Origin of the sequence: Zhengella sedimenti (assembly GCF_046506625.1) — a bacterium.
GTDB lineage: Bacteria > Pseudomonadota > Alphaproteobacteria > Rhizobiales > Rhizobiaceae > Zhengella > Zhengella sedimenti.
This window is the reverse complement of record NZ_JBKFFP010000007.1, coordinates 1-205,662: the sequence shown is the minus strand read 5'-3', so window position 1 is coordinate 205,662 and position 205,662 is coordinate 1. Positions and strand designations below refer to the sequence as shown.

Annotated in this window: 180 protein-coding genes, 1 tRNA gene, 2 other RNA genes and 1 pseudogene; 129 read left to right on the top strand and 55 right to left on the bottom strand. The window is 62.9% G+C overall.

Going from position 1 to position 205,662, the window contains the following annotated elements; all coding sequences use genetic code 11:
- The 6 genes from ACLB6G_RS18125 to ACLB6G_RS18100 form a co-directional block, all read left to right on the top strand.
- The coding region (locus ACLB6G_RS18125) for a VCBS domain-containing protein (protein WP_410357616.1) at nt 1–3,297 on the top strand (3,297 nt) is incomplete at its 5' end.
- Between the two features lie 151 nt (nt 3,298–3,448).
- Nucleotides 3,449–4,552: a helix-turn-helix transcriptional regulator gene (locus ACLB6G_RS18120; protein ID WP_410357615.1), complete on the top strand. Its 1,104-nt coding sequence runs from the start codon at nt 3,449–3,451 to the stop codon at nt 4,550–4,552.
- A gap of 405 nt (nt 4,553–4,957) precedes the next feature.
- Nucleotides 4,958–5,200 (top strand): 30S ribosomal protein S21, encoded by a 243-nt coding sequence (gene rpsU, locus ACLB6G_RS18115; protein ID WP_410357614.1) that lies wholly within the window; start codon nt 4,958–4,960, stop codon nt 5,198–5,200.
- Nucleotides 5,201–5,450: 250 nt separating this feature from the next.
- Nucleotides 5,451–5,660, top strand: a complete 210-nt coding sequence (locus tag ACLB6G_RS18110; protein ID WP_410357613.1) for a cold-shock protein — start codon at nt 5,451–5,453, stop codon at nt 5,658–5,660.
- 314 nt (nt 5,661–5,974) lie between these two features.
- Nucleotides 5,975–6,436 carry a (2Fe-2S)-binding protein gene (locus tag ACLB6G_RS18105; protein WP_410357612.1) on the top strand — a complete coding sequence of 154 codons (462 nt, stop codon included), beginning with the start codon at nt 5,975–5,977 and terminating at the stop codon, nt 6,434–6,436.
- Nucleotides 6,437–6,439: 3 nt separating this feature from the next.
- The gene (locus ACLB6G_RS18100) at nt 6,440–8,587 is read left to right on the top strand and encodes a xanthine dehydrogenase family protein molybdopterin-binding subunit (RefSeq protein ID WP_410357611.1); all 2,148 of its coding nucleotides are present in this window, start codon (nt 6,440–6,442) and stop codon (nt 8,585–8,587) included.
- Between the two features lie 60 nt (nt 8,588–8,647).
- Here the strand turns inward: ACLB6G_RS18100 and ACLB6G_RS18095 are convergent, their stop codons facing one another.
- Nucleotides 8,648–9,415, bottom strand: a complete 768-nt coding sequence (locus ACLB6G_RS18095) for a DeoR/GlpR family DNA-binding transcription regulator (RefSeq protein ID WP_410357610.1) — start codon at nt 9,413–9,415, stop codon at nt 8,648–8,650.
- A gap of 264 nt (nt 9,416–9,679) precedes the next feature.
- Between ACLB6G_RS18095 and glpD the strand changes: the two genes are divergently transcribed.
- The 8 genes from glpD to glpK all read left to right on the top strand — a co-directional run bounded on the left by glpD (nt 9,680) and on the right by glpK (nt 18,938).
- A complete protein-coding gene (gene glpD / locus ACLB6G_RS18090; protein WP_410357609.1) occupies nt 9,680–11,317 on the top strand; it encodes a glycerol-3-phosphate dehydrogenase in 1,638 nt (545 codons plus the stop codon).
- A 21-nt stretch (nt 11,318–11,338) separates the two neighbouring features.
- Entirely contained in the window at nt 11,339–12,427 is a 1,089-nt protein-coding gene (locus tag ACLB6G_RS18085) for an ABC transporter ATP-binding protein (RefSeq protein ID WP_410357608.1), read from the top strand.
- A 12-nt stretch (nt 12,428–12,439) separates the two neighbouring features.
- Nucleotides 12,440–13,516, top strand: coding sequence for an ABC transporter ATP-binding protein (locus ACLB6G_RS18080; RefSeq protein ID WP_410357606.1), 1,077 nt, complete (start codon nt 12,440–12,442; stop codon nt 13,514–13,516).
- Nucleotides 13,516–14,391 carry a carbohydrate ABC transporter permease gene (locus ACLB6G_RS18075; RefSeq protein WP_410357605.1) on the top strand — a complete coding sequence of 292 codons (876 nt, stop codon included), beginning with the start codon at nt 13,516–13,518 and terminating at the stop codon, nt 14,389–14,391. Before ACLB6G_RS18080 ends, ACLB6G_RS18075 begins: the two co-directional genes overlap by 1 nt.
- 11 nt (nt 14,392–14,402) lie before the next feature.
- Nucleotides 14,403–15,239 carry a carbohydrate ABC transporter permease gene (locus tag ACLB6G_RS18070; protein ID WP_410357631.1) on the top strand — a complete coding sequence of 279 codons (837 nt, stop codon included), beginning with the start codon at nt 14,403–14,405 and terminating at the stop codon, nt 15,237–15,239.
- Nucleotides 15,240–15,260: 21 nt separating this feature from the next.
- On the top strand, nt 15,261–15,533 hold the full coding sequence (locus ACLB6G_RS18065; RefSeq protein ID WP_410357604.1) for a DUF2160 domain-containing protein: 273 nt from the start codon (nt 15,261–15,263) through the stop codon (nt 15,531–15,533).
- A gap of 83 nt (nt 15,534–15,616) precedes the next feature.
- Nucleotides 15,617–17,341, top strand: a complete 1,725-nt coding sequence (locus tag ACLB6G_RS18060; protein WP_410357603.1) for an ABC transporter substrate-binding protein — start codon at nt 15,617–15,619, stop codon at nt 17,339–17,341.
- Between the two features lie 109 nt (nt 17,342–17,450).
- Complete coding sequence (glpK, locus tag ACLB6G_RS18055) at nt 17,451–18,938, top strand: glycerol kinase GlpK (RefSeq protein WP_410357602.1); 1,488 nt, start codon at nt 17,451–17,453, stop codon at nt 18,936–18,938.
- A 7-nt stretch (nt 18,939–18,945) separates the two neighbouring features.
- On the opposite strand, the gene ACLB6G_RS18050 is transcribed toward glpK, so the two are convergent.
- Entirely contained in the window at nt 18,946–19,881 is a 936-nt protein-coding gene (locus ACLB6G_RS18050; RefSeq protein WP_410357601.1) for a hydrogen peroxide-inducible genes activator, read from the bottom strand.
- 109 nt (nt 19,882–19,990) lie between these two features.
- On the opposite strand from ACLB6G_RS18050, the gene ACLB6G_RS18045 reads away from it, so the two are divergent.
- Nucleotides 19,991–20,173, top strand: a complete 183-nt coding sequence (locus ACLB6G_RS18045) for a YdcH family protein (RefSeq protein WP_410357600.1) — start codon at nt 19,991–19,993, stop codon at nt 20,171–20,173.
- 183 nt (nt 20,174–20,356) lie between these two features.
- Here the strand turns inward: ACLB6G_RS18045 and bglA are convergent, their stop codons facing one another.
- The 4 genes from bglA to uxuA all read right to left on the bottom strand — a co-directional run bounded on the left by bglA (nt 20,357) and on the right by uxuA (nt 25,996).
- The gene (gene bglA / locus ACLB6G_RS18040) at nt 20,357–22,039 is read right to left on the bottom strand and encodes a beta-galactosidase BglA (protein ID WP_410357630.1); all 1,683 of its coding nucleotides are present in this window, start codon (nt 22,037–22,039) and stop codon (nt 20,357–20,359) included.
- A gap of 177 nt (nt 22,040–22,216) precedes the next feature.
- Nucleotides 22,217–23,278 carry an Ldh family oxidoreductase gene (locus tag ACLB6G_RS18035; protein WP_410357599.1) on the bottom strand — a complete coding sequence of 354 codons (1,062 nt, stop codon included), beginning with the start codon at nt 23,276–23,278 and terminating at the stop codon, nt 22,217–22,219.
- 28 nt (nt 23,279–23,306) lie between these two features.
- Nucleotides 23,307–24,782 carry a mannitol dehydrogenase family protein gene (locus ACLB6G_RS18030; RefSeq protein WP_410357598.1) on the bottom strand — a complete coding sequence of 492 codons (1,476 nt, stop codon included), beginning with the start codon at nt 24,780–24,782 and terminating at the stop codon, nt 23,307–23,309.
- Complete coding sequence (gene uxuA / locus ACLB6G_RS18025) at nt 24,779–25,996, bottom strand: mannonate dehydratase (RefSeq protein ID WP_410357597.1); 1,218 nt, start codon at nt 25,994–25,996, stop codon at nt 24,779–24,781. The genes ACLB6G_RS18030 and uxuA overlap by 4 nt, the downstream gene beginning before the upstream one ends.
- Nucleotides 25,997–26,124: 128 nt before the next feature.
- On the opposite strand from uxuA, the gene ACLB6G_RS18020 reads away from it, so the two are divergent.
- From ACLB6G_RS18020 to ACLB6G_RS17985, 8 genes are all read left to right on the top strand, one after another.
- Nucleotides 26,125–26,829, top strand: coding sequence for a GntR family transcriptional regulator (locus ACLB6G_RS18020; RefSeq protein WP_410357629.1), 705 nt, complete (start codon nt 26,125–26,127; stop codon nt 26,827–26,829).
- Nucleotides 26,830–26,873: 44 nt separating this feature from the next.
- The gene (locus ACLB6G_RS18015; RefSeq protein WP_410357596.1) at nt 26,874–27,845 is read left to right on the top strand and encodes a TRAP transporter substrate-binding protein; all 972 of its coding nucleotides are present in this window, start codon (nt 26,874–26,876) and stop codon (nt 27,843–27,845) included.
- 74 nt (nt 27,846–27,919) lie between these two features.
- A complete protein-coding gene (locus ACLB6G_RS18010; protein WP_410357595.1) occupies nt 27,920–28,420 on the top strand; it encodes a TRAP transporter small permease in 501 nt (166 codons plus the stop codon).
- Nucleotides 28,417–29,694, top strand: a complete 1,278-nt coding sequence (locus ACLB6G_RS18005; protein WP_410357594.1) for a TRAP transporter large permease — start codon at nt 28,417–28,419, stop codon at nt 29,692–29,694. Before ACLB6G_RS18010 ends, ACLB6G_RS18005 begins: the two co-directional genes overlap by 4 nt.
- A 10-nt stretch (nt 29,695–29,704) precedes the next feature.
- Nucleotides 29,705–30,745 (top strand): L-idonate 5-dehydrogenase, encoded by a 1,041-nt coding sequence (locus ACLB6G_RS18000; protein ID WP_410357628.1) that lies wholly within the window; start codon nt 29,705–29,707, stop codon nt 30,743–30,745.
- Between the two features lie 123 nt (nt 30,746–30,868).
- Nucleotides 30,869–31,546: a sirohydrochlorin chelatase gene (locus ACLB6G_RS17995; RefSeq protein ID WP_410357593.1), complete on the top strand. Its 678-nt coding sequence runs from the start codon at nt 30,869–30,871 to the stop codon at nt 31,544–31,546.
- 144 nt (nt 31,547–31,690) lie between these two features.
- Nucleotides 31,691–32,887, top strand: coding sequence for an efflux RND transporter periplasmic adaptor subunit (locus tag ACLB6G_RS17990; protein WP_410357592.1), 1,197 nt, complete (start codon nt 31,691–31,693; stop codon nt 32,885–32,887).
- The gene (locus tag ACLB6G_RS17985; protein ID WP_410357591.1) at nt 32,877–35,999 is read left to right on the top strand and encodes an efflux RND transporter permease subunit; all 3,123 of its coding nucleotides are present in this window, start codon (nt 32,877–32,879) and stop codon (nt 35,997–35,999) included. The genes ACLB6G_RS17990 and ACLB6G_RS17985 overlap by 11 nt, the downstream gene beginning before the upstream one ends.
- Before the next feature lie 18 nt (nt 36,000–36,017).
- On the opposite strand, the gene ACLB6G_RS17980 is transcribed toward ACLB6G_RS17985, so the two are convergent.
- On the bottom strand, nt 36,018–36,488 hold the full coding sequence (locus ACLB6G_RS17980; protein ID WP_410357590.1) for a MarR family winged helix-turn-helix transcriptional regulator: 471 nt from the start codon (nt 36,486–36,488) through the stop codon (nt 36,018–36,020).
- Between the two features lie 293 nt (nt 36,489–36,781).
- On the opposite strand from ACLB6G_RS17980, the gene boxC reads away from it, so the two are divergent.
- The 7 genes from boxC (at nt 36,782) to pbpC (ending at nt 50,394) form a co-directional block, all read left to right on the top strand.
- Nucleotides 36,782–38,446, top strand: coding sequence for a 2,3-epoxybenzoyl-CoA dihydrolase (gene boxC / locus ACLB6G_RS17975; protein WP_410357589.1), 1,665 nt, complete (start codon nt 36,782–36,784; stop codon nt 38,444–38,446).
- 104 nt (nt 38,447–38,550) lie between these two features.
- On the top strand, nt 38,551–39,990 hold the full coding sequence (gene boxB / locus ACLB6G_RS17970; RefSeq protein WP_410357627.1) for a benzoyl-CoA 2,3-epoxidase subunit BoxB: 1,440 nt from the start codon (nt 38,551–38,553) through the stop codon (nt 39,988–39,990).
- Nucleotides 39,991–40,124: 134 nt separating this feature from the next.
- Nucleotides 40,125–41,327, top strand: coding sequence for a benzoyl-CoA 2,3-epoxidase subunit BoxA (gene boxA / locus ACLB6G_RS17965; protein ID WP_410357588.1), 1,203 nt, complete (start codon nt 40,125–40,127; stop codon nt 41,325–41,327).
- Nucleotides 41,311–41,751: an acyl-CoA thioesterase gene (locus ACLB6G_RS17960; RefSeq protein WP_410357587.1), complete on the top strand. Its 441-nt coding sequence runs from the start codon at nt 41,311–41,313 to the stop codon at nt 41,749–41,751. Before boxA ends, ACLB6G_RS17960 begins: the two co-directional genes overlap by 17 nt.
- Before the next feature lie 103 nt (nt 41,752–41,854).
- Nucleotides 41,855–42,757: a helix-turn-helix transcriptional regulator gene (locus ACLB6G_RS17955; RefSeq protein ID WP_410357586.1), complete on the top strand. Its 903-nt coding sequence runs from the start codon at nt 41,855–41,857 to the stop codon at nt 42,755–42,757.
- 99 nt (nt 42,758–42,856) lie between these two features.
- A complete protein-coding gene (locus ACLB6G_RS17950) occupies nt 42,857–48,319 on the top strand; it encodes an alpha-2-macroglobulin family protein (protein WP_410357585.1) in 5,463 nt (1,820 codons plus the stop codon).
- Nucleotides 48,319–50,394 (top strand): penicillin-binding protein 1C, encoded by a 2,076-nt coding sequence (pbpC, locus tag ACLB6G_RS17945; protein WP_410357584.1) that lies wholly within the window; start codon nt 48,319–48,321, stop codon nt 50,392–50,394. The genes ACLB6G_RS17950 and pbpC overlap by 1 nt, the downstream gene beginning before the upstream one ends.
- An 11-nt stretch (nt 50,395–50,405) precedes the next feature.
- Here the strand turns inward: pbpC and ACLB6G_RS17940 are convergent, their stop codons facing one another.
- Both ACLB6G_RS17940 and irrA read right to left on the bottom strand, forming a co-directional pair.
- Entirely contained in the window at nt 50,406–50,984 is a 579-nt protein-coding gene (locus tag ACLB6G_RS17940; RefSeq protein WP_410357583.1) for a DUF3228 family protein, read from the bottom strand.
- 115 nt (nt 50,985–51,099) lie between these two features.
- Nucleotides 51,100–51,510, bottom strand: a complete 411-nt coding sequence (irrA, locus tag ACLB6G_RS17935; protein WP_410357626.1) for an iron response transcriptional regulator IrrA — start codon at nt 51,508–51,510, stop codon at nt 51,100–51,102.
- Nucleotides 51,511–51,696: 186 nt separating this feature from the next.
- Between irrA and ACLB6G_RS17930 the strand changes: the two genes are divergently transcribed.
- The 6 genes from ACLB6G_RS17930 (at nt 51,697) to ACLB6G_RS17905 (ending at nt 57,882) form a co-directional block, all read left to right on the top strand.
- A complete protein-coding gene (locus ACLB6G_RS17930; protein WP_410357582.1) occupies nt 51,697–51,900 on the top strand; it encodes a hypothetical protein in 204 nt (67 codons plus the stop codon).
- A gap of 99 nt (nt 51,901–51,999) precedes the next feature.
- The gene (locus tag ACLB6G_RS17925) at nt 52,000–53,541 is read left to right on the top strand and encodes a benzoate-CoA ligase family protein (protein ID WP_410357581.1); all 1,542 of its coding nucleotides are present in this window, start codon (nt 52,000–52,002) and stop codon (nt 53,539–53,541) included.
- A gap of 2 nt (nt 53,542–53,543) precedes the next feature.
- Nucleotides 53,544–53,999, top strand: coding sequence for a DUF309 domain-containing protein (locus ACLB6G_RS17920; protein ID WP_410357580.1), 456 nt, complete (start codon nt 53,544–53,546; stop codon nt 53,997–53,999).
- Nucleotides 54,000–54,229: 230 nt separating this feature from the next.
- Complete coding sequence (locus ACLB6G_RS17915) at nt 54,230–55,552, top strand: NAD(P)-dependent oxidoreductase (protein WP_410357579.1); 1,323 nt, start codon at nt 54,230–54,232, stop codon at nt 55,550–55,552.
- Nucleotides 55,553–55,569: 17 nt separating this feature from the next.
- Nucleotides 55,570–56,883 (top strand): NAD-dependent dihydropyrimidine dehydrogenase subunit PreA, encoded by a 1,314-nt coding sequence (preA, locus tag ACLB6G_RS17910; protein WP_410357578.1) that lies wholly within the window; start codon nt 55,570–55,572, stop codon nt 56,881–56,883.
- Between the two features lie 90 nt (nt 56,884–56,973).
- Nucleotides 56,974–57,882, top strand: a complete 909-nt coding sequence (locus tag ACLB6G_RS17905) for a DMT family transporter (protein WP_410357577.1) — start codon at nt 56,974–56,976, stop codon at nt 57,880–57,882.
- Nucleotides 57,883–57,898: 16 nt separating this feature from the next.
- Here ACLB6G_RS17905 and ACLB6G_RS17900 read toward each other — a convergent pair whose 3' ends face one another.
- Nucleotides 57,899–58,210 (bottom strand): EthD family reductase, encoded by a 312-nt coding sequence (locus ACLB6G_RS17900; RefSeq protein ID WP_410357576.1) that lies wholly within the window; start codon nt 58,208–58,210, stop codon nt 57,899–57,901.
- Between the two features lie 105 nt (nt 58,211–58,315).
- On the bottom strand, nt 58,316–58,945 hold the full coding sequence (locus ACLB6G_RS17895; protein ID WP_410357575.1) for a TetR family transcriptional regulator C-terminal domain-containing protein: 630 nt from the start codon (nt 58,943–58,945) through the stop codon (nt 58,316–58,318).
- Between the two features lie 193 nt (nt 58,946–59,138).
- Here ACLB6G_RS17895 and ACLB6G_RS17890 point away from each other — a divergent pair, with 193 nt between their 5' ends.
- The 8 genes from ACLB6G_RS17890 to ACLB6G_RS17855 all read left to right on the top strand — a co-directional run bounded on the left by ACLB6G_RS17890 (nt 59,139) and on the right by ACLB6G_RS17855 (nt 67,662).
- Nucleotides 59,139–60,467 (top strand): omega-aminotransferase AptA, encoded by a 1,329-nt coding sequence (locus tag ACLB6G_RS17890; protein WP_410357574.1) that lies wholly within the window; start codon nt 59,139–59,141, stop codon nt 60,465–60,467.
- Between the two features lie 69 nt (nt 60,468–60,536).
- Nucleotides 60,537–61,787: a Zn-dependent hydrolase gene (locus tag ACLB6G_RS17885; RefSeq protein WP_410357573.1), complete on the top strand. Its 1,251-nt coding sequence runs from the start codon at nt 60,537–60,539 to the stop codon at nt 61,785–61,787.
- Nucleotides 61,788–61,794: 7 nt separating this feature from the next.
- A complete protein-coding gene (locus ACLB6G_RS17880; RefSeq protein ID WP_410357572.1) occupies nt 61,795–62,553 on the top strand; it encodes a class II aldolase/adducin family protein in 759 nt (252 codons plus the stop codon).
- A gap of 35 nt (nt 62,554–62,588) precedes the next feature.
- Nucleotides 62,589–64,040: a dihydropyrimidinase gene (gene hydA / locus ACLB6G_RS17875; RefSeq protein ID WP_410357571.1), complete on the top strand. Its 1,452-nt coding sequence runs from the start codon at nt 62,589–62,591 to the stop codon at nt 64,038–64,040.
- 1 nt (nt 64,041) lies between these two features.
- Nucleotides 64,042–64,839: an ABC transporter ATP-binding protein gene (locus ACLB6G_RS17870; protein WP_410357570.1), complete on the top strand. Its 798-nt coding sequence runs from the start codon at nt 64,042–64,044 to the stop codon at nt 64,837–64,839.
- A gap of 63 nt (nt 64,840–64,902) precedes the next feature.
- On the top strand, nt 64,903–65,781 hold the full coding sequence (locus ACLB6G_RS17865) for an ABC transporter permease (RefSeq protein ID WP_410357625.1): 879 nt from the start codon (nt 64,903–64,905) through the stop codon (nt 65,779–65,781).
- A gap of 5 nt (nt 65,782–65,786) precedes the next feature.
- Entirely contained in the window at nt 65,787–66,650 is an 864-nt protein-coding gene (locus ACLB6G_RS17860; protein WP_410357569.1) for an ABC transporter permease, read from the top strand.
- 19 nt (nt 66,651–66,669) lie between these two features.
- Nucleotides 66,670–67,662, top strand: coding sequence for an ABC transporter substrate-binding protein (locus ACLB6G_RS17855; RefSeq protein ID WP_410357568.1), 993 nt, complete (start codon nt 66,670–66,672; stop codon nt 67,660–67,662).
- A gap of 81 nt (nt 67,663–67,743) precedes the next feature.
- On the opposite strand, the gene pobA is transcribed toward ACLB6G_RS17855, so the two are convergent.
- On the bottom strand, nt 67,744–68,925 hold the full coding sequence (gene pobA, locus ACLB6G_RS17850; RefSeq protein ID WP_410357567.1) for a 4-hydroxybenzoate 3-monooxygenase: 1,182 nt from the start codon (nt 68,923–68,925) through the stop codon (nt 67,744–67,746).
- A 91-nt stretch (nt 68,926–69,016) separates the two neighbouring features.
- Between pobA and ACLB6G_RS17845 the strand changes: the two genes are divergently transcribed.
- Both ACLB6G_RS17845 and ACLB6G_RS17840 read left to right on the top strand, forming a co-directional pair.
- Nucleotides 69,017–69,904, top strand: a complete 888-nt coding sequence (locus tag ACLB6G_RS17845; protein WP_410357566.1) for a helix-turn-helix domain-containing protein — start codon at nt 69,017–69,019, stop codon at nt 69,902–69,904.
- Between the two features lie 106 nt (nt 69,905–70,010).
- A complete protein-coding gene (locus ACLB6G_RS17840) occupies nt 70,011–71,192 on the top strand; it encodes a multidrug effflux MFS transporter (RefSeq protein WP_410357565.1) in 1,182 nt (393 codons plus the stop codon).
- Between the two features lie 15 nt (nt 71,193–71,207).
- Here the strand turns inward: ACLB6G_RS17840 and paaZ are convergent, their stop codons facing one another.
- Nucleotides 71,208–73,238, bottom strand: coding sequence for a phenylacetic acid degradation bifunctional protein PaaZ (gene paaZ / locus ACLB6G_RS17835; protein ID WP_410357564.1), 2,031 nt, complete (start codon nt 73,236–73,238; stop codon nt 71,208–71,210).
- Nucleotides 73,239–73,530: 292 nt separating this feature from the next.
- Here paaZ and paaI point away from each other — a divergent pair, with 292 nt between their 5' ends.
- The 4 genes from paaI to ACLB6G_RS17815 are packed head-to-tail and all read left to right on the top strand — an operon-like array spanning nt 73,531 to nt 76,836.
- Entirely contained in the window at nt 73,531–73,962 is a 432-nt protein-coding gene (gene paaI, locus ACLB6G_RS17830; RefSeq protein WP_410357563.1) for a hydroxyphenylacetyl-CoA thioesterase PaaI, read from the top strand.
- A 28-nt stretch (nt 73,963–73,990) separates the two neighbouring features.
- Nucleotides 73,991–75,304: a phenylacetate--CoA ligase PaaK gene (paaK, locus tag ACLB6G_RS17825; protein WP_410357562.1), complete on the top strand. Its 1,314-nt coding sequence runs from the start codon at nt 73,991–73,993 to the stop codon at nt 75,302–75,304.
- Between the two features lie 3 nt (nt 75,305–75,307).
- On the top strand, nt 75,308–75,904 hold the full coding sequence (locus tag ACLB6G_RS17820; protein ID WP_410357561.1) for a TetR/AcrR family transcriptional regulator: 597 nt from the start codon (nt 75,308–75,310) through the stop codon (nt 75,902–75,904).
- 38 nt (nt 75,905–75,942) lie between these two features.
- Nucleotides 75,943–76,836: a PaaX family transcriptional regulator gene (locus ACLB6G_RS17815; RefSeq protein WP_410357560.1), complete on the top strand. Its 894-nt coding sequence runs from the start codon at nt 75,943–75,945 to the stop codon at nt 76,834–76,836.
- A gap of 74 nt (nt 76,837–76,910) precedes the next feature.
- Here the strand turns inward: ACLB6G_RS17815 and ACLB6G_RS17810 are convergent, their stop codons facing one another.
- Nucleotides 76,911–77,327: a PaaI family thioesterase gene (locus ACLB6G_RS17810; RefSeq protein WP_410357559.1), complete on the bottom strand. Its 417-nt coding sequence runs from the start codon at nt 77,325–77,327 to the stop codon at nt 76,911–76,913.
- 108 nt (nt 77,328–77,435) lie between these two features.
- On the opposite strand from ACLB6G_RS17810, the gene paaA reads away from it, so the two are divergent.
- The 6 genes from paaA (at nt 77,436) to ACLB6G_RS17780 (ending at nt 82,233) form a co-directional block, all read left to right on the top strand.
- The gene (paaA, locus tag ACLB6G_RS17805; protein WP_410357558.1) at nt 77,436–78,443 is read left to right on the top strand and encodes a 1,2-phenylacetyl-CoA epoxidase subunit PaaA; all 1,008 of its coding nucleotides are present in this window, start codon (nt 77,436–77,438) and stop codon (nt 78,441–78,443) included.
- A gap of 17 nt (nt 78,444–78,460) precedes the next feature.
- Complete coding sequence (gene paaB / locus ACLB6G_RS17800) at nt 78,461–78,748, top strand: 1,2-phenylacetyl-CoA epoxidase subunit PaaB (RefSeq protein ID WP_410357557.1); 288 nt, start codon at nt 78,461–78,463, stop codon at nt 78,746–78,748.
- A gap of 43 nt (nt 78,749–78,791) precedes the next feature.
- The gene (paaC, locus tag ACLB6G_RS17795) at nt 78,792–79,553 is read left to right on the top strand and encodes a 1,2-phenylacetyl-CoA epoxidase subunit PaaC (protein WP_410357556.1); all 762 of its coding nucleotides are present in this window, start codon (nt 78,792–78,794) and stop codon (nt 79,551–79,553) included.
- Complete coding sequence (gene paaD, locus ACLB6G_RS17790; protein ID WP_410357555.1) at nt 79,547–80,047, top strand: 1,2-phenylacetyl-CoA epoxidase subunit PaaD; 501 nt, start codon at nt 79,547–79,549, stop codon at nt 80,045–80,047. Before paaC ends, paaD begins: the two co-directional genes overlap by 7 nt.
- Before the next feature lie 10 nt (nt 80,048–80,057).
- Nucleotides 80,058–81,134, top strand: coding sequence for a 1,2-phenylacetyl-CoA epoxidase subunit PaaE (gene paaE, locus ACLB6G_RS17785; protein ID WP_410357554.1), 1,077 nt, complete (start codon nt 80,058–80,060; stop codon nt 81,132–81,134).
- A 103-nt stretch (nt 81,135–81,237) separates the two neighbouring features.
- Nucleotides 81,238–82,233, top strand: a complete 996-nt coding sequence (locus tag ACLB6G_RS17780; RefSeq protein ID WP_410357553.1) for an AEC family transporter — start codon at nt 81,238–81,240, stop codon at nt 82,231–82,233.
- On the opposite strand, the gene ACLB6G_RS17775 is transcribed toward ACLB6G_RS17780, so the two are convergent.
- From ACLB6G_RS17775 to ACLB6G_RS17760, 4 genes are all read right to left on the bottom strand, one after another.
- Nucleotides 82,234–83,886, bottom strand: a complete 1,653-nt coding sequence (locus ACLB6G_RS17775; RefSeq protein ID WP_410357552.1) for a thiamine pyrophosphate-binding protein — start codon at nt 83,884–83,886, stop codon at nt 82,234–82,236.
- On the bottom strand, nt 83,883–85,058 hold the full coding sequence (locus ACLB6G_RS17770; RefSeq protein ID WP_410357551.1) for a CaiB/BaiF CoA transferase family protein: 1,176 nt from the start codon (nt 85,056–85,058) through the stop codon (nt 83,883–83,885). The genes ACLB6G_RS17775 and ACLB6G_RS17770 overlap by 4 nt, the downstream gene beginning before the upstream one ends.
- A complete protein-coding gene (locus ACLB6G_RS17765) occupies nt 85,051–85,869 on the bottom strand; it encodes a TerC family protein (protein WP_410357550.1) in 819 nt (272 codons plus the stop codon). The genes ACLB6G_RS17770 and ACLB6G_RS17765 overlap by 8 nt, the downstream gene beginning before the upstream one ends.
- Before the next feature lie 80 nt (nt 85,870–85,949).
- Nucleotides 85,950–86,894: an alpha/beta fold hydrolase gene (locus tag ACLB6G_RS17760; RefSeq protein WP_410357549.1), complete on the bottom strand. Its 945-nt coding sequence runs from the start codon at nt 86,892–86,894 to the stop codon at nt 85,950–85,952.
- 154 nt (nt 86,895–87,048) lie between these two features.
- On the opposite strand from ACLB6G_RS17760, the gene ettA reads away from it, so the two are divergent.
- On the top strand, nt 87,049–88,698 hold the full coding sequence (gene ettA / locus ACLB6G_RS17755; protein ID WP_410357548.1) for an energy-dependent translational throttle protein EttA: 1,650 nt from the start codon (nt 87,049–87,051) through the stop codon (nt 88,696–88,698).
- Between the two features lie 45 nt (nt 88,699–88,743).
- Here the strand turns inward: ettA and ACLB6G_RS17750 are convergent, their stop codons facing one another.
- On the bottom strand, nt 88,744–89,730 hold the full coding sequence (locus ACLB6G_RS17750; RefSeq protein ID WP_410357547.1) for an MBL fold metallo-hydrolase: 987 nt from the start codon (nt 89,728–89,730) through the stop codon (nt 88,744–88,746).
- A 151-nt stretch (nt 89,731–89,881) separates the two neighbouring features.
- Here ACLB6G_RS17750 and ACLB6G_RS17745 point away from each other — a divergent pair, with 151 nt between their 5' ends.
- The 5 genes from ACLB6G_RS17745 to ACLB6G_RS17725 all read left to right on the top strand — a co-directional run bounded on the left by ACLB6G_RS17745 (nt 89,882) and on the right by ACLB6G_RS17725 (nt 93,419).
- A complete protein-coding gene (locus ACLB6G_RS17745) occupies nt 89,882–90,295 on the top strand; it encodes a hypothetical protein (protein ID WP_410357546.1) in 414 nt (137 codons plus the stop codon).
- A gap of 150 nt (nt 90,296–90,445) precedes the next feature.
- Entirely contained in the window at nt 90,446–91,567 is a 1,122-nt protein-coding gene (locus ACLB6G_RS17740; protein ID WP_410357545.1) for a beta-ketoacyl-ACP synthase III, read from the top strand.
- A 42-nt stretch (nt 91,568–91,609) separates the two neighbouring features.
- On the top strand, nt 91,610–92,194 hold the full coding sequence (locus ACLB6G_RS17735; protein WP_410357544.1) for an MOSC domain-containing protein: 585 nt from the start codon (nt 91,610–91,612) through the stop codon (nt 92,192–92,194).
- 108 nt (nt 92,195–92,302) lie between these two features.
- Nucleotides 92,303–92,707, top strand: a complete 405-nt coding sequence (locus ACLB6G_RS17730) for a CidA/LrgA family protein (RefSeq protein ID WP_410357543.1) — start codon at nt 92,303–92,305, stop codon at nt 92,705–92,707.
- Nucleotides 92,700–93,419: an LrgB family protein gene (locus ACLB6G_RS17725; RefSeq protein ID WP_410357542.1), complete on the top strand. Its 720-nt coding sequence runs from the start codon at nt 92,700–92,702 to the stop codon at nt 93,417–93,419. The genes ACLB6G_RS17730 and ACLB6G_RS17725 overlap by 8 nt, the downstream gene beginning before the upstream one ends.
- Nucleotides 93,420–93,707: 288 nt before the next feature.
- Here the strand turns inward: ACLB6G_RS17725 and ACLB6G_RS17720 are convergent.
- The 3 genes and pseudogenes from ACLB6G_RS17720 to ACLB6G_RS17710 form a co-directional block, all read right to left on the bottom strand.
- Nucleotides 93,708–94,697, bottom strand: a pseudogene (locus tag ACLB6G_RS17720) (cation:proton antiporter domain-containing protein); the annotation flags it as partial.
- Nucleotides 94,698–94,894: 197 nt separating this feature from the next.
- The gene (locus ACLB6G_RS17715; RefSeq protein ID WP_410357541.1) at nt 94,895–95,140 is read right to left on the bottom strand and encodes a hypothetical protein; all 246 of its coding nucleotides are present in this window, start codon (nt 95,138–95,140) and stop codon (nt 94,895–94,897) included.
- A gap of 120 nt (nt 95,141–95,260) precedes the next feature.
- Nucleotides 95,261–96,481 carry an alanine racemase gene (locus ACLB6G_RS17710; protein WP_410357540.1) on the bottom strand — a complete coding sequence of 407 codons (1,221 nt, stop codon included), beginning with the start codon at nt 96,479–96,481 and terminating at the stop codon, nt 95,261–95,263.
- 138 nt (nt 96,482–96,619) lie between these two features.
- Between ACLB6G_RS17710 and ACLB6G_RS17705 the strand changes: the two genes are divergently transcribed.
- Together ACLB6G_RS17705 and ACLB6G_RS17700 are read left to right on the top strand one after the other, a co-directional pair.
- Entirely contained in the window at nt 96,620–97,540 is a 921-nt protein-coding gene (locus ACLB6G_RS17705; protein ID WP_410357539.1) for a DMT family transporter, read from the top strand.
- Nucleotides 97,541–97,578: 38 nt separating this feature from the next.
- Nucleotides 97,579–98,826, top strand: coding sequence for an amidase (locus tag ACLB6G_RS17700; protein ID WP_410357538.1), 1,248 nt, complete (start codon nt 97,579–97,581; stop codon nt 98,824–98,826).
- A 409-nt stretch (nt 98,827–99,235) separates the two neighbouring features.
- On the opposite strand, the gene metF is transcribed toward ACLB6G_RS17700, so the two are convergent.
- Together metF and ACLB6G_RS17690 are read right to left on the bottom strand one after the other, a co-directional pair.
- Nucleotides 99,236–100,153 (bottom strand): methylenetetrahydrofolate reductase [NAD(P)H], encoded by a 918-nt coding sequence (gene metF / locus ACLB6G_RS17695; protein WP_410357537.1) that lies wholly within the window; start codon nt 100,151–100,153, stop codon nt 99,236–99,238.
- 1 nt (nt 100,154) lies between these two features.
- Nucleotides 100,155–101,171, bottom strand: coding sequence for an ArsR/SmtB family transcription factor (locus ACLB6G_RS17690; RefSeq protein ID WP_410357536.1), 1,017 nt, complete (start codon nt 101,169–101,171; stop codon nt 100,155–100,157).
- 128 nt (nt 101,172–101,299) lie between these two features.
- On the opposite strand from ACLB6G_RS17690, the gene tsaA reads away from it, so the two are divergent.
- The 3 genes from tsaA to ACLB6G_RS17675 all read left to right on the top strand — a co-directional run bounded on the left by tsaA (nt 101,300) and on the right by ACLB6G_RS17675 (nt 103,991).
- Nucleotides 101,300–101,809, top strand: coding sequence for a tRNA (N6-threonylcarbamoyladenosine(37)-N6)-methyltransferase TrmO (gene tsaA / locus ACLB6G_RS17685; protein ID WP_410357535.1), 510 nt, complete (start codon nt 101,300–101,302; stop codon nt 101,807–101,809).
- Entirely contained in the window at nt 101,809–102,141 is a 333-nt protein-coding gene (locus ACLB6G_RS17680) for a DUF2293 domain-containing protein (protein ID WP_410357534.1), read from the top strand. The genes tsaA and ACLB6G_RS17680 overlap by 1 nt, the downstream gene beginning before the upstream one ends.
- Nucleotides 102,142–102,236: 95 nt before the next feature.
- Nucleotides 102,237–103,991 (top strand): sugar phosphorylase, encoded by a 1,755-nt coding sequence (locus ACLB6G_RS17675; RefSeq protein WP_410357533.1) that lies wholly within the window; start codon nt 102,237–102,239, stop codon nt 103,989–103,991.
- A gap of 7 nt (nt 103,992–103,998) precedes the next feature.
- Here the strand turns inward: ACLB6G_RS17675 and ACLB6G_RS17670 are convergent, their stop codons facing one another.
- The 3 genes from ACLB6G_RS17670 to ACLB6G_RS17660 form a co-directional block, all read right to left on the bottom strand.
- Nucleotides 103,999–105,216, bottom strand: a complete 1,218-nt coding sequence (locus ACLB6G_RS17670) for a glycosyltransferase family protein (protein WP_410357532.1) — start codon at nt 105,214–105,216, stop codon at nt 103,999–104,001.
- A complete protein-coding gene (locus ACLB6G_RS17665) occupies nt 105,213–105,995 on the bottom strand; it encodes an HAD-IIB family hydrolase (RefSeq protein WP_410357531.1) in 783 nt (260 codons plus the stop codon). The genes ACLB6G_RS17670 and ACLB6G_RS17665 overlap by 4 nt, the downstream gene beginning before the upstream one ends.
- A 73-nt stretch (nt 105,996–106,068) precedes the next feature.
- A complete protein-coding gene (locus ACLB6G_RS17660) occupies nt 106,069–106,854 on the bottom strand; it encodes a glycoside hydrolase family 25 protein (protein ID WP_410357530.1) in 786 nt (261 codons plus the stop codon).
- Between the two features lie 135 nt (nt 106,855–106,989).
- Here ACLB6G_RS17660 and ACLB6G_RS17655 point away from each other — a divergent pair, with 135 nt between their 5' ends.
- Complete coding sequence (locus tag ACLB6G_RS17655; protein WP_410357529.1) at nt 106,990–108,399, top strand: serine hydrolase domain-containing protein; 1,410 nt, start codon at nt 106,990–106,992, stop codon at nt 108,397–108,399.
- Nucleotides 108,400–108,408: 9 nt separating this feature from the next.
- Here ACLB6G_RS17655 and ACLB6G_RS17650 read toward each other — a convergent pair whose 3' ends face one another.
- The 3 genes from ACLB6G_RS17650 to ACLB6G_RS17640 all read right to left on the bottom strand — a co-directional run bounded on the left by ACLB6G_RS17650 (nt 108,409) and on the right by ACLB6G_RS17640 (nt 113,626).
- Nucleotides 108,409–109,611 carry a pyrophosphate--fructose-6-phosphate 1-phosphotransferase gene (locus ACLB6G_RS17650; RefSeq protein ID WP_410357528.1) on the bottom strand — a complete coding sequence of 401 codons (1,203 nt, stop codon included), beginning with the start codon at nt 109,609–109,611 and terminating at the stop codon, nt 108,409–108,411.
- 96 nt (nt 109,612–109,707) lie between these two features.
- Nucleotides 109,708–109,860, bottom strand: a complete 153-nt coding sequence (locus tag ACLB6G_RS17645) for a VIT1/CCC1 transporter family protein (RefSeq protein ID WP_410357527.1) — start codon at nt 109,858–109,860, stop codon at nt 109,708–109,710.
- Nucleotides 109,861–109,954: 94 nt separating this feature from the next.
- Nucleotides 109,955–113,626 carry a hydantoinase B/oxoprolinase family protein gene (locus tag ACLB6G_RS17640; RefSeq protein ID WP_410357526.1) on the bottom strand — a complete coding sequence of 1,224 codons (3,672 nt, stop codon included), beginning with the start codon at nt 113,624–113,626 and terminating at the stop codon, nt 109,955–109,957.
- 121 nt (nt 113,627–113,747) lie between these two features.
- Between ACLB6G_RS17640 and ACLB6G_RS17635 the strand changes: the two genes are divergently transcribed.
- From ACLB6G_RS17635 to rnpB, 5 genes are all read left to right on the top strand, one after another.
- Nucleotides 113,748–114,287 carry a winged helix DNA-binding protein gene (locus ACLB6G_RS17635; protein ID WP_410357525.1) on the top strand — a complete coding sequence of 180 codons (540 nt, stop codon included), beginning with the start codon at nt 113,748–113,750 and terminating at the stop codon, nt 114,285–114,287.
- 92 nt (nt 114,288–114,379) lie between these two features.
- Nucleotides 114,380–115,090, top strand: a complete 711-nt coding sequence (locus ACLB6G_RS17630; protein ID WP_410357524.1) for a TerB family tellurite resistance protein — start codon at nt 114,380–114,382, stop codon at nt 115,088–115,090.
- The gene (locus tag ACLB6G_RS17625; RefSeq protein ID WP_410357523.1) at nt 115,087–115,851 is read left to right on the top strand and encodes a peptidoglycan recognition protein family protein; all 765 of its coding nucleotides are present in this window, start codon (nt 115,087–115,089) and stop codon (nt 115,849–115,851) included. Before ACLB6G_RS17630 ends, ACLB6G_RS17625 begins: the two co-directional genes overlap by 4 nt.
- A 200-nt stretch (nt 115,852–116,051) precedes the next feature.
- A complete protein-coding gene (locus ACLB6G_RS17620) occupies nt 116,052–116,627 on the top strand; it encodes a lytic transglycosylase domain-containing protein (protein ID WP_410357522.1) in 576 nt (191 codons plus the stop codon).
- 95 nt (nt 116,628–116,722) lie between these two features.
- An RNA gene (rnpB, locus tag ACLB6G_RS17615) (RNase P RNA component class A) lies at nt 116,723–117,165 on the top strand.
- 12 nt (nt 117,166–117,177) lie between these two features.
- Here the strand turns inward: rnpB and ACLB6G_RS17610 are convergent.
- A complete protein-coding gene (locus ACLB6G_RS17610; RefSeq protein ID WP_410357521.1) occupies nt 117,178–118,290 on the bottom strand; it encodes a cystathionine gamma-lyase in 1,113 nt (370 codons plus the stop codon).
- A 414-nt stretch (nt 118,291–118,704) separates the two neighbouring features.
- Between ACLB6G_RS17610 and mraZ the strand changes: the two genes are divergently transcribed.
- The 24 genes from mraZ (at nt 118,705) to ACLB6G_RS17490 (ending at nt 147,492) form a co-directional block, all read left to right on the top strand.
- Nucleotides 118,705–119,184, top strand: a complete 480-nt coding sequence (mraZ, locus tag ACLB6G_RS17605; RefSeq protein WP_410357520.1) for a division/cell wall cluster transcriptional repressor MraZ — start codon at nt 118,705–118,707, stop codon at nt 119,182–119,184.
- The gene (gene rsmH / locus ACLB6G_RS17600; RefSeq protein ID WP_410357519.1) at nt 119,184–120,206 is read left to right on the top strand and encodes a 16S rRNA (cytosine(1402)-N(4))-methyltransferase RsmH; all 1,023 of its coding nucleotides are present in this window, start codon (nt 119,184–119,186) and stop codon (nt 120,204–120,206) included. Before mraZ ends, rsmH begins: the two co-directional genes overlap by 1 nt.
- A 2-nt stretch (nt 120,207–120,208) precedes the next feature.
- Nucleotides 120,209–120,583, top strand: coding sequence for a cell division protein FtsL (gene ftsL / locus ACLB6G_RS17595; RefSeq protein WP_410357518.1), 375 nt, complete (start codon nt 120,209–120,211; stop codon nt 120,581–120,583).
- On the top strand, nt 120,580–122,295 hold the full coding sequence (locus ACLB6G_RS17590; RefSeq protein WP_410357517.1) for a peptidoglycan D,D-transpeptidase FtsI family protein: 1,716 nt from the start codon (nt 120,580–120,582) through the stop codon (nt 122,293–122,295). Before ftsL ends, ACLB6G_RS17590 begins: the two co-directional genes overlap by 4 nt.
- A 49-nt stretch (nt 122,296–122,344) precedes the next feature.
- The gene (locus ACLB6G_RS17585) at nt 122,345–123,799 is read left to right on the top strand and encodes a UDP-N-acetylmuramoyl-L-alanyl-D-glutamate--2,6-diaminopimelate ligase (RefSeq protein WP_410357516.1); all 1,455 of its coding nucleotides are present in this window, start codon (nt 122,345–122,347) and stop codon (nt 123,797–123,799) included.
- A complete protein-coding gene (locus ACLB6G_RS17580) occupies nt 123,796–125,247 on the top strand; it encodes a UDP-N-acetylmuramoylalanyl-D-glutamyl-2,6-diaminopimelate--D-alanyl-D-alanine ligase (protein ID WP_410357515.1) in 1,452 nt (483 codons plus the stop codon). The genes ACLB6G_RS17585 and ACLB6G_RS17580 overlap by 4 nt, the downstream gene beginning before the upstream one ends.
- 3 nt (nt 125,248–125,250) lie before the next feature.
- Nucleotides 125,251–126,333, top strand: a complete 1,083-nt coding sequence (gene mraY / locus ACLB6G_RS17575; RefSeq protein WP_410357514.1) for a phospho-N-acetylmuramoyl-pentapeptide-transferase — start codon at nt 125,251–125,253, stop codon at nt 126,331–126,333.
- A 4-nt stretch (nt 126,334–126,337) separates the two neighbouring features.
- Nucleotides 126,338–127,738, top strand: coding sequence for a UDP-N-acetylmuramoyl-L-alanine--D-glutamate ligase (gene murD / locus ACLB6G_RS17570; RefSeq protein ID WP_410357513.1), 1,401 nt, complete (start codon nt 126,338–126,340; stop codon nt 127,736–127,738).
- Nucleotides 127,731–128,888, top strand: coding sequence for a putative lipid II flippase FtsW (ftsW, locus tag ACLB6G_RS17565; protein WP_410357512.1), 1,158 nt, complete (start codon nt 127,731–127,733; stop codon nt 128,886–128,888). Before murD ends, ftsW begins: the two co-directional genes overlap by 8 nt.
- A 4-nt stretch (nt 128,889–128,892) precedes the next feature.
- Nucleotides 128,893–129,993 carry an undecaprenyldiphospho-muramoylpentapeptide beta-N-acetylglucosaminyltransferase gene (murG, locus tag ACLB6G_RS17560; protein WP_410357511.1) on the top strand — a complete coding sequence of 367 codons (1,101 nt, stop codon included), beginning with the start codon at nt 128,893–128,895 and terminating at the stop codon, nt 129,991–129,993.
- A 25-nt stretch (nt 129,994–130,018) separates the two neighbouring features.
- Nucleotides 130,019–131,425, top strand: coding sequence for a UDP-N-acetylmuramate--L-alanine ligase (murC, locus tag ACLB6G_RS17555; protein WP_410357510.1), 1,407 nt, complete (start codon nt 130,019–130,021; stop codon nt 131,423–131,425).
- Nucleotides 131,422–132,396: a UDP-N-acetylmuramate dehydrogenase gene (murB, locus tag ACLB6G_RS17550; RefSeq protein WP_410357509.1), complete on the top strand. Its 975-nt coding sequence runs from the start codon at nt 131,422–131,424 to the stop codon at nt 132,394–132,396. The genes murC and murB overlap by 4 nt, the downstream gene beginning before the upstream one ends.
- 7 nt (nt 132,397–132,403) lie before the next feature.
- Complete coding sequence (locus tag ACLB6G_RS17545) at nt 132,404–134,353, top strand: acyltransferase family protein (RefSeq protein WP_410357508.1); 1,950 nt, start codon at nt 132,404–132,406, stop codon at nt 134,351–134,353.
- 276 nt (nt 134,354–134,629) lie between these two features.
- Entirely contained in the window at nt 134,630–135,556 is a 927-nt protein-coding gene (locus ACLB6G_RS17540; protein ID WP_410357507.1) for a D-alanine--D-alanine ligase, read from the top strand.
- Nucleotides 135,544–136,470, top strand: a complete 927-nt coding sequence (locus tag ACLB6G_RS17535; protein ID WP_410357506.1) for a cell division protein FtsQ/DivIB — start codon at nt 135,544–135,546, stop codon at nt 136,468–136,470. Before ACLB6G_RS17540 ends, ACLB6G_RS17535 begins: the two co-directional genes overlap by 13 nt.
- Entirely contained in the window at nt 136,467–137,786 is a 1,320-nt protein-coding gene (gene ftsA, locus ACLB6G_RS17530) for a cell division protein FtsA (protein ID WP_410357505.1), read from the top strand. The genes ACLB6G_RS17535 and ftsA overlap by 4 nt, the downstream gene beginning before the upstream one ends.
- Before the next feature lie 85 nt (nt 137,787–137,871).
- Nucleotides 137,872–139,593 (top strand): cell division protein FtsZ, encoded by a 1,722-nt coding sequence (gene ftsZ / locus ACLB6G_RS17525; RefSeq protein WP_410357504.1) that lies wholly within the window; start codon nt 137,872–137,874, stop codon nt 139,591–139,593.
- Between the two features lie 253 nt (nt 139,594–139,846).
- Entirely contained in the window at nt 139,847–140,821 is a 975-nt protein-coding gene (lpxC, locus tag ACLB6G_RS17520; protein WP_410357503.1) for a UDP-3-O-acyl-N-acetylglucosamine deacetylase, read from the top strand.
- 160 nt (nt 140,822–140,981) lie between these two features.
- Entirely contained in the window at nt 140,982–141,854 is an 873-nt protein-coding gene (locus ACLB6G_RS17515; RefSeq protein WP_410357502.1) for an outer membrane protein assembly factor BamD, read from the top strand.
- Between the two features lie 11 nt (nt 141,855–141,865).
- Nucleotides 141,866–143,542 (top strand): DNA repair protein RecN, encoded by a 1,677-nt coding sequence (gene recN, locus ACLB6G_RS17510; protein WP_410357624.1) that lies wholly within the window; start codon nt 141,866–141,868, stop codon nt 143,540–143,542.
- A 55-nt stretch (nt 143,543–143,597) separates the two neighbouring features.
- Nucleotides 143,598–145,712 (top strand): NAD-dependent DNA ligase LigA, encoded by a 2,115-nt coding sequence (gene ligA / locus ACLB6G_RS17505; protein ID WP_410357501.1) that lies wholly within the window; start codon nt 143,598–143,600, stop codon nt 145,710–145,712.
- Nucleotides 145,709–146,380 (top strand): TIGR02453 family protein, encoded by a 672-nt coding sequence (locus ACLB6G_RS17500; protein WP_410357500.1) that lies wholly within the window; start codon nt 145,709–145,711, stop codon nt 146,378–146,380. The genes ligA and ACLB6G_RS17500 overlap by 4 nt, the downstream gene beginning before the upstream one ends.
- An 84-nt stretch (nt 146,381–146,464) precedes the next feature.
- Complete coding sequence (locus ACLB6G_RS17495; RefSeq protein ID WP_410357499.1) at nt 146,465–147,199, top strand: AzlC family ABC transporter permease; 735 nt, start codon at nt 146,465–146,467, stop codon at nt 147,197–147,199.
- Nucleotides 147,196–147,492 carry an AzlD family protein gene (locus ACLB6G_RS17490; protein ID WP_410357498.1) on the top strand — a complete coding sequence of 99 codons (297 nt, stop codon included), beginning with the start codon at nt 147,196–147,198 and terminating at the stop codon, nt 147,490–147,492. Before ACLB6G_RS17495 ends, ACLB6G_RS17490 begins: the two co-directional genes overlap by 4 nt.
- Here ACLB6G_RS17490 and ACLB6G_RS17485 read toward each other — a convergent pair.
- Nucleotides 147,473–149,338: an aminopeptidase P family protein gene (locus tag ACLB6G_RS17485; protein WP_410357497.1), complete on the bottom strand. Its 1,866-nt coding sequence runs from the start codon at nt 149,336–149,338 to the stop codon at nt 147,473–147,475. The two genes, ACLB6G_RS17490 and ACLB6G_RS17485, sit on opposite strands and share 20 nt — an antisense overlap.
- Before the next feature lie 250 nt (nt 149,339–149,588).
- Here ACLB6G_RS17485 and ACLB6G_RS17480 point away from each other — a divergent pair, with 250 nt between their 5' ends.
- Nucleotides 149,589–149,771 carry a hypothetical protein gene (locus ACLB6G_RS17480; RefSeq protein WP_410357496.1) on the top strand — a complete coding sequence of 61 codons (183 nt, stop codon included), beginning with the start codon at nt 149,589–149,591 and terminating at the stop codon, nt 149,769–149,771.
- A gap of 117 nt (nt 149,772–149,888) precedes the next feature.
- Here the strand turns inward: ACLB6G_RS17480 and ACLB6G_RS17475 are convergent, their stop codons facing one another.
- The 4 genes from ACLB6G_RS17475 to ACLB6G_RS17460 form a co-directional block, all read right to left on the bottom strand.
- The gene (locus tag ACLB6G_RS17475) at nt 149,889–150,764 is read right to left on the bottom strand and encodes a 50S ribosomal protein L11 methyltransferase (RefSeq protein WP_410357495.1); all 876 of its coding nucleotides are present in this window, start codon (nt 150,762–150,764) and stop codon (nt 149,889–149,891) included.
- A complete protein-coding gene (locus tag ACLB6G_RS17470) occupies nt 150,761–152,614 on the bottom strand; it encodes a cation:proton antiporter (RefSeq protein ID WP_410357494.1) in 1,854 nt (617 codons plus the stop codon). The genes ACLB6G_RS17475 and ACLB6G_RS17470 overlap by 4 nt, the downstream gene beginning before the upstream one ends.
- A 103-nt stretch (nt 152,615–152,717) precedes the next feature.
- Nucleotides 152,718–153,299 (bottom strand): SCO family protein, encoded by a 582-nt coding sequence (locus tag ACLB6G_RS17465; RefSeq protein WP_410357623.1) that lies wholly within the window; start codon nt 153,297–153,299, stop codon nt 152,718–152,720.
- Nucleotides 153,300–153,327: 28 nt separating this feature from the next.
- Nucleotides 153,328–153,489, bottom strand: a complete 162-nt coding sequence (locus ACLB6G_RS17460; protein ID WP_410357493.1) for a hypothetical protein — start codon at nt 153,487–153,489, stop codon at nt 153,328–153,330.
- A 150-nt stretch (nt 153,490–153,639) separates the two neighbouring features.
- On the opposite strand from ACLB6G_RS17460, the gene ACLB6G_RS17455 reads away from it, so the two are divergent.
- The 3 genes from ACLB6G_RS17455 to ACLB6G_RS17445 all read left to right on the top strand — a co-directional run bounded on the left by ACLB6G_RS17455 (nt 153,640) and on the right by ACLB6G_RS17445 (nt 155,785).
- A complete protein-coding gene (locus ACLB6G_RS17455; protein ID WP_410357622.1) occupies nt 153,640–154,128 on the top strand; it encodes a CreA family protein in 489 nt (162 codons plus the stop codon).
- Between the two features lie 35 nt (nt 154,129–154,163).
- The gene (locus tag ACLB6G_RS17450; protein WP_410357492.1) at nt 154,164–154,820 is read left to right on the top strand and encodes a DapH/DapD/GlmU-related protein; all 657 of its coding nucleotides are present in this window, start codon (nt 154,164–154,166) and stop codon (nt 154,818–154,820) included.
- A 155-nt stretch (nt 154,821–154,975) separates the two neighbouring features.
- Nucleotides 154,976–155,785, top strand: coding sequence for a DUF2189 domain-containing protein (locus ACLB6G_RS17445; protein ID WP_410357491.1), 810 nt, complete (start codon nt 154,976–154,978; stop codon nt 155,783–155,785).
- 58 nt (nt 155,786–155,843) lie between these two features.
- On the opposite strand, the gene ACLB6G_RS17440 is transcribed toward ACLB6G_RS17445, so the two are convergent.
- The 4 genes from ACLB6G_RS17440 to ACLB6G_RS17425 all read right to left on the bottom strand — a co-directional run bounded on the left by ACLB6G_RS17440 (nt 155,844) and on the right by ACLB6G_RS17425 (nt 159,760).
- Nucleotides 155,844–156,554: an alpha/beta fold hydrolase gene (locus ACLB6G_RS17440; RefSeq protein WP_410357490.1), complete on the bottom strand. Its 711-nt coding sequence runs from the start codon at nt 156,552–156,554 to the stop codon at nt 155,844–155,846.
- Entirely contained in the window at nt 156,551–157,756 is a 1,206-nt protein-coding gene (locus ACLB6G_RS17435) for a BaiN/RdsA family NAD(P)/FAD-dependent oxidoreductase (RefSeq protein ID WP_410357489.1), read from the bottom strand. The genes ACLB6G_RS17440 and ACLB6G_RS17435 overlap by 4 nt, the downstream gene beginning before the upstream one ends.
- Before the next feature lie 6 nt (nt 157,757–157,762).
- The gene (locus tag ACLB6G_RS17430; protein ID WP_410357488.1) at nt 157,763–157,978 is read right to left on the bottom strand and encodes a PhnA domain-containing protein; all 216 of its coding nucleotides are present in this window, start codon (nt 157,976–157,978) and stop codon (nt 157,763–157,765) included.
- Nucleotides 157,979–158,164: 186 nt separating this feature from the next.
- A complete protein-coding gene (locus ACLB6G_RS17425; protein WP_410357487.1) occupies nt 158,165–159,760 on the bottom strand; it encodes an isocitrate lyase in 1,596 nt (531 codons plus the stop codon).
- Here ACLB6G_RS17425 and ACLB6G_RS17420 point away from each other — a divergent pair.
- Entirely contained in the window at nt 159,754–160,803 is a 1,050-nt protein-coding gene (locus ACLB6G_RS17420; protein ID WP_410357486.1) for a glutamine amidotransferase, read from the top strand. The genes ACLB6G_RS17425 and ACLB6G_RS17420 overlap by 7 nt on opposite strands.
- Nucleotides 160,804–160,868: 65 nt before the next feature.
- On the opposite strand, the gene ACLB6G_RS17415 is transcribed toward ACLB6G_RS17420, so the two are convergent.
- From ACLB6G_RS17415 to ACLB6G_RS17395, 5 genes are all read right to left on the bottom strand, one after another.
- On the bottom strand, nt 160,869–161,489 hold the full coding sequence (locus ACLB6G_RS17415) for an alpha/beta hydrolase (RefSeq protein ID WP_410357485.1): 621 nt from the start codon (nt 161,487–161,489) through the stop codon (nt 160,869–160,871).
- Between the two features lie 48 nt (nt 161,490–161,537).
- Entirely contained in the window at nt 161,538–164,081 is a 2,544-nt protein-coding gene (locus tag ACLB6G_RS17410; protein WP_410357484.1) for an ATP-dependent helicase, read from the bottom strand.
- 70 nt (nt 164,082–164,151) lie between these two features.
- Nucleotides 164,152–165,222: a serine/threonine protein kinase gene (locus tag ACLB6G_RS17405; RefSeq protein ID WP_410357483.1), complete on the bottom strand. Its 1,071-nt coding sequence runs from the start codon at nt 165,220–165,222 to the stop codon at nt 164,152–164,154.
- A gap of 60 nt (nt 165,223–165,282) precedes the next feature.
- Nucleotides 165,283–166,821: a chloride channel protein gene (locus ACLB6G_RS17400; RefSeq protein WP_410357482.1), complete on the bottom strand. Its 1,539-nt coding sequence runs from the start codon at nt 166,819–166,821 to the stop codon at nt 165,283–165,285.
- A 111-nt stretch (nt 166,822–166,932) separates the two neighbouring features.
- Nucleotides 166,933–167,427, bottom strand: coding sequence for a thioesterase family protein (locus ACLB6G_RS17395; protein ID WP_410357481.1), 495 nt, complete (start codon nt 167,425–167,427; stop codon nt 166,933–166,935).
- A gap of 149 nt (nt 167,428–167,576) precedes the next feature.
- Here ACLB6G_RS17395 and ACLB6G_RS17390 point away from each other — a divergent pair, with 149 nt between their 5' ends.
- Nucleotides 167,577–168,989, top strand: coding sequence for an FAD-binding oxidoreductase (locus ACLB6G_RS17390; RefSeq protein WP_410357480.1), 1,413 nt, complete (start codon nt 167,577–167,579; stop codon nt 168,987–168,989).
- Nucleotides 168,990–169,035: 46 nt separating this feature from the next.
- Nucleotides 169,036–172,791: an AsmA family protein gene (locus tag ACLB6G_RS17385; protein ID WP_410357621.1), complete on the top strand. Its 3,756-nt coding sequence runs from the start codon at nt 169,036–169,038 to the stop codon at nt 172,789–172,791.
- A gap of 12 nt (nt 172,792–172,803) precedes the next feature.
- Here the strand turns inward: ACLB6G_RS17385 and ACLB6G_RS17380 are convergent, their stop codons facing one another.
- The 4 genes from ACLB6G_RS17380 to ssrA all read right to left on the bottom strand — a co-directional run bounded on the left by ACLB6G_RS17380 (nt 172,804) and on the right by ssrA (nt 174,301).
- On the bottom strand, nt 172,804–173,031 hold the full coding sequence (locus tag ACLB6G_RS17380) for a ribbon-helix-helix domain-containing protein (protein ID WP_410357479.1): 228 nt from the start codon (nt 173,029–173,031) through the stop codon (nt 172,804–172,806).
- Nucleotides 173,028–173,219 (bottom strand): DUF4169 family protein, encoded by a 192-nt coding sequence (locus ACLB6G_RS17375; RefSeq protein WP_410357478.1) that lies wholly within the window; start codon nt 173,217–173,219, stop codon nt 173,028–173,030. The genes ACLB6G_RS17380 and ACLB6G_RS17375 overlap by 4 nt, the downstream gene beginning before the upstream one ends.
- Before the next feature lie 44 nt (nt 173,220–173,263).
- Entirely contained in the window at nt 173,264–173,827 is a 564-nt protein-coding gene (locus ACLB6G_RS17370) for an SspB family protein (RefSeq protein WP_410357477.1), read from the bottom strand.
- A 117-nt stretch (nt 173,828–173,944) separates the two neighbouring features.
- Nucleotides 173,945–174,301, bottom strand: a transfer-messenger RNA (tmRNA) gene (gene ssrA / locus ACLB6G_RS17365).
- A gap of 208 nt (nt 174,302–174,509) precedes the next feature.
- Here ssrA and ACLB6G_RS17360 point away from each other — a divergent pair.
- The 7 genes from ACLB6G_RS17360 to ACLB6G_RS17330 all read left to right on the top strand — a co-directional run bounded on the left by ACLB6G_RS17360 (nt 174,510) and on the right by ACLB6G_RS17330 (nt 180,470).
- Nucleotides 174,510–174,818 carry a DUF2853 family protein gene (locus tag ACLB6G_RS17360; RefSeq protein ID WP_410357476.1) on the top strand — a complete coding sequence of 103 codons (309 nt, stop codon included), beginning with the start codon at nt 174,510–174,512 and terminating at the stop codon, nt 174,816–174,818.
- Nucleotides 174,819–174,994: 176 nt separating this feature from the next.
- Nucleotides 174,995–175,789: a thymidylate synthase gene (locus ACLB6G_RS17355; RefSeq protein ID WP_410357475.1), complete on the top strand. Its 795-nt coding sequence runs from the start codon at nt 174,995–174,997 to the stop codon at nt 175,787–175,789.
- Between the two features lie 103 nt (nt 175,790–175,892).
- On the top strand, nt 175,893–176,441 hold the full coding sequence (locus tag ACLB6G_RS17350; protein ID WP_410357474.1) for a dihydrofolate reductase: 549 nt from the start codon (nt 175,893–175,895) through the stop codon (nt 176,439–176,441).
- A gap of 162 nt (nt 176,442–176,603) precedes the next feature.
- Nucleotides 176,604–177,698: an FtsH protease activity modulator HflK gene (gene hflK, locus ACLB6G_RS17345; protein ID WP_410357473.1), complete on the top strand. Its 1,095-nt coding sequence runs from the start codon at nt 176,604–176,606 to the stop codon at nt 177,696–177,698.
- The gene (hflC, locus tag ACLB6G_RS17340; RefSeq protein ID WP_410357472.1) at nt 177,695–178,654 is read left to right on the top strand and encodes a protease modulator HflC; all 960 of its coding nucleotides are present in this window, start codon (nt 177,695–177,697) and stop codon (nt 178,652–178,654) included. The genes hflK and hflC overlap by 4 nt, the downstream gene beginning before the upstream one ends.
- A 13-nt stretch (nt 178,655–178,667) precedes the next feature.
- Nucleotides 178,668–178,853, top strand: a complete 186-nt coding sequence (locus tag ACLB6G_RS17335; protein ID WP_410357471.1) for a DUF2065 domain-containing protein — start codon at nt 178,668–178,670, stop codon at nt 178,851–178,853.
- A gap of 117 nt (nt 178,854–178,970) precedes the next feature.
- Nucleotides 178,971–180,470, top strand: coding sequence for a Do family serine endopeptidase (locus ACLB6G_RS17330; protein WP_410357470.1), 1,500 nt, complete (start codon nt 178,971–178,973; stop codon nt 180,468–180,470).
- A gap of 59 nt (nt 180,471–180,529) precedes the next feature.
- Here the strand turns inward: ACLB6G_RS17330 and serB are convergent, their stop codons facing one another.
- Nucleotides 180,530–181,417, bottom strand: coding sequence for a phosphoserine phosphatase SerB (gene serB / locus ACLB6G_RS17325; protein WP_410357469.1), 888 nt, complete (start codon nt 181,415–181,417; stop codon nt 180,530–180,532).
- On the opposite strand from serB, the gene miaA reads away from it, so the two are divergent.
- Together miaA and ACLB6G_RS17315 are read left to right on the top strand one after the other, a co-directional pair.
- Entirely contained in the window at nt 181,416–182,321 is a 906-nt protein-coding gene (gene miaA / locus ACLB6G_RS17320; RefSeq protein WP_410357620.1) for a tRNA (adenosine(37)-N6)-dimethylallyltransferase MiaA, read from the top strand. The genes serB and miaA overlap by 2 nt on opposite strands.
- A 159-nt stretch (nt 182,322–182,480) precedes the next feature.
- Nucleotides 182,481–183,236, top strand: coding sequence for a GGDEF domain-containing protein (locus tag ACLB6G_RS17315; RefSeq protein ID WP_410357619.1), 756 nt, complete (start codon nt 182,481–182,483; stop codon nt 183,234–183,236).
- A gap of 119 nt (nt 183,237–183,355) precedes the next feature.
- Here ACLB6G_RS17315 and ACLB6G_RS17310 read toward each other — a convergent pair whose 3' ends face one another.
- Nucleotides 183,356–185,431, bottom strand: a complete 2,076-nt coding sequence (locus ACLB6G_RS17310; RefSeq protein WP_410357468.1) for an ATP-binding protein — start codon at nt 185,429–185,431, stop codon at nt 183,356–183,358.
- A 351-nt stretch (nt 185,432–185,782) separates the two neighbouring features.
- Between ACLB6G_RS17310 and ACLB6G_RS17305 the strand changes: the two genes are divergently transcribed.
- The 4 genes from ACLB6G_RS17305 to ilvN are packed head-to-tail and all read left to right on the top strand — an operon-like array spanning nt 185,783 to nt 189,612.
- Nucleotides 185,783–187,534, top strand: coding sequence for an acetolactate synthase 3 large subunit (locus ACLB6G_RS17305; RefSeq protein WP_410357618.1), 1,752 nt, complete (start codon nt 185,783–185,785; stop codon nt 187,532–187,534).
- Nucleotides 187,531–188,124, top strand: a complete 594-nt coding sequence (locus ACLB6G_RS17300) for a hypothetical protein (protein ID WP_410357467.1) — start codon at nt 187,531–187,533, stop codon at nt 188,122–188,124. Before ACLB6G_RS17305 ends, ACLB6G_RS17300 begins: the two co-directional genes overlap by 4 nt.
- A complete protein-coding gene (locus ACLB6G_RS17295; protein ID WP_410357466.1) occupies nt 188,121–189,026 on the top strand; it encodes a DMT family transporter in 906 nt (301 codons plus the stop codon). Before ACLB6G_RS17300 ends, ACLB6G_RS17295 begins: the two co-directional genes overlap by 4 nt.
- 13 nt (nt 189,027–189,039) lie before the next feature.
- Nucleotides 189,040–189,612: an acetolactate synthase small subunit gene (ilvN, locus tag ACLB6G_RS17290; protein ID WP_410357465.1), complete on the top strand. Its 573-nt coding sequence runs from the start codon at nt 189,040–189,042 to the stop codon at nt 189,610–189,612.
- Between the two features lie 36 nt (nt 189,613–189,648).
- On the opposite strand, the gene ACLB6G_RS17285 is transcribed toward ilvN, so the two are convergent.
- Nucleotides 189,649–190,776 (bottom strand): ATP-dependent DNA helicase, encoded by a 1,128-nt coding sequence (locus ACLB6G_RS17285; protein WP_410357464.1) that lies wholly within the window; start codon nt 190,774–190,776, stop codon nt 189,649–189,651.
- Nucleotides 190,777–190,920: 144 nt separating this feature from the next.
- On the opposite strand from ACLB6G_RS17285, the gene ACLB6G_RS17280 reads away from it, so the two are divergent.
- The gene (locus tag ACLB6G_RS17280; RefSeq protein WP_410357463.1) at nt 190,921–191,361 is read left to right on the top strand and encodes a group III truncated hemoglobin; all 441 of its coding nucleotides are present in this window, start codon (nt 190,921–190,923) and stop codon (nt 191,359–191,361) included.
- Between the two features lie 108 nt (nt 191,362–191,469).
- On the opposite strand, the gene ACLB6G_RS17275 is transcribed toward ACLB6G_RS17280, so the two are convergent.
- Both ACLB6G_RS17275 and ACLB6G_RS17270 read right to left on the bottom strand, forming a co-directional pair.
- The gene (locus ACLB6G_RS17275) at nt 191,470–192,855 is read right to left on the bottom strand and encodes a DMP19 family protein (RefSeq protein ID WP_410357462.1); all 1,386 of its coding nucleotides are present in this window, start codon (nt 192,853–192,855) and stop codon (nt 191,470–191,472) included.
- Nucleotides 192,856–192,993: 138 nt separating this feature from the next.
- Nucleotides 192,994–193,392 (bottom strand): hypothetical protein, encoded by a 399-nt coding sequence (locus tag ACLB6G_RS17270; protein ID WP_410357461.1) that lies wholly within the window; start codon nt 193,390–193,392, stop codon nt 192,994–192,996.
- A gap of 104 nt (nt 193,393–193,496) precedes the next feature.
- Here ACLB6G_RS17270 and ACLB6G_RS17265 point away from each other — a divergent pair, with 104 nt between their 5' ends.
- From ACLB6G_RS17265 to ACLB6G_RS17250, 4 genes are all read left to right on the top strand, one after another.
- Nucleotides 193,497–194,243 (top strand): pyridoxine 5'-phosphate synthase, encoded by a 747-nt coding sequence (locus ACLB6G_RS17265; protein ID WP_410357460.1) that lies wholly within the window; start codon nt 193,497–193,499, stop codon nt 194,241–194,243.
- A 120-nt stretch (nt 194,244–194,363) separates the two neighbouring features.
- The gene (locus tag ACLB6G_RS17260; RefSeq protein ID WP_410357459.1) at nt 194,364–194,582 is read left to right on the top strand and encodes a Flp family type IVb pilin; all 219 of its coding nucleotides are present in this window, start codon (nt 194,364–194,366) and stop codon (nt 194,580–194,582) included.
- Nucleotides 194,583–194,775: 193 nt separating this feature from the next.
- Nucleotides 194,776–195,795: a ketol-acid reductoisomerase gene (gene ilvC, locus ACLB6G_RS17255; RefSeq protein WP_410357458.1), complete on the top strand. Its 1,020-nt coding sequence runs from the start codon at nt 194,776–194,778 to the stop codon at nt 195,793–195,795.
- 172 nt (nt 195,796–195,967) lie between these two features.
- A complete protein-coding gene (locus tag ACLB6G_RS17250; protein WP_410357457.1) occupies nt 195,968–197,215 on the top strand; it encodes an aminotransferase-like domain-containing protein in 1,248 nt (415 codons plus the stop codon).
- Nucleotides 197,216–197,323: 108 nt separating this feature from the next.
- On the opposite strand, the gene ACLB6G_RS17245 is transcribed toward ACLB6G_RS17250, so the two are convergent.
- Nucleotides 197,324–197,869, bottom strand: coding sequence for a LuxR C-terminal-related transcriptional regulator (locus ACLB6G_RS17245; protein ID WP_410357617.1), 546 nt, complete (start codon nt 197,867–197,869; stop codon nt 197,324–197,326).
- A gap of 39 nt (nt 197,870–197,908) precedes the next feature.
- On the opposite strand from ACLB6G_RS17245, the gene ACLB6G_RS17240 reads away from it, so the two are divergent.
- The 7 genes from ACLB6G_RS17240 (at nt 197,909) to ACLB6G_RS17210 (ending at nt 205,631) form a co-directional block, all read left to right on the top strand.
- Nucleotides 197,909–199,972, top strand: coding sequence for a sensor histidine kinase (locus ACLB6G_RS17240; protein WP_410357456.1), 2,064 nt, complete (start codon nt 197,909–197,911; stop codon nt 199,970–199,972).
- 231 nt (nt 199,973–200,203) lie between these two features.
- Nucleotides 200,204–200,488 carry a hypothetical protein gene (locus ACLB6G_RS17235; RefSeq protein ID WP_410357455.1) on the top strand — a complete coding sequence of 95 codons (285 nt, stop codon included), beginning with the start codon at nt 200,204–200,206 and terminating at the stop codon, nt 200,486–200,488.
- Between the two features lie 268 nt (nt 200,489–200,756).
- On the top strand, nt 200,757–202,550 hold the full coding sequence (locus ACLB6G_RS17230; RefSeq protein ID WP_410357454.1) for an alpha/beta fold hydrolase: 1,794 nt from the start codon (nt 200,757–200,759) through the stop codon (nt 202,548–202,550).
- Nucleotides 202,551–202,641: 91 nt separating this feature from the next.
- The gene (locus ACLB6G_RS17225) at nt 202,642–203,751 is read left to right on the top strand and encodes an endonuclease/exonuclease/phosphatase family protein (RefSeq protein WP_410357453.1); all 1,110 of its coding nucleotides are present in this window, start codon (nt 202,642–202,644) and stop codon (nt 203,749–203,751) included.
- Nucleotides 203,637–204,485: a hypothetical protein gene (locus ACLB6G_RS17220; protein ID WP_410357452.1), complete on the top strand. Its 849-nt coding sequence runs from the start codon at nt 203,637–203,639 to the stop codon at nt 204,483–204,485. The genes ACLB6G_RS17225 and ACLB6G_RS17220 overlap by 115 nt, the downstream gene beginning before the upstream one ends.
- Nucleotides 204,486–204,556: 71 nt before the next feature.
- The gene (locus ACLB6G_RS17215) at nt 204,557–205,471 is read left to right on the top strand and encodes a PhzF family phenazine biosynthesis protein (RefSeq protein WP_410357451.1); all 915 of its coding nucleotides are present in this window, start codon (nt 204,557–204,559) and stop codon (nt 205,469–205,471) included.
- Nucleotides 205,472–205,555: 84 nt separating this feature from the next.
- A tRNA-Lys gene (locus ACLB6G_RS17210) sits at nt 205,556–205,631 on the top strand.
- Nucleotides 205,632–205,662 lie beyond the last annotated feature (31 nt).

Here is a 205,662-nt window from a genome sequence, read left to right as displayed (position 1 = left end):
GATGACGGCAGCGGTCCGGTGAGCGAGACGGTGACGGTGACGATCACCGGGACGAACGACGCGCCGGTTGTCGCCGCACCCCTCACCAGCTCGGCTTCGGAGGGTTCGGCCACCTTCAACCTCGACCTCCTGACCGGGGCTTCGGATGTTGAAAGCCAGTCGCTGTCAATCGACAACGCGTCTTTCCAGGTCGACGGGGTGCCCGTCGGTTCCATTCCGGACGGCATGACGCTTTCCGGCAGCACGCTGACCGTGGTTCCGACCAGTTCTGCCTTCGACTATCTCAATGTCGGCGAAACCCTCGAGGTGACGGTCACCTATGATGTGGTCGACACCCAGGGCGGCATTACGCCGCAGACGGCGACGGTCACCATCATCGGCACCAATGATACGCCTGCGATCACGCCCGGGACGGTCAATGTGGCCGAGGATGCGAGCATCTCCGGCAATCTGGTGGGGACTTTCGTCGACCTGGTCGACGACACGTCCGGCGCGACTTTCACGCTCATCGGTTCGGCGCCCGATGGCTTCACCTTGGACGCCAACGGAAACTACGAGATGGACGCCTCGGTCGCGGCCTACCAGGATCTTGCGGCCGGAGAGACGCGGACAGTCACCGTTCTCTACACCGTTACCGATGAGTTCGGAGCAAGCAGCAGCAGTCTGCTCAACGTCACGGTGACGGGTGTCAACGATGCTGCGGTTGTGACCGGCGACTCGACCGGCACGGTGACGGAGGATGCCGGTACGCCGGCAACCGGTGACCTCGACCATACCGATGTCGACGGCGACGATGCCGACGATGCCTGGAACACCACGGTGGTGACCCAGGGCACCTACGGCACGCTGACGATGAATGCCGATGGTACGTGGAGCTATGTGCTTGACGACACCAACCCGGCAGTCGACGAACTGGACGGCCCCAGCGGAAGTGCGCTCGAAATCAACTACGGCGCGCCGCTCCAAGACACGATCGTGGTGGCGACGACCGACGGCACCGAGCACACGATCACCATCGACATCACGGGCGCCAACGACGCGGCGGTGGTGACCGGCGACTCGACGGGCGCGGTGACGGAGGATGCCGTCACGCCGGCGATCGGCAACCTCGATCACACCGATGTCGACGCCGGCGATGCCGATGATCTCTGGAACACCACGGTGGTCACCCAGGGCAGCTTCGGCACGCTGACGATCGGCACGGATGGCCAGTGGAGCTATGCGCTCGACGATGCCAATCCGGTGGTCGACGAACTGGATGCGGGCGATCTGCTTCAGGACACGATCGTGGTGGCTACCGGCGACGGTACCGAGCAGACGATCACCATCGACATCACCGGCACGAACGATGCGGCGGTTGTGACCGGCGACTCGACCGGCGCGGTGACGGAGGATGCCGGCACGCCGGCAACTGGTGACCTCGATCACACCGATGTCGACGGGGACGATGCCGATGATGCCTGGAACACCACGGTGGTGACCCAGGGCAGCTACGGCACGCTGACGATGAACGCCGACGGTACGTGGAGCTATGTGCTCGACGACAGCAATCCGGCGGTCGATGAACTGGACGGCCCGAACGGCAATCCGTCCGAAATCATCAGCGCGCCGCTCCAGGACACGATCGTGGTGGCGACGACCGATGGAACCCAGCACACGATCACCATCGACATCTTCGGTGCCAACGACGCGGCGGTCGTGACCGGTGACTCGACGGGCGCGGTGACGGAGGATGCCGGCACACCGGCGACGGGCAACCTCGATCATACCGATGTCGATGCCGGCGATGCCGATGATCTCTGGAACACCACGGTGGTCACCCAGGGCAGCTTCGGCACGCTGACGATCGGTGCGGATGGCCAGTGGAGCTATGTGCTCGACGATGCCAATCCGGTGGTCGACGAACTCGGCAACGGTGACGTGTTGCAGGACACGATCGTGGTGGCTACCGGCGACGGTACCGAGCACACGATCACCATCGACATCACGGGCGCCAACGATGCGCCGGTGATCGACGAGCCTGCATCGGATCTCATTGTCTCTGGCAATGAGGACAACCCGATCACCGGGTCGATCGTCGCCGTCGACGCTGAACTCGACACCCTGTCCTACACGCTGCTGACAGGTGGCGAGCCGGACAACGGCACGGTCACCTTCGACGGATCAGGCGGCTACACCTACACGCCGGACGCCGACTTCAACGGCAGCGACAGCTTTACGGTGGAGGTGTCGGACGGCAATGGCGGCACCGACACGGTGACGGTCAACGTGACCGTGAACGAGGTCGTTGATGTCATCACCGGCACAAACAACCCCGAAACGCTGACCGGTACGTCCGGATCCGACCGGATCGTGGGCCTGGGTGGCGCCGATACGCTGATCGGCCTGACCGGAGACGATGTGCTGATTGGCGGAACGGGAGCCGACATCCTCAATGGCGGCGCCGGTATCGACACCGTCGGCTTCGGCGGGTCGGCAACAGCCGTGCGTGTCGACATTCGCGCCACGGGTGGCGGTCTGGGCGGCGACGCCCATGGCGATACCTACCTGTCCATCGAGAACATCTTCGGAAGCCTGCACAACGATACGCTGATCGGCAATTCCGGGGACAACGGCATCTCGGGGAACGGTGGGAACGACCTCCTGTTCGGCCTGGATGGCAATGACTACCTGAACGGCATGGACGGCAATGACACGCTGATCGGCGGCACCGGGGCAGACCGCCTCAACGGTGGCAACGGAGAGGACACGGCGAGCTACTTCCAGGCCACCTCCGGCGTCACCGTGAACCTGGCAACCGGGGGAACCGGTGGTGAGGCGGCTGGCGACACGTTTGTCAGCGTCGAGCGGATCATCGGCTCCAACCATGCCGACAACCTGACCGGCGATGGTGCGCAGAACACCATTTCCGGCGGGGCCGGCGATGACCGCATCGACGGGGCCGGCGGCCGCGACACGCTTGCGGGCAACGCAGGTGCCGACACGTTCGTCTTCTCCTCGGCTGCCGAATCCGCTGCGGGTTTCGCAAACCGCGACACTGTTTCGGACTTCGTTGACGGGCAGGATCTGCTGGACTTCAGCGCCATCGACGCGAATACCGGAACCGGTACCGACGATGCGTTCAACTTCATCGGAAGATCGGGCTTCAGCGGCACTGCAGGAGAGCTTCGCTACTTCACCAACACCACGTTCAATCTCACCCTGGTCCAAGGTGACATCAACGGTGATGGTGTGGCCGATGTCGAAGTGGTGTTGACAGGCATCCATACGCTCTCGTCAGACGACTTCCTGCTCTGACAAAGCATGACGGACAATACGGCCGCCCGGCGAAAGCCGGGCGGCCGTTTCGTTTGCCGGAAGCGTGTATCGGCGCTGAAGGATGGCGAAGTTGCGGAATCAATTGACAAAATTCTTTGGCAAGACAATATTTAAAATTGTGTGATTTCAATTGAAGGCTTCGATTATTGATCCACTGGCAGCAATGAATACACATCCCGCACTGTCCAACTGGCTGGAACTGGAAAACCTTCCTCACTCGCCACCGGCCTGGACTGCCGTCCTTGAAGGACTTTGCTGCCGTGTAGGTGCGATCGGGTCAGCATTGCTGAGCGAAGATGTCGGAAGACGGATCCGGAACAGCCTGGTTAGCGAGCGGTTTCTTCCGGTGGCCGAGGCCTATTTCGCCGAAAAATGGCACCAGTCCGACATACGGGATCGTGCCTGGCGGGTCCTGAAACAGACGGGCGTTGCGGTCGACGACGACTTTTCGACACCGGAAGAGCGTGACTCCAACCCCTATTACGCTTTCGTCCGCAGGCATGGCCTGGAACATTTCATGGCTCTACGGCTGGCCACCCGCTCGGGAGACTGGGCGGTCTGCCTCTACTTCCGGAGCGCCGAGGATCTCGAGGCCTGCCGAAACGGACAAGCAGAGGCGCTGCGCCAGAGCCTGCAACGTGCGGTGGAAGACGCCCAGGCGGTGGCGGACACATCGGTTCTGGGCATGTGCGATGCCGCCCGGCAATTGGGCCTGGATTATGCGGTGGTGGACGGATCGGGCTCCGTAGCCGGCGAGATCAGTGGCGAAGAGACGATCCTTGCGCGCCTGCCGGAGCATATGCGTTGCCAGGATCCGGACGCCAGTTGCGAGAAAGGCGCAGCCATGCTGTCCTGGTCCGATCTCGAGCAAGGTCTTTCGAACCCTGTCATTCTGCGGGAAAACGACGGTACATCGATTCACCTGGGCTTCATGCCCGCGCCCGAGCCTGCGCGGCACGTCTTCGAGCCGCCCCGGCTTCTTGCCATGTGGCGGCGCTACTGCCCACGCGAACTCGATCCCGGGGATGAAGCCTTCATCACGCGGTACGGACTGACGCCGGCGGAAGCAAGGATCGCCCATGCGATTGCCGACGGCCGCCTCATCCACGAGATTGCCCGGATGTCGGGCCATTCGGAGGGGACGGTGCGCCAGCAACTCAAGTCGATCTATCGCAAGACCGAATCGTCGTCGCAGCATCAACTGGCCGCCCTGGTCTGGCGGTCGCGCTGCTAGGTCACCGGGATTGCGGATGCGTGACGACGCATGCTGGCGGAAATGGCCGCCCGTGAGGCTTCGCGCGCATTTCGGCCACGGTCGGGCAACAAATCACGGGTTGCGCCTTGTTCCGGGCTGCCAGGACAGGTAAGGTCCGCCATCGTCTTTTTGGCCGCTTCGGCGTGAACAGCGCTCCGAACCTGTCGGATGCGCCTGTCGGCTTCCAGATTTTCGATTTGTAGCCGCGGACGCCGGGCGAATGTCCGGTTCGTCCGGCCGTCGGTCCTTTCGCGCGGTCTCCGGTCCCTGGAACGGGCAGGTAACCGGTGCGTTACGATTGACGGGGAAGCCGGAAAAGACGCACGTCCATTGGCATCCGGGAAACGGATGTCCGTTCAAGGGTTAGCAAACACGGGAGAAAAGATGCAGGTCATCGTCAGAGACAACAATGTCGACCAGGCACTGCGCGTGCTGAAGAAGAAGATGCAGCGCGAGGGCGTTTTCCGCGAAATGAAGGCGCGCCGTTCCTATGAGAAGCCGTCCGAGAAGCGCGCGCGCGAAAAGGGCGAGGCGGTGCGCCGCAGCCGCAAGGCCGCCCGCAAGCTGGCGCAACGCGAGGGCCTGATTCCCGGACCCAAGCGCAAGGCACGGCCAGGCGGCCGCTGACGCATCAATGCCGGTGCGCATGAGGGGCAGGGCTGGCCGGATGCCGGAACACGGTGTCATTATTCCTGCCCGCGCGCCTTGTTTCGGACATGATTATCCGGTATCCGGTTTCTGTCGATCTGCTTGTTGAACTTTGTTTTCCGGCGCCTTGGCGTCCGCTGCGATTTTCCTCTTTCAAATCGATCTACCCGGTTGACGTGCACGGTGCGCGCCAACCCCAACTCTGTGACGTCTTGAAAAGGAAAATGTCATGACCGTCGGAACCGTCAAGTTCTTCAACACCACCAAGGGTTTTGGCTTCATCACGCCGGAAGATGGCAAGCAGGATGTGTTCGTTCACATTTCCGCCGTCGAGCGTTCCGGCCTGACCACGCTGGCCGAAGGCCAGAAGGTCGGCTTTGAGGTCGTCCGCGACGCCCGTTCGGGCAAGAACGCGGCTGCGAACCTGCAGGCGCTCTGATTTCCTGCCGCTGGCGGGCGCGCGCAAGTCGCCGCGACGCCGGGGCGGATTACAAGTTCCAGGAAAGGCCGGGCCTCGTGCCCGGCCTTTTTGCGTTCGCAAAGAACAAGAGTGCGCGTGCCTTTGCCGTTTCCACGCTTGCGTGGTGAAGCGGACCGGACCGTATCCCTTGCGATGATGCTCCTTTCTGGTGCGGCGGTTGGCCGCAGGCGCCGAAAAGGGTAGTCTGGCGAAACAGCCGCGAAAGCCCGGTCGGATTGGCGGTGTCAATCCCTGGACCGGCGGACAGATGGCTGATCCCAGGGAGGATGATCATGACAATCGACCTGAACATCAATGGCAAGACAATGAGCCTGGACGCACCGGAGGACATGCCGCTGCTCTGGGCCATTCGCGACATGGCCCGGCTGACGGGCACGAAATTCGGCTGTGGCGTGGCATCCTGCGGTGCCTGTACCGTCCACGTGGATGGCCAGCCGGTCCGTTCCTGCCAGACCTTTGTGGGCGACGTGGCCGGAAAGCGGATCACGACGATCGAGGGTCTGTCCGGTCCGGTCGCAGAAGCGGTGCAGTCGGCCTGGCGCGACCTCGATGTCGTCCAGTGCGGCTATTGCCAGTCCGGCCAGATCATGCAGGCGGTGGGCCTTCTGAGCGACAATGCCAAGCCCACGGATGCCGATATCGATGCCAGCATGAGCGGCAATGTCTGCCGCTGCGCCACCTATGTGCGGATTCGCGCCGCCATCCACGAAGCCGCCAACCGGATGGAGGGCTGAGCCATGACGATCAATGCCAATCGCCGCAATTTCCTCAAGGGGGCGGCCGCGCTTTCGGCCGCGCTCGTGGTCGGTCTGGACACGCGCGGCCTTTGGGCCGCCGCTGCCGATGGTGCGCTGATGCCCAATCCGTTCGTGCGCATCGCACCTGACGGAACCGTGACGGTCATCCTCAAGCATTTCGAGATGGGGCAGGGCACGACGACCGGGCTTGCCACGCTGGTGGCCGAAGAACTCGATGCCGACTGGTCGAAGGTCGTCACCGAATTCGCACCGGCGGATGCCAGCCGCTATGCCAACAGCGCCTTCGGCATCCAGGGAACGGGCGGGTCGACGGCCATCGCCAATTCCTTCATCCAGTACCGTGAAGCAGGGGCGGCGGCCAAGTCCCTGCTTGTCCAGGCTGCGGCAAAGGAATGGAACGTGCCGGCTGGTGAGATCGCCGTGACCGACGGCATATTGAGCCACGGGACGCGGACCGCCGGGTTCGGCGAGATGGCGGGCAAGGTTCCTGCCGACGCAACACCGGATACCACGCTCAAGACGCCGGACCAGTTCAGGCTGATCGGCAAGGACCGTCTGCCGCGCAAGGACACGCCGGCCAAGACCAATGGCACGGCCACTTTCGCCATCGACGTGTTGCCGGAAGGAACGATCCATGCAGTCGTGCTCCATGCGCCGAAGTTCGGTGCCACCGTGAAATCGGTCGACGACTCGCAGGCGCGCAAGGTCGCCGGCGTCGTCGATGTACGCCAGGTGCCGACGGGCGTCGCCGTCTATGCCGAACACACCTGGGCGGCGATCAAGGGCCGCGAGGCGCTGAGCGTCGAATGGGATTTCTCGAACGCCGAAACCCGCTCGTCCGATGCGATGGAAGCCGAATATGCCAGCGCGCTGGACGAGGACGGACTGATTGCCCGCAATGACGGGGATGCGGCCGGTGCGCTGGCCTCCGCGGAGAAAACCATCGAGGCGGAGTTCCACTTCCCCTTCCTCGCCCATGCGCCGATGGAGCCGCAAAACTGCGTGGTGCAGATCGCGGACGGCAAGGCGACCTTGTGGGACGGCAACCAGTTCCAGACAGTGACGCAGGGCGCCGTGGGCGCGATTTCCGGCGTCGGGCCTGAGAATACCGCCATCCATACGCTCTATGCGGGCGGCTCGTTCGGACGGCGGGCCAATTTCAATGCCGACTACCAGGCCGAGGCAACCATGGTCGCGGCGGCGCTTGGCAACGGCAAGCCGGTGAAGCTGGTCTGGACACGGGAAGACGACATTCGCGGCGGCTACTACCGTCCGATGACGAAGCACCGCATCCGCGCGGGCGTCGGCAAGGACGGCAAGGTCGTGGCCTGGCATTCCAGCCTGGCCAACAAGTCGATCTTCACGGGCACGCCCATGGAGAAGGCGGTGGTGCACAATGGCGTCGACCATTTCTCGGTCGAGGGCGCATCGGACACGGCCTATGCCATCCCCAACATGCGGGTGGACGTGCGCAACATGGAAACGCCGGTGCCGGTCCTGTGGTGGCGCTCGGTGGGGCACAGCCATTCCGGCTATGCCATGGAGGTGGCCATCGACATGCTCGCCGAGGCCGCCGGGCGCGATCCGGTGGAACTGCGCGAGGAGCTTCTCGCCAATGCACCGCGCCATCTCGGCGTCCTGCGGCTTGCCGCCGACAAGGCGCGGTGGGGCAGCGACCTGCCGGAAAACTGGGGCCGGGGCGTTGCCGTGCACAAGTCCTTCAATTCCTACGTGGCGGAAGTCGCGGAAGTGTCGGTCACGGATGGCAAGGTGAAACTGGAGCGGATCGTGGCCGCCGTCGACGTTGGCGTGGCGGTCAATCCCGACGTGATCCGCGCCCAGGTGGAAGGCGCCATCGGCTATGGCCTCGGCCATGTCATGCGCAACAAGATCACCTTCACCGACGGGGAAGTCGACCAGTCCAACTTTCCGGACTACGAGCCGCTCCGGATCGGCGACATGCCGAAGATCGAAGTGCATATCGTGCCTTCGACCGAGGCGCCGACGGGCATCGGCGAGCCCGGCCTGCCGCCGGCGGGACCTGCCATTGCCAATGCGATCTTCGCGGCGACCGGCAAGCGTGTCATGCGGCTGCCGATGATCGATGACGGCATCGAGTTCGCCTGACGGAGGGAACCGGCAACCGGACGGGACGGGGGTCTCCCCTCCCGCCCGGGCGGCAGCCGGTCAGGCTGGCGGCGCGATGACGACTTCCGTCGTCCAGTCCTCGCACTGGCGGGTCAATGCAGGCGTGAGCGCGCGGTCTGTGAAAAAGGCGTCGATGGCCGACAGCGATGCGATGCGCGCCGGTGCGGTTCGCTGGAACTTGGAATGGTCGGCGACGAGATAGGCCTTGCGGGCCTGGCGCAGGATCGATTTCGAGACATTGACCTCCTGGATGTCGAAATCCAGCATGTCGCCGTCCTGGTCGATGGCCGAGCAGCCGACCACCGCCAGATCGAACTTGAACTGCATGATCGTCTGCGTGGCCAGATCGCCGACAAGACCGCCATCGGAGCGGCGCAGCGTGCCGCCGGTGACGATGACCTGGCAATCTGGATTGGTCGCCAGGATATTGGCCACGTTGATGTTGTTGGTGACCACCAGCAGGTTGCGGTGATGGACGAGCTGGCGGGCCACGGCCTCCGTGCTGGTACCGATGTTGATGAAGACGGAAATGTCCTCGGGAATGCGCGCCGCGCAGGCCTTGGCGATCCGTGTCTTCTCCGCCTCGTTCAGTCCGCGCCGGTCCTCGTAGCCTATATTGGTCGTACCCGACGGCAGCATGGCGCCACCGTGAACGCGTTCCAGCCTTCCGGCCTCGGCCAGTTCGCTCAGGTCGCGGCGAATCGTCTGCTGGGTGACATGGAAATGCCCCGCCAGACCTTCCACTGTCACACGGCCGTCGCGGCGCGCGATCTCCAGGATCTCGGTGTGACGGAAATTCTGGGACATGCCGGTTCCTTCCTCATCCGCCGGAGTGTGGCCGACTCCGGTTCGGCTACCGGAGATTTTCGTTATTGCGCGTTATTTGTCAAATTGGCGTCCAACCGCGTCATCCGGACGGTCATATCGGCCGATAAAATCGTTTCGCATGTGCGAAACGGATGCGCTTGGATGGCAGTATCGCGCTGATAATCCATGAAATTCAGCCTTTTGGCCCGAAACGAACATTTTTGAAAGCATAATGTTTTCATTTCTGTTGGGTTGTGTTAGTTAATGGCCATTGGCGGAAACCTGTGGGAGGAGCCGTTGCCAAGCGGGCCGGAACAACAATCGGCGTTCGATCTGTTCGTGATCGGCGGCGGCATCAATGGCTGCGGCATCGCGCGCGACGCGGCAGGCCGCGGGCTTTCGGTCGGCCTGGCGGAGATGAACGACCTGGCCTGGGCGACATCATCGGCGTCGACGAAACTGTTTCACGGCGGTTTGCGCTATCTGGAGTATTTCGAGGTGCGCCTGGTGCGCGAGGCGCTGATCGAGCGCGAGGTGCTGCTTGGCGCCATGCCGCACATCTCTTGGCCGATGCGCTTTGTGCTGCCTTACCATTCGGGCATGCGGTTCGATTCCGAGACGCCGGCTTCGCGCCTTCTCAACACGGTCATGCCGTGGATGAAGGGGCGGCGGCCGGCCTGGATGATCCGCCTGGGCCTGTTTCTCTACGATCACCTTGGCGGACGCAAGATCCTGCCGGGTACCACGACGCTCGACCTCGACGGCACGCCGGAGGGCGCGCCATTGAAGGACGCGTTCCACAAGGCCTTTGAATATTCGGATTGCTGGGTGGAGGATTCGCGCCTTGTCGTGCTCAACGCGCGCGATGCGCAGGCGCGGGGCGCGCAGATCATGGTCCGCACGAAGGTCATTTCGGCCGACCGCGCGGACGGCGGCTGGACCGTCACGCTCGAGAACGCCGAAACCGGCAAGCGCCGGCAGGTGCGCGCGCGCATGCTGGTCAATGCCGGCGGGCCATGGGTCGGCGACATCATCGCCACGAAAGCCAGGCTGAACACGTCGGAAGGCGTCCGGCTGGTGCGTGGCAGCCACATCGTCACCCGGCGCCTCTACGATCACGACAAGTGCTACTTCTTCCAGGGCCGTGACGGGCGCATCATCTTCGCCATTCCCTACGAGGACGATTTCACGCTGATCGGGACGACCGACAAGGAGCATGACGATCCGTCGGTGAAGCCGGAATGCACGCCCGAGGAGCGCGACTACCTGTGTGCCTTCGCGTCGGAATATTTCCGGACGCCGGTCACCAAGGACGACATCGTCTGGACCTATTCCGGCGTGCGCCCGCTCTATGACGATGGTGCCACCTCGGCCACGGCCGCGACGCGCGACTACACGCTCAAGGTCGATGACGAGGCCGGTGCGCCCATCCTCAACATCTTTGGCGGCAAGATCACCACATACCGACGGCTGGCCGAAAGCGCGATGGAGCATATCGCGCCCCATTTCCCCGGTTTGCCGGGTCCCTGGACGGCCGGCGCGGCGCTGCCCGGCGGCGACTTTCCCGTCGATGGCGTGGCGGCGCTGCAGGCCAGGCTTTGCCAGGCCTACCCCTTCCTCGACGAGCGCCAGGCGGCCCGGCTTGTACGTGCCTACGGGACGGAAGCCTTTGCCGTGCTTGGCGATGCCAAGAGCGCCAACGATCTCGGTGAGGACTTCGGCGCGGGGCTGAGCGAGCGCGAAGCCGAATGGCTGATGGACCGGGAGTTCGCGCGGACGGCGGAGGATGTCGTCTGGCGGCGCAGCAAGCTCGGCCTGCGCATGACACAGGCACAGATCAGCGCCCTGGAAGGCTGGATGGACGGCAGGCGCGCCGCCGAAGCGTCCGCGGCAGCGGAATAGGCGCTGGAGGAGAAGGCTCGAATGACACTGGTACTCGACAGGGTCTCGAAAGTGGTGAGCGGGCGGACGCACATCCATCCCACGACCCTCGAATTGCGGAACGGCACGATGAACGTGCTGCTTGGGCCGACGCTGTCGGGCAAGACCTCGCTGATGCGGCTGATGGCGGGGCTCGACCGGCCATCGACGGGCCGCATCCTGTGGAACGGCGATGACGTGACCGGCATGCGCGTCCAGGACCGCGCCGTCGCCATGGTCTACCAGCAGTTCATCAACTATCCCTCGATGAGCGTCTACGACAACATCGCCAGCCCGCTGCGGCTGATGGGCAAGGGAGCGGCCGAGATCGACGCGGCGGTTAAGAAGACCGCCGAGATGATGAAGCTGACGCCAATGCTGGGCCGCAAGCCGCTGGAACTTTCCGGCGGCCAGCAGCAGCGCTGCGCGCTTGCCCGGGCGCTGGTCAAGAATGCCGGTCTCGTGCTGCTCGACGAACCGCTGGCCAACCTGGACTACAAACTGCGCGAGGAATTGCGCGTCGAGATTCCGAAGATCTTCGAGGAGGCCGGGTCGATCTTCGTCTATGCCACGACGGAACCGGAAGAGGCTCTTCTGCTTGGTGGCAACACGGCGACGCTCTGGGAAGGCCGGGTGACGCAGTTCGGGCGCACGCCGGAGGTCTACCGCAAACCGGTGGATGCGACCACGGCGCGTGTCTTCTCCGACCCGCCGATGAATTTCCTGCCCGTTTCCAAGACCGGCAACCGGCTTCTGTTCGGCGACGGGCAGTCGGTGGCGGCTGCCGGCAAGCTGGCGGAGGTTGCCGACGGACGCTACCTGGCTGGCTTCCGTCCCAATCACCTGGAGGTGGAGCACCACACGCCGGACGCCATGAAGTTCACGGCAACGCTGGCGATCACCGAGATCACCGGGTCGGAGACCTTCATCCATCTCGACCATCATGGGGAGAAATGGGTTGGCCTGATCCACGGTGTCCATGACCTGACGATCGGCGAGCCGCTCGCGGTCTGGCTCGATCCGGCCCATGTCTACATCTTCGCCGAGGACGGCCAGCTCGTCGTTCCCGCAGCCTATGCGATTGCCGCGTGAGGGGAGGGCGCCATGGCACAGATCACGCTTGAAAACCTGGCCCATTCCTATCTTGCCAACCCGCAAGGCGAGGACGACTGGGCGCTGAAGGAACTCAACCATGTGTGGACCGACGGCGAGGCCTATGCGCTGCTCGGCTCGTCGGGCTGCGGCAAGACCACGCTGCTCAACATCATTTCCGGCCTGCTCACGCCAAGCCAGGGGCGCATCCTGTTCAACGGGCAGGATGTGACCCATGCGCCGACCGCCGAACGCAACATCGCGCAGGTGTTCCAGTTCCCCGTCGTCTACGACACGATGACGGTGCGCCAGAACCTCGCCTTTCCGCTCAAGAACCGCGGCAAGGACGCCGCCACCATCGCCGCGCGGGTGCAGGAAATCGCCCAGATGATCGGCATGGAGGCGGAACTGGACCGCAAGGCCCGCGGCCTGACGGCCGATGCCAAGCAGAAGATCAGCCTGGGGCGCGGCATGGTGCGCGAGGACGTCAACGCGCTCCTGTTCGACGAGCCGCTGACCGTCATCGACCCGCACATGAAGTGGGAGTTGCGCACGCAGCTGAAAAGCCTGCACCGGCAGTTCGGCCATACCATGATCTACGTCACGCACGACCAGACGGAGGCCCTGACCTTCGCCGACAAGGTCGTGGTCATGTATGACGGGCGCGTGGTGCAGATCGGCACGCCGGAAGACCTGTTCGAGACGCCGGAGCACACCTTTGTCGGCTTCTTCATCGGTTCGCCCGGCATGAACATCATCCCGGCGCGGGTGGAAGGGCGCACGGCGCATGTCAACGGCGCGGCCGTGCCGCTCGGCCGTGGCTATCGCCCGCTGTCGGGCAATGTGGCGATCGGCGTGAGGCCGGAACATGCGCGCCTTTCGGCGAGCGAGGGCCTGCCGGTGCGCATCCGCCGGGTGGAGGATGTCGGCCGCCACAAGATCGTGCGGGCGGAATTCTTCGGCAGCGACATCAACATCATCGCGCGCGAGGACGAAGCCATCGGCACGGACATGACGCGCGTCGTCTTCCAGCCGGACAAGGTGAATGTCTATGCCGACGACTGGCGCGTGAAGGGGGAAGCCGCCTGATGGAAAAGACCGTCAACCAGAAAGCCTGGTTCCTCGTCCTGCCCGTGCTGGTGCTGGTCGCCTTTTCCGCCGTCATTCCCCTGATGACCGTGGTCAACTATTCCGTCCAGGACACGTTCGGCAACAACCAGTTCTTCTGGGCGGGGCTGGAATGGTTCGACGAGATGCTGCATTCGGAACGGATGTGGGATGCGCTCGGCCGCCAGCTCATGTTCTCCGGCATCATCCTGGCGATCGAGGTGCCGCTCGGCATCTTCGTGGCGCTCAACATGCCCAAGCGCGGGTTCTGGGCCTCCGTCTGCCTCGTGCTGATGGCACTGCCGCTGCTCATCCCGTGGAATGTGGTCGGCACGATCTGGCAGATCTTCGGCCGCGTTGACATCGGCCTGCTCGGCCATACGCTGGCGCAACTCGGCATTCCCTACAACTATACACAGGACGTGTTCGCCGCCTGGATCACGGTCGTGGTCATGGATGTCTGGCACTGGACGTCGCTGGTGGCGCTGCTCGCCTATGCGGGGTTGCAGTCGATCCCCGACGCCTACTACCAGGCGGCCAAGATCGACCAGGCGAGCCGCTGGAGCGTGTTCCGCTACATCGAACTGCCGAAAATGCAGGGCGTGCTGATGATCGCGATCCTGCTGCGCTTCATGGACAGCTTCATGATCTATACCGAACCCTTCGTGGTCACCGGCGGCGGGCCCGGCAATGCCACCACCTTCCTGTCGATCGACCTCGTCAAGATGGCGCTCGGCCAGTTCGACCTCGGTCCGGCGGCGGCCTTCTCGATCATGTACTTCCTGGTGATCCTGCTGATCTGCTGGGTGTTCTACACGGTCATGACCAATCTGGACAAAAGGGAGAGCGTGCAATGAGCGACGCGACGATGACCGCCAGGCCGGCGCGCGCGCGGGCATTGCCCCGGGTCAACGGCTCGGCGCTGGTGATGACCCTCTACATCCTCTTCCTCATGCTGCCGATCTACTGGCTGCTCAACATGAGCCTGAAGACCAACCAGGAAATCCTGTCGACCTTCTCGCTCTGGCCGCAGGACTTCACGCTCGCCAACTACATGACGATCCTGACGGATTCGTCGTGGTACATGGGCTATGTCAATTCGCTCATCTACGTGGTCATCAACACGGTGATCTCGATCACGGTGGCGCTGCCGGCGGCCTATGCCTTCTCGCGCTATTCCTTCATGGGCGACAAGCACCTGTTCTTCTGGCTGCTGACCAACCGCATGGCGCCGCCGGCGGTGTTCGCGCTGCCGTTCTTCCAGCTCTATTCGTCGGTCGGCCTGTTCGACACGCACATCGCGGTGGCGCTGGCGCACTGCCTGTTCAACGTGCCGCTGGCGGTGTGGATCCTGGAAGGCTTCATGCGCGGCGTGCCCAAGGAAATCGACGAGACGGCCTATATCGACGGCTATTCGTTCGGCCGCTTCTTCACGCGCATCTTCATGCCGCTCATCGCGTCGGGGATCGGTGTCGCCGCCTTCTTCTGCTTCATGTTCTCATGGGTTGAACTGCTGCTCAGCCGCACGCTGACATCGGTCAACGCCAAGCCCATCGCCGCGACCATGACGCGCACGGTCTCGGCCTCGGGCATGGACTGGGGCGTGCTGGCGGCGGCCGGCATCCTGACCATCGTGCCCGGCGCGCTCGTCATCTGGTTCGTCCGCAACTACATCGCCAAGGGCTTTGCCCTGGGGCGCGTCTGAACAGTCAAGGGAGGAAAAACCATGGACTGGATGGCCTGGACCGTTCCGACCGCAATCTTCTTCGCCGTCATCGCGGCGCTGCTCGTCACCTTCTCGATCCTTGCGATCCGCTATCCGGAAACGCCGCGCATGGGCGTTCTGCGCATTGAGACGACGCGCGGCGACCGCCTCTTCATCACCCTTCTGGGCTCGGCCTTCATCAACCTGGCCTGGCTCGGACTCCTCAGCCAGCCCCAATGGGGCGCGCTGATTGTCTGCCTGGTCTACGCCGCCGCGGTCTTCCGCTGGGTGTGACCGGCATGCCTGACGCCATCCGGCGCGTTGCGTTCGCCGGTCGGCACCACCTGCCCAATGCTTCTAAACCCCGGGAGGAAAACATGAAGCTGATGAACCTGAAAACGACAACGGCGCTCGTCCTGCTTGCAGGCCTGATGAGCGGCCCGGCCTTTGCCGGGATGGACGAGGCCAGGACCTTCCTCGACAGCGAGATCGGCGACATGTCGACGCTTTCGCGCGCCGAACAGGAAGCCGAGATGCAGTGGTTCGTGGACGCGGCCCAGCCCTTCCAGGGCATGGAGATCAAGGTCGTTTCCGAGACCATCACCACGCATGAATACGAATCCAAGGTTCTGGCCCCGGCCTTCACCGCGATCACCGGCATCAAGGTCACGCATGACCTGATCGGCGAAGGCGACGTGGTGGAAAAGCTGCAGACGCAGATGCAGTCGGGCGAGAACATCTATGACGCCTATATCAACGATTCCGACCTGATCGGCACGCATTGGCGCTACCAGCAGGCGCGCAACCTGACCGACTGGATGGCCGGCGAAGGCCAGGACGTGACCAACCCGAACCTGGATATCGCCGATTTCATCGGCACGAGCTTCACCACGGGTCCGGACGGCAAGCTCTACCAGTTGCCCGACCAGCAGTTCGCCAATCTCTACTGGTTCCGCTACGACTGGTTCAACGACGAGAAGACCAAGGCCGACTTCAAGGAAAAATACGGCTATGATCTCGGCGTTCCGGTGAACTGGTCCGCCTATGAGGATATTGCCGAGTTCTTTACCGGCCGCGACATGTCCTATGCCGGCGGCCCGTCCAAGGTCTATGGCAACATGGACTACGGCAAGAAGGACCCGTCGCTGGGCTGGCGCTATACCGATGCCTGGATGTCGATGGCCGGCATGGGCGACAAGGGCGAGCCGAACGGCCTGCCGGTCGACGAATGGGGCATTCGCGTCAACGAGAACTCGCAGCCGGTCGGTTCCTGCGTGGCACGCGGCGGTGCGACCAACTCGCCGGCCGCCGTCTATGCCGTGACCAAGGCCATCGAGTGGCTCAACAAGTATTCGCCGCCGGCCGCGGCTGGCATGACCTTCTCGGAAGCCGGCCCGGTGCCTGCCCAGGGCGAGATCGCCCAGCAGATGTTCTGGTATACCGCCTTCACCGCCGACATGGTCAAGGACGGCCTGCCGGTCATGAACGAGGACGGCACGCCGAAGTGGCGCATGGCGCCCAGCCCGCATGGTGTCTACTGGTCTGAAGGCACCAAGATCGGCTACCAGGACGCCGGTTCGTGGACGCTGATGAAGTCGACGCCCGTGGATCGTGCCAAGGCGGCCTGGCTCTATGCCCAGTTCGTCACCTCCAAGACGGTGGACGTGAAGAAGAGCCATGTCGGCCTGACCTTCATCCGCGAATCCACCATCCAGCATGACTCGTTCACCGAACGGGCGCCGAAGCTCGGCGGCCTTGTCGAGTTCTACCGTTCGCCGGCCCGCGTGCAGTGGTCGCCGACGGGCACCAACGTGCCGGATTATCCGAAGCTGGCGCAGCTCTGGTGGCAGAACATCGGCGATGCCATGTCCGGTGCCAAGACGCCGCAGGAAGCGCTCGATGCGCTTTGCGAGGCGCAGGAGCGCGTGCTGGAGCGCCTGGAACGCGCCGGCGTGCAGGGCGACCTTGGCCCGAAGATGAACGAGCCGAAGGATCCGCAGGAATGGCTCAATGCGGAAGGCGCGCCCAAGGCAAAGCTGGAAAACGAGGACGAGCAGCCGCAGACCGTCTCCTATGACGAGCTGATCAAGTCCTGGCAGTAATGGCCTGACGGCCGGCGGCCGGGCGCCCGTGCGCCCGGCCGCTCTTCTTGCCGGGTTCGGAAATGTCCGGCAGGATCGCGGTTCAATTCACGATCGGGGGCCTTGTTGCATGACCCATATCCTTGCCATCGACCAGGGCACGACATCCAGCCGGGCGATCCTTTTTGATGCGGGAATGCGTCCCGTCGCGGTCGCGCAGGAAGAGTTCCGCCAGATCTTTCCGCGTTCGGGCTGGGTCGAGCACGATCCCGGCGACATCTGGACGACGACGGCGGCAACCTGCCGCGGCGCCATCGAGCGCGCCGGCATCCGCGCCGAGGATATCGCCGCCATCGGCATCACCAACCAGCGCGAGACGACGCTCGTCTGGGACCGCCATACCGGCGAGCCTGTCCACAATGCCATTGTCTGGCAGGACCGCCGGACGGCGCAGACCTGCCAGGACATGAAGGCGGACGGCCACGAGGCCACGATCACGTCGCTCACGGGCCTGCTGCTCGATCCCTATTTCTCGGCCACGAAAATCAAATGGCTGCTCGACAACGTGGAGGGCGCAAGGGCGCGCGCCGAAGCCGGGGACCTGCTCTTCGGCACGGTCGACACATGGCTGATCTGGAAGCTGACGGGCGGCAGGGTCCATGCCACGGACGCCACCAATGCCGCGCGAACCATGCTCTACGACATTTCCAGGGGGGCGTGGAGCGAAGACCTGTGCAGGCTGTTCGGCGTGCCGGCGGCCATGCTTCCTGAGGTGCGCGACTGCGCGGCCGATTTCGGCATGACGCGGGCCGACCTGTTCGGCCGCGAGATTCCGATCCTGGGCGTGGCCGGCGACCAGCAGGCAGCGACCATCGGGCAGGCGTGCTTTGCGCCGGGCATGATGAAGTCCACCTATGGCACGGGCTGCTTTGCGCTGCTGAACACCGGCGATGCGCCGGTGCGCTCCAACAACCGGCTTCTGACCACGGTCGCCTACCAGCTCGACGGCAAGCCGACCTATGCGCTGGAAGGCTCCATCTTCATCGCCGGCGCGGTGGTGCAATGGCTGCGCGACGGGTTGAAGATCATCCGCCATGCCGCCGAGACCCATCCGCTGGCCGAAAAGGCGGACGAGACGCAGACCGTCGTGCTGGTGCCGGCGTTCACCGGGCTCGGTGCGCCCTACTGGAACGCGGACTGCCGCGGAGCGGTGTTCGGCATCACCCGCAATACCGGGCCGGAGGAATTTGCACGCGCGGCACTTGAAAGCGTCGGTTTCCAGACCCGCGACCTGCTGGAGGCGATGCGCGCAGACTGGGTTTCGGCGTCAGGCGAGGCGGTGCTGCGGGTTGACGGCGGCATGAGCGCGTCGGACTGGGCGATGCAGTTCCTGGCCGACATCCTCGGCGCGCCGGTGGACCGGCCGGACGTGCTGGAAACGACGGCGCTGGGGGCGGCCTGGCTGGCCGGGCAAAGGGCAGGCGTCTATCCGGCGCGCGAGGAATTCGCCGCTACCTGGGCGCTGGAACGGCGTTTCGCGCCGGTGATGGAAGAGGCCGCGCGCGAACGGAAATATGCTGCCTGGAAACGGGCCGTGGCCGCCGCACAAACCTTCTGAGCGCCCGTCAGGCGCCGTCTTTTCGCGGTTGGCCAGCCGTGTTCGCGGACACGACCTCCATGCAGATCGAGGCAAGCGCGCGGAAGTGGCCATCGCGCACGCTGCCGCGGCGCCAGAACAGGCCGATCGTGCGAACCGGGCGCCTTCCGGCCAGCGGCCGCAGAACCACGGCATCCTCACGGCCGAATTCGGAGGCCGCGTAGTGTGCCGGGAACAGGGTCAGACCCATGCCGATGGAGACCATCTGGCGCAGGGCGTCGAGGCTCGTTCCCTCGTAATCCTCGCGCAGCGCGGCGCCAGCCTCCAGCGCGAGCGCCCTCACATTCTCGTTGAGGCGGTGGCCGCGCCCGAGCGTCATCATCCGTTCGCCGGACAGTTCGGATGCGGGGATCGCGGACATTGAAGCGAGCCGGTGATCCGCCGGCAGGCCGAGAAAGAGTTCCTCTTCCATGAGCCGGACGAAGGTCAGCCGGTCGCCCTGATGGGGGTCCGGGCCGATGGCGCAATCGGTCTCGCCCTCCGCGATGGCCTCCTCAAGCAGGGCAGGCTGTTCCTCGCGGATGAAGATTTCCAGCGACGGATACCGGCCATGCAGCACGGGCAGGAGGCGCGGCAGGAAATAGGGGCCGAAGGTCGGCGCCGCGCCAAGCCGCAGCCGGCCGCCGAGATTCGCTTCCCCGCCTGACGCCGCCGCCGCCATGGTGTCCAAGGCGGCCAGGATGTCGCGCGCCAGGGCGACCGTTCTTTCGCCGGCCGGGGTGAGCGTCACAGGCGCCACATCGCGCTCGAACAGGCTCGTTCCAAGCCGCTCCTCGATCTGGCGCAACTGTACCGAAAGGGTTGGCTGCGAGACGGCGCAGCGCTTCGCCGCCCGCCCGAAATGGCGCAGGTCGGCGAGCGCGACGAGATATTCCAACTGTCTTGCGGAGGGCCGGAATCGCATGGCCTGTTCCAATAGTTTCAAGCTATCTAAACCATATAGACAATGAATTGGAACTATCAAGACAGGATTCCCACCTCTCCAGTGTCGGCAAATGACTGGAGGACCAGACATGTGGAATCATCTCAATGCCCTGTGGTCGCGTCACTCGATCCTGGAAGCCAAGATCCAGCAGGAACAGACCCGGCCGATGCCGGACAACCTGCGCATCCAGGCCCTGAAGAAGCTACGCCTGCGCATCCGCGAACGGATCGAGGGCATAGAGACCCGGCTCAAGCGCAACGTGCCGGTATGAACGGGCGGAAGGAGTAAATGTCATGGCCCTGCTCGAACTGATTGTCGTCACGCTTGGCGCCGGTTTTGTCGCGGTACTGCTCTACGGTGCCTACAGGTTCAATTTTGACGATCCGGGCGGGGATCGTTGACGGACAATCGGCCGGGCGGCCATACCGCCCGGCCTGCTGATTGGACTGCCGGTTCAGGCGTCAACCGTGCCGATCCAGCCGTCGAAGGCCGGCAGGTGCAGTGTTCCGGCCGCGAGGGTTCCACCGAACCCGTGACCATCCAGCGCCTTGGCGGTCATGCCGTCCGGCAGGGCGGCCCGGGCCTCGTCTGTGGAGAAGTTGAAGGCGCAGAGAATGCGCTCGCCATCAAGGTCGCGGCGGAAGGCGAGAATGTCCGGCCCGAGGTCGACGACGTCGAACCCGCCCTTGACGAGTGCGGGGTGGGCGCGCCTGAACGAAAGGAAGGCCCGGTAGAATTCCAGCAGGGAGCCCTCAATGCCGGCCTGTTCGGAAACGGCCAGGGGCAGATGCGTCATCGCAACCGGCAGCCACGGGCGGGTGGCCGATGAAAACGCACCATTAGCGGTGTGTCCATCCCAGACCATGGGCGTGCGGCAGCCGTCGCGGCCCTTGTATTCCGGCCAGAAACGGATGCCGTAGGGGTCCTGCAGGTCCTCGAAGGAAAGTTCGGCTTCGGGCAGGCCCAGTTCCTCACCCTGGTAGAGGCAGACCGAACCGCGCAGCGTAAGCAGCACGCCGGCCAGGAGTTTCTGGAACTTCAGCCGCGTGGGCGTGTCGAGTCCCGCGGTCCAACGAGATGCATGGCGCTCGACATCGTGGTTGGAAAACGCCCAGCAGGGCCAGCCGTCGGGCGCGGCGCGGAAAAAGCGATCGACCACGGAGCTGAATCGTCCCGGTGCCGGCATGGTTCCGGACAGGAACTCGAAGGAATAACACATGTGGATGCGGTCATCCCCGGCCGTATAGTCGGCCATGATCTGCAGGCTGCGCTGGGCATCGCCCACCTCGCCGACAGCCGCGGCGGCCGGATATTCGTCGAGCAGGGCGCGGAACCGCTTCAGGAAGGCCAGGTTCTCGGGCTGGTTCTTGTCGTAGACGTGGTCCTGGTAGTTGTAGGGATTGACCGCGGGGGCCGTTGAGGCGTCCCGCTCTTCCGGGGCAAGGGCGGGATTGTCTTCCAGCCCCTCTGAATGGAAGTAGAAGTTGATGGTGTCGAGGCGGAAGCCGTCGACGCCCAGATCGAGCCAGAACCGGGTGACGTCCAGAAGCGCGTCCTGAACGTCCGGATTGTGGAAATTGAGATCCGGCTGGCTGTCGAGGAAGTTGTGCATGTAATACTGGCAGCGGCTCGTGTCCCACTGCCAGGCGCTGCCTCCAAAGATGGAAAGCCAGTTGTTTGGCGGGGAGCCGTCGGGTTTCGCGTCGGCCCAGACATACCAGTCGGAACGGGCATTGTTCCGGCTGGACCGGCTCTCGGCGAACCAGGGATGACGGTCGGAGGTGTGCGAGAGCACCATGTCGATCATGACCTTGAGGCCCAAAGCATGGGCATCGGCCACCAGCGCCCGGAAATCCTCGATGGTGCCGAACATCGGATCAACGGCGGTGTAGTCCGACACGTCATAGCCGAAGTCCTTCATCGGGGAGGCGAAGAAGGGCGATATCCAGATCGCGTCGGCGCCGAGTTCGGCGATGTGGCCAAGGCGCTGGCGGATGCCGGTCAGGTCGCCGATCCCGTCGCCATTGCTGTCCTGGAAGGAGCGGGGATAGATCTGGTAGATCACCGCCCCGCGCCACCAGTCGCGGTCAGGCGACCCGGCCTGGATGTTCGGGCGCTCGATCTCGACGGGGTTCATCGCGTCTGCAAAGCCTGACGATCTGGACATTGGTTCTCACTTCACCGGCCTTCGGGCCGGGCCTCCGCGGGTCCGTAGCATTTCCGGGCGCATGGGCAAGGGTGCCTGACATCCGGGGCGCATCATTAATCCTAGTGCGACATGGGCGTCTGGTCGAAGCGGAAATCCGGCGATCCGTCAACCGGCAAGCGGAACGGGCAGGGGCACGCCGAGTCCGCCGGCGCTGGCACTGATCCGTGTCCACACCTCGTCGGTGACGCGCACGCCGCTGGCCTTGGCTTCCCGCAGGCTTTCCGCCGCCCGGTCGCCGGGAATGCGGACACCGGAAGAGCCATGCGCCGGACGGCTGGCGCGGCAGGCCGCGTTGAGCGTTTCCACCTGCGTGACGAAGGCGTCGGCTCCGGCAAAGGCTTGCGGGTCCATGACCTGCAGGAACACATTGGCGCCCCACCCCGTGGGATGGTCCGCGCGGCCGTGTCCGGCCAGCGCCTGGGTCAGCATTTCCACCATCAACGCCATGGCGAACCCCTTGTGTCCATGGTCCACGCCGCCCACCGGCAGGATGGTGCCCTTCGGCGTCCGGTTCACGACATTCGGGTCCGTCGTGGGCCGGCCCTCGCCATCCAGCATCCAGGGGTGGTCGAAGGGCTTGCCGGTATTGATGTGCTCGCGCACCTTCGAAACCGTCGTGATCGAGGCGCAGGTGTCGATCAGCACGGGATGATCGCCGCCGGGATAGCCGATGGCCCAGGGGTTCGGGGTCAGCACCGGGTCCGCGCCTCCATAGGGAGCGACCCAATGGCCGGAAGGATCGGAGGTCATGACCATGCAGACGAGGCCGTCCTGCGCCGCGATGCGGGTGAGCGTGGACAGGCAGCCGATATGATGGCTCCGGCGGATGGCAATGGACGCCATCCCGTGTGTGCGGGCACGCGGCATGGCGCTTTCCAGCGCCTGCATCATCAGCCAGTGGCCGGGCAGGTAATGGCCGTCCCAGACCTGGGTCGCGCCAGTATCCCGGACGATTTCGTGATCCCCGTCGGCACGCATGGCTCCGCTTTCCAGTTCGGGCAGGTAATAGGGCACCATGGAAATGCCATGGGTGGTGACGCCGAGTTCATCGGTGCGCACCAGCAATTCAGCCACCACTGCGGCCTTGTCATTTGCCATGCCGCCCTTCTGCAAGAGGGCGAGGGCGAGGTCATAAAGGTCGTTCCGGTCAAATCGGCGGTCGGTCACGGTTCATTCTCCCGGAGGCTTGTGCGTTTCAGTCGCGCATTTCGTTTTCGATGGCTGCCGCCATACCCTTTTCCAGCATCACGGCGAGCGCGGCGGACACGGCAGACACCCAGGCCGCATCTTCGGAAAGCGCGCGCGGGAACAGGCCGGGCAGGGCGTGCAGCGCGGCGCTGATCTCTCCGGCCGTGGACGTGGCGGCAAGCGCGGCCGCAATCTCGGCCTCGCGCGGATCGCGCAAGGCGTAGGCCTCGCCGCCTTCCGTGCGACCCAGGCAATAGCGCATCCAGGCAGCCACGGCGAAGGCGAAGGGGCGAAAATCGCCACCGGCCCGCAGCGTTTCCATGGCCGGCGCGACTATACGCTGCGGCAGCTTTTCCGTGCCATCCATGGCGATCTGGTAGGTCTGGTGGGCGATGGCCGGATTGGCAAAGCGGGCGAGCAGGGCGGCGCGATAGCGGTCGAGGTCGATGCCGGCGAGCGGCGGCAGGGTGGCAGCGGCAGCGCGCATGTGGCGGCCGACCAATGCTGCCAGCGCCGGATCGCCCATGACATCGCGCACGTGGACATGACCGGCCAGGAAACCGGTATAGGCGAGCATGGAATGGGCGCCGTTCAGCATGCGCAGTTTCATGTGCTCGTAGGGCTTCACATCATCGACGAAGAGCGCCCCGCCGGCTTCCCAGTCCGGTCTTCCTGAAGGAAAGCGGTCCTCGATCACCCATTGGGTGAAGGCTTCCGTCTCGATTGCGCCGTGATCGTCGCAGCCTGTCTGCCGGGCGGCTTCGGCACGGGTCTCTTCCGTGGAGGCCGGCGTGATGCGGTCGACCATGGTGGAGGGGAAGGCGACGTTTCCGGCAATCCAGTCGGCGAGTTCCGGATCAAGGCGCCGGGCAAAACCGGTAACGCCGGCGGCCAGGAGTGCGCCGTTGTCGGGCAGGTTGTCGCAACACAACACGGTGAAAGGTGCGATACCCGCCGCCCGGCGCAGGCGCAGGCTTTCCACGATCAGGCCGAGCACCCCTTGCGGGGCGCCCGGATTGGCCAGATCGGCCGCGACGGCGGGGTGGGCCGGGTCGGCATCCGTGGCCGCGCGGCCAATGCCATAGGCCTTTTCCGTCACCGTCAGCGAGACGATGCGCGTGCTTGCATCGGCCATGGCGGCAAGCGGCGCGGCCCGGTCGCGCGTAGCGGCAATGACGCGGTCGATGCTGGCGATGACGCGGGCCGTGGTGCCCTCAGCGCCGCGTTCGACCAGCGTGTAGAGGCCGTTCTGCGGGTTGAGCGCATCGGCCACCTCCGTGCCGCGCAGGCTGATGCCCGTGATGCGCCAGTCGCCGCCGGAACGGGCCAGGGCAGCGTCCGTGTAGACCGCCTGGTGGGCGCGATGAAAGGCGCCGGCGCCGATGTGGACGATGCCGCAGCCGTGGGCGGCAGGATCGTAGCCGGGCAGGGCGGCCGGACCTGTGACACCGGCAAGGCTGGCAAGGCGTTTGCGTCCGGTCATGCCGCCGTGCCTGTACCGGGGTGGGAAAGCGCGGCGATGATGCCGCGCAATTCGGCCAGGCCCTTGAGCCGCCCGATGGCCGGATAGCCGGGCTGGGCCTTGCGCTTCAGGTCATCGAGAATGTCCTGGCCGTGATCGGGGCGCATGGGGATCGACCAGTCGGCGCGTCCTGCTGCCTTCCGGCGCGCTTCCTCGGCCAGTGCGGCGGCCAGCACGGCGACCATGTCGGTATCGCCGCCCAGATGTTCGGCCTCGAAGAAGGAGCCGCGCAGGGCGTCCGTGTCGCGCTTCACATTGCGCAGGTGCAGGAAGTGCACCCGGTCGCCCAGGCGCTTCATCATGCCGGGGAGGTCGTTGTCGGGCCGCGCGCCGAGCGAGCCGGTGCACAGCGTGATGCCATTGGCGGGCGTGTCCACGGCGTCCATCATCGCCTTGTAGTCGGCCTCGGTGGACATCACGCGCGGCAGGCCGAGCAGGTTGAAGGGCGGATCGTCCGGGTGGCAGCACAGGCGCAGGCCAAGATCCTCGGCCACCGGCGCGACTTCCGAAAGGAAATCGATGAAATGGGCGCGCAGGCGCTCCGGCGAGATCGCGTCATATTCGGCGATATGGCGGCGCACGTCGTCCAGCGTAAAATGTTCCGCCGCGCCCGGCAGGCCGAAGACCACATTGCGGGCGAGCGCCTGCCGGGCGTCATCGTCCATGGCGGCGAAGCGGCGTGCGGCCTCCTCCGCCACCTCTTCCGGGAAATCCGCGGCCGCGTTCTTTCGCTCAAGGATGTGAATGTCGAAGGCGGCGAAGTCGGCATAGTCGAAGCGCATGCAGGTGGCGCCGTTCGGCAGGCGCCAGTTCAGGTCCGTGCGCGTCCAGTCCAGCACCGGCATGAAATTGTAGCAGACCGTTTCAACGCCGGCGGCGGCGAGATGGTGCAGGCTGGTCTTGTAATTGGCGATGTGGTCGCACCAGTCGCCCCGCTGCTTCTTGATGTCCTCGGAGACAGGCAGGCTCTCTGCCACGTCCCATGTGAGGCCGGACGGCGCGCCATCGGTCATGCGTGCGATTTCGTGCTGGCGGCGTTCGATCTCTTCAGGCGTCCAGACCTCGCCAGTGGGAACATGATGAAGTGCCGTGACCACACCCTGCACCCCGGCCTGGAGCATGTCGTCCACCGACACGAGATCCCTGGGTCCGAACCAACGCCACGTCTGCTTCATCCTGTCCTCCTCGCCGCCGCCTGCCTGCGATGCGCTGCATTCCCGTTCGCGACTCCTTAGCAGTCCTGCGCACTGTTGACTAGTATGGAAGTATGGTATAGCGCTCTGACCAGGAGGAAATGATCGCAATGACCATCCAGCAATCGCCGCAACGCCTTCTGGACACGGGAACCGCCGTCGGTCCCCAGGTCTACCGGCTTGTGCGCGAGCGGATCATCCGGGGCGACCTGGAGCCGGGCACGCGCATCTCCGAGTCCGAAATCGCGGGCGGCTATGACGTCAGCCGCCAGCCCGTTCGCGAGGCCTTCATCAAGCTGGCCGAAGAGGGATTGCTGGAAATCCGCCCGCAGCGCGGAACCTTCGTGCGCAAGATCGCCATTCCATCCGTCATGGATGCCCGCTTCGTGCGCGAGGCCATCGAGGCCGACATCGTGCGGCTGCTGGCGCAATCGTCCGTGCCGGGACTTGAGGAGGAGTTGCGCGGGCTACTCGCCGCGCAGGCCAAGGCTGCGGCCGCCGGCGAATGGCTGCGCTTCGTCGAGCTTGACGAGCGGTTTCACCGGGTGCTGGCCAGCGGAGCGGGCAAGACCTACGCCTGGAACGTGGTGGAAAGCGTCAAGGCGCAAATGGACCGCGTGCGGCATCTCTCCGCGCAGCGCTTTCCCATGGACAAGCTCATCGAGCAGCACACTGCCATCGTTGACGGCATCGCGGGGCACAACCCGGACGCCGCGGAACGGGCCATGCGCGCGCATTTGCGCGAAATCCTGAACGATCTGCCGGCGATTGCCGGCAGCCGGCCCGAATTCTTCGAGGACGCGGACCAGACCTGATCCGCGCCACCCATTGAAACTCCCTGTCAGCAAAGGAGGAGACCATGCTGAAAGCCCTTGGAAAAACCGTAATCGCGACCATCACCGCCGGCCTGCTAGCCGGTTCGGCGCTTGCCGCGGACATGACGCTCAAGCTCGGCCATCTGGCCAATGAGCAGAACCCCTGGCACCTGGCCTCCGTGAAGTTCGGCGAGGAACTCGCGCGCCTCACCGACGGCCGCATCGAGGTGGAGGTCTTCCCCAATGAATCGCTGGGCAAGGAAATCGACCTGATCAACGGCATGCAGCTTGGCACCGTGGACATGACGATCACCGGGGAGAGCCTGCAGAACTGGGCGCCGATGGCCGCGCTGCTGGCCGTGCCCTATGCCTACAAGTCCATCGAGCACATGGACGAGGTGGCCTCCGGCGAGATCGGCGACAAGATCGAGCAGCAGATCATCGAGAAGGTGCAGATCCGTCCGATCGCCTATTTCGCGCGCGGTCCGCGCAACCTGACCTCCAACCGCCCGATCACCTCGCCCGACGAACTGAACGGCCTGAAGATGCGCGTGCCCAACGTGCCGCTGTTCGTGGACGTGTGGAGCGCGCTGGGCGCCAATCCCGGCCCGATGGCCTTCTCGGAAGTGTTCACGTCGCTGCAGAACGGCACGATCGAGGCCCAGGAAAACCCGCTCGCGCTGATCCGCTCTGCCAATTTCAACGAAGTGCAGTCGCATGTGAACATGACCGAGCACGTGCGTTCGTGGATCTACCTGACAATTGCCGAGAGCACCTGGAACAAGCTTTCGGCTGACGACCAGGCGGCGGTGATGGAAGCGGCGAAGACTGCCCAGGCCTATGAGCGCGAACTCTTCAATGCATCGCTCGCCGATGACCGTGCCTATCTGGAAGGCAAGGGCATGACCTTCGTCGAGGTCGACGGTCCGGCCTTCCAGGCGAAAGCCAAGGACGCCGTGCTGAAGAACGTCAACGAAGAGATCAAGCCGATCGTGGAAGGCCTGTTCTCCAACTGATATCCTCAAATGAAGGTGGCGCCGGGCCTTTGCGTCCGGCGCCGCCTTCTGCCACTGGCTCAGCGGGGCCCTACATGCAGCGCATCGTCTCCCTACTCGTCCGGTTCAGCCGCCTTGCGACCGGCATCGCCTTCGCGGTGCTGATGATCGCGGTGCTGATCCAGATCGCCGGCCGCTTCATCGGCAGTTCGCCGGTCTGGACGGAAGAATTGACGCGCTTCGCCCTGCTTTATCTCGCCGCCTTCGGCGTCGGGCTGTCGTTCCGCAACGGAGACCTGGTCAATGTCGACCTGGTCTGCGACTCGCTTCCCGGCGCTTGGCCCAAGCGCCTGCGCTTCGTTTCCGCCGTCGCCACGGCGGCGCTGGCCTTGGCGCTGATCGCGCCGGCCTGGAAATACACCTCCATCGGCGTCATGCAGACCTCGCCGGCACTGGGATGGCGCATGGACTTCCTGCACGTGACCATGCTGGTGCTGCTGGCTTCGCTCGCGGTCTTCGCGCTGGCGCGGGCCGTTGAAATGCTTCTGGGCCGTTCCGACGGCCGTCCTCCCCAGACAAGCGGTGAACACGCATGAGCCTTGCCATCCTCATCGGCGTCTTCATCGCCGGGCTCGTCATCGGCATTCCGGTGGCGGTGACGCTGGGGCTTGCATCCGCCGCTTACCTGCTGACAGCGGGCATTCCGCTCGTCGTCATGCCGCAGAAGATGTATGCCGGCATGGACGTGTTCGTGCTGCTTTGCATTCCCGGCTTCATCCTGGCCGGCAACCTGATGAATTCCGGCGGCATCACCGAACGCATCATCCGGTTTGCCAATGCGCTCGTTGGCTGGGCACGCGGCGGACTGGGCCTGACCAACGTGGCCGGCTCCATGCTCTTCGGCGGCATTTCCGGCACGGCCGTGGCCGATGCGGCATCGATCGGCGGCATGATGATTCCCGGCATGAAGAAGGCGGGCTACCCTGCCGATTTCTCGGCCGCCGTCACCGCGGCGTCATCCACGGTCGGGCCCATCATCCCGCCCTCGGTGCCGATGATCATCGTCGGTGCACTGTCGGGCATTTCGGTGGGCAAGATGTTCCTGGCGGGGGCGGTTCCGGGCGTGCTGATGGGCCTTGCCATGATGCTGACGACCTACATCATCGCCGTGCGCAAGGGTTTCCCGCGCCAGCCCTGGCAAGGTGCGGGCGAGTTGGGGCGCTCCTTCCTGGGGGCGTTCTGGGCGATCTTCATGACGGTGCTGATCATCGGCGGGCTGATGAGCGGGCTTGCCACGCCGACCGAAACGGCGGTCGTCGCCAGCCTCTATGCCTTCATCGTCGGCTGCTTCGTCTACCGCGAACTGCCGCTGAAAGCGGTGCCGAAGATCGTCATCGACAGCGCGGTCTCCTCGGCCGCCATCCTGGCGCTGGTCGGTTTTGCCAACGTGTTCGGCTGGATTCTCGTGGCCGAGCGCATTCCGCAGGCCATCGCCTCGGCCGTCCTCGACATTACCGACAACAAGTTCGTCGTCATACTGCTCATCAACATCCTCTTGCTGTTTGTCGGCATGTTCATGGAGACGATCGCGGCACTGATCATCCTGTTCGTGCCACTGCTGACGCTGGCGCAGGGCGTGGGCATCGACCCGTTGCATTTCGCCACGTTCGCCGTTCTCAACCTGATGATCGGGCTGACCACGCCGCCGGTGGGGGTCTGCCTGTTCATCTGCGCCAATATCGCCCGCCTGCCGCTGACGCCGGTGGTCCGGGCCATTGCGCCCTTCCTCCTTACGAATATCCTGGTGCTGTTGCTGGTCTCCTACGTACCGGCGATTTCCACCTGGCTTCCCTCTGTCCTGATGGATTAGGATCATGTCCATGCAAACACGCGTCTGCCGCCTTCACGACAAGCACGACATCCGCATCGAGACCGACACGGTCGGCGATCCCGGACCGGGGCAGGTGCTCGTCGCCATCGGCGCCGGCGGCATTTGCGGGTCCGACCTGCATTATTTCCACGATGGCGGGTTCGGTCCGATCCGTGTCAAGGAACCAATCATCCTCGGCCACGAGGTGGCGGGAACGGTGAAGGCGGTGGGCGAGGGCGTGACGAACGTGAAGCCCGGCGACCGGGTGGCGCTCAATCCCAGCCGGCCCTGCGGGCATTGCAAATATTGCGATGCCGGGCAGTTCAACCATTGCCTGAACATGCGCTTCTACGGGTCGGCCATGCGCTTTCCCCACGAGCAGGGCGGTTTCCGCGATCTCATCATCGCCGAAGCGGTTCAATGCGAGACGGTCGGCGAAGGCACGTCCATCGCCGAGGCCGCCTGTTCGGAGCCGTTGGCCGTATGCGTGCATGCCGCCAACCAGGCCGTCGACCTGCAAGGCGCCCGCGTTCTGGTGACGGGCGCCGGCCCCATCGGCGCCTTGTGCGCGGCGGTGGCGCGCGAACGCGGCGCCGCGGAGGTGGTCGTCACCGACCTGCAGGACGCGACGCTGGCGGTGGCCGCGCGCATGGGTGCGACGCAGACGGTCAATGTCGGGCGCGACGGCGCGGCCATGGAGAGCTTTACCGCCGACAAGGGCCATTTCGACGTGGCCTTCGAATGTTCGGCGGCGCCGGCGGCGCTGCGCACCGCCATCACCACGGTGCGGCCCAGGGGCACCATCGTGCAGGTCGGCGTGACCGGCGACATCGCCATTCCGCTGAACCTGGTCGTGTCCAAGGAAATCGCCCTGAAGGGCACGCATCGCTTCCACCCGGAATTTGCCGAGGCGGTGCGGCTCATCGACAGCGGCGCCATCGATGTCAAGCCGATCATCACCGGCAGCTTCCCGCTGGAGCATGCGCTGGAGGCGTTCGAGGCCGCCGGCGACCGTTCGCGGTCGGTGAAGGTGCATCTCACCTTCGCCTGAGCGGCAGGGCCGAACGGCCCGGCACGCCTTGCGGCGGACAACGCGACCTGATCCATTGGGCTCATGACCGCACCATGTCCTTTTTGCGGGCAGGCAGCACCTGCCGCCGGTGAACCGCTCCTCGTGCTTGCCGCCCACGGCGAACGCGGCGGAGCGGGTGACAATGCCCGGCTGCGCTCGATCTGCCGGCAGGCCGCCGCACTGCTCGGCGGCGAGGCAACCGTGCGCTGTGGCGTGCTGTCGGGCGAGCCGGCGCTCGAAAGCGCTGTGGCTGGCGCAGACGCTTGTCCCGTCCGGGTCTACCCGGTCTTCATGAGCGAGGGCTTTTTCGTCCGTGAAAAACTGCCTTCGCGCCTTGCCTCGGCCGGCGTGACGGCCCGCATCCTTCCGGCACTTGGCGCCGATCCGGCTTTCGCACGGGCCTGCGCGGCACGTTTGCGCGGGCTGGAAGGCGGCGCGCCGGAAATTGTCCTTGTCGCTGCCCATGGTTCGACGAAGGACGACCGCTCGCGGCGCGCCACGGAGGCCTTTGCCAGACACCTGGCAACGGCCCTCGGCATACCGGTGCGCTGCGCCTTCCTGGAAGAGGAACCCCTGGTGGAGCCGGCGGTTCGCGGCCTGGGCGGTAACGCGGCCATTGTCAGCCTGTTCGCCGGCCAGGGCCTGCATGGCGCGGACGACATGAACGCGATCATTGCGGAAGCGGGATTTCCGCCAGCGCGTGTGCTGACTCCGGCCGCCGACACGGGACTTGTCGCGCAACTGGCGGTCGAGGCCTTCCGACAGGCCGATGGCCTGTGAAAGCAGGATGTGAACACAGTGGTCGCAAGGCCGGTGCCCTGATGACAGCAAATTAACTTGCCAGATATTGCTTTGCGGCCCAAATAAACGGTTCTATCGGCTTGGAGCCGTGTGCCGGGACGGCCGGCCGAGCGGGAAGACCATATGGCATTCTGGAAACAGGTTCTCCTTACCATCGCCTTGCTGGCCATAGCCGGCTTTGCCTACGCACGCCTTGTTCCAGGTGCCGGCGAGCAACTGGCGCGGTTCGGGCTGGATGCGTCCACGATCGCGCTGCTGACCGGTTCAGACCCGGCCGCGCAGGCAAATGGCGGCGGTGGCGGTGGCGGTGCTGGAGGGCGCGGCGGTTTTGGTAGCCGTGAAGCCCTCGTTTCGGTACAGCCTGTTACGTCCGCGCGGATCAATGACCGGATCACGGCCATCGGCGACGGCGAGGCCCTGCGCTCGGTGACCGTGGTGCCGCTGTCGTCGGGTGTCCTGACGGAGGTCAATGTAGAGGCCGGCCAGAAGGTGGAGGCGGGCACCGTCATCGCGAAGCTCGATTCCAGCAGCGAGGAAATTGCCAGGGACAGGGCCGAGCTTGCCCTGAAGACGGCACGCGACGCCCTGCAGCGCGCGGAACGGCTGTTCGAGAGCCGCACCACGTCGCAGACGCAACTGGACGACGCGCGCAACGCGGTGGACTCGGCGGAACTGGCACTTCGCGATGCTCAGGTCGAGCTCGAAAAGCGCAGCATCATTGCGCCGATCTCCGGCCGCGCTGGCCTGGTTCCGGTCGAAAAAGGCGACTATGTGACCACCCAGGCCGAGATCGCCACGCTCGACGACCGCTCATCGATCCTCGTCGACTTCTGGCTGCCTGAACGGTTCGCCCCGATCATCGCCGTCGGACAACCGCTGACTGCCCATGCCGTGTCATTGCCCGGCGAGACCTTCGAGGGCGTGGTGCAGGCAACGGGCAGCCGAATCGACAGGGCGAGCCGGACGATCCAGGTACGCGCCATGGTGCAGAATCCGCAGGACAGGCTGCGGCCCGGAATGTCGTTCCGGGTGGAAATGCGCCTGCCCGGCGAAACCTGGCCGGCGGTCGATCCGCTGGCCATCCAGTGGAGTTCGGCCGGCGCCCATGTTTGGCGCGCCGTCGACGGAAAGGTCGAACGGGTGGCCGTGTCGATCATCCAGCGCAACAGCGACAGCGTGCTCGTGGACGGACCGCTGCAAGAGGGTGACCTCGTGGTAACCGAAGGCCTGCAATCGCTCAGGCCCGGCGCGGCCATCCGTATCCAGGGCGAGAATTTCCGGGAAAACCAGCCGCGCCCGCAGGTGTCCGATGCAAGCTGACGGACCGCACAAGGGCAATGCCAATGACATCGCGGCGCTGTTCGTGCGCCGGCCGGTGCTTGCCATTGTCGTCAGCCTGCTCATCGTCGTCGCGGGGCTCGCGGCGCTCTACGGAGCCGAGATCCGCGAACTGCCGGAAACCGATAGCCCTGTCATCACGGTGCGCACCGATTTTTCCGGCGCCGCGCCGGAAACCATCGACCGCGAACTGACAGCACGGATCGAAGGTGCTGCCGGGCGGGTGCCGGGCGTGCGCTCGATCTCGTCCTCCTCCTCCTTCGGCCGCTCCAGCGTCACCGTGGAATTTACCGAAGAGACCGATCTCGACATAGCGGCCTCCGACCTTCGCGACGCGATCAACCGCATCTCGCGCGACCTGCCGGACGATGCCGACGACCCGATCATCGTGAAGGCGGACGGCAATGCCCAGGCCGTGATGCGCATCGCGGTCACCTCCGACCGGCTGACCGTGCAGCAACTGACGCTGCTCGTCGAGGACGACATCGTGGAGCGCCTGACCGCCGTGCCGGGCGTGGCCGATGTCCAGGTCTATGGCGACCGCGACGAGATCTTCCGCATCGACGTGGACCAGACGAGGCTCGCCAGCCGCGGCCTGACGGTGGCCGACCTGGCGCGGGCGCTCTCGACGGCGGCTTTCGATGCGCCCGCCGGTTCGCTGACTTCGGCTAGCCAGGACCTTGTCGTGCGGGCGACGGCGACGGTCGCCTCCAGGGAGGAATTCGAGGCCATCATCATCAAGGACCGGGTGCGTATCGGCGACGTGGCCAGTGTCTCCCTCGGCCCCAATCCCGGCGACAGTTCGCTGCGAGCCAACGGCGCCAATGGCGTGGGGCTCGGCATCGTGCGGCAGGCCGGGTCGAACACGCTCGATATCTCGAAGGGCGTGCGCAAGGCGGTGGATGAAATCCGCACCATCCTGCCCGACGGGGTGACCGTGAAGGTCACCTCCGACGACGCGACCTTCATTTCGGGCGCCATCAGGGAGGTTGTCACGTCGCTGGCGCTGGCAATCGCCATCGTTATCGCAGTGATTTTCCTGTTCCTGCTCAACGTGCGGGCCACGCTGGTGCCTGCGCTGACCATCCCCGTGGCGCTGATCGGCGCGGTTGCGGGTATCTGGCTGGCCGGTTTTTCCGTCAACATCCTCACGCTGCTGGCGCTGGTGCTGGCGACGGGCATGGTGGTGGACGACGCCATCGTCGTGCTGGAGAACATCGTCACACGGCGCAACGAGGGCATGACCGCGCGCGCGGCGGCGGTGATCGGCACGCGCGAGGTCTTCTTCGCCGTCATCACGACCACGGCGACGCTGGCGGCGGTCTTCATCCCGATTTCCTTCCTTCCGGGAAAGGCCGGCGGGCTTTTCCGCGAGTTCGGTTTCACGCTGGCGCTCTCGGTCATGCTGTCTTCCGTCGTGGCGCTGTCGCTGTGCCCCATGCTGGCATCGCGTTTCCTGACGGGGCAGCCGCGCGCCAGCGACAGCGACGCGAAGCCTGGTCTCGTCGGCCGGTTCGGCGCCATGATGACACGGCTCTACGCCGGCCTGCTTGAGTTGTGCCTGAAGGCGCCGCTGGTGGTGATCGTGGCGGCGGTGATCGTGGCCGGTGCCGCGACAGCGACCTTCACCACCTTGCGCCAGGAACTGACACCGCCCGAAGACCGCTCCATCGTCATCTTCACGGTCTCGGCACCGCAGGGCGTGAGCCTCGACTACACCGCCAGCCAGATCCGCAAGCTGGAGGCGCTGGCCGAGCCCTACCGGGCCTCCGGCGAGGTCACCAACATCTTCTCGATCGCCGGGCGCGGCGGGCGTGCCAATAGCGGCTTCCTCGTGCTGACGCTCGCGCCCTGGGAAGAGCGCACGCGTTCGCAGCAGGAGATCGTGGCGGAAATGAACAGGCTGGCAGGGCAGGTGGTGGGCGTGCGCGCCTTCGCCATCCAGCCCAATTCGCTGGGCATTCGCGGCGCGGGCAACGGTTTGCAGGTGGCCATCGCCGGCGAGAACTACGACGAACTGGCCGCGGCTGCCGACAAGGTGATGCAGCAACTTGAGCAGGATCCGCGGTTCGGGCGCGTGCGGCTGTCCTACGAGACGACGCAGCCGCAATTGTCGATCCAGGTGGACCGCGAGCGTGCCTCCGACCTTGGCGTCGACATTTCCGGGCTGGCGGCAGTGATCCAGTCCATGCTCGACGGACGGGCCATCGGTTCGGTCTTCCTGAATGATCGCGCCATCGACATCAAGCTGCTGTCGACGTCCAATCCGGTCAACGATCCCACAGACCTGGAAAACATCTTCATCCAGACGTCCGATGGCCGAACGGTGCCGATGTCGACCATCTCGACGCTTGAGGAGCGCCCGGTTGCGCCATCGCTCGACCGGGAGCAGAAACTGCGCGCCGTGTCGATCACCGCCAGCCTTTCGCCGGAATTCGCGCTCGCCGACGCGATGGCGCGGTTCAACGAGATCGCGACACCGCTGCTGCCGCCGGGCGGCCGGCTGGTGCCGCTCGCGGAGGCCGCCACCCTCGACGAAACCAGCAGCTCCATCGGCCTGGTCTTCGCCTTTGCCATCGTGGTGGTCCTGCTGGTGCTCTCGGCCCAGTTCGAGAGCTTCGTCTCGGCCTTCATCATCATCCTGACGGTTCCGCTCGGGCTGGCCTGCGCGGTCTTCGCCATGGCGCTGACGGGAACCAGCCTGAACGTCTATTCCCAGGTCGGGCTCGTCCTCCTGGTTGGCATCATGGCCAAGAACGGCATCCTGATCGTGGAATTCGCGAACCAGTTGCGCGACAGGGGCGCCAGCGTGGCCGAAGCGGCACGGCAGGCGGCGGTGCGCCGGCTGCGCCCGGTCATGATGACGATGATTTCCACCGTGCTCGGCGGACTGCCGCTGGTCCTGGCGTCCGGGGCGGGAGCGGAGGCGCGAATCGCCCTTGGATGGGTGATCGTCGGCGGATTGGGGCTTGCGACCATCGCGACACTGTTCGTGACGCCGGTCGCCTATCTCCTGCTGGCGGGGTTCTCCACGCCCAAGGCGGCGGAACAGGCGCGGCTCGAGCGCGAACTGGCAGAGGCGGAAGCAGGCTGACCAGTAGGCGCGGCCTCCTCAGCCGGCGACCCTTTCGAGCATCGCAATGAAGCGGCGGCTCTCTGCCTCACCGCCGAGGCGCTCGATCATGCGGTTTTCATGATCGCGCCAGACATCGGCCATCGCGATCACGAACCGTTCGCCCTTGGCCGTGAGGTAAAGCGAATAGGAACGGCGGTCCGCATCGGTCTTGCGCCGCTCGGCCAGGCCGCGCTTTTCCAGCCCGTCCATCAACGCGACAAGGTTGGCCGGCTTGACTCCCAGAGCCTCGGCGATTTCCGATTGCTTGCTTCCCGGTTGCCGGGCAATCAGCGCCAGGGCGGAAAATTCGGCCGGGCGCAGCTTCATCCTGGAAAAACTCTCGGCGAAATCCTGAAAGACCGCCAACTGGGCACGGCGAAGCTTGTAGCCTATGATCGTGTCCAGCGGGGGCACCGCGTCCGCAACGCTTGCCGGTTCCGCCTGCGCGCGAATCGTCTCCTGCTTCATGCTGTCGTCCTTTCATCCGCGAACGACCATAAATCATGGGTCATGATTATAACATAGGCAAACTTTACCGCCGGGGGTGCCGGCCGCGCACGGGCCGGTCCTGCGTCCGTTCATCGCCTTGCAGCCGTATAATATGCATTATATTGCACTAGCAATGCCATTTCCATTATGAATTAAGTCATTGAAATACATATATAAATTGGAAATTGCAAAGATTCTTCATTTAAGGCCTAGAGTTATGCAGTAAAGTGCACTATACTCTCCATCAATCAGAACAGCGGAGGGATGCCGCGATGAGCAGGATCATCGATTTCCAGACCAACCCGGACAACTACAAGCACTGGCGCATCGAGGTCGAGGGCGATGTCGCGCGCCTGATCATGGACGTCAACGAGGATGCGACCCTGTTCGAGGGTTACCAGCTCAAGCTGAATTCCTATGACCTTGGCGTCGATATCGAACTGGCCGATGCCGTGCAGCGTCTGCGTTTCGAGCATCCGGACGTGAAGGTCGTGGTGATGCAGTCGGGCAAGGACCGCGTTTTCTGCGCCGGCGCCAATATCCGCATGCTCGGCGGCGCCGCCCATGCGCACAAGGTGAATTTCTGCAAGTTCACCAACGAGACGCGCAACACGTTCGAGGCGGCAGGGGCCGAAAGCGGCCAGTACTATATCGCGGCGGTCAAGGGCGCCTGCGCGGGCGGCGGCTATGAACTGGCGCTGGCCTGCGACCACATCATCCTGACCGACGACGGTTCGTCGTCCGTGGCCTTGCCGGAAGTGCCGCTGCTGGCGGTGCTGCCGGGCACGGGCGGGCTGACCCGCGTGACCGACAAGCGCAAGGTGCGGCGGGACCTTGCCGACGTGTTCTGCTCCATCGAGGAGGGCGTGCGCGGCAAGAAGGCCAAGGACTGGCGGCTGGTGGACGAGGTGGTCGCCAATTCCAAGTTCGACGAGGCGGTGGCCGAGCGGGCAAGGGCGTTTGCCGCCATGTCCGACCGTCCCTCGGGTGCCAAGGGCGTCAAGCTCACGCCGCTGGACAGGACGATCCACGAGGACGGTTCGCTGTCCTATTCCACCGTTGAAGTGACCATCGACCGTGACAAGCGCTTGGCGACAATGACCATTTCCGGTCCGCAAGAGGACGCGCCGGCGGATGCTGCGGCGCTTCACGCGGCGGGCGCGGATGGCTGGATGCTGCGCTGCGCGCGTGAACTGGACGATGCGATCCTGCATCTGCGCCTCAACGAATTGGAGATCGGCGTACTCGTGATCCGCACGCAGGGCGATCCGGACCGGGTCGTGGCGCACGAGAAGGTGGTGCTGGACAATGCCGGTTCCGACTGGTTCGCCCGCGAGATCGCGCTGTACTGGAAGCGCGTGCTCAAGCGTCTCGACCTGACGTCGCGCTCGCTCGTCGCGCTGGTGGAGCCGGGTTCCTGCTTCGCGGGCACGCTTGCCGAGATCCTGTTTGCCGTCGACCGGTCCTACATGGCCGAAGGCGAATTCGAGGGCGACAACCGCCCGATCGCCACGATCCGCCTGACGGATGCCAATTTCGGGCCCTATCCGATGTCGAACGACCTGACGCGGCTGCAGACCCGCTTCCTGGGAGAACCGGAGCGCGTGGATGGCGCCAAGGAACATCTGGGCGAGGCGCTGGAGGCCGAAGAGGCTTCCGACCTCGGCCTCGTCACCTTTGCCTTCGACGACATCGACTGGGAGGACGAGGTGCGCATCTTCCTCGAGGAGCGCGCATCCTTTTCGCCCGACGCGATGACCGCGATGGAAGCGAACCTGCGCTTCGCCGGTCCGGAGACGATGGAAACGCGCATCTTCGGCCGCCTGACCGCCTGGCAGAACTGGGTGTTCCAGCGTCCCAATGCCGTCGGGCCGGAAGGCGCGCTGCAGCGCTACGGCACCGGCCAGCGCGGCAATTACGACATGCGGCGCGTGTGACGCGGCCGCAGCGGATCTTGCCGGGCGCGGACGCGCGCCCGGACTTCCCCGGTTGCGGGAACATCGACGTCATGAACGAACGGGAGTGAACAATGTCAGATACGATGAATGTGTCCTATGACACGCTGATTCCGAACAATGTGGGCCTTTCCAGCGACCGTCGCGTGCTCAAGGCGCTGGAAAAGTGGCATCCGGGCTATATCAACTGGTGGAACGACCTGATCCCGGAAAACTTCCAGAAGAGCCTGGTCTACCTGCGCACCGCCGTGTCGGTCGATCCGCAGGGCTGGGCCAAGTTCGACTATGTGAAGATGCCGGAATACCGCTGGGGCGTGCTGCTGGCGCCGAAGGTGGAGAACCGCATCATTCCGTGCGGCGAGCATTATGGCGAACCGGCCTGGCAGGAGGTGCCCGGCGAATATCGCGCGCTCCTGCGCCGCCTGATCGTCATCCAGGGCGACACGGAGCCGGCTTCGGTGGAGCAGCAGCGGTTCCTCGGCAAGACCGCGCCATCGCTCTACGACATGCGCAACCTGTTCCAGGTGAACGTCGAGGAAGGCCGCCACCTGTGGGCCATGGTCTACCTGCTGCACAAGTATTTCGGGGCCGACGGGCGCGAGGAAGCCGACGACCTGCTGCGCCGCCAGTCAGGCTCGGAGGAAGCACCGCGCATGCTGGGCGCCTTCAACGAGGAGACGCCGGACTGGCTGTCCTTCTTCATGTTCACCTATTTCACCGACCGCGACGGCAAGATGCAGCTTGAATCGCTGGCCCAGTCGGGCTTCGATCCGCTGAGCCGCACCTGCCGCTTCATGCTGACGGAGGAAGCGCACCACATGTTCGTGGGCGAGACCGGCGTCGGCCGCACGATCCAGCGGACCTGCGAGGTGATGAACGAGCACGGCATCACCGATCCCTTCGACACCGACAAGATCCGCGCGCTCGGCGTCATCGACCTGCCGACGATCCAGAAGAAGCTGAACCTGCACTACACGCTTTCGCTGGACCTGTTCGGTTCGGAAATCTCGACCAATGCCGCCAACTCGTTCAACTGGGGCCTGAAGGGCCGCTACCGCGAGAACAAGCTGGAGGACGATCACCGGCTCAAGGACGCGACCTATCCGGTCGCCGAGTTCGACGGCAAGCAGATCCTGGTCAAGGAAGTCAACGCGATTTCGGCGATCAACATGCGCCTTCGCGACGACTATACGGAAGACGCCCGCGGTGGCGTTCGCCGCTGGAACCAGATCATCCGCAAGCACAATGTCGATTTCGAACTCAACCTGCCCCACGAGGCCTTCCACCGCCATATCGGCACCTTCTCCGGCGCGCCGGTCACGCCGGAAGGCCTGGTCATCAGCCGCGAGGAATGGGACAGCCGCCGCGATGAATGGCTGCCGTCGAAGGCCGATGGCGACTTCATCCAGTCGCTGATGAAGCCGGTCTTCGAGCCGGGCAAGTTCGCCGGCTGGATCGCTCCGCCGAAGGTCGGCATCGACAACAAGCCGGGCGACTTCGAATACGTCAAGCTGCACATGGCGTGATGGCAAGCGGGTAACACGGACAAGGAGCATGGTGCTTGGCATTTGCCGCGACGGCATGTCCCTTGTCCGCTTCCCGCGACCTGCATTCGCCAGAAGAACGACGGCGCCCAAGCGCTGCGACCGAGGGATGAACCATGACCAAGCCGCTCAAGCAGCATCTCATCGATCCGGAGATCTGCATCCGCTGCTACACCTGCGAGAACACCTGCCCGATCCAGGCGATCACCCATGACGACCTGAACGTGGTGGTGGATTTCGACAAGTGCAATTTCTGCATGGACTGCATTCCGGTGTGTCCCACCGGCTCCATCGACGAATGGCGCGTGGTCACGACCCCCTATACGCTGGAAGAGCAGTTCTCATGGGATGAACTGCCCGAACAGCAGGACATCGCGACCGGCGGCGAAGGCGGGGCTGGCGACACCGCCATCGAAGCCATTGACGAAGCCATGGCAAAGCTGCTGGCCGAGGCCCATGCCGGGGCGGGCGGGCGGTCGCGCGCGCCGGCGTCGGCCTCCAAGCCGACGGTCAACCTCTACACGATCTCCAAGCCGGCCAAAGCGCGGGTAACGGGCAATTTCCGCCTGACGGCCGAAGGGGCCGACAGCGACGTGCGCCACATCATCCTGGATTTCGGCAACCAGTCCATGCCTGTGCTGGAGGGCCAGTCGATCGGCATCATCGCGCCGGGGACGGATGCGCAGGGCAAGCCGCACCTGCCGCGGCTCTATTCCGTTTCCAGCCCGCGGGACGGCGAACGGCCGAACTACAACAACGTTTCGCTGACGGTGAAACGGGAAGAGAAGGGCGTCTGCTCCAACTATGTCTGCGACCTGAAGATCGGTGACGAGGTGGAAGTGACGGGGCCGTTCGGATCGACCTTCCTGCTGCCGGACGATCCGCAGGCCCGCCTGCTGATGATCTGCACCGGGACCGGTTCGGCGCCCTTCCGCGCCTTCACCATGCGCAGGCAGCGGACCGTGGGCACCCATGGCGGCTCGATGACGCTGTTCTTCGGTGCGCGCTCGCCTGATTGCCTGCCCTATTTCGGACCGCTCAACAAGGTGCCCAACCGCGTTCTGAACAAGCACCTCGTCTTCTCCCGCGTGCCCGGCGCGCCGAAGGAATATGTCCAGGACAGGCTCAAGGTCGAGGAAGACGAGATCGCCGAACTGCTGGGCGATCCGAACACCCACGTCTACATCTGCGGGCTGCGCGGCATGGAAGAGGGTGTGGAAAAGGCGCTGACCAATATTGCAGAAAGCACCGGGGTGGAGTGGATTTCCCTGCGTGATGCCATGCGCGAACAGGGACGCTACCATGTCGAAACCTACTGAGGACGAGAAGGTCTTCACGCATACGATCCGCGTCGGCTGGGCCGATTGCGACCCGGCGCGGATCGCCTATACCGGACGCATTCCCTATTTCGCCCTGGAAGCCATCGACGCCTGGTGGGAAACCCGTGTCGGCGAGGACTGGTTCCGCATGAACATCGACAAGGGCGTGGGCACGCCCTTCGTCCATCTTTCCATCGATTTCCGTTCACCGGTGACGCCGCGCCATCGGCTTGAATGCCAGGTGCGCCTTTTGCGCCTTGGCGAGAGTTCGATCCGCTTTTCGGTAGAGGGCTACCAGGGCGGCGTGCTTTGCTTCGAGGGCGAATTCGTGGAGGTGTTCGTGGACTCCCGGACGCATCTGGCGGCGATCAAGGCGCCGGATTTCGTGCGCGAAAAGGTCGCGCACCTCGTCATCGAAAACTGACGCCACCCCGCCAGCTTCCGCTTCAGGCAATATAACGCAGCTTGCCGTGGTCCTGCCGGTGCATTATCCTGCACCGAACCAGTCGGGTGCGCCGGGGACGCCAATGTTGAAGCAGGCCAGCCAAACCGTTGGAAACGAAGCGGAGGATGGCGAAATCACCGAGTTCATTGCCATGGTCGGCGAGCGCGTGCGCATGGCGCGCAATCGCAAGGGGATTTCGCGGCGCCAGCTTTCGGAACTCTCGGGCGTCTCCCAGCGCTACCTGGCGCAGCTGGAGGGCGGCGACGGCAATGTGTCGATCGCCCTGTTGCGCAAGATCGCCAACTCGCTCGATTTCGAGGTTGAATGGCTGGTCGGCCGCGACGATCCCTGGACCTCTGATGCCATCACGCTGATGCGGCTGTTCCGCCAGGCGACCCGCGACCAGCGGGCGCGGGTGATGGAAATCCTCGATCCGAACGACACCGGTACGCGGCGCGCCGGGCGCGTCGCGCTGATCGGCCTGCGCGGGGCGGGCAAGTCGACGCTTGGCCGCAAGACGGCGGAGAAACTCGGCGTCGCCTTCGTGGAACTGAACCAGGTGATCGAGGAAGTGGCCGGCATGCCGGTCGACGAGGTCATCGCACTCTACGGCCAGGAAGGCTACCGGCGGCTGGAAAAGCAGGCGCTTGTCAACCTGGTTGCCACGCATGAGCAGCTCGTGCTGGCGGTGGCGGGGGGGATCGTTTCCGAACCCGACACCTATAATTACCTGCTGCGCCATTGCCACACGATCTGGCTGAAAGCCGAGCCGGAGGAACACATGGCGCGCGTGCGCGGCCAGGGTGACGAACGGCCCATGGCCGGCAATCCGGCCGCGATGGACGAGTTGAAGTCCATCCTCACCAGCCGTGAAGCGCTCTACGCGAAGGCCGAAGCAATGGTGGATACTTCCGGCGCATCGGTCGAGGACAGCATGGCGGCGGTGGTCGACGCGATCCGGGAGAACGGTTTCCTGCCGATTTGAAGCAGAGCCTCACTCCGGCCCATCTTGCCCGTTGACTTTCGCTCAAAGCAGATGAAACATCTCCTGTGACAGGGGCGTCAACCACAGCGGGAGGTTTCCATGCTGTCCATTCCTCGCCCGTTTTCACGGTTCATCCTGGTTGTCGCAACGGCGCTGGCGGGCATTCAGCTTGCCGCGGCAGCCGATGTGCGGCGCATCGAAACCGTCGAAGACGCGGACTATTTCGGTTTCGACCTGAGGACCGAGAAGGACGTCACGCTGGAACAATGCAAGGCGATCTGTCTTGGCGACAGGCAATGCCGTGCCTTTACCTACAATGTGCGCGCGGGGTGGTGCTTCCTGAAAAGCGACCATGGCGCGCTCAACCGGTTTGCCGGCGCCATTGCCGGCCGCGTCGTCGTCGAGGCGCGCGAGGATCTCGGCGCGCCGCCGCCGCTTGCCTTCATTCCCGATTCCATGCCTGTGGAAGCAGAAAAATACCGGTCGCAACTGGTCGGAAACGCCCGCCGCTTCGAAGGACGTTCGCCCTTCATGATGGCCGAGGAAGGCCTTGCCGCCCTCGATGCCGGGAATGCTCGCCAGGGCGTTGCCCTTCTTTCCGGCGCCGTTTCGCTCACGCTGGAGGATTCCGCGCTCTGGCGCGATCTTGCCCGCGGCATACGCGCCATGACGCCTGAAAGGGGAGCGGAACGCTACCAGTTGCAGCAATTCGCCACGTCGGCGGCGTACAATGCCTATGACACGTCGCGCACCACGGCCGACCGCGCGGCGGCGCTTGACGAACTGGCCAAGGCGCTGGAACTGCGCAGCCAGTTCCGCCCGGCGCTCGAAGCCTACAAGGCCTCGCTTGCTCTGCTGGAAAACCCGCAGGTGCGCGCGGATTTCGCCGATCTGCGGGCGCGCAAGGGGTTCCGGGTGGTCGACAACACCGTCGATGCGGACACGGCCAATCCGCGCGCCTGCCTGCAGCTTTCGGAAAACCTGGTCAAGGGCTTCGACTACGCGCCGTTCGTGCGGCTCAATGGCGGCGAACCGCCCGCTTTCGACGCGCAGGGCCGCGAAATCTGCGTCAACGGGCTGAGGCATGGTGAACGCTATGCAGTAACGCTGCGCGACGGACTGCCGTCGGCTGTCGGAGAAGTGCTGGAAGCGCCGGTCGACATTTCCGTCTATGTCCGCGACCGGCAGCCTTTCGCGCGGTTCACCGGGGAGGATTTCGTCCTTCCGGCACGAGGGCGGCAGGCCATTCCGGTAGTGACCGTGAACGCCGAAGCGGTGGACCTGCAACTCTACCGCATCGGCCCGCGCGCGCTGACCCGCCTGATGGAGGACGGGCGCTTCCTGCAGGGTCTTTCGGGCTATCAGGCCGAGGATATCAAGGACCGCCAGGGCGAGCTGGTCTGGTCCGGTGCGATGGAGACTCCCGGTGAACCGAACCGGGAAGCAACAACCGCCCTGCCGCTGGAGGCCGTGCTCGCCGACCGGCAGCCCGGTGTCTATGCGCTTGTCGCCAGGGCAAGGGGCGAGCGGTCCGACGACTGGGAGAACCGGGCGACCCAATGGTTCATGGTTTCCGACATCGGGCTATCGGCTGAGAGCGGGCTCGACGGCATGCGGGTGTCGGCCCGTTCACTTGATACCGCCTTGCCACTGGCCGGCGCGTCGGTGCGGCTCATCGCCCGCAACAACGAGGTTCTGGGCGAGGCCGTGACGGATGGCGACGGTGTGGCGCGTTTCGATGCCGGTCTCGTGCGGGCCAAGGGCGGGCTTGCGCCCGCGCTTGTGCTGGCGGAGGCCGAAGGCGCCGGTTTCGTCCTTCTCGATCTCGGGCGCGCGGGCTTCGACCTGTCGGACCGCGGCGTGGAAGGACGCCCGGCACCGGGTGCCATCGACGTCTATGCGTTCGCCGAACGCGGCATCTACCGGGCAGGCGACACGGTTCACGTCACGGCGCTCGCGCGCGACGGCGCGGCGGAGGCAGTCGAAGACCTTCCGATGACCTTCATCTTCCGCCGGCCCGACGGCGTGGAAGACAGGCGCCTTGTTTCGGCTGCGCCCAAGGCCGGCGGCCATGTGGTCGGGCTCGACCTGCCGGACAACGCCATGCGCGGTGCGTGGACCGTGCGCGTCCACGCCGATCCCAAGGAGGCGGCCCTCGCCGAGCAGACATTCCTGGTCGAGGATTTCGTGCCGGACCGGATCGAGTTCGATCTGGAAGCCGCGTCCGGTCCGGTCATCGATCCGGAGCAGGGCGGATCGGTCGCCGTGACGGGGCGGTTCCTCTACGGCGCGCCTGCGGCAGGGCTTTCCATCGAAGGCGAGGTGCAGGTGAGCCCGGTGGCAAACCGGCCGGGCCATGAGGGCTATGTCTTCGGCCTGGCCGAGGATGACGAGGAGGGCCGGACAACGGTGCCGTTGCAGGGCCTTCCGGTTCTCGACGCGCAGGGGCGCGCGCAGATCGGCATCGATCTCGGAACGCTGCCGGCGACGACGCGGCCACTCGAGGCGGCCGTGACGATCCGCATGCGCGAAGGCGCGGGGCGGGCTGTGGAGCGCAGCCTCACGCTGCCTGTCAAGCCGCAGGGCGTGATGATCGGCATCAAGGCCGGTTTCGCGGACGCCCAGGCGGCGGAAGGCTCCACGGTGTCCTTCGACGTCATCGCCGTCGATCCCGATGGTGCGCGGGTGGCGGCGGAAGGACTGGAATGGCGGCTGCTACGTGTGACGCGCAATTACCAGTGGTATCGCGACGGCAACAGCTGGCGCTATGAAGCCGCCGATTTCACGTCGGCGGTGGCGAGCGGTTCGCTGGATGCCAGGGCGGATGCGCCCGTATCGCTGTCCATGCCCGTCGACTGGGGCCGGTACCGGCTGGAGGTCGAGGGTGCGGACGCGATCACAAGCTATGCGTTCAATGCGGGATGGTATGTGGAGACTTCCTCGCTCGATACGCCCGACGGGCTGGAAGTCGCGCTGGACAAGGCACGCTACCGGGCCGGCGAAACGGCGCGGCTGAAGGTCTCGCCGCGCTTCGCGGGCGAATTGGTCGTCACGGTAGGGACTGACCGGGTCCTTTCCACATTGCGGGCAAGCGTTCCGGCGGAGGGCGCCGAAATCGAAATTCCCGTCGGCGGCGACTGGGGGGCGGGCGCCTATGTGACCGCCACGCTGTACCGGCCCGGATCGGCGGGTGAAAGCCGGATGCCCGGGCGCGCCATCGGCGTGAAATGGCTGGCGGTGGATTCCAGCGAACGAACGCTTTCCCTCGATATTGCGACGCCGGACCAGACCGTGCCCGGACAGGCCTTCGAGATCCCGCTGCGCGTCAGCGGCGCTCGGTCCGGCGAGACCGTGTTCGCCACCATCGCCGCGGTGGATGTCGGCATCCTGAACCTGACCGGGTACGAGGCGCCGAAACCGGAGGAATGGTATTACGGCCAGCGCCGCATGGGCCTCGAGTTTCGCGATGTCTATGGCCGCCTGATCGACGGATCGCAGGGTGCGCTGGGGCGTGTGCGTACCGGCGGAGACGGTCCGGGCATGCAGTCCAAGGGCAGCCCGCCCAAGGGCAAGCTCATCGCCTTCTTTTCCGGCCCGGTCCAACTGGACGCAGACGGCAGTGCGACGGTGCAATTCGACATGCCGCAGTTCAATGGCACGGTGCGCGTGATGGCGACGGCATGGAGTGCCACGGCGACCGGTTCGGCCGCCAGGGACGTGATCGTCCGCGAACCGGTCGTGGTGATCGCCGGTGCGCCGCGCTTCATGGCAACGGGCGACCTGGCCGAGCTTCGCTTCGACATCGCCAACACCGACGGGCCGGCGGGTGAATATGCCTTGGCCGTGGAGACCAGCGGCCCCCTGGCGCTTGCCGGCAGCCTGCCGGCGCGCGTCGTGCTGCAGGAAGGTGGACGCAGCGTTCTGCGCCTGCCCGTGACCGCCAATGCGCCGGGACCTGCCGGCCTGACACTGACACTCACCCATGACGACGGCGTGCAGGTCGCGCATGACGTGGCATTTCCCGTGCGGCCCGGCGCGCTGCCGGTCACGGTTCGCCGCGAAATCGAACTCTTCGCCAATGGCGGCGGCCTGACAGTGGACCGGCAATTGCTGGCCGACAGCGTCATACGGGATGCCACGGTATCGGTCTCGGTGACGCGCCTGGCGGCGTTCGATGTTCCGGGCCTGCTGATGAGCCTCGACCGCTATCCCTATGGCTGTGCCGAACAGACCACGAGCCGCGCGCTGCCGCTGCTCTACCTGTCGGAGCTGGAAGGCGAGGCGAGCGATCCGGCAATCGACAAGCGGATCGAGGACGCCATCGCCCGCGTGCTCGCGTTCCAGTCGGCCAGCGGTTCCTTCGGGTTGTGGTCGCCGGGTTCAGGCGACCTGTGGCTCGATGCCTATGTCACGGACTTCCTGACCAGGGCACGCGAGAAAGGCTTTGACGTGCCGCAGACCGGCATGGATCTGGCGATCGGAAATCTGGAGAACAATCTCGCCTATGTGAACGATGTCAGCGGCCAGGGACGCGAGATCGCCTATGCACTCTATGTGCTGGCACGCAACCGAAAGGCGTCCGCCGGGGACCTGCGCTACTACGCGGACACGAAGCTGGACGCATTCGACAGCCCGATGGCGCGGGCGCAACTGGCCGCAAGCCTGTCGCTCTACGGCGATGGCGACCGGTCGGGACGGCTGTTCCGTGCCGCGCTCGACCTGGCGGAGGCGCAATCCGAGCGCGCGATCGAGGCACGCGCCGACTATGGCTCCAAGCTGCGCGACGGTGCTGCCATCCTGGCGCTGGCAGCGGAAAGCAGGCCGGAACCGGCCGGCATGGTGGCGATGACGCGGTTCGTCGCCGAACAGAAGCAGCGCCGGCCGCATACATCGACACAGGAGGATGCATGGATGCTGCTAGCCGCGCGGGCGCTGGCCGGGCAGAACGAGACCATGCAACTGACCGTCAACGGCATGGCGCATAGCGGTCCGTTCACCGTGCGCCGTTCCGGCATCGACCTGATGGATGCCCCTGTCACCGTCCGGAATGACGGCGCAGAGCCTGTCACGGCGGTCGTCACCTCCGTCGCCGCGCCGATCGATCCGCTGCCGGCCGGCGGTAACGGCTTCACCATTGCGCGCAGCTACTTCACGCTCGACGGACGGCCGGCGAGCCTGCAACAGGTGGATCAGAACCAGCGGCTGGTGGTGGTGCTGCAGATCGCCGAACTCAACACCTGGCCGTCGCGCATCGTCGTCACGGACCTGCTGCCCGCAGGCTTCGAGATCGACAATCCGGCGCTGACCGGCAGTGCGCAACTGAAGAACTTCGACTGGCTGGGCAACGTCAATCCGGCGCATCTGGAATTCCTGGATGACCGGTTCGTGGCCGCCTTTGACCGCTCGGCGGGCGACAACCGCGCGCTGCAACTGGCTTATGTGGTGCGCGCGGTGACGCCCGGTTCGTTCGTGCATCCGGCTGCCCAGGTGGAGGACATGTACCGGCCGCAATTCTCCGCGCGCACCGCCGCCGGCTTCGTGGAGGTCCGGGAGTTGCGCTGATGCGGGCGCTTTCGGTCCTCAAGTGGGGTGCGAGCGCCCTGTCCGGCCTGTTCTTCGCCATGGCCGGGCTTTCGGGCCTGGACGAGACCTTTCCGCCGCCGCTCGATCCGCCATCCGTTTCGGCGGAGGTGCACGACCGGAACGGGACGCTGCTTTTCGCCCAGGCGACAGGCGAGGGGCGGTGGCGCTTTCCGGTGTCGCTGGATGATGTCGACCCGCAATTCGTTTCCATGCTGGTGGCTTACGAGGACAAGCGGTTCTTCGGCCATCACGGCATTGATCCGCTGGCCATCGCGCGGGCCGCCTGGCAGTTCGCAGCCCACGGGCGTATCGTCTCGGGGGGATCGACGATCACCATGCAGCTTGCCCGGCTCATGGAGCCGCGCGCCGAGCGATCCGTCACGGCCAAGCTCCGCCAGATGGTTCGGGCCGTGCAGATCGAGCGGCGGCTTTCCAAGCGGGAAATCCTCGAACGCTACCTGGTGCTGGCGCCCTATGGGGGAAACCTGGAAGGCATTCGCGCGGCATCGCTTGCCTGGTTCGGCAAGGAGCCGTTGAAGCTCAGGCTGTCGGAGGCGGCCCTGCTCGTGGCGCTGCCGCAATCGCCGGAAAGCCGCAGGCCTGACCGGGCGCCCCGCCAGGCAAAAGCGGCTCGCGACAGGGTGTTGTGGCGGATGGCCGGGGCAGGGCTCATTGCGCAAACGGAAATCGCGCGCGCATCGGGCTTCGACGTGCCGCGGGACCGTGTGGCCATGCCCGCGCTGAGCGCGCACCTGTCCATGGACGTTCTGGCAAAGGCGGACCGGCGCGGCGCGCCGCACCGCCTCACACTGGACGCGGCCTACCAGCGCGCGCTGGAAAACGTCGCGCGGGAGGGAGCCGCGCGGCTTCCCGCCGGTGTCTCGGTGGCCATGGTGCTGCTCGATGCGGCGACGGGCGAGATGCTGGCACGCGTGGGGTCGGCGGATCATCTCGATGAAGGCCGGTCCGGCTGGGTGGACATGGCGGATGTGCCGCGTTCGCCCGGCTCGGCGCTCAAGCCGTTCATCTACGGGCTGGCCTTTGAACAGGGGATCGCGGCCCCGGAAACGATCATCGCTGACCGGCCGGCCGATTTCGGCGGCTATCGTCCGGCCAATTTCGACATGGACTACAAGGGCGACGTCACCGTTCGCGAGGCGTTGCAATGGTCGCTGAATGTCCCGGCGGTTCGCCTGCTTGACGCAGTCGGACCCATGCGATTGTCGTCCCGCCTGCGCCGGGCGGGCGCCAGGCTCGTCCTGCCGGAAGGCGGGGCGCCGGGCCTGGCCGTCGGACTGGGCGGCGCTGGCGTCACGCTGGCGGGGCTCGCGCAGGCCTATACGGCTCTTGCCAATCAGGGGGAGAGCGCCGCCGCGCGGTTCACCTTGGATCGCTCGGAGAGGCCGAGGCGCTCCCGCATCCTGGAGCCTTCGGCGGCCTGGCAGGTCGGGGGCATCCTGTCGGGAATTGCGCCGCCGCCCGGCGCGGCGCAGCTTGGCCTCGCCTACAAGACCGGTACGTCCTACGGTTATCGCGATGCCTGGGCGGTGGGGTTCGACGGCGCCCATGTGCTGGCCGTCTGGGCCGGCCGGCCTGACAACGGTGCCGTGCCGGGCCTGAGCGGTGCGGAAGCTGCCGCGCCGCTTCTTTTCAATGGCTGGTCACGCGCGGGTCTCGGACTGCGCGCGCTGCCGCCGAAGCCGCGCGGCGCGGTGCTGCTTGCCCATGGCGAGTTGCCGCAGGCGCTCAGGCGCTTTGCGTCGCGTGCACCGGGCGAAACCCGCGATGCGCCGGAACCGGCGCCCGTCATCGTCTATCCGCCTTCGGGCGCGCGGGTCGACCTTGCAGGCGGCGGAACCGGATCGGTCCAGCCGCTCATCATCAAGTTGCAGGGCGGGCGGGCGCCGTTCCGCTGGCTGGCCAATGGCGCGCCGCTGGATGGCGCCTCACGGCGGCGGGTGCGCCAATGGCAGCCGGACGGCAAGGGACAGCAGCGGCTGACGGTGATCGACGCGGCCGGACGTGCAGCCAGCGTTGACCTGTTCGTGCAATAGACAGATCCGCATCAGCGGATCGTGGCATGGCGCTCCCAGAAGTCGACGGCGCGGGCATAGGCCGCCCGGTCGATGGCGACACCCGAACCACCTTCGGCACGTCCCAGGCTGTTGCGCATCTGGGTAATCGGCGGCATGGGCGGCTCTGTCGGCTCAAGGGTGCCGATCACCGAGACAATGCCCCATTCGCATTCCGGCACAGCCTCGTCGTCCGGCCCGTCGGCAGCCTCGGCATCAAGCTGTGCCTTGGAGTAGAGGATCACGTCCAGCCATCGGGCGACAGGCGCCTCGACGCCTTCGAGCCAGCGTTCCAGAACGGGAAGTTCCCCCTCACGGCGGGCCTGGTAACCCGATACCAGGCAATGGCGATTGCCTTCGGTGATCGGGGCGAAGGAGCAGCGCGTGGGCGAGGGATTGTCCAGGAAGAGATGCTTGCAGAAGGGGGCATAGCCGCCGACGAGAGGCGCACCCCTTGCCACGGCCGCATTGGCAAGCGCGACAAGCCGGTCCGGTGGCAGGCCGGTGATGCGCTTGGCACCGGCGTTCTCCTGCCATTGGCGAAGGGCAAAACCGGTCATTGCGATCGTCATGCAGGATCTCCCGGGATACCGCGCGCCACCGCAAACAGGTTCAGCCAGACGCCCGACAGGTCAATGGCTTCAGGGGCGTGCCGCAACCGGTCCGCCTTGCGATACGGTGCCGTTGTCAGCCGCGCGTCTTGGGGCGCAGGCGCACCACGACATCGACATGGGCGATTTCCATGCCATCGGGCGGTTCGGGAAGGTTCTCGACCTTGAGCGTTCCTTCCGGACCCTGATCCGGAATATCGAGAACCTGCCCCCGGCCTTCGACAAAGAAGTGATGATGGTCGGATGTGTTGGTATCGAAATAGGTCTTGTTGGTCTCGATGGCGAGGACGCGCAGAAGACCCGCCTCGGTGAACTGGTGCAGCGTGTTGTAGACGGTCGCCAGCGAGACGGCGATGTTTTCCTGCTGTGCCTCGGCGTGGATTTCCTCAGCCGTCACATGCCTGTCGCCACGGGTAAACAGAAGCGTTGCCAGATGCATGCGCTGACGCGTCGGGCGCAGACCGGAAGCGCGCATCCTGTCACGCAGACGGGATGCCCAGCATAGCGGACCCCCGGCGGGCGCCTTGTGGCTCTTGTTTCTCGATGACCAGTCCATAGTCTGCATTATCTTGCATATCCTGTTCAGCCGGAGACTATCGCGCATAGCGCCATTTTGCAAGACCGGCCCGTCTACCGGTCCGTTTCATGGCACATGATGGAAACATAGTCGTCCATGATCAAAATACAAATCCTGCCGGATACCCGCCTTGACCTCGATCAAGCGGAAAACCCATTGTTTCAACGGCGAAACGGTACGGAACAAGGGAAGTTTGCACGGGCTTCCGGACGCCGCCATGTGCGCAAAATGACCGTCCAGGGAAAAAAATTGCCGCTGTTCGCGGGAATGGCTTGCCTGCCCATGGGAAATTATGCATGATAATGCACAATGCTGCACGCGGAGGAGCGAAGGCGGCAATCAACAACGATCGGGCGCCGAATCCCGGGTTTGGCGTTTCCCGGTGCCGGGGAGGGACTGATGAGCGAGGCGAACGCCAACGCCGCTTGGTATTTCGTGGACAGGCATCTGGACGCAAGGGCGGACAAGCCCGCTTTCGTGGAGTCCCAGCCGGGCGGACGGACGCTGACCTATGGCGGGCTGGCCGAGGCAAGCGACCGGATGGCTTCGTTGTACCGGCGTCACGGCATCCGCCGCGAGGATCGCGCGGCGATGATCGTCCTCGACGTGGTCGAATTTCCGATCATCTTCTGGGGCTCGCTGAAATGCGGCGTCGTGCCGATCGCCATCAACACGCTGCTGGGCGGCGATGTCTACGACGCCATCCTGCGTGACAGCCGGGCGCGGATCCTGTTCGTCTCGCAGGCGCTGTGGCCCGTGGTGGAGCCGGTCGTCAAGGACCAGCCCTTCATCGAGAAGGTGGTGTTCATCGGCGACAACGCGCCGGACGGCACCCTGCATTTCGCCAGCGAACTGGCGGCCAGCGATCCCGAGCCGATGATCGAGGCAAGCGCCGACGAATGCGCCTTCTGGCTCTATTCTTCGGGTTCCACAGGGCGCCCCAAGGGCGTTCGCCATGTCCACGGAAGCCTGAAGGCTACGGCTGATACCTATGGCGCCCAGGTCCTGGGCATTCGCGAGGATGACGTCGTCTATTCCGCAGCCAAGTTCTTCTTCGCCTACGGTCTCGGCAACGCGATGACCTTTCCGATGTCGGTCGGGGCGACCACAGTGATCCTGGCCGGACGGCCGACACCCGACAGCGTGCTGGACATTTTCGAGCGCCGCCGGCCCTCCATCTTCTGCGGTGTGCCGACGCTCTATGCCGCGCTCGTGGCGGCCATGAAGGGCGCGAAGCCGGCGGGTTTCGATCGGCTGCGCCATTCGATCTCGGCGGGGGAGGCACTGCCGGAAGAGGTCGGCAAGCGCTGGGAGGCGATCACCGGGACACCGATCCTCGATGGCGTCGGGTCCACCGAAATGCTCCACATCTTCCTCTCGAACCGGCTCGGCGACGTGGTCTACGGCACGTCAGGCACGGCGGTGCCCGGATACGAATTGCGGCTGGTCGACGAGAACAACCATGATGTCGCAGCCGGCGGGGTCGGCGAATTGCTGGTCAAGGGGCCGTCGGCGGCGGACGGCTACTGGAACCAGCGCGACAAGAGCCGCTCGACATTCGAGGGCAACTGGACGCGGACCGGCGACAAGTACGAACTGCGCGACGACGGGCGGCTGGTCTATTGCGGGCGCACCGACGACATGTTCAAGGTGTCGGGCATATGGCTGTCACCCTTCGAGGTGGAGCAGGCACTTGTCACCCATCCGGCCGTGCTTGAGGCGGCGGTCGTGGCCGAGCGCGACGAGGACGGGCTGGAAAAGCCGAAAGCCTTCGTTGTCCTCAAGGAGGATGGCGAAGACAACGAGACCTTCCGCGAGGCGCTCAAGGAGCACGTCAAGGAAAAGATCGGCAAGTGGAAATATCCGCGCTGGGTGGAAGTCGTCGACGACCTGCCCAAGACGGCGACCGGCAAGATCCAGCGTTTCAAGCTGCGCGCCTGACCATGACCGCGCTGGAGAAGGCGCTGGCCGAGGCCGAACAGGCAATCGGGCCGGACAGGATTGTCCGGCTCGATTCGTTTCTGGCCAGCCGTCTTCCGGAACAGCCCTATCGTCCCGGCACGACGCAGCGTCCCGAATCCGGCGCCGTTTTCGATATTTCCGCCCGTGCCGGCGATGCGGTGACGGCAGCCAACTGGCGGGAAAGCGAGGCCTGGGCGGCCGGTTTCGTCCTGCTGCGACGGGGATTTTTCTGGGAAGCCCACGAGGTCTGGGAACCGGTCTGGCATGCGCTGGCGCCGGACAGCGCCGATCGCGCCTTCGTGCAGGCCGCCATCCAGTTCGCCAATGCCAGGCTGAAGGCAATCATGGGCCGCCAGAAGGCGGCGCGGCGCATCGACGCCATTGCAACGGCGCTTTTCGAGAGGGCGGTCGCCCGCGGTTTCCGCCCCGGCGGTTGAGCGGGACGGCGCTGCGTCGCGGAGTTCATCCGGCGATTCAACCTGGTCAGGCGGCGATTCCGGACCTTGCTTCAAGACATTGATTTATTAGCAATAAACGAAGTTCTTCAGTGCCGGAGGCGGCGCGCGATTCATTTCGACGAAAGTGCATCAATCGTGTTTTGACCGATTGATAAAAAAATTTTCTGTGCTAGCCTTCCTGCAAAAGAAGTGAAAATGGGGAACTGAAAATGGCTGAAAACTCCGTCAAGGAGGGCATTGCCGCTGGACGGCTGACGCCCGAGGACTATGCCCGCAACTTTTCCGACCTGCACCCGCCACTGGACGGGCATGAAGCGCGGGTGGAATCGGACCGCTGCTACTTCTGCCACGATGCGCCGTGCATGAATGCCTGCCCGACCGCGATCGACATTCCGATGTTCATCCGCCAGATCCAGACCGGGAACCCGCTGGGGGCGGCCAAGACGATCTTCGACCAGAACATCCTTGGAGGCATGTGCGCGCGCGTCTGCCCCACGGAAACGCTGTGCGAAGAGGTGTGTGTGCGCGAGGTGGCCGAGGGCAAGCCGGTGCGCATCGGCGAACTCCAGCGCTACGCGACGGACACGGCGATGCGCGAGGGCAAGCAGTTCTACCGCCGTGCGCCTTCGACGGGCAAGACGGTCGCCGTGATCGGTGCCGGTCCGGCAGGCCTGGCCTGCGCCCATCGCCTGGCGATGAAGGGCCATGCGGTCGACATCATCGAGGCGCGTGAGAAGTCCGGCGGCCTGAACGAATATGGCATCGCCGCCTACAAGGCGACCGACCGCTTCGCCCAGGCAGAGGTGGACTATGTCACGGCCATTGGCGGGATCGCGATCCACCATGGCCAGATGCTTGGCCGCGACGTCCATCTTGCCGATCTCCTCGGGCGCTACGATGCCGTCTTCCTCGGCATGGGCCTTGCCGGCGTCAATGCGCTGGGCAGCGGCGATGCCGATGCCGAAGGCTCCGACGATGCGGTCGACTGGATTGCCGGGCTGCGGCAGGCCGAAGACCTGGGGCGCGTTCCGGTGGGCCGGCGCGTCGTGGTGATCGGCGGCGGCATGACGGCCATCGACGCCGCGGTGCAGGCGAAGGCGCTGGGTGCCGACGAGGTGACGGTGGCCTATCGCGGGCCCCAGTCGCGGATGAAGGCGTCACCCTTCGAGCAGGAACTGGCGCAGACCAAGGGCGTCGTGCTGCGCTTCGACATGCAGCCGAAGCGCATCGTCGCCGAGGGCGGCAAGGTGACGGCGGTCGAGTTCAATCGGGCCGGCGAAACGGTAACCATCGCCTGCGACCAGGTGTTCAAGGCGATCGGGCAGGCCTTCGCGCCTTCGAGCCTCAACGGTTCTTCGCCGTCCATCACGCTGGAGGGCGGGCGCATTGCCGTCGATGCCGAAGGGCGCACGTCGCTGCCATCGGTCTGGGCCGGGGGCGACTGCACCAACAGCGGCGACGATCTCACCGTCACGGCCGTTGCGCAGGGGCGCGACGCAGCCGAATCCATTCACAACGCGCTGACAGCCTGACCGGGAGGAGAGAACCCATGGCCAATCTTGCTTCCAACTTCCTCGGCATCAAGTCGCCCAATCCGTTCTGGCTGGCCTCCGCGCCGCCCACCGACAAGGAGTACAATGTCCGCCGCGCCTACGAGGCCGGCTGGGGTGGCGTCGTCTGGAAGACGCTCGGCGAGGCCGGGCCGCCGGTCGTGAATGTCAACGGGCCGCGCTACGGCGCGATCTGGGGCGCGGACCGGCGCCTGCTCGGTCTCAACAACATCGAACTGATCACGGACAGGCCGCTGGAGGTCAACCTGCGCGAGATCAAGGCGGTCAAGCGCGACTATCCGGACCGGGCGATGATCGTGTCGCTGATGGTCCCCTGCGAGGAAAACGCCTGGAAGGCGATCCTGCCACTTGTGGAGGAAACCGGTGCCGACGGCATCGAGCTGAACTTCGGCTGCCCGCACGGCATGGCCGAGCGCGGCATGGGTTCGGCTGTCGGTCAGGTGCCCGAGTATATCGAGATGGTCACCCGCTGGTGCAAGCAGAACACGCGCATGCCGGTGATCGTCAAGCTGACGCCGAACATCACCAACATCATCTATCCGGCCGAGGCTGCCAAGCGGGGCGGGGCGGATGCGGTCAGCCTCATCAACACGATCAATTCGATCACCTCGGTCGATCTCGACAGCTTCGCGCCAGAGCCGACCATCGACGGCAAGGGTACCCATGGCGGCTATTGCGGGCCGGCGGTCAAGCCGATCGCGCTGAACATGGTGGCCGAGATCGCGCGCAATCCCGCAACCGCCGGCATGCCGATCTCGGGCATCGGCGGCGTCACCACCTGGCGCGATGCGGCGGAATTCCTGGCGCTCGGCTGCGGCACGGTGCAGGTCTGCACGGCGGCGATGACCTACGGCTTCAAGGTCGTGCAGGAAATGATCGCCGGGCTGGAGAACTGGATGGACGAAAAGGGCCATGCCGATCTCGACAGCGTCATCGGGCGGGCCGTCGGCAATGTCACCGACTGGCAGTATCTCAACCTCAACTACACCACGAAGGCGCGCATCGACCAGGATGCCTGCATCAAGTGCGGCCGCTGCCATATCGCCTGCGAAGATACCTCGCACCAGGCGATCACGCATCTGGTCAATGGCGAGCGTCATTTCGAGGTGATCGAGGAGGAATGCGTGGGCTGCAACCTGTGCGTCGATGTCTGTCCGGTGGATAACTGCATCACCATGGTGCCGTTGAAGGCCGGAGAGATGGACAAGCGCACGGGCAAGGTGGTCGAAGGCGATTATGCGAACTGGACCACGCATCCCAACAATCCGGCGGCGCGCCAGGCGGCGGAGTAGGCCTGACAGAAACTCCCCCGAGCGTGCCGGGCGGGCTCCGGATCGCGATCCGGTCCGCAGCCAGTCCCGGCACGCAAGGAGGAGAGAACCATGAGCCGACAGTCACATGCCGTGGGGCGGCAGAAGTGGCTCGGCCACATGGCGATGATGCTGTTCGCGGCGCTGATCGCGGGTTCGTTCACATTCGGAGCGCTGACGGCGCCGCATATCGGTGCGGCGCCGATCACCGCCATCCGTTTCGTCCTCGGCGCGGGCGTGATGGCGCTGGTCGTCGCGGCCACGGTGCGCGGCGGATTGCGCTGGCCGGCACAACCCTGGCGCTTCTTTGTGCTAGGCGGCCTGATGAGCGTCTATTTCGTCACGATGTTCTACGCGCTTGGCATTGCCAGCCCGGTGTCCATAGGCGCTGTCTTCACGCTGAACCCGTTCTTCTCGGCGATCTTCGGTTTCCTCCTGCTGCGCCAGGTGCCGCGCCCGGTCGTTCTTGTCAGCCTGCTCGTCGCCGCGTCGGGCGCCGTCTGGGTGATCTTTCGCGGCGATCCGGCCGCCCTCATGCGGTTCGAGATCGGACGCGGCGAACTGGTCTACCTGTTCGGCGTGATCTGCCATGCGGCCTATGCGCCGCTTGTCCGGCTGTTTTCCCGTGGCGAACCGGTCGCGGTCTCCACCTTGTGGTCGGTGGCGGCCACCGCCGTCATTGTCTCGCTCTATGGCTGGTCCGGCATCGCGGAGACGGACTGGACCGGGCTGCCGGCGATCGTGTGGCTGGCGGTCGCCTATCTCGCCATAGTGACGACGGCCTTCACGCTTTTCCTGCTGCAGTTCGCCTCGCTGAGGCTGCCGGCGGCCAAGGTCTTTGCCTATGGGTACCTGACGCCGGCCTTCATCATCGTGCTGGAAGGCCTGGTCGGCCATGGCTGGGCCGCGCCCGTGGTCATGGCCGGTGCGCTGTTCACCGTGCTCGGCCTCGTGGTCCTCGCCCTTTCGCCTGACACCTAGACGAAGGCTCGCCCGTTCAGCCGATCGCGCGGGATTCGTACATCAGCAACTCGACACCGCCATCGGCGAAATTGGCCAGATCGGCCGCCGCGGCCTGTCCCTCCGGCGAGGCAAGGCCTGCCTTGAGGTCGGCCAGCGACCCGAAATAGAGCGTTGCGACCAGGTGCACATCGGTTTTGCCGTTCGGACCGGTCACGGGGCCGGTGGAGACATCGAAGCGTTTCACGCCCGGTATCTTCTGCGCCAGCGGAACATGCGTCGCGGCGTAATAGGCGTCAAAGGCGGCCGGATCCTTCGGTTCCCGGTAGATGACGACGAGCTTTGCCATGGCGTTCTCCCTTGCTTCTCTTGAAGCGTGCTACGCCGGCAGCCTGAACCCTTTGCTCCTTCATGACCAGTGCACGGACGAAGAAAAGCCGGGGCGGCTCCCCTGCTAACCGGGCTGCAGGCCGGCAAGGAAGAGCTGTTCGAGAAAACGTGCCGCATCCTCGAAGCGTCCGTCGCCGCCGCGGTCAGGGCCGAGAACGGTTCGCACCTGGATATCGAAATCGGCGTAATGCTGTGTGGTCGCCCAGATGGCGAAGATAAGGTGGTATGGGTCGGCCTGCTTGAGCTTGCCCGCGCGCATCCAGCTTTTCAGGACCTTGGCCTTCTCGTCGACCAGCGGCTTCAGTTCACCTTCCAGCATTTCCATGATGCGCGGCGCGCCCTGCAGGATCTCGTTGGCGAAAAGGCGGCTCTCCCGCGGGAAATCGCGCGCCATCTCGATCTTGCGGCGGATGTAGGAGCGCAGTTCGACGATCGCGTCGCCTTCCTCGTTCATGGCTTTCAGCGGATCGAGCCACATGTCGAGCAGGCCGTGGATCAGCGTCTCGAAGATCGCTTCCTTGGTCTTGAAGTAATAAAGGAGGTTGGGTTTCGACATGCCGGCGGCGTCGGCGATCTGGTCGATTGTCGCGCCGCGAAATCCGTGCGATGAAAAGATATCGAGAGCCGCTTCGAGTATGACCTCGCGTTTTTCGCGCTGGATTCGTGTCTGGGGCCGGTTTTCCGTCATCGACATGGCGAGGATTTCCGGTTCTTGCGCATCCGGCCGGGGGGCACCGGCTTAAATGTGGTCACGGTTGTCCCTCTCATGCAATTTCCCTTGACCCTCGCATTGGCAATGCTACGATTTGTCCAACCGGTCAAAAAAATGTATCACAGCTTAAGCCGTGGTCAAACAGCACCGGCTCAACAACCGGGGAGAAAACCGCATGTCCAACCGTCTTGCAGTGGCGCCGAACGATCTGAGCGCGTTCTGGATGCCTTTCACGGCCAATCGCCAGTTCAAGAAGGCGCCACGAATGCTGGTGGGCGCCCAAGACATGCACTACACGGCGTCCGACGGGCGCAAGATTCTCGATGGCACGGCGGGCCTGTGGTGCGTCAATGCGGGCCATTGCCGGCCGAAGATCACGGAAGCGATTCGCGAGCAGGCGGGCGAGCTTGACTATGCGCCGGCCTTCCAGATGGGCCATCCCAAGGCGTTCGAACTGGCCAACCGGCTCATCGACATCGCGCCGGACAACATGGCGCATGTGCTGTTCACGAATTCCGGATCGGAATCGGTCGACACCGCGCTGAAGGTCGCCATCGCCTATCACCGGGCCAAGGGCAACGGTTCGCGCTTCCGCCTGATCGGACGCGAGCGGGGCTATCACGGGGTCAATTTCGGCGGCATCTCGGTGGGCGGCATCGTGGCCAACCGCAAGATGTTCGGCACGCTGCTGACCGGTGTGGACCACATGCCCCACACGCACCAGCCGGGCAAGAACGCGTTCACCCGCGGCGAGCCGGAGCACGGCGGCGACCTGGCGGACGAACTGGAGCGGATCGTGACGCTGCACGACGCCTCGACCATCGCCGCGGTGATCGTGGAACCGGTGGCCGGCTCCACAGGTGTGCTCATTCCGCCGAAGGGCTATCTCCAGCGTCTGCGCGACATCTGCACCAGGCACGGCATCCTGCTGATCTTCGACGAGGTCATCACGGGCTACGGGCGTCTCGGCACGCCGTTCGGAGCCGATTACTTCGGCGTGAAGCCGGACATCATGGTGACCGCCAAGGGTCTGACCAACGGCGTGATCCCGATGGGCGCGGTGTTCGTGACCAAGGAAATCCACGACACCTTCATGACCGGGCCTGAACACCTGATCGAGTTCTTCCACGGCTATACCTATTCGGGCAACCCGATTGCCTCGGCGGCGGCCATCGCCACGCTGGACACATACAAGGAAGAAGGCCTGCTCGAGCGCGGCGCGGAACTGGCGCAGCACTGGGAGGATGCGCTGCATTCGCTGAAGGACGAGCCGCACGTCATCGACATCCGCAATATCGGCCTCGTCGGGGCCATCGAACTGGAGCCCATTGCCGGCGAACCGACCCGCCGGGCCTTCTCGGCCTTCGTCAAGGCCTACGAGAAGGGCGCCCTGATCCGCACGACCGGCGACATCATCGCCCTGTCGCCGCCGCTGATCATCACGAAGGGCCAGATCGACGAACTCATCGACCATGTGCGCGAGGTGCTGAACGAGGTGGATTGAGACTTTCGATCCAACCGGGGCAGACCCGCCGCATGCCGCTCCAGACAAGAAGACAGAAGGGGAACAGGAATGGCAGCACCGGGTGAAAACATGCGAATCAACGCCGACAGGCTGTGGGATTCGCTCATGGAGATGGCGAAAATCGGTCCGGGCGTGGCTGGCGGCAACAACCGCCAGACACTGACCGATGCCGATGGCGAGGGCCGCAGGCTCTTCCAGGCCTGGTGCGAGGCCGCCGGCTGCACCATGGGCGTGGACGAGATGGGCAACATGTTCGCCATGCGTCCGGGCGAGGACGCCGGCGCCTTGCCGGTCTATGTGGGTTCGCATCTCGACACGCAGCCGACCGGCGGCAAGTATGACGGCGTGCTGGGCGTTCTGGGCGGCCTGGAGGTGATCCGCACGCTGAACGATCTCGGCATCCGCACGAAGCATCCCATCGTCGTCACCAACTGGACGAACGAGGAAGGCACGCGCTTTGCGCCGGCCATGCTCGCCTCCGGTGTCTTCGCCGGCATTCACGGCCAGGACTGGGCCTATGACCGGAGGGATGCGGAGGGCAAGCGCTTCGGCGACGAACTCGTGCGCATCGGCTGGAAGGGCGAGGAAAAGGTCGGGGCGCGCAAGATGCACGCCTTCTTCGAACTGCATATCGAGCAGGGGCCGATCCTGGAAGCCGAAGGCAAGGACATCGGCGTCGTCACGCACGGGCAGGGGCTTTCCTGGACGCAGGTGACGGTGACGGGCAAGGAGGCGCATACCGGCTCCACACCCATGCCGATGCGCCGCAATGCCGGTCTCGGCATGGCCCGCATTCTCCAGCTTGTCGACGAGATCGCGCTTTCGCACGCGCCGCATGCCGTGGGCGCGGCGGGGCATATCGAGGTTCATCCCAACAGCCGCAACGTCATTCCCGGCAAGGCCGTGTTCACGGTGGACTTCCGCTCGCCGGATCTCGCCGTCATCCAGGACATGGAACAGCGCCTGAAGATCGGGGCGAAGGAGATCTGCGACGAGATGGGGCTGCAGGTGGAGTTCGAGAAGGTCGGCGGGTTCGATCCGGTGGAGTTCGATGCCGGTTGCGTCAAGGCGATCCGCGACGCCGCCGAGCGGCTGGGCTACTCGCACCGCAACATCATTTCCGGCGCGGGCCATGACGCCTGCTGGATCAACCGCGTGGCGCCGACCGCGATGGTGATGTGTCCCTGCGTCGACGGGCTGTCGCACAACGAGGCGGAGGAAATCTCGAAGGAATGGGCGCGCGCGGGAGCCGACGTCCTGTTCCATGCCGTGGTCGAAACCGCCCAAATCGTGGAGTGAGAGACCATTGACGGCGATCCGGGACACTGCGGCTGCCGCGACCGACGAGGCGCAACTGCGCATCGATCTCGCGGCCGCGCTCCGGCTGGCGGCGCGCAACGACTGGCACGAGGGTGTCGCGAACCACTTCTCGGCGGCCGTGTCGGCCGACGGGAAACGGTTTCTGGTCAATCCGCGCTGGCGGCATTTCTCGCAGCTCAAGGCATCCGACCTGCTGCTGGTGGATGCCGACGACCCGGAAACGATGAACCGCCCGGATGCGCCGGATCCGTCGGCATGGTCGATTCATTCGGCCATTCACCGGCGCCTGCCGCAGGCGCGGGTGGCACTGCATCTGCACCCGCCCTACGCCACGACGCTGGCCTGCCTGAAAGATCCGGTCATCCATCCGGTCGACCAGGTGACGGCGCGCTTCTTCCGGCGCATCGCCTACGATCTCGACTTCGGCGGGATCGCCACGCAGGAGGCGGAGGGCGAGCGGATCGCCGCGGCCATCGGCAATCACCGGCAGGTGCTGATGGGCAATCATGGCGTGACGACCGTCGCCCCCACGGTCGCGGAAGCCTTCGATGCCATGTACCATCTGGAAAGGGCGGCGCGCCAACTCGTGCTGGCCTACCAGACGGGCCGGCCGCTCGCCATCATGGATGACGATCTGGCGGAAGCCACGGCGGCCGAATGGGAGGTCTACAAACAGGCTGAATTCGCCCATTTCGAGGAGATGAAACGGATTCTGGACGCGGAGGACCCCTCTTACGCCAGTTGAGCCGTACCAATCAAAACCAATAAGGGGAACGGACCATGAGCAAGGTCATCAAGAACGGAACAATTGTCACAGCCGACCGCACCTGGAAGGCGGACGTGCTGGTCAAGCACGACAAGATCGTCGCGATCGGGCACGACCTGCACGGCGATCACGAGATCGACGCCACCGGCTGCTATGTGATGCCCGGCGGCATCGATCCGCACACGCATCTGGAAATGCCCTTCATGGGCACTTATTCATCGGACGATTTCGAAAGCGGAACCCGTGCGGCGGTTTCCGGCGGAACCACGATGGTGGTGGATTTCTGCCTGCCGAACCCGGGCGAATCCCTGCTGGCGGCCATTGACCGCTGGTCGAACAAGTCGACGCGGGCGTGCTGCGACTATTCCTACCACATGGCGATCACCTGGTGGGGCGAGCAGGTCTTCAACGAGATGCCGGAAGTCGTGGAGCGCGGCATCACCTCGTTCAAGCACTTCATGGCCTACAAGGGCGCCCTGATGGTCAATGACGACGAGATGTACGCGTCGTTCCAGCGTTGCGCCGAACTGGGCGCGCTGCCGCTCGTCCATGCCGAGAACGGCGATGTCGTCGCATCCCTGCAGCAGAAGCTGATGGCGGAAGGCAATGACGGTCCGGAGGCGCATGCCTATTCACGCCCGCCGGAAGTGGAGGGTGAAGCGACGAACCGCGCCATCATGATCGCCGACATGGCCGGCGTGCCGCTCTATGTCGTGCATACCTCCTGCGAACAGGCCCACGAGGCCATCCGCCGGGCACGCCAGAAGGGCATGCGCGTCTTCGGCGAGCCGCTGATCCAGCATCTGGTGCTGGACGAGAACGAGTATTTCGACAAGGACTGGGACCATGCCGCGCGGCGTGTCATGAGCCCGCCCTTCCGCAACAAGCAGCACCAGGATTCGCTGTGGGCGGGCCTGGCGGCCGGCTCGCTGCAGGTGGTGGCCACGGACCATTGCGCCTTCACGACCGAACAGAAGCGCTACGGCGTGGGCGATTTCACCAAGATCCCGAACGGCACTGGCGGACTCGAGGACCGCATGCCGGTCCTGTGGACCCATGGCGTGAACACCGGGCGGCTGACCATGAACGAGTTCGTGGCGGTCACGTCGACCAACATCGCCAAGATCCTCAACATGTATCCCCGCAAGGGCGCCATCGTGGAAGGCGCGGATGCGGATATCGTGGTCTGGGACCCCGAAGCCGAAAAGACGATTTCCGCCGACAAGCAGCAATCGGCCATCGACTACAATGTCTTCGAGGGCATCAAGGTGAAGGGCCTGCCCAAATACGTGCTGACGCGCGGCGAGATCGCGGTCGACAACGGCGAGGTGCATGCGAAGCCCGGGCACGGCGAATTCGTTGGCCGGGAGCCGCACATGGCGGTGAACAAGGCCCTTTCGACCTGGAAGGAACTGGTTGCGCCACGCAAGGTGGAGCGCAGCGGCATTCCGGCGAGCGGGGTGTAACTTGCAACACGCAATCATCAAGACGGGCGGAGTCATCTCCGCCCAGGACCTTTCGCTGACGTTCCAGACCAATGACGGGCCGGTTCACGCCCTGTCGGATGTCAACCTGGACATCGGCAAGGGCGAATTCGTCTCCTTCATCGGGCCTTCGGGCTGCGGCAAGACCACGTTCCTGCGTGTCATTGCCGATCTCGAACAGCCGACGGGGGGCACCATATCGGTCAACGGCATGACGCCGGAAGAGGCCCGGCGCGCACGCGCCTACGGCTATGTCTTCCAGGCCGCGTCGCTCTATCCGTGGCGGACCATCGAGAAAAACATCGCGCTGCCGCTCGAAATCATGGGCATTCCCCGCGCCGAACAACGCGAGCGCATTGCCCGCGTGCTCGACCTGGTGGACCTGGCCGGGTTCGGCAAGAAATATCCATGGCAACTCTCCGGCGGCATGCAGCAGCGCGCCTCCATCGCAAGGGCGCTTGCCTTCGATGCGGACCTGCTGCTTATGGACGAACCGTTCGGCGCGCTGGACGAGATCGTGCGCGATCACCTCAACGAGCAACTCCTCAAGTTGTGGGACCGGACGGACAAGACGATCTGCTTCGTTACGCACTCCATTCCGGAGGCGGTCTATCTTTCCACCAAGATCGTGGTGATGAGCCCGCGGCCGGGCCGGGTGACCGATGTCATCGATTCCACGCTGCCGAAGGAACGGCCGCTGGATATCCGCGAGACGCCGGAGTTCCTGGAGATCGCCCATCGCGTGCGCGAGGGCCTGAGGGCGGGGCACAGCTATGACTGATGCGATCCTGCTTTCCGGGAGGCGCCCATGAGCGCCGTCACGCATGCCCCGAACGGGTCATCGATGATGGCCCGCGCATGGCAGGGCAACACCCTGCCGGTCACCGTTGTCGTGCTCATCATCGTCGCGATCTGGTATGTCGCCGCCGTGTTCATGAATGCGCCGCAGGAATATGACAGGGCGGAGCGGGCCGGGCAGACACTGTCCGTTTCGCAACTCGTCACCCAGACCATGGCGCAGGAACGCCCAGTGCTGCCCGCGCCGCACCAGGTTGTGGTGGAACTCTGGGAAACGACCGTCCAGAAGAGCATCACTTCCAAGCGCAGCCTCGTCTATCATGCCTGGGTGACACTGTCGGCGACGCTGGCCGGTTTCGTCATCGGCACGGTGCTCGGCATCGCTCTGGCGGTGTTCATCGTCCACAACACGGCAGCCGACAAATCGCTGATGCCGTGGATCATCGCCTCGCAGACAATTCCCATCCTGGCGATCGCGCCGATGATCATCGTCGTGCTCTACAATATCGGTCTGTCGGGGCTTCTGCCCAAGGCGCTGATTTCCACCTACCTGTCCTTCTTCCCGGTGGTTGTGGGCATGGTGAAGGGGCTGCGTTCGCCGGACGCCATGCAACTCGACCTGATGCGCACATGGAATGCGTCACGATCGCAAACCTTCTGGAAGCTGCGCTGGCCATCCTCGATGCCCTATCTCTTCACCTCGATGAAGGTTGCCGTGGCGATCAGCCTTGTCGGCGCGATCGTCGGTGAACTGCCGACGGGCGCGGTGGCCGGGCTCGGCGCTCGGTTGCTGGCCGGGTCGTATTACGGGCAGACGATCCAGATCTGGTCGGCGCTGTTCATGGCGGCGGGCCTGGCGGCCTGCCTGGTGGCGCTGGTCGGTCTGGCGCACGCGATGGTACTCAAGCGGATGGGGCAGGCGTGATGGACATGGCCTGGATCATCTTCGCCCTCGTCTTCTGGCTTGGCGCCTGGGCACTCAACGAATGGCTCGTCCGGCTGCAGCCGGATGGCACACTGGCGCGGCGCGGAATCGGCCTTTTCGTGCCGCTGCTGTTCGGCATCACCCTGCTGGTGATCTGGGAGGGCATCGTGCGCGGTTTCAACGTGCCGTCCGTGCTCCTGCCGACACCATCTGCCATCTGGGATCGGATCACCGGCTCCGTGCCGATCCTGTGGGCCGATTTCCGCCAGACGGTCATCAAGTCGGTCATTCCCGGCTACATCATGGGCTGCGGCGCGGGCTTCGCCGTGGCGATCCTGATCGACCGTTCACCCTTCCTGAAGCGCGGGCTTTTGCCGATCGGCAATTTCGTGTCCGCGCTTCCGGTCATCGGCATCGCGCCGATCATGGTCATGTGGTTCGGTTTCGACTGGCAGTCCAAGGCGGCGGTCGTGGTCGTCATGACCTTCTTCCCGATGCTGGTGAACACGGTGCAGGGGCTTTCCGCAGCATCTTCAATGGAAAAGGACCTGATGCGCACCTATGCGGCAGGTTACTGGCAGACGCTGGTCAAGCTGCGGCTGCCTGCCGCGGGTCCCTTCATCTTCAATGCGCTGAAGATCAACTCCACGCTTGCGCTGATCGGCGCCATCGTGGCCGAGTTCTTCGGCACGCCGATTGTCGGCATGGGCTTCCGAATCTCCGCGGAGATCGGTCGCATGAACGTCGACATGGTATGGGCAGAGATCGCCGTCGCCGCCTTGGCGGGCTCTGCCTTTTATGGCGCGGTGGCGCTTATCGAACGCGCCGTCACGTTCTGGCATCCGTCCGTCCGTGGTGGACGGGCGTAACAACCCAGGGGAACAAGAAATGAAAAAGACACTTGCAACCGCATTCATGGCGTCGGCTCTCGCGCTGACGTCGTTCTCGGCGCTCGCCGCCGACAAGCTGACGCTGCAGCTCAAGTGGGTCACGCAGGCCCAGTTCGCCGGCTACTACGTGGCCAAGGACAAGGGTTTCTACGAGGAAGAAAATCTCGATGTCGAGATCAAGCCGGGCGGTCCGGACGTCGCGCCGCCCCAGGTGATCGCCGGCGGTGGCGCGGACATCGTGCTCGACTGGATGCCCTCGGCGCTCGCCACCCGTGAAAAAGGCATTCCGCTGGTCAATATCGCGCAGCCCTTCAAGAGCTCCGGCATGATGCTGACCTGCCGCAAGGATTCCGGCATTTCCTCACCGGAGGACTTCAAGGGCAAGACGCTGGGCGTCTGGTTCGGCGGCAACGAATATCCCTTCCTCAACTGGATGAACAAGCTGGGATACAAGACCGATGGCAGCCCGGACGGCGTGACGGTTCTGAAGCAGGGCTTCAACGTGGACCCGCTGCTGCAGAAGCAGGCCGACTGCATCTCGACGATGACCTACAACGAGTACTGGCAGGTGATCGATGCCGGCCTGACGCCGGAAGAACTCGTCGTGTTCAAGTATGAGGACGAGGGCGTCTCGACGCTGGAAGACGGCATCTGGGTGCTCGAGGAAAGCCTGAAGGACCCGGCCATGGTCGACAAGCTGACCCGCTTCGTGCGTGCGTCGATGAAGGGCTGGAAGTGGGCCGAGCAGAACCCGGACGAAGCCGCCGAGATCGTGCTCGAGAACGACGCCACCGGCGCGCAGACCGAAAAGCACCAGAAGCGCATGATGCGTGAAATCGCCAAGCTGACGGCCGGTTCCAACGGTACGCTCGATCCGGCCGACTACGAGCGGACGGTCGAGGCGCTGATGAGCGGCGGCTCCGACCCGGTCATCACCAAGAAGCCGGAAGGCGCCTGGACGCATGACATCACGGACAAGGCGCTGAACTGAGTCGCCATATCCGATTGCACCGAAAGGAAAGGGGCGGCCCGCAAGCCGCCCCTTTCACCATTTCAGTGAAGGCCAGGCGCGTCAGTAGGGAAGGCCGACATAGTTTTCGGCGACCACCGTCTGGGCGGCGTCGGATGAAAAGAGGTATTCCAGTTCGGTCCGCTGCAGGTTCCGGTCATAGTCTGTCGTGTCCGGGAAGCGATGCAGCAGCGATGTCAGCCACCAGGAGAAGCGCTGCGTCTTCCAGACGCGGGCCAGCGCCTTTTCCGAATATTCCTCAAGGCCCTTGCTGTCGCCGTTGAGGTAGTGGTCGACCAGCCCATGATAGAGATACTGGATGTCGGAAGCGGCGGTATTGAGCCCGCGCGCGCCGGTGGGCGGGACGATGTGGGCGGAATCGCCGGCGAGGAAGAGATTGCCGTAGCGCATGGGTTCGGCCACGAAGGACCGCAGCGGGGCGATCGACTTCTCGATCGACGGACCGGTTTCCAGCCGCGCGGCCACGTCGGCGGGCAGCCTGTTGCGCAACTCCTCCCAGAAGGCCTCGTCCGACCAGTCCTCGACACTGTCGGTCAGCGGCACCTGGATGTAGTAACGGGAAAGGACCTGCGAGCGCAGCGAGCAAAGCGCGAAGCCACGTTCGTGGTTGGCGTAGATCAGTTCCTCGTTGACGGGCTTGGTGCGCGACAGGACACCGAGCCAGCCGAAGGGATAGACCTTTTCGTATTCGCGCAGCACGTCCTTGGGGATCGACTTGCGCGAGACACCGTGGAAGCCGTCGGCGCCGACGACGAAATCGCAATCGACGCGGCGGATGTCGTCGCCCTTGCGCCAGGTGACCCAGGGCGCATCGGTGGCGATGTCGTGCGGCTGGACGTCGGCGGCTTCGTGCACGACGATCCCGCCCATGGATTCACGGGCGTCATAAAGATCGCGTGTCACCTCGGTCTGGCCATAGACCATCACCGACTGGCCGGAATATTTCTTCAGGTCGACGCGATCCATCCGCCCGTCATGGGCGATGTGGAAGCCGTCATGGATTTCCCCTTCGGCATCCATGCGTTCGCCGACGCCGGCCTCGCGCATCAGTTCGGTGAACCCGTGTTCCAGCACACCGGCGCGAATGCGGGAGAGAACGTGGTCCCGGCTGTGCTTCTCCAGGACGATGTTGTCGATACCGCGCTTGTGCAGCAATTGCGACAGCAACAGGCCCGAGGGGCCGCCGCCGATGATGCAGACCTTCGTGCGGGACGGGATTTCCATGTCCGTTTCCTCCATTCGTGTTTTGCTGAAACTAGCGCAATGGCGGATTTCATGAATGGACCGGCTCCGCATTCACTTGTACAAATCGAACATGAGCGGACATCGTGATTATCAGCGCATCCTCAACTTCAACCTGTTCGGAGAAGTCGGGGACCTGCCCGACGTGGTGCATTGCGAGACGATCTCGTCGCGCTCACGGCTCAATGACTGGGAATTCGCGCCGCACCGCCATGCGCGCCTGCACCAGGTGCTGCTGGTGGCCGAGGGGGGCGGGACGGCGCGGATCGAGGATCGCAGCCTGACGCTGGAACCCATGACGCTGATCAATGTCGCCGTGGGCGACGTGCACGGGTTCTCCTTCCTTCCGGGAACCGAGGGCTGGGTCGTGACCTTCGCGGCGGAGATGCTGGACGAGTTGCTGATCCCGACCGAGGGCGTCAGTGCCGCGCTGGCAAGCAGCCATGCGGTGCGCGCCGGGCCGGCCGAACGGGCCGTCATGGAAGCCATCTTCGCCGAACATGCCGGGCGGGCCTATGGCCGGGCACAAATGCTGCGTGCGCTCGGATTACAGTTGCTGGCCCTGGTTGCCCGCGCTGCTGCGGGCAGTGCGGCGGATGCGGCCCTGCTGACCGGGACAGAAGGGGAAGGCGGACCGGCGGACCGGCTCTTGCGGCGGTTCGATGCCCTGCTTGAGGCGCATTTCAGCGATCACTGGACGGTCGCCGACTATGCTTCGGCACTAAATGTCACGCCGCAGCACCTCAGCCGCCTGCTGCGCGTGTCCACCGGCGAACCGGCATCCAAGGCCATCGAAGCCCGGATCGTGCGCGAGGCGCGGCGCAATCTCGTCTTCACAAACCTGCCTGTCGCGACCATTGCCTATGAACTGGGGTTTGCCGATCCGGCCTATTTCAGCCGCGTCTTCACCCGTGCGACGGGCATGTCGCCAAAGGCTTTTCGTGAGCAGGCCGGCATGTGATTGTTCAGCGTCCACCCCGGAAAGGAGTGTGGCGTTGTCTGCCTTTCGATTATGACCTATAACGAATGCACCTTTCGTCCATCGCTCTCCCAAATCCGGATCTGCCATGAGCCAAGCCCTCGGCCGCTACGTTGCCCTCTATTGCGGGTTGCTGATGTCGATCGGTGCGTTTTCCATCGACATTTCGCTGCCCGCCATTCCGGCCATGGTGCGCGAACTCGACGAGCCCTATGCGCTGGTCCAGTGGACGGTGACCATCTACATGTTCGCCAGCGCATTCGGGCAGTTGCTGTGGGGACCAGCGTCGGACCGCTTCGGGCGCAAGGCCATGCTCGCCGGCGGCCTGATCTTCTATTTTTCCGGCAGCGTCATCTGCGTCCTTGCGCCTGATATCACCACCTTGCTGGCGGGGCGGGGCCTGCAGGGTTTCGGGGCGTCGGCGGCAATCGTCATGTCACGGGCCTTCATCCGCGATCTCTATTCGGGCGAGGAACTGGCGCGCAACCTCGCGTTGGCCACGATGTTCTTCGCGCTCGGACCGATCATCGCCCCCTTTGTCGGCTCGGGGCTGGCGTCGATCTTCGGCTGGCGGGCCATCTTCGCGGCGCTGGTCGCCTGGTCGCTGCTGCTTCTTGCCATGATGCATGGCGTGCCCGAGACGCTGAAAGCCCGGCAGGCGCGGGCGCTTTCGCCGCAAAGCTACTGGCGCAACACGCTGCGCCTGCTCAGGCATCCGCAGTCGCGGCGCTTCATCTGGGTTTCCATCGCGTCGATGACCGCCATGCTGCTGATCATCGCGTCGGCGCCGCGCATTTACGAGACGAGTTTCGGGCTGACCGGCCTGGCCTTCGCATCCTATTTTGCCTTCCACGGCATCGGCATCGTGATCGGCCAGTGGGGCAACCGCCACGTCATCCGGCAGTTCGGGGTGGCGCGGGCGGCTGTGGCCGGCAACCTCGTCCTGGTGCTGGCATCGGGGCTGATCCTGGCGGGTGCCATGGCGGGCGTCATGTCGCCCGTGCTGATCACATGCCTGCTGATCCTGTTCGCGACCAGCTATCTCGTGGTCTATTCGAACGCTGCGGCCATGGTGCTGGACCCGCATGGCGAGGTGGCGGGCTTCGCCACCGCGCTTTACGGTTTTGCCAGCATGATCGGGTCTTCCACCATCGTGTCCGCGCTGGTCGTCTTCAATGGCGGCAGCATGGTTTCCTGGGCGGCCTCGCTGCTGGCGGTCTGTCTTGTCTGCCTGATGCTGACATCAAGCTGGCGGCCACGGCCGGTCTGACCGCGGCCGGCCGTCTCACATGGCGTTCATGGTCAGCAGTTCGTAGGTGGCGACGGTTTCGCCGTCCTGGTTGGTGACTTCCACGTCCCAACGGACTTCGCCATAGTCATCGTTGCGGCGCGTCTTGGACTTGGCCGTCAGCCCGACGGACAGGCTGTCGCCGGGTGAGACCGGCTTCATGAAACGCAGGTTGTCCAACCCGTAATTGGCCAGCACGGGACCCGGGGCCGGATCGACGAAAAGGCCTGCTGCGAAGGACAGGATCAGGTAGCCGTGGGCGACCCGGCCGGGGAAGAACGGATTGGCGGCCGCGGCTTCCTCGTCCATGTGGGCATAGAAGGTGTCGCCGGTGAATTCGGCGAAATGCTCGATGTCCTCCAGCGTCACGGTGCGCGCCCGGGTTTTCAGGCGATGCCCGATTTCCAGCTCGCCGAAACGCATGCGGAAGGGGTGCGCTTCCTTGTCCGTGGCCGTCGCGCCCTTGATGAAGGTTCGCGTGATGCCGGTCAGGATGTCGGGGCTGCCCTGGACGGCAGTGCGCTGCATGTAATGCATGACACCGCGAATGCCGCCCATTTCCTCGCCGCCGCCGGCACGGCCCGGGCCGCCATGAACCAGATGCGGCATGGGTGCGCCATGGCCGGTCGCTTCCTTGCCGGTGTCGCGGTCGGCGAAATAGAGCCGGCCGTGATAGGCACCCGACGACAGCACGGCCTGGCGGGCCACGGCGGGATCATGGGTGAAGACGGAGGCGACCAGCGAGCCTTCGCCGCGATTGGCGATGGCCAGCGCGTGATCGAGATCGCGATAGGGCATCACGGTTGAAACCGGACCGAAGGCCTCGGTGCAATGGATGGCCGAGGCGCTGTCCGGATCGTCACAGGCAAACAGCATGGGCGGCACAAAGGCGCCCTGGGCGCCGTCGGCATCGTGGGGCGTGAAGCCGTCCGGATCGCCAAAGACGCGGCGCGCCTCCGAGGCGATCACGGCGGCCTTGGCGAGCACGTCGTCGCGCTGGGCGAGGCTTGCCAGCGCGCCCATGCGCACGCCCTCGGCGCGCGGATTGCCGACCAGGGTCTTTTCCAGCTTCGCCGCAATGGCGCCGATGGCCGGTTCCATCATGGCCTGCGGAACGAGAATGCGGCGCATGGCAGTACATTTCTGGCCGGCCTTGGCCGTCATCTCGCGGATCACCTCGCGCAGGAAGGTCTCGAATTCCGGCGTGTCGGGCCCGGCATCGGGACCAAGGATCGTGGCGTTGAGCGAATCCTGTTCGGCGATGAAGCGCACTGAGTTCTGCGTGATGAGCGGATTGGTGCGCAGCATCTGCGCCGTGGCCGCCGATCCGGTGAAGGAAACGACATCCTGGCAGGTCAGGCGGTCGAGCAGGTCCCCGGTGGAGCCGGCAATGAATTGCACAGCGCCCTCGGGCAGGAGGCCGCTTTCCACCATCATGCGGAAAGCCGCCTCGGCCAGCCATGCGGTGGCCGAAGCCGGCTTGACGATGGCAGGAACACCGGCCAGCAGCGTCGGCGAGAGCTTTTCCAGCATGCCCCAGACGGGGAAGTTGAAGGCGTTGATGTGAACGGCGACGCCCTGGAGCGATGTGCAGACATGGGTGCCGAGGAAGCTTCCCGTCTTGCCGAACTGTTCGATGCCGCCATCGACCAGCAGCACGTCGTCGGGCAGTTCCCGGCGGCCCTTCGAGGCATAGACGAAGAGCGTACCGATGCCGCCGTCGATGTCGATCATGGCGTCGGGCTTCGTCGTGCCGGTGTCGTAGGAGAGTTCGTAGAGTTCGTCCTTCCGTCCGCCAAGATACTGCGCCAGGCCCTTGAGCATGGCGGCGCGCTCGTGGAACGTCATGGCTCGCAGGGCCGGGCCGCCCACCTCGCGGGCATAATTGGTCATGGCCGCCATGGACAGGTCGCCGGACCCCAGTTCCGCGACCACTACGCCGGTCACGGCGCTCTTCAAGCGGCTGATCCGGCCCGCCGGGGCAATCCATCGTCCGGCGGCATAGGAATGGAGCTTCATGACGGTCATGGGGCGTTCCCTCTCGGTTTCATGTTGACAAGGCGCGAGCGCCTTGTGCCCGGAAGCCGGTGGCAGCGGGAAACCGCGTGTCATCGATGCCCGTCCGCGCATCCGGCTTCCAGGGCACCGGCCGACCCGGCCAGCGCCATGGGTGCCGGCGATCCCGCCGATGATCACGATGTTCCTCCCGCCGGAACGCGACGTCCCGGTGATGAAGTATTATTGACCGTCCGGCCGGTTTATGCAAGTCTCAACCATACCGGGCCGGGAGGGGCCGGTTGCACGGGGAGGAGCCGGAGCGATGACCTTGTCGCCGCTGGAAATCGCGCAAAGAAGCGCAGAGGCCATGTGGGCCAATGATGACGCGTCCAAATGGCTGGGCATGAGCCTGGACGAGATCGGGCCGGGGACGGCGGTGACGTCGATGACGGTGGAGCAGCACCATACCAACGGGCATGACATCTGCCATGGCGGCTACATCTTCACGCTGGCCGACACGGCCTTCGCCTTCGCCTGCAATTCCTACAACCAGATCGTCGTGGCGCAATCCAACACCATTACCTTCGTGGCGCCGGGCATGCTCGGCGACCGGCTGACGGCGCGGTGCAGGGAACTGGCGCGTTTCGGCCGGTCCGGCATCTACGATGTGTCGGTGACGAACCAGGACGGGCGCATCATCGCGGAATTCCGAGGCAACAGCCGCGTGATCAAGGGACAGCATTTCGCAGAATAAGGCCGGTACTGGCCAACCGGAGGACAGCATGAAAGACCTTACGCCCCGCAAGGAGGATCTCGATCCCATCGAAATCGCGTCGCGCGACGAGATCCAGGCCTTGCAGCTTGACCGGCTCAAATGGTCGCTGGCCCATGCCTACGAGAACGTGCCGTTCTACACTGCCAGCTTCGACAAGGCCGGTGTGCATCCCCACGATCTGAAGCAATTGTCCGACCTTGCGAAATTTCCGTTCACGGTGAAGACGGACCTTCGCGACAACTATCCCTTCGGGATGTTCGCGGTGCCGCGCGAGAAGGTGGTGCGCATCCATGCCTCTTCGGGTACGACCGGCAAGCCGACGGTCGTGGGATACACGCAGCGGGATATTGCCACCTGGGCGGAGGTCGTGGCGCGCTCGCTGCGCGCATCGGGCACCCGTCCGGGCGACATCGTCCACGTGGCCTACGGCTATGGCCTGTTCACCGGCGGGCTTGGCGCCCATTACGGGGCGGAGCGGCTTGGCTGCACGGTCGTGCCGGTCTCGGGCGGCATGACGGAGCGCCAGGTGACACTGATCGAGGATTTCGGCGCCTCCACCATCATGGTCACGCCGTCCTACATGCTGTCCATCCTCGACCAGTACCGCGCCGCCGGTCTCGATCCGCGCAACAGCCCCTTGCAGGTGGGCATTTTTGGCGCCGAACCCTGGACCAACGCCATGCGCCAGGAAATCGAGCAGGCCTTCGACATGCATGCGGTGGACATTTACGGCCTGTCGGAGGTGATGGGACCGGGCGTGGCCAACGAGTGCGTGGAAACCAAGGACGGCCTGCATATCTGGGAGGACCATTTCTATCCGGAGATCATCGACCCGGCGACCGGCGAAGTGCTGCCAGACGGGGAAAAGGGCGAACTGGTCTTCACCTCGCTTTCCAAGGAAGCCTTCCCGATCATCCGCTACCGCACCCGCGACCTGACACGCCTGCTGCCGGGCACGGCGCGCTCGATGCGGCGCATGGAGAAGATCACGGGCCGGTCCGACGACATGATCATCCTGCGCGGCGTCAACGTGTTCCCGACCCAGATCGAGGAGCAGATCCTCAAGGTCTCCGGCCTGGCGCCACATTTCCAGATCGAGCTTTCCCGCGAGGGGCGCATGGATTCCATGACCGTGCATGTGGAATCCGTTCCCGCGCAATCGAGCGGAGAGGCGCGTGCCGCATCGGCGAAGGAACTCGCCCATCACATCAAGAGCGTGATCGGGATCTCGACGCGGGTGAACGTCACCGAGCCGGAAGGCGTGGCGCGTAGCCAGGGCAAGGCGGTGAGGGTCGTGGACAATCGTCCCAAGGGCGGGTGAGGCATGGCCCGCACCCGCGCCAAGGACCACGACGACAAGCGCGAGGCAATCTCGCGGACTGCCTCCCAGGTCTTCGCGGAGGACGGCTACGACCGCACCTCCATGGCCGAGGTGGCCCGTCGTTGCGGGGTCTCCAAGGCGTTGCTCTATCATTACTACTCGTCGAAGGAGGCGATGCTTTATGACATCATCGCCAACCATCTGTCTGAACTGATCGATGCCGTCGAGGACGCGGACCAGCCTGATCTGGCGCCCGAAGCACGCCTGGAAGTGCTCGTTGCCGCTTTGCTCGAATGCTACCGCGACGCCGATTCCAAGCACAAGGTGCAGCTGGAGACCATGAGCTTCCTTCCCGAGGAGCAGCAGGGGGAGCTGAAAGCCATGGAGCGCCACCTGGTGCGCATCTTTTCCGATGCGATCAGGGCGGTGAACCCGAAAGCGTTCGAAGGCGGCGACCTGCTCAAGCCGGTCACCATGACGCTGTTCGGGATGCTGAACTGGGCCTATATGTGGTTCCGTGACGGGCGCGCCTTCACCCGCAAGGATTATGCGCGTCTTGCGACGCGGATCATGGTCGCTGGCGTGCGCGACCTTTCCTGAGGCTTTGCAAGCATGCGCGCCCGTGGCAAAAGGCGTTCATGGACGTTCGATCCACGATCGCAGACGAGTTCAACCGGCGCGTGACAGCGCTGCATGCGGAGCCGCGGCTTCGGGTGTGGTCGCTTGTCATCACCTTCCTTGGCGATGCCGTGGTGCCGCGCGGAGGCCGGGCGGCACTGGCCGACATCCAGGCCGTCATGGAACGGCTCGGGGTTGAGCCCGGCGCGGTGCGCACCGCCATGTCGCGGCTGGCCGCCGATGGCTGGGTGACGCGCGAACGCGAAGGACGTCAGAGCTTCTACCAGCTTGCCACCGCGGGGCGTCTTGCCTTCGACGAGGCGACCCGGCGCATCTATGCCGAAGGGCCTCCGGCGTGGAATGGCACCTGGACCGTCGTCATGGCGCCGGGCCCCATGACCGCGGCAGAAGCCGAGGGCCTCGTGGGCGACGGTTTCGTGCGCATCGGGCAGCACGTCTTTCTCAAGCCCGGCCTCCTGACCGACAAGAACCTTGCCAGCGGCATGCTGACCGTGCGCGGCAATGGCTCGGACCTGCCCCCTGCATTTTCGGCGCTTTGGGGCCTGGACGATCTAGCCGCGCGATATGGTGCGTTCTCGGACCTCTGGATGCCGTTGGCCGAGCGGCTTGCCGCGGGCGACCGGCTGTCACCGCTGGATGCGATCGCCGCGCGCACCCTTCTCATCCATGATTGGCGCCGGCTGGTGCTGCGCGATCCGGGATTGCCGGGGGCGCTCCTGCCGCATGGCTGGACGGGCGAGACGGCGCGGCTGGTGGCGAGACGGGTCTATGCCCCGCTGATTCCGGCAAGCGAGGCATGGCTGGACGGGCAGGGTCTCGCGCCGCAACGCGATCCGGTGGCATTCGCCCAGCGGTTCGGAATCCAGCCGTCCATTTCCAACTTCACGGATTGATTCATAGCGTTGCCGACCCGATTCAGGTTTGGTGTGCAACGAATTGATTTGACGCGGGTTTTGGCGGCTGCCCGTCAGTCAAGATACATGAAGGCGCCTGTGGCGGTTGCCGCCAGCCTGTCGGTTCCGGCCGGCGCGATTTCCGCGCGCAGATAGGCCATCCGCTTTCCGTTCGATTCGATGACGATGCGAACGTGGGTGTCGACCGGTTTCAATGGCCGGATGAAATGGGTGGTCAGGTCCACCGTGGTCACCATGCGGAACTGGCCGTTGACGGCCGTCAGGGCAAGAATGGCGCAAGTGTCGGCTGCCGAGGCGATGGCCTGGCCGCAGATGACGCCGCCGCCATGCACGAAATCCATGTCGCCGGGCAGAAGGAAGGTTGCGCCGCGCGCCTCAACGGCCAGGGTCTTCAGGCCCATGCGCCGGATGAAGGGGGCGAACATCTTCTCCAGGACCGCATCGGTCTCGCTCGTGGTCAGCAGGCTCATCTTCCCTCCCTTGCCGATTTTATGTTACGGCGAATTGCAATATGATCGAATTTTTGTTACACATGGCGTCAGCGGTTGCAACAGGCAACCAAGTCTGGAGGAAAAGCCATGTACAGCCAAGGGCTTATCGGTGCGAATACGGCTACGGAAGAGGACGAGGCCTTTCTGGCTGCCTTCCAGGCGCGTATCGACGCGGAAGAGAAGATCGAGCCGAACGATGCGATGCCGGAAGGTTATCGCCGAACATTGGTCCGGCAGATCGGCCAGCATGCCCATTCGGAGATTGTCGGCATGCTGCCGGAAGGCAACTGGATCACGCGCGCGCCGAGCCTCAAGCGCAAGGCGGCGCTGCTCGCCAAGGTGCAGGACGAAGGCGGCCACGGGCTCTATCTCTATTCGGCTGCGGAGACTCTGGGTGTGAGCCGCGACCAGATGACCGAGGAACTCCTGTCCGGCAAGGCGAAGTATTCCTCCATCTTCAACTATCCGACGCTGACCTGGGCCGACATCGGCGCCATCGGATGGCTGGTGGACGGCGCGGCGATCATGAACCAGATCCCGCTGTGCCGTTGCTCCTACGGACCCTATGCGCGCGCCATGATCCGCGTTTGCAAGGAAGAGAGCTTCCACCAGCGCCAGGGCTACGAGATCATGATGACGCTGATGCGCGGCACGGACGAACAGAAGGAAATGGCGCAGGATGCGCTGAACCGCTGGTGGTGGCCTTCGCTGATGATGTTCGGTCCGCATGATGGTGACAGCCAGCATGGCGACCAGTCGATGAAGTGGAAGATCAAGCGCTTCTCCAATGACGAGTTGCGCCAGAAGTTCGTGGACGCCACCGTGCCGCAGGGCGAGTTCATCGGGCTGACATTCCCGGACCCGGACCTGAAGTGGAATCCGGCGAAGAACGACGGCAAGGGCGGCTACGATTTCGGCAAGATCGACTGGGACGAATTCTGGCGCGTGGTGAAGGGCAACGGTCCGATGAACCGCGACCGCATCGCCGCCCGCCGCAAGGCCTGGGAAGACGGTGAATGGGTCCGTGAAGCAGCACTTGCCCATGCCGAGAAGCGCCGCGCCCGTGCGCAAGCCGCGAAAATTGCTGCGGAATAAGGTCTGGAGGACACGTGATGAGCAAGAACGAAACGCCCCTTTGGGAAGTCTTCATCCGGCCGCGCAACGGCCTGTCGCACAAGCATTGCGGCTCGCTGCATGCGGCCGACGCCGAGCTTGCCCTGCAGTCGGCGCGCGACGTCTACACGCGGCGGGGCGAGGGCACCTCGATCTGGGTCGTGCCATCCAGCGCGATCACGGCGTCCGATCCGGCACAGAAGGACGAGAACTTCGAGCCGACCGCCTCCAAGATCTACCGCCATCCGACCTTTTACGAGATCCCGGAAGACGTGGGCCACATGTAAGCGGCTGCAGTCCGGCAAGGTCCGTCAGCGGAGGAAGAACGACATGAAAGACACGAACGATGCCCGGCTGGCGCTGGTGCTGCGCCTTGCCGACGATCACCTGATCCTCGGCCATCGCGTTTCGGAGTGGTGCGGCCATGCGCCGATGCTGGAGGAGGATCTCGCCATGCCCAACATGGCGCTCGATCTGATCGGACAGGCGCGCTCCCTCTACCAGTATGCCGCCGAACTGGAAGGCCAGGGCCGGACCGAGGACGACCTGGCCTATATGCGCCGCGAACGGGACTACACCAATTGCCTGATGGTGGAGCGCCCGAACGGCGACTTTGCGCATACGATGCTGCGCCAGCTCTACTTTGCGGCCTACATGGAGGCCTACTGGACGCAGTGCCTGGCATCGACGGATGAGACCATCCGCGCCATTGCCGCCAAGGCGATCAAGGAAGTGGCCTATCACATCCGCCATGCCGGCGAATGGGTGATCCGGCTTGGCGACGGCACCGAGGAGAGCGCGCGACGCATGGCGGCTGCCGTGGAGGCGCTGCACCGCTATACCGGTGAGCTTTTCCAGTCCGACGCCGTGACGCAGGCCATGGCCGAGGCGGGCGTTGCACCGGACCCGGCGTCGCTGAAGCCGGCCTTCGAGCAGACGATCGGGCCGATCTTCGCAGCCGCGGGACTGACCCTGCCGGACAGCGACGAAGGGCCGCGCGGCGGACGCGCCGGCCTGCATGGCGAGGAGATGGGGCACCTTCTGGCCGAGCTGCAATACATGCAGCGCACCTATCCGGGCGCGACATGGTGACGATGGCGCACAGCGCCGACGCCGCCCGCGCCTGGGAGGCCGCCGCTTCCGTGCCCGACCCGGAAGTGCCCTGCGTGACGGTGGCCGATCTCGGCATCCTGCGTTCCGTCGAGCTCGATGACGAGGGCATCGCCGTGGCGAAGGTCACCCCCACCTATTCGGGCTGCCCTGCGACCGTGGCCATCGAACTGGCGGTTGAAGCCGCGCTGCGCGATGCCGGCTTCGAGGTGCGCGTCGAGCGGGTGCTGCATCCGGCCTGGACCACGGACTGGATCACCGACGAGGGGAGGGAGAAGCTGCGCGCCTACGGCATCGCGCCGCCGAAGAAGGCTTCGAACTCGATCCGCGCGCTGTTCGGCGAGGAGGAGGTGGCCTGCCCGAAATGCGGCTCCACCGATACCGAACGGCTGTCGGAATTCGGATCGACACCCTGCAAGGCGCATTGGCGCTGCAAGGCCTGCCGCGAACCCTTCGACTATTTCAAATGCCTGTGAGGAGGCGACCATGTCCCGTTTTCACGACCTGACCGTAGCGCGCATCGACCGCGAGACGCCGGATGCGGTTTCCATCGCCTTTGACATCCCCGCCGATCTGAAGGAGCGTTTCGCCTTCAAGCCCGGGCAGTACCTGACGCTGTCGGCCGATGTGGACGGCGAGGAATTGCGCCGGTCCTATTCGATCTGTTCCGGGCCGGGGGAGCCGCACTTGCGGGTCGGCATCCGCAGGGTGGAGGACGGCCGGTTCTCCAGCTTCGTGACCGAGAAACTGTCGACGGGCGACGTGATCCGGGTCATGGAGCCGGAAGGCCGGTTCACGCCGGACATCGGCGGCGATCATGATTATCTTCTGGTGGCAGCCGGTTCCGGCATCACGCCCATGCTTGCCATCGCCAAGGCTGTGCTCGGCCATGAGCCGGGAAGCCGCGTGACGCTCGTCTATGGCAATCGCGAAACAGGATCGATCATGTTCCTGGAAGAGGTCGAGGACCTGAAGGACCGCCATATGGGCCGGTTCTCGCTGATCCACGTGCTGTCCCGCGAAAGCCAGGATGTCGATGCGCTGAACGGGCGGATCGACGGCGAGCGCATCCGCCTGTTTGCCGCGCGCGGCATGATCGACCCAGCCAGCCATGATCTTGCCTTCCTGTGCGGCCCGGGGGCCATGATCGACGCGGTTGCCGAAACGCTGAAAGACCTCGGCATGCCGGAGGGACGCATCCGCTTCGAGCGCTTCACGCTTGACGGCGAGACGCCGAAGGCGCGTCCGGCTTCGGCGGCCGCGCGCGAGGCGGCAGGGAAAGGCGTTGCCGTCGAGGTCGTCCATGACGGCGTTCGCAAGCGCTTCGCGATCACCGATCCCGAGCAGAGCGTGCTGGATGCGGCGCACAAGGCGGGCCATGAATTGCCATGGTCCTGTGCCAACGGGATGTGCTGCACCTGCCGCTGCAAGGTGGTGGAAGGGTCGTCCGAAATGGCCATGAACTTCTCGCTGGAGCCTTGGGAAGTGGAGGCAGGCTACACGCTCGCCTGCCAGACGCGGGCGACCTCCGACAAGCTGGTGCTTGATTTCGACGCGGTTTGAGTTACCGGAACTGTAGATAACAATACGCCCGCCATTCAAATGATGGCGGGCGTATTGCTTTTGCGTTCCGGCTCGCCGTCCGGCTTTGGACCGGCGGGCGGACGTGCTAACCGGACTCCGCTGCTTTCACATCCGCATTGGCGACCGGTCCCCATTCATGCTGTCCATCCTGTCGATCACAGGCCCCATCTACCTCGCGATCCTGGCGGGTTTCCTTTCGGTCCGGGCCGGCCTGTTCAGGGCCTCGGACATGCGCCTTCTGGGCAGTTTCGTCCTCTACGTCGCGCTTCCCGCGCTGCTGTTCTCAGCCCTTTCGACGAAGCCCTTCGGCGAGATCATCCGCCCTGGCTACATGACGGCCTATCTGACCGGTTCGCTCATCATGGTGACGCTCGGCTATACCTTCTCGCGCCTGGTGCGCGGGCAGGGGGCAGCGGGCGCCGGAATGAGTGCCATGGGCATGAGTTGCCCGAATTCCGGTTTCGTGGGCTATCCGCTCGGCGTTCTCATCTATCCGGATTTTGCCGGCGTCGTTCTCGCGCTCAACATGCTGGTGGAGAATGCCATCATCATCCCGCTGTTGCTGGCACTGGCCAGCCAGCAGAAGGACGGCAGCCCGGTCACGGCCTTTCTCGTGGCGGCAGGGCGACTTGTGCGCAATCCGCTGGTGATCGCACTGGTGCTGGGCCTTGTGGTCTCGCTGCTGCCATTCGAACTGCCATCGGTGCTGACGCGCACGATTGGGCTGTTCGCCGGCGCGGCCGCGCCGGTCTCGCTCTTCGTTATCGGCGGCACACTGGCCGGACTGGCGATTGGCGGCGTGTGGAAGGACGCCGTCCCGGTGGTGACCGGCAAACTGCTCATTCACCCGCTTGCCATCCTCGCCGGCGTCTCGATCGTGGCAGCAAGCGGCCTGCTGCCGCTGACGGACCTGGAGATCAAGGCGCTCATCATCACCGGCGCATTGCCGATCTTCGGAATCTACACGATTCTCGCGCAGGCGCACGGGCAGGAAGAATTGTCCGCCGTGGCACTGACAGGGACGACGGTGTTTTCCTTCGTCACGCTTTCGGTGCTGCTCTGGTACCTGGGCTTCTGACTATCTTCCCGCGCGGATGTCGCTCAGTGTCCGCGATACGGTCAGGGCTTCGGGATCGAGCACGATCTCGATGATGGACGGCTTGCCGGACTGGCGCGCGCGCTCGAATGCGGCTGCGAATTCATCCGTCGTGCGCACCGTTTCACCGTGGCCGCCATAGGCCCGGGCCAGGGCGGCGAAATCGGGGTTGACCATGTCGGTTCCGGAGACGCGACCGGGATATTCGCGTTCCTGGTGCATCCGGATCGTGCCATAGATCCCGTTGTTGATCACGAGAACGATGATATTGGCGCCGTGCTGCATGGCGGTGCCGAATTCCTGGCCCGTCATCTGGAAGCAGCCGTCACCGGCAAATGCGATGACCTCGCGCTCCGGAAACAGCAGCTTTGCGGCCACGGCGCCGGGCACGCCATAGCCCATCGAGCCGGACGTCGGCGCGCCCTGTGTGGCAAAACGGCGGAAGCGGTGGAAGCGGTGCAGCCACGTCGCATAATTGCCCGCGCCATTGGTCAGGATCGCGTCGGGCGGAAGGACCTCCTCCAGATGCGTCATGATCGGCCCCATGGCGACGGCGCCGGGCCCGGTTTCGGGCGGGGTTGACCAGGCGCGATACTCGGCATGGGCCTTTGGCGTCTCTCCGGCCCAGGCGGGAGGGGCAGCGGGCGGTGTCAGTGCGGCGAAAGCCTCGGCAAAGGCTGTCGGCCGGGAATGGATGGCCAGTGCCGGCCGGTAGACACGGCCGAGTTCCTCGGCACTGGCATGGACGTGGACGAGTGTCTGGTCAGGATAGGGGCTTTTCAGAAGCGTGTAGTCCTGGCTTGGCATTTCCGACATGCGGCCGCCGATGAGGAGGACGAGATCGGCCTCCTTCACGCGTCGTGCCAAGGCCGGATTGATGGAAATGCCGACATCCCCGGCATAGCAGGGATGAAGGTGGTCGAAGAGCATCTGGCGGCGAAAGGAGACGCCGACGGGCAGGGCCCAGCGCTCGGCCGCTGCCTGAAATTTCGAGACGGCCTCACGTGTCCAGCCCGATCCCCCCAGGATCACGAAAGGCCTTTCGGCTTTCTCCAGATAGCCGCGAAGGGCATCCATGGCTGCAGGCGACGGTGCGGTTTCCACCGGCGTGCAGGCCAAGGGCGCCGGCGCGTCCACGGTCTCCGTCAGCATGTCCTCCGGCAAGACGAGCACCACCGGACCGGGGCGACCGGACGTGGCGGTGGCATAGGCGCGCGTGACGAATTCCGGGATGCGCGCCGCATCGTCGATCTCGGCCACCCATTTGGCCATGTCGCCGAAAAAGCGCTTGTAGTCGACCTCCTGGAAGGCTTCGCGTTCGCGGATGCCGCGCGCGATCTGGCCGATGAACAGGATCATCGGCGTGGAATCCTGCGCGGCGATGTGAACCCCGGCCGAAGCATTGGTGGCGCCCGGGCCGCGGGTGACGAAACAGATGCCCGGATGGCCGGTCAGGCGGCCATGGCAGTCGGCCATCATCGCCGCACCGCCTTCCTGACGGCAGACCACGGGGCTGATAGTGGAATCATGAAGGGCATCGAGCACGGCGAGGAAGCTTTCGCCCGGCACGAGGAACGCATGCGTGGCGCCGTTGGCTTCCAGGCAATCGACGATGAGTTGGCCGCCGGTCTTCATTCGCTGTCTTCTTTCAGTTCACCAAGGACTTCTGCCGTATGTTCGCCCAGACGGGGCGAAGGGCGCCGGTAGTTGAGCGGCGAGGCCGGCAGCAGGATCGGCGCGCGCACCTGCGGGATCTCCGTCCCGGCCCGGTCGGCCAGATCGAAACGCATCTGGCGGGCCTTGATCTGCGGGTCGTCGAACATCTCGGCGATGTTGTTGATCGGTCCGGCGGGCACGGCATTGGCTTCGCAGGCCGCAAGGATATCCGTCTTTGTCCAGTCCTTCATGTAGCCGATGATCGCCTCGCGAAGGCGCTCGCGGTCGGCGACCCGATCCGGATTCTTCAGGAATTGCGGGTCGCTGGCAAGGTCACTGGCGCCGAGCAGCTTGCAGAAGCGCTGGAACTGGCCGTCATTGCCCACCGCGATGATCACGTGGCCGTCGCGGACGGGGAAGACCTCGTAAGGCGCGATGTTCATGTGGGCATTGCCCATCTGCTTCGGCGGAACGCCGGATACGAGGTAGTTCAGGTTCTGATTGCCCAGAATGCCGGCCTGGGTGTCGAACAGCGCCATGTCGATCCACTGGCCTTCACCCGTTCTTTCCGCATGGCGCAACGCCGCCTGGATGGCGATGACGGAATAAAGCCCGGTGAAAATGTCGGAAATCGCGACGCCGGCCTTTTGCGGCTCGCGGCCGGGTTCCCCGGTGATCGACATCATGCCGGCCATGGCCTGGATGATGAAATCATATCCGGCACGGGGCGCGTAGGGGCCCGTCTGGCCGAAACCGGTGATGGAGCAATAGACCAGGCGCGGATTGACCGCCTTCGCGCTCTCGTAATCGAGGCCGTATTTCTTCAGGCCGCCGACCTTGAAGTTCTCGATGACGACATCGGCCCCGGCAATCAGCTTGCGTACCGTCTCGGCCCCTTCCGGCGAGGCGATGTCGATGGCGACCGACCGCTTTCCGCGATTGGTCGAGTGATAATAGGCCGCTGAAAGGTTTTCGCCGTCTGCGCCGGTGACAAAGGGCGGTCCCCAGTGACGCGTGTCGTCGCCATCGCCCGGCTTCTCGATCTTGATCACATCCGCGCCGAGATCGGCCAGCAATTGCCCGGCCCAGGGACCGGCAAGGATACGCGCCAGTTCGATGACGCGTATACCCTTCAGGGGAGCTTCAGCCATGTTCCTGCACCGTTCCGGCTTGCGCAATCATCTGCTGCTTTTCCGCCATGAGCTTGCGCTGGTAGCGGCCCTGGACGATCTCGACCAGCACCATCGTGACGAGGACGAAATAGAAGGTGGCCTTGGACATCGCCGTGACCTCGTAGCCGAAGAAATGCAGGTGGGCGATATGTCCGCCTTCGCTCATCAGCATGATGCCGACCAGAAGCAGCACGAAAAGGCCGAGTACTTCATACATGCGGTTGCGCTTGAGGAAGTTCGCCACAGTTTCAGCCATGAGAACCATCAGGGCACCGGATACGACGATGGCAGCCGTCATGACGATGAAGTTCTTGGTGAGCGCCACCGCGGAAAGCACGGTATCGAAGGAGAAAACGAGGTTCATGGCCAGGATCCAGAACAACGCACTCGCAAGCGACTTGCCGGCCTTCTTCCCGGCATCCGCATCGTGCTCCTCCAGGCTCATCATGTGGAGGATTTCCTTCATGGCGGTGTAGATGAGGAAGACGCCGCCAGCCAGCACGATCAGTGCATGGCCAGATACCGCACCGTCCACGAAAGGCGGGATGTTGATCGTGAAGAGCGGATCCTGGAATGCCTGGATGAGTTGAAGGACCACGAAGAGCAGAACGATGCGCAGACCGATTGCCAGGATGATGCCCCATTTGCGGACGAAGGCCTGACGGTCCGGAGCCACCCGTTTTGCCTCGATGGATATGTAGAGCAGGTTGTCGAAACCGAGGACGGTTTCAAGCGCGGTCAGCACAAGGAATGTGGTCAGATGCTCGATGGTGAAGAGTTCAGCAAACATGGTTCCGGTCCCGGCCGATGAATCGAAATAATGAAGGCGGAAGACAGGTAGCAGATGACGGCTGATGGCTCCACAGGCTTTCAGCCCGCACCTGCGACGGTCTCGCGGGCCCATTCAAGGAAGCGGTGGGTCGTTTCCTCGCGGTTGGTCTCGTTGAGGCTCTCGTGCCGGGTCTCAGGGAGGATCGTGCATTCGACGGCCGTGAAACCCAGACGGTCCAGCCGGCCCTTCAGGTGACTGACGGCCTTGCCGCCATCGGTCGCCGGGTCCTTTTCGCCGCCAAGCAGATGAAGCGGGAAATCGCGCGGGATGGCCCTCAGCCGGGCATCACTCGCGCCCGCGAAGATGAAGCTGAAGAGATCCTGCCAGAGGGATATGGAGGCATCCCAGCCGCACAGCGGATCGGCGACATACTTGTCCACCTCCGCCTCGTCGCGTGACAACCAGTCGAATTCGGTCCGCACCGGCTCGAACTGCCGGTTCCATGCCTGAAAGGTCAGTTTCGGAAGAATGCGCGACGGTGCATCCGATCCGAGGCGGAAACGCTCCCAGGCGAGCAAGGCGCGGGCCAGTTGGCCAAGGGCGCCGGCCGAGAAGTTGGAATTCCAGATGGCCGCTCCCGCAAGCCGCTGCGCATGCTTCATCGCGTAGTTGAGCGTGATCAGCCCGCCCATGGAATGGCCGAACGCAATGACAGGCAAATCCGGGTGCTGTCCGGCGATCAGGTCGTGCACCATGTCGACATCGGCGATCACCTTCGTGGCACCGTCCTTCCAGGCGAACATCTGCCGTGGCGTGTTCGATACCACGGTCCCGCCGTGGCCGCGGTTATCCTGTGCATAGACATGGAAGCCGGCGCGGGCGAGTTCACTGGCGAAGCGGGCATAGCGGGCCGAATGCTCGGCGAGGCCATGGTTGATCTGGACGACGCCGATGGCGTCCCCCTCCGCTTCGCGGTGATACAGGTTCAAGGTTGCGCCGGTGGGCGAGGCGAGGGTGCGCGGGGCAAAGCGTTTGCTTGTCATGGCCGGAGAGTGCGTGGCGCAGTTGGCCGCGTCAAGCCGGGGCGCAAGCCGGTCGCGATCGATCTCAATCTGCGGGGACCATTGCCCCGCAAGGCCGTTTCGCCTATGTGACAGTCAATCTTTCCCGTCAGTTTCGCAACGGAGCAGTGACGCCATGGCGCGCCAGTTCATCTACCACATGTCCGGCCTCAACAAGGCCTATGGCAACAAGAAGGTGCTGGAGAACATCCACCTGTCCTTCTATCCCGACGCCAAGATCGGCATCCTGGGCCCGAACGGCGCCGGCAAGTCCACCGTGCTGCGCATCATGGCCGGCATGGACAAGGAATATACCGGCGAGGCCTGGCTCGCCGATGGCGCGACCTGCGGCTACCTGCCCCAGGAACCCGAACTCGACCCGGCGCTCAACGTGATGGGCAATGTGATGGAGGGTGTGGCCGCCAAGAAGGCCATTCTCGACCGTTACAACGAATTAATGATGAACTATTCCGACGAGACGGCGGAAGAAGGCGCGAAACTGCAGGACATCATCGACGCGCAGAACCTGTGGGATCTCGATTCCCAGGTGGAGATGGCCATGGAAGCGCTGCGCTGCCCGCCTGCCGAAGCGACCATCGACAACCTGTCGGGTGGCGAGAAGCGCCGCGTGGCGCTGTGCAAGCTGCTGCTGTCCCAGCCCGATCTCCTGCTGCTCGACGAACCGACCAACCACCTCGACGCCGAGACCATCGCCTGGCTCGAAAAGCACCTGCGCGAATATCCCGGCGCCGTGCTGATGGTCACGCACGACCGCTATTTCCTCGACAACGTGACCGGCTGGATACTCGAACTGGATCGCGGCCGCGGCATTCCCTACGAGGGCAACTACACCGCCTATCTGGAAGCCAAGCGCAAGCGCATGGCGCAGGAGGGGCGCGAAGAGGCGGCGCGCCAGAAGGCGCTGGCGCGCGAGAGCGAGTGGATTGCATCCAGCCCGAAAGCGCGGCAGGCGAAGTCCAAGGCCCGCATCAAGGCCTATGACGAACTGGTCAAGGCGGCCAGCGACCGCCGCCCGGGCGATGCGCAGATCATCATTCCGGCGGGCGAACGGCTCGGCCAGGTGGTCATCGAGGCCGAGGGCATCACCAAGGCCTATGGCGACCGCGTGCTGATCGAGGACCTGTCCTTCAAGCTGCCGCCCGGCGGCATTGTCGGCGTGATCGGTCCGAACGGTGCCGGCAAGACGACCCTGTTCCGCATGATAACCGGCCAGGAGCAGCCCGATACCGGCGCCATCCGCATCGGCGAGACCGTCAAGCTCGGCTATGTCGACCAGAGCCGCGACGCACTGGACGGCAACAAGACCGTGTGGGAGGAAGTCTCGGGCGGAAACGACGTGATCAGGCTCGGCAAGCACGAAGTGAACAGCCGCGCCTATTGCTCGTCCTTCAATTTCAAGGGCGGCGACCAGCAGCAGAAGGTGGGGACACTTTCGGGCGGGCAGCGCAACCGCGTGCACATGGCCAAGCTCCTGAAGGAGGGCGGCAACGTCATCCTGCTCGACGAACCGACAAACGACCTGGACACGGAAACGCTCGCGGCGCTTGAAGACGCTCTGGAGAACTTCGCCGGTTGCGCCGTGATCATCAGCCACGACCGCATGTTCCTCGACCGGCTGGCCACGCATATCCTTGCCTTCGAGGGCGACAGCCACGTGGAATGGTTCGAGGGCAATTTCGAGGAATACGAGGCCGACAAGGTGCGCCGCCTCGGCCCCGATTCGATCAACCCGAAGCGGGTGACATACAAGAGACTGACGCGCTGAGGGGTGAGGCTTGCTGCAATCGCTGCACCTGCGGATGGCCAAGCGTCACTCCAGGTGCAGCGTCCCACCGACGTCGAGCACCACAGGCCGCACGCCTGGCGCCTTGGCGGCAAGGAAGCGCTCCCGGGCTTCAGCCGGACTTTCCCTGCCGAAGTTGAAGGTGCCCCAGTGATGCCCGATGGCGATGCCCGCACCCAGTTCGGACGCGGCCAGCAGGGCGTCGTCCGGGTTCATGTGGATGTCGGCGAATGTACGATCCGGCTTCCAGGCGCCAATGGGCACAAGTGCGATGTCGAACCGGCCGCGCCGTTCGCGCATCTGCCGGAAAATCCCGGAATAGCCGGTATCGCCGGAGAAGTAGATCCTGCGCCCCGCGCCGGAGATTTCCCACCCGATGGCCAGGGACCGGTCAAGGCCGACAACATCGCGGCGGCCATAGTGATTGGCGGGTAGCGCCGTGAAGCCCAGTGAGCCAAGGCGGCTTGTTTTCCAGAGTGGCACGGCCTCGATGCGCGTGAATCCTGTCCGTCTTGCCTGCGATTCGGTGCCTTCGGGAACGAAAAGCCGGGCGGCGGGAAAGCGGACGGCGAGTCTGCGCAGGGATGGCAGGTCGAAATGGTCATGATCGAGGTGGCTGATCACGACAGCGTCGAGCCGGGGCAGGCGGTCGAGATTGGGCGGCAGGCTGGACACGCGCGCCGGCTTGACCGGCAGCTTGTAGTTAAGCGTATCCGAGAGCATGGGATCGGTCATGACGACCTTACCGCCAAGGCGGATGATGAAGGCCGATTGGCCGAGCCACGTCACCGAGGGTTGTCCGGCCGCGTGATCGACCGCCACCGTTCGCGGTGCGCCTTCCCCGCTGTTGATCCGGAGGACGGAACCGATGCCGGTGGCAACGATGCTGGCATCCTTGAATGGCCAGGGCGATGTCCGGCGCCCATCGTCGACAGCTGTTTGCGCGCATCCGCCGATGACGATTGCGAGCCCGGCAGCAAGCATGGCCTTGAGGAATCCGTTCAGACTGTTCACGCCCCTGAACCCCTTGAACAGGTCTTGCGAATGTGAAGATAAACGCAGGCGGCGGATGGAAACGCAAGTGCCGAACGGCATTCGGCGCTTTTCTTTTCCTCTCCCGGAAGCTATCGCACGTTTGCGCAGCAGTCAGGAGAGAGACGGAAGCATGAACGGACAGCCCGGCAACCGGACATTCGACATCGCGGCCGCGCTTTTCGCCGTCCTTTCAATAGCCAGTGCGATCTGGCCCAGTTCAACGGACATTCCGCTCCTGACACGGCTGGCAGGGATTGCGATTGCCTCCGTGCTGCTCTGCCTTCCTTTTCTCATACTGTGGTTCGTGGGCCGGCGGTTGCAAAAACCGCTGTTCCGCATGCTGGCCTTGGGGGTGATGACACTTCTCTTCCTGTTCTGGGCCTGGGCATTCCTCAGTACATTCTACCTTGCGCCGCGGCCTGATGCCCAGGCAGGTCTCATCTTCGTCGCCGCACCTGCCTACATGTTCATCGCGGCGCTCTTTGCCGGCTTTGTCTTGCGGATCGCGGACAACTGGAAGAAAATTGGCGGGTCAGGTGAGTAGAGACATTGTCTTGAGAATGTGCCGAATGCCATGTTGATGCCTGATTTTCCGTGCTGACCGGTCATTCCGCATGGATTTGCAAGGCATCAACACTTTGCCTTTATCCTGCATGGCCATGAACGCCTGACACGCCTGGAAGGACCCCTATCAATGCCGCGCGTCGCGATTACCGGAACCGGAGCGGAGATCCCGGAAGGCAGCGTCACAAATGACGAACTTGTTGCCAGTTTCAATGCCTGGGTCGACACCGAAAACAAGGGCCGCATGGCCGCCGGTCTTGAACCGCTTCCCTATTCGTCGTCCGAGTTCATCGAATATGCATCGGGTGTGAAGTCCCGGCGGATGCTCGATCCGCAGGGCGTCCTTGATCCGGGCAGGATGGCGCCACGGTTCGAGGAGCGGCCGAACGATGCCCTTTCGCTGATGGCCGAATTCGGCTGCAAATCGGCCCGCAAGGCTCTGGCGGAAGCCGGACTGAAGGGGGAAGACATCGATTTCGTCATCTGTTCGGCCTCGCACCAGCAAAGGCCCTATCCGGCTGTCGCAATCGAAATCCAGCAGGAACTGGGCTGCAGCGGGGCCGGTTTCGACATGAACCTGGCCTGTTCCTCTGCCGGGGCCGGCATTCATCTGGCTGCAAGCCTCGTGCGTTCGGGGGCACAGCGGCGCGTGCTGGTCGTCACGCCCGAAATCATTTCCGGGCATCTCAATTTCAGGGACAGGCAGACCCATTTCATCTTCGGTGACGCGTCCGTCTCGCTCGTCATCGAAGCGCTGGAAGATGATGAAACGCGACCGGGAGCCTTCGAAATCCTGGATAGCCGTGTCTGGACGCAAATGTCGTCCAACATCCGGTCCAATTTCGGATTTCTCAACAGGGCGTCGCAGCAGCAACTGGATGTCGTCGACATGGAAGGGCGGCTGATCACGCAGGTCGGCAACAAGGTCTTCAAGGAAGTGACGGTGGCAGCGCATCGCTTCATCCGTGACTTTCTCGCAGACAACAACGAAACCCCCGAAGGCATTCGGCAGTTCTGGCTGCACCAGGCCAACGGGCGCATGAACGCCATGATCCTCAAGCTGGTTCTCGGCTACGAGGCTGACGAGGAACGCGCGCCGATGGTGCTTTCGTGGCTCGGAAACACGGCCGGGGCGGGCGCGGTGGTCGCCTTCGATGCGACGAAGCACAGTCTCAAACCGGGCGAGCGAGGCTTGTTCTGTGCCTTCGGCGCCGGTTATTCGATTGGCGGCGCGCTTCTGGAAAAGATGTAGGGCGTACAGATGACGGACCCTTCGTTTCCCGAGATACATGGCATGGACGTGGTTCCCGGAAGGCGCATCCGCGCCACGGTCCAATCGGTTCTGATCGCCGATGGCGGTGATTTCGAGACACGACCGGCCAACCGCATTGTCCTGAACTGGGGCGGTGCCGAGGGCGATCATCACAATGGTCAGACGCGGCGGTCCGGCGGTCGCGAACCCTGGTACGAGCGCGGCACCGAAATGCGGAACGAACGGCAGATCACCATCGTTTCGCCGGCGGAAATGGCCATCGTCGCGCAACGCATGGGACTTGGCGCAGTCGAACCGGGCTGGATCGGCGCCAACATCGTTCTGGATGGCGTCCAGAACCTTTCCATGCTGCCGCGTGGTACGCTGATCTTCTTTAACGGCGGAGCGACGCTCAAGATCGACGACCAGAACGGACCGTGCCGGATTGCCGGGCGCCGCGTGGCAGAGAGAGCGGGAATGGCCGACGTGGCCGAAGCATCGCTTCTGTTCCCGAAGGCCGCCAAACGGCTCAGGGGGCTGACCTCCTGGGTGGAAAAGCCAGGGACCATCGAGACCGGAGCCGCCGCCATGGTCATGGTTCCCGAGCAGTGGATATGGCGGGGCTGATCCGACCCACGCATTTTCAATGAATTCGACAAGGTCAAGTTCCGCCTGTTCCACTGGACGGATAACGGATATCCGTTGATGCTGCCGTCAGCAAAAGGGGTTGCGACGATGGGGCATGCGGAAAAGAAACAGCCGATAAACCTTCCGGCCGCGCTGGCCATACTCCTGATCTGCCAGCTTGCCGGCGAGGCGGTCATCGCGGCCTTGCGCTTGCGCCATCCCGAGTTCGGGTTTCCCGGACCTGTCCTCGGCATGGGACTGCTTTTTCTCTGGCTTGTCTGGCGGGGTGGTCCGGATGAGAACCTCGACGCGACTGCGGGCGTCATCCTTCGCAATCTTTCCCTGCTTTTCGTTCCCGCGGCCGTCGGGATCATCCAGTATGGAGATGTCATGACGCGCTATGGCGTCGTGTTGCTTCTGGCGTTGGTCGTTTCAACGGTGCTGACCTTGCTGGTGACGGTCGGCGTCTTTCTCGCCTTCGCGAAAAGTGAGGGGGGCGACCCGGATGAATGAACCCGTTGCCAGCCTCTGGGTCTATCTCGCCGCGTCACCGCTGTTCTGGCTGGCAGTGACGCTCGCGGCCTACAGCGCCGCGGACCGGTTCGCCGTCCGGCTGGGCCGTCATCCGCTTGCAAACACGGTTCTCCTTTCTACCTTGGTGATCGGCCTTCTCCTGCTGGCGACCGGCACCGACTACTCGGCCTATTTCGAGGGCGCGCAGTTCGTCCACTTCATGCTCGGTCCCGCGACTGTCGCGCTGGCCGTGCCGCTCTGGCGCAATCTCGCGCTTGTTCGGCGCAATCTGGGCGCGATGGCAGCGGCTCTCCTGGCCGGGTCCGTCACCGCGGCGGGATCGGCAATCGCCATAGCCTGGGCGTTCGGCGCTCCTGCGCCAGTGCTTGCCTCGCTCGCCCCGAAATCCGTGACAGCGCCAATCGCGATGGAACTGGCCCGTTCGCTGGGCGGCTGGCCGGCCATGGCGGCGGGCCTCGTGATCCTCACAGGCATTACCGGCGCGATCATCGTCACGCCGCTGATGAACCTGCTCGGAATCCGCAATTTCGCCGCGCGCGGATTCGCTGCCGGCATCGCATCACATGGAATCGGAACGGCGCGGGCCTTCCAGGTTTCCGACACCGCCGGTGCCTTCGCCGGTATCGCCATGGGCCTCAACGGTGCCATGACCAGCCTGCTCGTCGCCTTGTGGCTCGTTTTCGCCGGATGAATGGTTCGCTGGCGTGGCGGCGAGCGCCACGGCTTTCTGCTGCCGGCGAAGGTCGCGGGCGGCGCGTCGCTTCGTGCGCGCCATGCGAATGGCCCGGCGGCGGACGCGCAACCACCACAAGCCCTCCTCCGCCGTCTCGATCTCGTGGTGATAGGCTTCAGCCAGCGCTTCGCGATAGGACGAATAGCCTTCGGAGGCGAGATCCTCGATGCGGTGCATGATGGACATCCAGGCCGGCGAGAGCAGGAGCGTGATTGCGATGACCGCTATGGCAAGGCGGTAATTGCCCGAACTGACGACCCCGCTGGCCAGACCCGCCGCGGCGAGGACGAAGGAGAACTCCCCGATCTGGGCCATGGACAGGCCGCCGATGAGCGACGTGTCCCGATCATGGCCGGTCAGACGCAGCAGGAAGATGTTGAGGACGGTCTTCGCGAAGATGACGAGCAGCGAGACGCTGATCACATCCACCCAGTTGAACGCGATGAAGTCCAGGTCGATGAGAAGGCCGATGGACAAGAAGAAAACGACCAGCAGAACGCTCTGGATCGGCTCGATGACCGGGATGACGCGGTTGCGCAAGTTCGAGTTCCCGATGACGAGGCCTGCCACGAAGGCGCCATAGGCCGGGGAAAGGCCGATCAGGCCGGAGAGGGCCGCGGCGCCGAAACAGGCCGCCAGGGCGCCCAGGGCCAGCAGTTCCACCTTGTCTTCCAACTGCGCGGCGAAGGGCAGGATCAGCTTTCCGCGACGGCCGAGCCACCACAGCAAGGCGCCGAGAAAAACCACGGCGAAGGCGATCTTGGACGCGATGACGCCGATGCTGGCGGCCTCGCCCCCCAATGCGCTGGTGAGGATCAGCATGGGTACGACGGCGATATCCTGCGCAATCAATACGCCCACCGTGATCTTTCCTGCGCTTCCGCGCAGTTCGCCCATGTCGTCCAGCATCTTCATGGCAACCACGGTCGATGAAAGGGCCATGATGAAGCCGAGTACCACGCCTTCCGCGAGTGAGGTGTTGGTCAGTAGCGAGATCAGGTAGCCGATGCCGAGGGAGACCACGAGCTGTCCGCCGGCCACGATCACCGCAGGTCTGAGCGAAATCACGAAAGCGCGCAGGGAAATTTCCGTCCCGATGAAGAATAGCAGGACAAGAACGCCCATCTCGGCCAGCGCCGTGACGTTGTCGGAGGTTGCGATGAAGCCGAAGCCGGTCGGTCCCATGATGACGCCGGCAAGGATGAAGCCGACAAGTGGAGGCTGCCTGGCGCGCATGAGGCCAAGGCCGAGCAGAACCGCCACGGTCACGACCATGGCGATTTCGATCAGCGGAAATGCGGTATGCGCGTGCTCCAATTGCGTCTCCATGGCCCCCGGGGGGCACCTGATTCCCCCACAGAACCATACATAGCGCAATGCGGGCAGAGGCAGGCCGTCATCTCACGCACAGCGCGAAAAAAAACGGCCTGCGGTCAGAGCCTGTCGAAATCGTCCTTGTCTGTCGGAAGCAGGAGAACCGCTGTCGTCAGGAATGCGAAGCCGAACGTGACTCCAAAGGACAACGCCATGATCAGTGCAATGATCGGCTTGTCCTGGGAATGCAGGAAGCGGTCGCCGAATCCGCCGATATTGAACCAGACGACGGCGAAGGCAACGGCCCACCCGATGAGGATTCCGATTGCCGAATTGACAATGACAAAACGAACGAGTTTGGGCATGCACCCTCTCTTCCCCTGCGATGCGTGGATCATGGCGGGCACGGCTGCCTCCTAGAGTAGATAGCCCATCCCGCCGGGTGGGCAAGGCGTCGAATTGACGCCGGTTCCCGCCGCGGGCGGTCAGTCGGCCATCGTTTCGAGGCTGGCGAAACCCTCTGGCGCCGCGCCATGGTCGAAGGGCTCGTCCACCTGGACGAAGGTATCGGGGTAGAAGCCGTTGAAGCGCGTGCGCAATGACAAGGAATAGGCGCCGATATGGCCGATCTCGATCCAGTCTCCTGTATCCACGGTTTCGGGCAGCCAGAAGGGACGCGACAGGATGTCGACGCTGTCGCAGGTGGCGCCGCAGACCTTGAAGGGCAGGATCGTCTGCGGATCGCCATTGCGGTGACGGATGGCCGGATCGGGGATGAAGCGGGCAGGCAGGGTGATCTTGCCGGTCCAACTGTCGGAAAGGGAGGCCCAGATGCCATCATTGATGTAGAGCCGGCGCCCCTTGCGCATGAGCACGCGCACGATGAGCGAAAAGGCGCGCGCCACGATGACGCGGCCCGGTTCGGCGACAAGCGGCAGGCTGTCGAACTCCCATTCCCGGATATCGTCGCGCAAGCGCTGCATCAGGTCTTCAAGCGAGGGCATTTCGGGGGCCTTGCGACGCGGGTCGTGTCCGTATTCGGCCGGGAAACCGCCTCCGACATCGAGACCGGCCAGCGCAACGCCAGCGCGATTCCTGACCCAGTCGGCCGATTTCAGTGCCCGTTGATAGGTATCGGGATCCTCGATCTGGCTGCCGACATGGAAACAGATGCCGACCTTGTAGCCCATCCGGTCAAGACGCTGGAGCAGTTCGACGGCATGGGCAGGGGCCGCGCCGAATTTCTTGGATAGCTCGTAAGCCGCGTGGCCCTTGGTCTGAAGGCGGACGAAAATCGTGATGTCGCCGGGCGCGATGTCGAGGGCGCGAACGATCCGCGTCACTTTCGCGATCTCGTCCTCATGGTCCACGGCAAGGACGCGGATCTTGTAGTCCTCAAGGGCAAGGCGAATGTCGGACTGCGCCTTGACGGGATGCATGTAGAGCATTTCGGCGTCCGCCGAGACGGAGCGAACCGCCCTGATCTCGGCCGGGGAAGCAACATCGAAGCAGGTCACGCCCGCCTCGACCAGCGCCTTCAGCACCATTTCCTCGCCATTGGTCTTTACGGCATAGGCTGTCTGTCCGGGAAAAAGTCCCATGAAGCGCAGGGCATCAGCCTGCAAGACGCGCGGCCTGAAGCAATAGACGGGTACATCGGGCCGCATCTCGAGAGCCGCCTCGCGCGCGGTGCTGAATGTCTGCATGATGGCTGTCGTCCTTCCACTCGGTTCACCGGAAAGCCTAGCAGGCCCTCTGTCCGGAACAAGGGCCGGACTTCCAGCAAGTTCCGGGTGGCGCGACCGCCTCTCCGGTGGCATCGGTGCGGCAAAGGAGCACGATGCATGACAATCGGTACAGGCTCGGCCATGCAAGGCCCCACCATGAGCGCCCGCAACTGGGCCGAACTGTTGATTCTCGGTCTTGTGTGGGGCGCGGCTTTTTTCTTCGGGCGTATCGCTGTTGGCGAGTTGCATCCGTTGGTGCTGGTGTTCCTGCGCGTCGTGCTGGCGGCGTTTGCGCTGCACGCTTTCCTGTCCCTGACGGGGAGACCGTTCCGGGCGGACATGCGGCTGACCGGGCAATTGCTGATTCTCGCGCTCTTCAACAATGTCATCCCCTTTTCCCTGATCTTCACCGGCCAAACCGAACTCGGCGCCGGACTTGCTTCCGTCATCAACGCGACGACGCCTTTCTGGACAGTGATCGCCGCCCAGGTGCTGACCAGCGACGAGAAAATCTCGGCCAACAAGCTGGCGGGAATCGGCCTTGGCGTCGCCGGCGCGACGATCCTGGTCGGCCCGTCCGCGCTGGCCGGTATCGGGGGCCCGGCATGGGCGAAGTTCGCCGTCATGGGGGCTACTGTCTCCTATGCCCTGGCAGCGATCTTTGCGCGGCGGCTGCGCGGGGTTGCACCCGCGCATATCGCGGCTGGGCAACTGTCATGTTCGGCTCTGATGATGCTTCCAGCGGCGTTGTTGCTGATGACACCAGACGGCCTGATGGCGGTCAGTGCGCCGGTATGGGCGTCGGTGGTCGCGCTTGCCCTGCTGTCGACCGCTTTCGCCTACATCCTCTATTTCCGGATCGTCGCTTCCGCCGGTGCAACGAATGCCTCTTTGGTAACCCTTGTCGTGCCGGCCTCGGCCATTGTGCTTGGCGCCGTCTTTCTCGGCGAAGCGCCGGAGCCATTCGAACTTGCCGGACTGGCCCTGATCGCCACAGGACTTGTGACCATTGACGGAAGGCTGTTGCGGCGGCGATAGAGACGTATCTCTGCATTGGCCGCGAGGGGGGGCATTTCATGTTGTCGGTACGGGAAATCTGCGAAGCGGTCGCCTCCGGGCGCAAGACCGCGAATGCCGCGCTTCTGGAAAGTCTCGCCGCCATCGAGGCCGGAGACGCGGATCTTCAAGCTTTCACCTGCATCGCAAGCCGTGATGCCGTGGAAGCCGATGCGAACCAAGCGAAGGGGCCGCTCGCCGGCATCGCGCTTGGCGTGAAGGACATTTTCGACACAGCCGATCTGCCGACGGCCTATGGCTCGTCAATCTATGCCGGATGGCAGCCCCGCGCCGACGCGGCCGTCGTCGCCATGGCGCGCAAGGCCGGCGCGAGCGTGATCGGCAAGACGGTGACCACCGAGTTTGCCTTCTTCCAGCCGGGTCCGACGGTCAATCCGCATGACCGTGCGCACACGCCGGGCGGCTCCTCGTCGGGATCGGCGGCGGCCGTGGCGGCGGGCATGATCCCGGCCGCGCTTGGTACGCAGACAGGCGGCTCGGTCATCAGACCGGCAGCATTTTGCGGCGTGGCCGGCTACAAGCCCGGCTTCCGGCTCGCGCCGGCGACCGGCATGAAGACCTTTTCCTGGACGCTGGACACGACGGGATTCTTCGCCGCGAGCGTGGACGATGTCGCCTTGGTTGCGGCACGGGTCCTCGAGCGCGACCTCGAACCGGCCCCAGTCGACCCTGGCACCTTGCGGATCGGTCTCTATCGCACGGCGATCTGGAATGAGGCAGACGAGGTGATGCGGGAAGCCGTCGAGGACGCCGCCGCCCGTTTCCAGCATGCCGGTGCGGCGGTGGTCGAGGTCGTGGAACCGGAGGTGCTGGCGGAGGCCCGGTCGATTCATCCGGTGATCCAGGATCACGAGGCCGCGCGGGCGCTTTGCTGGGAACACATGCATGCGCGCGAAAGGCTCTCGCCGAAACTGCTCGATTGCCTGGACCGCGGGGCAGGCATTCCGGCGGCCGAATATGACACGGCGCGTTCCATCGCGCGGCGTGCGCGCAAGGCTGCGACGTCGCTGTTCGAGCATGTGGACGTATTGCTGACACCCTCGGCGCCAGGCCCAGCGCCGCACGGATTGCAGGCAACGGGGGATCCGAAGTTCAACAAGCTGTGGACACTTACAGGAAATCCATGCGTCAACCTGCCGGGCCTGACGACCGAGAAGGGTCTGCCGCTCGGTGTCCAGATGGTTGGCCGCTTCGGGCGCGACAAGCTGCTGCTATCCGTTGCGCATTGGGCGGAGCGGTTGCTCTAGGCGGAGGAGCCTTGCGTCAAGGCGGGCCTGCGGACGCCTGGCCACAGGAGATTTATTCACAGCCAGGCAATCGGAGAAGGCGCCGCGATTACAGCATGTTGACCTTGAGGTCAGTGATTTTCGCCTTTCGTTCCGCCGCAGTGCAGCAACGAATTTGCTTGTCCGGACGGCGCAAGGGGCTAGATTCGTCGTGCTGAAGGAAACAGGAGGATATCGCAATGGGACTGACCCGCTCTCTCAATGCGCTCGTGTTTTTTGCCGCGTTCGCCTTTATCGGGCTTCTGGCTATCGGGGTTGTTCCCTGAACGAAGGCAGTCCCTCGGGCCGGGTTTCAGACAATCTTACCCCGCGAGATGACCGATGCCGGAGGGTTTCCCCCGGCATGGTGGGGATTTTTCAGGAAAAGGGTTCAGGCGGCCCGGGCACCTGACTGGCCCGGTGTCTTCGACCTGATGCCGATGAGATGGCATATCGCGAAGACGAGGTCCGGCTTGTTCATCGTGTAGAAGTGGAAGTCATCGACGCCGCGCTCCATCAGGTCGAGGACCTGTTCCGCCGCGACCGCTGCGGCAACCAGTTGATGGGTCTGGGGGTCGTGCTCGAGGCCCTCGAAGCGGTCAGCCAGCCATTGCGGAATGCTGGCGCCGCATCGCCCGGCAAAATTCGCAACCTGCGTGAAGGCATGGACCGGCAGAATTCCCGGAACGATCGGGATGTAGATGCCGGCACGCCGCGCCCTTTCCACGTAGCGTTCGTAATTGTCATTGTCGAAGAAGAACTGCGTGATGGCCTTGGTCGCTCCGTTGTCGACCTTGCGTTTGAGCATCTCGATGTCAGTGGCGAAATCCGGGCTCTCAGGGTGCTTTTCCGGATAGGCCGAGACGTAGACCTCGAAATCGCCCTTGGAATGCAATGCCTTCACCAAGTCCGCGCCGTTGACGTATCCGTCGGGATGCGGCCGGAACTGCGCTCCGACACCGGCGGCCGGATCGCCGCGCAGTGCGACGAAGCGGCGGACGCCGGACGCGACGAATTCGCCGATGACCGCGTCCACTTCCTGGCGGGTGGCATCGACACAGGTCAGGTGGGCCGCGACGTCGAGGCTGGTCTCAGCGATGATGCGCCGTACCGCATCCAGCGACCTCTCGCGGGTGGAACCGCCGGCTCCATAGGTCACGGACACGAATTCGGGCTGAAGGGGCGCAAGGCGCTGGACTGTTTCCCAAAGCCGTTGCGCCATGGCCTCGTTGCGGGGCGGAAAGAACTCGAATGACACGCTCAATGGCTGATCTGCGTGCGGGGTGCGGGTAAAACGGGGCGAAGCCATGTCAGGCGGTCTCCGATGAGGTCGGGGTTGCTGTTTGGTCCGCAATCAGGCTCCGGCGGTCCTGGCCGATCCAGAGCTTGACGGTCAGCCGGTCGGGGCCGTTTGCCGGTTCACCGATCCCGGCGGCGGTGGTCATGTCGAGACCGGCGGCATCGAGCCAGTCGGCGATCTGGCCATCGGAAAAGCCCATGCGGATGTGATGATGGTGCTCGCGCAGGAACTCGAGCGCGTGCGGTGCGAAATCGACGATGACGATGCGTCCGCCGGGGCGCAATGCGCGTGCGGCCTCGGCAATCGCGCGACCCGGTTCATCGAGATAGTGCAGCACCTGATGGATGGTCACGAGATCGTAGTTCTCGCGATCGACGGGGAGGGCGAGAATATCTCCCTGGCGGACCTGGGCATGGGTCAGGCCTGCCTTGTCGAGATTCGCGCGGGCGACGGCAAGCATTTCCCGCGAGGCATCAATCCCCGTGGCCCGCAGGCAGATGGGGGCGAACAGTTCCAGCATCCGTCCGGTGCCAGTGCCGATGTCCAGCATGGTCTGAACCGGCGTGTCGCCCACCATGGAAAGCAGCGCCTTCTCCACGGCCTCGTCCGGGGCATGGAGCTTGCGCAATTCGTCCCAGTCGGCGGCATTGCGCGCGAAATACTCGGCCGCCCGGTCGCGCATGCGGGTCTTGACGGTCGCCAGCCGCTCCATGTCCCGCTCCACCTGGGGATCGGCCTTGTCAAGGCGTGCGATCAGCAGTTCCACCAGGTCGTCAGCCTGGCCGGTGTCGGCAAGCCTGAACCAGGCCCAGGAACCTTCCTGGTAGCGTTCGATAAGGCCGGCTTCCATCAGGAGCTTGAGGTGACGGGACACCCTCGGCTGAGACTGGTTGAGAATCTCGGTCAGGTCGGACACCGTGAGGTTTCCCCGAGACAGCAAGGCGAGAATCCGCAGCCGGCTGGATTCCGCGGCAGCCTTGAGTGTATCTACGAGTTCCTCGAGGGATATGCGCGTGCGCGTCAGCATGACCAACTCCGAAGAAAGATATAAAGATATGTTTATGTCATTTCTGCCTGTCTCGCAAGCCCTGTGTTGCCTGTGCGCCAGTCCTGTTTCCGGCGCCGCCTTCTCCGCACTACGGGCGGGATGTGGCGATGTTTGAGAAACGGGACGGGGAAGAGGGGCTGGCTTTCGATCCGGCGAACCTTGCAGGCGACGGGCATGTGGTTTTCATCGGCCATGTCAATTCGCCATGGACGGATCGCGAGACTTGCCCGCGCAACCTGACAAGGGCGCGGGAAGCGGGCAAGCCGGCACGCGTGCTGATCGACACGCCCTACCGGCCGGGGCTGGGCGGACTGGAAGGGGCAACCCATGTCGTCCTGCTGACCTGGCTGCATCATTCACCACGGAACCTGATCGTCCAGCATCCGCGCCACGCCGATGAGGCAAGGGGCGTCTTTGCCCTGCGCTCGCCGGCCCGGCCGAACCCCATCGGGCTCCATGTCGTGCGCTTGACCGGTCTGGACATCACAGCCGGGATCCTCGACATCGACGCCATCGATGTGCTTGACGGTACGCCGGTTCTTGATCTCAAACCCTATATCCCGGCCATTGACGCGGTTCCCGATGCGCAGACCAGCCGGGCGGGATCGTCGTCCTGATGGCGGCGCGGACAGGGCGTCAGCGCGCCATTGCCAAGGCATTGACCGCGCTTCTGCCAATGGCACCCTATGCCGATATCGAAGCCATACGCGCGGCATCCTCGGCGCGGCACATGCGCGACCTGCCACCGGCCATCGCTGTCTGGCTTGCCACCGTCGCCCATGTGCGTCACCGCTACACGGACTATGACGACTTGCGCGACAGCGGCTACGACAAGGAGAGCGCCCGCCATTTCACGGCCGGCGCAATCAATGAACAGCTGACTGCCTGGCGCGCGACAAGGCTGATCGACCCCGACAGCCCGGATGACGAGGATCCGTTAAACGACTGACGGCCCCGGTAATGGAGGCAAGTGGTTTGCCTGTCTTTTAATCGCTCCCGGAATGCGCTTAAACTTGCGGCATTTCGATATGAGGCCCCGAACGAATGCCGTTTCCCGCCCTGCTGCGCAACCGTCTCCAAGCGCATCTGGAGTTCATCTATCCGCACGCCGATTCCAGTGTCTTGGCGCAACGCGTGCTGGAGGCATTCTGGCCGGAAGGACACCAGGCATCGTGCCGCCCGAAGCGGCGGCGGCTCAATGCGCCGGTCTGGTCGGAAAGGGATGCCTTTCTGATCACCTATGCGAACACGCTTGTCGATGGCGAGAACACGCCGCTGACGCTGCTGGACGACTTCCTGACCCACCACGTTGGCAGCGCGATCAATTCCGTCCATGTCCTGCCGTTCTTTCCCTGGACTTCGGACGACGGGTTCGCGGTGGTCGATTACACCAAGGTCAATCCGGAAGTGGGCGACTGGCATCATCTGACCGCGATTGCCGGCCATCACAGGCTGATGGGGGACATGGTACTCAACCATGTTTCGAGCCTGCACCCATGGTTCGTCCAGTATCTGCAGGGGCAGGAACCGGGGCGCGGCTACTTCATCGAGGTTGACCCGCGGACCGATCTGAGCCAGGTGGTGCGCCCGCGCCCGCAAAGCCTTCTGCGTGAGGTGGAGACCGCAAATGGCACGCAGCATGTCTGGTGTACCTTCAGTCATGACCAGGTGGATCTCGACTTTTCCAATCCCGACCTGCTGCTGGAGTTCATCCGCCTGCTGCGCCTGTTCCTCGACAAGGGCATCACCACGGTCCGGCTGGACGCCGTCGCCTTCATCTGGAAGCAGATCGGAACAAGCTGCATCCATCTGCCGCCGACGCACGAGATCGTGCGGCTGATGCGAACGCTGGCGGATTACAGCCGCGAACCGATGGTTCTGATAACCGAGACGAATGTGCCGAACCGCGAGAATCTCTCCTATTTCGGCAATCGCAACGAGGCGCACGGCATCTACAATTTTCCGCTCCCGCCGCTGACATTGCATGCCTTGCTGACCGGCGATGCCTCCGTGCTGACGCGGTGGCAAAGGCGCATGCCTCCATCGCCGGCCGGTTCGTTCTATTTCAACTTTACCGCCAGCCATGACGGGATCGGTGTCAGGGCGGCCGAGGGCTATCTCACGGACGAACAGCTTACAGGAATGATCGACGCCATACGCGACATTGGCGGGCTGGTTTCGATGCGGGCAATGCCCGACGGGTCCGTCCGGCCGTATGAGATCAACGTTTCGCTCTGGGACGCGATGCTGGCCGGGCCCGGCGGCGCGGACCTTCGTTTCGAACGCTTCCTGGTCTCCCAGACCATCATGCTGGCGCTAGAAGGCATTCCCGGTATCTACATCCACTCGCTCCTGGGCACGCCGAACGATCTGGCGCGCGTGGAGCGGACCGGCCACAACCGTTCGATCAATCGTCATCAATGGAACTATCCTGAACTGGGGGCGCGGCTGGCCGATCCGGAAAGCGAAACGTCCCGGGTCTTTTCGGAGATGATGCGGCGCCTGATCATCCGACAGAAACAGAAGGCTTTTCATCCGAACGCCACGCACATGACCATGGATTTCGGGCCGGGAATCTTTGCGCTCTGGCGCCAGAGCGGCGACCGGACGCAATCGATCTTCGCGCTCCACAATGTATCGGCGCGCGAACAGGTGGTGCCGCTCGACCGGATCAACCTGATCGAGAACGAACCGTGGATCGACCTGCTGAGCGGCGAGGAGGTGGACGAACCGCGCGGCGAGGTTCTGCTCGGGCCCTATCAGTGCCGCTGGATCTCCAACGTCCTTCCGGAACGCTAGCCAATCCTCAAGACCCGGCGTTGTCGGCCTCGACCGCCGCCGCCATGTCGCGGAACACGTCCGGCCAGGCATCATAGACCCGCCGCCAGTTCGGTATGAAGGGCGTTGCTGACGGGTTGTCGAAATAGATCTCGCCGGCCGCCATTATATTCGCGGCGAACAGTTCGACAGCCTGTTCCTCCTTGTGCCGGTCCAGCGTCAGGCCGTTGAACACGGCATCGGCATGGTAGCTCTCGATCATGTCGAGCGCATTCCGGTAGTAGGCCGCCTTGACCGAACGCAAGGTCGCCCGGGAGATCACCAGCCCTTCCGTCGCCAGCTTGCGCAGGATCGCCTTGACGATGTCGGTCGACATGCGCGACAGGCCTTTCGATGCGTCCTCGGCCGAAAGATCCTGGTGCTTGTGGTCATAGATGTCAGCGATATCGACCTGGCAGATCTGGCGCTGGGACGTGTTGCGCCGCAGTTCCGACAGGAAGCCGATTTCGAGCCCCCAGTCCGACGGTATGCGGATGTCCGGGACCACTTCCATGCGCATGGCGAACTCGCCTGACAGGGGATACCGGAACGCAGAGAGATAGCGGGTGTAGTTGTGTGTCCCGCACGTCATTTCGAGCGCTTCGAGGAATGGCGTCACCAGCAGCCTGCAGACGCGGCCATTCAGCGTGTTGTTGGCGACCCTGGAATAGTAGCCCTTGGAGAAGAGGTAGGGAAAATCCGGGTTGACGACCGGATAGATCAACCGGGCCAGAAGTCCCTTGTCATAGGTGATGATGTCGCAATCATGGAGGGCAAGGACCTTGCCGCGCTGGGCGGCCAGGGCGTAGCCCATCATGTACCAGACATTGAAGCCTTTGCCGCGCTCGGTCGGCGCAAGTCCCGCTGCATCGAGTTTTTCATGGATCGCCGCCATGCGCGGTCCGTCATTCCAGATGACGCGATGGTGCTGGGGAAGGCGGTCGAAAAACGATTTCGCATATTCGAACTGCTCACGGTCCGCCTTGTCGAGGCCGATATAGATCTCGGAGATATACGGGACATCCTTCAGAACGTCGATGATCCGGGGCAGGGCATCGCCTTCCAGTTCCGAAAAGAGCGAGGGCAGGGTGAGCGTGACCGGGCGTATCCGTGCAAATCGCGCGACCTCCGCTTCCAGTTCTTCCAGCGGGCGCCGGATGAGGTTGTGCAGCGTGGTGATGGCGCCTGTCTGGTGAAAATCGCTCATGTGATCCGTCCGGGTCCCTGTTCAGCGTCGGTTTCAATGATCCGGAGTACGGCTTCGTTCCAGCCAGCCGGTCCGGGCAGGTGAGTGCGGACGATCCGGCCCTGGTCCTCACCGTCCAGAGGCGGCAAGGGGTCGTGCGCCGGATTTGCGACAATCACACCCATGTCGGCCGCGAGCAGCATGCCGATGTCATTGGGGGCATCGCCGAGCGCGACAACGCGGCCCGTCGCACCAAGGCTCTTGCACACCTCGCCCATTCGCCTGGCCTTGTCGCTGCCAAGGGACAGTGTGAGGAAACGGCCGCCACGGATTGCAGATACGCCCTTCGCTGCAAGCGCCGCGACAAATGCGTCTTCCTGCATCGGCGTGCCGGTGAAATCACCGGGTTCGGAAAACTGACGGTCCATCGCTCTACGGGCCGCATCCGGCGCAAGACCGGTGCGGGCCGAGACTTCGGCCAGGCTCCAGTCGCCGAAACCCTGAAAGAGCGCGCGCAGTTCGTCAGGAAGGACATCCAGCGCGCGGCGTATCGCGGTCCATTGCACATTGCCGCCGGTTTCCTGTCCGGGCCAAGCTATCCCGGCGCCGTTCTCGACGATCGCCGGTCCGGTCATGGCAGCCTCGTGCATCACCGCCGCCACTTCGGCGGCGGTCTTGGAGGTGGCGGGAATGACCGGGATCGAGCGGGCAGCGCATGCGGACAATGCCGGGCGGGCCGCTTCCAGCGAATATGTTTCGTGGTCGAGCAGCGTGCCGTCGAGATCGGTGAAGATGATCATTCGTGAATTATAGACCGCTCAACGCGCCCATCAACATGATGCAGCGCAAAATAAGCACGGCCGGTAGATGACTTCACCGTGTATTGGCAACAACCCATTGCCTCCACTGGCTCTGCGAACCATGGAAGACGTTGATATCCGTATTGCCCTTGATTCCCGGAACGACCCCGGTTCCGGTGTACTGCCAGAAGGTCCAGTTCTGTTCGCCGTATTTCTGCGACGGATGACCTGCGACCGACCGCAGCCAGAAGGGATAGCCACGGATCTTCCAGAGCTGGTTTTCCTCATAGAAGTCCACTGTGGTATAGATCACGGGCGTTTTGCCGTAGTGACGTGACACCTGCCGCAGGAAGACATCCATTTCCTTGCGCACGGCATCCGGCTTCGGCCGGAAGGTGCAGGTGGGCGACTTGTGGTTCCACTCCATGTCCAGCACCGGCGGCAAGGAGGTGCGGTCGACGGGCACATTCTTCCTGAACCAGAGGGCCTGTTCAAATGCCGGGCGGCAGAAATAGAAGAAATGGTAGGCGCCACGCGGTATGCCGGCCCGCTTGGCAGCCTGCCAGTTTGCATGAAACCGCTCGTCAAGCCTGTCGCCGCCCTCGGTGGCCTTGATGAAGGCGAAGGAAACGCCGGCCTGCCTGGCTTTCTCCCAATCGATCTGGCCCTGGTATTTCGCAACGTCGATCCCGTGGACCGGATAATGCCAGGGCGTTCGGCCGGACCAGTCGTGCGGGTCGTTGTCGGCAAAGCGCGGACTGCTGACGCTGACCTGAAGATCGAGCGCCTGATCGACGTTCGTGCTGGTGCACGCAGCCAGGAGAATGGCGAGCAAGGCGAGGGGGGCGGCGCGGCGCATGGATCTTGAATCACTCCGGTTAGGCTACCCGCAAGGGTAAGCGAAGGCTGGCCTTGCGTCACCCTGCCACCGCCTTGTCATGCCGGCCAGTGTCGGTCACCTTGGCTCCGGGAAAACAGGACAAGGTTGGCGGGAATGATGCGCTTCTTCAAGTGGCTTGCTGGATTGGTTGCCATCGTGCTGGCCGGCGGTGCCGTCTGGCTTGCGGTTTCTCCGCCTGCGATGATCCGGGTTGCCACCAATTACGCGGCGAAGATCGTCTGTTCGAATGTCTTCATTGCCGGCCGCGATGCCGACGCGGTGATGGCGACAGATGTTCAGGCGCCTGGTCACCCGGTCTTCAGGGCGATATCCGTGAGCGTGGAAAGATCAGGCGCACAGCCGGGCGTGACGGCCAAACTGCTCGGCCTTTTCGGTGCCGGCCATGCCGTCTGGCGGGGCGAGGGGCTAGGGTGTTCCAGTGCACCGGATGGCGGCCTCTTGGCACGCACGGATGCAACGCTTCCGCTCAGGGCTGGCGCCGCCAATGCCGAGGCGCTCTGGCCGAACGGCGAGCAGGTCGCGCCTTCGCAGGATCCGGCCATCACAACCGTTCTCGATGATGCCGGTCTCGCCGGCCCGGGCATGCGGGCTATCGTCGTCGTCCACAAGGGCCGGATCATCGGGGAGCGCTATGGCGAAGGGTTCGATCCCCAGACACCCCTGCTGGGGTGGTCGATGACCAAGACGGTGACGGCGGCGATCATTGGAGCGCTGGTGAAGGAAGGCCGCCTGGCGCTTGACCAGAGCGCCCTTTATGATTCTTGGGCGGGCGACGAGCGCAATGGAATATCGTTGGAATCCCTCCTGGAGATGTCCTCCGGACTCGCCTGGAACGAAGGCTATGGCGATGTGTCCGACGTGACGCGGATGCTCTATCTGGAAGAGGACATGGCAGCCTTTGCCGCTTCGAAGCCTTACGATCCGGAAAACGGCAACCCGGATGGCGACGGGCTGTTCAACTATTCCTCCGGAACCTCGGTCCTGCTTTCGGACATCTGGATGCGGGCGTCGCAGAACCCGGTTTCCTATCCCTGGGAGGCGCTTTTCGGGCCACTCGGCATGACCAGCGCAACCTTCGAGATGGATGCCGCAGGCACGTTTGTCGGTTCATCCTACCTTTATGCCTCGGCACGCGATTGGGCACGCTTCGGCCAGTTGCTGCTGCAACGCGGCGCCTGGGACGGACGTTCGCTTCTGCCGGCCGGATATGTCGACTGGATGGTCGAGCCAGCCCCGGCGTCCAGGGCGCCTTGGGGCGGGTACACCTACGGACGCCATGTGTGGCTGGTCGGACCACGCGGCGATATCCCGCGTGACCGGGACCCGGAGGCCGCATTCGACCTGCCCGGGGACACCTACTGGCTGCGCGGACATGACGGGCAGACGATTGCCGTTCTTCCTTCCCACGAACTCGTGGTGGTGCGTATGGGGCTGACGCCATCGAATCTGAATTACCAGCCCCAGGGCCTGGTGGACGCACTCGCCAAAGCGGTTGGCGGGTGAGTTCCGGCGTCAGGCCTGACCCGTGCGGGCCAGGATTTCCCGGAACCAACCCGTTTGCGGATCGAACGGCTTGCCGCCGGCAATGCGCGGGAACCCGATGGTGCGAAGGCGCCCGCCATGGTCCTCATCGTGGCCGACGACGCCTGAAACGTTTTCCAGCGCGCTTGTCACCGCATGGTCCGCCATGCCCTTGATGAGGTGCAGGTCATCGGCATTGGCGGGCGCGGAGCGGGCATAGTAGCCCGATTTCTGGACAAGTGTCTTGTCCGCTCCGATTGCCTTGGCGAACCGCCTGGCAAACCAGTCGCCGACCTGAACCGAATCCAGCCGTGCATGTCCGAAGGCGTCGCGCTCGACCGTTTCGCCACCGGCTTCGCGTTCAGCGATGATCTCAGCGACGCATGCGCCTTCCGATACGAAAATGGTTGCGTAACCGGTATCCCGCATTGCCCTGGACAGCCGCTCCGTCTCGATCTCGATGTCGAATGGCATTTCAGGAATATAGACGGCTTCGACATCCTTGAGGGCGTGGTTCATCATCAGGCCCTCGCAATAGGTCCGCCCCTCGATCCGCTCATTGTAGGCGCGAAGCGTGGCGGCGGTGAGCCAGCCGCAATTGCGGCCCATGACTTCATGCACGACAAAGGTGTTCGGTGTGGCGCTCTGTTCGTTGGAGACGTGGTCGAAAAAGCGTGCTCCGACCTGCGCTGCGGTCACTGCCCCGAGCGATTGGCGGATCGGCCTGATGTCGTTGTCGACCGTCTTGGGCAATCCAACCACTGTCATGTCAAAGCCGTCGGCCTTGAGATGGGCGGCGAGGTCGCCTGCGGTGGTGTTCGTATCGTCACCGCCGATCGTATGCAGGATCGTTACGCCGTCGGCTTCAAGTTGGCGGGCCGCGGCATCGAGCGGGCTTTCGCCCGGTTTGACGAGGCCGCGTTTCTCGCAATCGGCGGCATTGGTCAGCTTCACCCGCGAATTGCCGATCGGTGACCCGCCATGATGCAGGAGGGTGCGGGCATTTGCACGGACTTGCGGGGTCACGGGCAGGATATCGCCCTTCAAGAGGCCGGTATAGCCCGAACGGTAGGCGATGATCTCGAGGTCCGGGGCAATTTCGCTATAGCGCTCGATGAGGCAGCCGACAGCGGCGGAGAGGCAGGGCGCAAGGCCGCCGGCGGTGAGGAGCGCGATCTTTTGCTTGGCAGGCATTCGCTGGCATTCCGCGGAAACGAGACGTATCTAAATCGATTTAACCATATGCGAATCCGGGCTTCCTGTCCATGCGGAATGCGATGTGGATCGCTGTCAGGCCAATCCCTGAAGCAGCATTCCGATGTCATAGGCGAGTGAGGATGCGGCCGCGCCGATAAAGAGCGTTTCGAGTACGGACCGCCACCATGGTGCCGGTGAGCAGCGGGACTTGGCCGCGCCGATTGCAATGAACACGATGCCCGTCATGATTGTGTGCCGGCTTCATGGCCCGCTACGGCACAACCGCCCGGCCTCAATGGATAGACCGGGCGAAAGTCAGACGGGCTAGCTTCCGTGGCGATCAGGCCTTGCCATATCCGCCAGCGGTAGGCGTCGTCACGATAACCGCCTCCCCGGCTTTCAGGACGGTCTGGTCACAGGCCTTGAGCGTCTCAAGCGTTCCGTCCTGACGGCGGACCTGCGTTGCGCCAACGTGGCCATCTGCGCCACCGGCTATCCCTTGCGGCGGGCGGCCGCGATGCGACGACAGGATGGCGCAGTCCATTTCTTCCAGAAAGCGGAGTGTGCGCCGTGTCCCGTCGCCTGCATTCCACTTGCCCTTGCCGCCGGAGCCTGCCCGGATATGGAAGTCTTCCAGCACGACGGGAAAGCGCAGTTCCAGGATTTCCGGATCGGTCAATCTTGAATTGGTCATGTGGGTATGCACGCCCGACGTGCCGGCAAAGCCGCGTCCGTCATTCATGACGCCCGCCGGCGAACCGGAACAGATCGTTTCGTAGTACTGATACCGGTTGTTGCCGAAGGTCAGGTTGTTCATCGTGCCCTGCGCATTGGCCAGCGCGCCCATGGCGGCGAAAAGGGCATTCGTGACATGCTGGGAGGTCTCCACGTTGCCTGCCACGACGGCGGCGGGATAGGCAGGCTTGAGCATGCAGCCGTCGGGGATCACAATGTTGATCGGGCGCAGGCAACCGGCATTCATGGGAATGTTGCCTTCGACCATGACGCGGAAGGCATAGAGGACCGCGGCACGGGTCACCGGCTCGGGAGCGTTGAAGTTGTTCTTCATCACCGGCGACGTGCCTGTGAAGTCCACCGTCGCCTCGCGTTTGCCGCGATCGATGGTGATCCTGACGCGGATCGTCTGCCCCGTATCCGTTTCGTAGGCATACTCGCTGACGTCCGGAAGACGCGAGAGGACGTCGCGCACGGCCTCGGCGGCATTGTCCTGCACATGGCCCATGTAGGCTTCGACCACGTCGAGACCGAAATTGGCGACCATGCGCCGCAGTTCGGCCACGCCCTTTTCGTTTGCGGCGATCTGGGCCTTGAGGTCGGCCACGTTCTGATGGACATTGCGGACCGGATAGGGATGGTCGGTCAAAAGCGCGACCAGTTCCGCTTCGCGGAAGCGCCCCTTCTCGACCAGCCTGAAATTGTCGATGAGCACGCCTTCCTCGTCCACGGTCGTGGCCAGCGGCGTCATGGAGCCGGGCGCGGAACCGCCGACATCGGCATGGTGGCCGCGCGAGGCTGCCCAGAAGAGGATCGTCTCGCCCTCGTCGTCGAAGACCGGTGTCACCACCGTAATGTCGGGAAGATGTGTTCCGCCGTTGTAGGGCGCGTTCAACGCGAAAACGTCACCGGGGTGAATATCGCCTTCATTGAGGCGGATGATCGTCTCCACCGACCGGTCCATGGATCCAAGGTGCACCGGCATGTGGGGAGCATTGGCCACCAGCGCGCCGTTCCGGTCGAAGACGGCGCAGGAAAAGTCCAGCCGTTCCTTGATGTTCACGGAATAGGCTGTGTTCTGCAGCGTCACGCCCATCTGTTCGGCAATCGACATGAACAGGTTGTTGAAAACTTCGAGGAGGATGGGATCGGCGCCCTTGCCGTCGGCTCCGGTCGTGCCGAGGGCAGCCATGCGCTCCATCCGCTCCACCCGTCGCAACAGGACGTGATCGCGTTCCGTGATCTCCGCTTGCCAGCCGGGCTCGACAACGATGGTCTGGTTCGCCTCGATGATCAGGGCGGGTCCCTTGAGGCGCGCGCCCGGCGTCATCGCCTCGCGCTTAACAAGAGCGGCATCGTGCCATTTTCCTCCGGAAAACAGCTTCCGTGTCTCGCCGGGTTCAATATCGCGCGCATTCGCCTCGAGTTCAGGCTCGATGCCGCCAGGATCGCGTATGTCCATCGCTTCAAGCGACAGGCTTTCGACGATCAGCGGCTTCTCGTCATAGATGAAACCGAATTGTGCCCTGTGGGCGGCTTCGAATTCGCTCTTTGCCTCATCGGCGGAAAAGCTGGAAAAGTCCACCGGCAGTGTCGTGTCCGTTCCGTCATAGCGAACCTGCAGGACGGGCCGCCAGCCAATGGCGTCTTCCGGGATGCCCTGGCCGACGAGTTCGGCATAGACCTGCTTGCGCAGATGATCGGCGGTCATGCGGATATCTGTCACGGCGGCGGAATCCAGCCGCTTGAGGATGGCCTGCTGGCGGGAAGCGAAGACCGCGGCAAGGCCGATGCCATAGGCGGAGAGCAGGCCTGACAGGGGATGGATCAGCACCGATTCCATGCCGAGTGCATCTGCCACCATGCAGGCATGCTGGCCGCCTGCGCCGCCGAAGCAATTCAGGAGATACTTCGTCACATCATAGCCGCGCTGGACGGAGATCTTCTTGATGGCATTGGCCATGTTCTCCACGGCAATGGTGACGAAACCCTCGGCCACTTCCTCCGGTGTCTTTCCATCCGACGCCTGGTCGGCCAGTTCGGTGAACTTGCGCACGACGATATCGCGATCGAGCGGCTGGTCCTGGCCAGGGCCAAAAATTGCCGGAAACTGGTCGGGCTGAAGCTTGCCAAGCATCACGTTGGCATCCGTGACCGCCAGCGGACCGCCGCGCCTGTAGCAGGCCGGGCCGGGGTTTGCGCCGGCCGAATCCGGGCCGGCCTGGAAACGGCCCTGATCGAAATGCAGGATCGACCCGCCACCGGCCGCGACCGTGTGGATGCGCATCATCGGCGCGCGGATGCGCACGCCGGCCACCTCGGTATCGAAAGCCCGCTCGTAGTCGCCATCGTAATGGGCAACGTCGGTCGACGTGCCGCCCATGTCGAAACCGATGACCTTCTCGAAGCCGGCGAGACGGGCGGTTTCCACCATGCCGACGACACCGCCGGCAGGGCCGGACAGGATGGCGTCCTTGCCCTGGAACAGGTCGGCTGCGGTCAGTCCGCCCGAGGACATCATGAACATCAGGCGCGGCTTGTCGGGATCGGGTGCTGCTTCCGGATCCCCATCGATGTCGGCGCCCAGTTCGTCCGCCACCTGGCGGACATAGCGGCTGAGGATGGGCGTCAGGTAGGCGTCCACGACGGTCGTGTCGCCGCGTCCAACGAACTTGACGAGCGGTGAGACCATATGACTGACCGACACCTGACCGAAGCCCATGTTCCAGGCGGCGCTTGCCGCCATGACCTCATGAGCCGGGTAGTTCCATGCATGCATGAAGCAGATGGCGACGGAATCGATTCCGTCAGCCTTGATTTCGCGCAGCGCAGCGTTGATGGGCTCGACCTGCGGCATCGTCTCGACGGTGCCGTCGGCCAGCATGCGCTCGTCAATCTCGACGACACGCTCGTAAAGCTGCTCGGGAAGAATGATTTCCTTGGCAAAGATGTCCGGGCGTGCCTGGTAGGCTATGCGCAAGGCATCGCGAAAGCCCTTGGTGACAAGGAGGGCCACCCGGTCCCCCTTGCGTTCCAGCAGCGCATTGGTGGCGACGGTCGTTCCCATCTTGACGTCGCCGATCCGGCCGGACGGGATAGGGTCGCCAGCCTTCAGGCCGAGGAGGTCGCGGATGCCCTGGATCGCCGCATCGCGATAGGCTTCCGGATTTTCCGACAGCAGCTTGCGCGGATGAAGCGAACCGTCAGGTGCGCGGCCGATGACATCGGTGAACGTCCCGCCGCGATCGATCCAGAAATCCCACTTGCCTTCGGTCATGTCCGCTTCCCCGATCTTTCCCTGAGCGCAAGCGCGCAAAGGGAGCATTGCATCATGGACCGGAATAGGTCACGATAGTGGCATTATGTCAACATTATATCGATAAAATGTCGGTGAAACCATGACTGACACCAACAGGAACAAGGCTCCGGCCAAAGCTGCTCATCCGGTCGTTTCCGCCGCGCACCTGGCCGACGGGGCCATGCCTGCGCTCTCGGAGATGGAATTCGCCCTTGTCGTCCAGACGAATGCCTATCATCGCTGGATCGCCCGCTGCATGTCCGCAGCCGGCGGCGAAGGACTGTCTGCGATGGAAGTGCAGATCCTGCATGCCGTCAATCATCGCTCACGCGACAAGAGCCTCGGTGAACTGACGATGATGTTCAACATCGAGGACACGCACGTCGTCACCTATGCGCTGAAGAAACTGGAAGGCCAGAAACTTGTCGAGGCGGGCCGGCGGGGCAAGGAAAAGACGGTCCGAATCACGCAAGCCGGCGAGTCCTTGTGCATGAAGTACCGCGATGTCCGCGAGGCGCTTCTCGTTGCCGGGATGAAGCAACTTGGCCTCGATGAAAAGCGTCTCTCGGAACTGGCGGCGCTCATGCGCGTCCTTTCGGGACAGTATGACCAGGCGGCGCGCGCGGCGGCAAGCATGTGATGCGCCGCCGCGGCCGTTCGTGTTTGCGCACATCTGGCAAAGATTGAAAAAAGTTCACTTTCGTTCGGACCGCCGATTGCCTAAACAGGGGCATGTCGCTCTGGTCCGATCTCGGCGCCCTCGTGTCGCGCGTTTCCTCCCGCGCCTTTTCAGGCGTCCTGGACGCCATGCGCACTGTCTTCGAGGGTGACCCCGCAACGCGCCGGCGCGTGGCGTTCTCGATCGCGATGATTGCCCTCTCGGCGAAGATGGCCAAGGCCGACGGCGTGGTGACGCAGGACGAAGTGCGTGCCTTCCAGCAGATTTTCCATGTTCCGGATGATGAACGGCGCAACGTCGCCCGCCTCTACGACCTGGCCAAGCGCGATGTCGCGGGCTACGAGGTCTATGCACGCCAGATGACGAACCTCTGCGGCGGCGGCGAGCCAGGTTGCCCGGTCATGGAGGACATTCTCGACGGCCTGTTCCATATCGCCAAGGCCGATGGCGTGGTCCACGAAAGCGAATGGGTATTCCTGGAGCGCGTTTCGGAGATCTTCGGCTTCGACGAACACGGGTTCCGCCGCATTTCGTCACGCCATGTCGATCTCGGCGAGAGCGACCCCTATACCGTTCTTGGCCTTCGCCGCGGGGTTCCGTTTTCGGAGGTTCGCGCCCGCTATCGCGACCTGGTCCGGGAAAACCATCCTGACAAGCTGGTGGCACGCGGGGTTCCGGAAGAATTCATCGTGATTGCCCATGACAGGATGGCCGCAATCAATGCAGCATTTGCGGCGATCGAGAAGGAAATGGCGGCGGCATGACAGGCTTCCGGCCCGATCATGCGGGAGCGGAAGTCCGGACATCTCCCAATTTCGGTCCTCGCAGGGACGGGAAATCGCCGACCATCCTTTTGCTTCACTATACCGGCATGGAAACCGGCGAGGCAGCAGAAAGCTGGCTGTGCAATCCCGAAAGCGATGTTTCTTGCCATTATCTCGTCCATGAAGACGGACGGATCGTCCAGATGGTTCGCGAGTGCGATCGCGCGTGGCATGCGGGCAAGGCCTGGTGGGCCGGCGAGACGGACATCAACTCCGTTTCCATCGGTATCGAGATCGTCAATCCGGGGCATGCCGGCGGTCTTCCCGATTATCCACCGAGACAGATCGATGCCGTTATCGCCCTTGCAAGCGACATCATGCAACGCAATGCCATCGCCGCATCGAACGTTCTGGCCCATTCCGATGTGGCGCCCGGTCGCAAATGCGATCCCGGCGAGAAGTTTCCTTGGTCGCGCCTGGCAGCGGAGGGCATCGCGGTTCACGTTCCGCCCGCCCCGCTTGAAGATGGGGGGATGCTCAAGCCCGGAGACGAAGGCAAGGCGGTGGAGCAGTTGCAGTCGATGCTGGCTCTCGTCGGCTACGGCGTCGACATCAATGGAACCTTCGACGATCGAACGCGTGCCTGTGTTGCCGCCTTTCAGCGCCGTTACAGGCCGTGCCGCGTGGACGGCCTTGCGGATGCCTCGACGATCCGGACCATGCAGGCCTTGATGGAAAGACTGCCACAAGCATTCGTCTGATCGGGCCGCTTTTTGCTGCACTGCGAAACAAACTGTCTCGAAACGTGATTGGACGCGTCACACTCGGGCCGTTTGCGGCATTCAGAAGCGCTCCATGAAAGGTTGAGCGGCGCGACCGCCCCTTTTCATTCGCAGGAGCACGAAAGCAAGGGCAACCGGCTCACGCATGCCGGTACCAGAACAACCGAAATCGGGGTATCATGAAAAGAATGAATTTCGCTGCGGCGGCATTTGCTGCCGGGTTCGCCAGCCTTTTTGCCATGCCGCAGGCACAGGCAGAGACCGACAGGGCTGCCGCCGCCTATTATCAGGCGAGCGTCGCGATCGATCGGTCCGAGACCTCCTCGGTCAAGCGGACGTCGACGGAAACCCGGCATGAGATTACCGCCGGCTATGCCAGACCCGTCTCCGGGGAGAAATATTCGGCGCTGATCAACCGGTACGCAAGGGAATATGGCGTGGCATCCAACCTCGCTCATGCCGTTGTCCGGGTGGAGAGCAACTTCCGCGCCAATGCGCGCGGTGCTGCCGGCGAAATCGGCCTCATGCAGTTGAAACCCGCGACAGCGCGAATGATGGGTTACCGGGGTTCAGCCAAGGGTCTCTATCATCCCGAAACGAACATCAAGTTCGGCATGAAGTATCTGGCAAAGGCACAGAAACTGGGCGGTGGACCGCTTTGCCGGACGATCCTGAAATACAATGCCGGGCATGGGGCCAAGCGGATGAATCCGGTCTCGGCCAACTATTGCGCGAAGGTCAAACGCTATCTCTGACCTTTGTCCCATGGGGGAAAACGAGATGCCCGCCGGTGGTCTGCCGGCGGGTTTTTTTCTTGGAAGGCGGCGCGCAAACCGCTATGGACAGGCCGTCAGCCGGCCGGGCGGCCGCGGTTGCAAGTGCCGAAAGGCCGCAATCGAGGAAAGTCCGGGCTCCACGGAAACACGGTGCCGGGCAATGCCCGGCGGGGGAAACCCCAGGGAAAGCGCCACAGAAAGCAAACCGCCCCGCCTGCATTCCGGCTCCATCGCCGCCCGTCATGTGGCGGTCAAGCCTGAATGCTGGCGGGGCAAGGGTGAAAGGGTGGGGTAAGAGCCCACCGCGGGGGCAGCAATGTCAACGGCACGGCAAGCCCCACCGGGAGCAAGACCGAATAGGGACGACGCGGCGAAAGCCGGGGCTGTTTCCGGCCCCAGTCGTCCGGGTGGGTTGCTTGAGGCGTCCGGCAACGGACGTCCCAGAGGAATGGCCGCCACGTCCATGCCCATCCGGGCATGGGCCGTACAGAACCCGGCTTACAGGCCGGCTGACACCTTGCCTTCCCCCTCACTCCGTAGCGGCAAGGGCGTCCTCGATTGCCTGCCAGAGAACCTCGGCAGGTTCGCAGCCAATGGCCAGCCGCACAAAAGCATCGGGAACTGCGTCGCCCCATCGCGCGCGCCGTTCCGCGGAGGTGTGGACCCCGCCGAACGAGGTCGCCGGTTGTATCAGCGTGCAATTGTTGATGAAATTTTCCGCTCTTTCTTCATCGGGCAGCGTCAGTCCGATCAGGAAGCCGTGACGCTGCATCTGTCGCGCTGCGATGGGATGGCTCGGGTCTGACGGAAGTCCGGGATAGCGGATCGCCGTTACAGCCCTGTGCTCTTGAAGCCGCTCCGCAATGAGCGCTGCACTGCGGCACATCCGGTCAAGGCGGACCTCCAGCGTCTCCATGCCCCGATGGACCAGCCATGCCTCGAAGGGCCCCGGAATGGCCCCGGCGAGCTTGCGCCAGTCCTTCAACGCGGAAAACAAGGCTTCCTGGCGGGTGGCGACGTGCCCAAAAAGGGCATCGGAATGACCGTTCATCGCCTTGGTGTCCGAGGACAGTACCATGTCGCATCCAAGCTCCAACGGTTGCTGGCCCAGTGGTGTCATCGTCGTGTTGTCAGCGACGGTGAGCGCGCCGGCAGCCCTGGCCTGACGGGCCACGTCGGCGATGTCACAGACGTCGAGTCCGGGATTGGAAGGGCTTTCGATGAAGACGAGACGGTAACCGTCAAACCCGCCCTCGGCAAACCGGGCGGTGGCGCGTGTGTCGATGGCGACGCCCAGCGGTGCCAGAAACCGTTCCGCCAGTATCCGCGTGGTGTAATAGCCATCGGAGGGCAGGAGAACGCGATCGCCTGCCTTCAGCGTGCTGTAGAAAACGGCGGCAATGGCCGCCATTCCGGACGGGAAAGCCACAGTCTGCGCGTTTTCCAGAAGTCCCAGCGCCTCTTCCAGATGCTCCCAGGTTGCGTTCGAGAAACGGCCATATTGCGCGTGGCCGGCGGGGTCCCCCGGAAGGTGGTACATGGAGGCCATGGTCAGCGGCAATGCCACGGGTTCGCCCTTGGCAATGGTTTCGGATCTCAGGTGAAGCAGGCGGGCGGCGCGGCTTTCGGGCGTCGTGGTCATCATGTCTCCTGCCGGAAGTCCGGCGAATGTCGGGGCTCAATTCGTATTGTGCGGCGGTTTTCCCGGCAAGCCCCCCCGATAGCGGACGGAAATCCTAACCAGTCCTTAATCTTAAGGGCTTATAAACCAAGACCGAGCGGGAAAACCGCGAGCCCCGGCATCATGCCTTGAGGCGTGTCGGGGGAGCCAATTCCCATTGACGCCCATGAAGTCCCATGTTACGCCAAAACCCACATCGCCAGTCAGTTCCAGTTTCTTGTTCGCGGAATGAATCTCCGCCCGGGTTCAGAATCCGGCGGGCAGTTTTCTGCATGGGGGCGACAAGCCTGACGAGCGAAGAGGGCCTGCAGGGTGAAATCCTTGCGGGATGCGGCGCAAGAGAGGGCCGGCGAGCGTCAGCGGACCGGGAGGGCAATGGACCGTTTTCTGTCGAATGCGGTAAACCGGATCGATGCGAAGGGGAGGGTTTCCGTTCCCGCGCATTTCCGGGCGGTCCTCCAGAAGCGCGGATACCAGGAACTCTATGCGCTCGGCGCACTGGATGTGCCGGCGGTCGACATGGGCGGACTGGACCTTCTCGACCGGTACGAAGCACGGATCGGAGCGGAAGATCCTTTCCTCCAGGCGGCGGACGACATGTCCTTCTTCTGTCATGGGGATGGCGCCTTCGTGAAGGTGGACCCGGAAGGACGGATGACCGTTCCGGATTTCATCCGAGAGCACACCGGAATCACGACCGAAGTGGCCTTTGTCGGCAGGGGCCAGTTTTTCCAGGTCTGGGAACCGGGCCGGTTCGCGAACCATCGACAGGAGGTGCGCGCAAGGCTTCTCAGGTTGCGGCAGGATCTGGCTGGGCAGACGCGCGGCCAGGACCCGTCCGGCGGGGTGGCGTGATGCCGGTTGGCGAGGGCAGAACCGGTTCCGATCTTCCCGATGGGCGTCACGTGCCAGTCATGCTCCGGGAAGTTCTGGATGCGCTGAAGCCGGAAGCGGGCCAGGTTATCTGCGATGCCACTTTCGGCGCCGGCGGTTACAGCCGCGCCATCCTCGATGCGGGCGCCAGCGTGATCGCCATCGATCGTGATCCCGATGCGGCAGAAACCGCTGCCGGGTTCAAGGCGCGGTTCGGCGAACGGTTCCGGTTCAAGGCCGGGCCGTTTTCGCGTCTCGACCAACTGGCAGGCGAGCCTCTGGATGGTGTCGTGCTCGACATCGGCGTTTCCTCGATGCAACTGGACCAGGCTGAACGCGGCTTCTCGTTTCGCCAGGACGGACCGCTGGACATGCGCATGGCACAGGCCGGTCTCTCGGCCGCAGACGTTGTCAACAGGTTCAAGGCGGGTGACCTGGCGCGCATCTTCTCGTTTCTCGGCGAGGAACGCCATGCCGGCCGCATCGCCCGTGCCATCGAGCGCCGCCGGGTGGAAAGGCCGTTCTCCCGTACGGTTGATCTGGCTTCCACTGTCGAAGCCGTGATCGGGCGAAATCCGAAGGACAAGATCCATCCTGCGACGCGGGTTTTCCAGGCATTGCGCATCTTCGTTAACGACGAGCTGGGTGAACTGGCGCGGGCGTTGTTTGCAGCCGAACGCGTGCTGAGGCCGGGCGGACGGCTTGTCGTGGTGACGTTCCATTCGCTGGAGGACCGCATCGTGAAGCGGTTCATCCAGGATCGTGCAGGGGGCGGTGGCGGTTCGCGCCATCTGCCCGAGACCCAGGCGAGGGCGCCCACTTTCGCCAAGGCCGGGGGTGTGGTGATGGCGAGCGATGAAGAGGCAGCGGCCAATCCCCGCGCACGTTCAGCAAAGTTGCGTGCGGCGCGCCGGACCGAAGCGCCATCTGAAGAAGAAACACTTGCCATTTTCGGACTGCCGAAGCTGCCGGCAGTCGACAGGCGACCAGACGGGCAGGAGTGACCATGTTCCGAACCTTCGACATGATCCTGATTGCTGCCATGGTGGCGGCCGCGGCCTTCACCTACCAGACCAAGCATGAAGCGGAATCGGTCAAACGCAACATCCATGCGCTGAATGAGAAAATCCGGCATGAACGGGACACGATCGATATCCTGGAAGCGGACTGGGCGCTGCTGACCCAGCCGTCGCGAATCCAGGTCATGGCCGACAAGTTCGCCGGGGAACTCGGACTCGAAACGTTCGAGCCGACCCAGGTTGGCGATATCGCATCGATCCCGCCCCGTCCCCTGGAAATCGACGATGGCGGAAACGGGCTTACCGAGGCGATGGCGGAACCTGGCCAGGACGGCGTCACGACGGGAGCGGTCAAGCCATGAGGGGATCGTCTTTCAATCAAAAGGCCGTGGAAGCCGGAGCGGCCGAAAACCAGATCGTGGTCCAGGGCGCGCGCAAGTTTTCCGGCGGACGGGCCCGGCAGCGTGTGCTCATGACGATGGCCGTATTCATGGGCATCTATGCGGTGATCGGCGGACGGCTTGCCCTGCTTGCCATGGAAGAACCCCGCGCGGGCGGCCCGGCGATCGCCCGGCAGCAGGCGTCGCGTCCCGATATCGTGGACCGCAACGGCGAGGTCATGGCCACCGACATCATAACTGCCTCATTGTTCGCTGAGCCGCGCAACATCGTCGATCCGGATGAGGCGATCGAGCAGCTCGTGACGGTCCTGCCGGACCTTGACTATGAACAGACCTACCGGCGCCTGAAGAGCGATGCCGGCTTCGTCTGGTTGAAGCGCGAACTGACGCCCGCGCAGAAGGCGCAGATCCACAGGCTTGGCATTCCCGGTATCGGCTTTCGTGCCGAGAAACGGCGCTTCTATCCTGGCGGACCTACCGCTGCCCACATTCTCGGTCTGGTCAACATCGACAACCAGGGCATTGCGGGAATCGAGAAGCATATAGACGCGCAGGGCCTGGCGGATCTGCGCGATGCAGGTCTGGCGACCGCCGAAGACCTCGCGCCCTTCCAGTTGTCGATTGACCAGCGCGTACAGCATATCGTTCGAGACGAACTCGAGGACGCCATGGTGCGTTACAAGGCCGTTGCCGCCGGCGCGGTTGTCCTCGACGTCAATACGGGTGAAATCGCGGCGATGGCGTCACTGCCGGATTTCAATCCGAACAATCCTTTCAATGCGAACGACAAGGATCGCCTGAATCGCATGTCGGCGGGCGTTTTCGAGATGGGATCTACGTTCAAGGCGTTCACGACCGCCATGGCGCTGGACTCCGGTCTCGTTTCCATCAACGACCGTTTCGACGCCTCGCGCCCCATTCGCATCGCCCGCTTCACCATCAACGATTTCCATGGCAAGCGGCGCGTGCTCTCCGTTCCGGAAATCTTCATCTATTCCTCCAATATCGGCACGGCCAAGATGGCCGACACCGTCGGGATCGAGAACCATCGTGCATTCCTTCAAAAAATGGGATTGCTCGACCGTGTCCCGCTCGAACTGCCTGAAGTGGCGACACCGACCGAACCGAAGGAATGGAAGAAGCTCAATTCGATCACGATTTCCTTCGGTCACGGCATGGCGACGACGCCGCTTCAGACAGCGGTCGCGGCCGCGGCATTGCTGAATGGCGGAAAGCTCGTTCCTCCGACACTGCGGCCCCGCACCAGGGCGGAAGCCGATGCCCTGGCCAAGCAGGTGCTCTCGCAAAAGACCAGCCAGGAGATGCGCTACCTTTTCAGGCTGAACGTCGAAAAGGGTTCGGGCCGCCGCGCGGAGGTGCCCGGTTATTTCGTGGGGGGCAAGACCGGTACCGCGGAAAAGGTCGTGAACGGGCGCTATTCCTCCGACAAGCGGTTCAACGCGTTTCTTTCCGGCTTTCCCATCAATGACCCGAAATACGTTGTGCTGGTCATTATCGACGAACCGAAGCCGGAGCGTGCGGGTATAGGCGCCACGGCAGGCCTGAATGCTGCGCCGACCGTGGCAAACATCATCCGACGTTCTGCAGCGCTGCTTGGCGTCAAGCCCGAATTCGGTCATGAAAGTGGGGCTTTGCTCGCTTCCTATCGCTGATTCTGCGCAGGCGGGTCACGGCCCGCGGTGCCCAAGAGATTGAATTGCAATGCTGTTGAAGGAATTCGCCGCCGTACTGCCATCCATCCCGTCAGGCGCGGGAGATGAAACCGTCACGGGAATCACCGCCGATTCGCGGCTTGCTGCTCCGGGGAACCTGTTCGCGGCGCTGTCCGGGTCGAAGGCCAACGGCGCCGATTTTGCCATCGATGCAGCGGCCCGCGGCGCGATCGCCGTGATCGCCGACGAGAAGGCAATGATCGGGGATCCCGGTGTGCCGGTCCTGCGGGTGCCGGATGCACACCGCGCGCTGGCGCTTGCCGCGGCGCTCTTTCATGGTGCCCAGCCGCAAACCATGGTCGCGGTAACGGGCACGGCCGGAAAGACTTCCGTGGCGGCATTCACACGGCAGATATGGGAACGGGCCGGATTGGCCGCAGCTTCGATCGGAACGACGGGGGTCGTCGCTCCGGGAAGAATGGAATACGGTTCGCTGACGACGCCGGATCCCGTTGCCTTGCACAGGCTTCTGGCTGAATTGGCGCGTGCAGGGGTGACACATGGCGCGATGGAAGCATCGAGCCATGGCCTCGACCAGCGACGCCTCGACGGCGTCCGCCTCAAGGCCGGTGCTTTCACCAATCTCGGCCGCGATCACATGGACTATCATCCGACGGTTGAAGCCTACCACGCCGCCAAGATGCGCCTCTTCGACACGCTTCTCGAACCCGGTGCCCCGGCCATCATTTTTGCCGACGATTCATGGTCGGAACCGACCATTTCGGTGGCGAAAAGGGCCGGGCTTGAAGTGCTGACGGTGGGAAGAAAAGGCGATTTCCTTTGTCTCAAGCGCGCCGAACACGAACGGTTCCGGCAGAGGGCGGAAATCGTCCATCAAGGCGAGACCCATGAGATCGACCTGCCGCTTGCCGGCGATTTCCAGATTGCGAACGCTCTCGTTTCGGCCGGCCTGGCAATAGCAACCGGAACCGACGCGCATACAGCGCTCAAGGCCCTTGAACACCTTGAAGGCGCGCCCGGCCGGCTGGAACTCGTCGGGCACACGAAACAGGGCGCGCAAGCCTATGTGGACTATGCGCACAAGCCGGAAGCGCTGGAAAACGTCCTCGAATCCGTCAGGCCCTTCACGACCGGCCGGGTGGTCGTCGTTTTCGGTTGCGGTGGCGACCGCGATGCCGGAAAGCGGCCGATCATGGGTGAGATAGCGGCCCGTCTGGCCGACATCGTCATCGTCACGGACGACAATCCCCGCAGCGAGGAGCCTGCCGCCATCCGCAGCCAGATCCTTGCGGCGGCGCCGGGTGCAATGGAAATCGGCGACCGGCGCGAAGCGATCAGAAAGGCCGTATCGCTTCTGAAGACCGGAGACACGCTGATCGTTGCCGGCAAGGGGCATGAAACGGGACAGACCTTCGGTACCGAGACGCGTCACTTCTCCGATCACGAAGAGGTCGCCCAGGCATTGCAGGAGGGCTCGGTTTGACTTTTCTGTGGACCACTGCCGCGATGGTCGAGGCCATGGAGGGGCGGCCTTTCGGCGACCTGCCCGAGGGCGTGAGCGGGCTTTCCATCGACACGCGAACCCTGCAGCCGGGAGAGGCGTTCTTCGCGATCAAGGGCGAGAACTTCGACGGACACAATTTCGCGACCGCGGCCATGGCAGCGGGCGCGGGCCTCATGGTGGTATCCGAGGCGAAACTTCCAGCGCTCGGACGCTTGAAGATCGGCATGATCGTGGTCGACGATGTCCTTGAAGCGCTGGGCCGTCTGGCCGTGGCCGCGCGTGCCCGTGTCCGCGGCCAGGTCATCGGGGTGACCGGATCGGCCGGCAAGACCACGACAAAGGAAATGCTGCGGGCCGCGCTTTCACCCTCTGGTCCGGTTCATGCGTCAGCCAAATCGTTCAACAATCACTGGGGTGTGCCGCTGTCGCTGGCGCGAATGCCGGAAAATACCGCATTCGGCGTTTTCGAGATCGGCATGAACCATCCCGGCGAAATCACGCCGCTGGTCAAAATGGTGCAGCCGCACGTGGCCATCATCACGATGATCGGCGCGGCGCATCTTGGCCATTTCAAGAATCTCGACGAGATCGCCCATGCCAAGGCCGAGATCTTCTCCGGGGTCGTTCCCGGTGGCTACGTGCTTCTCAATCGTGACGACGCAAAGTTCCGTCTGCTTGACAAGCTGGCAAGGGATGCCGGAACGGAGCATGTCCTTTCGTTCGGTGAACATGCCAAGGCGGACTACCGGCTTGCCGATTGCCGCTTGGACGCGGATGGGTCGGAGTTCAAGGCCCGGATCGGTGCCGAAATGGTCAAGGCGCGGATCAGTGTTCCGGGACGCCATCTGGTGCAGAATGCGCTTGCAGTCCTTGCCGCGGCCCATCTGACGGGAGCGGACATAGGTCAGGCCGCCAAGGCATTCGCCCGGATGTCGGCAGAAGAGGGGCGGGGACGCCGTCATGTTCTCGACATGGGCTCCGGCGGGCAACTTCTGCTGATCGACGAGAGCTACAATGCCAATCCGGCCTCGGTTCGCGCCGCCCTGTCCGTGCTTGCGACAACGCCGTCAGAGAATGGCGGACGGCGGATCGCCGTTCTTGGCGACATGCTGGAACTCGGCAAGCACTCCGCCAGGCAGCACGCGGAACTGGCAGGTCCGGTGCAGGATGCCGGGCTCGACCTGCTGTTCCTGGCCGGAGGCGAAATGAACGCGCTCAAGGATGCGCTGCCCGAGGACTATCCGGTCCGGCATTTCCAATCCGTGGACGACCTTTGCGCGGCCTTGCTCGAAGACCTCAAGGCCGGGGACGCGGTCATGCTGAAATCGTCCAATGGCATCGGGTTCAGGCGGATCGTCGATGCTTTGCTCTCATCCCATGCCGAGGTGGCGCCGACGCCATCGCCAAACGCGACTGGCGGAGACTGACCGATGTTTTTTCAACTTGTCGACCTGAGCGACCAGATCTCGGTATTCAACGTTTTCCGCTACATCACGTTCAGGACAGGGGGCGCGCTCATCACTTCCGCCCTGCTGGTTTTCCTGTTCGGCCCGCGGATCATCAATTCGCTCCGGGTGAGACAGGGCAAGGGCCAGCCGATCCGTGCCGACGGACCCCAGACGCATTTCAAGAAGGCCGGGACGCCGACCATGGGCGGATTGATGATCCTGTTCGGGATCATTGCCTCCAGCATGCTCTGGGCCAATCTCACCTCGGCCTATGTCTGGGTCGTCATCCTGGTCATGCTGGCTTTCGGCATCATCGGTTTCTACGACGACTACCTGAAGGTCACGAAGCAGTCCCATCTGGGTTTCTCCGGTAAAGCAAGGCTCAGTGCGGAGTTCCTGATCGCCGGGATTGCCTGCTGGGTCATCATGCAGGCGGGCCAGCAACCCTTCTCGTCCTCGCTGGCATTTCCGTTTTTCAAGGACTGGCTGGTCAACCTCGGCCTGTTCTTCATTCCCTTCGGCGCCCTCGTCATCGTGGGTGCGGGAAATGCGGTGAACCTGACGGACGGGCTGGACGGCCTGGCGATCATGCCCGTCATGATCGCTGCCGCCTCCTTCGGTGTCATCGCCTATGTTTCCGGCAATGCCATCTTTGCCGACTACCTGCAGATCCATTTCGTTCCGGGAACCGGCGAACTCGCTGTCGTCCTCGGAGCGGTCATCGGGGCCGGGCTCGGTTTTCTGTGGTTCAATGCGCCGCCGGCGGCCATCTTCATGGGAGACACCGGTTCGCTGTCGCTTGGCGGACTGATCGGCACGGTCGCCGTGGCAACGAAGCACGAGATCGTCCTGGGCATCATCGGTGGGCTCTTTGTCGTCGAAGCCCTTTCGGTGATCATCCAGGTGGCGTGGTTCAAACTGACCGGCCGGCGGGTGTTCCTCATGGCGCCCATCCACCACCATTTCGAGAAGATGGGCTGGACCGAAAGCCAGGTGGTTGTCCGTTTCTGGATCATCGCTTTCATCCTGGCGATGATCGGCCTTTCGACCTTGAAGCTGAGGTGAGCGGATGATTGCCGCGACCGCATTTGCAGGCAAGAATGTCGCGCTGTTCGGACTTGGCGGTTCGGGCGTTGCCACCGCACATTCATTGCTTGCCGGCGGCGCGGCCGTGACCGGCTGGGACGACAATCCCGACAGCGTCGCAAGAGCCGCTGAATCGGGTATCGCGACAACCGACCTGCGGCAATCCGACTGGACAGGTTTCGATGCGCTGGTGCTCTCGCCCGGAGTGCCGCTGACCCATCCGAGGCCGCATTGGAGCGTCGACCTTGCGACCGCGTCCGGCGTGCCGATCATCGGGGACGTGGAACTGTTCGTTCGCGAAAGGGCGAAGCGCTCGCCAAGTGCTCCCTTCATTGCCATCACGGGGACCAACGGAAAATCGACGACCACGGCGCTCATTGCGCACCTAGTTTCCTCGGCTGGCCGGGACACGCAGATGGGGGGCAATATCGGCCGGGCGGTGATGACACTCGATGAGCCGGAGCCTCAACGGCATTATGTCGTGGAATGTTCCTCCTACCAGATCGACCTTGCGCCCTCGATCAACCCGTCCGCCGGTATCCTGCTCAATCTGACGCCGGACCATCTGGACCGCCATGGCACGATGGAGCACTACGCGAGCATCAAGGAACGGCTCGTCGCGGGCAGCGATACGGCCATTGTCGGTGTCGACGACGAATGGTGCGCCGCCATTGCGCGGCGTCTCGAATCTGCTGGCCGGCGTGTCGTGCCGATCTCTGTGACCCGGCATCTCGGCGAAGGTATTTTCGCCGACGGCATGGACCTGGTGCTTGCGCAGAATGGCCAGAACCGCGTGATCGCGTCGCTTGAGGGTATCGGCTCGTTGCGCGGACGCCACAATGCACAAAATGCGCTGGCGGCGGTTGCCGCCTGTCTCGTCGTTGGCCTGGCGGAAGAGGACATCGTCAAGGGTCTGCGCAGCTTCCCCGGGCTTGCCCATCGCATGGAGCAGATCGGGCGTCTTGGCGACGTGCTGTTCATCAATGATTCCAAAGCCACGAACGCTGAAGCGGCAGCACCCGCATTATGGTCCTTCGAGCGCATCCACTGGATCGCAGGCGGGTTGCCCAAGAGTGGCGGCATCGAACCACTGAGACCTTTTTTCCCAAGGATCGCCAAGGCCTATCTGATCGGCGAAGCAGCCGCAGCATTTGCCGCGACGATCGGCGATGCTGCGCCATTCGAGATTTCCGGCGATCTCGCCTCGGCCGTCCGGCATGCGGCCGATGACGCGTTGGCCGAAGGCGGGGGTGTTGTCCTTCTCTCTCCGGCCTGCGCCAGCTTCGACCAGTTCCGTAATTTCGAAATGCGGGGCGATGCGTTCCGCGAGGCCGTTCTTGGATTGGGAAACGTGACCCGTATCGGGGGAGACAGCCATGGTTAGCCGCGCCGAACGAGGCCAGATATCCGACTGGTGGTGGACAGTTGACAGGTGGCTTCTGTCCGCCTTCATCATGCTCATGGTGCTGGGAGTCGTGCTGTCTTTCGCGGCCAGTCCCGCGGTTGCCGAAAGGATCGGCCTCGACAGCTACCATTTCGCGACTCGCCAGATCGTATTCATGATCCCGGCGCTTGCAGCGATGATCGCGATCTCGTTTCTCAGTCCGAAGAACATCCGGCGGTTCGCTCTGCTCATGCTTGCGGGGTCGCTGGTGCTCATGGTTGCCGCATTGTTCTTCGGGATAGAGGTCAAGGGTTCGCGGCGATGGATCTACCTGTTCGGTGTATCGATCCAGCCCTCGGAATACCTCAAGCCCGCATTCGTCATCATTTGTGCCTGGCTGTTTTCCGAGCATGTGAAGAATCCCGAAATCCCGGGTAACCTGTTCGCCATCATCCTGCTCGGTCTCGTCGCGGCTCTTCTGGTCGCCCAACCGGATCTCGGCCAGACACTGCTTGTCACGGCAACATGGGGAATCATGTTCTTCCTCGCCGGCTTGTCCTGGATATGGATCTTCCTGCTTGGCGGACTGGGAGTCGCCGGTGCGCTCGGGGCCTATCTCTCGTTTCCCCATGTCGCGGGCCGTATCGACCGCTTCCTGACCGGGGAGGGCGATACCTACCAGGTCGACCGGGCGCTGGAGGCCGTCGTTCGCGGCGGCTGGCTTGGCCAGGGGCCCGGCGAGGGAACGATCAAGCGGGTACTTCCCGACAGCCATACCGATTTCGTCTTCGCCGTCGCCGCGGAGGAATTCGGCATCGTGCTCTGCCTCATCATCATGGCGCTGTTTGCTTTCGTGGTCCTGCGCGCCATGGCCCTTGCCCTTCGCGAGCGTGACGATTTCGCACGGCTTGCCATTACGGGCCTCGTCACCCTGTTCGGATTCCAGTCGATCATCAACATGGGCGTGAACCTGCAATTGCTGCCGGCCAAGGGCATGACGCTGCCATTCATTTCCTATGGCGGTTCCTCGCTCGTTGCCATGGCCATCTCCATGGGCATGGTTCTGGCATTGACCCGCGTGCGCCCGGAAAAGCGGACCCAGATCGGCTGGCCCGTGCGCCCGGCGCCACTGCCGCGACCTGCGGAGTAAGGGCATGGCGGACAAGGGCGTCATCGTGCTGGCGGCAGGGGGAACCGGCGGTCACCTGTTTCCCGCCGAGGCATTGGCGCATGAGCTCAAGGGACGGGGATGGTCTGTTCATCTGGCCACCGATGAACGGGCGAACCGCTATTCCGCAGCCTTTCCTGCCGATGAGGTTCACATCATGCCTTCGGCGACCCTGGGGTCGCGGAACCCGATCGCCATGATCAAGACCTTGCTGACGCTGTGGCGTGGCGTACGGGAAGCGCAAAGGGTTTTCGCCCGCATCAAGCCGAGCGCGGTCGTCGGCTTTGGCGGTTATCCGACTCTGCCTCCGCTGTTCGCCGCAACGCGTCTCGGCCTGCCGACGATGATCCATGAACAGAACGCAGTGATGGGGCGCGCGAACAAGGCGCTTGCGGGCCGGGTCACCGTCATCGCGGGCGGTTTCCTGGGGCCGGATGCCACCTCAGGCAGGGCGCGGGTCCAGGTCACCGGAAACCCGGTGCGCCCGGATGTGCTGGCCGCGATGGAAATTCCCTACTTGCCGCCTGAGTCGGGGCCGATCAATCTGCTTGTTTTCGGCGGCAGCCAGGGCGCGAAGTTCTTTTCCGATGTTGTTCCGCAAGCCGTATCCCTCCTGCCTGAGGCACTGCGCCGGCGTCTTGTCGTGACGCAACAGGCGAGACCGGAGGATGAGGCGCGCGTTAAGACGGCTTATGCAGACCTCGGCATCGAGGCGGAAATCTCCCCTTTCTTTAAGGCGATGGCGGAGCGCATGGCGCGCGCCCATCTGGTTATCTGCCGGTCGGGCGCCTCGACGGTGTCGGAGATAGCGGCCATTGGCCGGCCGGCCCTGCTTGTTCCCTATCCTCATGCACTTGACCATGACCAAGCTGCCAACGCAGCCGCATTGAAAGCGCAGGGAGGAGCGGAAGTCAGGGCCCAGGATGAACTTGCGCCCGTGGCGATGGCCGGCCTGCTGGAAGACCTCCTGTCCCGGCCGGAGCGCCTTTCAACCATGGCCGCTGCGGCGAAACGGACCGGTAAACCGGAGGCTGCGCAGTTGCTTGCCGATCTTGCAGAGGCTATTGCCTCGGGAACCAGAATTTAGTCCGGATCAGACAAGGAGTGCGCGCATGAAAATGCCGCAGAACATCGGACCGGTGCATTTCATCGGCATCGGCGGCATAGGCATGAGCGGCATAGCCGAGGTGCTGAACAACCTCGGTTACACCGTCCAGGGATCCGACCAGGCCGACAATGCCAATGTACAGCGCCTTCGCGAGAAGGGGATCGAAGTCCATATCGGTCACCGCGCCGAGAATCTCGGCGAGGCCGAAGTCGTGGTGGTCTCGACCGCGATCCGGAAAACCAATCCCGAATTGCAGGCGGCCAGGGCACGGTTCCTGCCCATCGTGCGGCGTGCCGAAATGCTGGCTGAACTGATGCGGTTCCGGCAGGCCGTTGCTGTCGGTGGAACCCACGGCAAGACCACGACGACCTCGATGATCGCGACGCTGCTCGATGCGGGCCGGCTCGATCCGACCGTCATCAATGGCGGGATCATCAATGCCTATGGCACGAATGCGCGCATGGGCGAGGGCGAGTGGATGGTCGTGGAGGCGGACGAAAGCGACGGCACATTCCTCAAGCTGCCCGCCGATGTCGCGGTCGTCACCAACATTGATCCGGAGCATCTCGATCACTACGGTTCGTTTGACAAGGTTCGCGAAGCGTTCAAGCAATTCGTCGAGAACGTCCCGTTCTACGGGTTCGGCGTCATGTGCATTGACCATCACGAGGTCCAGGCCCTTGTCGGCCGGATCGAGGACCGGCGGATCGTCACCTACGGCCAGAACCCCCAGGCGGACGTCCGCTTTTCCAATCACAGGATGGATGGCGCTGTCTCGGTGTTCGACGTCGTGATCCGTGACAGGAAGACTGGCGCGGAAACCCGCCTGGACGGATTGCGCCTTCCCATGCCCGGTCGGCACAATGTCTCCAATGCAGTCGCTGCAATTGCCGTGGCACACGAATTGGGGATAGAGCCTGAGGATATTCGCCAGGGCCTCATGGCTTTCGGCGGCGTGAAGCGGCGTTTCACGCATACCGGTTCGTGGAACGGCGTGGAGGTTTTCGACGACTACGGCCATCATCCGGTCGAGATCAAGGCGGTCCTTGCAGCCGCGCGGGACGCCTGCAGCGGCCGGGTGATTGCCATCGCGCAGCCCCACCGGTTCACGCGCCTGCGCGACCTCTTCGACGACTTCGCCGCCTGCTTCAACGATGCGGATCTGGTGGGAATCGTTCCGGTCTATTCGGCCGGGGAAGATGCAATCGAGGGTGTGAACTCGGAAACGCTGGTGGAAAAGATCCGTGCCGGCGGTCACCGAGATGCCCGCCTTCTGGAAGACCAGGCGGAAATCGCTCCTTTCGTGCGCGAAAATGCCAAGCCCGGTGACTTCGTCGTGTTTCTGGGCGCCGGAAACATTTCCGCATGGGCCTATGCCTTGCCCAAGGAACTCAACGGCGAGGCGGGATGATGGCACTGGTCGACGGTGAAGCCCTGCTGAAGAAGCTGGCCGGCCGGTTGCAGGGCGTGCGTGGATCACTGACGCCCAATGCGCCCATGGATGCCGCGACATGGTTTCGTGCCGGCGGTCCGGCGGAAGTCCTGTTTCAACCCGTCGACGAGGAAGACCTGTCCAATTTCCTGCACGCCGTACCGGACGACATTCCGGTCATGCCGGTCGGCGTCGGATCGAATCTTCTGGTTCGCGATGGAGGCATTCCCGGTTTCGTCATCCGGCCCGCGGTCAAGGGGTTCGGCCGGATTGAACGCGTGAGCGACACCGAACTGCGCGCAGGTGTACGGGTTCCCGACCGCATGCTGGCAGCGGCCGCGCGCGACGCCGAAATCGCCGGTTTCCATTTCTACCATGGCATCCCCGGCGCCGTTGGCGGCGCTTTGCGCATGAATGCCGGCGCCAACGGGGTCGAGACAAAGGACAGGGTGGTGGAGGTGCGGGCTCTGGATCGCAAGGGTGACCTGCAGATACTGTCCCTTGAGGAAATGGGCTATTCCTATCGTCATTCGGAAGCGCCGGAGAATCTGATCTTCACATCTGCCCTCTTCCGCGGAGAAGCGGGTGAACAGGAATCAATCCAGGCTGCAATGGATGAGGTGCAACGTCATCGCGAAACCGTGCAGCCGGTCAAGGAAAAGACCGGCGGATCGACTTTCCGCAATCCCGAAGGCACATCTGCGTGGAAGGAAATTGACAGGGCCGGTTGCAGGGGGCTCGTGATCGGAGCGGCACAGATGTCTCCGCTCCATTGCAATTTCATGATCAACACGGGCAGCGCCAGCGGATACGATCTTGAACTGCTCGGAGAGACCGTAAGGTCGCGCGTGCTTGATGCTTCCGGCATACCCCTGCACTGGGAGATCAAGCGGATGGGCCTGTTCGAGCCGGATCATGCGGTCTTGCCCTTCCTCGGGCGGGAGCCATAGGGCGCCAATGCACCAGGTTCGGCGATCCGAGGCGGTGGCATTTTCCGGTTACATGCCATTCGTGGACGGGCTTCGCGCCTTGGCCGTGGTCGCCGTCGTCCTGAATCACGCCCACATGCCCGGATTTTCAGGCGGGTTCTCGGGCGTTGACATCTTCTTCGTCATTTCCGGCTTTCTGATCATCGGACAGATCAGGAGCGAAATCGCGCGCGGTGATTTCTCGATCCTGCGTTTCTATGCCCGCAGGACACTCCGCATCCTGCCGGTTTTCTTCCTCGTGCTGGCATGTACCTTCCTGGCAGCGCCGTTTTTTCTCTTCATTCCGGATGCCTATGAGAGCTTTGCAAAGTCGGCCATCGCCGCGCCGCTGATGATCTCCAATGTCCTGTTCTACGTCGAGCAGGGCTATTTCGATACTGCGGCACAACTGAAGCCTCTGCTTCATACCTGGACGCTTTCGGTCGAAGAGCAGTTCTATCTGGTGGTTCCGTTGCTGCTGCTCGGTCTCGCCTGGCTTGCCAAGCGCGGAGTCCGCCATGTCGAGCCGCTTGCGGCCGTTGTCATCTTCGTCCTGTCACTCGTGGCGTGCATCATCTGGACGGACATCGGAGACCGCAATCCGGCGTTCTACCTGACGCCGTTCAGGGCATGGGAATTCGTTGCCGGTGGCATGATCGTTCCTTCGCTCGCCCAACGGCTCGCGCGCCTGCCGGTTTGGGTGCTGGAAGCGCTGGGGCTGGCGGGGATGGCGATGATTGCCGTGACCGTTGCCGGCGTCTCGGAAGACAGCATCTGGCCGGGATCGCTGGCGCTGCTGCCCGTCATCGGGACGAGCCTCGTCATCGCTGTCTCTCTCGCCCGGCCGGAGGTCGCGGTCGCCCGCCTGTTGTCGATGCGGCTGCCGGTCGCGATCGGGCTTGTTTCCTACGGCTGGTACCTTTGGCACTGGCCGCTCCTCGCTTTTGGCCGCATGTCCAATACGAATGCCGGTCTTTCCATCGATCTGCTGCTCGGCGGCATTTTGGGACTCGGTCTGGCGACGGTCAGCTACCTGCTGGTTGAAAAGCCGGTTCGCCAATGGCGCAAGCGGGCACGTCTGGAAATGAATGCCGGGCGGATCTTTGCCAGCGGTTTTGCGGGGGTCTTCCTGATGGCCGCGCTGGGCGGCGGGATCACCTATGCCGGTTACCTGGCTAATGACCGCCACATCCGCAATCTCTACGCAACAGAGGGTGCCGGAACTTTCGACAATGGTTGCCGGGTGCGGACCGGGGACGCGGTTCCGGAGCATTGCGTTTCCGGCGACTACGTCCTGATCCTGGGGGATTCCCATGCCGACGCCCTTTATCCAGCCCTGGCCCAGGTCGCCCGGGGTCGGGGACTGAACGCGGTCTCGCTGGCACGCGGCGGATGCCGCCTTTCTTGGTTTTCTCCCCGATCCATGCAGTCCGGCGACCTGCATCGCTGCTCCAACCTGGTGACCGCCCTGAAGGGCGTCATGGCGGAACCGAACCCGCCACGTTCAGTCCTAGTCACGTCCATCTTCCTGCCGGGAACCGTCCCGGACAAGGACGAGGCATCGGAGCTGATCAGGCAATTCACAGACGCCGGTGTGCGGGTCCTGCTGATCGGTCCGACACCGCGCTTCGATCAGCCGGCTCTCGATTGTATTCATGGCGCCGAGCGGACCGGTGGCGACAAGCAGCGGTGCAACGTGTCCCGCGCACAGACAGACTCCATGTTCAAGAATGTCGTGCCCTTGTTGCGCTCCGCCGCCGGCCAGGTTGGGGCCGCACGGGTCATCGATATCATTCCAGCCTTCTGCGATGACCAGGTCTGCCGCCCGGACGAGAACGGCGTGCTGTTTTTCCGGGATCGCGACCACCTCTATCCAGCCGGGGTTCATCGGCTGGTGGAGCAATACCGGGACGATTTCGCCTGGGCTCTTGGCCAGTGAGGCGATTGCTTCGCTGGGGTCCGGAAAGATTTCCGGCAGGTTATCGAACTAGGTAAACGACCTGTTAACGATCTGGGCTGCACCTTGCTCCGCACGCAATGGCGTGGCCGCGATTCGGGTTTTTCATCCACGGGCTTGCCACGGAATCAACTCTCTGATTCCTTGGTGACAGGGGTTTCATCATTGAGTCGCGTTGGCGCGCGTATTGCGCGACCGGGCACAAGTCCGGCCGGTGAATTGTTGCGCGCCGGATGCTGCGCAGAAGAGGGGTTCGTGATGGCAAGGAAGCGCGTGGCGGTGCTGATGGGCGGTTTCTCGTCCGAGCGACCCGTCAGTCTCGCTTCGGGAAAGGCCTGCGCCGATGCCCTCGAGGCGGAAGGCTATCTTGTGACGCGGATCGACGTTGACCGCAACGTTGCCCTGGTGCTTGCGGACTTGCGCCCCGATGTCGTTTTCAATGCCCTGCATGGCCCTTTCGGCGAGGATGGCACGATCCAGGGCGTCCTGGAATATCTGCAGATTCCCTACACCCACTCAGGTGTTCTCGCCTCGGCCCTTGCCATGGACAAGGACAAGTCCAAGAAGCTTGCCAAGGCAGCCGGAATTCCGGTGGCCGAATCAAAGGTCATGAACCGGTTTGAAATCACGTCCGCGCATCCGATGAAGCCTCCCTACGTGGTCAAGCCGGTCGCCGAGGGTTCGAGCTTCGGTGTCGTGATCGTCAAGGAAGATCAGCCGCATCCACCCCAGATCATCACGTCGGATGACTGGAAATATGGCGACCGGGTCATGGTGGAGCGTTTTGTGCACGGTCGAGAGCTGACCTGCACCGTGATGGGCGACGTCGCGCTCGGCGTCACCGAGATCATTCCGGTGGGGCACCAGTTCTACGATTACGAGTCGAAATATGTGTCGGGCGGCTCAAGGCACGAATGCCCGGCGCGGCTTTCACCAAATATTTACCAAAAAATACAGACACTGGCGCTGAAGGCTCATCAGATTCTGGGGTGTCGCGGCGTAACCCGATCTGACTTCCGCTATGACGACCGCCACTCCGAAAACGGCGAACTGATCTGGCTGGAGGTCAACACACAGCCCGGCATGACCGAGACATCGCTGGCACCGGAGCTAGCGCGGCATGCAGGTCACAGTTTTGGTGAGTTCGTGAGTTGGATGGTGGAGGACGCATCGTGCATGCGCTGAAGCATGGAATCGCCAGGATTGCAGGGACGGGCCGCACCGATGCGTCCGGGGCGCCGGAACGGCTGGTCTTGCCGCGCCTGCTGCGCCGGCCGGTCCGTCATGTCACCAGACTCGTGTCCGGCGACGTGCATGTGCCGCGTCATGCCTTCGCCGTGATGGCCGCCGGATTTCTCACCGCTTCCGCTGCCTATGGTTCATGGCTTGGCGGGCATGTTCCGGCAATTGTCTCGACGGTGGCTTCGGGAACCGGGTTCGCCATTTCGCAGATCGACATCACTGGCAACACCGAAACGTCCGAGATCGATGTCATGGGCGCGATCGGGTTGACCGGATGGACGGCCTTGCCCGGATTTTCGCCGGAAGCCGCGCGCCAGCGCGTCGCCGAACTGCCCTGGGTGCAGGAGGCCTCGGTGCAAAAGGTCTATCCGGGAACGCTCCAGGTGAAGGTGTCCGAACGTACGCCGTTCGCGCTTTGGCAGCAGGGCGATTCGGTTGCCGTGATCGAGCGCGACGGATCCGTTATCGCGCCCTACAGGAACGACCGGTATGCCAGCCTTCCGCTGGTTGTCGGCTCCGGGGCCGCGCAAAAGGCGAGCATGTTCATCGCCGGCATGGAGCGCTTCCCCGCCATCGCGCAACGCGTGCGCGGTTATGTGCGAATCGCGGACCGGCGCTGGGACCTGATTCTCGACAACGGCGTCACGATCAAGCTGCCGGAGCGCGGCGAACTGGCCGCCGTTCAGAAAGTGGTGGAACTGCAACAAACCGAGGGCCTTCTCGACAAGGATATCGTCAGCGTGGACATGCGGTTGGGCGAGCGCATCGCCATCAGGCTGAGCGCGGCTGCCGCTGAAGAGCGCCGGGAGCGCATGGAGAAGCTGGTAAAGGATGAAGAGAAGCGGGGGCGCACATGAACCTGCTTTCCGCCACCTCGTCTTCCTCCTCGCGCCGCACGGGCGTTGTCACCGTGCTCGATGTCGGCTCATCGAAGATCTGCTGCATCATCGCCCGGCTCATGCCGCGTGATGAAGGCGAACTGCTGCGCGGGCGTACCCATGACATCCGGGTGATCGGCATAGGCCATCATCGTTCCGAAGGCGTCAAATCCGGCGTCATCACTGACCTCGACTGCGCCGAACGGGCCATCCGCCATGCTGTCGATGCCGCTGAGAAGATGGCCGGCGTGATGGTCGAATCGCTCATCGTCAACATCTCGGCCGGCCGCCTGAAAAGCGAAATGTTTTCGGCGACCGTGAATCTTGGTGGCGAAGAAGCCGATGCCAACGACATCCGCAAGGTTCTGGTTGCGGGCGCAAGGCAGGCTCAGGCGGTCGAACGCCAGGTCATCCATTCGCTGGCCACGGGTTATGCCTTGGACGGCGAACGCGGCATTCGCGACCCTCTTGGCATGATCGGCGATACGCTTGGCGTGGAAATGCATGTCCTTTCTGCCGACGCGGCGCCGCTTCGCAATCTCGAACTGGCGGTGAACCGTTGCCATCTCTCCGTGGAGCGCATGGTCGCGACGCCCTATGCCAGCGGACTGGCGGCGCTCGTTGACGACGAAACGGAAATGGGTGCCGCCTGCATCGATATCGGGGGCGGGACAATCACGATGTCGGTCTTTGCCAATGGGCGCTTCGTTCATGGCGATTCGCTGCCCATGGGCGGGCGCCACATCACCATGGACCTTGCCCGCGGGCTTTCCACGCGGGTGGAGGCGGCCGAGCGGCTGAAGGCAATGCATGGATCGGCCCTGCCGAGCGCCGCCGATGACCGCGACGTGGTGACGATCCCCTCGATCGACGACGACGGAAGCGACCGGGATGAAGGCCAGCAGGTGCCGCGTGCCATCATGACGCGCATCATCCGCGCCCGTACCGAGGAGATGCTCGAACATGTCCGAGACCGGATGAACGCATCCGGATTCGGTGCTGTTGTCGGGCGCCGTGTCGTGCTGACGGGTGGCGGTGCCCAACTCAACGGTTTGCCGGAAGTCGCCCGGCGGATTCTGGGACGCAACGTGCGTGTCGGGCGGCCGCTTGGCGTGGCGGGTTTGCCGCCGGCGGCCAAGGGACCGGCGTTTTCGACGGCCGTGGGCCTGATGATCTATCCGCAAGTGGCAGGGCTGGAGACCAATGTCATGAAGCATTCGAGATGGAGCAAGAGGCTGACGGGAACCGGAGGACGGCTCAGCCGTGTGGGGCAATGGCTGAGAGACAACCTTTGATTCAGGCCGGGGCGTTCTGCCCCTGGGAAAATCTAGCCGCAAAGGCAAGCGGCGGCGAGACGGAAGAGCGGACAAGGACAGGATCATGAGCATCAACCTTCAAAAACCCGACATCACAGAACTGAAGCCCCGCATCACCGTCTTCGGTGTTGGCGGCGGTGGCGGAAACGCTGTCAACAACATGATCACAGCCGGATTGCGCGGCGTGGAATTCGTCGTGGCGAATACCGATGCGCAGGCGCTGACAATGTCCAAGGCGGAACGCCTGATACAGCTCGGCGCCCACGTGACCGAAGGTCTGGGCGCCGGTTCGCAGCCCGAAGTCGGGCGCGCAGCCGCAGAAGAGTGCATTGACGAGATCGTCGATCATCTTTCCAACACGCATATGTGTTTCGTGACGGCCGGCATGGGCGGCGGAACCGGTACGGGTGCAGCGCCGGTTGTCGCCCAGGCGGCCCGCGAGAAAGGCATCCTCACGGTGGGTGTGGTGACCAAGCCTTTTCATTTCGAGGGTCAGCGCCGGATGCGGCTTGCCGACAGCGGAATCGAGGAACTGCAGAAGTGCGTCGACACGCTGATCGTCATTCCGAACCAGAACCTGTTCCGGATCGCCAACGAGAAGACCACATTCGCCGATGCTTTCGCGATGGCCGACCAGGTGCTTTACTCGGGCGTGGCCTGCATCACGGACCTGATGGTCAAGGAAGGCCTGATCAACCTCGACTTCGCCGATGTGCGCTCCGTCATGCGCGAGATGGGTAAGGCCATGATGGGAACGGGCGAGGCTTCCGGCGAGGGACGTGCCATGGCGGCGGCCGAAGCGGCCATTGCCAATCCGCTGCTCGACGAATCCTCGATGAAGGGCGCGCAGGGCCTGCTGATCTCGATCACCGGCGGTCGCGACCTGACGCTCTATGAGGTGGATGAAGCTGCCACGCGCATCCGCGAAGAAGTGGACCAGGATGCCAACATCATTCTCGGCGCGACTTTTGACGAGGAACTGGAAGGTGTGATCCGCGTTTCGGTGGTCGCCACGGGCATCGAAAACACGGCCGGCATCGCCAAGGCCGTGACAGCGGAAAGCCGCACGGTTTCCCGTCCGGTGCAACAGCCAGCGCAGGCTCCCATGGCTCCTTCGCAGCCGCAGGCCCGTCAGCAGTCTGCAGCGCCCCAGCAGCCGCAGCAGCCCGTACGGCAGACGCCGGCGGATCCGGTGGCGGCAGCCATTGCGCGCGCCGAGTCGGAGTTCCCGGTTCAGTCCGGGGCAGAGGAGTTCCGGCCTGCAAGCCGGTTGTTCCAGGGACAGCCGGAGATCCAGGAGAACATGCCGAAGCAGGCGCCTCAGCCGGCAGCCGCCGCAACGGCGCGCGAACCGGTCGCGGAATACCCCTCGGCCGCGCCGGCCGTCCAGCCCGCGCCGGCTGCCACAGCGCCACGCATGCCCAGGGTCGAGGATTTCCCGCCGGTTGCGATCGCCGAAATGTCTGCCCGTGACAACCATGCGCATGGGGAGCACGAAGAGCGCGGTCCGATGGGACTGTTGAAGCGCCTGACCAATGGCCTGTCCCGCCGCGAAGACGAGCCTTCCGCTTCGCTCAAGCCGGCAACGGATGCGAGCGGACCGCGCGAGCCCCAGCTTCGCCAGGCTGCTCCTGAAATGCGCCGGGCCGCGCAACAGGACAGCCAGCTTTACGCGCCGCGTCGCGGGCAACTGGACGGAAACGGCCGTGTCATGCCGGCCGGTCCGTCAGCGCAGGATGACGATCAACTCGAGATTCCCGCCTTCCTCCGCCGGCAGGCGAACTGATCATTCCTGCGGTTGTGACAATTGATGAAAAGGGGCGGCGGTCATTCGCCGCCCTTTTTTCGGAAAAACCTTTATGTAACAATCTTCTAGTTGGTGCCTTGCTCGCGTGAAAGGTCGTTACAAAAGGTAAGAAACCGTGATTTGGATTGCCGGGTTCACCACAGTATGTTCATCCGCGATCAGGCGGGGGCGCAGCTGATGATGGGGATCGCTGCTAGCCTGTAAACACACACCCGCTCCGCCGCCGCAAAGGTTGTGGAGCGCCGTGCAGGGGTCAAGGGGCGTAATCTTGTCGGACTTTCAGAGAACGCTGAAAACTTGTGTTTCGCTAGCCGGCATCGGCGTCCACAGCGGAAAGCCCGTGACCATTCATTGTCATCCGGCCGATCCCGATACCGGGATCATGTTTCACCGACTGGGCAAGGATGGCGAGCCAACCGAAATCCGGGCGCTGGCTTCAGAAGTCGGTGCGACGGACCTGGCGACTGTCCTTGGCAATCCGGCCGGCGTTTTTGTCGCGACCGTCGAGCACCTGATGGCGACGCTTTACGGTCTCGGCATTGACAATCTCCTGATCGAGATCGACGGGCCGGAAGTTCCCATTCTCGATGGAAGCTCAGCCTGCTTCGTCGATGCTTTCGAGCAAGCGGGGCTTGTGACCCAAGCCGCAAAACGCCGTTTCATCCGTGTCCTGAAACCTGTTCGCGTGGAGAATGGCCCGTCATGGGCGGAGTTTCGTCCGTATGGCGGTACCCGGTTCGAGGTCGAAATCGATTTCGACAGCCCGGCGATCGGCAGGCAGGCCTTCGGAGCGGACATGACGCCGGAGACGTTCCGTCGAGACGTTTCCCGGGCGCGCACATTCGGTTTCATGAAGGATGTCGAGCGCCTGTGGGCGGCGGGCTATGCCTTGGGTTCTTCTCTGGAGAACTCCGTTGTCATTGGTGACGATCACAAGGTCATCAACATGGAAGGCCTTCGCTACAGCGACGAGTTCGTCCGCCACAAGACGCTTGATGCGCTCGGTGACCTGGCACTGGCCGGTGCGCGCATTCTCGGATGTTTCCGTTCGTTCCGTGGCGGGCACAAGTTGAATGCAGGTGCCTTGCGCGCCTTGCTGAGCGATTCGTCGGCGTTCGAAATCGTCGAGACGAATCGGAGAACCGGGGGACGGGGTGCAGACCTCATCGCTGTGAGCGCGCCGGTCCACGCTCCCTGGGCCCTTTAACCTATCAAGCCTTGTCGTTGATCTCGGGTGAGTCCCGGCAGCGGGCACTTCGTTTTTGCGCCACAATGTTGCGCGATTGGCATCGGGTGGCATTGCCGCTCATGCGGCGATATGATTTATGGCGATGGTGACGAGATCGCTCTACCGGCAGGACGGATGCATGGCTCTTGTAAAGTTTGTATCAGACGCTTCGCGGCAAACCTTGCGGCCTGCGTTGCTGGCATTGGCCTGCGCGCCCTTTCTCCTTGCCGGTTGTTCTTCTGACGACGATATCGACCTGTCGACGTATGTTGAGCAGACCGAACCGGCCGACCAGCTTTACAATCAGGGTCTGGCCAACCTGGAGGCCGGGCGCCTCGGGGAGGCGTCCGCGAAGTTCGCCGCTGTTGACCGGCAGCATCCCTATTCCGAATTCGCCCGCAAGTCGCTGGTCATGAACGCCTTCACCCAATACCGGCAAGGCAATCACGACGATTCGATCAACAGTGCCAAGCGATACCTCACGCTTTATCCCAACACCGATGAATCCGCCTATGCGCAGTATATTGTGGGTTTGAACTATTTCCGCCAGGTCCGGAACGTGACCCAGGACCAGCGTGAAACCAAGCTGATGATCCAGGCGATGAACGAGGTCGTGGAACGCTGGCCGGACTCCGAATATGCTCCGGATGCGGAATCGAAGATCCGCTTTGGGCGTGACCAGCTTGCAGGCAAGGAAATGCAGGTCGGGCGTTACTATCTCGAACGCCGCGAATATATTGCCGCGATCAAGCGATTCCGGGCAGTGGTGGAGGAGTTCTCCAACACCCGGCATGTCGAGGAGGCGCTTGCGCGGCTGACCGAAGCCTATCTCGCCATGGGCATCGTCCACGAGGCACAGACTGCGGCGGCCGTTCTCGGGCATAACTACCCTGATTCCAAGTGGTACAAGGATGCCTATGCCCTGTTGCAGCAGGGTGGCTATGCGCCCGAGGAAAACCAGGGTTCATGGATTTCCCGGGCAGCGCGCAGGCTCACGACAAGCGCGAGCTGAAACGGCGGGCCATGCTCTGCCACCTTTCGATCCGCGACATCGTTCTGATCGAACGGCTCGATATCGAGTTTCCGGCCGGGCTGTCCGTCCTGACGGGTGAGACCGGCGCGGGCAAATCGATCTTGCTCGATTCGCTTTCGCTGGCGCTCGGCGCACGCGGCGATGCCTCTCTCGTTCGCCACGGAGCGACACAGGGACAGGTGACGGCGGTCTTCGACGTGCCTTCGAACCATCCGGCGCGGGCAATGCTTGCCGCCAATGAAATACCAGACGACGGCGATATCATCCTGCGGCGTGTGCAAAACGCCGATGGGCGCACACGTGTCTTCATCAACGACCAGGCGGCCAGCGTCGCCTTGATGCGGCAAATCGGCCTGGCGCTGGTCGAGATACACGGTCAGCACGATGACCGGGCGCTTGTCGATCCGGCGGCGCATCGTGAGCTGCTTGACGCCTTTGGCGGGCATACCGGTGAAGCTTTGGCAGTCGCGGCGGCCCATGGGGCCTGGCGGCAGGCCGAAGGCGACCTGCGCAAGCATCGGCAGAAGGTGGAGGCGGCAGCCCGTGAGGCGGATTTTCTTCGCGCATCGGTAAGCGAGCTCGAAGAACTCGATCCGCAACCCGGCGAGGAAACGGCGCTTGCTGACGAACGTGCCAGCATGATGCGGGCGGAGAAGATCGCGGTCGAGATCGCCGATGCACAGACAGCCTTGTCCGGCGACGGCTCTCCGATCCCGCAACTGTCCTCGCTTCTGCGCCGGCTTGAACGCAAGGCGGCGGAGGTGCCGGGCATGCTGGACGACATCCTGAAGTCCCTGGACGAGGCGCTGATCTCGCTCGATGCGGCGGCGCAGGGCATAGACGAGGCCATGCGCGCCAGTGAATACGACCCGCGCCGCCTGGAGGAGACAGAGGAGCGGCTGTTCGCGCTGCGTGCGGCGGGGCGCAAATACAACGTGACGGTCGACAAGCTGGCGGAATTGCGGGACAGCATGGCAGCGGATCTGGCCGACCTCGATGCGGGAGCGGAACGGCTGCCCAGGCTGGAACAGGCCGCGAGCGCGGCACTCTCGGCCTACGAGCAGGTTGCCGCGGGTTTGTCCGCCAGACGTCATGGCGCCGCGGCCATGCTGGCAAGTGCCGTCATGGCTGAATTGCCGGCCTTGAAGCTGGAGCGAGCAGAGTTCATCGTCCAGGTGGAAAGCAATCCGGACAACAGGGCAGCCGAAGGATTCGACACGGTGGAATTCTGGGTTCGCACGAACCCGGGCACACGGCCGGGGCCAATGATGAAGGTGGCGTCCGGCGGCGAGCTGTCGCGCTTCCTCCTAGCGCTGAAGGTGGCGCTGGCTGATCGCGGTTCGGCGCCGACACTCGTTTTCGATGAAATCGACACCGGCGTTGGCGGTGCCGTAGCCGATGCCATTGGGCAGCGTCTGGCCCGCCTTGCGCAGAACGTCCAGGTGCTGTCGGTCACCCACGCGCCGCAGGTCGCCGCCCGGGCGACCACGCATTACCTGATCGCCAAGGGGGGCGATGGCGAGAGGGTCGCGACCCGAATATCGGTCATGGACCGGAGCGAACGCGCCGAAGAACTGGCCCGCATGCTGGCGGGCGCCACGGTGACGGACGAAGCGAGGGCCGCTGCTGCGCGGCTGCTGACGGAGAATGGTGATCCGCGGGCTTGAGCGGCCCGGAAGATACTCTACTCTTGCCGCCGATTCCCAAGCTCCGGCGGTTTTCATGTCCGACAAGACCACACCAGTCGATCGATTGAACGAAACCCAGGCCAAGGCCGAACTCAAGCGCCTTGCCGAAGAAATCGCACACCATGACCGGCTCTATCACGCCGAGGATCAGCCGGAAATCTCGGATGCGGACTATGATGCCTTGCGGCGGCGCAACGAGGCCCTGGAAAAACGTTTCCCGCATCTGGTCCTGGCGGATTCACCCTCGCTGCGGGTCGGTGCGACGGTTTCGGAAAAGTTCGACAAGGTCACCCATGCGGTGCCGATGCTGTCTCTCGACAACGCGTTTTCGGATGAGGATGTACGGGATTTCGCCGCCCGCATCCGCCGGTTCCTGCGCATGGAAGAGGGTGCGGAACTGGCTCTGACAGCCGAACCGAAGATCGACGGGCTTTCGCTCAACCTGCGCTACGAGAAGGGGACGCTCATCAGCGCCGCGACGCGGGGCGACGGACAGACCGGCGAAAACGTCACTGCCAATGCGCGCACGATCGACGACATTCCAGGCCATCTTTCCGGCGATGTCCCGGATGTGCTGGAAGTGCGCGGCGAGGTCTATATGGGTCATGCCGATTTCCAGGCGTTGAATGCGCGCCAGGAAGAGAGCGGAGGCAAGACCTTCGCCAATCCGCGCAATGCGGCTGCAGGTTCGCTCAGGCAGTTGGACAGTTCGGTCACGGCTTCGCGCCCGCTGAAGTTCTTTGCCTATGCCTGGGGCGAGATTGGCGAGATGCCGCGTGAAACGCAGATGGAAATGGTGGAGTGGTTTGCCGCACTCGGCTTTCGCGTCAACCCGCTCATGCGGCGCTTCACTTCGGTCGAAGCCCTGATCGACCATTATCATGCCATCGAGGAAGAACGCGGCGAACTGGGCTATGACATTGACGGTGTGGTCTACAAGGTCGATCGTCTCGACTTGCAGAAGCGGCTCGGTTTCGTGTCCCGCAGTCCGCGCTGGGCAATCGCTCACAAGTTCCCGGCCGAGAAGGCCATGACGCCACTCAAGGGCATTGACATCCAGGTCGGCCGTACGGGAGCACTGACCCCGGTGGCAAGGCTTGAGCCCGTGACAGTGGGCGGTGTCGTGGTCACAAACGCGACCCTGCACAATGCCGAGGAAATCGAGCGCCTCGGGATCATGATTGGCGACACGGTGATCGTGCAGCGCGCCGGCGATGTGATACCGCAAATCCTCGGCTATCTGGCCGACAAGCGCCCCGACGATGCGCAAGCCTTCGCGTTTCCAACCGTCTGTCCTTGCGAGTTGAAGACGCCAGTCATCCGCGAAGCCAATGCCTCCGGCGGGGAAGGCGTGGTGCGGCGCTGTTCGGGGGAGTTTGCCTGTCCCTTCCAGCGCAAGGAGCATCTCAAGCTGTTCGTCTCGCGCAAGGCCTTCGACATAGAGGGACTGGGCGACAAGCAGATCGAATATTTCTACGACGATCCCGACCTTCCGATCCGCACGCCCGCGGACATCTTCACGCTTGCACGGCGTGACGCGGCCAACAGCCTCAAGAAGCTGAAAAACCGCGATGGCTATGGCGAGACTTCGGCGCAAAAGCTGTTTGACGCCATCGAGGCGCGGAGGTCGATCGCGCTGGAACGGTTGATCTTCGCGCTCGGCATCCGGCATGTGGGCGAGACCACCGCAAAGACGCTGGCGCGCGCCTATGGCTCCTGGGACGCCTTCGAGAAAGCTGCACTTGCCGTAGCGGCAGGCGACACGCAGGCTGCCGACGACATGGACGCGCTCGACGATATCGGACCGGCCGTGGTCGAATCGGTCGCGCGCTATTTCTCCGAAGTTCACAACCGCACCATGGTCGAGGATCTGGTCGGTGAACTCGATGTACAAGACGCGGAGAAGCCGCAAAGCGACAGCCCTGTCGCCGGCAAGACCATTGTCTTTACCGGATCCCTGGAACGCATGAGCCGCGACGAAGCCAAGTCGATGGCGGAAAGCCTGGGCGCCAAGGTGGCAGGCTCGGTTTCCCGCAAGACTGATCTTGTGGTCGCCGGACCGGGGGCGGGTTCGAAGCTCAAGAAGGCGGAAGAGCTTGGTATCGAAGTGATTTCCGAGGATGCCTGGTTCGAAAGGGTTGGCGGATGAGCACATTTCACGGGTTCGGTGAAAAAGCCATACCCTTCCTGAAGGCGCTGGACTTCCACCAGGACCGGGACTGGTTCAAGGAAAATCGCGATCTCTACGAAAGCGAACTCAACGGTCCGCGCGGAGCGCTGATCCTCGACCTGACAGTCCGATTCGCCGAGGCCGGGCTACCTTATCGTGGCGATCCGAAGAAATCCGTGTTTCGCATCTATCGCGATATCCGCTTTTCGAAAGACAAACGGCCTTTCAACCGGCATGTATCGATCATTCTCACGCCAGACGGGACGAAACGGTCAGACGGCTGCTTCTATCTGCATGTCGGGCTGGAGGGTTGTTTCATGGCCGTCGCCTTCTATTCGCCGGCGCCGGATGCCCTGAAACGGATGCGCAATTCGATCATTGCCTGGCCGGAGCGCTACCGCACCATGGTGGGGGCACTGGCGAGCCAGGGGCTGGAACTGGATTCCGGCGAGGCCTTGAAGCGGTTGCCGAGAGGTTTCGAAACCGTGGAAGAAGAGGATCTGGCAACCGGTGTGAAGAAAAGGCATTTCATCACGCGGGAAGAGATCGACCCGACCCGGATCACTTCGCCGGAACTGGCGGATGACTGCGTCGATTTCGCGAAACGTGCGCATCCGCTTTTCGAATGGGGGATAGGTGCCATCTGAGGTGGTTCATCAGTCCGACTTGTGGCTCACATGAGAACTATTGGCGTGACAGGTCAGGAAGGCTGTCCTAACGTCCGGCGCGTCATGACACAACCTTCCGAAACACACACGGCGAGAGCCGAGATCATCGATGGCCTTAAAGCCAGTATCCCTGTGGTGCTGTCGTCAATGCCATTCGGGCTGCTGTTTGGCGCCATAGCGGTCAAGAACGGGTTCTCGACCTTCGAAGCCGTGTTCATGAGTGCTACGGTCTTTGCCGGCGCCAGCCAGATGGTGGGGCTGGAACTGTTCGGCACCCATGTGGCGCCATGGCTCATTGTCCTGTCCATCTTCGCGGTAAACTTCCGGCATGTCCTCTACTCCGCCGCCATCGGACGAATGCTGCGGCCATGGGGCACGCTGCGGATGTCAATCGCGTTCTTTCTTCTTGTCGATCCGCAATTCGCCGAGACAGAGCGCCGGCGGGAGCAGGGCCGGAAGATCACGTGGCGCTGGTACATGTCCATGGCGCTGACCATCTATGTCTTCTGGATCGCCGATACCTGGGTTGGCGCCAGTTTCGGCAACCTGATTACCGATCCCCATGCCCTGGGCCTGGATTTCGTGTTGCCGGTGTATTTCCTGATCATGGTGATGGGGTTCCGGAAGAGGAAGAGTTTCATACCCGTCGTCCTGTCCAGCGGGGTCTGTGCCGTGCTGGCTGAGAACGTGGTCGGATCGCCCTGGCATGTTTCCATCGGAGCGCTTGCCGGGATCGTCGTGGCGATGATGATGCCGATACCCGAGGAGGAGCCGGCCACGGAGCCGGGGCAGCGATGAGCACGATCTTCTGGATCACGATCGCAAGCGCCATCGCCACCTATGCCACGCGGGTCGGCGGCCATCTCGTGCTGTCGCGGTTCGAGCGCATCCCTCGCCGGGTGGACCGCGCGCTCAACGCGGTCCCTGCGGCAGTGCTGACAACGCTTGTCGCCCCGTCGCTGGTGAAGGGCGACTGGCGCGAAGCGCTGACATTGGCCCTCGTCGCCGCCGCGACGCTTCGCCTTCCCGGCCTTGCCGTCTTCGCGGCCGGTTGGGCGCTGATCATCGGTTTCAGACAGATCGGGGGGTAGGCTGCTCGCCCATCGGGGCGCAGGCCATCTTCAACCAGTCACGGTCCGGTTCCTCCAGCGCAGGGGCGATCTCCTCCAGAACACGCGCGTGATAGGCGTCGAGCCATTCGATCTCTTCGCGGTCCAGCATCTCCGGCAGGATGAGCCGCCGGTCAAACGGGCAGAGCGTCAGCGTCTCGAAACCATGCATCGCAATGTCGCCGCCCCGCACGTCCTGCGCCGGTGTGACGGCAATCAGGTTTTCGAGGCGGATGCCATAGTGGCCGGGCTTGTAGTAGCCCGGTTCGTTGGAAAGGATCATGCCTTCCAGCAATGGCTGGATGCCGGTCTTCGCGATCCTCTGCGGCCCCTCGTGGACGGAGAGAAAAGAACCGACGCCATGTCCGGTCCCGTGCGCGAAATCGACCCCGGCTTTCCAATGGGCCGCCCGCGCCAGCGGATCGATGTCGCAGCCGCGCGTGCCGGCCGGAAAACGGATCGTGGAAACCGCAATGAGGCCCTTCAAGACAATCGTGTACCGCCTGCACATCTCATCGGTTGGCTCGCCAACCGGCACCGTGCGTGTGATGTCGGTCGTTCCATCCTCGTATTGGCCTCCTGAATCCACCAGGTAGAGTTCGCCCCGGGCCAGTGTGCGGCAGGATTTGTGTGTGACCCGGTAATGCATGATCGAGCCATTGGGGCCAGCGCCGGAAATCGTGTCGAAAGAAATGTCCTTCAACGGCATCTGGGCTTCCTGCCCCGCCAGGATACGGGCGCTCTCAAGCGCCACCACGGCGCTGGTCTCGGTGACCGTGCCAGGTTCCTGCCGGTCCAGCCAGGCGAGAAAGCGCGCCATGGCGACTCCATCCCGGCGATGGGCACCGCGTGCGCCCTGCAATTCTGTCGGGTTCTTGCAGGCCCGTGGCAGGCGGGCCGGGTCGGGCATGGAGAGCCATCGGCCACCGTTTCCGGTCGCAAGGATTCGCAACTTTTCGGCCGCCAGTTGCGGATCAAGTCCGACAGTCCTGCCTTTTCGCGCCAGTTCAGCCACCGCGTCGTCAAGTTCGGAAGGCGGGCGAATGTCGCACAGTTGCGTCAGATAGGCTTCGACCTCCCTTGTCATCTTGCGCTTGTCCATGAACACCTGATGATTGCCTTTGGCCGAAACGATCGCAAACCCGAGGGCGAGCGGCGTATGGGGCACATCTGAGCCTCGGATATTGAAGGCCCATGCCAAGGAAGACGGATCAGTCAGCACACAGGCATCGGCACCGGCGTCCCTGATGGCTGTCGCCAGGGCGGCCAGCTTGTCACGCGCCAGCACCCCCGCGCGCTCGACCGGATGGATCTGGACCGGTTCCAATGGCGGGGCCGGGCGGTCGGTGCGAACCGCATCGACGGGATTGCCTTCCAGCATAACCAGTTCGCCGCCCACCTTGCCCAGGGCTGTGGAAATCCGCTCCACCTCGCCGATCGTGTGCAGCCAGGGATCGATTCCGAGCTTCCAACCCGGTTTCCAGTTCGCTTCAATCCACGCGGATGGCGGATTGGAGACAAGGTCTTCATAGCCGAAGAGTGCCGGGTCGGTCTGCAGCCGCACCTGCTCGGTGTAGCGTCCGTCAACGAAGATCACTGCAGTCTGACTGGCGATGAGAGCCATGCCTGCCGAGCCGGTGAAGCCGGTCAACCAGGACAGGCGTTCGGCATAGCTGGCCACATATTCGCCCTGGTGTTCATCCGCCCGGGGAACGAGGACACCATGGACATTCTCCCGCAAGAGGACTTTCCGCAAGGCTTCCATTCGTGCAGCGGCGTTTCTGGGGTCCGACGTGCTCTCGAATGACTGGAAATGTGGCGCGTGCATGAAAACGGGTTCCTCCGGGGACCGGCCGATACTGGCCGCCTTTAGACTTGACGGGGGACGGTAGACAAGCGGCGTTGCGGTGTCCATCGGTCGTGCCCACGGACTTTTCATGCTGCGCTGCGAAATCGATATTTCGCATATGCACAATACGCAAGGGTGCCATGCACCAACAGGTCTGGTTGATTGAATGCCCCGGGCCTATCTGTCGATCAACACAATGATTTCAGTTCAACCCGACGAGGACAGAACGATGCCGACCAAATCCCGTGGCTTTTTCCGCAATGCCTATGACGCCCTGCTGGAAGCACGCCAGCGTCAGGCAAACCAGTATGTCAACGGCGCTCTCCTCATGCTCGACGACGAGACACTGAAGGCGCGTGGCTATTCCCGCGCGGAACTGCGCCGCAAGGGCTATACCGGTTCCTATATCTGACCGGACCTGACAGCCGGTTCCACGAAAGGGCGGGCCTTCGGGTCCGCCTTTTCCTTTGGGTCGGAGCGGCTTCCATGTGCCTGCATCCCGGTGCGGCAAATCCGTGCCGGTACGGAATCAGCGCTTCATGTGGATGGTAACCCAGCCTTCGCGCCAGAGCGTCCTGGCATGGCGAAAACCCTGCCCACGATAAGCCGCGACAACACTTGCACGCTGGTGTGCCAGGATTCCGGAGAGAATGACCGAACCACCTGGCGCCAGGTGCCGGGCCATTTGCGGTGCCAGGCGCATCAGCGGCCTGGCAAGGATGTTCGCGACGACAAGGTCGAAGGGCTTCGACTCGATCATGGCGCGATTGCGGAAGCCAGTCGCCGTCAGGCAGGTCACCAGCCGTTCGACCGCATTGAGGCAGACGTTTTCACGCGCAACACGTATGGCGACCGGATCGATATCGGTTGCAAGAACCGGGATACGGGCATATTTCGCCAAGGCGATCGCCAGAACGGCGGAACCTGTCCCCAGGTCCAGCGCCTTGAGCGGCTTCTCCCTTCGCACCACCTGTTCCAGCATAATCAGGCAACCCGCCGTGGTGCCGTGATGTCCGGTACCGAACGCCTGTCCAGCCTCGATCTCGATGCCGATGTTTCCCGACCGGACCTTGTTGCGATCGTGCCGGCCATGCACCAGGAAGCGTCCGGCACGGACAGGCGCAAGCCCTTCGAGCGATTTGCTGACCCAGTCGATTTCGGGCAGCGCCTCTATGGCCGGCGCGCCGGCGATCCCGAGACTGTCCATGACAGTGGCGATGCGGCCCGGCACGTCGATGGGCGTGTCCTGATCGGCATAAACCGACACCTCGTGGATGTCTGCAGCCTCGTTGACCTCGAGCACGGCTATGGGAAGACCTTCATCCTCGAACAGCTGCTCCAACCGATCGCTTGCGGCATAGGCGGCGGTTCTTTCGGCGATGAAGTAATATCGGATCTGGTTCACGACTGATTGTCCGGTTGCGCGGCTGCTCCCGCTCCATTCCCGGCATCCCGTGTCCCGTTGTCCGGCTTGGGAGGGGCGAAGGAAAGGATCATGTCACCCGTCTGAGGCTTTCCGTCCGACGCCGTGGATGCAAAAACAAGTTGTCCCGATGCCTTGCGCCAAAGGATCATCCGCGCGCCTTCTGCCCGGGTTTTCAGATATTTGTCAAAGGGAAACTCATCCGTGATACGGGTTGCCTGGATGCCCCAGCCGCGCGTCATGTTGATCTGGAAGTCGAACCAGCCAAGCGCCGGTTCGCGGGTCAGCGGGCGCCCGCCCAGGGTGAAGTTCAGTGCCAGCCGTTCCGAGCGCTCCTTGGCGCTGCCGATCTGGAAAACATGGCTGCGGCCGACCTCCGGTCCGAGATCCGTGCATACAAGCGTGTTGTAGGCATCGTTCGGTGTCGCGGCGATGATGTTCTGGTAACGGTTCAATGCCAGCGAATGATGGGCATCCTCCGAAAGCACTTCACCGAAGTAGACGGGAATGTCGGCAAGGCGCGCCTCGCGGATACGGTCCCACTCTGTATCGGCAATTAGCACCGGCACCTTCAGTTCCTTGAGCTTTCGGGCAAGGCTGGTGGCGAAGCGCGAACCGCCGACAATGAGAACGCCCGGGCTTTCCGCGGATTTCAGACCGAGCATGCTGGCAAGGGGCGAGAGCGTGAAGCCATGTGCGATGATCGTCGTGACGACAACGACGAAGGCGAAGGCAACCATGAGCGGCGCGTCTTCGACGCCATTGTCGGCGAGTGCGGCGCCAAACAGGCCCGACACGGCCACTGCGACGATGCCACGCGGTGCAATCCAGCCGACGAACAGCCGTTCCTTGAATGAAAGACCCGTTCCCATGGTCGCGATGAAGACAGCGACCGGGCGGATCGCAAACATGACCAGGGCGACGAAAGCGGCCGCGTGCCAATCCAGCGCCATGATCGCGTCGACGTCAAGCGCTGCGGTCAACAGGACGAACAGACCGGAGACAAGCAGAATGGTCACGGTTTCCTTGAAACGGCGTATTTCTGCGAGGCTCGCGATGCGGGTATTGGCGAGCGTGATTCCCATCACGGTCACGGTAAGCAGTCCCGCTTCCTCAAGGATAAGGTTTGTCGCCACGAAGGCTGCCAGAACGGCAGCGAACAGGACAGGCACCTTCAGGTATTCCGGCACATGGCCGCGAATGAAGCTCCACGCAATGAAACGGCCCATCAGAATGCCGCCGGCGACGGCTGCAACAAAGGCGACGATGACCGAAACGGCAAGCCGGTCGGCATGGTGCGTCCCCAGCATGACGAGAAACAGTTCGAACGCAACAACGGCAAACAGCGCGCCGATGGCATCATTGACGATCGCTTCCCACCGCAGAAGCGATGCCGGACGTTGCGACAGCTTCGCCTGGCGCAGAAGGGGCATGATGACGGTCGGACCAGTCACGACCAGGATCGCACCAAGCACAGCGGCGGTCGGCCATGAGAGGCCTCCGACGAAATGCGCAGCAAGCGCTGTCATGACCCATATCAGCGGGCCTGCAACGGTGATCATCCGCCGCACCGCGGTCGACGTCTCGGATATCTCCTTGAAATTCAGCGTCAGTCCGCCTTCGAAAAGGATGATCGCCACGGCCAGCGAAACCGCAGGCCGGTACACGTCCCCGAAGTCGCGTACGGGATCGATGAAGCCTGTCACGGGACCAATGAGACCGCCGGCAATCAGCAGCAGCACGATCGCCGGCACGCGAATGCGCCAGGCGATCCATTGAGCGAGAATGCCGGCTGCCGCAATGCTGGCGAGCTTGAAGCCGACCAGTTCCATCCAATGATCTCCTGTAACCATCCGCCGGTACCGGCAGGGCTGCGAATCTACGGAGACCTCGATGAAGGTCAACCGGGCATGAATGAAGGATCTTCAGCCGTGTTTATCCGGCCGCAAGCCGCTTCAGCTTCGCCATGGCCGAGGCTGCGTCCTCGCCATAGGCGATCGTTCCCTCAAAACCGCCGCTGGCATTCAACAGCAGGATGGAAGCCGTATGGTCCATCGTGTAGTCCTTGCCTTCATTCGTCGGGATCTTCTTTGCATAGATCTTGTAGGCGCGAATGACCCTGGCGACTTCCTCCGGATCGCCGGAAATGCCTGTGACACGGTCGGTCACGTTGGTGATGTAGTCCTTCAGTGTTTGCGGTGAATCCCGTTCGGGATCGACCGAAAAAAAGAAGGCCTTCACATTGTCGGCTTCCGGACCCAATTGGGTAAGCCAGCCGTTCAGTTCATAAAGGGTCGTCGGGCAGACCTCCGGACAATGGGTAAACCCGAAGAAGAGTGCGACCGGTTGGCCACGCAATGCCTGTTCGGTGATTTCGTTGCCGTTCATGTCCGTCAGGGTGAAGGGGCCGCCGAACGCCTTGTCTTCCGTGTTCATGGCGTAATAGGCGGTGTAGCCGAGCACGCCCGTCGCAAGGACAACCGCCGCAAGGATTGCGTACAAAATACCGCGCATCATCATGATTTTCTTTCCGGAATCAGGATATTCAGAGGCACCACGAGAGGCCTGTCTCGGCCAGTGAGAGAAACAGCGCGGCGCCGTGGTCCAGCCAGGCGGCAAAAGCCAGCCCGAGCACAATGGCCGCGGCGGCGAGAATTGCCACCACGGGAAAATGGAACCCCACGTTCATCGATCGCGTCTGTTTCATGCGGGATATATACCGCGTCTGTCCCCATCCGGCAAAGGACGAAGCGTCGCGGTTTGCAGCATGGGGGCCATCACCCCATATGCTTTGGAGTAACATATGGAAGACATGCCGGGACGGCTGTCAGACGCGGAAAGGAACCGATCGATGAAAATGCACGGGACCATGCTGGCAGCAGCGATGCTGGTTTTGTCGGCAGGTGCCGGCGGCGCCAATGCGGAGCAAGTGGGCGAAGTCGGTGTGGACTGGCTTGGAAACGACATTCTCATCGAGGCAATCGCCGACCCGCAGATCGAAGGCGTCACCTGTCACGTCGCCTATTTCGACCGTGGCATCATCGATCGTCTTCAAAAGGGGAACTGGTTCGAAGACCCCTCCAACTCATCCATCGCCTGCCGTCAGACCGGACCGATCTCGATCGGTGCAATCGATCTTGACGAGGACGGAGAGGAAGTCTTCAAGCAGAGGCAATCGTTGATCTGGAAACAGCTTGTCGTGAAGCGGATCTATGACAAGACGCATGATACGCTTATCTACCTCGCCCATTCACGGCAGGTGCAGGACGGATCGGCCAAGATGTCGATCTCGACGGTACCACTCTATGGGCAGACAGTAACCTGGCGTGAAGGCAAGCCGGAATAGACGCCGGACGACGCCATCGAGCCTGAGGCTTTCGCATGACCAGCGATGACGACCTTGCCCTGCGATATCGCGCGAGCGAACCGAAGATACATCCCACGTCCAGCATGAAGGACTGCCGGCTTGCCCGTCATTGCGTCATTGGCGAAAGGGTCATCCTGCGCGACGTCCATCTCGGTCCGTATTCCTACTTTGAACGCAATTCCGAAGCCGCTCACGCCACCATAGGGGGGTTCTGTTCCATCGCTGCCAACACACGCGTCAACGCGCTGGAGCATCCCGTCGAGCGGGTCAGCAGTCACAAGATTACCTACCGGCCAAACGAGTATTTCCGATACCTGCCGGTGGACCAGGAAATCCGGCAGCGCAGGAAAGAAAAACGCGTTGTCATAGGGCATGACGTCTGGGTCGGCCATGGTGCGGTGATCATGCCGGGTGTCCGGATCGGAACCGGCGCGGTGATCGGGGCCAACAGCGTGGTCACCAGGGATATCGAGGCCTACACGATCGTCGCCGGTGCACCGGCGCGCATGATTCGCCGGCGGTTCGACGAAGGCGTCGCAAAGGCACTTCTCGATCTGGAATGGTGGAACTGGCCGGATGAGCGGCTCTTCGAAGCGATTCCCGACATGCAGCGAATGCAACCACTGGATTTTGTCGCAAAGTGGTCAGGATCCCCTGATTGCGGGCGGTGACCGGTCACCCGGATATGCATCATGTTGCGTTGCAGAATTGATTCTTGCAGATACATCTTGCAACCCTAGCCATGAATCCGTTCAACTCTGCGGCATAAAGGCGCGGAGGGCCCCTTCGTTCCAAGGGATGCGCCAATGGGAGGCTCGATATGTCCATGGCCGATTCGGATCAGCAACATGCAAAACCTGCAGGCGCCGCGAGCGGGATGCCGGAGGTCAACAAGGTCACGGTCGATGATCTCAAGGCTGTCCTGAGACAGGGACTGGCTGATTTCGGAAAGGCGCCTCTCTATGGAGTTTTCTTCGGCGGCGTCTTTGCAGTGGCCGGAATACTGATCGTCCTTGCCGTGACGCGATGGGACATGCCTTGGCTCATCTATCCCTTTGCCATCGGTTTTCCCCTGGTCGGACCATTCGCTGCGGTAGGCCTTTACGAGATCAGCCGCCGGCTGGAAAAGGGCGAACCGCTCTCGTGGAGTTCGGTTCTCGGTTTCGTCTGGCGGCAACGGTTCCGTGAATTGTCATGGATGGCTTTCGTGATGCTGTTCATCTTCTGGATCTGGATGTACCAGATCCGATTGCTGATCGCGCTCGTACTGGGGCGGATGTCTTTCTCGACACTGGACCGTTTCCTCGAGATCGTGCTTACGACGCCGACAGGATGGCTCTTCCTTGCCATAGGCCATGTCGTCGGTGCTGTCCTTGCGTTGATCATGTTCAGCGTCACGGTGGTCTCGATACCACTTCTCATGGAACGAGAACTGGATATCGTCACAGCCATGATCACGTCGTTCAAGGCGGTTCTCGCGAACCCGCCGGTCATGCTCGGATGGGGTGTGGTCGTCACGCTTGCCGTCATCGCGGCATCAATTCCGCTGTTTGTCGGCTTACTGGTGGTGCTTCCGGTTCTCGGGCATGCAACCTGGCATCTCTACAAGCGTGCCGTTAAGCCGGCCGTGGCCTGAGACCCGTTTGCCACGAACGGACCTGATCCCCGTGGTCATGGGACAAGGCAGTGACTGATCAATCCGGCAGGCAACGGTCGATCCAGTCCAACATCGCCGTGGCCACTGTTTCCGGTTGTTCGGCGATCGTGAAATGACCGGCTTCCTCGAAGATGACAAGCCTGGCATCCGGCATGGCGGCAGCCATTGCCTCATGGTCGGCCGGCGGGCTCCATTTGTCATGGCTGCCGGTGGCCACGAGAGCGGGGCAGGTGATGGTCGGCAAGACCGGACCTGCATCCGGGCGCGAAAGAAGTGCCTTGATCTGACGTTCATGCCCCTCTGGCGTCATGCGCTCGACCATGGCGCTCAGTGAAGCCATCAAGGCCACATCGGCATGTCGGGCGGGATGGACGAATGGCGGCAGCCAGTCGGCGGCCAACGCTCTCATGCCCTCGTCGTAAGCCAAGGCAACGCGCCGGGCGCGCAGTTTTTCCTCGCCCTGCTTGTAGGTTGTGGTGCCCGTATCGAGCACCGAGAGCCCGTGAATGCGTTCCTGAGCCTGGCGCCACATCTCGAAGGCAACCCGCCCGCCAAGCGAATGGCCAGCAACCAGCAAGGGGCCGGGTACCCGGTCCAGGATGTCGCGGGCCATTGCCGGAATGGTCTCCTGCGTCGTGATGTCGGCCATGACGACCGGAAGGCGACCGGCAAGCCGGCCGGGGATCGTGGACCAGCTTGCGTAATCGCACAACAGGCCGGGAATGAGTACGAGGACAGGTCGCGTCACGGTTCATGGCCTCCTTCGGCGAGCGCGGAGGCAGCGGCGACGGCCGATGCCCAGGCCCATTGGAAATTATAGCCTCCAAGCCAGCCGGTAACATCCACGGCCTCGCCAATGAAGTAGAGGCCCGGTTGATGTTTCGCCATCATTGTCCGCGATGACAGGGATTCAGTCGAGACCCCGCCGGATGTCACTTCCGCCTTGGCGAAACCTTCCGTGCCATTCGGGTGGAAAGGCCAATCCGAAAGCATCGATTCAATTGCAGCAAGCGTTTTGTCCGGAAAATCCGCCAAGTTTCCGGAACGATTGATCTTTTCAGCCAAGGCAATGGCAAGCCGCTCGGGCAGGCATGCGCCCAGAGCGGTCTTCAGTTGTGTCCTGGGGCGCTCGCGTTTCGCGTTCCGCAGCCAATCCGGCGGTTCATCCGGCAGGAAGTCTATCCGGATTTCCTCACCCGGTTTCCAATAGGATGAGATCTGGAGAATGGCAGGCCCGGAGAGGCCCTTGTGCGTGAAGAGCGCCGCTTCGCTGAACCGCACCTTGCCTGCGCGGGCTGTGACTTGTGCCGCGATGCCTGACAATTCATGAAACAGCGCATCGGTTGGCGGAAGCGTGAGTGGCACGAGGGCAGGGCGCGGCTCAACGACCCGGCAGCCAAACTGCCGCGCGATCTCGTAGGCCAGGCCGCTGGCGCCAAGCTTCGGGATCGAAAGCCCGCCTGTAGCCACCACAAGGGCCGGCGCGGACAGCGTTTCTCCATTGCGGGCAAGACTGAACCGGCTGCCATCGTGGCTGATGGAAGAAACCGCATGGCCCAGCAGAAGGGCAACCCGGTCCTTCGGACATTCGGCAAGCAGCATGTCGACGACCTGGCGGGCAGAACCGTTGCAGAAAAGTTGCCCCAGGGTCTTTTCGTGCCATGCAATGGCGTATTTCTCGATGAGGGCTATGAAGTCCGCGGGGCGATACCGGCCGAGGGCCGATTTTGCGAAATGCCGGTTGGCGGACAGGAAGTTCGCTGCCGTCACGTCGCGATTGGTGAAGTTGCAGCGGCCGCCGCCGGAAATGAGGATCTTCTTTCCGGGCGCGTTCATGTGGTCGACGAGTGCCACTTGCAGGCCAGCCTGACCAGCCTTGCCCGCGCACATGAGTCCCGCCGCGCCAGCGCCGAGTATGATGACGTCAAAATATCGACAGGAAGCCTGCATGCGTGTCTATGAGGCCTTCTTCACGAACTCCGTCCGCAACACCAAACCCTTGATCTGCCTTGAACGGACCTCGATCAAGGCAGGGTCGTCCGACAGGTGAATGTCCTTGAACACGGTTCCGCGCTTGACGACCGAGGAGGAGCCCTTGACCTTCAGGTCCTTGATGACGGTTATGCTGTCGCCTTCCGTCAGAAGGGCACCGTTGCAATCTTTCGTTTCCATCTCCGCGTCACTCCCCTGTGCCGGCGCAGTCGGACTTAGCCCTATTCGATAAAAATGGCGATAGGGCGGGGGAAACTATGCGCGGCAAGCAAATGGAAAGAGGCGGGTTCCTTCCGGATCCCGCCCCTTGCGTCCTGTCAGGAGGAAGCGGCCTCGAATGCCACGGCCGGTTCCTTTTCCGCGCCGTCAGGCGGCGAACTGGTTCATGGTATTTTCCTTGCCGCCGGCTTTCAGGGCGGCCTCGCCGGCGAAATACTCCTTGTGGTCATCGCCAATGTCGGAACCAGCCATGTTCTGGTGCTTGACGCAGGCGATGCCCTGGCGGATTTCCTCGCGCTGGACGTTCAGCACGTAGCCCAGCATTCCCTCGTCGCCGAAGTAGCGCTTGGCAAGGTTGTCCGTGGACAGGGCGGCCGTGTGGTATGTCGGCAGCGTGATGAGGTGATGGAAGATGCCGGCTTCGCGTGCGGCATCTGCCTGGAATGTGCGGATCCGCTCATCGGCCTCGATCGCGAGGTCGGTGGCATCATAGTCCACGCTCATCAACCGGGCGCGGTCATAGGCCGAGACATCCTTGCCCGCTTCCTTCCATGCGTCATAAACCTGCTGGCGGAAATTCAGCGTCCAGTTGAACGAGGGTGAATTGTTGTAGACCAGCTTGGCGTTGGGAACGACCTCGCGGATCCGCTTCATCATGCCGCCGATCTGGCCGATATGCGGCTTCTCGGTCTCGATCCAGATGAGGTCGGCGCCGTTCTGGAGCGAGGTGATCGAGTCGAGCACGCAACGGTCCTCGCCGGTTCCCGGACGGAACTGGAACAGGTTGGAGGGCAGGCGCTTCGGGCGCATAAGCTTGCCGTCGCGCTTGATGACGACGTCGGATGGCTTGAGGTCATCGACGCTCACTTCCTCGCAATCCAGGAAGGCATTGTACTGGTCGCCAAGGTCTCCCGGCTCGGCCGAGTAGGCAATCTGCTTGGTCAGGCCGGCGCCGAGGGAGTCGGTGCGGGTGACGATGATGCCGTCCTCGACCCCCAGTTCCAGGAACGCGTAGCGGCAGGCGCGAACCTTCTGCAGGAAGTCCTCATGCGGCACTGTCACCTTGCCGTCCTGGTGGCCGCACTGCTTTTCGTCGGACACCTGGTTTTCGATCTGCAACGCACAGGCGCCCGCCTCGATCATCTTCTTGGCCAGGAGATAGGTGGCTTCCGCATTGCCGAAGCCGGCATCGATGTCGGCGATGATCGGGACGATATGGGTCTCGTGGTTGTCGATCCTGTGCTGGATTTCCGCGGCCTTGTTGGCGTCGCCGGCATTGCGGGCGGCGTCGAACTCGCGGAACAGCTGGTTCAGTTCGCGTGCATCGGCCTGGCGCAGGAAGGTATAAAGTTCCTCGATGAGAGCCGGAACGGACGTCTTTTCATGCATCGACTGGTCGGGAAGCGGCCCGAATTCCGAGCGGAGGGCGGCAACCATCCAGCCCGACAGGTAGAGATACCGGCGCTTGGTGGTGCCGAAGTGCTTCTTGATGGAGATCATCTTCTGCTGGCCGATGAAGCCGTGCCAGCAGCCCAGCGACTGGGTGTAGTTGGCCGGATCGGCGTCATAGGCCGCCATGTCCTGACGCATGATCTTCGCCGTATAGCGAGCGATATCGAGGCCGGTCTTGAAACGGTTCATGGCCTGCATGCGCGCGACGGATTCGGCGTCGATGGCGTTCCAGGTGCCGTTCTTGCTCGTGATGAGCGAGCGGGCCTTCTCGATGTCCTGAGAATATGACATTGCAGATGTCCTTCTTTCCTATGACAGTGCGGTCAAGTTGTAAAACCTGTCACGACCTCGCCGGCACTTTTCCCGCCGGCATCGAGCGTTCGGGTGTTTCAGATCTGGAAATGCATCAGCCCCGTCCGGTTGTCACGGAAACTCTGGTTGCGGTGCACCAAAATCGTGTCAGCCTGTGTCAAGACCTGTCAATTTGCCTTGTAAACGAGTCGGCATTTTTACAAGTGCCGAAACGGTTCCGGGTTGTTTGCTTTTTCGTTGGCTTTGGCGCATTAGGGCAGACGTGTGCATTCAATCGGCGTGTTTCCATGAAGCCGTTTCTCATCATTCAGCTGCGCCCGGAAGCCGAAGCCTCCGACAACGAGTTCGAAGCCTTTCTGGAAAAGGGCGGTCTTGCTCCGGGGCGAGTTCACAGACTTAGGCTCGAGCGCGAAACGATGCCTCGCGACATGGATCTGTCCGCCTATGCGGGAGTGATCGTGGGCGGAGGCCCGGGTTGCGTCTCGGATCCGCAGGACGAAAAGCCGGACATGGAGCGGCGCATCGAGGATGAGGTGATGAGTCTCATGCCGGCGATCACCGCGCGGGACATCCCGTTTCTTGGCTGCTGCTACGGCATCGGCATTCTTGCGCACCATCTCGGCGGCCGGGTCTCAAAGGACTGTTATGGCGAGCCGGTGGGCGTGACTCGCGCAGTTCTGACCGGGGAAGGGCGGAACGATCCGGTGCTGGCCGGCTTGCCTGACGCGTTCGACGCCTTCGTCGGGCACAAGGAGGCCGTGCAGGCCCTGCCGCCGGGCTGCGCGCACCTTGTATCGGGCCCTGACTGCCCATTCCAGATGATCCGCCACGGCCAGAACGTTTATGCGACGCAATTTCATCCGGAAGCCGATGGCGATGTCTTTGCCCTGCGTATCCGCATCTACCGTGACAAGGGCTATTTCCGGCCTGAAGATGCAGACGCCCTCACGGCCAGAGCGCGCAAGGGGAATGGACAGGCCAGCGCGAGGATATTGCGGAATTTCGTCGAGAGGTATGGATAGCGAGGTCGCGGTCCGGCCCCACTATCCCGTGCCTGCGGGCCAGTGGCCTGCCGAAACGGACAGCTTCATTTCCCCAGCCGGTCGATCATCGTCATGATTCGTGAGGTCACGAACGGATCGGTTGCTATGGACAGGTGGCCCTTCTTCTCCTTCATTGAGCCCGGGCCGCCGTCCATGCCCCGTTTGCCCCGGAAGTTGTATTGGTTTATCTGCGTCTTGCGGCGATCCTGTGCAACAAGCAGCGGTTTGCGCGAGCCTTCGAACTGGTAGAAATTGTCAACAATTCCGACGGCGGGCGCGACCGGTTTTGGATCCGGCGCGTCGATCACCGCCGCATAATCAATCCTGACGCCTTCTCTTGCGAGTGCCTGTAAAATCGAGGTTACGGCGTTTCCGCCAAGGGAATGACCGACCAGCGCGATCTTCACCCCCGGCCTTTTTCTCTTCTTCTCCGTGATTTCACGAACGATACGGTTTGCCGCCTGATAGGAGGTCATTTCGACATTGTGCCCCCTCTTTCGGATTTCGCTTGCGAGCGGATACATCACGTTTGGGAACAGGAAGCCTGCGAGACCTCGCATCACGTATACGTCGGCTGCGCGGGCGTTGGATGCCAGGACAAGCGCAACAAACAAAAATGCTAACGAAATGCTAGATTTACGCACATTTTCCTCCCCGGCCTTCATGTGATTCCGGGACAATAACGGGCATAAAAATCAGTTTGAACTAAAAAATCATGCCCTATCCAGAAAACTGTCGAGGACACGCTTCTGCCCAGCCTTGTCGAAATCGACAGTAAGCTTGTTGCCGTCCACCGCCGCGACATTGCCATTACCGAATTTCAGATGGAAAACACGGTCGCCGACCGAGAAGGCCGAGGGCGTGTCGCTCACCGATTTGGCGACAAGTTCGCCCTCGATTGTCCGGATGCGCGGCGATCCGCGACCGGCGCCACGGCCGGAGTCCGGTTCGCCGTAGCCGATACGCTCGACGGCATGACCCGAACGATTGCCCCAGTTGCGGGAGGTCGCTTCGGTCCGGTTGGCCTGGGCGCGTTGCCATCCGGGCGTTGCGTAGGTGTTTGAAAATGCCTCCCCGCCCATGCGGTCGAACCGGCTTTCCCCATAGGGATTGCGTCTTGCGCCATACTGGCCCATCGAGCCCGCGCCGTAGCCGCCGTAGGACGATCCGGTCTCGGCCACTTCGACATGAGATTCCGGGAGTTCGTCAAGGAAGCGCGAGGGAATCGTGGACTGCCACAGGCCATGGATGCGCCGGTTGGAAACAAACCAGATGTGGAGATTGCGCTTGGCCCGGGTCAGCCCGACATAAGCAAGCCGCCGTTCCTCCTCCAGGCCGGACCGTCCCCCTTCATCCAATGCACGCTGGTGGGGGAACAGGCCTTCTTCCCAACCGGGCAGGAAGACCGTGTCGAATTCCAGGCCCTTGGCCGAATGCAGCGTCATGATGGAGACCGCATCCAGTTCCTCGGCCTGCTCGGCATCCATCACAAGTGCAATGTGCTCGAGGAAAGCGCGAAGGGATTCGTAATCCTCCATGGACCGGATCAGTTCCTTGAGGTTTTCAAGCCGACCTGGCGCTTCGGCGGAGCGGTCGTTCTGCCACATCGCGGTGTAGCCGCTCTCGTCAAGGATCTGTTCAGCCAGTTCGGTATGCGGCGTGTTGTCCAGCAGGCCCTGCCAGCGGCGGAAGTTGTCCACCACCTCGCGAAGGGCGGCGCGCGGCTTGGGCTTCAATTCCTCCGTGCCGACGAGATCGGCCGCGGCCTGCAGCATGGGACAGGCGCGCGCGCGCGCCGTGTCGTGGACAAGGCGGATGGTTGCTTCGCCGAGACCGCGCTTCGGCGTGTTGACGATGCGCTCGAAGGCCAGGTCGTCGGCCGGCTGGCAAACGACGCGGAAGTAGGCAAGCGCATCGCGAACTTCCATGCGCTCATAGAAACGCGGCCCACCGATCACCCTGTAATTCAGTCCCAGCGTGACAAAACGGTCCTCGAATTCCCGCATCTGGAACGATGCACGTACGAGGATGGCCATGTCGTTCAAACGATGCCCCTTCGTCTGAAGGGCTTCGATCTCTTCGCCGATGGCGCGGGCTTCCTCCTCGGAATCCCACGCGGCATGCACCTGAACCCTGGGATCATCCGGATCGGCCATCTCGGTGAAGAGCGTCTTGCCGAGCCGGCCTTCATTGTGCGCTATCAGGTGCGAGGCTGCGCCGAGGATGTGCGCTGTCGAACGGTAGTTCCTCTCCAGCCGGATGACCCTGGCGCCGGGAAAGTCCTTCTCGAAGCGCAGGATATTGTCCACCTCTGCTCCGCGCCAGCCGTATATCGACTGGTCATCGTCGCCAACGCAGCAAATATTGGGCAGCCGCTTGGAAGTTCCTTCATCTCCCGTCGAGGATGAACGGGACGGCACAGGCCGCTGTGCAATCAGGCGCAGCCACATGTATTGTGCCGTGTTGGTATCCTGGTACTCGTCCACCAGGATGTAGCGGAACCTGCGGTGGTAATCGGCCAGGACATCCGGATTCTCGCGGAATAGGCGAATGGGCAGGCAGAGCAGGTCACCGAAATCGACCGCGTTCAGCGTCTTCAGCCGCTCCTGATAGGCAGCGTAGAGTTCGCGTCCCTTGCCATTGGCAAAGGATCGCGCGTCACCCCCGGCAATCTGGGCAGGGTAGAGGCCCTTGTTTTTCCAGCCGTCGATCATCTGGGCGAACTGCCGGGCAGGCCAGCGCTTGTCGTCGATCCCTTCGGCCTGGATCAATTGCTTCAGAAGGCGGATCTGGTCGTCGGTATCCAGAATGGTGAAATTGGATTTCAGTCCGGCCAGCTCGGCATGGCGGCGCAGGATCTTGACCCCAATGGAATGAAATGTACCCAGCCATGGCATGCCCTCCACGGCTTCGCCGACAAGCATGGCGATGCGTTCCTTCATCTCGCGTGCGGCCTTGTTGGTGAAGGTCACGGCAAGGATCTGTGAAGGGAAGGCGAGCCCGAGATTGAGGATATGGGCAATCCGTGTGGTCAGCACGCGGGTCTTGCCGGTGCCGGCGCCGGCAAGGACGAGAACCGGTCCCTCGGTTGTCTCGACAGCCTCGCGCTGCTCCGGGTTCATCGTGTCAAGATAAGGCGCGGCGCGGCGGTCGCGTTCACGGGCAGCCATGGCACGGGCAGCGATACCGCCGGCGCGCGAAGGTGCCGGTGATCCGTCAAAAAACGGAATGTCGTCGTCATCAGGAAAGTCTGTCATTGCCCTGCAATGTAGCGATTCGACAGCAAAAGACCAGAACAGAGCGCAAACAGACGGCCGATGCCGAGCCTCATTTGCGGGCTTTTTCCTGTTGCGACAACCTGCGATCGGTGAAATTCAACCGGTCTGCAGCTATCTTGTTCACCAGGGCCGCCATGTCGGGATCATTGTTGACCAGGGACTCCAGCTCAGTCAGTTGATTCATCGCTATAAGGCGAAGGATGTCATCGCGCGGACTGCCATCCTTGTGCCTTGGCAGACGCGACACCGGCTGGATAAGATCGGCGCCGCCACGTGACATGCGGAGGCGTTGCAGGCGTTCCAGTTCCAGCGGATCGACCCCTTCGGGCGCCTCGACGAACGCGTAAAGACCGACGCCCTTCCGTGGAAACGGGAAAACAGCCAGGGCAACGTCAGTTACCGCAGGATGCTGCATGAAGGCGGAATTGATACCCGGTGATTCAATATCCATCCGGTCCCCCGTGCCTTCGCCATCAGACCAGCGCAACAGTCCGCGGGTAAAGAAATTGTATAGCGGCTTGAAGGTGACCAGCCAGATCCGCGACGGCAGGGAGCGGCGGCCGAGCATGCGGACTTCCCTGGGTGTCAGCAGACCTGGCGCAAAAGCGCGCTTCTGCTTGATCAGGTGGCGGCGGTCCTCATAAGCCATTAGCCGGAACAATCGCCCCCTCCGCTTGTGCAGCATCGCAAGCTGAAAATCGATGATGCCAGCCGAGCCGTCGGGCAAGACGAGCCAATTCTGCGGCTTGGCAATGTCGTTGTGTGTAACGCCGCGCCGGTGAATTTCCAGGATGAGACGCCTCGCGTCGCGGTACCAGAGTGGATCAACCGGGCGAGCGAGCTGGAGCGGTGTGCCTTCAGCCCAGCGGCGGAATATCCCGTCCTCGTCGACAGACAGGAGTTCGGTCGTCCCGGCAATGCCCCTGACTGCTTCAAGCGCCCTGACTTCCCGGCGCGCCAGCCACCATGCCAGCGGTCTGCTCCACCAGGGCGTTGCCGTCACCATGCGCCGGACCACCTGTTCGTGCGGATTGCCGGCGAAGTGTCCCTTGTGCGTTTCGGAAAAGATGTCGCGCTTGAGTATGGCTGTGGAAACGAATGTGGGCATGAAAGTCGCCATCGATGCTTCCGGGTTCAACAATGTTTCAAGACCCTGGTCAGACAGGGCACAACAGGCCCGTCATTTGTGTTCCTCTTCACTGGCGGCGACAAGGGCGCGGTTGAAATATGTGAGCGCCTTCACTTGTGTCGCCCAGGCGATGATCTTGTCGGGATTGCGCGGGTCGATAACGGGAAGCCGTGAATAGCCGCCCGCATCGAAGGCGCGTAATGCCATTTCCAGGGAATCGCTCGGGCGCAAGCGTGGCGCCCGGGATTCCGGATCGATCTCCTGGCTTTCCTCCTCGCGCCGCTCGTCCATGAAATCGGACACCCTGGTTGTCGTCGTCACCGTACGGTGCGGGCCATCGGCGACAAAAAGGCCGCGCATCTCGAGCTGCCATTGAAACCAGGAATGTCCGTGAATGGCGTGGGTGACGCCCTGCGCGACTGCAACGGTCAGGAGCAGTGCGATGGAGAGGGCATAGCCGCCGGTCAGTTCGAACACGATCATTGCCGTGGAAACCGGAGCACCGAGGACAGCACCGGCAACTGCGCCCATGCCAAGCACGGCGTAGAGCCCCTGCGAGGATGCGAGGTCGGGAAATACCGAAGCAGCGATCAACCCGAAGGACGAACCGGTCAGAGCGCCGAGATAGAGTGCCGGCGAAAAGATGCCGCCTCCGAACCTTGATGCAAGGGTGATTGCAGTGGCGGCTGTCTTGGCGACAATGAGAACCAGCATCAGCGACAGGTCCATCTGGTTGTGCAGTGCCTGGTTGGTGATGTCATAGCCCACACCCAGGACCTGGGGCAGGAATATTCCCAGCGCACCGACAATCGCGCCACCAAGAACAGGGCGCGTCCAGAGCGGAATCGTGATCTTGCGTGCAACGAAGTCCGCGGCAAACAGGGCTATCTGAAACAGGATCGCCGCAAAGGCGGCGGTTATTCCGAGCAAGGCGAAGGCAGGGAATTCCCAATAGGACGTAATCTGGACCTCAGGGACAGAGAATGCTGCATCGTTTCCGAACCAGAGGCGTGAAAGGACGGCGCCGGCGGTGGATGAAATGACGATCGGAACCAGCGATCGCATGGAATAATGCCCGAGGATGACTTCGTGGGCGAAAAGGACTCCGGCGATCGGCGCGTTGAAGGAAGCGGATATGGCACTGGCCACGCCCGCGCCCAGAAGTGTACGGCGGCTCCATGGGGGCAGATTGAAACGTTCGGTCAGCGCACTGGCCAGCGTTGCGCCGAGATGGACGACCGGACCCTCTCGTCCCGCGCTCGCCCCTGATCCCAGCGAGACCGCGGTGATGAGGGCCGACCAGGCACCGTCGCGCTTGGACAGTTTGCGGCCCGACAGGGCGCGCGCCTCGATCACGTCGGCAACGCCACCTGTCCGCTTTGTCGAAATCCGGTCGAGCATCAGTCCGACAGCAAGACCGCCCACGACCGGACCGATGAAGACCTGCCAGGCGGGCATGGACTTGGCGACGGTGTAGAGAAACTCGCCGCCAAAGCCGATCCAGAGATACTGGAAAAAACCGATCCCTTCGCGAAAGAGGATCGCAAGCACAGCCGAGCCTACCCCGACCACAAGGCCTATAAGCCACACGGCCGGTTCCCGGTCACCGAGAAATGCCGTGACGTTCGGCCTCAGCCAGTTGCCGACCAGTGTTCCGATTCGGATGAGCGGAGAAGGGAGCGGCAACGCTTGTTTCCGTTTCTATCGCGGCGATGCCGGTTTGCGCTGCAAGGCGATTGCGCGGCCCACCCGTTCGGGGACAGGGAGTGTTGCATGTTCAGCCTGCATGGCCTGCACCTTTTCCAGGACGTCCTCGGGAAAGGGCGCTACGCGTGGCCCGCTCATGTCGATGTGGAGAGACAAGGCTTCGCATGTGGCGGCAAGCCAGCCATCCTCGTGGCGGACTTCCTGATAGACCCGGATCCGCTTGTCATCATGGTCGATCAACTGGAAGCTGACCGTGACCTTGTCACCTTCGTGGAGTTCCCGGACATAACAGATGTGGATCTCGGCGGTGAAAACACTCATCGAGCGCTCGCGCACATAGTCTGCGCTCACGCCGAATTCAGCGAAGGCCTCATCCGCGCAACGATCGAACAGGACGTTGTAATAGGCCATGTTCATGTGGCCGTTGTAGTCGATCCAGCCCGGCTCGACCGAAAAGACAGATGAGATGAAAGGTTCCTGACTGGCCATTTTCCCTCCATTGGCACCGCCACTGGCCGCGATCCTCTGGTGCGACATGCTTTTCTGGCGTATCCGGTCATGCCAGATTGCATGCGGCATGCACAAGCCGGGCTCGGCGGCTTGCCGTCTCGATGCGAAAATAAACGGGAGAAAACGTCATGGCGCTCGCAGATCTTCACGCCGTCGAACGGAATGAGGCGGGAATTGCAACGGCGCTGGGAATCCTGAAGCAGCGGTTCGGGGAGCGTTTCCAGACCGGCCAGTCGTTCCGTGAGCAGCATGCCCATACGATGACCTATCTGCCGTCCCAATTGCCGGACGGCGTCGTGTTTGCGCAATCGTCGTCCGATGTCCGCGATGCCGTCCAGATATGCATTGACCATCGCGTTCCGATCATACCTTTCGGCACGGGGACATCGCTCGAAGGCCATGTCAATGCGCCCGGCGGCGGGATTTCCGTCGACTTGTCGCGCATGAACCGTATTCTTGCGGTCAATCAGGATGATCTGGATGTCATCATCGAACCAGGCGTCACCCGTGAGCAACTGAATGAACATTTGCGCGACACGGGCCTGTTCTTTCCCATCGACCCAGGCGCCAACGCGTCGCTGGGAGGTATGGCGGCGACGAGGGCATCGGGAACGAATGCGGTCCGCTATGGAACCATGCGTGAGAACGTTCTTGGGCTCACTGCCGTCATGGCAAATGGGCGTGAAATCACGACGGCGAAACGGGCCCGGAAGACGTCGGCGGGTTACGACCTGACACGTCTGCTGGTCGGATCGGAGGGAACTCTCGGCATCATCACCTCCCTGACGCTCAAGCTCTATGGCATACCGCAGGCGATTTCCGGGGGCGTGTGCCCTTTCCCCACCCTGGAAGCCGCCTGCCAGGCGGTCATCATGACCATCCAGATGGGGATTCCGGTTGCTCGGATCGAATTGCTTAACGCGCTTTCGATGAAGTCGCTGAACGCCTATTCGCAACTGGACTATCCCGAAAGCCCCTGCCTTTTCGTCGAGTTTCACGGCTCGGAAACCGGGGTCAGGGAACAGTCTGAAATGTTTGGTGAAATTGCCACCGACCTGGGCGGCGGCCCGTTTCTCTGGACGACGGTCGCGGAGGACCGGAACAAGCTCTGGAAGGCCCGCCACAACGCCTATTTCGCCGGCCTTGCATTGCGGCCGGGATGCCGCGGCATTTCCACCGATGTCTGCGTGCCGATTTCACGCCTTGCCGAATGCGTGGCGGAAACCGAAGCCGACATTGCCGCGCATGGTCTGATCGCACCCATCGTCGGTCATGCGGGAGACGGCAACTTCCATGTTCTCCTCCTCCTTGACATGGAGAATGCAGCCGAAATCGAGGCGGCCGAAGCTTTCGTCGAGCGCCTGAACCTGCGGGCCATCGCAATGGAGGGAACCTGCACCGGCGAGCATGGCATCGGCCAGGGCAAGCAACGTTTCCTGCAACTGGAACTGGGCGCGGCTGTCGATACGATGCGCGCCATCAAGCAGGCGCTCGATCCTCTCAACATCATGAACCCCGGAAAGGTGATGCCGCCGGCATGACGCCATGTTCCGGTCACCTTGAAAGGTTTAGGCTTCAGGCAACAGGATCAAGAGCGGGAGTGACGTTCTGAACCGTCTGTTCGTCATCATCGGAGGCCTCGTCGTCGCGGTTCTGGCCGCTGCCGTCATCGCGCCGCCTTTCATCGACTGGTCCAGCTATCGCGCCGACTTCGAGCGTGAGGCGAGCCGTATCCTGGGCCGCCAGGTCACTGTTGGCGGTCAGGCATCAGCACGGCTCCTGCCATTTCCGTCCGTCCGGTTTTCCGATGTCACCGTTGCAGGTGCAGAGGGCGAGCCGCCAATAATGACGGCTGAGAGTTTCTCGATGGATGCGGAACTGTCGCCTTTCCTGCGCGGCGAAATCCTGATCTTCGACATGCGCCTCACAAAACCGCGGCTGACGGTCGGCATCGACAGCGGCGGCGTGCTCGACTGGGCGATCCGGCCCCAGGCGCCCGACGCAGTCAGTGACATCACGCTGGAACAGGTCCGGATCGTCGACGGCGAACTTGTCATCCGTCACGCCGCGAGCGGCATGGACCAGACCGTCTCGAACATCGATGCCTCCCTCTCCGCCGACAGCCTGCGAGGACCATGGCGGATGGCAGGTTCGGCGGAAGTCATGACGCGCTCCGGCCAGTTTTCCTTTTCCACCGGTTCCCTGACCGATGACGGCCGTATCCGGTTGCGGACACGGATCGAACCTGACGACGCGGACGTTACGTTCGAGGCGGATGGCAATGCCCTGCTGGAGAACGGGGCTCCCCGTTACAGTGGTACTTTCACCTTCGGTCCGCGTGCGAAGGCGGAAGACGAACCGGAAGAGGCATTCACCATTTCCGTTCCCATGGACACCGCATGGGCCGGCATCCGTTTGTCCGGCAGTTTCACGCTCGACGACAAGCTGCTGGCGTTCGACACGATCCGTTTCGAAAGCGGTCCGTCCGACGACCCCTATACGGCGGAGGGAACAGGATTCATCGACCTCGGCAGGGAACCGCGGTTCGCATTGAAACTCGAAGGCCGCCAGGTGCAACTGGCGGCAGGCGATGTGGCGGGGGCGCCGGTTTCGTTTCCGACAAGGCTGGCTGCCTTCCGCAAGTTTCTCGACAACCTGCCGCAACCGGCGCTGCCGGGTACAATCGACATGAACCTGCCGGCCGTGGTCGCGGGCGATACGACGATCCGGGACCTGTCGTTTGCGGCGCAACCGAGGGATGACGGGTGGAATCTCTCCCGCTTTTCGGCAAAATTGCCGGGCAGGACGACGCTTGAGGCGGCCGGTTTGCTTCGCAATGACGGTGCCGTGTCCTTCGATGGCCGCCTGCTGCTGGCGATCGCCCAGCCCTCCGGATTCGCCGCTTGGTTGAGCGAAGATGTGGATGACGCGATCCGGAGGCTCGGTTCGGCCGGATTGTCCGGTGAAGTAAACCTGTCGCAGGAACGCCAGAGTATCCGCGATCTCGAAGCAATCCTTGGCGGTGCGAAATTCACCGGCGGTTTTGATCGCCTGTCGCCGGCAGGGGAAAAGCCATCGACGGTGGTGGAACTGGATGGTCAGGCGCTGGACCTGGACGGGTTTCAGGCACTGGCCGCGCTGTTTCTCGGCGAGCAGGGCGAGGTACGACTCGCGCGCGACGATCTCGACCTCACGCTGATCGCAGGCCCCGTTTCGTTCTCCGGGGCACGTGCGGAAACAGTCGATGTCGCACTTCGGATCAAGGACGCTGTCGTTGACATCAATCGCTTCAATGTCACGGGTCTGGAGGGGACGGATTTTTCCGCGTCCGGCCAGTTGAGAGATTATCCCCTGATTTCCTCGGCAACGATCAATGCGACAATCGCTTCCGGCGACATGTCGAAATTCGTTGAACTCATGTCGCTCCGTTTTCCGGAAAACCGGGCCCTCAAGGCCCTCGACGCGCGCATCGACGGTTACCCCGGGCTCCTTGCCGATACGCGGCTGGATCTGTCTGCCCGTGTGGAAGATGACGGCGTACGCGTGTCCGGGCAGGGACGTGCCGGGGGCACCGGACTCGATGTGCGCCTGACGGGCGGGCGAACGCTCGCCGCCGGAGAGGGAGCCGTCCAGTTCTCGCTTACCGGCGTCAATGACGAAGGCGAGGCAATTCTGGCCGCATGGGGTCTGCCTGTCCTGCCGGTCGGCCTTGCGGGCCGCATCGAGACCGGCTTGCAGATCAATGGCTCAATGGAAAGCGGTCTTGCCGTTTCGGCGACGCTATCGGGCCCGACAGCATTGCTTCGCTTTTCCGGTGACGCACGCATTGACGGCGAAAAGATCCGGGTGACCGGAAATGGAGAACTGAAAGGTGATGACGTCACGCCTTGGTTGATGGCGACAGGATATGGCCTGCCCGGAGTGGAATTCGGTTTGCCAGTCGTTCTGGAAAGCCCGTTCACGTTCATGGACGGCGTTCTGGGCTTGGCGGCAATTGAGGGAAGCGTGGCGGGCAGTGCGGTCAGGGGCACCGCCGAACTGCGCGCCGAAAACGGGCGCCCGCTGCTGACCGGGAACTTGACGACAAGGTCATTTTCGATGGACTGGCTGGCCGGATATCTGCTCGGCAGCGACAGCGTCGCGCTCGCCGGAACCGGAGAATGGGAGGATGTTCCATTCGTTTCGCAGGGACAGCTTCCGTTCGACGCCCGCGTTTCGCTGGAAACGGACGGCATCGCCCTTTCCGGGGCAAGGTCGCTTCGCAATGCCAAGATGCGGCTGACGGTGGACCGGAACAGGGTCCGTCTGTCCGATCTGGACGCCGCTTTCGCCGATGGCACGATCAGCGGCCTTGTCGAAATGGCAAACGCTTCAGGCAGTGCGACCATGTCATCCCAATTGAACCTTGCAGGCGCCAGGCTCGGGACGCTCTTTCCCGACCTTGAAGCCGAAGGTATTGCGGATATTTCGGCCAATATTGCCGGCAGCGGCAAGACGCCTGCCGCCTTTCTCGCTTCCCTGTCCGGTTCGGGCACCGTGAAGGCAAGGAACCTGGTCTTGTCCGGTCTTGATGCCGGAGCCTATCCCGCGATGATCCGTGCAGCGGACATGCTCGGACCGGAAATCGATGCCGAAGCGGTTTCGCGACTTGCCATTCCGATCCTGACGGAAGGTCGGCTCCGTCTTGGTGAGGCTGATTTCGCTTTCACGATTGCAGGCGGCGTGGTGCGAAGCGCTCCGATCCGCATCGCGTCCGGATCGACGGACCTGACCACGGAAGTGATGGTCGACTTGGCGTCCGGAGAGAGGCAGGCGAGCGGCACGATTTCCTTCGATCCGGGCGACGACAAACTGGCCGGCTCGGAACCGGTCGTCGGGTTCGCCTGGAGCGATGCGGACGGGCTCAAGCTGGATACCGGGCCGTTGACCCAGTTCCTGACACAAAGGGCGCTTGAGCGCGAACAGGCCCGGGTGGAAGCGATGCAGGCACTGTTGCTCGAAAAACAGCGATTACGACGCGAAGCCGGATTTTTCGCTGCGCTTGAGACCCGGCGTGCCGAACGCCGCGCAGAGGAAGAACGACGCCAGGCGGAAGAGATGCGCTTGCGCGCCGAAGAGGAAGCCCTGCGCCAGCAACCCGCGCAGCCACGACCCGGCGGGTCTTCCGGAGAAAACACGCCCCGCAGCGAGCAGCCGGAAGCGCCGGCCGGATCGGACGATATCCTCCGCCAGCCGCTTGCGCCGCCGGAGCCACGGCCGCGCTCGACCGAAGGTCTCGATGCGATTTTCGACAATGACGCGCTTTCGATCGAAGGGATTCTGCGTTCGGAAAGGGACTTCTGACCAGGCTTTGTCTCAGCCGGTCGCGGACGTGTTGCGGATATCCGCCAGCACGGCCAGGCGCAGGGCGGATGACAGGTTCGATTCCCGTGCCCTGCTTCCGTCGATTTCCGCGACAAGCGCTGCCAATGGGAGGTCCCTGTCCCGGGCCATCCTGTTCAACTCGGCAAAGAACGCCTCTTCCAGTGAAAAAGAGGTCCGGTGTCCATGAATCGAAACGGAATATTTGCGGATAAGGCTCATGACGAAGGCGTGTCAGGACGGCGGTTGTGGCCATCCAGATGCCGGTCGGCGCGGGACTTTTCGGTCTTTGCCTGTTTGCGCTCCGCCTTCGTCCTGCCATGCAAAAGCCTGTTGGCATCGGCGAGGCGCTGCCGTTCCTCGCGCTCCCTGAGCTTTCGCACCTGCCGGAGATTGACGATTTCGGCCATGTCAGGGCGCTCCACCCTTTTCAGGTTTCCCGGTGTGTTCCCGGCTACTTCTTTTTCCTGAAGGCGTCCAGCGAGACGATATCGGCCGCCGGCTTGTCCGTCTCGTCAACCGGTTCGTCTGGTGTCTTGCGGGCTCGGGCGGACTTGCCTTTCGCTTTCGCAGGCTTTGACGGGGGTGTTTCCTCCGCGGGTGCTGTCCTGTCGCTTGCGGCCGATGGCAGTTCGGCAATCTCGGCGACCGGTTCTTCCTCCAGCCGCACGTCGAACTCGAGCTCGAAATTGACGGACGGATCGTAGAAACCGCGAACCGCCGAGAAGGGAACTTCCAGCTTTTCCGGAATGTCGGAGAAGGAGAGCCCCACTTCGAACCCCGTGTCCGTGACCTTCAGATCCCAATACTGATACTGGAGAACGATCGTCATCTGTTCGGGGTATTTTTCCATCAGGCGCGACGAAATGCGCACGCCGGGTGCCTGGGTCAGGAACGTGATGAAAAAGTGATGGTTGCCGGGCAGCCCGGTCCTGGCAACCTCGGTCAGAACCTTTCGCATCACGCCGCGAAGGGCGTCCTGCGCCAGAATGTCATAGCGGATGTGGTCCTGCGCCATCGCTGCCTGGTTCCCGATTCCCGATCACCAAAGATTTAGAACATGTAGGAGCGGCACGCAAAGCCTTCGTTCGGCCTTGGGTACGGATTCTTAGATCGTCTGGGCGAATTGGAGAAAGGTGGAGGCTTCTGTTGCCAGGCGCCTCCGGGCCCCGCCTGCCGGGGCTAACCGTCAGGACTTAGATCGAAGCAGTCGCACCGCCATTAGGCAGCGAGACGAGCCTCAGCATAGTTGTCGTTGGCAACTATAATTGTGACCCGATAACGGTGGTATCATGCCGAGCGAAAGTCCGATCTTTACACCCTCGTCGATCCTGTTTCGCCCCCATCACGAAATGCCGCTTTCGGCATCTCGTGGTGGAGGCGCCGGGTACCGCCCCCGGGTCCGAATGGCTTATTGCATCGGCCGTTTATCGCCATAGTCAGTCAAGCTGACGGCCCAGATATAGGCGTGGTGATGCGCGAATGGAAGAGGCGGCCGCATGATTCATCCATGGCGGCGCGCTGTTGTGGCGATGCGGATCGTCTTTACATCGGATTCTCTTTGAAGAAAGCGGGATTGACTTGTCAGGGGGCGGTTGTAGCCTCCGTTTTCGCGAATGCTGCCGGTCGCGGCAGAATCAACTTGCGAGAACGGGGGACGGCCGCAGCCGGCTTTCGAGGTGCCAAAGGGGAGACTGACCATGGCAGACTATATCGAGGACGTAAGGAAATACGATGCGGGCGCCGATGAGGCCGTCGTGGGCAAGATCGTCAAGCACCTCGGGATCGCGTTGCGTTCGCGGGATGCCTCACTGGTGTCCTGCTCCGATTCATCGGAACTGGATCGCGTTGTCGAGAAATGGTGCGGCAAGAAGCTTGGCGTGACCGGCGAGGCAGCAGAGTCTGCGGTGCAAAAGGTCTGCGCCACAATGAGTGCAGATCGCTCCAAGTCACGCGTGACCTTTTACTACCTGGTTGCCAAGGAACTGGGAAAGCTGGGCGATCTGTAAGGCCGCCGGCAATCGTTTCTGACAGCATGTCAAAGGCCGCTGCCCAACCGGGCGCGGCCTTTCGGCATCCCGGTTTTCCTTTCTGTTGAGAAGGCTATTGCACGATTGCATGGTGCCTTCGAACAAACCGGCAGATGGGTTAGCTTGCAGAGAGGAATCATGCCGGACCGAGGACGATGCGCCAATATCACGACCTGCTGAACCATGTGCTGGAAAACGGGATCGACCGGGGCGACAGGACTGGTACGGGGACGCGCTCGGTTTTCGGCTATCAGATGCGTTTCGATCTCGATGACGGCTTCCCGGTCCTGACGACAAAGAAACTGCATTTGCGTTCGATCATTCACGAATTGCTCTGGTTTCTCTCGGGGGAGACCAATATCGGTTATCTGAAAGCAAATGGTGTCACGATCTGGGACGAATGGGCGGACGAAAACGGTGACCTTGGTCCCGTCTATGGCGCCCAGTGGCGATCATGGCCGGATGGCAGGGGAGGCACGATCGACCAGATCGCAAACCTGCTCGAACAGATCAGGCAGAATCCGGAGTCCCGGCGGTTGATCGTGTCGGCCTGGAACCCGGCCGAGGTCGACCGGATGGCCCTGCCGCCATGCCACTGCCTTTTCCAGTTCTATGTCGCGGACGGACGTCTTTCCTGCCAGCTATATCAGCGATCGGCCGACATTTTTCTGGGAGTCCCGTTCAATATCGCGTCCTATGCGCTGCTGACCATGATGATCGCACAAGTCTGCGAGTTGAGGGCAGGCGAATTCGTTCACACACTGGGTGACGCCCATCTCTATCACAATCATTTCGACCAGGCGCGACTGCAATTGACCCGGGTTCCGAAGGCCTTGCCGGTCATGAAGCTCAACCCGCAGGTGGCGGATCTGTTCGCCTTCCGCTTCGAGGACTTCGAACTCATCGGCTACGAAGCCGATCCGTCCATCAAGGCTCCAATTGCCGTTTGAGAAAATGGCCACTGCCAATGCGAGCGATGCAAGCGCATCCGTTCGAGCCGTGAACGGGCCGTAACACAGCCACCCGTTTCCTTGGCTTCCCTGGAGAACCCGCATGCAAAAGATCGTCATTGTCGTGGCTGCGGCCCTAAACGATGTGATCGGCCGGGATGGCGAAATGCCGTGGCGGCTGTCCAGCGATCTCAAGCGGTTCAAGCGGCTGACCATGGGCTCTCCGGTCATCATGGGCCGCAAGACATTCGACAGTATCGGGAAACCCCTGCCGGGCAGGCTCAACATCGTTGTGACCCGCGATTACGATTGGGAAGCCGACGGCGCGCTGCGGGTGGGATCGCTTGAGGCTGCGATTGACCTGGCATCTGCTCATATCGAGGCAGCCGAGCGCGATGCCGCCGAAAAGGGCGAGGAACCGCCTTCGTTTGACGTTTTCGTGATCGGTGGCGGTGAAATCTATGCCCAGGCGCTTGAACGGGCCGACACGGTCCATCTCACGCGGGTCCTGGCCGAGGTGGAAGGGGATACGCTGTTTCCGCCGCTTGCGTCCGGGCAATGGAAACGCGCTTCCATGGAAGACATCCCGGCCGGGCCGTCCGACAGCCATTCCACCCGTTACGAAATCTGGATCCGAAGCGACAAGGCGTGAAGCAGCGGATCACCTCAGCGCTGCCCGGTCCGTCCATCGAAATCATCGATTTCGCTGCGACTTTGCCGCCGGTGTCGTTGAAAGCGGTCGGGCGGCTTCCTATAACGGGAACACAGACGGGTTTTTGACACCCTGCGGGCAAAGCAGGACAAAGGAGTATCGATGCCCTGGAGCAATCAAGGTGGAGGCGGCGGCCCGTGGGGCGGCGGCAACAATGGCGGTGGGGGAGGCCCGTGGGGGCAGGGACCCCAGGGTCCGCGCGGTCCGCAGGGAACACCGCCGGACCTGGAAGACATCATTCGCAAGGGACAGGATCGCCTCAAGCAGGCCATGCCCGGTGGTTCGGGCGGTCCGGCGCTCTTCGGCTTGATCGGCGCCGGTCTCGTCGTCCTGTGGCTTTTCCAGTCGGTCTATACGGTTCAGCCGGACGAACTCGGTGTGGAACTGCGCTTCGGCAAGCCGAAGAACGAAATTTCGGAACCGGGCCTTCACTTTCATTTCTGGCCGGTGGAAACCGTCGAGAAGGCGACCACGGCGGAGAAACTCGTCACGATCGGAACCGGATCGGGCGGTCGCGCCACGTCCGGGCTGATGCTTTCGGGTGACCAGAATATCGTCGATGTCACGTTCTCCGTCGCCTATCAGATCGCCGATCCGAAAGCCTACCTGTTCAACGTTGCCGACCCGGACGAGATGCTTCGTTCGGTCTCGGAAAGCGCCATGCGCGAAGTGGTCGGACGCCGCGAGGCCCAGGACGTGTTCCGCGATGACCGGCAAGGAATTGCTGACGATGTCCGCCAGACGGTCCAGGTTGCCATGGAGCAGTATGGCGCCGGGCTGACGGTCAACGCGATTTCCATCGAGGACGCGGCGCCGCCGCGTGAAGTGGCCGATGCATTCGATGAGGTGCAGCGCGCCGAACAGGATGAGGACCGTTTCCGCGAGGAAGCCAACCAGTATGCCAACCAGAAGCTCGGTCAGGCACGTGGTGAAGCCGCCCAGATCCGGGAAGAGGCGGCCGCTTATGCCAACCGCGTCGTCCAGGAGGCGACGGGTGAGGCCCAGCGCTTCATTTCCGTCTTCAACGAATATGAGAAGGCGCCGGACGTGACACGCAAGCGCATGTTCCTCGAAACGATGGAAAACGTTCTCGGCGATTCCAACAAGGTGATCATCGAGCAGGGGAGCGGCGGATCCGGAGTCGTGCCTTACCTGCCACTCAATGAGCTGACGCCGCGCGGAGGAGCAAGGCAATGAACAGGCTTCCCATCATTGCAGGCGCATTGGCGATAGTTGCGGTTGCCGTCTATTCGTCGATCTTCGTCGTCAATGCCCGCCAGCAGGCCATCGTGCTGCGGTTCGGCGAGATCGTGGACGTGAAGACGGAACCCGGCATCTATTTCAAGCTGCCCTTCGGCTTTACCGGCGCGGACAATGTCCAGATCATCGAGGACCGGATCCTGCGTTTCAGTCTTGAAGACATCCGCGTCCAGGTTTCCGGCGGCAAGTTCTATGTCGTGGATGCGTTCATGGCCTACCGCATCGAGGATCCGCGCATCTTCCGCCAGGCGGTTTCCGGCTCGATCACGCTGGCGGAACAGCGGCTGCGGACCCGCATGGATGCGGCCTTGCGCCGCGTCTACGGTCTGCGCGGCTTCGAGGCGGCGCTGTCGGAGGAACGAACCGAGATGATGCGCGAAGTTGCGCAGCAGTTGACCCCGGATGCGGCCTCCCTCGGCCTGAGGATCGAGGACGTGCGTATCCGGCGCACCGACCTGACACAGGAGGTGTCCGAGCAGACCTACAACCGCATGAAGGCGGAACGTCTTGCCGAAGCCGAGCGCCTGCGGGCACGGGGCCGCGAGGCGGCCCAGACCATCCGCGCAAGGGCTGATCGTCAAGTGGTGGAGATCGTCGCCGAGGCGCGCAAGGAATCGGAAATCCTGCGCGGTGAGGGCGAAGGCGAGCGCAACCGCATCTTTGCCGAGGCCTTTTCCCGGGATCCGGAATTCTTTGAATTCTATCGCTCCATGACAGCCTATGAAAAGGCGCTGCAGCAGGAGGGGACGACGATGATCCTGTCGCCGGAATCGGAATTCTTCCGTTATTTCGGGTATGGAAACGGCGCACCATCGGCAAGCGGCGGACGCGCGTCCGGAACACCGGTTCAACCGGCCGGTGGCCAGGTGCCGGCTTCACAAGCCGCGCAGTGACCGGGCCGTCTTCGTGAACGACTTCCTGACCGCCCTCGGACTCCTGCTGGTGTTCGAGGGCGTTCTTTATGGCGGTTTCCCACGCCTTGTGAAGCGTCTTGCGGAGCAGTTGCAGACCATGCCGGAAAATGCATTGCGAGCCGGTGGGCTGCTTGCGGCCGCAAGCGGCGTGATACTCGTATGGCTTGTCCGGGGATAACGCGATTGTCAGGCCGTCGCCGGATTTCGGCTCTGTGAAAAACGTGGCCTCCGCCCTAATGTTGTGCGAACAAATCGCCATTATGGCTGGATCGTTGCAGACCGGAGAACCGTCCCCATGCTCGCCACTGCGTTCACAAGCCTGCGTTTTTCCCTGATTGCGGCCGTTGGCGCGGTCGCCATCTCCGCTTCGCCCATTGCCGCCGTCGTTTCCGTGGACAGCCTGGCGCAACAGCAAGGGCCGGCGTCGGTGGCCGATCTCGCGGAAGGACTTCTGGATGCCGTGGTCAATGTCGCCACGACGCAGAAGACGGCGGGAAATGAAGAGAATGTCCCCGTTCCGGACATCCCGGAGGGCTCTCCCTTCAAGGATTATTTCGATGAGTTCTTTCGAGACCGTGACCGCCGCGGCGGTCCGCGCAAGCAGAACTCCCTGGGATCAGGCTTTGTCATCGATGCCGGAGAAGGCATCGTGGTCACCAACAATCATGTGATCGATGGCGCCGATGCCATCGAGGTCGTTTTCAATGATGGCCAGAAGATCGCGGCCGAGCTGATCGGAACCGACCCGAAGACCGATATCGCCGTGCTCAGGATCGACCCCGCCAAACGATCCCTGAAGCAGGTTTCGTTCGGCGATTCAACGCGCATGCGGATTGGCGACTGGGTCATGGCCATCGGCAATCCGTTCGGATTGGGCGGAACCGTGACGGTGGGCATCATTTCGGCCATCAACCGGGACATCAATTCCGGCCCGTATGACGATTTCATCCAGACCGACGCCGCCATCAACCGGGGGAACTCGGGAGGACCGCTGTTCAACATGGATGGCCAGGTCATAGGCATCAATACGGCGATCATCTCGCCGTCAGGCGGTTCCATCGGCATCGGATTTTCCATTCCGTCCAAGCTCGCCGTGACGGTCATTGATCAGTTGCGCGAATTCGGGGAAACGCGCCGCGGCTGGCTTGGCGTGCGCATCCAGCCTGTGACGGACGACATCGCCGAAGGCCTTGGCATGGACCGGGCGCGCGGTGCCCTCGTTGCGGGCATTGTCAAGGGTGGACCCGTGGATGACGGCTCCATACAGGCCGGCGACGTCATCGTGGAATTCGACGGTCGGAGTGTCGATCAGATGCGCGACCTGCCCCGGATCGTTGCGGAAAGCCCGGTTGGCAAGGAAGTGAGTGTCAAGGTGATCCGGAAGGGAGAGGAGGTCGGATTGCAGGTGACGCTTGGCCGGCTTGAGGATGGTGAGAAGCTGGCTGCCGCAGATGAAAAGGACGGAAGCGGTACAGCCGACGATGCACCCGTCGCGACAGCTGCGGTGCTGGGCATGACCCTGGGCGAACTGAACGACGAAACCCGCGAAACCTTTGGTATCGAGGATGACATTTCCGGCGTCTTGATTACCGAGGTTGCGCCGGAATCGCTCGCTGCGGAACGCGGTGTCACCGCTGGCGATGTCATCACCGAAATCGCCCAGGAATCGGTCGACAGTCCGCAAGACGTTCTCGAGCGCATCGAGGACCTGAAGTCACAGGGACGGAAGAACGCCTTGCTGATGCTCTCTTCCAAGACAGGCGAACTGCGTTTCGTGACCATCAGGATGGATTGAAGGGTCTTGCGTGCCGGTATCGCGGGCACGCCCGCCCATGGAGTCCGGTCTGGCTGGAATCAGACAATGAAATCCGTCTTGCGATAGCCCTGGATATAGAGAAGAGCGGTGAGATCACCGTGATCTATGCGCATGCGGGCCTGGGCTGCGACCGCGGGCTTAGCGTGCAACGCGACGCCGGATCCTGCCCGTTCGATCATGGCGAGATCGTTGGCTCCGTCTCCAACGGCCATGACATCCTCGGGTGAGAGATCCAGGCGGGCGGCCGTCTCCTCAAGGGTGTCGAGCTTTGCCTGTTTGCCGAGGATCGGTTCGGCCACTTCTCCCGACAGGATGCCATCGACTTCAAGCAGGACATTGGCCCTGTTCTCGTCAAAACCAATCATCGAAGAGATTCGTGACGTGAAAGCGGTGAACCCTCCCGAAACGAGAACCGTGTAAGCGCCGTTCGCCCGCATCGTCTGCACGAGTTCGCGACCGCCGGGCGTCAGCGTGATGCGGGTCCCGATGACGTGTTCGATCACCGAAACCGGAAGACCCTTCAGAAGGGAGACACGCTCCCGCAGTGCCGGTTCGAACTCGATCTCGCCGTTCATGGCTCGGGCGGTGATCGCCGCGACATGGGCCTTGATTCCGGCTTCGTCAGCAAGTTCGTCGATGCATTCCTGCCCGATCATGGTTGAATCCATGTCGGCCAGAAGGATCTTCTTGCGCCGGGTTTCGGCTCGCTGGACAACAACATCCACCGGTTCGCCCCGAAGCGCCGACCGGAGCGCATGGTCTGCTTCCGCCTCCGTGATGCCACCAGTCAATGCGATGTCACAGGCCGTTCCGTCAGCCAGCCAGTACAGAGAGGTTGCCTTGACGGAGGAAAACGCCCTATCCCCCAATGCAGGGGTCAAGGCGCCATTCAACGGATTGGCGATCAAGGTGGCAACAAGGCTCATGGACGATTTTCCTGAAACGCGGCGGGCGGTTGAAAACGCCATCCTGATAGCGGGACCGACGGCAAGCGGCAAGACGGCCATGGCCGTGGATATGGCGCGTGAACTCGATGCCTTGATCGTCAACACCGATTCCATGCAGGTCTACGATATCCTCAACATCCTGACCGCCCGTCCGAATGAAGCGGAACTGGCCGTTGCGCCGCATGTCCTCTTCGGCCATGTCAATCCAAAGCGGGCCTATTCGACGGGCGATTGGCTGCGCGATGTCGCCGAAGTTCTGGATACGATGGATGCGCGCCGGCGGGTGATCTTTGTGGGAGGCACGGGCCTGTATTTCCGTGCCTTGCTCGGCGGGCTGTCGGTGATGCCGGAAGTGCCCCCCGAAATGAGGGCGTTCTACCGGTCGCTGCTGTCCGAGAAAGGGCCTGAAGCAATGCACGCCCTGCTTGGAAAGCGTGATCCGGAAACCGCCAACCTTCTGCATCCCAGGGACGGGCAGAGAATCGTGCGCGCACTCGAAGTACTGGAAGCCAGCGGACGGCCAATAGGCGACTGGCAGGCCAGACCCAGCATGCCCTTTGTCGACCCGGCGTCGGCGCAGAAATACATCCTGCAGCCACCGCGTGAGGTTCTGCGGCAACGCATTGCCATCCGCCTTCAGGCAATGGTGGCCAACGGTGCGCTGGAGGAAGTCGAAACACTGCTTTCCCTTGGCCTTGATCCATCGCTGCCGGCAATGAAGGCGATCGGGGTGCCTGAGTTTGCCGCGATGTTGCGCGGGGAGCAGAGCTTCGACGAGGCGATGTCGGCTGCGATCACAGCGAGCCGGCAATATGCAAAACGTCAATCGACCTGGTTTCGCAACCAGATGGGACCGGATTGGACGACAATTCCGGCTTCCTAACCGAATATGGAGCGTTGCATTAACCATGGATGGAACAACCAGTGCGTGGTTTGCGACGCTGATCTGAATTCCGTTTCTTTCAGGTTGGCGCTTAACGCCTGATTAGAACTGGAGCGCTTACATCGGAAACTGTAATCCGTGGCAGGAGTGACGCTCGGCATGCGTCTTCACAAGGCTGAACTGGCTTTCTTCATCCTCGTTGCGCTGCTTGTCTGCAGCGCCGGGGTTCTGGCCGGCTGGCTATGGCTCATCGCTTCACTTCAGACGGGGAACCCGGGAACGGCGGCGCTTGCGGTACTCTGCGCTGCGATCATGTTTGGACTGGGCTACTTCTACCCGCTGCTTCGCCGCCAGGTCCGGGAAGAGATGCAGTTGCGAGCGATGACGCAGTCGCTGTCCAAGCGGTCTGAAAACCTGCAGCAGGCCGCGTTGACCGATGGCCTGACCGGAATGCAAAACCGGCGATACTTCGATGATGCGCTCGCCCAGTATCTCGAAGAGTTCAAGCGCATAAACCGGCCGGTGGGGCTGATGATCCTTGATCTGGACCATTTCAAGCTGGTCAATGACACGCATGGTCATGACGCCGGCGACGATGTCCTGAAAGCCGTGGCGTCCTGCCTGCGTGAGTTTACCCGATACCATGACGTTGTCGCACGCCTTGGCGGTGAAGAGTTCGCCATCGTCGCGCCGAACATGGATGCCGAATTGCTTGCCAAGTTCGCCAACCGGATCCGGATGGCGATTTCGCAACTCACCATTTCTTCCGGAAACATCCGCATTCGCGTGACGACAAGTATTGGTGTCGCGATATGGGATGGCCGGGAGGGATCGGAGGATCTCTACCGGCGAGCGGATGCGATGCTTTACCAGGCGAAGCGCGAAGGGCGGAACAGGGTCTGTTCGGCAGCCTAACCGAACGCGCAAGCCCGCCTCGTCGCACAAGCGGCGTTTTGCGCCCATCCTGCCAGGGATTAAGCCGTCTGAACACAAGGCGAACCGACGGACACTATTGTCCGGTGCTCCTCACTTCGTCACTGCTTGCGTGTCCGGAACTCGCGGATCAGGCTGTTGCCCTCACGCCCGCTCGGCGTGACTTCCGGCTGGCCGTCGGATGCCGGCTTCGTTCGCGACTTGAACGGTTGTGCTGCCGCGGGCTGGCTGGTGCCGAACCGGTGTTGGGCGTCGAGGCGCCTTGTGGCGTCCATGGAGTGCCTTTCCGGTAGTATCTGGCCTGAGTGCCTGCCTGCCGAAATATCCGGATGAGAATATCCCTGCCGGTAGCCTGGCTGCGGCGATACGTGGGAGGCGCCTGCCGATCCAGAGGTGATTCCATCGCCGGGCGCGCTGATGGCTGCGAGAAGTGCCTCCGTGTCGTCGATCGACGGTGATGACGGTTCAAGCCACTGCGCGGTCTCGTCGTCCTCGATATCCAGATTGTTGCGCATCCTGTGCAGCACATTCACAAGCGAGACCTCCGATGTGCCGGACTTGAGCCTTTCCTGCTGCGCGTAGATGTGGGCGCCTGGCAGATCCTTCCTGGCTATGGTCTCGAACCTCATGCGCATGGGGGACTGGAAAGCCTCGCCGAAGGCAATGCATTCCCGGTTCCCGACCGAGGACAGGAAGTTTGTCAGCGATCGTGCCGCGCCGGTGATCGCGAGCTTGATGATGTCCTGGTCGTGTTCATTGCCCAGCCGCATGGCGAATATCGTGTTGCACTGGGACAGGATCGTGGGATCAAGTTCGCCCGGACGCTGGGTCACCACGCCCAGATAGACCCCGTATTTACGGCCTTCCTTGGCAATGCGGGCAATGGCCTGGCGGGTCGGCCAGAAGCCACTCTCCTTGTCGGACGGGATGTAACGGTGTGCCTCTTCACAGACGACAAGGGTCTGCAGGCCGCCGTCGGAATTGAGCGCGAGATCAAAGGCCATCCGGCAGAAGACGGAGACGACCGAGTTCACCACTTCAGATGGCAGGTTGGACATGTCGAACACGCAGATCGGCCGGCCATTCTGGGGTATTCGAAAAACGTGGCTCAGAATGACGGGCATCGTGTCGCTGACCGTCTTTGCGCCAAACATGAAGCGGAAGCGGGGATCGTTCAAAAGGGATTCGAGGCGATTGCGCAAGGCGCGCAGATGCGGCCTGTCCGCCTTGCCATCCAGTTGGCCGGCGCGCTCGTCCAGCAGCTGAAGCAGGTCGACCATCCGGTAGGGAACGGGCGTATCGGCGGTCAGGGACGTTGTCTCCCTGTCCTTCTTCAGCATGGATGACGAGAGGCTGCCGCCTTCGCCCCGCCGGAACCGCTCCTTGGCCAGCGGGATGAGATCGCGAAGCGCATCGAGTTCGTTTGCGACCGGGGTTCTGCCGCGAAAGACAACTTCGGCGAACTCATCCAGGCGGAACACCCAGAAGGGGAGATCAAGCCGGTTGGCATCGACCGTGATGGCCTTGTCGGCAAATGCGGTGGTGAATTCGTTGTGCGGATCCAGCAGAAGGACGCGAACATCAGGGCGCTTCTGGACGATCTTGCGTAGCAGCAGGGTGACCGCGGTCGACTTGCCAACACCGGTGGTGCCAACAACTGCGAAATGGCGCGCGAGCAGCTTGTCGATGTCGATAAGCGCGGGAATGCTCTGCTCCTGGGTCAGGTTACCGATGGGAACCGCGTTGGGAGCGACATTTGCATAGATGGCCTTGAGATCGCTGTTGCGAATCCTGTGGGCGACAGCGCCCATATAGGGATAATCGGCAATGCCGGTCGAGAACTGAAGTTCTCCGTCAGGTCCCGTGGAAACCTGCCCGACGAGTTCCACGTGTATATGGATGACGTTCTTCGTGGAGCTTTCCCAGTTGTTTCCCGTCACATCGACCCGGAAAATAAGGCCGACAAGGCGTGCCTCGCCGACCCTGATGGAAATCATCTGGCCGACGGCCCAATAGTCTTCGGAACCGGCAGCCTGTTTCCCGGCGTCTGCAGCGATGACAGCCCTTTCGCCGTCGCAACTGATGATATGCCCTTCCGTCCGGTTGCGGACAATGGGCATCTTTGGCTCTGCCTGAAGCGAACCAAATCCGCCGTCACCGGCAACAACGTCATTCATGCCGAATCCCCGATTTTGCCGCCACACATTAGGGGAGAAGAAGTTAAAGCCTTGTGCACCTTGCCGCTTCTTGCAGACTCATGTCCAGGAACGGCAAATCAGCGGTTGACCTGGCGGTGATCTCCGGAATAAATGGTGCGCATGATCGCACGGAAGAACATCCTCGTAGTACGTATGCGCATGGGCGGGAGGGCGTAACCCTCCGGCGACAGCCACCCATGCGCGACACCAGGCCCTCTCAAGGGCCTTTTTTATTGGCCGGATTAAAGCTAAACGACCAGCCGCTGCTGGAAAAACGAAGAGACGGAAGCAACCATGGCACAGGAAAACGAGACAAGCGCCGGACGGGAAATGACGGGCGCGGAAATGGTCATCCAGGCATTGTCTGACAATGGCGTCAAACATGTCTTCGGCTATCCTGGCGGTGCCGTTCTCCCGATCTATGACGAGATTTTCCAGCAGGAAGACATCCAGCACATTCTCGTTCGTCACGAGCAGGGGGCGGGTCATGCCGCTGAAGGATATGCGCGTTCGACCGGAAAGCCTGGCATTGTTCTCGTGACCTCCGGTCCGGGAGCCACCAACATGGTGACGCCGCTGCAGGATGCGCTGATGGATTCCATCCCGCTCGTCTGCATTACGGGCCAGGTTCCCACGTCGCTGATCGGTTCGGACGGCTTCCAGGAATGCGATACGGTCGGCATCACGCGGCCCTGCACGAAGCACAACTGGCTTGTCCAGGATGTCAATGAGCTGCCGCGAATCCTGCACGAGGCCTTCAAGGTTGCCACGACGGGTCGCCCGGGACCGGTTGTCGTCGACATCCCCAAGGACATCCAGTTCGCCACCGGCCGCTACACGCCGCCGCAGCAGATCTCGCGCCCCAGCTACCAGCCGCGCGTGCAGGGCGACCGGGAGCAAATCAAGAAGGCCGTCGAACTCATGGCGTCGGCCAGGAAGCCGGTCATCTACTCGGGTGGCGGGGTCGTCAACGCGGGGCCGGAAGCGTGCCACCTGTTGCGCGAACTCGTCGACCTGACCGGTTTCCCGATCACCTCCACCCTGATGGGACTTGGCGCCTATCCGGCCTCCGGGGAGAATTGGCTCGGCATGCTCGGCATGCACGGAACCTATGAAGCGAACATGGCGATGCATGACTGCGATGTCATGGTCTGCATCGGCGCACGCTTCGACGACCGGATCACCGGGCGCCTTGATGCCTTCTCGCCCAATTCCAAGAAGATCCACATCGACATCGATGTTTCCCAGATCAACAAGAATGTCCATGTCGACATCCCGATCATCGGTGACGCGGGACGCATCCTGGAAGACATGGTCCGGCTCTGGCGCGCCACGGCTCGCGCCGACAGAAACGCGCTGAAGCCATGGATCGAGCAGATTGCCATGTGGAAGGCCCGCAACAGCCTGGCCTATACACACAACGATACCGTCATCATGCCGCAATACGCTGTCCAGCGGCTCTACGAACTGACGCGCGATCGCGATACCTACATCACCACCGAGGTCGGTCAGCACCAGATGTGGGCTGCGCAGTTCTACGGTTTCGAAAAGCCGAACCGCTGGATGACATCGGGTGGTCTGGGGACCATGGGCTACGGCCTTCCCGCGGCTCTCGGCGTGCAGATCGCCCATCCCGACGCCTTGGTCATTGACATCGGCGGCGATGCATCTGTCCAGATGACGATGCAGGAGATCTCGACTGCCGTGCAGTACGAGGCACCGATCAAGATCTTCATCATGAACAATCACTACATGGGCATGGTTCGCCAATGGCAGCAATTACTGCATGGCAATCGCCTTTCGCATTCCTATTCCGAGGCGTTGCCGGATTTCGTCAAGCTCGCCGAGGCATATGGCGCACACGGTATCCGTTGTTCGAGGCCGGGGGATCTGGATGATGCCATCATGGAAATGATCGACGTCCGCAAACCGGTCATTTTCGATTGCGAAGTCGCCAACCTTGCCAACTGCTTCCCGATGATCCCGTCCGGCAAGGCGCATAACGAGATGCTGTTGCCGGACGAGGCAACCGACGAGGCCGTCGCCAACGCCATCGGCGCGGAAGGAAAGGCGCTGGTGTGACGAGGCGTGGCTGGTTCCTTTCGCTGATGCTGCTGGGCCTGGCGGCTTGCCAGACGGCTGGCGGTGGCGATGCAACGGTGACACTGGAATCAGCCCGACGGGAAGCGGTCGATGCGAGTGGTACCGCCTTGCCTGAAACGGCAGCGAGGCAGAAACCCGAAGCCGGACCGGGCCTTGCGTCGAATGCACGCCAAGGCCAACCGGCGCCGGCTGGCCGGCCGCGCCCCGGGGCGGATCCGGTTCTCGATGCCGTCGAGAAGATCGGACGCCTGCAGAAGGCTCAGGGAACGCTGGCAGCCATGGACGTCGTCTTCGCCTGTTATGAGCACGCCAAGGACCGGAAAGCCTCGCTCTCGGATGCAAAGGTCTGCGCCGCGCAGGACTTCGCCGTTTCCAAGAGCGTCGAGGAAGGGCGGGCAAGGCGCATGGGTGGGCAGTCGGACGTACGCGCCACGATCATCGCCAGCCGCGTGGCACAGCGCATTGGCGCCCTGATGCAGCTCAAGGGAATGGGGCAGGCCGAATTCGACCGGTTCGGCCAATATCTCCACCAAGTCGCCAAGCCGGCGCATGCAAGAGCGATGTCATGACATCCAAGGCGCTTCCGGGGTGGGTCGACTACGCGCTTCTCCTGCTGCTCGCGGCATTCTGGGGTGCTTCCTTCTCGCTGATCAAGCAGACGGTGGGCGATTATCCTCCAGCATTCATGAGCATGTTGCGGCTGGCGATCGCAGGCGGTGCGATGCTGTGCGTCGCGTTGTGGCTGGGGGAAAGGATTGCGTGGTCGCGGCAGACGGCCGTTATGCTCCTCCTGATCGGGATTTTCGGCAATTCCCTTCCGTTCAGCCTGATCGCCTGGGGCCAACAGGTCGTCGATGCCGGACTTGCTTCCATCCTGATGGGAATCATGCCGATAGCCACCCTGATCATGGCGCATTACTTCACCGGCGACGAACCGCTTTCGGCACGGAAGATCACCGGCGCGATTGTCGGGCTGGCCGGACTTGTCATTCTTGTCGGTCCGTCGGTGCTGTACCGGCTCGGTGATGACGGCATACGCCAGCTGGCGATCGTCGGCGCGGCGATTTCCTACGGGATCAACGCAATCCTGACCAAATCCATGCTTCACCAGCCGCGTCGGGCTGCCGCGGCGGCCCTGTTGATCGCAGGGGCGCTGACCCTTGTTCCATTGTCCCTGTTCACCGAAAACTGGAATGCGATCACGCCGGGCGTGACCAGCACCGCATCAATCGTGCTCCTGGCGCTGTTTCCGACCGCGCTGGCGTCATTGCTCGTTTTTATCGTGCTTGAACGTCAGGGGGCGGGGTTCTTCAGCCAGATCAATTTCCTCGTTCCGTTGTTCGGTGTCCTGTGGGCCGTCACCCTGCTGGGCGAAACCCTCCAGCCGCAAGCCCTGCTTGCGCTCGGCGTCATACTCACCGGCCTTGTCATCGCGCGCCCGCCGGCGCAAAGAAAAACCCGTACTGCCTGAAGGAAACCCGATCATGAACGCACATCTGCAACCGACCGGTTCTGCCTATTTCATCCAGAAGAGCATGGAGAAGCCGGAGACCCACACGCTTTCGGTGCTCGTTGACAACGAACCAGGCGTGCTGGCCCGCGTTATCGGCCTGTTTTCCGGGCGGGGCTACAATATCGACAGCCTGACGGTTTCGGAAACCGAGCAGGAGCGGCACCGTTCGCGGATTACCATCGTCACCACGGGGACGCCCCATGTGCTGGATCAGATCAAGGCGCAGCTGGAGCGGATCGTGCCGGTCCATCGTGTCGTGGACCTGACCGTGCGCGCCAGGGAACTCGGCAACGACAAGCCCGTGGAGCGGGAACTGGCGCTGATCAAGGTCGCGGGGGCCGGCGACAAGCGCGTTGAAGCGCTCCGGCTCGCGGACGCATTCCGCGCATCTGTCATCGATGCCAATGTCGGCCATTTCATCTTTGAAATCACCGGCAAACCGTCGAAGATCGACCAGTTCATTGCCATCATGGCACCGCTCGGACTGATCGAGGTCTGCCGCACCGGAATCGCTGCGCTGAACCGGGGCGACAAGGGGATGTGATTCCCGGACGCGCCGCCACGGGGAGCAGCTTGCGGTTTACTTGACCACTGTCAGGCGCTCGGCGGCGCGCGTGATGGCTGTATAGAGCCAGCGTGATCGCGTGTCGCGAAATGCGTAGCTTTCGTCGAAGAGCACGACATTGTCCCATTGCGAGCCCTGTGCCTTGTGCACGGTCAGCGCATAGCCGAAATCGAAGTCATCGAAACGCTTCTTCGTCTGCCATGGTATCTCGGTATCGGGATTCTCGAAGGCAGCCTTCAGCAACTTTATCTTGGCTACGCCGCGATCGGGATCATCCTCCTCGGGAGAGACAAGAAGGTTCACGCCGGGTTTCGTGGTTTCCCTGCTTGCCGTCAGAACCTTCCAGAGCGAGCCGTTCAGCAAGCCCTTGGCGGGATCGTTCCGCAGGCAGACCATCTTGTCGCCGGCCAGGGGCAGGAGGCCGTCAAAGCCCTTGAGTTCGCGCAACCGCGCATTGTACCGGCGGCGCGTCCGGTTCGTCCCGACGAGGACCTGGTCCGCATCTAGGACGAGATCCTGGGTGACATCGGACTTGGCGATGACCTGCGCCGTACCGTAGTCTCCGTACATCAATTCGCGACCTTCGCGAACATCAAGCGCAAGGGCAATGATCGGATTGTCACGGGCCTGACGATGGATTTCGGTCAGCAGGAAATCGGGTTCGTGTTCGGTGAAAAAACCGCCTCCCGAGATCGGGGGCAACTGGCCCGGGTCGCCCAGGACCAGGATGGGGGTTCCAAAGCTCATCAGGTCGCGGCCGAGGGCCTCATCGACCATCGAACATTCGTCCACTATGATAAGGCGTGCGCGCGCCACGGGACTTTGCCGGTTGAGCGAGAATGTCGGGGCCATCGACGTCTTGCCCGTGGTCTCGTCTTCAACAGCCTCTTCGCCACGTGGCCGGTAGATCAGGGAATGGATGGTGCGGGCATTGGTCGCGCCCTTTGACCGCAGGACCTGGGCTGCTTTCCCGGTGAAGGCGGCAAACTGCACGTCGCCATCGACGGCTTCGGCGAAATGGCGTGCAAGGGTCGTTTTTCCAGTACCGGCATAGCCGAACAGGCGGAAAAGCGGGGATTGCCCTTCCTTCAGCCACTCGGAGACACGCCTGAGAGCCGTATCCTGTTCAGGAGAAAACCTCATTGGGTCTCCCTGCCCGATTCGTGTCTCGTTGGCGAGCGAACATTCATTTCATTGATTGTCCGGTGTCCGAGATTGCCAACTATGGTTGTATGGGGTAGTATCCGCGAAAGTCAAAGACACTACTCTGAGTATATTGCAACAGACATGACCATAGTGCCTCTCGGTGGCCGTCCGCCACGAATTCCGGAACCGCAATTCGCCACGATAACGCCTGAGCAGATATCCGCTCTGGTTGATGAATTCTATGGCCTTGTCCAGGCCAACGAACGGCTCGGGCCGATCTTCGAGGCAAGAGTGCAGGGACGTTGGCCCTTGCATCTCGACCGCATGAAGACCTTCTGGAGGTCCGTGCTACTCAAGTCGGGCGAGTATGTCGGACAACCGGTTGCTGCGCACATGACGATCGGCAACCTGCGTGAGGATGATTTCCGGTTGTGGCTGCATTTGTTCGAGAAAACGGCAGCCGAAGTCTTTCATCCCGACGCGACGCCGCATGTCATTTCGGCGGCCAGACGTATCGCCAGAAGCCTTTGGCTGTCGCGTTTCGGCGGCCCGTTCAAGAGACCCCCGGCGTGGCTGGACTAGGCGCCAGGACCAACGACCCGGCATGGACTGCCGTCGGATCGAGAGGCGTCTTGCAGCACCTTGCGCGTCATATGCCGGTTGGTGCCCTCGTGGCCGGAACCGGGCGTATCATGCGGCAGCCTGACGGCGTTGCTCAAGCGCGGGTAGCTCACCGAGCGACGTGACGGCATCCTGAAAGGCGTCATCGTCCACATATTCAACCGCGTCCTGATCCAGCAGCCAGCGGCCGGCGCGGTCCAGCAAGGGCGCCTCTTGTTCCGCCTGCGCGAGTTCGTCTTCAATCCCGGCCAGTTCCGCATTGCCCTGGCCGGCATCCGGCGATTCGCCCAGCGCCTCGGCGAGATGGGCATCGCGGGCGACCAGGTCGCTCAAGGCCTCAAGTGCATTGAGGTGAGCTTCCGCTCCGCATGCCTTCAGGCCTTCCGTACAGGCAGTCCACAGATCCGGTTGACCCCAGGCATTGTAGACGAAGGCGCCGAGTCCGCCTTCCGACAGGTTGCGAACGAGGTAATCCATGCACCAGACCGAAACCGCCACGGAAGGCAATTCCTCGGGATAGTACCCGGCTTCGAACATGAGGTAGTCGGCAACCTTGACCGCGAGGGCAGCCGCTTGCTCTCCATCGCGTGTTTGCGCAACTGACGCCGGCAAGGGGATCCGGGGTATCGTGGGGACATCCCCAGCCATATCCGGCATCAATGGCTGTAACGCTTCGTCATCCGCAGCACCGGGTCGGTGCGTCTGCTCCATGTCGCTTGAACCGCGAGCGCGATCAATCGGCTCTTCGTGAGCGATCAGGAGTCCATCGGTTTCCGGCATGAGGGGAGGGGCAAAGACCGTTTCCCGGGTGTGCGCAAGCGTTCCGCTTTCTCCATGCGATACCATCGAAGCACCGACGCCGACGATCGGATGCTCTTCCGGCTGCCGCGGCTCGAACTCGATGTCTGTCCGGTCTTCGTCGTCTGCAGCTTCGTGAACATCCAGCGTCTCGCCCGTCAAGGCTTCCAGCCGCGCCTTCAGCCGTTCGCGCAGCTTTTCCAGTTCATTGTCCGCGGCGTCTGAAGAGGCGCCCTCGGCATCTGCATGATCCGCTACCTGCGCAGCGGCTTCGACAGGAAAGGGCTTGCCGCCGCCCAACACGTCGGGATTGCTGACCTGCGCCTCGGCGACCTGCGCGGCCGAAACCGTGTTGTGGTCATGGTCGGGGGCCGTTGCGGCCATGTCCGTTTCGGGGCGAACGGCGCGAGCCTGGTCCTGCGCGACGTCTTGCTTCCAGGCTGTTTCGTCGGTCATGACTTCGGGTATGGCCGGTTCGCTGTATCCGGCATGGGCATAGTCGTCGCGGGTCAGTTGCGGAGGATTGAGATCCTTGCGCGTCGGACGCGACAGGATGGAGTTCATACGCCGATGAAGTTGCGAATTGTCCGAGGTCACGTAGGCGGGAATTTCGACCTTCGGCTTTTTTCTTCCCAGCAGATCCATCAGCTTGGACATGAACAGAGCCTCTTTCCAGTGAACGCCGTCAGCCTATTGTCCATCCTTGAAGGACTGGCTAACAAACGGGTCCTGTTCGAAGGTTCGCCGTTTATGGTCAACAAATCTTGAATGCCGCGAGTGCCAGGCGGCAGGAGATCACAGTTCTGGCCTGATGACGCGCCCGTTCACGAATATCCAGACGAACAACAATGCCCCGCAGGCAGAGACGACCGAGGCAAACTGGAAGAGTGCGCCGTCACCCTCAAATTCCTCGAAAATGCGCCCGGCCACGAGCAGTACAAGGCCGGTTTGCCAGATCCATGCCTGCGGCCTTGAGAGACGCGAAGACTTCATTCCGGGAAAAAGCCGGTAAGTCAGGCCCATCGCGAAGGAGCCACAGAAGCCGGCCATGAAGGCGTAGGCATGGGGCAGGCCCGTGTTCCAGCCGGAAATGCCCGATACGACCGCAAGAATGACGGTGAAGGCAAGCCAGGCCGCACCTGCGAGAAGCAGGTGCTCATCGATACGATTCGTGGCAGCGGTGGCCTGAAACATGGGAACGCTCGCTTGAAACCGGTTGCGCAGGACAGCTTGCCTACAATACGGTCGCCGCGCGCAAGCACCAATACCCTTCACAGTGGAAGCCGGAACAAAAGAACATGCCCGCCAAGCTCTCGGTCAACCTGAACGCTATCGCGATGCTGAGAAACCGGCGGGACCTGCCATGGCCGAGCGTGACGGGACTCGGCCGGATCGCGCTGGAAGCCGGCGCGCACGGGCTGACCGTTCATCCCCGCCCCGATCAGCGCCATATCCGTTTCTCGGATGTTCCGGATATCCGTGCCCTGATCGATGATTCGTTTCCCGCCGCGGAATTCAACATAGAGGGCTATCCCACCGATGATTTCCTGGCGCTGGTCGAGGACGCGGAGCCCGAACAGGTAACCTTGGTCCCCGATGATCCGTCGCAGCCTACATCGGATCATGGCTGGAACTTCATCGCCGATCGGGAAATGCTGCGTTCCATCGTGTCCCGGCTGAAGAATAAGGGAACGCGGGTCTCCCTTTTTTGCGATCCGGATGCCTCCGCTGCCATGATCGAGGCGGCTGCAGCTACCGGGGCAGACCGCGTTGAATTCTACACCGGTCCCTACGGCGGGTGTCACGATGATCCGGAGAAGGCCAGGGTTGAACTGGCACGCCTGGAAGCGGCGGGCCGGCTTGCCGAACAGGCAGGCCTTGGCATCAATGCCGGGCATGACCTTACGGTAGCCAACCTTCCCGCTCTCGTGCGGGTTCTGCCCACGCTGCGGGAAGTCTCGATCGGGCACGGTCTGACGGCTGATGCGCTGGAATACGGCATGGCGCAGACGGTCCGCAGGTTCCTGGACGCACTGGGCGCCTGAAAAGGCGCCAGGCGCGGTTCGCGCAACCCGTTTCCCGCATGGCGGGAGGTGCCGGCTGGCGGATAAGCAAGTTCTGGCAGGCAAAGCTGTTCCCGGTTTAACGCGGGCCGGGAGACGAAGTTGCGCGCCATCCGCCATTGCATGAAACGCCTCGCCGTTGAGAGGTCTGCGGCGACATCCATCGAATACGGGCTGGTCTCCGCCCTTGCCGGCTTGTGGCTCATGGTTACCCTCGGTGGCTTGGGGATTGATCTGCGAGGCGGACTTCAGCTTGTCTCTGCCCTGCTTCAGCAGGACGATGAGGGCGGTCCCGGCGCGATTGTCCTTGTGCTTGAATAGGTGACCTGCAATCGGGCACCGACACCCGAGACCGCATTGCGATTGACGCAAAGGCATGGAGACCGAACTCCAATGGGCTTTGCCATTGCCATGGGCAACCGATGCCGCTAAAACCGCGCGGATTTTCGACCATCAGGCCAATTGGGGGGGAAGGCTTCCGCCCAGGCCATTCCAGTAAAGAAGGACGGGACCCATGCGCGTTTACTACGATCGCGACGCCGATCTCAATCTCATCAAAGGCAAGAAGGTTCTTGTCATCGGTTACGGATCGCAGGGCCGCGCCCATGCGCTGAACCTCAAGGATTCCGGTTGCGAGAACGTGCGGGTCGCATTGCGCGCCGGTTCCGCCACGGCCAAGAAGGCTCAAGCAGACGGCTTCACCGTCATGAGCGTGGCCGAAGGCGCCGCCTGGGCCGACCTGATGATGATGGCGACCCCGGACGAATTGCAGGCCGGCATCTACAAAAACGAAATCGCCGGCAATATCCGCGACGGTGCGGCAATTGCCTTTGCGCATGGGCTGAACGTCCATTTCGGCCTGATCGAGCCGAAGGCATCCGTCGACGTGTTGATGATCGCCCCGAAAGGCCCCGGTCACACGGTTCGCGGCGAATACGTCAAGGGCGGCGGTGTGCCGTGCCTGGTTGCCGTTCACCAGGATGCTTCCGGCAATGCGCTGGATCTCGGTCTCTCCTATGCCTGCGGCGTCGGCGGCGGCCGTTCCGGCATCATCGAGACCAATTTCCGTGAAGAGTGCGAAACCGATCTCTTCGGCGAGCAGGTGGTCCTGTGCGGCGGTCTTGTGGAGCTCATCCGCGCCGGTTTCGAGGTGCTGGTCGAAGCCGGTTATGCCCCGGAGATGGCCTATTTCGAGTGCCTGCATGAAGTGAAGCTGATCGTGGATCTCATCTACGAAGGCGGTATCGCCAACATGAACTACTCGATCTCGAACACGGCTGAGTGGGGCGAGTATGTAAGCGGACCGCGCATCATCACCGAAGAAACCAAGAACGAGATGCGCCGCGTGCTCAAGGACATCCAGACCGGGAAGTTCACCTCCGAATGGATGCAGGAATGGCATTCCGGTGCCGCACGGTTCAAGGGCATCCGCCGTGTCAATGACAGCCATCAGATCGAGGAAGTCGGCGAAAAGCTTCGCGGCATGATGCCGTGGATCTCCGCAAACAAGCTGGTCGACAAGACGAAGAACTGAACCACTCGTTCGCGAGCAGCGGACAGCGAATCGAGGGGCCGCGGCGGAAACGCCGCGGCCTTTTGGTTTCAAGAGCCCTCAACATTTTGCATCCGAAATAGGTCAGTACTATTGACATAAATTGCCGGCAAGCGCATATCCCGCGCCACTTTGTTGCGCAGCGGAGTTCGCCATGGTTGCCGAGAACAGATTTGCCTCCCGTGAAAGCCGCATGAAGGCTTCCGAGATTCGGGAACTGTTGAAGTTGCTTGACCGTCCCGAGATCATTTCCTTTGCGGGCGGTATTCCTGATCCGGACCTTTTCCCGGCAAGTGCTTTCCGTGAGGCCTATGGTGCTGCGCTCGATCAGGAAAGCAGGAAAGGCAGTCTGCAATACTCCCCGTCCGAAGGACATCCAGGCCTTCGCGATTGGATTGCCGGCCAGATGGCAGAGCTTGGCATTCCCTGTACCCTCGACAATATCGTCATTACCTCGGGGTCCCAGCAGGCTCTCGATTTTCTCGGGAAGCTGTTCCTGTCGCCGGGCGATACAGCGCTGGTTTCCTGGCCGACCTATCTCGGTGCGCTTCAGGCCTTCAACGCTTATGAGCCGAACTATGACCGGCTGGAACCCATGGGCAACAGGGATGCTGCGGATTTTCGCCAGATGGCTGAAGCGAGGGGCGGAAAGGTCAAATTCGCCTACATGTCGGTCGACTTTGCCAATCCGACCGGGCAGACCATGACGCTCGGCGAGCGGAAAAGCATACTCGATCTCGCAGAAACGCTCGATACGGCCATTATCGAGGACGGGGCCTACCAGGCACTGCGCTACGATGGCGAAGCCATTGCACCGATGCTTGCGCTTGAAATCGCGCGCAAGGGCGACATAGACCTTTGCCGCACCATTTATTGCGGTTCGTTCTCCAAGACGCTTGCGCCGGGACTGCGCATCGGCTGGGTGTGCGCTGCCCGTGACATCGTCTCGCGTCTCGTCATTCTCAAGCAGGCAGGCGATCTCCATACGTCCACGATCAACCAGGTCGCCATGAATCATGTGGCACGAAGCGCTTTTTCGGAACATGTCGAGGCTTTGCGGGAGGCCTATGCGGCCCGACGGGATCGCCTTCTGGACGCGCTGGAACGGGAAATGCCGGATGGCGTGACGTGGACGCGTCCGGAGGGAGGAATGTTCGTTTGGGTGACGCTTCCGAAAGGCATGGACGGGGCCCGCCTTCTGGAACAGGCCATCCGGGAGGCAAATGTCGCGTTTGTTCCCGGGCAGGCGTTTCATCCCGATGGTTCGGGCGAGAACACGCTGCGCCTTTCCTTTTCCTGCGCAACCGGGACCATGATCGATGAGGGGATGAAACGGTTCGGCACGCTCGTCAGGGAATGCCTCCGCCAGGATGAAGCTGCACTGGTGCGCACAAATCGATGAGTTGCCGCGATATTTTCACGGAATCAGGCGAATACCCCATGGAATGATGTCTTCTCTCGACGCCACGGTTGCCCCATGATTGCTGCAGCTTGACATCAAGGCGATTTGTCAGACGTCGATCAGTCCTTCGCGCATCGCCTTTACAAGAAGGGTTGCCGTGGAATGAACACCCATCTTGCGCATGAGGCTGGTCCTGTGACTGTCGACGGTCTTGGTACTGACGCCGAGATGCTGGCCGATCTGGCCGTTCGACATGCCGCGGGCGACGCATCTGAGAACCTCGATCTCCCGCATGGAAAGATTGCGCGTTGCCTCAAGGGGCGACATGGCGGCCTCGACATCACGGGAGAAAACCCGGGAGCCGGCGGCAATGCGGCGCAGGGCATCACAAAGGTCCCGGACCGGACCGTTCTTGAGCAGAATGCCATCTGCTCCCGCTTCCGCAAGCTGCCGGAAAACCTTGGGCGCGTTGTATCCGGTCACGATCACGATACGCGTTTCTGGCGACCAGCGCCGCGACTCGATCAATACTTCAAGGCCGGTTGCACCAGGCATGGAAAGATCAAGGACCGCGAAGTCCGGGCGCCGTCTGCGGATGTCGGCGATGGCCTGAATGCCATTGGAGGCGGTTCCAATGATTTCGAAATCGACCATGTCACGAATCGTGCTTTCGGTGCCCCGAACTGTCAGATCATGGTCGTCGGCAATAAGGACAGTGTTCGGCAATCCAGTAAAAGCGGTTTCGGTTGCCGCCATTCCCTCTTTATAATTCTGGCATTCATTGCAGTACAGTTTTCGTCTTTTTCATTTATATACACGTGTATTGCGTCGGAGACGACACAAATTGTGAAACTTGCCGGTCCTGTCGACCCTGGTGCGCTGGTGCAGCAGGTCCAATATCGCCTCGATCCGGAATGGAAGCTGACTGTCAGGGACGTGGCGTCCGAGGCCGGTTCGCGGGTTTTCCAGCCAATCGAGGGGACCAGCGCGGACTTCGGCTATACGAAGTCTGCCATCTGGCTTCGCTTCTCGGTCTCGAACGAGACCTCCGGAACCGACGACTGGAAATTGTTCTTCCGAGAAAACTTCATGCAGGTTTTCGAGGTCTATCAGGAAAGCTCAGATCACGGCATACGGACACTGATCGCGCAGGACCAGCATTCGCCGTTTTCCAGCAGGCCACACCCCTATCCCGAACTCGTCGTGCCGTTTTCGCTTCAACCGGGCGAAGATGCCCGGTTTTTCATCCGTTACTGGTCTGGCGGATCGTCGGAATTGACCTTTTCGATCGAGACCGCAGAGAGTTTCGATGCCTTTTCGACACGCCGCTCCGCGAAAAATTTCATCTACTACGGCATGATGCTGTTTCTCTCGGCACTGGCGCTTGTGGCGCTTCTGGCGACGAGGAACGCGATATTCCTGGCTTATGCCGGCTATTCCGGTTCGGCACTTCTTTTCATCATGCATGCCGACGGAAACGGCTTCAAATATCTTTGGCCTGATTCGCCCGCATTCAATGGATTTGCAACGGTTTACTTTGGTTCCGGGATCGTGATCTTCGGGGCGCTGTTTGCCCAGATGTTCCTGCAAACGAAGCGGTTTCATCCGGTGATCGACAAGCTGTTGCTGGCAACGGTCATCCTCACGCTGACACTCATCCTCGGCGCCCTTTTCGGCGACACGCAGACAATGAAGAAGCTTCTGGTGCTCATGGCATTTGCCGGAATCCTTCTCTTCACCCTTGCCGGACTGGTCGCTGCCAGAAAACGGTTTCGTGAAGTCCGTTTCTACGTCCTGGCCTGGGCGGGGGCGCTCATTTCCAGTTCGATCATGACTGGGCGGCATTGGCTCGGCATCGATATCTCGGAGGAAATGCAGTATGACAGCATCCGGATCGTCATGGTATCGGACGCAACCTTCATGGGCATGGCGATCTGGGACCGGATAAACCAGCTTCGCAAAGCCAGCCATTCAGCCTTGCGGCAAAGCCTGTATCATGCCGAGCGCAATCTCTCGATCTCGCGCCGCATGCAGGAACTCGAAAAGCAATATGCGATCGCCCTCAATCTGGTTGCCGACAAGGACCGAATACTCGCAGATACGGTGCATGACCTGCGCCAACCCCTGCATGCCCTGCGGCTCAACGTACAGAGGCTGATCAGTGGCGATGCGGCGGCGCGGGCGAAATCGCAGGATATCGAACAGACCTTTACCTATCTCGAAACACTCGTCGCCGACCAGCTTGAGCAGGGCGGAAGCCATGCGCGTCCTGATCGTGCAAGGGAGGAAAGCGAAGTCGCCGGAAGGCAATTGAATGTCAATGACGTCCTGGCCTCGGTGCACGAAATGTTCCTGCCGGACGCACGAGCTAAGGGACTGCGCTTCATCCATGTTCCCACATCGCTGGAAAGCAGCGTCGAGCCGCTCGTGCTGATGCGCGTGGTCAGCAATCTCGTCGCAAACGCCATAAACTACACCGATACCGGGAAAGTCCTCCTGGGATGCCGGCGAAGCGCGGACATGATCAGGGTCGAAGTGCATGACACAGGCGCGGGGATGACGCCGGATGAATGGGACGCGGCCCTGCAACGCAATGTGCGACTGGAAAACACAGCGCGCCAGACCGCCGGCAACGGACTGGGTCTTGCCATCGTCTCGGAACTGGCCTTCCGGCACGGACTTTCGATGCGCCTCGACGAGAAGCAGCAAGAAGGCACCGGGATCATCGTTGAAATCCCGCGTCACCGACCTGCGTGAAATCGTCAGTTTCCGTTGCGATACACGCTTCTGTCCCAAACCGGCATGCGGGACCCAATGCGTGTGTCCGGTGTATCGATTCCGGACAAGCCGACAGGGTGCCCTTTTCTTCTGTCGTGCAACGGAACGGGGCAATCGCGCGGTCTTGTCCGACGAACCCGACATGGCGCGAAACATGCTTCGCCGCTTGCGATCAGTTTCATCGCGCATTCGTGTCCAGCAGGTGTGATCATGAGGAAGGAAATGGCAATGGGGCATGCTTTTCAGACGAACGCTGACAGACGGTCCATGTTGCGGCAAAGGTCGTTCAAGGGAGCGGTGCTTCAATTCAACAGGGGGTATTCGTCGCTCGATGCCGTCGTCCGGAACTTTTCAGGGCAGGGCGCAATGCTCTCGATGGGCGACACATCGGGTATTCCGTCCCGTTTCGAAATCCGTATCAGCGGAGAAGAGACCCGCATGGCAACAATCCGCTGGCGTTCGCCCGTCAGGGCCGGAATCCAGTTCGAGAATTGACGGGCCGGCAATTTCCTGCCCCGCGCCGATCAGGCGCGGGGCAGGTTTCCTTGTCCCTTGGATCCGTCAGGTGGGGCCATTGATCAGGAAGCCAGGGACAGGACAAACCGAAGCGTGCATATCAAGCAGCAGGCCATGACCGCCCGTCCAAGCCGTGCCTGCTCTACGTCTTCGATTTCCATGTTAACCGTCTGTGACCAACAACACTTACCCCAGTTGGTGTATTGGCTATCGTGTGAGGTTCCCAGGGAATTCTGACGGGTTGGATATGGCTGGTCACGATGATCGACTGATTGACAGTCTCTACGAGGCGGCCGTGGATCCTGCACGTTATGACGCCCTGATGGATGCCTGGGGAACATTGCTTGAACAGGAACTCGCCCAGTATCCTGACAAGCAACCGGAACTGCCGGTCCGGCTGGTCAGGCATTTCGAGTATGCTGGCGAGATCCTTGAACGCATGAGCGCCGTCCGTGCCGTTCCGGGCGAGACATGCCAGGATATAGAACGCGACAATGGACCTTCCTTCCTGGTGTCGGCGGAAGGCAGGATCCTGGCTGGCAATCGCACGGCAACGGACGCTTTCGGAGAACTGACAGGACAAGACATTTCGGAACTGCTGCTTGAACCCCGAATGCTCGGTGGCCTGCGCCGGTCATTGCGGACACCGCCTGGACCACAGCGCGGGGTGCGCCTGGCAGGTCTTGCCTGGGACCGGCAGGGTGAAACGCAGTATCTGCTTTTCTTTTGTCCGAATCCGAGCGTAATGACCTCCAAAGCAGTCGGAAAGCTGGTTGCGGCGGGACTGAACTGGATCGAAAGCACGGCTTCCCATCTGGAACAGCTTTACGGTTTGACGCCAGCCGAAATCGCCATCGCAAGGGGTTGGGTGGAGGGGCACACACTTGGCGAACTTGCCGAAGCCAAGGAACGGTCTTTGCAGACCTTGCGGACGCAGGCCAAATCGCTCCTGCGGAAAACGGGCCAAAGGTCGCAACTTGATCTGGTCAGGCTGGTTGCAGGAATAGTGCTGGCAACCGGCAGCAATACAGACAGTGCTCGTATCGAAGATGACGGCGATATGCTGCAATTCGAACTGCCCGACGGACGCGTCATGCATGTCGAATTCGCCGGCCCGATCACAGGCGAGCCGATGGTTCTCATGCATGGCATGTTGAGCGGCACCGGCTTGTCAGAAGAAGCAAGGCGCGCGCTCGAGCAACGGCAGATCCGGCTCATATTGCCGTGGCGCGGTTCATATGCGCTTTCGTCGCCTTACGTGGGCAAGCCCTCTGCCATGCCGGAACGTCATGCCCGCGATGTTGCACTTCTCCTCGACCACCTGGGGCATGAGAGGGTGCTTATGTGCGGGCAGGCATCGGGCTTCATGCATGCTGCCACATTTGCGGGTCTTTTTCCGCATCGCATCACGCAACTCGTCGGCATTGCTGCGGGAATACCGATCGCCACGCAAAAGCAGTTGCGGCAAATGCCGTCGCGGCAGCGGTTTGTCGCCTATACCGCGCGTCACCTGCCAAGCGTACTCCCGGTAATCGTCAAGGCCGGCATAGCGCAGATCGCGACGAATGGGATCGATGCGTTCATTGACGCGCTTTATCCTGCAGGTACCGTCGACGGCGCGGTTTCGAGGCGTCCGGAAATCCGCGATATCATGCGAAAGGCTTATCGCGAAACAACACGCCAGGGCCACTGCGGCTTCGAAACGGAAATGTGGCATGCTGTTCGGGACTGGAGCAGCATATTGCGTGCCGCTTCCGTTGATTTCACCCTTCTTCATGGAACCCGGGATGACGTCGTACAAATCGGGGACGTGGAGGCGCTATGCGCCCGTCTTGCCTGCGCGAGGCTGGTTGCTGTCAGGGACAAGGGACAACTCATGCTCCATGACGACCCGGCGCTCGTGTTCGGCATCATCCAGGCCCTTGCCCATGGACGATCGATGCCCGACATGATCACGCCCGGCGACGCGGATTGGAAGGGTTCAATGCGCGCCGGGCCTGCCGGTTTTGCCGGTGAACCGAGGGCCGCGCACCGGCTTTGAGCCGGGGCCTGCAAAGGAAAACCGGATAATTTCGGCAATTGCCGTCCGGATGAAACTTGCAGCAACCGGATTCGCAAGCCAAACTCCGTCCATGTCGCTTCGCATTGCCACCTTCAACATCGAGAACCTGATGAATCGGTTCGATTTTTCCGGATACCGGAACAATCTGAACCAGGACAGGACGCTGGCGCTCTACAAGATCGAGGATGAGGAACAGTACAAGCGCCTCGAGGCCGCCAGGACGATCGCGCATACCGACGATACGAGGCAGCTTTCCGCGCTCGCCATCGCCGATACCCATGCGGACATCGTGGTGCTGCAGGAAGTGGACAATCTCGACGCCTTGCACGCCTTCGAATACGGCTATCTCTTCAAGATGGTCGGATCCGGTTACCGGCACAAATACCTGGCGCCTGGCAATGACGGACGCGGTATCGATGTGGCCGTGATGATGCGCGACGAAACACGCGACGGCCAGCCGATCGAGTTCCTGGCCATGCAGAGCCATGCCCATGTCACCTTTGGCGAGCTGGGCCTGCACGACCGGGTGCTCGCGGAGATGGGAATTGAGGCGCACGAACGGGTGTTCCGGCGGGACTGCCTGGAGATCGACCTTTCGGTCGCCGGGCGTCCCCTGACGATTTTTGCCATTCACTTCAAGTCGATGGGCGGGAATCGGGACGGCATTCCGGGCCGTGAGTATACCATGCCGGTACGTATGGCGGAGGCAAGGGCCGTACGGCGGATCATTTCCGACAAGTTCGAGGGCCGCACAGCGGGAAAACGCTGGCTGATCGCGGGCGACTTCAATGACTACCGCGAACGGATCCTGATTACGGGTGATCGCCGTTCGGGCCATTCGTTCAAGCCTGTGGCGGAAGCATCGAGCAGTCTTGATGTGCTGCTCGAAGACGGCTTCGCGGTGGATCCCGTCCAGCGCTTGGACGCGATGGAACGCTGGACGCTCTACCACACGCGGGGGCCGGAGGAGCGGCATCTATGCCAGCTCGACTACCTTCTCCTGTCGCCGCGGCTAGCGGAGCGAAACGGGAAACGGTTGCCGGAAATCATCCGCTCGGGACAGCCGTGGCGCACGATCTTTCCGCCCGGCCAGGAACCGGAGCGTTATCCGCGGACGGGCTGGGACAGGCCCAAGGCTTCCGACCATTGTCCTGTCGTCATGAAACTGGATATCGCGTGAACATGGCGATCAGGATCCCGCGTGGACGGATGCTTCGCATTGCCGAAGTCCGGATCGATCTTGCAGCGGAGCCACATCCCTTCGAACTGGTTCACGAAAGGGCGATTGCCGAAACCTGGGCCGTTGCAAAGGCGGCCAAGCCGGCCTTGTTCAATGGACTGACCACTCTGGTTTCGGCTGCGGAAATCAACGGCGATGGCATCCTGTGGGGATGCTGCCACCTTGTCAGGTACGCCACGCTCCTGCATTGGATCGGGCATCCGGAACCGGAGGGTACGGAACATGTCTTCGCCCATGCGGTTCCGGAATCGGCGGATGGCCGCGCCATCGCGATCCGCATGGGTCCGCAAACCGTCAATGCCGACCAATGCTATTTCGCGGCCGGGTCGTTTGACGCCAGTGACATCGTTGACGGACGAATTGACATCAAGGGCAACATGGCCCGTGAAGTGCGCGAGGAAACCGGCTTGGCCCTTGAACAAGCCGTAGCTGAACACGGCTTTCACCTCTGGCGGGGCCGTGGTTACGCAGTGCTGTTGAGGCGCTATCGGTTTGAGCAGGCCGCCGATGATCTGGCAAGCCAGGTGCGTGCGCATGTCGCCAGGGAGCCGATGCCCGAAATCATCGGACCTGTGGTGCTCGAACCCGGCGGAAAACGTCCCCGACGCCTTGCGGCGCACATGGGACCGGTTCTCGACTGGCTGGCAACCGAACCTGGGTTTCGTGCCGCCTGATTTGCGATGCGCAACAGCGTTCTCCATGCCAATATGGAACAAACGATCGATCTTGTTCAGGAGCAACAGACGTGACGTGCCGCCCATATGCCATTTACGACGTGTTCACCACCCATGCCCTGAGCGGCAATCCGCTGGCTGTCGTTTTCGACGCCGCCGGACTTTCCGGCGAAGCGATGCAGGCAATCGCACGCGAGTTCAACCTGTCGGAAACCGTCTTTGTCCTGAAGCCGGAGAACGAATTGCACAATGCTGCAGTGCGCATCTTCATGCCGGGCGGCGAATTGCCTTTCGCGGGTCATCCTACCGTCGGCGCGGCGATAGCCATTGCCGAGCGCGAGGGGCGTCTGGACAATGGTGCCGCGCTTGTCGCGCTGGAGGAAACCATCGGTCTTGTCCGGGCGGCGGTACGCCGCGACGGCGAGGGTGTCTTCGCCGAATTCGATCTGCCGAAGCTGCCGGAACATCTGCCCAATCCGGTCGCGAAGGAAGCGGCGGCGGCGGCCCTTGGGATCAATGTTCACGAGATCGGTTTCGAGAACCACATGATCAGTGCCTGGTCGGCTGGCGTTCCCTATGTCTGTGTTCCGGTGCGCAACCTCGATGTGGCGCAAAGAGTTCGAATGAATGATGCGCTGTGGCTGTCGGCGCTGGGCGATCCTGCTCCGTACGGTGCGCCTTGCCCCTATGTGTATTGCCGCGAGACGGTGAACCATGATTCGGCATTTCATGTTCGCATGTTCGCGGGAATCCATGGCATCCCGGAGGATCCGGCGACAGGCTCGGCTGCGGCCGCCTTCGCAGGCGCTGTTGTCCATTTCGACGAACCGTCTATCGGTCTGCACCGGCTGGTGCTTGAGCAGGGTATCGAGATGGGCAGGCCTTCGCGGATCCAGCTGGAAATCGAGGTGGAACATGCCACGCTCCTGGCGGCGCGGATCGGCGGTCACGCAGTCAAAGTCGCGGAAGGCATGCTGCATCTGTGACCGGGCCAGACCAAAAAGCATACGGCGAAGCGCAATTAGGGCTGGACAGTGGGGGACGTGCGGGCTATATCGCGCGCCATCGGCGGGTGATTAGCTCAGTTGGTAGAGCAGCTGACTCTTAATCAGCGGGTCGTAGGTTCGATCCCTACATCACCCACCAATTTCAATGACTTAGCGGGTGCCGATTGCCT

What these genes read in the sequence shown, in the direction of transcription:
- ACLB6G_RS17920 (WP_410357580.1), top strand. Translation starts at nt 53,544, where the DNA reads ATGACCGCGCTGGAGAAGGCGCTGGCCGAGGCCGAACAGGCAATCGGG.
- ftsZ (WP_410357504.1), top strand. Translation starts at nt 137,872, where the DNA reads ATGAGCATCAACCTTCAAAAACCCGACATCACAGAACTGAAGCCCCGC.
- ACLB6G_RS17665 (WP_410357531.1), bottom strand. Translation starts at nt 105,995, where the DNA reads ATGATCATCTTCACCGATCTCGACGGCACGCTGCTCGACCACGAAACA.
- ACLB6G_RS17890 (WP_410357574.1), top strand. Translation starts at nt 59,139, where the DNA reads ATGTCCAACCGTCTTGCAGTGGCGCCGAACGATCTGAGCGCGTTCTGG.
- ACLB6G_RS17285 (WP_410357464.1), bottom strand. Translation starts at nt 190,776, where the DNA reads ATGAGGTTTTCTCCTGAACAGGATACGGCTCTCAGGCGTGTCTCCGAG.
- ACLB6G_RS17250 (WP_410357457.1), top strand. Translation starts at nt 195,968, where the DNA reads ATGGTTGCCGAGAACAGATTTGCCTCCCGTGAAAGCCGCATGAAGGCT.
- ACLB6G_RS17375 (WP_410357478.1), bottom strand. Translation starts at nt 173,219, where the DNA reads ATGGCCGAAATCGTCAATCTCCGGCAGGTGCGAAAGCTCAGGGAGCGC.
- ACLB6G_RS17635 (WP_410357525.1), top strand. Translation starts at nt 113,748, where the DNA reads ATGACTGACACCAACAGGAACAAGGCTCCGGCCAAAGCTGCTCATCCG.
- paaZ (WP_410357564.1), bottom strand. Translation starts at nt 73,238, where the DNA reads ATGACCGTCATGAAGCTCCATTCCTATGCCGCCGGACGATGGATTGCC.
- mraY (WP_410357514.1), top strand. Translation starts at nt 125,251, where the DNA reads ATGTTTTTTCAACTTGTCGACCTGAGCGACCAGATCTCGGTATTCAAC.
- rsmH (WP_410357519.1), top strand. Translation starts at nt 119,184, where the DNA reads ATGCCGGTTGGCGAGGGCAGAACCGGTTCCGATCTTCCCGATGGGCGT.
- ACLB6G_RS17350 (WP_410357474.1), top strand. Translation starts at nt 175,893, where the DNA reads ATGCAAAAGATCGTCATTGTCGTGGCTGCGGCCCTAAACGATGTGATC.
- ACLB6G_RS18070 (WP_410357631.1), top strand. Translation starts at nt 14,403, where the DNA reads ATGACCGCCAGGCCGGCGCGCGCGCGGGCATTGCCCCGGGTCAACGGC.
- ACLB6G_RS17590 (WP_410357517.1), top strand. Translation starts at nt 120,580, where the DNA reads ATGAGGGGATCGTCTTTCAATCAAAAGGCCGTGGAAGCCGGAGCGGCC.
- ACLB6G_RS17315 (WP_410357619.1), top strand. Translation starts at nt 182,481, where the DNA reads ATGCGTCTTCACAAGGCTGAACTGGCTTTCTTCATCCTCGTTGCGCTG.
- ACLB6G_RS17480 (WP_410357496.1), top strand. Translation starts at nt 149,589, where the DNA reads ATGCCGACCAAATCCCGTGGCTTTTTCCGCAATGCCTATGACGCCCTG.
- ACLB6G_RS17775 (WP_410357552.1), bottom strand. Translation starts at nt 83,886, where the DNA reads ATGAAGACCGGCGGCCAACTCATCGTCGATTGCCTGGAAGCCAACGGC.
- murG (WP_410357511.1), top strand. Translation starts at nt 128,893, where the DNA reads ATGGCGGACAAGGGCGTCATCGTGCTGGCGGCAGGGGGAACCGGCGGT.
- ACLB6G_RS17420 (WP_410357486.1), top strand. Translation starts at nt 159,754, where the DNA reads ATGACATTGCAGATGTCCTTCTTTCCTATGACAGTGCGGTCAAGTTGT.
- ACLB6G_RS18065 (WP_410357604.1), top strand. Translation starts at nt 15,261, where the DNA reads ATGGACTGGATGGCCTGGACCGTTCCGACCGCAATCTTCTTCGCCGTC.
- ACLB6G_RS17860 (WP_410357569.1), top strand. Translation starts at nt 65,787, where the DNA reads ATGGCCTGGATCATCTTCGCCCTCGTCTTCTGGCTTGGCGCCTGGGCA.
- ACLB6G_RS17460 (WP_410357493.1), bottom strand. Translation starts at nt 153,489, where the DNA reads ATGAAACAGACGCGATCGATGAACGTGGGGTTCCATTTTCCCGTGGTG.
- murB (WP_410357509.1), top strand. Translation starts at nt 131,422, where the DNA reads ATGATGGCACTGGTCGACGGTGAAGCCCTGCTGAAGAAGCTGGCCGGC.
- preA (WP_410357578.1), top strand. Translation starts at nt 55,570, where the DNA reads ATGGCCAATCTTGCTTCCAACTTCCTCGGCATCAAGTCGCCCAATCCG.
- ACLB6G_RS17905 (WP_410357577.1), top strand. Translation starts at nt 56,974, where the DNA reads ATGAGCCGACAGTCACATGCCGTGGGGCGGCAGAAGTGGCTCGGCCAC.
- ACLB6G_RS17770 (WP_410357551.1), bottom strand. Translation starts at nt 85,058, where the DNA reads ATGGCTGAAGCTCCCCTGAAGGGTATACGCGTCATCGAACTGGCGCGT.
- ACLB6G_RS17840 (WP_410357565.1), top strand. Translation starts at nt 70,011, where the DNA reads ATGAGCCAAGCCCTCGGCCGCTACGTTGCCCTCTATTGCGGGTTGCTG.
- ACLB6G_RS17620 (WP_410357522.1), top strand. Translation starts at nt 116,052, where the DNA reads ATGAAAAGAATGAATTTCGCTGCGGCGGCATTTGCTGCCGGGTTCGCC.
- ACLB6G_RS17450 (WP_410357492.1), top strand. Translation starts at nt 154,164, where the DNA reads ATGACCAGCGATGACGACCTTGCCCTGCGATATCGCGCGAGCGAACCG.
- ACLB6G_RS17240 (WP_410357456.1), top strand. Translation starts at nt 197,909, where the DNA reads ATGGTCGTCGGCAATAAGGACAGTGTTCGGCAATCCAGTAAAAGCGGT.
- ACLB6G_RS17675 (WP_410357533.1), top strand. Translation starts at nt 102,237, where the DNA reads ATGCCGTTTCCCGCCCTGCTGCGCAACCGTCTCCAAGCGCATCTGGAG.
- ACLB6G_RS17430 (WP_410357488.1), bottom strand. Translation starts at nt 157,978, where the DNA reads ATGGAAACGAAAGATTGCAACGGTGCCCTTCTGACGGAAGGCGACAGC.
- ACLB6G_RS17820 (WP_410357561.1), top strand. Translation starts at nt 75,308, where the DNA reads ATGGCCCGCACCCGCGCCAAGGACCACGACGACAAGCGCGAGGCAATC.
- ACLB6G_RS17370 (WP_410357477.1), bottom strand. Translation starts at nt 173,827, where the DNA reads ATGGCGCAGGACCACATCCGCTATGACATTCTGGCGCAGGACGCCCTT.
- paaI (WP_410357563.1), top strand. Translation starts at nt 73,531, where the DNA reads ATGACCTTGTCGCCGCTGGAAATCGCGCAAAGAAGCGCAGAGGCCATG.
- hflC (WP_410357472.1), top strand. Translation starts at nt 177,695, where the DNA reads ATGAACAGGCTTCCCATCATTGCAGGCGCATTGGCGATAGTTGCGGTT.
- ACLB6G_RS17245 (WP_410357617.1), bottom strand. Translation starts at nt 197,869, where the DNA reads ATGGTCGATTTCGAAATCATTGGAACCGCCTCCAATGGCATTCAGGCC.
- hydA (WP_410357571.1), top strand. Translation starts at nt 62,589, where the DNA reads ATGAGCAAGGTCATCAAGAACGGAACAATTGTCACAGCCGACCGCACC.
- ACLB6G_RS18030 (WP_410357598.1), bottom strand. Translation starts at nt 24,782, where the DNA reads ATGACCGGACGCAAACGCCTTGCCAGCCTTGCCGGTGTCACAGGTCCG.
- ACLB6G_RS17425 (WP_410357487.1), bottom strand. Translation starts at nt 159,760, where the DNA reads ATGTCATATTCTCAGGACATCGAGAAGGCCCGCTCGCTCATCACGAGC.
- ACLB6G_RS17950 (WP_410357585.1), top strand. Translation starts at nt 42,857, where the DNA reads ATGCTGTCCATTCCTCGCCCGTTTTCACGGTTCATCCTGGTTGTCGCA.
- tsaA (WP_410357535.1), top strand. Translation starts at nt 101,300, where the DNA reads ATGTTTGAGAAACGGGACGGGGAAGAGGGGCTGGCTTTCGATCCGGCG.
- rpsU (WP_410357614.1), top strand. Translation starts at nt 4,958, where the DNA reads ATGCAGGTCATCGTCAGAGACAACAATGTCGACCAGGCACTGCGCGTG.
- ACLB6G_RS17735 (WP_410357544.1), top strand. Translation starts at nt 91,610, where the DNA reads ATGGACGTGGTTCCCGGAAGGCGCATCCGCGCCACGGTCCAATCGGTT.
- mraZ (WP_410357520.1), top strand. Translation starts at nt 118,705, where the DNA reads ATGGACCGTTTTCTGTCGAATGCGGTAAACCGGATCGATGCGAAGGGG.
- ACLB6G_RS17490 (WP_410357498.1), top strand. Translation starts at nt 147,196, where the DNA reads ATGAGCACGATCTTCTGGATCACGATCGCAAGCGCCATCGCCACCTAT.
- paaE (WP_410357554.1), top strand. Translation starts at nt 80,058, where the DNA reads ATGTCCCGTTTTCACGACCTGACCGTAGCGCGCATCGACCGCGAGACG.
- ACLB6G_RS17395 (WP_410357481.1), bottom strand. Translation starts at nt 167,427, where the DNA reads ATGGCCAGTCAGGAACCTTTCATCTCATCTGTCTTTTCGGTCGAGCCG.
- murD (WP_410357513.1), top strand. Translation starts at nt 126,338, where the DNA reads ATGATTGCCGCGACCGCATTTGCAGGCAAGAATGTCGCGCTGTTCGGA.
- ACLB6G_RS17410 (WP_410357484.1), bottom strand. Translation starts at nt 164,081, where the DNA reads ATGACAGACTTTCCTGATGACGACGACATTCCGTTTTTTGACGGATCA.
- ACLB6G_RS17225 (WP_410357453.1), top strand. Translation starts at nt 202,642, where the DNA reads ATGTCGCTTCGCATTGCCACCTTCAACATCGAGAACCTGATGAATCGG.
- ACLB6G_RS18095 (WP_410357610.1), bottom strand. Translation starts at nt 9,415, where the DNA reads ATGTCCCAGAATTTCCGTCACACCGAGATCCTGGAGATCGCGCGCCGC.
- ACLB6G_RS17865 (WP_410357625.1), top strand. Translation starts at nt 64,903, where the DNA reads ATGATGGCCCGCGCATGGCAGGGCAACACCCTGCCGGTCACCGTTGTC.
- ACLB6G_RS17925 (WP_410357581.1), top strand. Translation starts at nt 52,000, where the DNA reads ATGAGCGAGGCGAACGCCAACGCCGCTTGGTATTTCGTGGACAGGCAT.
- ACLB6G_RS17645 (WP_410357527.1), bottom strand. Translation starts at nt 109,860, where the DNA reads ATGACGGGCATCGTGTTCATTGCAATCGGCGCGGCCAAGTCCCGCTGC.
- metF (WP_410357537.1), bottom strand. Translation starts at nt 100,153, where the DNA reads ATGGCTTCGCCCCGTTTTACCCGCACCCCGCACGCAGATCAGCCATTG.
- ACLB6G_RS17330 (WP_410357470.1), top strand. Translation starts at nt 178,971, where the DNA reads ATGCTCGCCACTGCGTTCACAAGCCTGCGTTTTTCCCTGATTGCGGCC.
- ACLB6G_RS18000 (WP_410357628.1), top strand. Translation starts at nt 29,705, where the DNA reads ATGCAAACACGCGTCTGCCGCCTTCACGACAAGCACGACATCCGCATC.
- ftsW (WP_410357512.1), top strand. Translation starts at nt 127,731, where the DNA reads ATGGTTAGCCGCGCCGAACGAGGCCAGATATCCGACTGGTGGTGGACA.
- ftsA (WP_410357505.1), top strand. Translation starts at nt 136,467, where the DNA reads ATGAACCTGCTTTCCGCCACCTCGTCTTCCTCCTCGCGCCGCACGGGC.
- ACLB6G_RS17455 (WP_410357622.1), top strand. Translation starts at nt 153,640, where the DNA reads ATGCACGGGACCATGCTGGCAGCAGCGATGCTGGTTTTGTCGGCAGGT.
- ACLB6G_RS17655 (WP_410357529.1), top strand. Translation starts at nt 106,990, where the DNA reads ATGATGCGCTTCTTCAAGTGGCTTGCTGGATTGGTTGCCATCGTGCTG.
- ACLB6G_RS17585 (WP_410357516.1), top strand. Translation starts at nt 122,345, where the DNA reads ATGCTGTTGAAGGAATTCGCCGCCGTACTGCCATCCATCCCGTCAGGC.
- ACLB6G_RS17700 (WP_410357538.1), top strand. Translation starts at nt 97,579, where the DNA reads ATGTTGTCGGTACGGGAAATCTGCGAAGCGGTCGCCTCCGGGCGCAAG.
- ACLB6G_RS17500 (WP_410357500.1), top strand. Translation starts at nt 145,709, where the DNA reads ATGAGCACATTTCACGGGTTCGGTGAAAAAGCCATACCCTTCCTGAAG.
- ACLB6G_RS18005 (WP_410357594.1), top strand. Translation starts at nt 28,417, where the DNA reads ATGAGCCTTGCCATCCTCATCGGCGTCTTCATCGCCGGGCTCGTCATC.
- ACLB6G_RS18105 (WP_410357612.1), top strand. Translation starts at nt 5,975, where the DNA reads ATGACAATCGACCTGAACATCAATGGCAAGACAATGAGCCTGGACGCA.
- serB (WP_410357469.1), bottom strand. Translation starts at nt 181,417, where the DNA reads ATGAGCCTTGTTGCCACCTTGATCGCCAATCCGTTGAATGGCGCCTTG.
- paaC (WP_410357556.1), top strand. Translation starts at nt 78,792, where the DNA reads ATGAAAGACACGAACGATGCCCGGCTGGCGCTGGTGCTGCGCCTTGCC.
- ACLB6G_RS17275 (WP_410357462.1), bottom strand. Translation starts at nt 192,855, where the DNA reads ATGTCCAAGCTGATGGATCTGCTGGGAAGAAAAAAGCCGAAGGTCGAA.
- ACLB6G_RS17610 (WP_410357521.1), bottom strand. Translation starts at nt 118,290, where the DNA reads ATGACCACGACGCCCGAAAGCCGCGCCGCCCGCCTGCTTCACCTGAGA.
- paaK (WP_410357562.1), top strand. Translation starts at nt 73,991, where the DNA reads ATGAAAGACCTTACGCCCCGCAAGGAGGATCTCGATCCCATCGAAATC.
- murC (WP_410357510.1), top strand. Translation starts at nt 130,019, where the DNA reads ATGAAAATGCCGCAGAACATCGGACCGGTGCATTTCATCGGCATCGGC.
- ettA (WP_410357548.1), top strand. Translation starts at nt 87,049, where the DNA reads ATGGCGCGCCAGTTCATCTACCACATGTCCGGCCTCAACAAGGCCTAT.
- ACLB6G_RS17690 (WP_410357536.1), bottom strand. Translation starts at nt 101,171, where the DNA reads ATGCTGACGCGCACGCGCATATCCCTCGAGGAACTCGTAGATACACTC.
- ligA (WP_410357501.1), top strand. Translation starts at nt 143,598, where the DNA reads ATGTCCGACAAGACCACACCAGTCGATCGATTGAACGAAACCCAGGCC.
- ACLB6G_RS18080 (WP_410357606.1), top strand. Translation starts at nt 12,440, where the DNA reads ATGGCACAGATCACGCTTGAAAACCTGGCCCATTCCTATCTTGCCAAC.
- ACLB6G_RS17740 (WP_410357545.1), top strand. Translation starts at nt 90,446, where the DNA reads ATGCCGCGCGTCGCGATTACCGGAACCGGAGCGGAGATCCCGGAAGGC.
- ACLB6G_RS17630 (WP_410357524.1), top strand. Translation starts at nt 114,380, where the DNA reads ATGTCGCTCTGGTCCGATCTCGGCGCCCTCGTGTCGCGCGTTTCCTCC.
- ACLB6G_RS17305 (WP_410357618.1), top strand. Translation starts at nt 185,783, where the DNA reads ATGACGGGCGCGGAAATGGTCATCCAGGCATTGTCTGACAATGGCGTC.
- ACLB6G_RS17495 (WP_410357499.1), top strand. Translation starts at nt 146,465, where the DNA reads ATGACACAACCTTCCGAAACACACACGGCGAGAGCCGAGATCATCGAT.
- ACLB6G_RS17680 (WP_410357534.1), top strand. Translation starts at nt 101,809, where the DNA reads ATGGCGGCGCGGACAGGGCGTCAGCGCGCCATTGCCAAGGCATTGACC.
- ilvC (WP_410357458.1), top strand. Translation starts at nt 194,776, where the DNA reads ATGCGCGTTTACTACGATCGCGACGCCGATCTCAATCTCATCAAAGGC.
- ACLB6G_RS17955 (WP_410357586.1), top strand. Translation starts at nt 41,855, where the DNA reads ATGTTGAAGCAGGCCAGCCAAACCGTTGGAAACGAAGCGGAGGATGGC.
- ACLB6G_RS18100 (WP_410357611.1), top strand. Translation starts at nt 6,440, where the DNA reads ATGACGATCAATGCCAATCGCCGCAATTTCCTCAAGGGGGCGGCCGCG.
- ACLB6G_RS17915 (WP_410357579.1), top strand. Translation starts at nt 54,230, where the DNA reads ATGGCTGAAAACTCCGTCAAGGAGGGCATTGCCGCTGGACGGCTGACG.
- ACLB6G_RS17985 (WP_410357591.1), top strand. Translation starts at nt 32,877, where the DNA reads ATGCAAGCTGACGGACCGCACAAGGGCAATGCCAATGACATCGCGGCG.
- ACLB6G_RS17815 (WP_410357560.1), top strand. Translation starts at nt 75,943, where the DNA reads ATGGACGTTCGATCCACGATCGCAGACGAGTTCAACCGGCGCGTGACA.
- pbpC (WP_410357584.1), top strand. Translation starts at nt 48,319, where the DNA reads ATGCGGGCGCTTTCGGTCCTCAAGTGGGGTGCGAGCGCCCTGTCCGGC.
- ACLB6G_RS18050 (WP_410357601.1), bottom strand. Translation starts at nt 19,881, where the DNA reads ATGCGATTCCGGCCCTCCGCAAGACAGTTGGAATATCTCGTCGCGCTC.
- ACLB6G_RS17235 (WP_410357455.1), top strand. Translation starts at nt 200,204, where the DNA reads ATGAGGAAGGAAATGGCAATGGGGCATGCTTTTCAGACGAACGCTGAC.
- ACLB6G_RS17710 (WP_410357540.1), bottom strand. Translation starts at nt 96,481, where the DNA reads ATGCAGACATTCAGCACCGCGCGCGAGGCGGCTCTCGAGATGCGGCCC.
- uxuA (WP_410357597.1), bottom strand. Translation starts at nt 25,996, where the DNA reads ATGAAGCAGACGTGGCGTTGGTTCGGACCCAGGGATCTCGTGTCGGTG.
- paaD (WP_410357555.1), top strand. Translation starts at nt 79,547, where the DNA reads ATGGTGACGATGGCGCACAGCGCCGACGCCGCCCGCGCCTGGGAGGCC.
- ACLB6G_RS17715 (WP_410357541.1), bottom strand. Translation starts at nt 95,140, where the DNA reads ATGCCCAAACTCGTTCGTTTTGTCATTGTCAATTCGGCAATCGGAATC.
- ACLB6G_RS18085 (WP_410357608.1), top strand. Translation starts at nt 11,339, where the DNA reads ATGACACTGGTACTCGACAGGGTCTCGAAAGTGGTGAGCGGGCGGACG.
- ACLB6G_RS17380 (WP_410357479.1), bottom strand. Translation starts at nt 173,031, where the DNA reads ATGAGCCTTATCCGCAAATATTCCGTTTCGATTCATGGACACCGGACC.
- paaB (WP_410357557.1), top strand. Translation starts at nt 78,461, where the DNA reads ATGAGCAAGAACGAAACGCCCCTTTGGGAAGTCTTCATCCGGCCGCGC.
- ACLB6G_RS18075 (WP_410357605.1), top strand. Translation starts at nt 13,516, where the DNA reads ATGGAAAAGACCGTCAACCAGAAAGCCTGGTTCCTCGTCCTGCCCGTG.
- ACLB6G_RS17445 (WP_410357491.1), top strand. Translation starts at nt 154,976, where the DNA reads ATGGCCGATTCGGATCAGCAACATGCAAAACCTGCAGGCGCCGCGAGC.
- ACLB6G_RS18110 (WP_410357613.1), top strand. Translation starts at nt 5,451, where the DNA reads ATGACCGTCGGAACCGTCAAGTTCTTCAACACCACCAAGGGTTTTGGC.
- ACLB6G_RS17810 (WP_410357559.1), bottom strand. Translation starts at nt 77,327, where the DNA reads ATGAGCCTGCTGACCACGAGCGAGACCGATGCGGTCCTGGAGAAGATG.
- ACLB6G_RS17765 (WP_410357550.1), bottom strand. Translation starts at nt 85,869, where the DNA reads ATGTTTGCTGAACTCTTCACCATCGAGCATCTGACCACATTCCTTGTG.
- pobA (WP_410357567.1), bottom strand. Translation starts at nt 68,925, where the DNA reads ATGGAAATCCCGTCCCGCACGAAGGTCTGCATCATCGGCGGCGGCCCC.
- boxA (WP_410357588.1), top strand. Translation starts at nt 40,125, where the DNA reads ATGACCAAGCCGCTCAAGCAGCATCTCATCGATCCGGAGATCTGCATC.
- ACLB6G_RS18020 (WP_410357629.1), top strand. Translation starts at nt 26,125, where the DNA reads ATGACCATCCAGCAATCGCCGCAACGCCTTCTGGACACGGGAACCGCC.
- ACLB6G_RS17650 (WP_410357528.1), bottom strand. Translation starts at nt 109,611, where the DNA reads ATGCCTGCCAAGCAAAAGATCGCGCTCCTCACCGCCGGCGGCCTTGCG.
- ACLB6G_RS17705 (WP_410357539.1), top strand. Translation starts at nt 96,620, where the DNA reads ATGACAATCGGTACAGGCTCGGCCATGCAAGGCCCCACCATGAGCGCC.
- hflK (WP_410357473.1), top strand. Translation starts at nt 176,604, where the DNA reads ATGCCCTGGAGCAATCAAGGTGGAGGCGGCGGCCCGTGGGGCGGCGGC.
- ACLB6G_RS17660 (WP_410357530.1), bottom strand. Translation starts at nt 106,854, where the DNA reads ATGCGCCGCGCCGCCCCCCTCGCCTTGCTCGCCATTCTCCTGGCTGCG.
- ACLB6G_RS17960 (WP_410357587.1), top strand. Translation starts at nt 41,311, where the DNA reads ATGTCGAAACCTACTGAGGACGAGAAGGTCTTCACGCATACGATCCGC.
- ACLB6G_RS17265 (WP_410357460.1), top strand. Translation starts at nt 193,497, where the DNA reads ATGCCCGCCAAGCTCTCGGTCAACCTGAACGCTATCGCGATGCTGAGA.
- ACLB6G_RS17485 (WP_410357497.1), bottom strand. Translation starts at nt 149,338, where the DNA reads ATGCACGCGCCACATTTCCAGTCATTCGAGAGCACGTCGGACCCCAGA.
- ACLB6G_RS17980 (WP_410357590.1), bottom strand. Translation starts at nt 36,488, where the DNA reads ATGAAGCAGGAGACGATTCGCGCGCAGGCGGAACCGGCAAGCGTTGCG.
- ACLB6G_RS17670 (WP_410357532.1), bottom strand. Translation starts at nt 105,216, where the DNA reads ATGAGCGATTTTCACCAGACAGGCGCCATCACCACGCTGCACAACCTC.
- ACLB6G_RS17515 (WP_410357502.1), top strand. Translation starts at nt 140,982, where the DNA reads ATGGCTCTTGTAAAGTTTGTATCAGACGCTTCGCGGCAAACCTTGCGG.
- ACLB6G_RS17415 (WP_410357485.1), bottom strand. Translation starts at nt 161,489, where the DNA reads ATGAAGGCCGGGGAGGAAAATGTGCGTAAATCTAGCATTTCGTTAGCA.
- glpK (WP_410357602.1), top strand. Translation starts at nt 17,451, where the DNA reads ATGACCCATATCCTTGCCATCGACCAGGGCACGACATCCAGCCGGGCG.
- ACLB6G_RS17540 (WP_410357507.1), top strand. Translation starts at nt 134,630, where the DNA reads ATGGCAAGGAAGCGCGTGGCGGTGCTGATGGGCGGTTTCTCGTCCGAG.
- ACLB6G_RS17885 (WP_410357573.1), top strand. Translation starts at nt 60,537, where the DNA reads ATGGCAGCACCGGGTGAAAACATGCGAATCAACGCCGACAGGCTGTGG.
- boxC (WP_410357589.1), top strand. Translation starts at nt 36,782, where the DNA reads ATGAGCAGGATCATCGATTTCCAGACCAACCCGGACAACTACAAGCAC.
- boxB (WP_410357627.1), top strand. Translation starts at nt 38,551, where the DNA reads ATGAATGTGTCCTATGACACGCTGATTCCGAACAATGTGGGCCTTTCC.
- ilvN (WP_410357465.1), top strand. Translation starts at nt 189,040, where the DNA reads ATGAACGCACATCTGCAACCGACCGGTTCTGCCTATTTCATCCAGAAG.
- ACLB6G_RS17845 (WP_410357566.1), top strand. Translation starts at nt 69,017, where the DNA reads ATGAGCGGACATCGTGATTATCAGCGCATCCTCAACTTCAACCTGTTC.
- ACLB6G_RS17230 (WP_410357454.1), top strand. Translation starts at nt 200,757, where the DNA reads ATGGCTGGTCACGATGATCGACTGATTGACAGTCTCTACGAGGCGGCC.
- paaA (WP_410357558.1), top strand. Translation starts at nt 77,436, where the DNA reads ATGTACAGCCAAGGGCTTATCGGTGCGAATACGGCTACGGAAGAGGAC.
- ftsL (WP_410357518.1), top strand. Translation starts at nt 120,209, where the DNA reads ATGTTCCGAACCTTCGACATGATCCTGATTGCTGCCATGGTGGCGGCC.
- ACLB6G_RS17270 (WP_410357461.1), bottom strand. Translation starts at nt 193,392, where the DNA reads ATGTTTCAGGCCACCGCTGCCACGAATCGTATCGATGAGCACCTGCTT.
- ACLB6G_RS17280 (WP_410357463.1), top strand. Translation starts at nt 190,921, where the DNA reads ATGACCATAGTGCCTCTCGGTGGCCGTCCGCCACGAATTCCGGAACCG.
- ACLB6G_RS17855 (WP_410357568.1), top strand. Translation starts at nt 66,670, where the DNA reads ATGAAAAAGACACTTGCAACCGCATTCATGGCGTCGGCTCTCGCGCTG.
- ACLB6G_RS17745 (WP_410357546.1), top strand. Translation starts at nt 89,882, where the DNA reads ATGAACGGACAGCCCGGCAACCGGACATTCGACATCGCGGCCGCGCTT.
- ACLB6G_RS17930 (WP_410357582.1), top strand. Translation starts at nt 51,697, where the DNA reads ATGATCAAAATACAAATCCTGCCGGATACCCGCCTTGACCTCGATCAA.
- ACLB6G_RS17730 (WP_410357543.1), top strand. Translation starts at nt 92,303, where the DNA reads ATGGGGCATGCGGAAAAGAAACAGCCGATAAACCTTCCGGCCGCGCTG.
- ACLB6G_RS17435 (WP_410357489.1), bottom strand. Translation starts at nt 157,756, where the DNA reads ATGCAGGCTTCCTGTCGATATTTTGACGTCATCATACTCGGCGCTGGC.
- ACLB6G_RS18015 (WP_410357596.1), top strand. Translation starts at nt 26,874, where the DNA reads ATGCTGAAAGCCCTTGGAAAAACCGTAATCGCGACCATCACCGCCGGC.
- ACLB6G_RS17940 (WP_410357583.1), bottom strand. Translation starts at nt 50,984, where the DNA reads ATGACGATCGCAATGACCGGTTTTGCCCTTCGCCAATGGCAGGAGAAC.
- ACLB6G_RS17465 (WP_410357623.1), bottom strand. Translation starts at nt 153,299, where the DNA reads ATGATGCGCGGTATTTTGTACGCAATCCTTGCGGCGGTTGTCCTTGCG.
- ACLB6G_RS17725 (WP_410357542.1), top strand. Translation starts at nt 92,700, where the DNA reads ATGAATGAACCCGTTGCCAGCCTCTGGGTCTATCTCGCCGCGTCACCG.
- miaA (WP_410357620.1), top strand. Translation starts at nt 181,416, where the DNA reads ATGGACGATTTTCCTGAAACGCGGCGGGCGGTTGAAAACGCCATCCTG.
- ACLB6G_RS17625 (WP_410357523.1), top strand. Translation starts at nt 115,087, where the DNA reads ATGACAGGCTTCCGGCCCGATCATGCGGGAGCGGAAGTCCGGACATCT.
- ACLB6G_RS17310 (WP_410357468.1), bottom strand. Translation starts at nt 185,431, where the DNA reads ATGAATGACGTTGTTGCCGGTGACGGCGGATTTGGTTCGCTTCAGGCA.
- ACLB6G_RS17545 (WP_410357508.1), top strand. Translation starts at nt 132,404, where the DNA reads ATGCACCAGGTTCGGCGATCCGAGGCGGTGGCATTTTCCGGTTACATG.
- ACLB6G_RS17295 (WP_410357466.1), top strand. Translation starts at nt 188,121, where the DNA reads ATGACATCCAAGGCGCTTCCGGGGTGGGTCGACTACGCGCTTCTCCTG.
- ACLB6G_RS17895 (WP_410357575.1), bottom strand. Translation starts at nt 58,945, where the DNA reads ATGTCGATGACGGAAAACCGGCCCCAGACACGAATCCAGCGCGAAAAA.
- ACLB6G_RS18010 (WP_410357595.1), top strand. Translation starts at nt 27,920, where the DNA reads ATGCAGCGCATCGTCTCCCTACTCGTCCGGTTCAGCCGCCTTGCGACC.
- ACLB6G_RS17390 (WP_410357480.1), top strand. Translation starts at nt 167,577, where the DNA reads ATGGCGCTCGCAGATCTTCACGCCGTCGAACGGAATGAGGCGGGAATT.
- ACLB6G_RS17900 (WP_410357576.1), bottom strand. Translation starts at nt 58,210, where the DNA reads ATGGCAAAGCTCGTCGTCATCTACCGGGAACCGAAGGATCCGGCCGCC.
- recN (WP_410357624.1), top strand. Translation starts at nt 141,866, where the DNA reads ATGCTCTGCCACCTTTCGATCCGCGACATCGTTCTGATCGAACGGCTC.
- ACLB6G_RS17405 (WP_410357483.1), bottom strand. Translation starts at nt 165,222, where the DNA reads ATGGCGACTTTCATGCCCACATTCGTTTCCACAGCCATACTCAAGCGC.
- ACLB6G_RS17355 (WP_410357475.1), top strand. Translation starts at nt 174,995, where the DNA reads ATGCGCCAATATCACGACCTGCTGAACCATGTGCTGGAAAACGGGATC.
- glpD (WP_410357609.1), top strand. Translation starts at nt 9,680, where the DNA reads ATGGCCATTGGCGGAAACCTGTGGGAGGAGCCGTTGCCAAGCGGGCCG.
- ACLB6G_RS17990 (WP_410357592.1), top strand. Translation starts at nt 31,691, where the DNA reads ATGGCATTCTGGAAACAGGTTCTCCTTACCATCGCCTTGCTGGCCATA.
- ACLB6G_RS17640 (WP_410357526.1), bottom strand. Translation starts at nt 113,626, where the DNA reads ATGACCGAAGGCAAGTGGGATTTCTGGATCGATCGCGGCGGGACGTTC.
- ACLB6G_RS17470 (WP_410357494.1), bottom strand. Translation starts at nt 152,614, where the DNA reads ATGGAACTGGTCGGCTTCAAGCTCGCCAGCATTGCGGCAGCCGGCATT.
- ACLB6G_RS18045 (WP_410357600.1), top strand. Translation starts at nt 19,991, where the DNA reads ATGTGGAATCATCTCAATGCCCTGTGGTCGCGTCACTCGATCCTGGAA.
- ACLB6G_RS17760 (WP_410357549.1), bottom strand. Translation starts at nt 86,894, where the DNA reads ATGACAAGCAAACGCTTTGCCCCGCGCACCCTCGCCTCGCCCACCGGC.
- ACLB6G_RS18060 (WP_410357603.1), top strand. Translation starts at nt 15,617, where the DNA reads ATGAAGCTGATGAACCTGAAAACGACAACGGCGCTCGTCCTGCTTGCA.
- ACLB6G_RS17360 (WP_410357476.1), top strand. Translation starts at nt 174,510, where the DNA reads ATGGCAGACTATATCGAGGACGTAAGGAAATACGATGCGGGCGCCGAT.
- bglA (WP_410357630.1), bottom strand. Translation starts at nt 22,039, where the DNA reads ATGAACCCCGTCGAGATCGAGCGCCCGAACATCCAGGCCGGGTCGCCT.